The 229,061-nt window shown below is 54.3% G+C and carries 215 protein-coding genes and 9 pseudogenes (2 of these 224 only partly in view); 110 read left to right on the forward strand and 114 right to left on the reverse strand.

All coding sequences use genetic code 11. The features are described from left to right. The 4 genes in view from PYL13_RS17285 to PYL13_RS17300 are tightly spaced (at most 52 nt apart) and all read right to left on the reverse strand, a layout consistent with a single transcriptional unit that may run on beyond the window. Positions 1–203 carry the 5' end (the start) of an ABC transporter ATP-binding protein gene (locus tag PYL13_RS17285; RefSeq protein ID WP_250985724.1) on the reverse strand. It extends 1,399 nt beyond the left edge of the window, so the window shows 203 of its 1,602 coding nt (coding positions 1–203); the start codon lies at positions 201–203; its stop codon lies beyond the left edge, outside the window. A 1-nt stretch (position 204) separates the two neighbouring features. Continuing rightward, entirely contained in the window at positions 205–1,335 is a 1,131-nt protein-coding gene (locus PYL13_RS17290; RefSeq protein ID WP_259149762.1) for an ABC transporter permease, read from the reverse strand. Next, positions 1,328–2,251, reverse strand: a complete 924-nt coding sequence (gene oppB, locus PYL13_RS17295; RefSeq protein WP_275642474.1) for an oligopeptide ABC transporter permease OppB — start codon at positions 2,249–2,251, stop codon at positions 1,328–1,330. The genes PYL13_RS17290 and oppB overlap by 8 nt, the downstream gene beginning before the upstream one ends. Before the next feature lie 52 nt (positions 2,252–2,303). Beyond that, positions 2,304–3,902, reverse strand: coding sequence for a peptide ABC transporter substrate-binding protein (locus PYL13_RS17300; RefSeq protein ID WP_192489337.1), 1,599 nt, complete (start codon positions 3,900–3,902; stop codon positions 2,304–2,306). A 695-nt stretch (positions 3,903–4,597) separates the two neighbouring features. Here PYL13_RS17300 and PYL13_RS17305 point away from each other — a divergent pair. Genes PYL13_RS17305 through PYL13_RS17315 form a run of 3 tightly spaced genes read left to right on the forward strand, consistent with a single transcriptional unit; the run spans position 4,598 to position 7,568 of the window. After that, entirely contained in the window at positions 4,598–6,091 is a 1,494-nt protein-coding gene (locus PYL13_RS17305) for a sensor histidine kinase (protein WP_250985722.1), read from the forward strand. Beyond that, positions 6,088–6,525 carry a response regulator gene (locus PYL13_RS17310; protein ID WP_192489338.1) on the forward strand — a complete coding sequence of 146 codons (438 nt, stop codon included), beginning with the start codon at positions 6,088–6,090 and terminating at the stop codon, positions 6,523–6,525. The genes PYL13_RS17305 and PYL13_RS17310 overlap by 4 nt, the downstream gene beginning before the upstream one ends. Positions 6,526–6,533: 8 nt before the next feature. Next, positions 6,534–7,568: a sensor histidine kinase gene (locus tag PYL13_RS17315; RefSeq protein WP_259149763.1), complete on the forward strand. Its 1,035-nt coding sequence runs from the start codon at positions 6,534–6,536 to the stop codon at positions 7,566–7,568. A gap of 80 nt (positions 7,569–7,648) precedes the next feature. Here the strand turns inward: PYL13_RS17315 and PYL13_RS17320 are convergent, their stop codons facing one another. From PYL13_RS17320 to PYL13_RS17330, 3 genes are all read right to left on the reverse strand, one after another. Further along, positions 7,649–9,247, reverse strand: coding sequence for an ABC transporter substrate-binding protein (locus PYL13_RS17320; RefSeq protein WP_275642475.1), 1,599 nt, complete (start codon positions 9,245–9,247; stop codon positions 7,649–7,651). A gap of 91 nt (positions 9,248–9,338) precedes the next feature. Then, entirely contained in the window at positions 9,339–9,968 is a 630-nt protein-coding gene (locus tag PYL13_RS17325; protein ID WP_259149765.1) for an SGNH/GDSL hydrolase family protein, read from the reverse strand. Positions 9,969–9,975: 7 nt separating this feature from the next. After that, on the reverse strand, positions 9,976–11,124 hold the full coding sequence (locus PYL13_RS17330; protein ID WP_192489342.1) for a mandelate racemase family protein: 1,149 nt from the start codon (positions 11,122–11,124) through the stop codon (positions 9,976–9,978). 345 nt (positions 11,125–11,469) lie between these two features. On the opposite strand from PYL13_RS17330, the gene PYL13_RS17335 reads away from it, so the two are divergent. Together PYL13_RS17335 and PYL13_RS17340 are read left to right on the forward strand one after the other, a co-directional pair. Next, positions 11,470–11,853 carry a RidA family protein gene (locus tag PYL13_RS17335; RefSeq protein ID WP_250985717.1) on the forward strand — a complete coding sequence of 128 codons (384 nt, stop codon included), beginning with the start codon at positions 11,470–11,472 and terminating at the stop codon, positions 11,851–11,853. A gap of 1 nt (position 11,854) precedes the next feature. Continuing rightward, positions 11,855–12,994, forward strand: coding sequence for a PLP-dependent cysteine synthase family protein (locus PYL13_RS17340; protein ID WP_275642476.1), 1,140 nt, complete (start codon positions 11,855–11,857; stop codon positions 12,992–12,994). A 284-nt stretch (positions 12,995–13,278) separates the two neighbouring features. On the opposite strand, the gene PYL13_RS17345 is transcribed toward PYL13_RS17340, so the two are convergent. The 5 genes from PYL13_RS17345 to PYL13_RS17365 all read right to left on the reverse strand — a co-directional run bounded on the left by PYL13_RS17345 (position 13,279) and on the right by PYL13_RS17365 (position 18,115). Continuing rightward, on the reverse strand, positions 13,279–14,064 hold the full coding sequence (locus tag PYL13_RS17345; protein WP_250985716.1) for an ABC transporter permease: 786 nt from the start codon (positions 14,062–14,064) through the stop codon (positions 13,279–13,281). Further along, a complete protein-coding gene (locus tag PYL13_RS17350; protein WP_259149766.1) occupies positions 14,061–15,239 on the reverse strand; it encodes an ABC transporter permease in 1,179 nt (392 codons plus the stop codon). Before PYL13_RS17350 ends, PYL13_RS17345 begins: the two co-directional genes overlap by 4 nt. After that, entirely contained in the window at positions 15,236–16,300 is a 1,065-nt protein-coding gene (locus PYL13_RS17355; protein WP_259149816.1) for an ABC transporter ATP-binding protein, read from the reverse strand. The genes PYL13_RS17350 and PYL13_RS17355 overlap by 4 nt, the downstream gene beginning before the upstream one ends. Before the next feature lie 109 nt (positions 16,301–16,409). After that, a complete protein-coding gene (locus tag PYL13_RS17360; protein WP_275642477.1) occupies positions 16,410–17,450 on the reverse strand; it encodes an ABC transporter substrate-binding protein in 1,041 nt (346 codons plus the stop codon). Positions 17,451–17,566: 116 nt separating this feature from the next. Further along, positions 17,567–18,115: a cupin domain-containing protein gene (locus tag PYL13_RS17365; protein ID WP_192489347.1), complete on the reverse strand. Its 549-nt coding sequence runs from the start codon at positions 18,113–18,115 to the stop codon at positions 17,567–17,569. Between the two features lie 181 nt (positions 18,116–18,296). Here PYL13_RS17365 and hisD point away from each other — a divergent pair, with 181 nt between their 5' ends. After that, entirely contained in the window at positions 18,297–19,595 is a 1,299-nt protein-coding gene (hisD, locus tag PYL13_RS17370) for a histidinol dehydrogenase (protein ID WP_275642478.1), read from the forward strand. 205 nt (positions 19,596–19,800) lie between these two features. Here hisD and dgoD read toward each other — a convergent pair whose 3' ends face one another. Both dgoD and PYL13_RS17380 read right to left on the reverse strand, forming a co-directional pair. Then, positions 19,801–20,949, reverse strand: a complete 1,149-nt coding sequence (gene dgoD, locus PYL13_RS17375; protein WP_259149767.1) for a galactonate dehydratase — start codon at positions 20,947–20,949, stop codon at positions 19,801–19,803. Positions 20,950–20,995: 46 nt separating this feature from the next. Continuing rightward, the gene (locus tag PYL13_RS17380; protein ID WP_259149817.1) at positions 20,996–21,760 is read right to left on the reverse strand and encodes a FadR/GntR family transcriptional regulator; all 765 of its coding nucleotides are present in this window, start codon (positions 21,758–21,760) and stop codon (positions 20,996–20,998) included. Between the two features lie 203 nt (positions 21,761–21,963). On the opposite strand from PYL13_RS17380, the gene PYL13_RS17385 reads away from it, so the two are divergent. From PYL13_RS17385 to PYL13_RS17405, 5 genes are all read left to right on the forward strand, one after another. Then, positions 21,964–22,947: an arabinose ABC transporter substrate-binding protein gene (locus PYL13_RS17385; RefSeq protein ID WP_275642479.1), complete on the forward strand. Its 984-nt coding sequence runs from the start codon at positions 21,964–21,966 to the stop codon at positions 22,945–22,947. Positions 22,948–23,013: 66 nt separating this feature from the next. Further along, on the forward strand, positions 23,014–24,546 hold the full coding sequence (gene araG / locus PYL13_RS17390; protein WP_275642480.1) for an L-arabinose ABC transporter ATP-binding protein AraG: 1,533 nt from the start codon (positions 23,014–23,016) through the stop codon (positions 24,544–24,546). Next, a complete protein-coding gene (gene araH, locus PYL13_RS17395) occupies positions 24,543–25,493 on the forward strand; it encodes an L-arabinose ABC transporter permease AraH (protein ID WP_192489352.1) in 951 nt (316 codons plus the stop codon). The genes araG and araH overlap by 4 nt, the downstream gene beginning before the upstream one ends. Next, positions 25,490–26,359, forward strand: coding sequence for an aldose 1-epimerase (locus PYL13_RS17400; RefSeq protein ID WP_275642481.1), 870 nt, complete (start codon positions 25,490–25,492; stop codon positions 26,357–26,359). The genes araH and PYL13_RS17400 overlap by 4 nt, the downstream gene beginning before the upstream one ends. After that, entirely contained in the window at positions 26,352–27,131 is a 780-nt protein-coding gene (locus PYL13_RS17405; RefSeq protein WP_275642482.1) for an SDR family oxidoreductase, read from the forward strand. Before PYL13_RS17400 ends, PYL13_RS17405 begins: the two co-directional genes overlap by 8 nt. 89 nt (positions 27,132–27,220) lie before the next feature. Here the strand turns inward: PYL13_RS17405 and PYL13_RS17410 are convergent, their stop codons facing one another. Genes PYL13_RS17410 through PYL13_RS17445 form a run of 8 tightly spaced genes read right to left on the reverse strand, consistent with a single transcriptional unit; the run spans position 27,221 to position 38,377 of the window. After that, the gene (locus PYL13_RS17410) at positions 27,221–28,945 is read right to left on the reverse strand and encodes a M14 family metallopeptidase (RefSeq protein WP_275642483.1); all 1,725 of its coding nucleotides are present in this window, start codon (positions 28,943–28,945) and stop codon (positions 27,221–27,223) included. 6 nt (positions 28,946–28,951) lie between these two features. Further along, positions 28,952–29,800 carry an ABC transporter permease gene (locus PYL13_RS17415; RefSeq protein WP_275642484.1) on the reverse strand — a complete coding sequence of 283 codons (849 nt, stop codon included), beginning with the start codon at positions 29,798–29,800 and terminating at the stop codon, positions 28,952–28,954. Between the two features lie 6 nt (positions 29,801–29,806). Then, the gene (locus PYL13_RS17420) at positions 29,807–30,733 is read right to left on the reverse strand and encodes an ABC transporter permease (protein ID WP_192489357.1); all 927 of its coding nucleotides are present in this window, start codon (positions 30,731–30,733) and stop codon (positions 29,807–29,809) included. A gap of 60 nt (positions 30,734–30,793) precedes the next feature. Next, positions 30,794–32,317 carry an ABC transporter substrate-binding protein gene (locus PYL13_RS17425; protein ID WP_275642485.1) on the reverse strand — a complete coding sequence of 508 codons (1,524 nt, stop codon included), beginning with the start codon at positions 32,315–32,317 and terminating at the stop codon, positions 30,794–30,796. Between the two features lie 40 nt (positions 32,318–32,357). Beyond that, the gene (locus tag PYL13_RS17430; protein ID WP_192489359.1) at positions 32,358–34,184 is read right to left on the reverse strand and encodes an ABC transporter ATP-binding protein; all 1,827 of its coding nucleotides are present in this window, start codon (positions 34,182–34,184) and stop codon (positions 32,358–32,360) included. After that, on the reverse strand, positions 34,181–35,959 hold the full coding sequence (locus PYL13_RS17435) for an acetyl/propionyl/methylcrotonyl-CoA carboxylase subunit alpha (RefSeq protein WP_275642486.1): 1,779 nt from the start codon (positions 35,957–35,959) through the stop codon (positions 34,181–34,183). Before PYL13_RS17435 ends, PYL13_RS17430 begins: the two co-directional genes overlap by 4 nt. Continuing rightward, positions 35,956–37,602 carry a 5-oxoprolinase subunit PxpB gene (gene pxpB, locus PYL13_RS17440; RefSeq protein WP_275642487.1) on the reverse strand — a complete coding sequence of 549 codons (1,647 nt, stop codon included), beginning with the start codon at positions 37,600–37,602 and terminating at the stop codon, positions 35,956–35,958. The genes PYL13_RS17435 and pxpB overlap by 4 nt, the downstream gene beginning before the upstream one ends. 1 nt (position 37,603) lies before the next feature. Further along, entirely contained in the window at positions 37,604–38,377 is a 774-nt protein-coding gene (locus PYL13_RS17445; RefSeq protein ID WP_275642488.1) for a LamB/YcsF family protein, read from the reverse strand. A gap of 329 nt (positions 38,378–38,706) precedes the next feature. On the opposite strand from PYL13_RS17445, the gene PYL13_RS17450 reads away from it, so the two are divergent. Beyond that, a complete protein-coding gene (locus tag PYL13_RS17450; RefSeq protein ID WP_275642489.1) occupies positions 38,707–39,411 on the forward strand; it encodes a GntR family transcriptional regulator in 705 nt (234 codons plus the stop codon). Between the two features lie 10 nt (positions 39,412–39,421). Here the strand turns inward: PYL13_RS17450 and PYL13_RS17455 are convergent, their stop codons facing one another. After that, positions 39,422–40,336, reverse strand: a complete 915-nt coding sequence (locus PYL13_RS17455) for a LysR family transcriptional regulator (protein WP_275642490.1) — start codon at positions 40,334–40,336, stop codon at positions 39,422–39,424. 153 nt (positions 40,337–40,489) lie between these two features. On the opposite strand from PYL13_RS17455, the gene PYL13_RS17460 reads away from it, so the two are divergent. From PYL13_RS17460 to PYL13_RS17475, 4 genes are all read left to right on the forward strand, one after another. After that, positions 40,490–41,287 carry an alpha/beta hydrolase fold domain-containing protein gene (locus tag PYL13_RS17460; protein WP_250985697.1) on the forward strand — a complete coding sequence of 266 codons (798 nt, stop codon included), beginning with the start codon at positions 40,490–40,492 and terminating at the stop codon, positions 41,285–41,287. Positions 41,288–41,340: 53 nt separating this feature from the next. Next, positions 41,341–42,531 (forward strand): efflux RND transporter periplasmic adaptor subunit, encoded by a 1,191-nt coding sequence (locus tag PYL13_RS17465; protein WP_275642491.1) that lies wholly within the window; start codon positions 41,341–41,343, stop codon positions 42,529–42,531. A gap of 122 nt (positions 42,532–42,653) precedes the next feature. After that, positions 42,654–45,872 (forward strand): efflux RND transporter permease subunit, encoded by a 3,219-nt coding sequence (locus tag PYL13_RS17470; RefSeq protein WP_275642492.1) that lies wholly within the window; start codon positions 42,654–42,656, stop codon positions 45,870–45,872. Between the two features lie 178 nt (positions 45,873–46,050). Beyond that, positions 46,051–47,256: a M20 metallopeptidase family protein gene (locus tag PYL13_RS17475; RefSeq protein WP_275642493.1), complete on the forward strand. Its 1,206-nt coding sequence runs from the start codon at positions 46,051–46,053 to the stop codon at positions 47,254–47,256. A gap of 48 nt (positions 47,257–47,304) precedes the next feature. On the opposite strand, the gene PYL13_RS17480 is transcribed toward PYL13_RS17475, so the two are convergent. The 6 genes from PYL13_RS17480 to hutC form a co-directional block, all read right to left on the reverse strand. Further along, a complete protein-coding gene (locus PYL13_RS17480; RefSeq protein WP_275642494.1) occupies positions 47,305–48,216 on the reverse strand; it encodes a homocysteine S-methyltransferase family protein in 912 nt (303 codons plus the stop codon). A 30-nt stretch (positions 48,217–48,246) separates the two neighbouring features. Beyond that, complete coding sequence (locus tag PYL13_RS17485; RefSeq protein ID WP_275642495.1) at positions 48,247–49,830, reverse strand: ABC transporter ATP-binding protein; 1,584 nt, start codon at positions 49,828–49,830, stop codon at positions 48,247–48,249. Beyond that, the gene (locus PYL13_RS17490; protein ID WP_192489371.1) at positions 49,823–50,656 is read right to left on the reverse strand and encodes an ABC transporter permease; all 834 of its coding nucleotides are present in this window, start codon (positions 50,654–50,656) and stop codon (positions 49,823–49,825) included. The genes PYL13_RS17485 and PYL13_RS17490 overlap by 8 nt, the downstream gene beginning before the upstream one ends. Next, positions 50,653–51,591: an ABC transporter permease gene (locus PYL13_RS17495; RefSeq protein ID WP_250985733.1), complete on the reverse strand. Its 939-nt coding sequence runs from the start codon at positions 51,589–51,591 to the stop codon at positions 50,653–50,655. Before PYL13_RS17495 ends, PYL13_RS17490 begins: the two co-directional genes overlap by 4 nt. Positions 51,592–51,820: 229 nt before the next feature. Next, complete coding sequence (locus tag PYL13_RS17500; RefSeq protein ID WP_275642496.1) at positions 51,821–53,416, reverse strand: ABC transporter substrate-binding protein; 1,596 nt, start codon at positions 53,414–53,416, stop codon at positions 51,821–51,823. 239 nt (positions 53,417–53,655) lie between these two features. After that, on the reverse strand, positions 53,656–54,396 hold the full coding sequence (gene hutC / locus PYL13_RS17505; RefSeq protein ID WP_250985690.1) for a histidine utilization repressor: 741 nt from the start codon (positions 54,394–54,396) through the stop codon (positions 53,656–53,658). Positions 54,397–54,529: 133 nt separating this feature from the next. On the opposite strand from hutC, the gene hutF reads away from it, so the two are divergent. From hutF to PYL13_RS17555, 10 genes are all read left to right on the forward strand, one after another. Further along, complete coding sequence (gene hutF, locus PYL13_RS17510; RefSeq protein ID WP_250985689.1) at positions 54,530–55,900, forward strand: formimidoylglutamate deiminase; 1,371 nt, start codon at positions 54,530–54,532, stop codon at positions 55,898–55,900. A gap of 46 nt (positions 55,901–55,946) precedes the next feature. Continuing rightward, entirely contained in the window at positions 55,947–56,981 is a 1,035-nt protein-coding gene (locus PYL13_RS17515) for an ABC transporter substrate-binding protein (protein WP_275642497.1), read from the forward strand. Between the two features lie 107 nt (positions 56,982–57,088). Next, positions 57,089–57,946: an ABC transporter permease gene (locus PYL13_RS17520; RefSeq protein WP_192489377.1), complete on the forward strand. Its 858-nt coding sequence runs from the start codon at positions 57,089–57,091 to the stop codon at positions 57,944–57,946. Next, positions 57,939–58,763 carry a quaternary amine ABC transporter ATP-binding protein gene (locus tag PYL13_RS17525; RefSeq protein WP_192489378.1) on the forward strand — a complete coding sequence of 275 codons (825 nt, stop codon included), beginning with the start codon at positions 57,939–57,941 and terminating at the stop codon, positions 58,761–58,763. Before PYL13_RS17520 ends, PYL13_RS17525 begins: the two co-directional genes overlap by 8 nt. Then, positions 58,756–60,264 (forward strand): HAL/PAL/TAL family ammonia-lyase, encoded by a 1,509-nt coding sequence (locus PYL13_RS17530; RefSeq protein ID WP_250985686.1) that lies wholly within the window; start codon positions 58,756–58,758, stop codon positions 60,262–60,264. Before PYL13_RS17525 ends, PYL13_RS17530 begins: the two co-directional genes overlap by 8 nt. Further along, complete coding sequence (gene hutI, locus PYL13_RS17535; RefSeq protein WP_250985685.1) at positions 60,261–61,499, forward strand: imidazolonepropionase; 1,239 nt, start codon at positions 60,261–60,263, stop codon at positions 61,497–61,499. Before PYL13_RS17530 ends, hutI begins: the two co-directional genes overlap by 4 nt. Beyond that, positions 61,496–63,031: a histidine ammonia-lyase gene (gene hutH, locus PYL13_RS17540; protein ID WP_275642498.1), complete on the forward strand. Its 1,536-nt coding sequence runs from the start codon at positions 61,496–61,498 to the stop codon at positions 63,029–63,031. Before hutI ends, hutH begins: the two co-directional genes overlap by 4 nt. A gap of 2 nt (positions 63,032–63,033) precedes the next feature. Beyond that, on the forward strand, positions 63,034–63,834 hold the full coding sequence (hutG, locus tag PYL13_RS17545; protein ID WP_275642499.1) for an N-formylglutamate deformylase: 801 nt from the start codon (positions 63,034–63,036) through the stop codon (positions 63,832–63,834). Between the two features lie 11 nt (positions 63,835–63,845). Further along, positions 63,846–65,519: a urocanate hydratase gene (gene hutU, locus PYL13_RS17550; protein WP_275642500.1), complete on the forward strand. Its 1,674-nt coding sequence runs from the start codon at positions 63,846–63,848 to the stop codon at positions 65,517–65,519. A gap of 9 nt (positions 65,520–65,528) precedes the next feature. Beyond that, complete coding sequence (locus tag PYL13_RS17555) at positions 65,529–66,119, forward strand: HutD/Ves family protein (RefSeq protein WP_275642501.1); 591 nt, start codon at positions 65,529–65,531, stop codon at positions 66,117–66,119. 670 nt (positions 66,120–66,789) lie between these two features. Here the strand turns inward: PYL13_RS17555 and PYL13_RS17560 are convergent. After that, positions 66,790–67,689, reverse strand: coding sequence for an AraC family transcriptional regulator (locus PYL13_RS17560; RefSeq protein ID WP_275642502.1), 900 nt, complete (start codon positions 67,687–67,689; stop codon positions 66,790–66,792). Positions 67,690–67,862: 173 nt separating this feature from the next. Here PYL13_RS17560 and PYL13_RS17565 point away from each other — a divergent pair, with 173 nt between their 5' ends. The 6 genes from PYL13_RS17565 (at position 67,863) to PYL13_RS17590 (ending at position 74,331) form a co-directional block, all read left to right on the forward strand. Next, complete coding sequence (locus PYL13_RS17565; protein ID WP_275642503.1) at positions 67,863–68,621, forward strand: SDR family NAD(P)-dependent oxidoreductase; 759 nt, start codon at positions 67,863–67,865, stop codon at positions 68,619–68,621. A 24-nt stretch (positions 68,622–68,645) separates the two neighbouring features. Further along, positions 68,646–69,350, forward strand: a complete 705-nt coding sequence (locus PYL13_RS17570) for a glutathione S-transferase family protein (protein WP_275642504.1) — start codon at positions 68,646–68,648, stop codon at positions 69,348–69,350. A 488-nt stretch (positions 69,351–69,838) separates the two neighbouring features. Continuing rightward, a complete protein-coding gene (locus PYL13_RS17575; protein ID WP_250985678.1) occupies positions 69,839–71,299 on the forward strand; it encodes a PAS domain-containing sensor histidine kinase in 1,461 nt (486 codons plus the stop codon). After that, positions 71,300–71,665, forward strand: a complete 366-nt coding sequence (locus PYL13_RS17580; protein ID WP_275642505.1) for a response regulator — start codon at positions 71,300–71,302, stop codon at positions 71,663–71,665. Between the two features lie 1,014 nt (positions 71,666–72,679). Continuing rightward, on the forward strand, positions 72,680–73,393 hold the full coding sequence (locus PYL13_RS17585) for a winged helix-turn-helix transcriptional regulator (protein WP_275642506.1): 714 nt from the start codon (positions 72,680–72,682) through the stop codon (positions 73,391–73,393). A 92-nt stretch (positions 73,394–73,485) separates the two neighbouring features. After that, entirely contained in the window at positions 73,486–74,331 is an 846-nt protein-coding gene (locus PYL13_RS17590; RefSeq protein ID WP_275642507.1) for a class I SAM-dependent methyltransferase, read from the forward strand. Positions 74,332–74,525: 194 nt separating this feature from the next. On the opposite strand, the pseudogene PYL13_RS17595 reads toward PYL13_RS17590, so the two are convergent. The 8 genes and pseudogenes from PYL13_RS17595 to ugpB all read right to left on the reverse strand — a co-directional run. Further along, positions 74,526–74,750: pseudogene (locus PYL13_RS17595) on the reverse strand (ATP-binding cassette domain-containing protein); the annotation flags it as partial. Positions 74,751–74,867: 117 nt separating this feature from the next. Then, positions 74,868–75,833 (reverse strand): annotated as a pseudogene (locus tag PYL13_RS17600) (iron chelate uptake ABC transporter family permease subunit). A gap of 328 nt (positions 75,834–76,161) precedes the next feature. Continuing rightward, complete coding sequence (locus tag PYL13_RS26960; protein ID WP_368077691.1) at positions 76,162–76,581, reverse strand: helix-turn-helix domain-containing protein; 420 nt, start codon at positions 76,579–76,581, stop codon at positions 76,162–76,164. A gap of 347 nt (positions 76,582–76,928) precedes the next feature. Next, positions 76,929–77,153: pseudogene (locus tag PYL13_RS17610) on the reverse strand (ATP-binding protein); the annotation flags it as partial. Between the two features lie 104 nt (positions 77,154–77,257). Next, positions 77,258–78,304 (reverse strand): sn-glycerol-3-phosphate import ATP-binding protein UgpC, encoded by a 1,047-nt coding sequence (locus PYL13_RS17615; protein WP_250985649.1) that lies wholly within the window; start codon positions 78,302–78,304, stop codon positions 77,258–77,260. After that, on the reverse strand, positions 78,304–79,152 hold the full coding sequence (gene ugpE / locus PYL13_RS17620; protein ID WP_250985648.1) for a sn-glycerol-3-phosphate ABC transporter permease UgpE: 849 nt from the start codon (positions 79,150–79,152) through the stop codon (positions 78,304–78,306). The genes PYL13_RS17615 and ugpE overlap by 1 nt, the downstream gene beginning before the upstream one ends. 9 nt (positions 79,153–79,161) lie before the next feature. Continuing rightward, the gene (gene ugpA, locus PYL13_RS17625; protein ID WP_250985647.1) at positions 79,162–80,043 is read right to left on the reverse strand and encodes a sn-glycerol-3-phosphate ABC transporter permease UgpA; all 882 of its coding nucleotides are present in this window, start codon (positions 80,041–80,043) and stop codon (positions 79,162–79,164) included. Positions 80,044–80,121: 78 nt separating this feature from the next. After that, positions 80,122–81,429: a sn-glycerol-3-phosphate ABC transporter substrate-binding protein UgpB gene (gene ugpB / locus PYL13_RS17630; protein ID WP_275642508.1), complete on the reverse strand. Its 1,308-nt coding sequence runs from the start codon at positions 81,427–81,429 to the stop codon at positions 80,122–80,124. Positions 81,430–81,639: 210 nt separating this feature from the next. Between ugpB and PYL13_RS27060 the strand changes: the two are divergent. Next, positions 81,640–81,833, forward strand: a pseudogene (locus tag PYL13_RS27060) (hypothetical protein); the annotation flags it as partial. A 348-nt stretch (positions 81,834–82,181) separates the two neighbouring features. On the opposite strand, the gene PYL13_RS17635 reads toward PYL13_RS27060, so the two are convergent. Then, entirely contained in the window at positions 82,182–83,456 is a 1,275-nt protein-coding gene (locus PYL13_RS17635; protein ID WP_275642509.1) for a type II toxin-antitoxin system HipA family toxin, read from the reverse strand. Then, complete coding sequence (locus PYL13_RS17640; RefSeq protein WP_250985644.1) at positions 83,449–83,763, reverse strand: helix-turn-helix domain-containing protein; 315 nt, start codon at positions 83,761–83,763, stop codon at positions 83,449–83,451. Before PYL13_RS17640 ends, PYL13_RS17635 begins: the two co-directional genes overlap by 8 nt. Before the next feature lie 873 nt (positions 83,764–84,636). Here PYL13_RS17640 and PYL13_RS17645 point away from each other — a divergent pair. The 3 genes and pseudogenes from PYL13_RS17645 (at position 84,637) to PYL13_RS17655 (ending at position 86,283) form a co-directional block, all read left to right on the forward strand. Next, the gene (locus tag PYL13_RS17645; RefSeq protein ID WP_275642510.1) at positions 84,637–85,545 is read left to right on the forward strand and encodes a nucleotidyltransferase and HEPN domain-containing protein; all 909 of its coding nucleotides are present in this window, start codon (positions 84,637–84,639) and stop codon (positions 85,543–85,545) included. Between the two features lie 81 nt (positions 85,546–85,626). Further along, positions 85,627–85,815 (forward strand): annotated as a pseudogene (locus tag PYL13_RS17650) (DUF3833 family protein); the annotation flags it as partial. A gap of 33 nt (positions 85,816–85,848) precedes the next feature. Continuing rightward, the gene (locus tag PYL13_RS17655) at positions 85,849–86,283 is read left to right on the forward strand and encodes a YybH family protein (RefSeq protein ID WP_275642511.1); all 435 of its coding nucleotides are present in this window, start codon (positions 85,849–85,851) and stop codon (positions 86,281–86,283) included. A gap of 88 nt (positions 86,284–86,371) precedes the next feature. Here the strand turns inward: PYL13_RS17655 and PYL13_RS17660 are convergent, their stop codons facing one another. Both PYL13_RS17660 and PYL13_RS17665 read right to left on the reverse strand, forming a co-directional pair. Then, positions 86,372–86,635, reverse strand: a complete 264-nt coding sequence (locus PYL13_RS17660) for a hypothetical protein (RefSeq protein ID WP_275642512.1) — start codon at positions 86,633–86,635, stop codon at positions 86,372–86,374. A gap of 91 nt (positions 86,636–86,726) precedes the next feature. Next, positions 86,727–87,116, reverse strand: a complete 390-nt coding sequence (locus PYL13_RS17665) for a hypothetical protein (protein ID WP_275642513.1) — start codon at positions 87,114–87,116, stop codon at positions 86,727–86,729. 438 nt (positions 87,117–87,554) lie between these two features. On the opposite strand from PYL13_RS17665, the gene PYL13_RS17670 reads away from it, so the two are divergent. Together PYL13_RS17670 and PYL13_RS26970 are read left to right on the forward strand one after the other, a co-directional pair. Next, positions 87,555–87,833 (forward strand): hypothetical protein, encoded by a 279-nt coding sequence (locus PYL13_RS17670; protein ID WP_275642514.1) that lies wholly within the window; start codon positions 87,555–87,557, stop codon positions 87,831–87,833. Positions 87,834–88,041: 208 nt separating this feature from the next. Further along, positions 88,042–88,587: an NUDIX hydrolase gene (locus PYL13_RS26970; RefSeq protein ID WP_368077692.1), complete on the forward strand. Its 546-nt coding sequence runs from the start codon at positions 88,042–88,044 to the stop codon at positions 88,585–88,587. A 222-nt stretch (positions 88,588–88,809) separates the two neighbouring features. On the opposite strand, the gene PYL13_RS17675 is transcribed toward PYL13_RS26970, so the two are convergent. The 3 genes from PYL13_RS17675 to PYL13_RS17685 form a co-directional block, all read right to left on the reverse strand. Then, positions 88,810–89,514, reverse strand: a complete 705-nt coding sequence (locus PYL13_RS17675) for a Crp/Fnr family transcriptional regulator (RefSeq protein ID WP_275642515.1) — start codon at positions 89,512–89,514, stop codon at positions 88,810–88,812. Positions 89,515–89,744: 230 nt separating this feature from the next. Next, on the reverse strand, positions 89,745–90,533 hold the full coding sequence (locus tag PYL13_RS17680) for a hypothetical protein (RefSeq protein WP_275642516.1): 789 nt from the start codon (positions 90,531–90,533) through the stop codon (positions 89,745–89,747). Continuing rightward, positions 90,530–91,849: a hypothetical protein gene (locus PYL13_RS17685; RefSeq protein ID WP_275642517.1), complete on the reverse strand. Its 1,320-nt coding sequence runs from the start codon at positions 91,847–91,849 to the stop codon at positions 90,530–90,532. The genes PYL13_RS17680 and PYL13_RS17685 overlap by 4 nt, the downstream gene beginning before the upstream one ends. 159 nt (positions 91,850–92,008) lie before the next feature. Here PYL13_RS17685 and PYL13_RS17690 point away from each other — a divergent pair, with 159 nt between their 5' ends. From PYL13_RS17690 to PYL13_RS17705, 4 genes are all read left to right on the forward strand, one after another. Further along, positions 92,009–92,662: an N-6 DNA methylase gene (locus PYL13_RS17690; protein ID WP_275642518.1), complete on the forward strand. Its 654-nt coding sequence runs from the start codon at positions 92,009–92,011 to the stop codon at positions 92,660–92,662. A 182-nt stretch (positions 92,663–92,844) separates the two neighbouring features. Then, positions 92,845–93,099: a type II toxin-antitoxin system VapB family antitoxin gene (locus PYL13_RS17695; protein ID WP_275642519.1), complete on the forward strand. Its 255-nt coding sequence runs from the start codon at positions 92,845–92,847 to the stop codon at positions 93,097–93,099. Further along, the gene (locus PYL13_RS17700) at positions 93,099–93,536 is read left to right on the forward strand and encodes a type II toxin-antitoxin system VapC family toxin (RefSeq protein WP_275642520.1); all 438 of its coding nucleotides are present in this window, start codon (positions 93,099–93,101) and stop codon (positions 93,534–93,536) included. Before PYL13_RS17695 ends, PYL13_RS17700 begins: the two co-directional genes overlap by 1 nt. Positions 93,537–93,554: 18 nt before the next feature. Then, positions 93,555–94,238, forward strand: a complete 684-nt coding sequence (locus tag PYL13_RS17705) for an SOS response-associated peptidase (RefSeq protein WP_275642521.1) — start codon at positions 93,555–93,557, stop codon at positions 94,236–94,238. Between the two features lie 142 nt (positions 94,239–94,380). On the opposite strand, the gene PYL13_RS17710 is transcribed toward PYL13_RS17705, so the two are convergent. Continuing rightward, entirely contained in the window at positions 94,381–94,896 is a 516-nt protein-coding gene (locus PYL13_RS17710; protein ID WP_275642522.1) for a GNAT family N-acetyltransferase, read from the reverse strand. 230 nt (positions 94,897–95,126) lie between these two features. Further along, entirely contained in the window at positions 95,127–95,687 is a 561-nt protein-coding gene (locus PYL13_RS17715; RefSeq protein WP_275642523.1) for a recombinase family protein, read from the reverse strand. 337 nt (positions 95,688–96,024) lie between these two features. Between PYL13_RS17715 and PYL13_RS17720 the strand changes: the two genes are divergently transcribed. Further along, positions 96,025–96,303, forward strand: a complete 279-nt coding sequence (locus tag PYL13_RS17720) for a hypothetical protein (RefSeq protein WP_275642524.1) — start codon at positions 96,025–96,027, stop codon at positions 96,301–96,303. Between the two features lie 359 nt (positions 96,304–96,662). Continuing rightward, on the forward strand, positions 96,663–97,277 hold the full coding sequence (locus PYL13_RS17725) for a hypothetical protein (RefSeq protein WP_275642525.1): 615 nt from the start codon (positions 96,663–96,665) through the stop codon (positions 97,275–97,277). A 102-nt stretch (positions 97,278–97,379) separates the two neighbouring features. Here the strand turns inward: PYL13_RS17725 and PYL13_RS17730 are convergent, their stop codons facing one another. From PYL13_RS17730 to PYL13_RS17750, 5 genes are all read right to left on the reverse strand, one after another. After that, positions 97,380–97,943 (reverse strand): autotransporter outer membrane beta-barrel domain-containing protein, encoded by a 564-nt coding sequence (locus tag PYL13_RS17730; protein WP_368077697.1) that lies wholly within the window; start codon positions 97,941–97,943, stop codon positions 97,380–97,382. A 356-nt stretch (positions 97,944–98,299) separates the two neighbouring features. Then, complete coding sequence (gene catE, locus PYL13_RS17735; protein ID WP_275642572.1) at positions 98,300–100,411, reverse strand: catalase C; 2,112 nt, start codon at positions 100,409–100,411, stop codon at positions 98,300–98,302. 165 nt (positions 100,412–100,576) lie between these two features. Further along, positions 100,577–101,077, reverse strand: coding sequence for a YciE/YciF ferroxidase family protein (locus tag PYL13_RS17740; protein WP_275642573.1), 501 nt, complete (start codon positions 101,075–101,077; stop codon positions 100,577–100,579). A gap of 397 nt (positions 101,078–101,474) precedes the next feature. Continuing rightward, a complete protein-coding gene (locus tag PYL13_RS17745) occupies positions 101,475–102,239 on the reverse strand; it encodes a Crp/Fnr family transcriptional regulator (RefSeq protein WP_275642526.1) in 765 nt (254 codons plus the stop codon). Between the two features lie 135 nt (positions 102,240–102,374). After that, entirely contained in the window at positions 102,375–103,445 is a 1,071-nt protein-coding gene (locus PYL13_RS17750) for a PAS domain S-box protein (RefSeq protein WP_275642527.1), read from the reverse strand. A 443-nt stretch (positions 103,446–103,888) separates the two neighbouring features. Here PYL13_RS17750 and PYL13_RS17755 point away from each other — a divergent pair, with 443 nt between their 5' ends. The 4 genes from PYL13_RS17755 to PYL13_RS17770 all read left to right on the forward strand — a co-directional run bounded on the left by PYL13_RS17755 (position 103,889) and on the right by PYL13_RS17770 (position 106,868). Continuing rightward, positions 103,889–104,503, forward strand: a complete 615-nt coding sequence (locus PYL13_RS17755) for a nutrient deprivation-induced protein (protein ID WP_275642528.1) — start codon at positions 103,889–103,891, stop codon at positions 104,501–104,503. Continuing rightward, entirely contained in the window at positions 104,496–104,909 is a 414-nt protein-coding gene (locus tag PYL13_RS17760) for a phage holin family protein (protein WP_275642529.1), read from the forward strand. The genes PYL13_RS17755 and PYL13_RS17760 overlap by 8 nt, the downstream gene beginning before the upstream one ends. Beyond that, positions 104,909–105,883, forward strand: a complete 975-nt coding sequence (locus PYL13_RS17765) for a DUF3618 domain-containing protein (protein ID WP_275642574.1) — start codon at positions 104,909–104,911, stop codon at positions 105,881–105,883. Before PYL13_RS17760 ends, PYL13_RS17765 begins: the two co-directional genes overlap by 1 nt. Before the next feature lie 724 nt (positions 105,884–106,607). Next, positions 106,608–106,868: a DUF982 domain-containing protein gene (locus PYL13_RS17770; protein ID WP_275642530.1), complete on the forward strand. Its 261-nt coding sequence runs from the start codon at positions 106,608–106,610 to the stop codon at positions 106,866–106,868. A 617-nt stretch (positions 106,869–107,485) separates the two neighbouring features. Here the strand turns inward: PYL13_RS17770 and PYL13_RS17775 are convergent. The 4 genes from PYL13_RS17775 to PYL13_RS17790 form a co-directional block, all read right to left on the reverse strand. Next, entirely contained in the window at positions 107,486–108,067 is a 582-nt protein-coding gene (locus PYL13_RS17775) for a cysteine hydrolase family protein (protein ID WP_275642531.1), read from the reverse strand. Between the two features lie 74 nt (positions 108,068–108,141). Then, positions 108,142–108,960: an ammonia-dependent NAD(+) synthetase gene (gene nadE, locus PYL13_RS17780; RefSeq protein WP_275642532.1), complete on the reverse strand. Its 819-nt coding sequence runs from the start codon at positions 108,958–108,960 to the stop codon at positions 108,142–108,144. Continuing rightward, the gene (locus PYL13_RS17785; RefSeq protein WP_368077693.1) at positions 108,950–109,372 is read right to left on the reverse strand and encodes a DUF982 domain-containing protein; all 423 of its coding nucleotides are present in this window, start codon (positions 109,370–109,372) and stop codon (positions 108,950–108,952) included. Before PYL13_RS17785 ends, nadE begins: the two co-directional genes overlap by 11 nt. Before the next feature lie 154 nt (positions 109,373–109,526). Beyond that, positions 109,527–109,976: a DUF892 family protein gene (locus PYL13_RS17790; protein WP_275642534.1), complete on the reverse strand. Its 450-nt coding sequence runs from the start codon at positions 109,974–109,976 to the stop codon at positions 109,527–109,529. 592 nt (positions 109,977–110,568) lie between these two features. Between PYL13_RS17790 and PYL13_RS17795 the strand changes: the two genes are divergently transcribed. The 3 genes from PYL13_RS17795 to PYL13_RS17805 all read left to right on the forward strand — a co-directional run bounded on the left by PYL13_RS17795 (position 110,569) and on the right by PYL13_RS17805 (position 112,517). After that, positions 110,569–111,435 carry an SDR family oxidoreductase gene (locus tag PYL13_RS17795; protein ID WP_275642535.1) on the forward strand — a complete coding sequence of 289 codons (867 nt, stop codon included), beginning with the start codon at positions 110,569–110,571 and terminating at the stop codon, positions 111,433–111,435. A 197-nt stretch (positions 111,436–111,632) separates the two neighbouring features. Then, the gene (locus PYL13_RS17800; protein ID WP_275642536.1) at positions 111,633–112,103 is read left to right on the forward strand and encodes an Hsp20 family protein; all 471 of its coding nucleotides are present in this window, start codon (positions 111,633–111,635) and stop codon (positions 112,101–112,103) included. Between the two features lie 117 nt (positions 112,104–112,220). After that, on the forward strand, positions 112,221–112,517 hold the full coding sequence (locus PYL13_RS17805) for a DUF982 domain-containing protein (RefSeq protein WP_275642537.1): 297 nt from the start codon (positions 112,221–112,223) through the stop codon (positions 112,515–112,517). A 28-nt stretch (positions 112,518–112,545) separates the two neighbouring features. Here PYL13_RS17805 and PYL13_RS17810 read toward each other — a convergent pair whose 3' ends face one another. Together PYL13_RS17810 and ligD (PYL13_RS17815) are read right to left on the reverse strand one after the other, a co-directional pair. Next, positions 112,546–113,043 (reverse strand): GXWXG domain-containing protein, encoded by a 498-nt coding sequence (locus PYL13_RS17810; protein ID WP_275642538.1) that lies wholly within the window; start codon positions 113,041–113,043, stop codon positions 112,546–112,548. A 7-nt stretch (positions 113,044–113,050) separates the two neighbouring features. Further along, positions 113,051–115,711, reverse strand: coding sequence for a DNA ligase D (ligD, locus tag PYL13_RS17815; RefSeq protein ID WP_275642539.1), 2,661 nt, complete (start codon positions 115,709–115,711; stop codon positions 113,051–113,053). Positions 115,712–115,805: 94 nt separating this feature from the next. Between ligD (PYL13_RS17815) and PYL13_RS17820 the strand changes: the two are divergent. Next, positions 115,806–115,976 (forward strand): annotated as a pseudogene (locus tag PYL13_RS17820) (Ku protein); the annotation flags it as partial. Positions 115,977–116,351: 375 nt separating this feature from the next. Here PYL13_RS17820 and PYL13_RS17825 read toward each other — a convergent pair. After that, positions 116,352–116,729, reverse strand: a complete 378-nt coding sequence (locus tag PYL13_RS17825) for a response regulator (RefSeq protein ID WP_275642540.1) — start codon at positions 116,727–116,729, stop codon at positions 116,352–116,354. A 344-nt stretch (positions 116,730–117,073) separates the two neighbouring features. Between PYL13_RS17825 and PYL13_RS17830 the strand changes: the two genes are divergently transcribed. The 3 genes from PYL13_RS17830 (at position 117,074) to PYL13_RS17840 (ending at position 119,697) form a co-directional block, all read left to right on the forward strand. Then, positions 117,074–117,889, forward strand: a complete 816-nt coding sequence (locus tag PYL13_RS17830) for a DUF2243 domain-containing protein (RefSeq protein ID WP_275642541.1) — start codon at positions 117,074–117,076, stop codon at positions 117,887–117,889. Positions 117,890–118,315: 426 nt separating this feature from the next. Next, positions 118,316–119,239 (forward strand): SDR family NAD(P)-dependent oxidoreductase, encoded by a 924-nt coding sequence (locus PYL13_RS17835; protein ID WP_275642542.1) that lies wholly within the window; start codon positions 118,316–118,318, stop codon positions 119,237–119,239. A 53-nt stretch (positions 119,240–119,292) separates the two neighbouring features. Continuing rightward, positions 119,293–119,697 (forward strand): PAS domain-containing protein, encoded by a 405-nt coding sequence (locus PYL13_RS17840; RefSeq protein WP_275642543.1) that lies wholly within the window; start codon positions 119,293–119,295, stop codon positions 119,695–119,697. Between the two features lie 23 nt (positions 119,698–119,720). Here the strand turns inward: PYL13_RS17840 and PYL13_RS17845 are convergent, their stop codons facing one another. Beyond that, a complete protein-coding gene (locus PYL13_RS17845) occupies positions 119,721–120,029 on the reverse strand; it encodes an ArsR/SmtB family transcription factor (RefSeq protein ID WP_275642544.1) in 309 nt (102 codons plus the stop codon). 397 nt (positions 120,030–120,426) lie between these two features. Here PYL13_RS17845 and PYL13_RS26975 point away from each other — a divergent pair, with 397 nt between their 5' ends. Next, positions 120,427–120,600 carry a hypothetical protein gene (locus PYL13_RS26975; RefSeq protein WP_368077698.1) on the forward strand — a complete coding sequence of 58 codons (174 nt, stop codon included), beginning with the start codon at positions 120,427–120,429 and terminating at the stop codon, positions 120,598–120,600. A gap of 37 nt (positions 120,601–120,637) precedes the next feature. Then, complete coding sequence (locus PYL13_RS17850; protein ID WP_275642545.1) at positions 120,638–120,850, forward strand: hypothetical protein; 213 nt, start codon at positions 120,638–120,640, stop codon at positions 120,848–120,850. Positions 120,851–121,151: 301 nt separating this feature from the next. Here the strand turns inward: PYL13_RS17850 and PYL13_RS17855 are convergent, their stop codons facing one another. Then, positions 121,152–121,412: a helix-turn-helix domain-containing protein gene (locus PYL13_RS17855; protein WP_275642546.1), complete on the reverse strand. Its 261-nt coding sequence runs from the start codon at positions 121,410–121,412 to the stop codon at positions 121,152–121,154. A 287-nt stretch (positions 121,413–121,699) separates the two neighbouring features. Between PYL13_RS17855 and PYL13_RS27065 the strand changes: the two genes are divergently transcribed. Next, positions 121,700–121,963 carry a DUF6894 family protein gene (locus PYL13_RS27065; protein ID WP_441296673.1) on the forward strand — a complete coding sequence of 88 codons (264 nt, stop codon included), beginning with the start codon at positions 121,700–121,702 and terminating at the stop codon, positions 121,961–121,963. A 44-nt stretch (positions 121,964–122,007) separates the two neighbouring features. Here PYL13_RS27065 and PYL13_RS17860 read toward each other — a convergent pair whose 3' ends face one another. Continuing rightward, positions 122,008–125,346: a PAS domain S-box protein gene (locus PYL13_RS17860; RefSeq protein ID WP_275642547.1), complete on the reverse strand. Its 3,339-nt coding sequence runs from the start codon at positions 125,344–125,346 to the stop codon at positions 122,008–122,010. A 484-nt stretch (positions 125,347–125,830) separates the two neighbouring features. Then, positions 125,831–126,057 (reverse strand): annotated as a pseudogene (locus PYL13_RS17865) (transposase); the annotation flags it as partial. Between the two features lie 88 nt (positions 126,058–126,145). Here PYL13_RS17865 and PYL13_RS17870 point away from each other — a divergent pair. The 7 genes from PYL13_RS17870 to PYL13_RS17900 all read left to right on the forward strand — a co-directional run bounded on the left by PYL13_RS17870 (position 126,146) and on the right by PYL13_RS17900 (position 130,110). Beyond that, positions 126,146–126,583 (forward strand): acetyltransferase, encoded by a 438-nt coding sequence (locus PYL13_RS17870; RefSeq protein WP_275642575.1) that lies wholly within the window; start codon positions 126,146–126,148, stop codon positions 126,581–126,583. Between the two features lie 182 nt (positions 126,584–126,765). Next, positions 126,766–127,665, forward strand: coding sequence for a non-homologous end joining protein Ku (gene ku, locus PYL13_RS17875; protein ID WP_275642576.1), 900 nt, complete (start codon positions 126,766–126,768; stop codon positions 127,663–127,665). Continuing rightward, positions 127,665–128,477, forward strand: a complete 813-nt coding sequence (gene ku / locus PYL13_RS17880) for a non-homologous end joining protein Ku (protein ID WP_275642577.1) — start codon at positions 127,665–127,667, stop codon at positions 128,475–128,477. Before ku (PYL13_RS17875) ends, ku (PYL13_RS17880) begins: the two co-directional genes overlap by 1 nt. 1 nt (position 128,478) lies before the next feature. Beyond that, complete coding sequence (locus PYL13_RS17885) at positions 128,479–128,745, forward strand: hypothetical protein (protein ID WP_275643794.1); 267 nt, start codon at positions 128,479–128,481, stop codon at positions 128,743–128,745. Between the two features lie 185 nt (positions 128,746–128,930). Then, complete coding sequence (locus tag PYL13_RS17890) at positions 128,931–129,110, forward strand: hypothetical protein (protein ID WP_275643087.1); 180 nt, start codon at positions 128,931–128,933, stop codon at positions 129,108–129,110. Then, the gene (gene xth, locus PYL13_RS17895) at positions 129,107–129,904 is read left to right on the forward strand and encodes an exodeoxyribonuclease III (RefSeq protein ID WP_275643088.1); all 798 of its coding nucleotides are present in this window, start codon (positions 129,107–129,109) and stop codon (positions 129,902–129,904) included. The genes PYL13_RS17890 and xth overlap by 4 nt, the downstream gene beginning before the upstream one ends. Then, positions 129,901–130,110: a hypothetical protein gene (locus PYL13_RS17900; RefSeq protein ID WP_275643089.1), complete on the forward strand. Its 210-nt coding sequence runs from the start codon at positions 129,901–129,903 to the stop codon at positions 130,108–130,110. Before xth ends, PYL13_RS17900 begins: the two co-directional genes overlap by 4 nt. Before the next feature lie 12 nt (positions 130,111–130,122). Here the strand turns inward: PYL13_RS17900 and PYL13_RS17905 are convergent, their stop codons facing one another. The 4 genes from PYL13_RS17905 to ligD (PYL13_RS17920) all read right to left on the reverse strand — a co-directional run bounded on the left by PYL13_RS17905 (position 130,123) and on the right by ligD (PYL13_RS17920) (position 133,507). After that, complete coding sequence (locus PYL13_RS17905; protein ID WP_275643090.1) at positions 130,123–130,599, reverse strand: hypothetical protein; 477 nt, start codon at positions 130,597–130,599, stop codon at positions 130,123–130,125. A 6-nt stretch (positions 130,600–130,605) separates the two neighbouring features. After that, a complete protein-coding gene (locus PYL13_RS17910; RefSeq protein WP_275643091.1) occupies positions 130,606–131,883 on the reverse strand; it encodes a Y-family DNA polymerase in 1,278 nt (425 codons plus the stop codon). A gap of 1 nt (position 131,884) precedes the next feature. After that, positions 131,885–132,325: a LexA family protein gene (locus PYL13_RS17915; protein WP_275643092.1), complete on the reverse strand. Its 441-nt coding sequence runs from the start codon at positions 132,323–132,325 to the stop codon at positions 131,885–131,887. 144 nt (positions 132,326–132,469) lie between these two features. Further along, a complete protein-coding gene (gene ligD, locus PYL13_RS17920) occupies positions 132,470–133,507 on the reverse strand; it encodes a non-homologous end-joining DNA ligase (protein WP_275643093.1) in 1,038 nt (345 codons plus the stop codon). Positions 133,508–133,659: 152 nt separating this feature from the next. Between ligD (PYL13_RS17920) and PYL13_RS17925 the strand changes: the two genes are divergently transcribed. Continuing rightward, on the forward strand, positions 133,660–133,863 hold the full coding sequence (locus tag PYL13_RS17925) for a cold-shock protein (RefSeq protein ID WP_275643094.1): 204 nt from the start codon (positions 133,660–133,662) through the stop codon (positions 133,861–133,863). Positions 133,864–133,990: 127 nt separating this feature from the next. Here PYL13_RS17925 and lpxK read toward each other — a convergent pair whose 3' ends face one another. Next, entirely contained in the window at positions 133,991–135,028 is a 1,038-nt protein-coding gene (lpxK, locus tag PYL13_RS17930) for a tetraacyldisaccharide 4'-kinase (protein ID WP_275643095.1), read from the reverse strand. A 78-nt stretch (positions 135,029–135,106) separates the two neighbouring features. Continuing rightward, positions 135,107–135,340, reverse strand: a complete 234-nt coding sequence (locus PYL13_RS17935; RefSeq protein ID WP_275643096.1) for a hypothetical protein — start codon at positions 135,338–135,340, stop codon at positions 135,107–135,109. A gap of 397 nt (positions 135,341–135,737) precedes the next feature. Between PYL13_RS17935 and PYL13_RS17940 the strand changes: the two genes are divergently transcribed. Further along, complete coding sequence (locus tag PYL13_RS17940; RefSeq protein WP_275643097.1) at positions 135,738–136,586, forward strand: DUF932 domain-containing protein; 849 nt, start codon at positions 135,738–135,740, stop codon at positions 136,584–136,586. Positions 136,587–136,863: 277 nt separating this feature from the next. On the opposite strand, the gene PYL13_RS17945 is transcribed toward PYL13_RS17940, so the two are convergent. Further along, the gene (locus PYL13_RS17945) at positions 136,864–138,033 is read right to left on the reverse strand and encodes a zinc-dependent alcohol dehydrogenase (protein ID WP_275643098.1); all 1,170 of its coding nucleotides are present in this window, start codon (positions 138,031–138,033) and stop codon (positions 136,864–136,866) included. Positions 138,034–138,055: 22 nt separating this feature from the next. Next, positions 138,056–139,846: a YbhB/YbcL family Raf kinase inhibitor-like protein gene (locus PYL13_RS17950; RefSeq protein ID WP_275643099.1), complete on the reverse strand. Its 1,791-nt coding sequence runs from the start codon at positions 139,844–139,846 to the stop codon at positions 138,056–138,058. Between the two features lie 507 nt (positions 139,847–140,353). On the opposite strand from PYL13_RS17950, the gene PYL13_RS17955 reads away from it, so the two are divergent. Both PYL13_RS17955 and PYL13_RS17960 read left to right on the forward strand, forming a co-directional pair. Next, positions 140,354–141,010: a class I SAM-dependent methyltransferase gene (locus PYL13_RS17955; RefSeq protein ID WP_275643100.1), complete on the forward strand. Its 657-nt coding sequence runs from the start codon at positions 140,354–140,356 to the stop codon at positions 141,008–141,010. A 96-nt stretch (positions 141,011–141,106) separates the two neighbouring features. Next, entirely contained in the window at positions 141,107–141,628 is a 522-nt protein-coding gene (locus PYL13_RS17960) for an RNA polymerase sigma factor (RefSeq protein WP_275643101.1), read from the forward strand. A gap of 1,850 nt (positions 141,629–143,478) precedes the next feature. Here PYL13_RS17960 and PYL13_RS17965 read toward each other — a convergent pair. Genes PYL13_RS17965 through PYL13_RS26980 form a run of 3 tightly spaced genes read right to left on the reverse strand, consistent with a single transcriptional unit; the run spans position 143,479 to position 144,432 of the window. Continuing rightward, positions 143,479–143,796, reverse strand: a complete 318-nt coding sequence (locus PYL13_RS17965; RefSeq protein ID WP_275643102.1) for a DUF1173 family protein — start codon at positions 143,794–143,796, stop codon at positions 143,479–143,481. 38 nt (positions 143,797–143,834) lie between these two features. Continuing rightward, complete coding sequence (locus PYL13_RS17970) at positions 143,835–144,098, reverse strand: DUF1173 family protein (RefSeq protein WP_275643103.1); 264 nt, start codon at positions 144,096–144,098, stop codon at positions 143,835–143,837. A gap of 28 nt (positions 144,099–144,126) precedes the next feature. Further along, entirely contained in the window at positions 144,127–144,432 is a 306-nt protein-coding gene (locus PYL13_RS26980; protein ID WP_368077699.1) for a DUF1173 family protein, read from the reverse strand. A gap of 179 nt (positions 144,433–144,611) precedes the next feature. Between PYL13_RS26980 and PYL13_RS17975 the strand changes: the two genes are divergently transcribed. Continuing rightward, positions 144,612–144,818, forward strand: coding sequence for a hypothetical protein (locus PYL13_RS17975; RefSeq protein ID WP_275643104.1), 207 nt, complete (start codon positions 144,612–144,614; stop codon positions 144,816–144,818). A 179-nt stretch (positions 144,819–144,997) separates the two neighbouring features. On the opposite strand, the gene PYL13_RS17980 is transcribed toward PYL13_RS17975, so the two are convergent. Further along, on the reverse strand, positions 144,998–145,276 hold the full coding sequence (locus PYL13_RS17980; protein WP_275643105.1) for a hypothetical protein: 279 nt from the start codon (positions 145,274–145,276) through the stop codon (positions 144,998–145,000). Positions 145,277–145,432: 156 nt separating this feature from the next. Here PYL13_RS17980 and PYL13_RS17985 point away from each other — a divergent pair, with 156 nt between their 5' ends. Genes PYL13_RS17985 through PYL13_RS17995 form a run of 3 tightly spaced genes read left to right on the forward strand, consistent with a single transcriptional unit; the run spans position 145,433 to position 146,670 of the window. Next, complete coding sequence (locus tag PYL13_RS17985) at positions 145,433–145,648, forward strand: hypothetical protein (RefSeq protein ID WP_275643106.1); 216 nt, start codon at positions 145,433–145,435, stop codon at positions 145,646–145,648. A gap of 26 nt (positions 145,649–145,674) precedes the next feature. After that, on the forward strand, positions 145,675–146,304 hold the full coding sequence (locus PYL13_RS17990) for a sensor histidine kinase (protein WP_275643107.1): 630 nt from the start codon (positions 145,675–145,677) through the stop codon (positions 146,302–146,304). Further along, complete coding sequence (locus PYL13_RS17995; RefSeq protein WP_275643108.1) at positions 146,305–146,670, forward strand: response regulator; 366 nt, start codon at positions 146,305–146,307, stop codon at positions 146,668–146,670. 280 nt (positions 146,671–146,950) lie between these two features. Here PYL13_RS17995 and PYL13_RS18000 read toward each other — a convergent pair whose 3' ends face one another. The 9 genes from PYL13_RS18000 to PYL13_RS18040 all read right to left on the reverse strand — a co-directional run bounded on the left by PYL13_RS18000 (position 146,951) and on the right by PYL13_RS18040 (position 155,464). Beyond that, positions 146,951–148,006: a response regulator gene (locus PYL13_RS18000; RefSeq protein WP_275643109.1), complete on the reverse strand. Its 1,056-nt coding sequence runs from the start codon at positions 148,004–148,006 to the stop codon at positions 146,951–146,953. Between the two features lie 2 nt (positions 148,007–148,008). Beyond that, entirely contained in the window at positions 148,009–148,575 is a 567-nt protein-coding gene (locus PYL13_RS18005) for a chemotaxis protein CheB (protein ID WP_275643110.1), read from the reverse strand. Further along, positions 148,572–149,411, reverse strand: coding sequence for a CheR family methyltransferase (locus PYL13_RS18010; RefSeq protein ID WP_275643111.1), 840 nt, complete (start codon positions 149,409–149,411; stop codon positions 148,572–148,574). The genes PYL13_RS18005 and PYL13_RS18010 overlap by 4 nt, the downstream gene beginning before the upstream one ends. Next, positions 149,408–152,830 carry a response regulator gene (locus PYL13_RS18015; protein WP_275643112.1) on the reverse strand — a complete coding sequence of 1,141 codons (3,423 nt, stop codon included), beginning with the start codon at positions 152,828–152,830 and terminating at the stop codon, positions 149,408–149,410. The genes PYL13_RS18010 and PYL13_RS18015 overlap by 4 nt, the downstream gene beginning before the upstream one ends. 336 nt (positions 152,831–153,166) lie before the next feature. After that, positions 153,167–153,664: an autotransporter outer membrane beta-barrel domain-containing protein gene (locus PYL13_RS18020; protein ID WP_275643113.1), complete on the reverse strand. Its 498-nt coding sequence runs from the start codon at positions 153,662–153,664 to the stop codon at positions 153,167–153,169. A 114-nt stretch (positions 153,665–153,778) separates the two neighbouring features. After that, complete coding sequence (vapC, locus tag PYL13_RS18025; RefSeq protein ID WP_275643114.1) at positions 153,779–154,180, reverse strand: type II toxin-antitoxin system tRNA(fMet)-specific endonuclease VapC; 402 nt, start codon at positions 154,178–154,180, stop codon at positions 153,779–153,781. Continuing rightward, entirely contained in the window at positions 154,180–154,410 is a 231-nt protein-coding gene (gene vapB, locus PYL13_RS18030) for a type II toxin-antitoxin system VapB family antitoxin (protein ID WP_275643341.1), read from the reverse strand. The genes vapC and vapB overlap by 1 nt, the downstream gene beginning before the upstream one ends. A 383-nt stretch (positions 154,411–154,793) precedes the next feature. Continuing rightward, positions 154,794–155,213: a type II toxin-antitoxin system VapC family toxin gene (locus PYL13_RS18035; RefSeq protein ID WP_275643115.1), complete on the reverse strand. Its 420-nt coding sequence runs from the start codon at positions 155,211–155,213 to the stop codon at positions 154,794–154,796. After that, positions 155,210–155,464: a FitA-like ribbon-helix-helix domain-containing protein gene (locus PYL13_RS18040; protein ID WP_259148881.1), complete on the reverse strand. Its 255-nt coding sequence runs from the start codon at positions 155,462–155,464 to the stop codon at positions 155,210–155,212. Before PYL13_RS18040 ends, PYL13_RS18035 begins: the two co-directional genes overlap by 4 nt. 590 nt (positions 155,465–156,054) lie before the next feature. Here PYL13_RS18040 and PYL13_RS18045 point away from each other — a divergent pair. Next, positions 156,055–156,789 carry a sucrase ferredoxin gene (locus tag PYL13_RS18045; RefSeq protein WP_275643116.1) on the forward strand — a complete coding sequence of 245 codons (735 nt, stop codon included), beginning with the start codon at positions 156,055–156,057 and terminating at the stop codon, positions 156,787–156,789. 7 nt (positions 156,790–156,796) lie between these two features. Here PYL13_RS18045 and PYL13_RS18050 read toward each other — a convergent pair whose 3' ends face one another. From PYL13_RS18050 to PYL13_RS18065, 4 genes are read right to left on the reverse strand one after another with little or no spacing between them, the layout of a single operon-like run. Beyond that, complete coding sequence (locus PYL13_RS18050; protein WP_275643117.1) at positions 156,797–157,750, reverse strand: ABC transporter substrate-binding protein; 954 nt, start codon at positions 157,748–157,750, stop codon at positions 156,797–156,799. After that, on the reverse strand, positions 157,747–158,778 hold the full coding sequence (locus tag PYL13_RS18055; protein ID WP_275643118.1) for a FecCD family ABC transporter permease: 1,032 nt from the start codon (positions 158,776–158,778) through the stop codon (positions 157,747–157,749). Before PYL13_RS18055 ends, PYL13_RS18050 begins: the two co-directional genes overlap by 4 nt. Continuing rightward, the gene (locus tag PYL13_RS18060; RefSeq protein ID WP_275643119.1) at positions 158,775–159,758 is read right to left on the reverse strand and encodes a FecCD family ABC transporter permease; all 984 of its coding nucleotides are present in this window, start codon (positions 159,756–159,758) and stop codon (positions 158,775–158,777) included. The genes PYL13_RS18055 and PYL13_RS18060 overlap by 4 nt, the downstream gene beginning before the upstream one ends. Positions 159,759–159,767: 9 nt before the next feature. Beyond that, positions 159,768–160,544, reverse strand: coding sequence for an ABC transporter ATP-binding protein (locus PYL13_RS18065; RefSeq protein WP_275643120.1), 777 nt, complete (start codon positions 160,542–160,544; stop codon positions 159,768–159,770). 214 nt (positions 160,545–160,758) lie between these two features. On the opposite strand from PYL13_RS18065, the gene PYL13_RS18070 reads away from it, so the two are divergent. After that, positions 160,759–162,939 carry a TonB-dependent siderophore receptor gene (locus tag PYL13_RS18070; protein WP_275643121.1) on the forward strand — a complete coding sequence of 727 codons (2,181 nt, stop codon included), beginning with the start codon at positions 160,759–160,761 and terminating at the stop codon, positions 162,937–162,939. A 59-nt stretch (positions 162,940–162,998) separates the two neighbouring features. On the opposite strand, the gene PYL13_RS18075 is transcribed toward PYL13_RS18070, so the two are convergent. Further along, positions 162,999–164,351 carry an aminotransferase-like domain-containing protein gene (locus PYL13_RS18075; protein WP_275643122.1) on the reverse strand — a complete coding sequence of 451 codons (1,353 nt, stop codon included), beginning with the start codon at positions 164,349–164,351 and terminating at the stop codon, positions 162,999–163,001. Positions 164,352–164,877: 526 nt separating this feature from the next. Beyond that, the gene (locus tag PYL13_RS18080; protein ID WP_275643123.1) at positions 164,878–165,984 is read right to left on the reverse strand and encodes a Fic family protein; all 1,107 of its coding nucleotides are present in this window, start codon (positions 165,982–165,984) and stop codon (positions 164,878–164,880) included. A gap of 724 nt (positions 165,985–166,708) precedes the next feature. Between PYL13_RS18080 and napE the strand changes: the two genes are divergently transcribed. From napE to PYL13_RS18130, 10 genes are all read left to right on the forward strand, one after another. Next, a complete protein-coding gene (napE, locus tag PYL13_RS18085) occupies positions 166,709–166,894 on the forward strand; it encodes a periplasmic nitrate reductase, NapE protein (protein WP_275643124.1) in 186 nt (61 codons plus the stop codon). 11 nt (positions 166,895–166,905) lie between these two features. Continuing rightward, positions 166,906–167,403 carry a ferredoxin-type protein NapF gene (locus PYL13_RS18090; RefSeq protein WP_275643125.1) on the forward strand — a complete coding sequence of 166 codons (498 nt, stop codon included), beginning with the start codon at positions 166,906–166,908 and terminating at the stop codon, positions 167,401–167,403. Continuing rightward, the gene (locus PYL13_RS18095; protein WP_275643126.1) at positions 167,396–167,683 is read left to right on the forward strand and encodes a chaperone NapD; all 288 of its coding nucleotides are present in this window, start codon (positions 167,396–167,398) and stop codon (positions 167,681–167,683) included. The genes PYL13_RS18090 and PYL13_RS18095 overlap by 8 nt, the downstream gene beginning before the upstream one ends. After that, a complete protein-coding gene (gene napA / locus PYL13_RS18100) occupies positions 167,658–170,162 on the forward strand; it encodes a periplasmic nitrate reductase subunit alpha (protein ID WP_275643127.1) in 2,505 nt (834 codons plus the stop codon). The genes PYL13_RS18095 and napA overlap by 26 nt, the downstream gene beginning before the upstream one ends. Continuing rightward, positions 170,132–170,623 (forward strand): nitrate reductase cytochrome c-type subunit, encoded by a 492-nt coding sequence (locus PYL13_RS18105; RefSeq protein WP_275643128.1) that lies wholly within the window; start codon positions 170,132–170,134, stop codon positions 170,621–170,623. The genes napA and PYL13_RS18105 overlap by 31 nt, the downstream gene beginning before the upstream one ends. Further along, positions 170,620–171,321 (forward strand): NapC/NirT family cytochrome c, encoded by a 702-nt coding sequence (locus PYL13_RS18110; RefSeq protein ID WP_275643129.1) that lies wholly within the window; start codon positions 170,620–170,622, stop codon positions 171,319–171,321. Before PYL13_RS18105 ends, PYL13_RS18110 begins: the two co-directional genes overlap by 4 nt. Before the next feature lie 37 nt (positions 171,322–171,358). After that, positions 171,359–171,853: a DUF2478 domain-containing protein gene (locus PYL13_RS18115; RefSeq protein ID WP_275643130.1), complete on the forward strand. Its 495-nt coding sequence runs from the start codon at positions 171,359–171,361 to the stop codon at positions 171,851–171,853. A 306-nt stretch (positions 171,854–172,159) separates the two neighbouring features. After that, entirely contained in the window at positions 172,160–172,780 is a 621-nt protein-coding gene (locus PYL13_RS18120; RefSeq protein ID WP_303299119.1) for a Crp/Fnr family transcriptional regulator, read from the forward strand. 84 nt (positions 172,781–172,864) lie between these two features. Continuing rightward, positions 172,865–173,182 (forward strand): DUF932 domain-containing protein, encoded by a 318-nt coding sequence (locus tag PYL13_RS18125; protein WP_275643132.1) that lies wholly within the window; start codon positions 172,865–172,867, stop codon positions 173,180–173,182. Positions 173,183–173,210: 28 nt separating this feature from the next. Beyond that, positions 173,211–173,570, forward strand: a complete 360-nt coding sequence (locus PYL13_RS18130) for a hypothetical protein (protein WP_441296674.1) — start codon at positions 173,211–173,213, stop codon at positions 173,568–173,570. 436 nt (positions 173,571–174,006) lie between these two features. Here PYL13_RS18130 and PYL13_RS18135 read toward each other — a convergent pair whose 3' ends face one another. Then, positions 174,007–174,189 (reverse strand): hypothetical protein, encoded by a 183-nt coding sequence (locus PYL13_RS18135; RefSeq protein WP_275643133.1) that lies wholly within the window; start codon positions 174,187–174,189, stop codon positions 174,007–174,009. 172 nt (positions 174,190–174,361) lie between these two features. Then, the gene (locus PYL13_RS18140) at positions 174,362–174,691 is read right to left on the reverse strand and encodes an ArsR/SmtB family transcription factor (RefSeq protein WP_275643135.1); all 330 of its coding nucleotides are present in this window, start codon (positions 174,689–174,691) and stop codon (positions 174,362–174,364) included. A gap of 197 nt (positions 174,692–174,888) precedes the next feature. On the opposite strand from PYL13_RS18140, the gene PYL13_RS18145 reads away from it, so the two are divergent. Next, on the forward strand, positions 174,889–175,392 hold the full coding sequence (locus tag PYL13_RS18145; RefSeq protein ID WP_275643136.1) for a hypothetical protein: 504 nt from the start codon (positions 174,889–174,891) through the stop codon (positions 175,390–175,392). 480 nt (positions 175,393–175,872) lie between these two features. Next, positions 175,873–176,310: a GNAT family N-acetyltransferase gene (locus PYL13_RS18150; protein ID WP_275643137.1), complete on the forward strand. Its 438-nt coding sequence runs from the start codon at positions 175,873–175,875 to the stop codon at positions 176,308–176,310. Positions 176,311–176,528: 218 nt separating this feature from the next. On the opposite strand, the gene PYL13_RS18155 is transcribed toward PYL13_RS18150, so the two are convergent. From PYL13_RS18155 to PYL13_RS18170, 4 genes and pseudogenes are all read right to left on the reverse strand, one after another. Further along, positions 176,529–177,011 carry a hypothetical protein gene (locus PYL13_RS18155; protein ID WP_275643138.1) on the reverse strand — a complete coding sequence of 161 codons (483 nt, stop codon included), beginning with the start codon at positions 177,009–177,011 and terminating at the stop codon, positions 176,529–176,531. Between the two features lie 109 nt (positions 177,012–177,120). Further along, positions 177,121–177,417, reverse strand: a complete 297-nt coding sequence (locus PYL13_RS18160; protein ID WP_275643139.1) for a DUF6894 family protein — start codon at positions 177,415–177,417, stop codon at positions 177,121–177,123. 58 nt (positions 177,418–177,475) lie between these two features. Then, positions 177,476–177,976 (reverse strand): YciE/YciF ferroxidase family protein, encoded by a 501-nt coding sequence (locus tag PYL13_RS18165; RefSeq protein WP_275643140.1) that lies wholly within the window; start codon positions 177,974–177,976, stop codon positions 177,476–177,478. 261 nt (positions 177,977–178,237) lie between these two features. Beyond that, a pseudogene (locus PYL13_RS18170) lies at positions 178,238–178,910 on the reverse strand (S24 family peptidase). Between the two features lie 137 nt (positions 178,911–179,047). Between PYL13_RS18170 and PYL13_RS18175 the strand changes: the two are divergent. Then, the gene (locus tag PYL13_RS18175) at positions 179,048–179,290 is read left to right on the forward strand and encodes a hypothetical protein (RefSeq protein ID WP_275643141.1); all 243 of its coding nucleotides are present in this window, start codon (positions 179,048–179,050) and stop codon (positions 179,288–179,290) included. Between the two features lie 198 nt (positions 179,291–179,488). Here the strand turns inward: PYL13_RS18175 and PYL13_RS18180 are convergent, their stop codons facing one another. Next, on the reverse strand, positions 179,489–179,803 hold the full coding sequence (locus PYL13_RS18180; protein ID WP_275643142.1) for a hypothetical protein: 315 nt from the start codon (positions 179,801–179,803) through the stop codon (positions 179,489–179,491). A gap of 886 nt (positions 179,804–180,689) precedes the next feature. On the opposite strand from PYL13_RS18180, the gene PYL13_RS18185 reads away from it, so the two are divergent. The 4 genes from PYL13_RS18185 to PYL13_RS18200 all read left to right on the forward strand — a co-directional run bounded on the left by PYL13_RS18185 (position 180,690) and on the right by PYL13_RS18200 (position 182,887). Further along, entirely contained in the window at positions 180,690–180,893 is a 204-nt protein-coding gene (locus PYL13_RS18185) for a CsbD family protein (RefSeq protein ID WP_275643143.1), read from the forward strand. A 101-nt stretch (positions 180,894–180,994) separates the two neighbouring features. Continuing rightward, positions 180,995–181,456 (forward strand): DUF3597 domain-containing protein, encoded by a 462-nt coding sequence (locus PYL13_RS18190; RefSeq protein WP_275643144.1) that lies wholly within the window; start codon positions 180,995–180,997, stop codon positions 181,454–181,456. A gap of 898 nt (positions 181,457–182,354) precedes the next feature. Next, complete coding sequence (locus PYL13_RS18195; RefSeq protein ID WP_250985643.1) at positions 182,355–182,600, forward strand: CopG family ribbon-helix-helix protein; 246 nt, start codon at positions 182,355–182,357, stop codon at positions 182,598–182,600. After that, the gene (locus tag PYL13_RS18200; protein ID WP_275643145.1) at positions 182,597–182,887 is read left to right on the forward strand and encodes a type II toxin-antitoxin system RelE/ParE family toxin; all 291 of its coding nucleotides are present in this window, start codon (positions 182,597–182,599) and stop codon (positions 182,885–182,887) included. The genes PYL13_RS18195 and PYL13_RS18200 overlap by 4 nt, the downstream gene beginning before the upstream one ends. Positions 182,888–183,236: 349 nt before the next feature. Here the strand turns inward: PYL13_RS18200 and PYL13_RS18205 are convergent, their stop codons facing one another. Further along, entirely contained in the window at positions 183,237–183,932 is a 696-nt protein-coding gene (locus PYL13_RS18205; protein ID WP_275643146.1) for an HNH endonuclease, read from the reverse strand. Positions 183,933–184,175: 243 nt separating this feature from the next. Between PYL13_RS18205 and PYL13_RS18210 the strand changes: the two genes are divergently transcribed. From PYL13_RS18210 to PYL13_RS18250, 9 genes are all read left to right on the forward strand, one after another. Next, positions 184,176–184,697: a hypothetical protein gene (locus PYL13_RS18210; protein WP_275643147.1), complete on the forward strand. Its 522-nt coding sequence runs from the start codon at positions 184,176–184,178 to the stop codon at positions 184,695–184,697. A 58-nt stretch (positions 184,698–184,755) separates the two neighbouring features. Then, complete coding sequence (locus PYL13_RS18215; protein WP_275643148.1) at positions 184,756–185,508, forward strand: hypothetical protein; 753 nt, start codon at positions 184,756–184,758, stop codon at positions 185,506–185,508. A gap of 257 nt (positions 185,509–185,765) precedes the next feature. Further along, positions 185,766–186,845, forward strand: a complete 1,080-nt coding sequence (locus PYL13_RS18220) for a hypothetical protein (protein WP_275643149.1) — start codon at positions 185,766–185,768, stop codon at positions 186,843–186,845. A gap of 86 nt (positions 186,846–186,931) precedes the next feature. Further along, positions 186,932–187,207: a hypothetical protein gene (locus PYL13_RS18225; RefSeq protein WP_275643150.1), complete on the forward strand. Its 276-nt coding sequence runs from the start codon at positions 186,932–186,934 to the stop codon at positions 187,205–187,207. After that, entirely contained in the window at positions 187,188–188,594 is a 1,407-nt protein-coding gene (hxsB, locus tag PYL13_RS18230) for a His-Xaa-Ser system radical SAM maturase HxsB (RefSeq protein ID WP_275643151.1), read from the forward strand. The genes PYL13_RS18225 and hxsB overlap by 20 nt, the downstream gene beginning before the upstream one ends. Further along, positions 188,591–189,679 carry a His-Xaa-Ser system radical SAM maturase HxsC gene (gene hxsC, locus PYL13_RS18235; RefSeq protein WP_275643152.1) on the forward strand — a complete coding sequence of 363 codons (1,089 nt, stop codon included), beginning with the start codon at positions 188,591–188,593 and terminating at the stop codon, positions 189,677–189,679. The genes hxsB and hxsC overlap by 4 nt, the downstream gene beginning before the upstream one ends. Next, the gene (hxsA, locus tag PYL13_RS18240; protein ID WP_275643153.1) at positions 189,676–190,284 is read left to right on the forward strand and encodes a His-Xaa-Ser repeat protein HxsA; all 609 of its coding nucleotides are present in this window, start codon (positions 189,676–189,678) and stop codon (positions 190,282–190,284) included. The genes hxsC and hxsA overlap by 4 nt, the downstream gene beginning before the upstream one ends. Before the next feature lie 141 nt (positions 190,285–190,425). Further along, positions 190,426–191,169 (forward strand): hypothetical protein, encoded by a 744-nt coding sequence (locus PYL13_RS18245; RefSeq protein ID WP_275643154.1) that lies wholly within the window; start codon positions 190,426–190,428, stop codon positions 191,167–191,169. A gap of 174 nt (positions 191,170–191,343) precedes the next feature. Beyond that, positions 191,344–191,847, forward strand: a complete 504-nt coding sequence (locus PYL13_RS18250; protein WP_275643155.1) for an SH3 domain-containing protein — start codon at positions 191,344–191,346, stop codon at positions 191,845–191,847. Between the two features lie 343 nt (positions 191,848–192,190). Here the strand turns inward: PYL13_RS18250 and PYL13_RS26985 are convergent, their stop codons facing one another. From PYL13_RS26985 to PYL13_RS18270, 5 genes are all read right to left on the reverse strand, one after another. After that, a complete protein-coding gene (locus tag PYL13_RS26985; protein ID WP_368077700.1) occupies positions 192,191–192,346 on the reverse strand; it encodes an HD domain-containing phosphohydrolase in 156 nt (51 codons plus the stop codon). Positions 192,347–192,396: 50 nt separating this feature from the next. Beyond that, complete coding sequence (locus tag PYL13_RS18255) at positions 192,397–193,665, reverse strand: HlyD family type I secretion periplasmic adaptor subunit (RefSeq protein ID WP_275643156.1); 1,269 nt, start codon at positions 193,663–193,665, stop codon at positions 192,397–192,399. Positions 193,666–193,738: 73 nt separating this feature from the next. Further along, positions 193,739–196,258, reverse strand: coding sequence for a cadherin-like domain-containing protein (locus PYL13_RS18260; protein ID WP_275643157.1), 2,520 nt, complete (start codon positions 196,256–196,258; stop codon positions 193,739–193,741). Then, complete coding sequence (locus tag PYL13_RS18265; protein WP_250985639.1) at positions 196,255–198,018, reverse strand: type I secretion system permease/ATPase; 1,764 nt, start codon at positions 198,016–198,018, stop codon at positions 196,255–196,257. The genes PYL13_RS18260 and PYL13_RS18265 overlap by 4 nt, the downstream gene beginning before the upstream one ends. Positions 198,019–198,090: 72 nt before the next feature. Then, positions 198,091–205,287: a peroxidase family protein gene (locus PYL13_RS18270; protein WP_275643158.1), complete on the reverse strand. Its 7,197-nt coding sequence runs from the start codon at positions 205,285–205,287 to the stop codon at positions 198,091–198,093. Between the two features lie 390 nt (positions 205,288–205,677). On the opposite strand from PYL13_RS18270, the gene PYL13_RS18275 reads away from it, so the two are divergent. After that, positions 205,678–207,006 carry a sensor histidine kinase gene (locus tag PYL13_RS18275; RefSeq protein ID WP_275643159.1) on the forward strand — a complete coding sequence of 443 codons (1,329 nt, stop codon included), beginning with the start codon at positions 205,678–205,680 and terminating at the stop codon, positions 207,004–207,006. On the opposite strand, the gene PYL13_RS18280 is transcribed toward PYL13_RS18275, so the two are convergent. Then, positions 207,003–207,662, reverse strand: coding sequence for a response regulator (locus tag PYL13_RS18280; RefSeq protein ID WP_250985636.1), 660 nt, complete (start codon positions 207,660–207,662; stop codon positions 207,003–207,005). The genes PYL13_RS18275 and PYL13_RS18280 overlap by 4 nt on opposite strands. 625 nt (positions 207,663–208,287) lie before the next feature. After that, positions 208,288–209,448: an RHE_PE00001 family protein gene (locus PYL13_RS18285; protein ID WP_275643160.1), complete on the reverse strand. Its 1,161-nt coding sequence runs from the start codon at positions 209,446–209,448 to the stop codon at positions 208,288–208,290. Between the two features lie 14 nt (positions 209,449–209,462). Between PYL13_RS18285 and PYL13_RS18290 the strand changes: the two genes are divergently transcribed. The 3 genes and pseudogenes from PYL13_RS18290 to PYL13_RS18300 all read left to right on the forward strand — a co-directional run. Continuing rightward, positions 209,463–211,136, forward strand: a complete 1,674-nt coding sequence (locus PYL13_RS18290) for an IS66 family transposase (RefSeq protein ID WP_275643161.1) — start codon at positions 209,463–209,465, stop codon at positions 211,134–211,136. 329 nt (positions 211,137–211,465) lie between these two features. Continuing rightward, on the forward strand, positions 211,466–211,723 hold the full coding sequence (locus PYL13_RS18295; RefSeq protein WP_275643162.1) for a type II toxin-antitoxin system VapB family antitoxin: 258 nt from the start codon (positions 211,466–211,468) through the stop codon (positions 211,721–211,723). Between the two features lie 594 nt (positions 211,724–212,317). Further along, positions 212,318–212,750: pseudogene (locus PYL13_RS18300) on the forward strand (transposase); the annotation flags it as partial. A 460-nt stretch (positions 212,751–213,210) separates the two neighbouring features. On the opposite strand, the gene scpB reads toward PYL13_RS18300, so the two are convergent. The 3 genes from scpB to PYL13_RS18315 form a co-directional block, all read right to left on the reverse strand. Continuing rightward, entirely contained in the window at positions 213,211–213,906 is a 696-nt protein-coding gene (gene scpB, locus PYL13_RS18305; RefSeq protein ID WP_275643163.1) for an SMC-Scp complex subunit ScpB, read from the reverse strand. Between the two features lie 2 nt (positions 213,907–213,908). Further along, entirely contained in the window at positions 213,909–214,844 is a 936-nt protein-coding gene (locus tag PYL13_RS18310) for a DUF1403 family protein (protein WP_246787984.1), read from the reverse strand. 139 nt (positions 214,845–214,983) lie between these two features. Next, positions 214,984–215,877: a helix-turn-helix domain-containing protein gene (locus PYL13_RS18315; RefSeq protein ID WP_250984601.1), complete on the reverse strand. Its 894-nt coding sequence runs from the start codon at positions 215,875–215,877 to the stop codon at positions 214,984–214,986. 357 nt (positions 215,878–216,234) lie between these two features. On the opposite strand from PYL13_RS18315, the gene PYL13_RS18320 reads away from it, so the two are divergent. From PYL13_RS18320 to PYL13_RS18335, 4 genes are all read left to right on the forward strand, one after another. Further along, positions 216,235–217,044, forward strand: coding sequence for a transketolase (locus PYL13_RS18320; protein ID WP_250984600.1), 810 nt, complete (start codon positions 216,235–216,237; stop codon positions 217,042–217,044). Beyond that, positions 217,044–218,012, forward strand: coding sequence for a transketolase family protein (locus PYL13_RS18325; RefSeq protein WP_250984599.1), 969 nt, complete (start codon positions 217,044–217,046; stop codon positions 218,010–218,012). The genes PYL13_RS18320 and PYL13_RS18325 overlap by 1 nt, the downstream gene beginning before the upstream one ends. Before the next feature lie 83 nt (positions 218,013–218,095). Then, complete coding sequence (locus PYL13_RS18330; RefSeq protein WP_250984598.1) at positions 218,096–219,568, forward strand: FGGY family carbohydrate kinase; 1,473 nt, start codon at positions 218,096–218,098, stop codon at positions 219,566–219,568. Positions 219,569–219,590: 22 nt separating this feature from the next. Next, positions 219,591–220,541 (forward strand): sugar-binding transcriptional regulator, encoded by a 951-nt coding sequence (locus PYL13_RS18335; RefSeq protein WP_250984597.1) that lies wholly within the window; start codon positions 219,591–219,593, stop codon positions 220,539–220,541. A gap of 25 nt (positions 220,542–220,566) precedes the next feature. Here PYL13_RS18335 and PYL13_RS18340 read toward each other — a convergent pair whose 3' ends face one another. The 4 genes from PYL13_RS18340 to PYL13_RS18355 are packed head-to-tail and all read right to left on the reverse strand — an operon-like array spanning position 220,567 to position 226,406. Next, on the reverse strand, positions 220,567–221,376 hold the full coding sequence (locus PYL13_RS18340) for an ATP-binding cassette domain-containing protein (protein ID WP_250984596.1): 810 nt from the start codon (positions 221,374–221,376) through the stop codon (positions 220,567–220,569). Between the two features lie 46 nt (positions 221,377–221,422). Further along, positions 221,423–223,390 carry a Fe(3+)-hydroxamate ABC transporter permease FhuB gene (gene fhuB / locus PYL13_RS18345; RefSeq protein ID WP_275643164.1) on the reverse strand — a complete coding sequence of 656 codons (1,968 nt, stop codon included), beginning with the start codon at positions 223,388–223,390 and terminating at the stop codon, positions 221,423–221,425. After that, positions 223,387–224,292, reverse strand: a complete 906-nt coding sequence (locus PYL13_RS18350; protein WP_250984594.1) for an iron-siderophore ABC transporter substrate-binding protein — start codon at positions 224,290–224,292, stop codon at positions 223,387–223,389. Before PYL13_RS18350 ends, fhuB begins: the two co-directional genes overlap by 4 nt. Positions 224,293–224,318: 26 nt before the next feature. Further along, the gene (locus PYL13_RS18355) at positions 224,319–226,406 is read right to left on the reverse strand and encodes a TonB-dependent siderophore receptor (RefSeq protein ID WP_441296683.1); all 2,088 of its coding nucleotides are present in this window, start codon (positions 226,404–226,406) and stop codon (positions 224,319–224,321) included. Between the two features lie 262 nt (positions 226,407–226,668). Here PYL13_RS18355 and PYL13_RS18360 point away from each other — a divergent pair, with 262 nt between their 5' ends. After that, positions 226,669–227,580 (forward strand): LysR family transcriptional regulator, encoded by a 912-nt coding sequence (locus PYL13_RS18360; RefSeq protein ID WP_259148866.1) that lies wholly within the window; start codon positions 226,669–226,671, stop codon positions 227,578–227,580. A gap of 346 nt (positions 227,581–227,926) precedes the next feature. On the opposite strand, the gene PYL13_RS18365 is transcribed toward PYL13_RS18360, so the two are convergent. Together PYL13_RS18365 and PYL13_RS18370 are read right to left on the reverse strand one after the other, a co-directional pair. Further along, the gene (locus PYL13_RS18365) at positions 227,927–228,700 is read right to left on the reverse strand and encodes an ABC transporter ATP-binding protein (RefSeq protein WP_259148865.1); all 774 of its coding nucleotides are present in this window, start codon (positions 228,698–228,700) and stop codon (positions 227,927–227,929) included. Beyond that, on the reverse strand, positions 228,697–229,061 hold the 3' end of the coding sequence (locus tag PYL13_RS18370) for an ABC transporter ATP-binding protein (RefSeq protein ID WP_192489636.1). The gene runs 490 nt beyond the window's last position; 365 of the gene's 855 nt are visible here — the last part of the coding sequence; its start codon lies beyond the right edge, outside the window; it ends in the stop codon at positions 228,697–228,699. Before PYL13_RS18370 ends, PYL13_RS18365 begins: the two co-directional genes overlap by 4 nt.

Raw genomic sequence — 229,061 nt, forward strand, 5'->3', positions numbered from 1 at the left:
ACTTGGCCATTGGCTGCCAGAAGTCCCATGATACCCATCATGGTCTGGCTTTTTCCGGAACCGGATTCACCTACGACAGCGAGCGTTTCGCCTGCCCGGACGTCGAGGTCAATGCCCTTGACGGCATTGACCGTTCCGTCAGGCGTGGCGAAATCAACCTTCAGTCCACGAACGGCAAGAATGGTTTGTGATGTGTCATTCATGTCAGCGGTCCTTCGGATCGAGCGCATCGCGCAGGCCATCACCAACGAAGTTCAAAGAGAACAACGTCAGAACGAAGAAGGTGGCCGGGAAAATCAAAAGCCATGGTGCAGACTGGATATTGTTTGCGCCTTCTGAAATCAACGCTCCCCAACTTGTCAGCGGCGCCTGAACACCGAGACCAAGGAAGGACAGGAAGCTTTCAAGAAGAATGACCTTTGGAACAACAACGGTAACGAACACCACAACGGGGCCAATCGTGTTAGGGATAATGTGACGGCGAATGATCTGCCAATCCGTCAATCCCAACGCCTGCGCTGCACCGACAAACTCACGCCGCTTCAATGCAAGCGTCTGCCCGCGCACGATACGCGCCATATCCAGCCACTCGACCGCACCAATCACCAGAAAGATCAGGATGAAGCTGCGGCCGAAAAACACCACCAGCACCACAACGAGGAACACGAATGGCAGTGAATAGAGGATCTCGACAATACGCATCATGACGTTGTCGACACGTCCGCCGATGTAACCAGACGTCGCGCCGTAGATAACGCCAATGCCCAGTGACACAAGGCTCGCGAGAATGCCGACAGCAATCGAAATCTGACCACCGAGCATGACACGCACCAGAAGGTCACGGCCGTTGGAATCGGTACCGAAGAAGAAGTATTCGCGGTTAACATTGCCTTCCAACTTCAGCGTACGGCCATCGTCTTCGGTTGCTGTTACCTTGGTGTTTTCGAACTCATTGGCGCGATCGAAATAACGCGTGGTGCGCGGATCGATCTCGCTATCCGAGGTTACGGTCGCGGTAAAAGATTGTCCGCTGACCTCGAACTCTTCGAGATCAACGCGCGCACGCGAAGCAATTCCCTCAACAACACCCTGAAGATTGGTGACATCCGGACGTGGCTCAAGGCTCGGCGGGATGGACACATAGGATGGGAACACCTGGTCATAGGTGTGGTTCAGGAAATGTGGACCAATGAAGGAAAAAAGCGCAATCAGCGCCAGCATGATCGAGCCGGCCATTGCCGCACGGTTTCTACGGAACCGCAGAGCGGCAAGCTGGAAAAGGCTGCGACTTTTTGTAGACGGCAGCGGAGCCGTATTTGCAGACATATCAGTCATGGCGAACCCTCGGATCAAGAAGGCCGTAAAGGATGTCGACCACAAGATTGAAAACGATGACGAAGATCGCAATGAGAACAACGGTGCCCATAACAAGCGTATAATCACGGTTGATGGCACCGAGGACGAAGTAGCGCCCGACGCCTGGAATGGTGAAGATGGTTTCAACGACAGCCGAACCCGTCAGCAACGCTGCGGCGCAAGGCGCAAGGTAGGAAACAACCGGCAACATGGCGGCACGCATCGCATGGATGATGACAACCGTTCTTGCAGAAAGACCATAGGCCTTGACGGTGCGAATGTGGTCCATCCTCAGTGCTTCGATCATCGAACCACGCGTCAGACGGGCAATCACCGCCAACTGAGGCAGGGCAAGTGCAATCATCGGCAGGATGAGATAACGCAGCGATCCGTCGCCCCAGCTACCGGCTGGCAACCAACCGAGCAGAACGGCAAAAACCAGTGTCAGCACAGGACCGACAACGAAGTTCGGTACGGTAATACCAACGGTCGAAACCGACATCAGTGAAAAATCAAAGGTACTGTTCTGCCTCAAGGCAGCCAATGTACCAGCCAATACGCCGCCGACGAGTGCCAACAGCAGCGCGTAAAAGCCGAGTTCGAGCGAATACGGCAGACCTTTTCCGATCAACTCGGCGACAGTGTTGTCCTTGTAGATATAGCTCGGCCCGAAATCACCGGTCACGGCATTCGTGATGTAGTGAATGTACTGGCGCCACAATGGCTGATCCAGCTGATAGGTCCTCATCAGATTTTCCATCGTCTGAGGCGGTAACGGACGTTCAAGGTTGAAAGGTCCACCCGGCGCAAAGCGCATCAGGAAAAACGAAATGGTGACGACAATAAACAGTGTCGGCACCGCGCTCGCCAATCGGCGCAGAATAAATGATAACATGGTACGTTAACTCCGGTATGGCACGGCGGGGACGCCGCCGTGCCACTTATTGTTACTCAGAGATGCTCAGGAAACGGCTCAAGTGCTCGTTTGCGGCATTATCTTCCCAGCCCTTTACGCGGCTGGAAACGAGCCAAAGATCAGCCTGAGTCAGAAGCGGAGCAACCGGCTGCTCGCGAGACAGGATAGCCTCTGCTTCGTGCAGGATTTTTGCACGCGCAGTCATGTCGGCCTCTTCATACGACTTCTTCATCAAGGCATCATATTCATCATTCTTGAACTTGCCGTAGTTGAACGTCGTATTTGTGGAAACCGAAAGCGCAAGGAAGTTTTCAGCGTCGGCATAGTCAGCAACCCAGCCAGCACGGGCTACGTTGAACTTGCCACCTTCCTGCAGGTAAGCGTAGTGCGAGGACACGTCGAGGTTAACCAGGGAAACCTTGGCACCGAATGTGTTTTTCCACATATCCGCGATAGCGGTTGCCACACGCTCGTGGTTCGGGTTGGTGTTGTAGCGGATTTCGATTTCCAGCGGCTTTGCGCCTTCACCGTAACCGGCTTCCTTCATCAGTTCGATAGCCTTGTCTTCGCGATCAAGCTGTGAGAGCGAAGCGAAGTCGGCCTTTGATGGCTCACCATAGCTGTCGATACCAGGAGGAACCATGGAGTAGGCAGGAACCTGCGAACCGCTGTAGATTTCCTTGGCAAGGAAGTCACGGTCAACGGCCATGGACAGGGCCTGACGCACGCGAACATCGCTATAAGGCTCCTGGCGGGTGTCGAAAGCGTAATAATAGGTGGCCAGCGTCGGCGAAACGTGAACCTGATCGCCGTAAGCCTTTGTCAGGCGGTCGATCTGATCTGCCGAGAAGTTGTAGGCCAGATCCATTTCCTTGGCTTCAAAACGGCGAACCGATGCAGCCTGATCCTCGATTGGGTAGAAAACGACCTTGTCGATCTTGACGTTTTCTGCGTCCCAGAAATTCTCGTTCTTAACAACAGTCAAGCTGTCGTTTGGAACGTGTGCCTGAAGTTTGTAGGCGCCGTTGGACACCATCACGCCGGGCTTAACAAAGTCCTTGCCGTTCTTTTCAATGCTTGCCTGCGAAACCGGCAATGCAGTCTGGTGAGCCAGAAGCTCGAGGAAGAATGGCGTCGCACGCTCAAGCGTGATTTCGAGCGTCTTTTCGTCCACGGCCTTGACGCCAAGTTCGTCAACAGGCGCTTCGCCCTTGTTGACCTTCTCGGCATTCTTGATCGGATAAAGAATGTTCGCGTATTTCGCAGCAGTGGCTGGGTCTTCAACGCGCTTGTAGGAGAAAACGAAGTCCTGCGCAGTTACAGGCGTTCCATCCGACCACTTTGCGTTGGCACGCAGCTTGAAAGTGTAAACGGTGCCATCATCAGAAACGGTCCAGCTTTCTGCCGCACCAGGAATGATCTTGCCGTGAGCGTCGTAAATCGTCAAACCTTCATAGAGGTCTTTGACAATGAACGCTTCGATATTGATCGAAGTCTGCGCCTGATCGAGGGTCTGTGGCTCACCCGAGTTGCCACGATGAAGAACGGTCTCAGCCAAGGCTGAACTTGCGCCAATGAGGAGGGAACCGAGCAGAACAGCTGCTCTTGTTGTTGTTTTGAATGAGTTCATTTTTTATCTCCCAGATTTTTCGAGGAATGGGCAAGGAATGACAGTTTTGAATGGAAAGCAAGATACTTCACATCGAATGACATCAATTCAGCGATGAACCCACAGGATTTAATCCCTCATAGGTTGCATAAGTGTGCGATCATTTATTTGAAGGAAATTTATACAAAGAGCCGGATTTGATAAGACCGAAGACAAAGCAAGCCGTTAAGCGCAACAAAAATTCAAACACTCACTGGAGTTCGCAACAATAGACGGCCAATCCGGGCGCTATTGAAACATTCATATACACTGCAACGTTTCAGTCGACGAGGCACAAATGACAACAGGTCTGAAATACAGTTTTGGATTGTACTGTGCTCGCAAAATCGGCCGTACAGTTTTCCACAATTCGGTACGCATTTTTTCCGCCCCCGGACCAAAAAATGCGCCAAAGCCCACTGCACAGCAGAGATGAGACGATGCCTGCCTGACAAATCGCAGCATCGAACAAAAAAATCGAGCAGCGCATGGAACGAAAATACGCTCCACGCGTTATTTTTGGTCGCATTAGGTGAAACAGCCAAGGACATGAGACGAACAACACTTCATTAGATAACCACGCAACATTCTTGACAGAAGTGTGATACGTCCCTCCCTCATATCGACCCTCCCCTTGCCTCTAGATATTTGAGGCACTCACCCGACCCGGATTTTTCATGGCACGAATCACAAACTTTGCACGATCAACCCTGCTCATGCTGGTCGCAGGCATTGCTCTGCTTATCGTTATGGTTGGTTCATCGTTATGGCTCGTTAACGCCAACAATGATTATTCCCGGGAAATTCTTCAGCTTCGCACCATCCGTGCGCACGTTCTTAACATGCTGACATCCATGCAAGACGCTGAAACTGGCCAGCGGGGTTATTTACTTTCGCGTGATGAAAAATATCTCGAACCATACAACGAAGCAATGGCGCGACTGCCGGATATCAGGCCGAAGCTGCGGGAAAGCCTTTCCGACAACCCGGTACTTGCCGCAAAGCTGCCAGAACTGGACAAGCTTACAGACGCAAAAATTGAAGAGACAAACCGCACGCTTGCCCTGGCCGAGAACGGCGATTTTGACGGCGCTATCTCGCTACTCAGGACGGATTCTGGTCTCCGGTACATGGATGAAATTCGCGATATCCTCTCCACCTACCAAACCACGGTAGACGACAGGTTACGCATCATTGTTTCTGAGCAGATTGATATCGCGCGAATATTGCAATGGCTAACAATAACAGCTGCTATTGCCATACTGGGCGTTGTTGGTGGTGCGCTTGCGATCATCGTCCAGCACATTCGTGCTCTTTCAAGCGCTCAGGAGGAACTGGCATATCTTAACAAGGGGCTGGAAGAACGCGTGAACGAACGCACCGAAGACCTTATTCGCGCCAATCAGGAAATCCAGCGTTTCGCCTATATCGTTACCCATGACCTGCGTGCGCCACTTGTCAATATCATGGGATTTTTGAGCGAGTTTGAAAGTTCGGTCAAACACCTCACCGCCTATGTTCTGGCGGATGAAAAAAAGCCTGACGAGCAGGACATTCGCAATGCTCGCCTTGCCGTAGAAGAAGACCTGCCGGAGGCAATCACCTTCATTCGTTCATCGACGCGCAAGATGGATCAGTTGATCAATGCCATCCTGAAGATATCCCGCGACGGACGCCGCAAACTAACCCCTGAAAAGATAGACCTTCAGTCCTTGTTGGATACGGCATCAGCCAGCGTCCATCACCAGGTCACCAGTTCAGGTGGCGATATCTCCATTTCGATGGACGTGCGTCACGTTATCAGCGATCGCATTTCGCTAGACCAAATCTTTGGCAACCTGTTCGACAACGCAGTTAAATATCAGCAACCTGGTCGACCCTTGCAGCTTTCCGTCAGAAGTTACAGCAATGGACATGGCCGTGTGCGCATTGACATCAAAGACAATGGTCGCGGGATCGGACGTCAGGACCTGGAACGCATCTTCGAACTGTTCCGGCGTGCGGGTGAGCAGGACCAACCAGGCGAAGGAATTGGACTTGCCCACGTCCGGTCACTAATAAGAAATTTAGGAGGAGACATTACGGTGGATTCTGAACCAGGCAAAGGCAGCACTTTTAGGCTGATTTTGCCTTCAGATTTGACCAAAATCCCAAGGAGTAACGAGCTATGAAAGCTTCTGGCCAGGAAGTCACTATCGTCATGATCGAGGACGATGAGGGACACGCCCGTCTTATCGAGAAAAATGTCCGCCGCGCCGGCGTCAATAACGAGATCGTCCCCTTCACCCTGGGCAAGAAGGCGCTCGACTACATCTTGGGCGAAAACCGTGATGGTCTGCCGAGCAAGGACCGCTATCTGCTCATTCTGTTGGATTTGAACCTGCCGGACATGTCAGGCATCGATATCCTTGAACAGATCAAGACAAATGAACACACGCGCCGGCTTCCGGTCGTGGTGTTGACAACAACTGACGACGAACGTGAAATCCAAAAATGTTATGACCTTGGCGCAAACGTCTATATTACCAAACCGGTCGATTATGATGGATTCGCGACCGCCATCCGCAATCTGGGCCTGTTTTTCTCCGTTATTCAGGTGCCTTGAGGAATTCAATGCCGGCTCGCATTTTATACATTGACGACGATCCGGCATTGGCAAGGCTGGCGCAGCGTATTCTTGGCCGCTACGATTACAGTGTAACTCATGCAGCCTCCGTTGCAGCCGGCATTGAGGCCTTCATGGCCGACACCTATGACGCCGTTGTCCTGGACCATTATTTTCAGGACAAGACTGGCTTACATTTTCTAGAGGAAATTGGGTGTAAATCTACACTGGTTCCCATTCTCTATGTAACAGGGTCCAGCGATGCGCAGATTGCAATTAACGCGCTTAAGGGCGGCGCTGCGGACTACGTGATCAAAACGGTAACCGACGACTTTTTCCCGCTCTTGGCCAGTGCCATCGATCAGGCACTGAACAATGCCAGACTACGACGGGAAAAGGACGAGGCCGACCGGTTGCTGATCGTTGCCAAGGAACGGGCAGAACTGATGGTGGCTGAGATGAACCACCGTGTAGCCAATAGTTTGTCACTTGTTTCGGCCATGATCCGCTTGCAGACCAACACCGTCATCAGTGATGAAGCCAAGAACGCGCTTCAGGAAACCCAAAGTCGCATTGCAGCGATCGCTGGCGTTCATCGCAGTCTTTACACCTCGGAAAATGTCGGCGCTGTCGCCCTCGATGTCTATCTCGGCGCTTTGATCGACGACCTGCAACGCACCGGTGGCGCATCCCCTGAGATCATTGTTACCACCGACCTGAGGGCAGTGTTTGTCACCGCCGATCAGGCCGTGGCGCTGGGTGTGATCGTGACCGAACTGGTCTCCAACGCCCTCAAATATGCCTACCCGGAAGGCAAGGGACAGATTGGAGTCACGTTACGCCAGACGGAGGACAACCAACTTCAGCTGTGTGTCGATGATGACGGGATCGGTTTCAATCCGTCGGAACCTCCCAAAGGCACCGGTCTTGGTACCAAGCTTATCAAGGCAATGTGCAAGACACTGGATGCGACACTGGATTACGATGAGAGTGCACCCGGCGGGCATGTTCGCCTGACCTGGGCAGTACCGGTCGTAATCTAGCGACACAGGTTTCATCCCGAAAACAGAAAAGGCGCGTGGTAACACGCGCCTTTCTTTGCCTTTGGGAGGATAAGGCGGGATCAACGATCCTTGCTGATGCTTTCAAAACGCGAAAGCCAAGGGCTGACAATCATACCTTTCACGTCACTGCGGAAAGCAGCGGTATCAACGACTTCCGAGAACGGCTGGATCGACATGACGATTTCATCCATGTAGGTCTGAATGTCCTCGTAGAGCTTGCCCTGCTTGGCGATATCACGCTCAAGCAACGCATCTTCGATCATCTTGTTCAGCTTCTCGTCGTAAAAGCTGGTGCGCCATCCCTGATAGTTGGTCAGCTTTGCATCGTCTGCGTTATTCGGGTTGTAGGCGATAGAACGCAGATTGTTGTCAGGGTGTGGCTGCTGACCGCCACCACCGCGACCAAGCAGCAGTTCAAACTTACGCTCACGCATCGCACCGTAAATCTGGTCGCCGGAACCGCTGATGATTTCAGCCTGAATACCGGCCTGTGCCAGTGTGTTCTGGATGGCTGTTGCGGCTTTCATGAACGGATCTTCGGAGAGAACACGCAGTGTGGTCTTGAAACCGTTCGGGAAACCACCCTCGGCCAACAGAGCCTTGGCCTTTTCGATATCCAGCTTGTAACCTTCATCCGGTAACGAGCCGAGGAAACCGGTGCTGATCGGGCGCTGATGCAGTTTGCCGTAATACGGCATGATTGCCTTGTCGAGACCTTCGTAATCGATCAGGTAACGCAGTGCTTCGCGCACTTTCTTATTGGCGAAACGTTCGTCTTTCATCGAGACGCTGAGGTAATAGAAGCCCGAACCGGGCGTCGATTCAATGGCGATATCCTTGTCTGCTTCAAGCGAACGCAGGTCAGGTGCCTGCAAGGAATACGCGACGTCGATATCGCCCTTTTCAAGCATCAGGCGCTGGGATTGTGATTCCGGCAGATGGCGCATGAGAACGCGCTTCATCGCTGGCTTCTCACCCCAGTAGTCGTCATTGCGGGTAAGAATGATAAATTCGTTCGACTTCCACTGTGTCAGTTTGAATGGTCCCGAACCCGCCGAATTCAGTGTCAGCCAGCTGGCACCAAGATCGCCGTCTTTTTCATTGGCCAGAGCTGTCTTGCTGTCGATGATGGAGCCTGGACCGTTCTGGGCAAGGATCATCAGCAGCAGGCTCGGGTCATCCGGCTGCGGCAGGTTGAGGACAAATGTGGTGTCATTTTCAGCAACAAACAGCTTGTCAGCGTTCTCAACCTTGTAACCACGGGTCTTGAGGAACGAAGACTGCGCAAGATTGCGAACAAGCAGACGCTTCAGGCTCCAGGCAACGTCCTGTGCAGTCACGGCATTGCCGGATTCAAACTTGGCATCGCTGCGCAGATGGAAGCGAATGGACATGCGGTCTTCGGCGACTTCCCAACGCTCTGCGAGACGCGGCTGGATGCTGCGGTCTTCTGGCGACAGAATGACCAGAGTGTCATAGGTATTGTTGAGAACCTGAACGGTTTCACGGCCGGTGATTGCGGCGGGATCAAGCGTCAGGATATTGCTCATTGTTGTCGCAACGACGAGCTGATCCTTGGGTGTTTCGGCAAACGAATTGATTGGCAAAGCACCGATCAAAAGCGCGCCGAGGGCCGCGGTAGCAAGAAAGTGTCTCATATTTCCTCCCAATTTGCCGTTTCCTTTGGAATGACGGCTCTCCAAGTTTTCAATATACAGACCGGCCTGTTCCTCCACAGGCCCGGATGGATCAGCGAAGGATCTCACCAACAGGTGCTGCCAGTGCTTTTCCTATCTTTGCAGTTTCGTCAGCCTCCAGATGAACACCATCAACCGGGGATGACTTTGCTACAGAACCAGCATCGAAGAAGAAATGGCCAAGTTCTGCGGCAAGTTTGCGATAAAGGGGGCCAAGACGCTGCGATTCCGCGATATCGCGACCAGCGGCGGGAACGCCGCTCGCACCGGCAACACAGGCAGGTGGCGCAACGATCATCAACTTCGGTTTTGCATCACGCGGCTTGTAAGGAAACGTATCAACGATCTGCGCAAGCCGGCGGATGCCGGTCACGGCGGGCTCGGCACGCCCGCCATGGGTTGGCTTGATATCATTTGTGCCAAGCATGATGATGACGAGGTCCAGCGGCATATGGCTTGCCAGCGCAACTTCCAGCGCCTTGGCACCATTGCGGCAGGCCGGCCCGGCATGGTCATCATAACATGTGGTGCGGCCGCCAAGCCCTTCTGAAAGGATCTTCGCCTGGCCACCCAGTTCTTTTTCCAGCACATCCGGCCAGCGATAGTCGGCCGGATGGCGCAGGCCGGTCGTTGGGTCGGCACCCCATGTAAGACTGTCTCCGAATGCAAGAACCGACTTCATGATGCGATCACCGAACCCTGTTGTTCTCAATGAAGTTGAAGTCGATGTCTTCACCGAGACCCGGACGATCCGGCACATGGACGTAACCGTCACTATCCATCGGGTCTGACAGCGACTTCAGATAATCGTGACCGTCGTCATATTCGAGGAATGGATGCAGCAGGCCACGCTCGTACCAGCGGCAATTCTTGGTCGCGGCGACCACATGCAGGTTCATGGCGGTATTGCCGTGCACTTCGCATTCAACGCCGAATGCTTCCGCCAGATGCATGGTCTTCAATGCTGGCGTAATACCCCCGACATCGTTGACACCCGTTCTGAGAATGTCGCAAGCACCTGCCTTCAGCCACTCAGCGCGATGCCAATGTTTGCCGGCTGCACTTTCTGGCCCGACAACCGGAATATCGAGATTATCGGCAAGCCACTTGTAGGACGACATGGATTGCTCATCCATTGGTTCTTCAATCCAGTCGAAACCAAGCTTTTCAAGTCCGCGGCCCAGCGCCAGCGCATCGGTGCGCGAATACCAGTGAAACGCATCGATCATCAGGCGAATATCAGGACCAACAGCTTCGCGAACTGCAGCGCACGCCTTCAGGTCCATTTTCACGTCAGGCGCCCAGCTGACAGGCGGCATCCAGGTGTGCAGCTTGATGCCCTTGTAGCCACGCTTGACCAGCGTTTCGCCAAACCGACCGTAATCTTCCGGAGTCGCCAGTCCACCTTCAAGTTCGTCACCACACATGATCGAACCATAGGCGAGAACCTTGTCGCGATAACCGCCGATCAACTTGTATACAGGTGTGTTCAAAGCCCGGCCGGCAAGATCCCACAATGCGCAGTCCACGACCGCCAGAGTGCGATCTGTCAGCTGCGCGGCAGAGCCGCGCTGCCAGTGCGCAAGGTCTTGCCACAAGCGTTCACGATCACGGTAGTCCTGACCGATCAGTACCTTTTTCACGAATTTTTCGATGACATGCGGGCGCACAATTTCAGGCGCCGTAAATGAGTGGCCTTCCAGACCATCCTCGGTGCGAATGGTGAGCATGGCCTGCTCCACCTTATGCGCGGGTCCGGGATGTGCATGACCGGCACTATCCGAATGGCGACGGGTCGTCGTTTGGAAAACGCGCACTTCGACGTCGGTGATGATCATAATTCCTCCCGTATGCAAGCATGGGCGCAGCACGCCCTCATCATTCTGCCTGACATAATTAGACAGAAATATCAGATTTTGTCAAATCTGTACGACAGATTTTTTATTCTGGATGACAGGTTGGCCTACATCATTGGAAAACCTTAAAAAAACCTCCAACCTCGCCCGGACAGCTGCAAACAAGTCTGGAAAAATCATCTGCAAAGGGTGACGTAATTGGCTTTGGACAAGCCTTCACATGCGATAACGTTGACAGGTCGCAGTGTGGCATCACCATATTGCGCGGCAAGAATCATCGCAGTGACGCCACCGCTGCGACACCACAAAACCATAAGTGAGATTTCAATGAAGCCTGTTTCCACCGACGCCGCACCAGCCGCCATTGGCCCATATTCACAAGCTATCGCCGTGAACGGACTGCTTTTTGTCTCAGGACAGATCCCAATCGACCCGGCCACCGGTGAATTTTCGTCCAACGACCCGGTTGAACAGACCCGCCAGTGCCTGCGCAATCTCGCAGCCATTGCAGAGGCCGCTGGTACGGATCTTTCCAGAACCGTCAAGACAACAGTGCTGGTACGCGACCTGTCGCGCTTTGCAGACATTAACGCCGCCTACGCAGAATTCTTCAAGGCGCCCTTCCCTGCCCGCGCGACCTTCGAGGTTTCGGCGCTGCCAAAGGGTGCCCAGATCGAAATCGAAGCTGTCATCGCCCTCAAGGACGCCTGACATGACTGACATGTGTTGCGAACATCACTTTGAACTGCCGATAGCAGCGGCTGACCGCGAATGGACGCGACGCGCATTGAATATTCTGCAGGGCGATGGACATCGCTCTGCAGACACGCACCTCGTCAAACCGATTTTTCCCGGCCTGAAAAACATCAGCGTATACCTGAAGGACGAAAGCACACACCCGACGGGCAGCCTCAAGCACCGTCTGGCACGCTCTCTTTTCCTTTACGGGATTTGTAACGGCCGAATCGGTCCGGGCACAACGCTTGTTGAGGCATCTTCCGGCTCGACCGCAGTCTCAGAGGCCTATTTTGCGAACCTGCTGGATCTCCCCTTCATCGCCGTCATGCCGCGCTCCACCAGCCCGCAGAAAGTTGAGGCGATCGAGCGCTTCGGCGGCAAGTGCCATTTCGTAGACCATGCTGGCGACGTCTATTCCGTGGCGCAGAAACTCGCCACTGAATCTGGCGGCCATTATCTGGACCAGTTCACCAATGCCGAAAGAGCAACGGACTGGCGCGGTAACAACAACATTGCCCAGAGCGTGTTCGAACAGATGCAATATGAGGGTCATCCCGTCCCGGACTGGGTAGTGATGAGCGCTGGCACAGGCGGGACATCGGCAACGATTGGTCGGTTCATCCGCTACAAGAACCTCGAAACGCGCCTCGCGGTCGTCGATGTTGAGGGTTCTGCCTTCTATGATGCCTGGGCAAGTGGCGACATGGAAAAAACTGCTCCGGGCAGTCGCATTGAAGGCATTGGCCGACCACGCGTCGAGCCTTCCTTCGTACCCGGCGTGATCGACCATATGATCCGCGTGCCGGATGTCGCTTCAATTGCTGCCGCCCACGTCCTGTCCGACCGGCTTTTCCGTCGTGTTGGTGGTTCAACCGGCACAAACTTCTTCGGTCTTTTGTGCATTGCCAGCGAAATGATGCGCCAAGGCAAGGACGGATCACTCGTATCCCTGATCTGTGATAGCGGAGACCGTTACTCCGCAACCTATTACAATCCGAAATGGATTGAAGAGCAGAAGCTGGACATCAAGCCGTGGCGTGAGCGCATTGAGGCATTCATCGACCACGGCACACCACTAAAGTATTCCACACAGCAATCTGAGCCCAGTACATGAGAAAACGGCCCAAAGGGAAAGTCGCGAAGTTTCTCTTTGGGTCGCTATCAACCTCGTTGGAAGTTGGCTGTTTTCTAAGGTTGCTGATCAACACAGAACGACCGACGACGAAATCATTGCCGCCAGCCTTGACACCCGTAAATGTGAGAATAGCCGGGTACGGATAAAGGCAAATCCTCCACAAACAGAACTCGTCCTTTCGAGGGCTTTGGAACGTCCTCTTCACCACAAAGTGTCATGTTATTGCGTCACTAACGAAGGACGGCAGCGCAGGTGACTTGTCTTTACGCCCGCGGGCTCTTTTTCTGAGCCAAAAGGACCAGTCCCGCTATGAGCACGGTTCCCACAATGAACAGCAATGCTGCAGCAGCAATTGCAGGGCTGATGTTTTCCCTGATTGTCGAAAACATCTGGCGGGCAACAGTGCGCTGATTGGGGCCCGCGACGAACAGCGTTAGAACAACTTCGTCCAGGGATGTGGCGAAGGCGAAAACAGCACCCGACACAATACCCGGCATGGCAAGCGGCAAGGTCACTTTCTGAAGGACGACAACTGGCGATGCGCCAAGGCTTGCTGCGGCATTCTCAAGCCGTCGATCAATGCCTTGCAGCGCCGCAGTAACGTTGACCACGACGAATGGGATAGCAATAACAGTGTGCGCGATGATAACCCCAACATATGTGTTGGCGAGACCATACTGAGCAAACATCAATTGCATACCCACCCCCAACACGACTGCCGGAACAACCATTGGTAGGAGGAACAAAGTCCGGAAGAAACTAAACAACAGCGAAACTGATTTTCCTCGCAATCCAAGAGCTGCAACAGTTCCCATGATGGTCGCTAAAATAGTCGTTCCGCTTCCAATCAAAAGACTATTGATTATGGACCGACGCCACGCGTCAGCCGTGAACAACTCATGGAACCACCTGAATGAAAACCCAGGGATGGGATAGTTGAGAAATATGCTGTCTGTAAAAGCGAGCGGAAGAATTGCGAACAGCGGTGCCATAAGGAAGAAAATTACGGTCGATCCGAATACGGCTTTGCTGGCGGTAAGCGTTTTCATGTGCGCGCCTCCTCGGAGGAAAGGCGAAGGTATACAACATAGAGGATCATCGTTGCTGCCAAAAGAACCATACCGAGAGCGCCAGCCATGCCCCAGTTTGCCGCGCCAGTCGCGTAATAGGCGATAACCGAGCTTATCATCTGATCTTGTGCTCCACCGATAAGCGCAGGCGTGATGTAATAGCCGAGAGCACTCATGAAGACGAGCAGCGCGCCTGATACGACACCGCGAAGGCTGAGCGGAAGTAAAACCAACAGGAATGCGCGGATAGGTGAAGCGCCTAATGAGGCTGCCGCTGGCATAAGGTTCTTGGGAATACCGATAAGAACGCTAAAAATTGGTAGGACCATGAAAGGTAGGAGCACATGGGTCATCGCAATAACAACGCCGAGCCGGTTGAAGATCAGAGGAACAGGCCCGCTCGTCAATCCAAGCGTTTGAAGAGTCAAGTTGATGAGACCGTTGTCCTGAAGGATAATGTACCAGGCGGCAGTGCGCACCAACAATGAAGTCCAGAGTGGAAGAAGTACAGCTCCCAGAAGCAGTTGGCGTTTCCACCCGGTCGTTGATGCAGCAACCATTGCGAACGGCAAGCCCACGGCGATGCAGCAGATTGTCACGATGCCAGCCATGATCAATGTACGGATCAGCGTAGTGCGATTGGCCGAGGTACCCTCTGGAGCGTTCGCAATGTTGCCGCTGGCGTCTCGTTGCAGATCGACAGCTGCCAGCAGGTTTCTGTCTGTAAGGGAAGCGCTCGCGGCGTCTTGGACGGCGATCCAGAATGCCGGGTCGCTCCACCGCGCATCAACGGACACCAAGTCGGTAACTGTCTGGTCAGCTACAGCATTACGTGTCTTGGTCATCAGAGTGCGGAAACCGGACTTAGCACTGTTCAGTCGACGGACGAGATCACCAAATAACTGATCGTCACTGATATTACGTATATCAGCGGCCAGCGACGCTTGTGCCTCTGAAGAAGGTGTCGATGACCGATCCCAACCTTCCAACGCCTCTGAAACCGTAGGAAGAGCATTTGACGCGACCGGATCAGAAACAGCGGACTTCATCATCGTGAAGAGAGGCGCCACGAAGAAGAAAACTAGAAAAATTGCGAGTGGTGCAATGAGCGCAAACGACTTGGTTTGTTTGGAGAGCCACGATGTTTGCGTCATGTGACGATCCAACATTGTTCGGGGCTGAACGACGCTACAATGTCTTGCCCAATCTCTGGAGCCACTGCCTTTCGATTGGCTTTGACGACAAGCCTCCGACCACCAGCATTGACCTCCACTTGAAGATGGTCTCCGTGGTAGACAATGTCAGTCACTCTCACCTTGAGCTCGTTTTGGCCCTCACCGACCGCGCCGAGCTCAATACGTTCTGGGCGCACCGATACCTTAACGTGCTTTCCAGGTTCATAAGTTGCGGTAGAAGCTACCTTTATCGGCTGACTGCCTTCCAACGTAACGTTAAGAAGGCCGTTAGATGAAGACGTCACCTTTCCAGAGAGAAGATTTGTTTCTCCAATAAACTCGGCGACGAACTGAGTTCTTGGCCTGTCGTATATTTCCGACGGACCTCCGATTTGCTCAATTTTTCCATGATTGAAGATAGCAATCCGATCCGACATTGTCAGTGCTTCTGTCTGGTCGTGCGTAACGAAGACAATGGTAAGCCCCAAGCGGTGATGAAGATCGCGAATGTCCATTTGCATCTGCTCGCGAAGCTTTTTGTCGAGAGCGCCCAATGGCTCGTCCATCAAGACGACCTCTGGTTCGAAAACCAATGCGCGGGCCAAAGCAACGCGCTGCTGTTGCCCACCGGACAGTTGTATGGGCTTGCGTTCCTGAAACGCACCGAGCTGAACCATGTCGAGCGCCTTCGTCACCCGTTCAACGATCTCACTCCTGGAGGCGCCACGCATTCTCAACGGAAACGCCACATTCTCAGCAACGGTCATGTGGGGAAAGAGTGCATAGTTCTGAAAAACGACACCCATATTTCGCTTATGGGGTGGAAGGGAATCGACGCGCTTACCAGCTACGGAGATCGCACCGCTGGTCGGGCTCTCAAACCCTGCCAGCATCATGAGAAGCGTCGTCTTTCCAGACCCGGAAGGCCCAAGCATACTGACGAACTCGCCCTTGCCGATAGACAAGTCTAGATTATCAACGACAGTCATGATGCCGAACGCTTTGCTGACTTTGTCGAAATTTATAAACGCGTCGCTCATCATAACCTACGCTCGTATTGGATAACGCAACCTCCCTCCTCTCTCTGATGAGGGAAGGTCCGTTGCCCTTTTTCGGGCAACGGATATCAGGACATGAAAAGGCTGGCGCTTACTGCGCGAGCCAGGCGTTGAAGCGTTGCGTCAGCTCCTCCGCGTTGTCGGTCCAAAAGTCTACATCAAGCGGGATTGCGTCACTAATGTTTGCCTCAGTCGTCGGAAGTTCTTCCTGGAACTGCTGAAGGACCAACTTGGTCGCTCCCAGGTTGGGCAGACCATAAGCAATATACTCGGGCAGCTTGGCCTGATTTTCGGCCTTGCTCGCATAGCTAATGAAATCCATGCCTGCGTCCTTGTTTGGGCTGTCTTTCAAAATCACCCAGCTGTCGATAGCGTAGATGCTACCCGGGAACACAAAGCCGAACTTCTTGCCTTCCGAGCGGTTGATACCGCTGATACGGCCATTGTAGGCCGTGGTCATGACCACTTGTCCCGACGACAGGAGCTGCAGTGGCTGAGCGCCTGCATCCCACCAAATGATGTCGGCCTTCAATTCATCGAGCTTTTTAAATGCGCGATCAACACCACCTTCACCACTGAGAACGTCGTAGACCTCTTTGGCAGGTACACCATCAGCCATCAGAGCGAACTCGAGAGCGTATTTCGGACCCTTGCGGAAGCCGCGCTTGCCAGGAAACTTCTTGGTATCCCAGAAGTCTGCCCAGGTCTTTGGGGCTTCCTTCAGTTTTTCTCCGTCATAAGAGAGACCAGTCGACCATACGATGTTGCCAACGCCGCAGTCACTGACCGCGGCAGCAAGGTAGGCGTCCTTACCGCCAAGTTTTTCCCAGTCGATTTTTTCATATATGCCATCGGCGCAACCCAGCGCCAGTTCTTCAGCCTCAACTTCGACGACATCCCAGTTGGGAACGCCAGCCTTGACCTTGGCCTGCAAAACGCCGTAGCCACCATCCCAACTTTCGTCGAGAACCGGCTTACCAGTTTCGGCTGCATAGGGTTCGAAGAAGATTTTACGCTGCGCATCCTGAAAGTTTCCACCCCAAGACACGACTGTCAGATCACGTGCCTGCGCACTCAAACTGCCTGCCATCAGGATGGTGGATGCAATGATTGTAGCTTTAAAGATTTTCATCGGACGCTCCCCTTTGTGTTATCGACCGGCCAATAGGAAAGCACGTTTCCAAACTTTGAAAAGCGGGGTTAACCACGTTGTTCACTATACTCACCACCCTTCTGTAGGTTTGAACATCAGTAAGTCGGTGGTGTAATCGCGCTCAGGATTTCGCTAGGCCCTTCGTCTACATTGCGGAATCGATGGGGAAGCCTGCTATCAAAATAATATCCATCCCCAGGCTTCAGGACCTTTTTAACGTTGCCCACAGTGATCTCAACCATTCCCGACAGCACCATTCCCGCTTCCTGGGCCGCGTGAGTGAATTCCTCGCCAGTGTCTGCACCAGGCGCGTAGCGCTCATGCAACATCAGGAGTTGCCGGTTGGGATGGTCCAGTCCGATAACGCGATATGAAATTGTATCAACCTTTCCAATCTCCACGAGGTCTGCGGACGAGTAGAAGGGTGAATACGGCAGACTGGATTGGAGATCAGAGAAAAACCCGGGAAGTGTCGTACCAAGTGCATCCAGAACCGCACCAAGCGTGTCTATTGACGGGCTCATCCGGTCACGCTCGATCAAGGAAATCGTCGAATGCGATATGCCCGAGCGCGCTGCCAGTTCCCTAACGCCCAAGTCTCGGCGGCGCCGGAGCTCTCGAAGCTTACTCCCAATTTTAGGCATCAGTCAGGCCCTTCTGGTTCTGTATGCGGACGACCATGACACCCCAAGCCCTGGTGAGATACCCAGCACCGGCAAACACTCTTCAATGTGGTGAATATAATGAACAAGTGGTTTAGGGGCAATTGCCGGAAAGCTCACCTTGGAAGATGCTCACGTCAATCATCCCACATAGGAGGTTTCGATGACGTCGCGTCTCAATGCGCTGGAAGGCAAATTTATCAAGATTAAAGAACCTACGCGAGACGCTGTCTCCGATACGGCTCCCGTCGAAAAAACGGTAAAGGACATTATCGCGAACGTCCGCGAGCGTGGCGACGCAGCGGTTCGTGAATACTCGCTCACCTTCGACAAAGCCGACGTCGCGAACTTTGAAGTTACAGAGGAAGAGAAGCAGAAGGCTGTTGCTGATCTCGACCCACAGACACGCGAAGATACCGAGTTTGCCATTGCAAACGTCCGCCGCTTCGCAGAGGCTCAGCTCGGCACGATTCTGCCGCTTGAAATCGAGAGCCTGCCGGGCCTGCACTTAGGGCACCGCGTTATTCCGATTGAGATCGTCGGTTGCTACGTGCCAGGTGGACGCTATCCGCTTCTTTCGGCACCAGTCATGACGATTGTCCCAGCGAAGGTCGCTGGTTGTGACCAGGTTATTGCTTGCCTGCCGCCAAATGCGCATCCTGCAATGATCGCTGGCTGCCACCTCGCTGGCGCAGATCGTATCTTCCGCGTGGGCGGTGCACAGGCTATTGCAGCAATGGCTTACGGGACCGAGACCATTCCTGCCGTCGACAAAATCGTCGGTCCGGGCAATGCATTTGTAAACGAGGCCAAGCGTCAGGTCTTCGGACAAGTTGGTATTGACCAGTTGGCGGGTCCAAGTGAAATCTTCATCGTCGCCGATGAAACTGCCAACCCGGCAACACTTGCAACCGATATGCTGGCCCAGGCCGAGCACGATGTGCGCACGCGTGTTGGCCTCGTAACGACCAGCCGTGAGATCGCGGAAGAGACTATAAAGGAAGTCGAGAAGCAGCTCGAAACACTGTCTACGGCGGCTGTGGCCGGCGTCGCGTGGAGGGACTACGGCGAAGTTACCCTCGTAGAGGACGAGGAAACGATGATCGCCTATTCCGATTACATCGCAACTGAGCACCTTCAGGTTCACACGCGCGACGCGAAGGCGACAGCGAAAAAGCTGCGCAATTACGGCTCCATCTTCATCGGTGAACTTGCAAGCGTTGTATACTCTGACAAGTGCTGCGGCACCAACCACACGCTGCCAACCATGGCCGCGGGTCGTTATACTGGAGGCCTTTGGGTTGGCTCCTACGTGAAGATTGCCACCCACCAGTGGCTTGATGAACGTGGCGTTGCTGCGGTTGCTCCTGCTGCTGTTCGCCAGAGCGCGACAGAACAGCTTGAAGGTCACCGCCGCGCTGCAGCGCTGCGCCTGAGCCCTAAGCAGCTTGCAGCAGAATGATCTGATCCTGCCGCAAGTCTGATGTTGAGGAAAACCGTCGAAAAAATTCCGCGGTTTTCTGCATCAAAAAAGGCGATTGTGGCGTCGACTAGGCGTATCCGCCACAGCAAATACCGGCCGTAAATAGACAACGAGAAAACGCCGTGACAGGGATATGTCACGGCGTTTGTTTCTGTGCGCTTGGGTCATCACACCTGTCGCAGCATTACCACTCGGCGACGCTGCCATCTTCATGGCGCCAGACCGGGTTGCGCCAGCGGTGCCCTTCCTTGGCGCGCTCAATCACATAGGCTTCATCAACCTCAACACCGAGGCCAGGTCCCTGCGGAATGCCAACAAAACCATCGGCATACTGGAACACGTCCTTGTTGGAGATGTAATCAAGGATATCGTTGGACTTGTTGTAGTGAATGCCGAGGCTCTGTTCCTGAATGAAGGCATTGTAGCTCACGGCATCAACCTGCAAGCAGGCAGCAAGAGCAATTGGACCAAGCGGGCAATGCGGAGCAAGCGCCACGTCATAGGCTTCGGCCATGGTTGCAATCTTGCGGCACTCGGTAATGCCGCCGGCATGGGACAGATCCGGCTGTAAAATATCAACATAGCCGTCCGACAGAACAGACTTGAAGTCCCAACGTGAATAGAGACGTTCACCAAGCGCAATCGGCGTCGAGCAATGGTTGGCGATTTCCTTCAGCGCTTCACGGTTTTCAGACAGCACCGGCTCTTCAATGAATAGCAAGTTATAGGGCTGCAATTCCTTGGCCAGGACCTTGGCCATCGGCCGATGCACACGGCCATGGAAATCAACGCCAATGCCGATATGCGGGCCTACGGCCTCGCGAATGATCGCGATGGTTTCAACGGCCTTTTCAACCTTTTCCCAGGTATCAACGATCTGCATTTCCTCGCAGCCATTGAGCTTGATTGCCTTGAAACCACGGGCAACCACATCACGGGCATTGTTGGCCACATCGCTCGGCCGGTCACCCCCGATCCAGGAATAAACCTTGATCCGATCACGAACCTGTCCACCAAGCAAAGCATGAATGGGCTGGCCCAGCGCCTTGCCCTTGATGTCCCAAAGCGCCTGATCGATACCGGCAAGCGCACTCATGTGGATGGCACCACCGCGATAGAAACCACCGCGGTACATGACCTGCCAATGGTCTTCGATCATCATTGGATCTTTGCCAACGAGATAATCGGCCAGTTCATGCACAGCTGCTTCAACGGTCAGCGCACGGCCTTCGACAACCGGCTCACCCCACCCGACAATTCCCTCATCCGTTTCTATCTTCAGGAACATCCAGCGCGGAGGGACAATGTAGGTCGTCAGTTTCGTAATTTTCATGAAGCTTCACTCATCTAGCAATAAAGTCCGGAAGGGAAATCCGCGATCAGACGGGACAGTGATCGGGATGTTTGCGCACAGCGATTGCAAGATCGCGCGCTGCAATTTCGAGCATGTGGTTGGCGCATGTCCGTGCCGCATTGGCATCACGCAAACGCAAGGCTTCAACAAGCTGATAGTGCACATCCAGCGCCTCGACCCGGGTATCCACTGCCTCGTTGGAGGCGTGCAGGGAAAACTCCAGCGCGGCGCTAATAATGCTCGAAAGCTGCATGAAAACCTGATTGTGACTGGCTTTGAGCAAAGCGGCATGGAAGGCAACATCCGCCTGCGTGAATTTCTCCACATCACCTTCAGAATCACGCATCTGCTGCCAAGCCTGCTCTATCTCGGCAATCTCCTGCATGCTGGCGCGTTGCGCGGCAAGTTCGGCGGCAAATGGTTCGATTGCCCGGCGGGCATCGAGCACGCATTGCAAAAGATCCAGTTCAAAAATGCGCGGACCGATCCACTCCAGAACCTGCTGATCGAGGATGTTCCAGTCTTCCTTGACGCAGACCTGCGTGCCGATACGGGAACGTCCACGTACCAGGCCTTTGGATTCGAGAATCTTCAACGATTCCCGGATCACTGTCCGGCTGACGGAATATTGCGTGCACAGCTCGTTTTCTGTGGGCAGCATGCTTCCTGCGGGAAACACATCGGCAAAGATATCAGTCGCAATCGCTCGCGTTACATTTTTCTGGACACGAGGGCGTTTGACGCTCCCGGCACCATTGGCTGGCACAGCCTGTTCCTGCCGTTCTTGCAACGCCACTCTTAACCTCCCGCTTGCTTCGCCACATGTCGCGATCCTTATCGCAGTTTCACTCACATGGCGATGCCGTGTCGCATATCACGACCGCGATATGTCATATACTGACTTTTTATTCATCATACAAATGTAATTGACGAATATGATGAAAGAAACTAAACAACATACACTGCAAAGGCAGTCACCTAGGGAGAGAGACAATGGGCTTTGTTAAAACAGCCATTCTGGCTGGCACTGTCGCCGTATTCGCCGCGACCTCCGCATTCGCCGCCGACGTCAAGATCGGCTTCATCGTCAAGCAGCCGGAAGAACCGTGGTTCCAGGACGAATGGAAATTCGCTGACATCGCCGCAAAGGAAAAGGGTTTTACCCTTGTCAAGATTGGCGCTGAAGATGGTGAAAAAGTACAATCAGCCATCGACAACCTCGGCGCACAGGGCGCGCAGGGCTTCATCATCTGCACACCCGACGTGAAGCTCGGCCCTGGCATCGTTGCGAAGGCGGCAGCCAACGACCTCAAGATCATGACTGTTGATGACCGCCTGGTAAATGCAGATGGCAGCCCGATTGAAGATGTGCCGCATATGGGCATTTCTGCCGCAAAGATTGGCGAAGCAGCTGGCCAGACAATCGTTGATGAAATCAAGAAGCGTGGCTGGGACATGAACGAAGTGGGCGCAATCCGCGTCTCCTACGACCAGCTGCCAACCGCAGTTGACCGCGTAAACGGTGCGCTTGACGCCCTGAAAGCTGCAGGCTTCCCTGAAGCCAACATCTTTGATGCGCCGCAGGCAAAAACTGATACGGAAGCCGCTCTCAACGCAGCAACTGTCGTTCTCAACAAGAACGCCAAGATCAAGAAGTGGGTTGCCGTCGGCCTGAATGACGAAGCCGTCCTCGGTGCGGTCCGCGCAACGGAAAGCGTTGGCATTACGGCTGACAACATGATCGGCGTTGGCATCGGTGGCGCAGAATCCGCGATCAACGAGTTCAAGAAGGCTGACGCGACCGGTTTCTTCGGTACCGTCATCATTTCCCCGAAGCGCCACGGTTATGAAACCGCTCTCAACATGTATGAGTGGATTGCCAACGACAAGGAGCCGGAAAAGCTTATTCTGACGGCTGGTCAGGTCGCGGTGCGCGATAACTACGAGGCAGTTCGTGCCGACCTCGGCATTGAATAACCACTGATCCGAAAAGCAATGACCGGCCGCGTAAGGCGGCGGCCGGATTTCCTGTCGGAGTGCACTATGCAAGATTTTCTGGAATTCAGGTCGATATCCAAAGGATATCCCGGCGTGCAGGCGCTCGCTGACATTTCTCTTGGCGTACGCAAAGGCTGCGTGCACGGCCTTATGGGTGAAAACGGGGCGGGGAAATCGACCCTCATCCGTATTCTGTCAGGCGATCAGGCGGCTGATGAGGGGCAAATCCTTATCGATGGTGCCGTTCAAAATTATCGATCGGTGCGTGATGCATTCGATGCCGGCGTCATCGTCATCCATCAGGAACTGCAACTCGTTCCTGAGTTGACAGTGGCGGAAAACCTCTGGCTTGGCCGGTTTCCGGGCAAGGCTGGTGTTATCAACCGCCGCGAAATGATCAACGTCGTCAAACAGAAGCTCCTCGAAATCGGCATCGATATCGACCCCTCCGACAAGGTTGCTTCGTTATCGATTGGCGCACGCCAGATGGTCGAGATTGCCAAGGCGATCATGGCGGATGCACGCGTCATAGCGCTCGATGAACCCACCTCATCGCTCTCATCCCGTGAAAGCGAAATCCTGTTTGCGCTGATTGAGAAACTCAAATCTCAGGGCATCGTCATCCTTTACGTGTCCCATCGACTGGATGAGATTTTCCGCCTCTGCGACAGCATGACAGTGCTGCGTGACGGCAAACTTGCCGCACATCATCCTCATATTGCAGATGTCACACGCGAGCAGATCATTTCAGAGATGGTTGGCCGCGAAATCAAGAACATCTGGGGCTGGCGTGACCGTCCAAAAGGCGAAGTTCGCCTTGATGTGAAAGACCTCAGTGGCCATAAGTTACCCAAGCCGATCAGTTTCTCCGTCCGTCAGGGAGAAATTCTTGGTTTCTTCGGTCTGATTGGTGCCGGCCGCAGCGAAATGTCGCGCCTGGTTTATGGTGCAGACACTCGTTCGCAAGGTAAAGTCACTGTCGACGGACAAGCCGTAGCGGCTGACAGCCCTCCCCACTCTATACGGGCCGGCATTGTTCTTTGCCCCGAAGACCGCAAGTTCGACGGCATTATTCAGGGCCGTAACATCGAGGAAAACATTTCAATTTCCTCGCGGCGCCATTTCTCGCCATTTGGCGTGTTGAAGCCGAAAAAAGAAGCGGAACTGGCTGACACCTTCATCGCAAAGCTGCGTGTGCGCACGCCGTCACGTCAGCAGGACATCATCAACCTGTCGGGCGGCAACCAGCAGAAGGTCATCCTGGCACGTTGGCTATCCGAACAGGGCGTCAAAGTCCTGATTATCGACGAACCCACGCGTGGCATTGATGTCGGCGCCAAGGCCGAAATTTACGAAATCCTCTATGAACTGGCTGCGCAAGGCATGGCGATTGTCGTCATTTCCAGTGAATTGCCTGAGATCATGGGCATTTCCGATCGCATCCTGGTGATGTGCGAAGGCCGTGTCGCAGTCGATGTCGAACGGCCCGATTTCAACGAACACCGCATATTGGCGGCGGCACTGCCTGATGTGTCCAACGCCAGCGAACTTCCAACCCAACAGGTACAAGCACGATGACCTCTCTGAAAAAACTCCTTCTCGGCGAACAGGGGCTCGTCGTTCTTTTCGCCATCGCCTTCGTGATCGTGTCGTTGACCGTTCCGAACTTCCTGACTGAACGCAACATGCTTGGCCTGCTGCAATCCGTCGTGACGATCGGCATCGTTGCCTGCACCATGATGTTCTGCCTGGCTTCACGTGACTTTGACCTCTCGGTCGGCTCAACTGTTGCCTTTTCAGGCATGGTGGCAGTCATGGCCTCCAACGCCACCGGCTCCATCGTCCTCGGACTGATCGCCGCGCTGCTGTGCGGTGGCGCCGTTGGCCTCATCAATGGGTTGGTGATTGCGAAATTCCGCATCAATGCGCTGATCACCACGCTTGCGACCATGCAGATCGTCCGTGGTTTTGCGCTTATCGCGTCGGATGGTCGCGCCGTGGGCATTAATGATCCGAGCTTTTACCAGCTGGCATTGTCCAAATTCCTGGGCATTCCCACACCGATCTGGGTCATGGCGGCAATGTTTATTGCCTTCGGCTTTCTGCTGAATCGTACGGTTTTTGGCAAGAACACACTGGCAATCGGCGGCAACCCGGAAGCCTCGCGTCTTGCCGGCGTCAACGTCGTCAACATGCGTGTCTGGATTTTCATGTTGCAGGGTCTGGTCTGCGCCGTCGCCGGTGTACTGCTTGCATCAAGAATTACCTCCGGTCAGCCCAATGCCGCAACCGGCCTTGAACTGTCGGTTATCTCGGCTTGTGTTCTCGGGGGCGTGTCCCTGGCAGGTGGTCGTGCGGCGATCAGTGGCGTTATCGTTGGTGTCCTTATCATGGGTATTGCCGAAAACGTCATGAACCTCCTGAACATTCAGGCCTTCTACCAATATGTGGTGCGTGGCCTGATCTTGTTGTTGGCCGTGTTGCTCGACAACCTGCGCTCCTCTGCAGCCGGTCGCCGCCAGTGACAGACCAGACGGGACATCATCTCCACGACGGACAGCTGGACGTATGGGTTTCAACGAAGGGCGGTAGCGTAAGCGCCGCCTTTTTTGAAGGAACACCTGTCTTTGTGGCGGCTGGCGGACCAGACAGACGGGCTGCATGTTTTCCTCTGGTGCCATTTGGCAATCGGGTAGAATTCAACAGCTTCAATGTTGGAGATGAGGTCTATTGCTTTCAGCCGAACAGCAACGATCCACTCTATGTGCACGGCGATGGCTGGCTGGAAGACTGGACAATCGTCGTCAGCAACTCACAGACGATAGAACTGTCGCTGCGTCATTTCGCCAATGATATAACGCCGTATGACTATGTCGCACTTCAAAGGATCTCGGTCTCCCAAGGGCGCCTGACAATGGACCTGTCAGTGCAGAACCATGCGGCCAAGCCAATGCCATTTGGCCTTGGTTTTCATCCGTTTTTTGCTCGCACCGAAGCTGTTACGGTAAAGGCGGCAATCCAGACCTTCTGGACAGAACGCCAAGGGCATCTACCGGGACCGGTTGCTGCTATTCCTGCGGATATCAGTCTTGCTGACGGTACCACCCTGCCCGCCCGTTTTATCAACAATGCGTTTTCGGGATGGGGTGGCCGCGCTGAAATCTTCTGGCCGGAACTCGGCATTTGCGCAGACCTTGAGGCAACGCCCAACAACGACGTCTTTATGTTTTACACACCAACCGAACGTCGCGACTTCTTTTGTTTCGAGCCGATGACACATCTTCCCAATGGTCATCATTTGGCTGATTTTGGAGGTCTGGTCCTCCTTGAAAGCGGCCAAAAACTTCAGTCGGGTTTCAGCATCCAGTTCAGGAAATCATCAAATGACTAGCAGATTAAACGGCAAACGCATCATGATCACGGGTGCCGCCCAAGGTATCGGCCTTGCTATTGCGGAAGCATTTGCGCGCGAGGGTGCAGATCTGCTGCTGGTTGATCTGGATGGCGATCTGCTGGCTGAAACCGCACAACGTTTGAAACAGTCCGGCAACAAGATCGCCTACCGCACTGGCGACATTTCCAATGCTGCCGCAATGGCTGAGGCCATAGCCTATGCAAAGGACGAAATTGGAACACTCAACGCATTGGTGAACAATGCCGGCGTCAACGTGTTTTCCGACCCGCTGTCGACCACCGATGAAGAATGGGCGCGTTGCTTTGATATCAATCTCAAGGGCGCCTGGAATTGCTGCCGTGCAGTTTTGCCAGATATGATCGCAACAGGTGGCGGCGTTATCCTCAACATAGCTTCGACCCATGCCTTCACCATTATTCCGCACACCTTCCCGTACCCACTGGCCAAGCACGCGCTGCTTGGACTGACGAAGTCGCTCGGTCTTGAATATGCGGGGCAAAATGTGCGCGTCAACGCGCTGGCACCCGGTTATGTCTCGACCCAGAAAGTCATCGACTACTGGAGCAGTTTCCCGGATCCGGAAGCCGCAAAGGCAGAAACCATGAAACTGCACCCGACGGGCCGCATCGCCACGCCAGAAGAAATCGCCATGGCGGCGGTGTTCATGATTTCGGACGAGTGCCCGTTCATGAATGCCACATGCCTAACCGTCGACGGCGGACTAAGCGTACAGCAACACCCGGCTTAAACCGGCAGCAAGCGCTCGCAAAAAAAAGAAAGGGCGACCTCATCTTGTCGTATGAGGTCGCCCTTATTTTATAAAGCGGTCGTGGCTGTTCAGGATGTCGCGGCGATATCCTGCCAGGCCTCATAGGCCGAAAGTACCGTTTCCATCTGCGCGGTATGACCGGCAATGAAGTCATCACCATAGATGGTTTCATCGGGATACTCGGTAATCAGCGTCATTGGCACTGTGTGGCGATCATCAACCGATGCCAGGCACGGGAAACCATTGATGACACGGAAACCGGTTTCTCCTGCATGAATTTCATAGAGCGCAACCTGCCGCTCATTATAGGCCAGTAGGCCCGGTATCGCACTGAGGTGCCGTGTGACACGGTCCAGCAGACGTTCGGCCTGCGGTTCCCAACCGGCGTGGTAACGCGCCACCAGGAAAAAGCCCTTCGGCAACGTCCACATCGCAAAATTGCGTGGCACATAACCCGAAAGCGGACGGGTCCATTCATGGGAGGGGTAACCGTGCAGATTGACATGCAGCAATGCGCCGCTCAATTGCTGCGCATCAAAGCGGATTTGCTTTTCGTTGATATGACCAGCTGCGGTTTCTTCGGTGCGATACTCGAGATCGTCACCAAGTGCCGTGTAGCGGGCAGCATGATGCATATGGCGCGGGTTATCGACACAAAGTCGCTGGTGTAGTGCGTAACCGTCCGGGTTCTCCAGCGGAGAAATCGTAAAATGTGCGCCCGGCCGTTGCACGAGCTGTTTTGCGGCCCTGACAGCGCCGCAAATGCCAGTGGTTTCATTAGGATGTTGACCACCGCTGATCATCACCGCAGCGTCGGTACCATTGACATAACGGGCATGCAGCACACGTCCTGCTCTGGAACGCGCCTCGAAGGCGTCGCCACCCACCTCGGAAAGTGCGGCAACGATCTGCTGCGTGGCTAGCGGGCGTGTCGCCGTATCGAGATCCTGCACCTCACCATCAAGGTAGCCGGTCGTCAGCGGGCGCACAGAAACGCAAACCGAGACAGCGTTTCCGTCCCTGACGATCTCCGGCACGATCTGGCCAGGTTTCAAGCCGCGATCGCCAATGGGTCGCCCGGACTTTTTCTGGAAAAATTCCAGAAGCGAAAAGTAGAAATCTTCGTGCAGCGCTTCACGCAGGCTGATCGCCTCGTCGCCAACCGCAATCCGCTCATCGTCGGCAGGAAATGCAACACGAATATTCAGCTCTTCGAAATAAGGTTCATCCACGCCCCAGTCGTAAGTGGCAACAGCATCGATTGCTGAGGCAAACAGCGATTCATAATCGGTTTCCAATCGCACACCTGGCTCGTCGTCACGCTGCAACCAGCCGGTCGGAGACAGATTGGTTTCGTCCGCCGCATCAACATGCACACGGTTGGGAGCAAAGACCTTGACGGTCTCTGTCCGACCCGCTCGCTGCAGGACAACGTCATAATGCAGGTTTGCGTCCTTGCGAGCGGTAAAGCTCATCGCGCGAGCGCCGACCATTTCTGCCAGCGGATAGGCCTCGAGACGAAACCTGTTTTCCGGTGCATTGGGATGCACGGGATAAAACACCTCGATGCTTTCAACGCCGTCGAGATTAATCTCTTCCCAAAAAGCATAAAGAAGCGGCTTGTAGGCGCTACGCAGCCGCGCCGTAACGCCTTTTTCAGCAAAAGCGCGCTCAGCTGTACGGCGGCTCGCCCGGTCATCGAAAGTCCAGGCCTGTAATGTGCTTCCGGGCAACGCGTCTGCAAGCAAAGTATCAAGCGTGCGCGTCAAACGGCGGTCGAATAGAATTGTCATGGCAGTTTACCTCGAAGTGCGGCCGGTCGGGTCGAGACTGTCACGCAGCCAGTCACCCAGAAGGTTTAGGCCAAGAACGGTCAACAGAATGGCCAGACCGGGGAAGACGCTGACCCACCAGGCCGTTTGCAGGTAGGTACGGCCGTCTGCCAGCATGCCACCCCAGCTCGGGATTGTCGGATCAACGCCAAGGCCCAGGAATGTCAGGCTGCTTTCCAGCAGAATATTGTTGGCAACGTTCAGGGTCATCAGCACGATTACCGGACCAATCAGGTTCGGGAGAAGGTGCTGGAAGATGATGCGCCAGTCTTTGACACCAATCGCGCGCGCCGACAGAATGAATTCGCGCTCACGCAATGTCAGCACCGAACCACGCACCAGACGGGCATACTGCACCCATTGCGATACGATCAGCAGAATGATGGTGTTGGTCAGGCTGCCACCAACGATAGCAATGAAGGTGATCGCCAACAGGATGAACGGCATGGCAAGCTGCAGGTCGGCAAAGCGCATGACCAGCATGTCCCAGAAGCCACGGTAATAACCGGCAACCAGTCCGACGACGACGCCAAACACGACGGCACCGAGAACAGACGAAAAGCCGACAAGCAGCGAAATCTTACCGCCGGCAACAACGCGCGCCAGCACATCACGTCCAAGTGGATCAGTGCCAAAGGGATGTGCAGCGCTGGCAAAGGGTTTTGCAAGACGCGCCATAAGATCGATCTTTTCCGCTCCGCCGGGGAACAGGAAATCGGAAAATAGCACTGCAAGGCAGATAACAACGGTCAGGCAAGCGCCAAGCACAAATTCAAGACTTGCAAAGCGGGAAACGCGTGAGGAATTGGCAGCCATCAGCGACTACTCCGTGCGAATGCGCGGATCGACCAGCCCATAGGCAATATCGACCAGCAGGTTAATGCCGACAATCAGCAGGGAAAGAACGGTGATGACACCCTGCAACACAGGATAGTCGCGCGCGGCGACCGCATCAAAAGCAAGCGTGCCCAGGCCCGGCCAGTTGAACACACGTTCAATGACCACGATACCACCGAGAAGGCCGCCGAACTGCAGGCCGAAATAGGTAATGAGCGGAATGGCGCAATTGCGCAGCGCATGTTTGTAGAGCACCTTGCTTTCACTTAAGCCCTTGGCACGGGCAACCATCACATATTGCGACTGCAACGTGTCCAGCATGGCTGTGCGCACAAGACGAACATTGGTCGCGGTCAGGATGACGCCCATGGTCAATGCAGGCATGACATAGCTGGACATGCCAACCATGCCGCTTGGCGGCAACCAGCCGAGCGTTATGGCAAACAGCAGCACCAGCATGGTCGCCAGCCAGAAATTCGGGAAGGAAAGACCAATCAGCGAGAAGATGCGAATGGCCTGATCGGCAGCCTTGCCACGCGACGTTGCAGCCTTGATGCCGAGCGGAATGGAAAGGGCGATCGACACGAACATCGAGATAAAGGCCAGCAGCAACGTAGCCGGAAGCGCATCGCCAACAAGACGGGAAACGGAGGTGCCGCCGGTAAAGCTGCGTCCGAGGTCGAATGTGACCAGCCCTTTAAGGAAGCTCACATATTGCACGAAGAACGGCCGGTCAGTGCCCAGTGCTTCACGTATACGCGCCAGATCATCTTCCGTCATGCTTCCGCCGCCGCCCTGAAACATCATCAGGGCCGGGTCGCCAGTCAGGCGCACGGCAAAAGACACAAGAAGCGTAATGGCAATGACGACAAAAAGCGCCTGCAACAATCGTTTGATGAGGAAACCGGCCACGTTTTTTCCCTTCGCAAGTCAGAGGCGCCGCCCGTCAGGCAGACGGCGCCGTATGTCGGATTACTCGACGGTTACCTCGTTCAGCTTCAAGCGGTTGTCAGGAGGAGCGACAAAGCCCTTCACGCGCTTGTTGATGCCGAAGATGGCGTTGGAGTTGTAGAGCGGCAGTTCAAGTGCCTTGTCGGCAACATACTGGCCAACTTCGCGAAGGATCTTTTCACGCTCTGCACGGTCGGTCAGCGGACGCTGCGATTCCAGCAGCTTGTCCAGCGTCTCGTCCTTTTCATACGGGTTCCACTTTTCACCCGAGTGGTACATGGCATAGGCCGTGTTATCGAAGTCGAATGTCCAGCCGCCCCACTTCTGCTGGAACATCGCGCCGGTTTTGCCCTGCGGGATGATATCGTTGACCAGCACGTTGGTCTCATAAGGCTTGATGGTTGCGTTCAGGCCGACCTGCTGAAGGTAGCTGGCAATAACCTGTACCACTTCATTCATCGTGGAATCTGCACCGCGAACGTCGATCTGCAAAGGCGTTCCAGCCTTGACGCCAGCGTCAGCAAGGAGCTTCTTTGCACCGGCAGGATCGTAAGGCAGCGGCTTCAGTTCTGGATCATGACCGAAGGACAGAGCGCTCTGGAAGCTTGCGATCTCCGATGCCTGACCAGCCAGAATGGACTGGACGATGGTGGAACGATCGACAGCCATGATGATGGCCTTGCGAACACGCGGATCTGCAGTGATGCCATCACGGGTGTTGAAACGCAGCGCATCTACGGTTGGGCCGGGAACGCTGACAATCTCCAGCTTGGAATCGCCGGTGATGACAGGGATCATGCCAATCGGAATGGTTGGCGGAATAACGATGTCGACACGACCGGCCTGAAGTTCGGCAACGGCTGTGGCTGGCTCGGCGATAAAGCGGTACTCAAGCTCGGAGATCTTCGGTGCACCACCCCAGTAGTCCGGGTTGGCTTCCAGCTTGATATCAACCTTCGGAGCATAGGACGAGAACTTGAACGCGCCGGTACCGACCGGGTTGACGTTGAAATTGTCTTCACCCTTTTCCTGAATGTATTTTGGCGGAACGATCATCGCGCCATAACCGGCCAGCTTGGTCAGCAGCACTGGGTCCGGCGACTTGAGTTTCATCTCAACCGTGTAGTCGTCGATAACATCAACGCTTTCGATAACGGTGTAGTTGGAACGCTGTGGACCCTTGGCGCCTTCATCTCCCAGAAGACGGTCAAAGGTGAACTTGACGGCAGCAGCATTGAAGTCTTCACCGTTATGGAATTTGACATTCTGGCGCAGCTTGAAGCGCAGTAGTTTGCCGTCATTCAGCTCTTCCCAGGATTCAGCAAGTCCCGGAACAACTTTAAGGTCAGGACCACGGTAAGTCAGACCATCGAAAATGTTGGTAGAAACGGAAGCCCACGCCACCAGAAAGGTGTCGATCGGGTCCCAGCTTCCCGGATCCTGTTGCAAGGAAACCGTCAGTTTCCCAGCGGCAGCGGCTGGCTGTGCGGAAGCAAGAGCCAGCGCCATGAAAGTAGCACTTATTCCCCATTTGATTATTTTCATGTACCTCTTCCTTTTAGTGATACGCGATTAATCGCTATTTTCAGGCACTTTTTGCTACGAAGTGACCCGGGTTTATTTCCTCACGTTCGAGAATTTTTGGTTCGTTGCCCACAGCACGGATAGGACTTGGGATTTCGCCTTCCAGCAGCGCCGTATTGCGGGCACGCGTCGGATCGGCAACCGGCACAGCCGACAGGAGACGGCGGGTGTAGTCATGCGCAGGCGTTTCAAACACTTGCTGGCGGCTGCCCATTTCCATGATCTGGCCGAGATAAAGCACGGCCACGCGGTGGCTCATTTTCTCCACCACTGCCATGTCATGGCTGATGAACAGATAGGCCAACCCGCGCTCTGCCTGAAGGTCCATGAACAGATTGATGATCTGCGCCTGAATGGACACATCGAGAGCCGAAAGCGCCTCATCGGCGATAATCAGTTGCGGATCGGATGCCAGTGCACGGGCAATGCAGACACGCTGACGCTGACCGCCGGAAAACTCGTGCGGATAACGGCTGGCGAATGAGCTATCGAGACCGACGCGCTCCAGTAACTCATCAACCCGGCGACGCACCTCTTTGGTGCCCAGGATCAAACCATGGGTATTGATCGGCTCGGCGATCGAAAAGCCCACGGTCTTGCGTGGATCGAGTGAGGCGAACGGGTCCTGAAAGATGTACTGCACCTTCTGACGCATGGAGAAACGCTCGGCCGCCGACATATCGCTGTAGCGTTTTCCGGCAAACGAGATTTCGCCAGCACGGGATGCTTGCAGCTGCTGGATCGTACGTCCGATTGTCGATTTCCCGGAGCCAGATTCACCGACAAGCGCCAGTGTTTCACCCGGACGGATATCAAAGGATACTTTCGAAACGGCACTGCAGCGGTGGGTCACCTTGCCGTACCAGTTCTTTTTGATATCGAAACGTACAAACAGGTCCCGCACCGACAGCAGAGGCTCACCTTCTTGGCGAACCGTGTTCTGAACACGTTCCTCGCCAACTGTCTTTGGTTCACCGTCCTCAAGCACAGTCAATGGCTTGCGGATCGGGAACTCTTCGCCTGTCATGCTACCAAGACGTGGCACAGCCGACAGCAGGGAGCGTGTATAAGGGTGCTTGGGGTTGGCGAAAATCTCGGCGACCGGGCCTTCTTCAACCTTCTTGCCCTTCCACATCACAACAACATCGTCTGCCATTTCGGCGACAACACCCATGTCGTGGGTAATGAAGATCATGCCCATGCCGAGCTTCTGCTGCAGGTCTCGCATGATGTTGAGGATTTGCGCCTGAATGGTCACGTCTAGCGCCGTCGTTGGTTCATCGGCGATCAACAGCCGGGGACGACAGGCCAATGCAATGGCAATCATCACACGCTGGCGCATGCCACCGGACAGCTGGTGCGGATAACGGTCCAGAAGCTCTCCGGCATCCGGCAGGCGCACCATTTCCAGCAGTTCCTGGGCTTTTTTGCGTGCTTCAACCTTGCCGATCTTTTCGTGCAGAATCAGCACTTCGCATACCTGATCACCGATGGTGAAAACCGGGTTCAGGGAGGTCATCGGCTCCTGGAAGATCATGGCAATTTCCTTGCCACGGATGGAGCGCATTTCCTTCTGGGTCAGTTTCAGCAGATCCCTGTCGTCAAACAGAATGCTGCCGGTGTCGAACTTCGCACCCATCATGTCGGCCAATCGCATGGTCGACAAAGAGGTTACGGATTTTCCGGAGCCGGACTCACCCACGACAGCCACCGTGCGGCCCGCTTCCACCTTGAATGAAAGGTCGTCCACGACCCGGCGTCCACCAAAGCTGACACTTAAGTTGTTGACTGCAAGCAGCGGTCGCTGCGCGTTCGGGGAATTGGTCATGCCTTTGTCTCCGGCTTGGCCTGTCCGGCGTTATGGGAAGATGCACCCGTTTCAATCGGGTCGATGCGCGCAATGAAATTTGCCGCCTGCTGGAATGTACCGGCTTCGGCGAGCAGCGTGATGACGCCAGAACGATGTGCAGAGATGGCCGTTTCCATTTTCATGGCATCCATCATCGCAACAACCTGGCCTTTTTCGACTTCCGCACCATTTTGAATGCGCCAGTGTGCAAGCATTCCGGCGAGCGGCGCACGCAACGCGTTTTCATCTGTCGCAGCATCCGCTTTGGCGTCTGCCGGTGTGTGAGCCTGCCCGAAAAGTCGCAAGAAACTCTCCGGCAGGCCAATCTCGACACGCTTGCCGTCAATTTCGGCAACACCGCGCAGCAGGGCCGCCTTGCCCTGTTGTGCCGGGCGTGTAGCCTGTTCAAGAACAGCTGCGAAATCAGTCTCGATCCAGCGAGTATGAACTTTAAAGTCGGCACCCGCAAAATCATTGTCCTGCATGACTGCACGGTGGAACGGCAGGGTCGATGGGACACCTTCGATGACGAACTCGCCAAGTGCGCGACGGGCACGCCGAATTGCCTGCTCACGATCCCTGCCCCAGACGATGAGTTTCGCCACAAGGGAATCGAACATCGGCGGCACATCGCATCCATTGTTCACGCCGCTGTCCAGACGGACACCGGGACCGGCAGGCGCTTCAAACCGGGTGATATGACCGGCTGATGGCAAGAAGCCACGACCTGGATCTTCCACGTTGATACGGAACTCGATGGCGTGACCACGTGGTTCCGGTGTCTGTGTAAACGACAGCGTTTTGCCTTCGGCAATGCGGAACTGCTCGATGACAAGATCAATTCCGGTTGTTTCTTCGGTAACCGGATGTTCCACCTGAAGGCGGGTATTCACCTCAAGGAAAGAAATGACACCGTCGACGCTCAGCAGGAACTCCACGGTTCCGGCACCGGTGTAACCTGCCTCCGCACAGATATCCCGGGCAGCGTTATGGATGGCCTGACGTTGCACATCGGAAAGGAACGGTGCAGGCGCTTCCTCGACCAGCTTCTGGTTCCGGCGCTGCAACGAACAATCGCGTGTGCCGACGACGACCACATTGCCGCTACGATCGGCAAGAATTTGCGCCTCGATATGGCGCGGCTTGTCCAGAAAGCGTTCGATGAAACACTCACCACGGCCAAACGCCGCCACCGCCTCCCGCGTCGCGGACTCAAACAGTTCTTCAACTTCGTCCAGATTGCGAGCGATTTTCAGACCGCGTCCGCCGCCGCCATGGGCAGCCTTGATGGCAATTGGAACGCCATGTTGTTTGGCAAAAGCAAGCGCCTCAGACGCCGTTTCAATTGCACCATCACTGCCGGCAACCAGCGGCGCACCCACACTTTGTGCGATACGGCGCGCCGAAAGCTTGTCGCCAAGCACGTCGATGACCTCAGGATCGGGGCCGATCCAGATCAGGCCCGCATCGATAACTGCGCGGGCAAATTCGGAACGCTCCGAGAGGAAACCATAGCCCGGGTGTACGGCATCGGCACCGCTACGCTTTGCGACATCAATCAGCTTAGCGATATCGAGATAGGTCTCGGCGGCCGTCACACCTTTCAGCGCATAGGCTTCATCGGCTTTTTTGACGAAACAGGCATCAGCATCCGCATCGGCATAAACAGCCACCGAGCGAAGACCGTAATCCCTGCAGGCACGAATGACGCGAACAGCAATTTCACCGCGATTGGCAATCAGGACTTTTTTCATTGGGGATCACTCGCAACGAAATCGATATGCGTAAAAGCATTCAGGGCATTAAAACGGATATGAGCGCCAACAGGTATCTGACCTGCCAGATCAAGGTGATGAGCCGCGACATTGGCTATGACGGGATAACCGCCCGTCAGCGGATGATCGGACAGGAAAAGCACCGGCTGCCCGCTGGCAGGCACCTGCAATGCACCGCGAAGTGTTGCTTCGCTCGGCAATTCATTGCGGTTTAGGCGCTCAAGCGGTTCGCCCGACAGACGAATACCGACGCGGCTGGATTGTGGTGTCACCTGCCAGCTCTGCGAAAGGAAACTTTCCACCGCCTCATTGGTAAACCAGTCGGTGCGTGGCCCCAGATAAATATCCAGCGTCACGATCTCGTCGGCTTTCGGCATGGCAAAAGCGGATTGCTCACCCGGCAGCACTGGGGTTTTTACGTTTTGAGAATTAACAGCCACCTGTGTACCGGCATCAAGTGCCAAAGGGCCAATCTGCGCCAGCGTATCGGTTGCCACACTGCCCAGCACAGGCTCGACGACAAAGCCGCCACGCATCGCAAGATAAGAGCGCGTACCACTTAGCGGAGACTGAAGAGCAACCACATCGCCATCATCCAGCGCAACGGGCGTATTGAAATCTACGCAGGCAACAGCGCCGTTTGCACTGGTCACAGACGTAGCAGCCGGTGCGCCCGTAAAGGCCATGACACCGCGTCCAATCGCCTTGAAGGAAAATCCAGCCGGTGCGATTTCCAGTGCCGGTGTACCGGGACGATTGCCAACGATGCGGTTTGCGAGCTTGAAATTTCCGTGATCAAGTGCTCCGGACAGACTGACGCCCTGCGCTGCCATATGGGCCCGCCCCAAATCTTGCACCAGAACCGGCAGACCGGAACTCAAGATTTCGATACCGTTCCCGATATCGGACGAAACACGTGCGACAGGCTCCGCAACAACAGCTGGCGTTTCAACCGCGTGCATGCTGGAGCGAGCAATGTCGTGGAAACGAACACGCAGGCCAGGACGCAAAAGCGTTGCGGGGTCACGGGCAAGATCGAACATCGCCAGTGGTGTTCTACCAATCAACTGCCAGCCACCGGGGCTAGCCTTGGGGTAAACACCGCTGAATTCACCGGCAAGGCCGACGGAACCAGCGGGCACGACTGTGCGGGGTGACTTGCGACGGGGAACGGCAAGCTTTGCACCCGGCGCGGAAAGATAGGCAAAACCCGGCGCAAAACCGGTAAAGGCGACCGTATACTCCGCTTCAGTGTGGCGCCTGACAACTTCGGACGTGGAACATCCCAGTAGTTCGGCAACATCGGCAATATCTTCGCCGTCATAATGAACGGGGATGTCTACGGTTTCGGTTACTCCAACACTGCGCTTTTTGCCCAACCGTGCAGCAACGGCTTGCAGCAACTCGGCCTGATCGAGGCTGAGTGGATCGTAAGCGATCATCAGGGTCCGCGCAGCCGGCACGATTTCCTGAACACCTGCCACAGGTGACTGCTGGAAGGCGTCGTAGAGCGACAGTGTTTCTTCCAGCCCGACCAACTCCAACAACAACGCACCAGGGCGCAACGGCAATACCCGTAACGACGGCACGGCAACAGCAGAAGAAGGGACTGCGAGCGTCATATCACGGGCGCCCTTGCGCGACGAAGGACCGAATGGATACGCCTTCTGCCGCAAAGACCGCACGCAGGCGGGCTGCCATCGAGACTGCATCCGGGCTATCGCCATGTACGCAGATCGACTGCGCCTCGACCCGTGCGTCAGTTCCAGAGATCGACTGAACAACACCCTCACGCACCAGTCGCAACATACGTTGCGCCACCACGTCAGGATCGTGCAGGACGGCACCTTTTTCGCGGCGCGACACAAGCCTTCCATCGGCCGTATAGGCACGGTCGGCAAAAGCTTCCGCGACAACGCGAAGGCCCGCGACACGCGCCTGCTCGATCAAGGGCGAGCCGGCAAGCGCCATCAACACAAGTTCGGGATCAACACTGAGAATTGCCTTGATCACATCAGCCGCCTGACGTTCATCAAAGGCAATCGTGTTATAAAGCGCCCCATGCGGCTTTACATAATCGACACGGGCGCCGGCGGCGGTCGCAAGGCCCTTCAACGCACCAATCTGATAAATGACATCGCCAACCAGTTCTTCGCTTGTTGGGTCCATATTGCGTCGACCAAAACCTGCGAGGTCTCGGTAACCAACGTGAGCGCCGATCACGACGCCTTTGGCTTTCGCCTGTTGCAACGTCCGCAAAATTCCAGCGGGATCACCGGCATGGAAACCGCAGGCGACATTGGCGCTGCTGACAATGTCCAGCATCGCCACGTCATCTCCCATTGCCCAGGGACCAAAACTTTCACCGAGATCGCTGTTCAGATCGAATGTCAGCATCAATAACCCATCGAGAGCGGAGAATGACAAAAAGCCGACCACCTGCGGGGTCAACCATCAGCAAAATCTAGCAAAGGGCAACAATCATGTCCATACTGTTGAACAATCTTTCATTATCAACCTACAAAAAATAAAATTATGCACATAAAATAAGCACTTATTTTGTGTTGCAGGTTATTTTTTCTTGTCTTAGCAGCCATTATAGCACTTTATCTCGCTTGAAGCCTCGCACCACGGCGCATAGATTGCGCGCGCTTCATCAATATTGTTGCCGTCATAGCCGGCCCTTTCCTGAAGCGCAGAAAGACACCAGCATGTTGGGAACGCAGATGAAGAAGGCGAAATCCGTGAGCACAACGGCGGCCTCGACTGAGCCGGTGCAAACGCTCGCGGAAACCACAGCTTCCCGCATACGCGAACGCGTTGTATCCGGCACCCTGCCGCCCGGCAGCCATCTTTCGGAAATTGCGCTGGGCGAGGAGCTGCAGGTGTCGCGCAACACCTTGCGCGAGGTCTTCAGACTGCTGACCAAAGAAGGCCTACTGCGTTATGAAGCCAACCGCGGCGTATTCGTTTCAACACCCAGCATGGCGACAATTATCGACATTTACCGCGTCAGACGTTTTATCGAGTGCCCGGCATTGGCTCAGGCCCATCCGCGACACCCGAGCGTTTCAGTCATGCGCGAAGCCGTCGAAACCGCCAAACGCCACCGTGAAGCGGGTGAATGGCTGGGCGTCGGCAGCGCCGACATCGCTTTTCACTCAGCAATCGTGCAATTGGCAGACAGCCCGCGCCTGACCGCATTTTACGGCCAGATATCGCTGGAGCTGCGCCTGGTCTTTGGCTTGTTGCGTGATCCTGAGTATTTGCACGGACCCTATATCGACCAGAATCAGACGATCCTTAGCCAATTGGAGCGCGGAGCCGCGGCCACCGCAGCTGAGAGCCTGGAAAAATATCTCCTCCAGGCTGAACGTTTCATCCTCGCAGCCTATGCCCGCAATTATGCGGAAAACGGCGAACGGGCCTGAGACACAGCGATCAGGCTGAAGGCTTTACATCAAGATTGTGCATCAGCCGTGCCAGCCAATCGACGAATACCCTTACCTTGTTCGTCACATGGCGTGTCTGTGGATAAACGATATAAATCGGCAAGCTTTCATGTTCCCAATCGGACAAGACGGGCAAAAGCTCACCGCGCTTTATGGCATCATCGGCCATGAAGGGTGCAAGCTGTGCCACACCCATTCCGGCAACCGCAGCATTGAGATAGGTTCGACTGTCATTGACGGACATGATGTAGTTGGGCGCGATCTCAAGTTTCTGGCCGTCTTTTTCGAAATCCATGGTCATGATCTGCCCGGACACTGCGTTCAGATAGCCGATACAAAAATGTTTATCTTCAAGCTCTTGCGGATGCTGCGGCGATCCGAATTTTTCCAGATAGCGTGGTGCAACGTAAGAGGCCAGCCTCAGTTCTGAAACCTTGCGAGCGATCAGCGACTGGTCTCGCGGCGTACCGACCCGCAAAGCGCAATCGACGTTTTCGGCGATGTAGTCCACCAATCGGTCGCCGACACCCAGATCCAACTTGATCAGCGGGTATTTCTCGTGAAAGGAGCAGACGTTGGGAATAACCACAAGGTCGGCAAAGGCCCCTGCCATTTCGACGCGCAACCGCCCGGAGGGCTGGACCTGCGCGTTGGAAAGGCTGCCGTCGAGTTCGTCAATTTCCGAGATGATCTGAATGGCGCGTTCATAATAGAGGGCGCCATCCGTCGTCAGCATTACCCGTCGCGTCGTGCGGTTCAGCAGCGTTGTACGCAGATGCGCTTCCAACCCCTGCACCATGTTCGTGACCGTGGTTTTGGGCATATTAAGCGAATCCGCAGCACGGGAAAAGTTGCCGGTCTCAACAACTCGCACAAATACACGCATCGCTGACAACTGATCCACGCCGACATCCTTTCATTTCCGCTCTATTGTTCCGAATTTTGGAATAGTGTTTTCAATTATGCATGCTTGATCGTTTTTATCCGAACAATAATATGCATTTCATGATTTATGGCAAGTGGCGTGCGAGTCACTGCCCAACCCGGACAAAACAAGATGAAGACGTATTGGAAAAACATTGAGATTGGCGGGGCTGATACCCCCTGTCTCTCTGTGCGTCTTTATCAAAATGAGACTGTCTCACGCACCCCGCCCCTGATCCTTTACCTGCGTGGCGGCTCGTTTCAGGAACAGAGCGGCCAATGTCCGGAACTGCCTGTCGCGAGAGCTCTGGCCGAAACGGGCGCTATCGTTGTCGAGGCGGATTATATTACGCCGTCGAACAATGAGTTTCCGCAGGCCATTGATTGCGCATTCGAGGCATTGAACTGTCTTTACAACCACCGGAAACAATATGGCGGTGCAAAGTCTCAGCTGTTTGTGGCTGGTGAAGAGGCCGGCGGCAATGTCGCAGCAGGACTAGCGCTCAAGGCACGCGACCGCATGCCCGGAGAACTGACAGGACAGATCCTGCTCTCTCCTATGATTGATCCGATGATGGCAACAGCGTCATTCCGCAATGCCGACAGCATCGGCATGCGACAACGCTGGGCTGATGGGTGGAGTCACTATCTGGCAAAAGCGTGTGGCTTTTTCCATCCTTATGCTGCTCCTTGCCAGTGCACACGGCTCAGCAAGGTCGCGCCAGCGCTGGTGTTCACTGCCGAGGACGACCCGCTACGTGATGAGACCGTCAATTATGCCGACAGGCTGCGTGACGCGGGCACTTTTGTAAGACAACATGTATTCCCCGCTGGCGAAGGCTGGACGGAACTTTATCGCGGAGGAGGAGGTCAGTGGTTGCCAACCGTCTGTACCGAATTCAACGCCTTTATTGCAGAACTGAAACATTAAAACAGCATTTTCATATCACTGATCGGCCCTGACGCAGGGCCAAGGAGAAACCCATGACGCTGAAAAACAAGCGCTGGGCCCTGACGGGTGCCGGCATAAGCCTTGCTGTGTCCGTTGCAGCCGCAGCTTTACTTTTTGAAATGAGCACGCAGACCAATGCAACTGCGGCCTCGACACCTGCCGAAGCACCAGCAATTCCGGTGACAGTGGCAACGGTACAAAGCCGTGATGTCATGCGTTGGGAAGAATTTTCCGGACGTTTGGAAGCGGTAGAACGTGTGCAAATACGCTCACGCGTCGCCGGTCAGGTGCAATCGGTGCATTTCCGCGAAGGTGCCCTCGTCAAGGCGGGCGATGCCCTCTTCACAATCGATCCGGCACCATTCCAGGCAACTCTGGCGGGCGCCGAAGCACAGGTTGCAGCAGCCGAGGCAAAGATTGGTCTGGCTCGTACAGAACTCGAACGTGGTCGCAGACTGTCGGATAACCGCACCATTTCACAAAGTGACATGGACCAGCGTCAGGGCGCATTCGCCGAAGCCGAAGCGCAACTGCGCGCCGCCCGTGCTGCATTGACGACCGCGCAAATTGACCTCGGTTACACCGAAATCCGCGCACCTGTTTCCGGCAAGGTCGGCAAACTTGAAATCACCGTTGGCAACCTGGTTGCTGCCGGTTCTGCTGCACCGGCCTTGACCACACTGGTATCCGTCGATCCGATCTATGCCAGCTTTAATGCCAGCGAAGAAATGGTTGCAAAGGCCCTGTCGCAACTGCCTGTTTCCGCTTCGGCAATCCCTGCGCTTGAACAAATCCCCATCGAGGCCGGTACGCTCGCCGATGAGGGAACACCGATCAAGGGTACACTGCACCTCGTTGATAACCAGGTCGATGCAGCCAGTGGCACAATTGGTGTGCGCGCCATCTTCGACAATCCAGATGGTCGCCTGATCCCCGGCCAGTTCGTTCGTGTCCGCATGGGTCAGCCAAAGGCTGAAAACCATATCGTCATCAGCGACCGCGCCATCGGAACAGATCAGGACAAGAAGTTCGTCTTCATTGTCGACGGTGAAAACAAGGTCAGCTACCGCCAGGTCAAGCCGGGTGGGGCAGCCGAAGGCGCACGCATCATCGAAAGCGGTCTTTCCGCCGGTGACACGATCGTCGTGAATGGCCTGCAGCGTATTCGCCCAGGCGCCACCATTGCGCCACAGGCCGAAGAGACCGTCGCAGCATCACAATAACCAAAGGGCAAAGGCGGGCTAGACCCGCCTCGCCCAATCATCCCAAAAAATTCGCCATTTGGTGGTCCGGTGCCACCGAAACGGCTCTCTGTATCCAGAATTTAACCGGAGAGGACTTTGTTATGAACATCTCCAGATTTTTTGTCGATCGACCGGTCTTCGCCGCCGTTCTGTCGGTACTGATCGTGGTTGCGGGCCTACTTGGTATGCGCGCTCTGCCAATTTCCGAATATCCGGAAGTCGTGCCACCATCGATCGTCGTGCGCGCCACCTACCCTGGCGCCAATCCCAAGGTCATTGCCGAAACGGTGGCAACACCGCTTGAAGAACAGATCAACGGCGTCGAAGACATGCTATACATGTCCAGCCAGGCCACGTCTGACGGCGTGATGACGCTGACAGTCACCTTCAAGCTAGGCACCGATCCCGACAAGGCACAACAGTTGGTGCAGAACCGTGTTTCGCAGGCTGAACCCCGCTTGCCTTCAGAGGTACGCAGCCTTGGCGTAACAACCGTCAAAAGCTCTCCCGATCTGATGATGGTGATCCACCTGGTTTCGCCAGGTGATCGTTACGACCTGACGTACCTGCGTAACTATGCCGTTTTGAACATCAAGGACCGGCTGGCACGCATCGAAGGTGTTGGTCAGGTACAGATCTTCGGCGCGGGCGACTACTCCATGCGCATCTGGCTCGACCCGCAAAAGGCAGCAGAACATGGTCTTGCCGCCGCCGACATCACCAATGCCATCCGTTCCCAGAACGTGCAGGCAGCCGCTGGTATTATCGGCGCTTCACCCAACCTGTCTGGCATCGACATGCAGCTCAATGTCAATGCACAGGGCCGTCTGAGCACGCCGGAAGAATTTGGCAATATCATCGTCAAGAGCGGCTCAAACGGTGCGATCACCCGTCTGCGGGATGTTGCTCGCGTTGAACTCGGTGCTTCCGACTATTCACTGCGCTCATTGCTGGACGGTGAATCTGCCGTTGCCATTCCCGTTTTCCAGGCTCCAGGCTCCAACGCCATTGCCATTTCCGACAGCGTTTCTGCCACCATGACAGAACTGCAAAAGGCGATGCCTGACGGTGTGAAGTACGAAATCGTCTACGACACCACACAGTTTGTCCGCTCGTCCATCGACAAGGTTATTGATACGCTGCTGGAAGCCGTTGCGCTTGTGGTGGTCGTCGTGATCCTGTTCCTGCAGACATGGCGCGCCTCGATCATCCCGCTGATTGCCGTTCCGGTTTCAATCATCGGGACTTTTGCGGTCATGTATGTCTTCGGCTTCTCGATTAACGCACTCAGTCTGTTCGGGCTTGTGCTGGCAATCGGCATTGTGGTGGACGATGCCATCGTTGTGGTCGAAAACGTCGAACGTAACATCGAAAACGGGCTGTCTCCACGCGAGGCAACCTACCGCGCCATGAAGGAAGTGTCCGGTCCGATCATTGCGATTGCACTGGTTCTCGTTGCGGTGTTTGTGCCACTGGCGTTTATCTCCGGTCTTTCTGGCCAGTTCTATCGCCAGTTTGCGCTGACCATCGCCATTTCAACGGTTATCTCGGCTATCAACTCTCTGACATTGTCTCCAGCTCTGGCTGCCTTGCTGCTTAAGGGGCACCACGCTCCAAAAGACTGGCTGACACGTGGCATGGACAAGGTGTTCGGTGGTTTCTTCCGCCTTTTCAACCGTGGCTTTGGTGCTGCGTCCAATGGTTACGGTCGCAGCGTTGGTGGCTTGCTGTCACGCAAGAGCGTCGTCATGTTTGTCTACATGGCGCTGGCCGGTGCAACCTACGGCATCTTCAATGCCGTGCCCGGTGGCTTCGTGCCTGCACAGGACAAGCAGTATCTGATTGGCTTTGCCCAGTTGCCTGACGCTGCCAGCCTTGACCGCACCGAAGACGTCATCAAGCGCATGAGCGAGATTGCCTTGGCACAGCCAGGTGTCGAACATGCCATTGCCTTCCCCGGACTGTCGATCAACGGCTTTACCAACAGCTCGAATGCAGGCGTAGTGTTTGTTGCCTTGAGCCCGTTTGAGGAGCGCAAGACGGCCGATCTTTCCGGCGGTGCGATTGCCATGTCGCTCAACCAGAAATTCGGCGCAATCCAGGATGCATTTATCGCCATGTTCCCGCCACCACCCGTCAATGGCCTTGGCACAACAGGTGGCTTCAAACTGCAACTCGAAGACCGGGCCGGCTTCGGTTACCAGGCACTTGATGAAGCCAACAAGGCATTCCTTGCAAAGGCCTATCAGGCTCCGGAACTGGCTGGTTTGTTCTCAAGCTACCAGATCAATGTGCCGCAGCTTTACGCGGACTTAGATCGTGCCAAGGCAGAACAGCTTGGCGTCTCAGTCACTGACGTTTTCGAAACCCTGCAGATCTATCTGGGCTCACTCTACGTCAACGACTTCAACGCGTTTGGCCGTACTTACAGCGTGCGGGTGCAGGCTGATGCCAAGTTCCGCTCGCAGTCCGAGGATATTGGCCAGCTGAAGGTACGCTCGGCAAGCGGCGAAATGATCCCCCTGTCAGCCCTGCTGAAGGTGGATGCCACAACCGGTCCGGAACGTACAAACCGTTATAACGGCTTCCTCTCGGCCGATATCAATGGTGGTCCAGCCCCAGGCTTCTCATCTGGTGAAGCACAGGCCGCGATTGAACGTATTGCCGCTGAAACACTGCCTTCCGGCATTGACTACGAATGGACTGACCTCACCTACCAGCAAATCCTGGCAGGAAGTTCCGGCTTCCTCGTTTTCCCGCTGGCACTTCTGTTGGTCTATCTGGTGCTGGCCGCACAATATGAAAGTCTGACACTTCCACTGGCGATCATCATGATCGTACCCATGGGTGTCCTGGCTGCATTGACAGGCGTCTGGCTGACCGGTGGAGACAACAACATCTTCACCCAGATAGGACTAATCGTTCTGGTAGGACTATCGGCAAAGAATGCGATCCTGATCGTGGAATTTGCCCGGGAACTTGAGTTTGAGGGCAAAACACCGGTTGCTGCGGCAATCGAAGCCAGCCGTCTGCGCCTGCGTCCTATTTTGATGACATCGCTCGCCTTCATCATGGGCGTGGTGCCTCTGGTCATCTCCACTGGCGCAGGTGCCGAGATGCGCGCTGCCATGGGTGTGGCAGTGTTCTCGGGTATGATCGGGGTAACGTTCTTCGGTATCTTCATGACACCGGTGTTCTACGTACTTGTTCGCAAGCTCACCGGAAACCGCGCACTTGTGCAGCACAAACATGCTGAAGAACAGGACGACAAGCCCCAGAGCCAGTCTGAGACAACAAAATCGCTGAGCATGTTTGGCTAAGAATGGAACGACAATAATGGAGGCGCGCGAAAGCGCGCCTCCACGCATAACGCTCAGCAATATTTTTGAAGAGAAACTTACACGCCAAACTCTGTCTAGAGAGAAAAAATCCTGATATGGCGAGGGCTTACAAAACCGACGTTGTCGATAACGTCGCCATAGCCTGATTGGAAAGACCATGACGAAAGTCTCGCCCCCTGATGTTGCTCGGATTAACGACCTCGTATCCGTCGTTCAGTACCTCACAGACCAAATCGAGCCGCAGTTGATCGAGATACGTCGGGATATCCACGCACATCCAGAAACGGGTTTTGACGTTACACGTACGGCCAATGTCGTGGCGCAAGAGCTTGAACGCCTTGGCATCGAACATCAAACAGGCGTAGGACGAACCGGTGTTGTCGGATTTATCAAAGGTGGTCGCCCTGGCAAGACCCTTGTTATTCGTGCGGACATGGATGCCTTGCCTATTGAAGAGCAGACCGGCCTACCCTTCGCCAGCGTCTACGAAGGCAAGATGCACGCCTGTGGCCATGATCTGCATACCGCAACCTTGATTGGCATCGGCAGTGTATTGAAAACAATCGCGCCGCATCTTGCAGGCAATGTAAAACTGATGTTCCAGCCTGCAGAAGAAACGCAGGAAAGTGGCGCGCGTGCCATGATTGCCGACGGCATCCTCGATGGTGTCGACTTGGCCCTTGGTTTCCACAATCATCCGGATGAACCAACCGGCACCTTCAGTTTTGTTGAAGGCATTGCCAATGGCTCGTCTGACGAGTTCGAAATAACAGTGCACGCACAATCCGGTCATGCTGCACGGCCTCATCATGCCGTCGATCCAATTGTCGCTACCGCTCAGCTCGTACTTCAGCTGCAGACCATTGTTTCGCGTGAAGTTGATCCCATGCACACCGCGGTTTTGACCGTCGGTGCTATTCATGGCGGCAACACTCACAATATCATTCCAGATTCAGTAATGATCATGGGGACGGTTCGTTGCCAGGATCCAGGCACCCGGGATGTCATTGAGGCGGCCGTGCGCCGTATATGCGCTGGGTTGGAAGCCTCTATGCGTGTCAAAACCGAGGTCAATTACGTGCGCGGCGTCCCATCAATGGTGTCGGACCCATTTTTGATCGAGGCAACAACAGCCGCCATCCACGAGCGATATGGCGACGTGATGTTCAAGCGCCAAGCCAGCCTGGGTTCCGAAGACTTCGCTCTGGTCGCGGAAAAGGTACCATCATTCCAGCTTGGCATCGGAGCGTCTCAGGACGGCCGCCACGACAAGCTGCACAACTCGGATTACCAGCCGGATGAACGGTGCATTGCCAACGGCGTCGTGGCGTTGTCACTGACGGCTGCGCGTATCTTGTCTTGAGAGACTAAGGGGCGGCCAGATAGGCCGCCCTTCAATTATGCGTTTGCTTTAATTGCAAAGATACCGTGTTGAAAGAGCATGAATGTGGTTGGTGCCGATGCCGCAGCAGCCGCCAATGATTGAGGCGCCGTTATTGACCCAACGCTTCGCCCAGTTGCCGTAAGATTCTGGATCGAGATCAGCACGAACTTCTGTCACCGTTGCGTTTGCTTCTTCATCACCCTGTTGTGATGGGAACGCGTTGGCGTAAACTCCGACAGGGATGTCCTTGCCCAGATCCGAAAAGACCTTGCTTGCGGCCGCAATGGCAGCATCCATAACCTCTGGCATAGCGCAGTTGAACAGAAGCGCTTCTGCACCGAGTTCTGCGGCAAGGCGGGCGCCGTCCGCAACTGTTTCGCCAGACCTGAGCTGCGCTTCTCCCATTTCTTCGGAAGAGACATCGTCGCGCAATGTATAGGAAATCCAGAGCGGCTTGCCTGTGTGTCGAATCGCCTGATGTGCCGCCTTTACCTCGATAAGACTGCTCTGCGTTTCCGTGAGCCACAAGTCCACCGATGGTTCAAGTGCTTCCACCAGTACTCCGAGCAGTTCACCGGCACGCGCCGGATCAAAAAGTTCAGGCTGGTAGGAGCCAAAGACAGGTGGAAGCGAACCAGCAACCCTTACACTGCGCGGCGCGGCATCGGCGGCTTCACGCGCCAGAGTGCCAGAAAGAGCGGCAAGGGTACGCCCCTCTTTGGCAAAGCGATCTTCGCCAATATGAAAAGGAACAACGGCATAGCTGTTGGTCGTGATTACGTCCGCGCCGGCTGCAATATATTCGTCATGGACTTTACGAACATATTCAGGCCCTTCGATAAGTGCCAGTGCCGACCACTCCGGCTGCCGGAATGGTGCGCCAACACGTTCCAGCTCACGGCCCATGCCTCCGTCCAGAATAATTGTCTTCTTGCTCATGGCGAAATGTCCTTTTCAGTATCAAAATTTCTAGAGGCTCTGCCGTGCAGCAACGACGCTGTCGAGCCACCCCGTGGCCATTTGGGGAACGGATGCGAGAAGTTTGCCGGTATAATCGTCAAATGGCGGGCTCAGCACATCTGCCTTCTGTCCGTAACGAACCACCCGTCCCTTATGCATGACCGCGACCTTGTCGGCGATTGCGCGCACAATCGCCAAATCATGGGTTACAAACAGATATGACGTGCCGTTTTCCGCCTGCACACGCCGCAGCAAATCGAGAATTCCCTCGGCCACCAGTGGATCAAGTGCAGAGGTTGGCTCGTCACACAGCATGAGTTTGGGACGTGCAGCCAAAGCGCGAGCAATACAAACCCGCTGCTTTTGTCCGCCCGAAAGGTCTGTCGGATAACGGGCCTGAAGAGTTGGTGACAACTCGACAAGCTCGAGCAATTCTTCAACAGCCTTGAGGCGCTCTTTGCCGCGCATGCCAAAATAAAACTTAAGCGGACGACCGATAATGTCAGCCACTGTCCGGTTCGGATTAAGTGCCAAATCTGGAAGCTGGCTGATCATCTGTATGTTGCGCAACACGTCCTTCGGGCGGTCATCAACGCGCGAAGCGAGTTGAACCCCTTCGAAATGAATCTCACCCGCCGCATTCAATAAGCCGCTGACCACCCGAGCAAGCGTCGACTTACCCGAACCCGATTCCCCGACAATCGCCGTTGTACGCCCTTTTTCAACATCTAGAGAAACATCACTCAGGACAGGGACTAAAGGGTCATAGGCCGCAAATACGTTCTTCACAGAAAGAAGAGCAGTGGTTGATGATCGCTCCTCTGTTTCGTTCTGCCTGGCCCCCAATAGTCGTTTTGTATACTCCTGTTGAGGTGCCTCAAGGAGGTGCGCCGCTGGCCCCGCTTCAACCATTCGCCCGTGACGAAGAACCATCATCTCGTCTGCAACTTGCGCAACGACAGCAAGGTCATGGGAGATGTAAAGCGCGGCAGTTCCAGTCGTCGCAATCGCATTTTTTATGGCGATAAGCACTTCAATCTGTGTCGTCACATCAAGGGCGGTCGTCGGCTCGTCGAAGACGATCAAGTCGGGTTTCGGGCAAAGGGCCATAGCGGTCATTGCGCGCTGAAGTTGACCACCGGATGCCTGATGGGGATATCGTTCCCCAAAACGATCGGGATCGGGAAGCCCCAGCATTGCGAAGAGTTCAATGGCCCGCTTGCGTGCATCCGGCTTTTTCATCACGCCATGCCAGACGGTTGCCTCAATGACCTGGTCGATCAGTTTGTGGGCAGGATTAAAGGCCGCCGCAGCCGATTGGGCCACATATGTCACCTTGCAACCGCGCAGTTCTTGTCCTTTTCCCGCAGCGAGAATGTCTTTTCCGTCGAGAAGAATATGTCCGCTGGCGATATGAAGACCATTGCGGACATAGCCGAGTGCCGCAAGACCGATGGTGGATTTGCCTGCACCGGATTCACCGATGAGGCCAAGAACGCGCCCCTTCTGAAGACGCAAACCGATACGGTCGACAACAATGCCTTCAACCGATCTGATTTCGAGATCGGTAATTTCAAGCGCGATTTCAGTCATCCTTTTTGACGCCTCTCATTACGCCGCGCTTGCGCTGCCCAATCCAGTCAACAATGAAGTTGATGCTGATAGCCAATATCGCGATGGTGGCGCCCGGGATGAGTGCCGCAAATACGCCGAACATCAAACCATCCTTGTTTTCTTTGACCAGGCTTCCCCAATCAGCCACCGGAGGCTGAACACCAAGGCCGAGAAACGACAGGGTCGATAAGAACAGGATGGCGAAGACGAAACGCAGGCCCAACTCTGCCAACAAAGGAGAAATAGCGTTGGGAAGTATCTCGTTAAAGATGATCCACACTTTGCTTTCGCCGCGCAGGCGCGCAATCTCTACATAGTCTAGCACAACAAGGTCGGAGGCAATTGCGCGACTGACCCGGAACACGCGTGTGGCCTCCAGCACAGCCATTACAGAGATCAACACGAACACATTCTTGGGCAACACAGCCAGAACCACCAGAGCGAAAATTAGCGTCGGTATCGCCATCAGCAGATCATTTGTGCGCGATAACACCTGATCCCGCCACCCACCCGAAAGGGCGGCCAGGAAGCCCAACGGCACGCCGAATGCAAACGCAAGAATGGTTGCTGCCCCCGCGATGGACAAGGTCAGTCTGGTTCCCCAGATAACCCGGGACAAAAGATCTCGACCTATGTTGTCTGTACCAAGAAGAGCCTGCGTCGACGGGCCTTCCCATACGCCGCCAACAATTTCCGATATGGGATGCGGAGCAATGACGTTTGCGAAAACCGCAATGAAGAGAAAGAATGCGACGCCGCCAAAGCCGATGACCGCGAGAAGACGTGAAGTTGTCCTTTGTCTCATCGCGGATGCCTTAATCTTGGATTGGTGAGCATGACCATTACATCGGCAATGATATTCAGTCCGATATAAACGGCAGCAAAGATAAGGCCGCATGCTTGCACTACGGGGACGTCACGTTTGGCGACGTGGTCGACCATGTATTGTCCCATGCCTGGATAAACGAAAATAACCTCGACAACGACGACACCGACGACGAGATATGCCAGGTTCAATGCAATGACGTTGACCACGGGCGACAAGGCGTTGGGCAAGGCATGTTTCAAAAGAATTTGCCACCGCGGCAAGCCTTTTAACTGCGCAGTCTCGATATAAGGTGAAGACATAACAGCCATGAGAGAGGCACGTGTCATTCTCGCCATGTGCCCTGTCACAGCAATCACCAGCGTCATACAGGGAAGCGATACCGCAACCAACCTTTGCCAGCCACTCATCGATGATGTCACCAAGGCACTCGACGGCAAAAGCCCAAGCGAGACCGCCAGATAAGCGATCAATATGTAGGCGACGAAAAACTCTGGCAGCGAAATCGTCCCGAGAGTTGCCACTGCAATCGTTCTGTCTACAGCCCGCCCCGCATACAGCACGGAAATGATGCCGAGTATAAGCGCCAATGGAATGGCAAACAGCGCAGAGACAGAAGCCAGATACAACGTATTGCTTAAGCGAGGCGCGATGCTTTTTGCGATGTCCTGTCTGTTTGAATAGCTACGTCCGAGGTCACCCTGAACAGCATTCCCCAGCCATTCGCTATAGCGTTGGATAGCAGGCCTCTCCAAGCCAAGCTCTTTACGGATGCTCTCCACCGCCTGAGGCGTCGCTTGCTGACCAAGCATTGCTGTCGCGACATCACCGGGTAATATCTGCGTTCCCGCAAATATTACGACAGACGTCGCCCAAAGCAGCAAAATCCCCAAAAGTAGCCGGCGGACAATCATCGACAGCAATCCGCTGCTTTGCCAGATGCGCGCCGCAGCCTGTCGCAATGTAAACTGGGCGATCTGAGCGCGTTGCGCTGTCTGTATTGGCTTTTGTGTCATCACAGTCCGGTGTCAGGTCTTGCAAGATTTGGCATTTTTTTCCGCCTGCAAGTTATAACGAAATGGCAGCGATAAACCGTCTATATGGTCATCGCTGCCATTTCCATGTCTTGAAGGAAAATAAGGCTTATTCTTCGAGCCAGACCTTTTCCGCAAGGCGATAGCCACTCATGTCGCCGCCACCGGGAATGGAAACATATCCCTTCACCTTGCCGTTTGCCGCGGCGAGATTGTCGGTGAAGACAGGGATCAACTCGCCACCCTCTTCAACGATCAGGACCTGCATATCATGATAGATCTGCTTGCGTTTTGTCTCGTCGAGCTCAACGCGCGATGTTGCCAGCAATTTATCGAAGGTCTCGTTCTTCCAACCTGTTTCATTCCAGGGCGCATCGCTCTGAAGCAGCATGGAAAGCATAGCGTCGGCTGTCGGCCTCACGGACCAATTGGATGCAACAAATGGCTTTTTCAGCCAGACCTCATCCCAGTAACCGTCCGATGGCACACGCTCGACATCGATCGTAATGCCAGCCTTCGCGGCGGAAGCCTGATACAGTTGCGCAGCATCGGCTGAACCGGTGAAGCCATTATCAGAAACGCTGAGCGGGATGGAGCCAGAGAAACCGGACTTTTTCAGATGGAAAGACGCCTTCTCCGGATCATATGCACGCTGTGGCACATCCTTTGAATAAAGCGGGTTCCAAGACGGAATAGGATGGTCGTTACCAATCGCGCCTGTGCCTACGAGCAGGCTTTTCTGGAGCTCCTCTCGGTCAATCGCATATTTCAGGGCAAGACGGAGGTCATTGTTCTTAAGAAGCTCCGAGTCTGTGCGCATCGGGAAGCAATACATCGAGTTCTCAGGCGTGCGAAGAATCTGGATGTCTGGCCGGGTTGTCAAACGGCTGACAATACGAGGCTCGACGGCATTGATGATATGTGCCTGACCGCTCATCAGGGCGGCAGCGCGCGCGGTTGCATCATCCATCGCAATTGTTTCAACGGAATCAACATTGGCCCGGTCCGGGTGCCAGTAGTTCGGATTACGTCGTGTCAGCGCGCGCACACCCGGTTGGAAATCCTCAAGAACAAATGCACCGGTCCCGATACCCTTGTCGAAATCCTCTCCGTCAGGGCCAATCCCCAGATGGTAGTCAAGAAACGCAGACGGGAAGTCTACATTGCCGGCTGTCAGAGTAACTGTAATCTCATAGGTGTCCGATGCCACAATATCGCTTACAGCCAGCAGCACACCCTTACCACCCGACTTAGTGTCCTCGCCCCGATGATGATTGAGTGAGTAAACGACGTCCTTGGCGGTTAATTCCTTGCCATTGTGGAACGTCACGCCTCGCCGCAAACGGAATACCCATTTGCTAGCGTCCGGATTAGCAGGTTCCCAGGTCTCTACCAAAGCGCTCGTCAGCTTTCCATCCGGCCCAAGCTCCAAGAGCGTATTAAAAAGCTGGAAGCCCACGGTATACATATAGGCCATGGTGTAGGATGCCGGATCAAGGTGATCGGAACTCGAAGCGGAGTGCATCGCTATGACGAGATGGCCACCCTTGCGTGGGCCTGCGTCCTGCGCCCGTGCGGCAGACGGAATGAAAAGCCCGGAAGACGTCAACCCAAATCCAGCCGCAGCGAGCGCCGTGGCGGATAGGCCCAGGAACTGGCGTCGGGAGTGAGCTTGCGGAACGGGGAAATTTTTCTGATTTGGCATGATATAACTTCGCGGTTTATGAGATATATTTTCTCTTCTGGAGTGGTTGATCTCATCGTTGACGCGGCTTCGCAAGCCATGGCGACCTGAAAAATACGATTATTTTAGAACATCTTTTCAGTAGATGACTTCTAGTCCATCGGGTGAGCAGCGGCACTGAACGTCTACCCGATCAGCCTCTTCGGTGATTTTCGAAGAGCCAACCGACCGACCGATCTACCTTTGCTCAACCAGAAATTTTAAAAAGAACTTTGAAGTCGATACCGCGAGCCCGGGTAAAGAAGTCTCACGGACGAGGCCACCTGATTTCCCGACCATGTCCGGCGACGAACCAGAAGGCACGGTTCTGAACGCGCCACCGAAAGAAGCTTGCATTCCCATGGCTGCGGCAACACCGCTTCAATGAATTGCTCCGTGCGAATGATCGGTGCGACCCGCGTCAGGAAAGCGTTCGGTGTGACTACCGTAAAATCCTGATCGAGATAGTCAGGTGCAATACCGGGATTAACGAAGCGGTCCTCGATCTGGATCGGCACATCATCTTCATGATGCGCGATGATGGTGTGGAAGGCGATATTTCCAACCTTGATCTCCAGTGCTTCAGCCAATTCCGGCCCACAAGGTTCTCTCTGCGCGAGAATCAACTCGGCGCGATGTGTTGCTCCCCGCTCGGCAATTTCATCCGCAATGTTGCGAACGCCCATAAATTTGGCACTGCGCTTTTTCGGCGCAACAAACGATCCGCGCCCCTGAACCCGCACAATCACGCCTTCACTGGCCAACTCCCGGAGCGCCCGGTTGGCGGTCATGCGACTGACACCCAAAACGTCAACCAGCTCATTTTCCGAAGGAATACGCGAGTTAACCGGCCACTCGCCCGATTCGATACGTGCCTTTATCTGGGCTTTCATACGCTCGTATAGCGGCGCCTCGCGTGCGCTGGCATCCTTGACGATAGCCTCGACTTCAGCCTGCGGCATACAATGGCATCCTTGTTACAGTCCTCATCTGCATACAAAATATGCAGCCGAAATTTAAGCCCATTATTTCAATATCCCGCTTGATTGTCATCTAAAAAGCTGCAATGTTCCATATACAACTTGAGGCGCGACGATGGCATCGACAAGAACTCTTTTCTGCAAACGTGCTTTTCTGGCTGACGGCTGGGCAAACAATGTCACGCTTTCCATCAACCATGATGGCACAATAACCGACATTCAGGCTGAAACCACGCAAACCAATGCTGAAGAGCAGGCAAAAGGCCCGGTTGCGCCGGCAATTGCAAATCTACATTCACACGCCTTTCAGCGTGCCATGGCTGGTCTTGCCGAAGTTTCCAGTTCATCCGAGGATAGTTTCTGGACATGGCGTGACGCTATGTATCGGCTTGTTGGCCAGCTTTCCCCGGAAGACATGCAAGCTGTTGCCGCAAAGTTGTATAGTGAACTTCTCAAAGGCGGTTTCGGCCACATCGTAGAATTTCATTACCTGCACCATCAGGCAGATGGCACAGCATATGACGATCCGGCGGAAATGTCGCTGCGCATTTTTAACGCTGCAAAGCAATCCGGCATTGGCCTCACACATCTTCCGGTCTTTTACGCCCATGCTGGTTTTGGCGGCACCGCTCCCGGCGATGGTCAGCGCCCCTTCATTCATTCAGTAGATCGTTTTCTGACGCTTCTTGAACGTCTGGAGAAAGAGCGAGCGGGCACGGCGATCAATCTGGGGCTGGCAATTCACTCCCTGCGCGCTGCCACGCCGGATGAAATGCACACCATTCTCAGCGCCGAACAAACCGGTGGCCCGATCCATATCCATGTTGCCGAACAGCAGAAGGAAGTGGACGACTGCCTGGCGTGGAGCGGTCGCAGACCGGTGCAATGGCTGCTCGATGAAATGCCTGTCGATGAACGCTGGTGTGCCATTCACGCGACCCACATGACAGCGGAAGAGACGTCGCGTCTTGCACGCAGCGGCGCGGTTGCCGGTCTTTGCCCGGAAACCGAAGCCAATTTGGGCGACGGCATATTCCCCGCCACCGATTTTCTTGGTGCCAATGGCCGTTTTGGCATTGGAACGGACAGCCATGTCGCCACCAGCGTCAGCGAAGAACTGCGCCTGCTCGAATATGGCCAGAGGTTGCGAGACCAGAGACGCAACAGAATAACAGCTGGTAGCGGCACGTCTGTTGGCGAGACACTGTTCAAGGGCGCATTGGCAGGCGGCGCACAGGCAGCGGGCCAACCAAAGCACGGGCTTAGCATCGGCGCGTCTGCTGATCTGGTGGTTTTGAGTGAGGTTGAAGCCTTTATCGCCACCGCGCCATCGACAAAAATTCTGGACCGCTGGCTTTTTGCCCTTGGGTCAAAAGCCGTTCGGGACGTCATGGTTGCCGGACAATGGGTTGTTCAGGACGGTCGTCACATCCGTCAGGAGGAGATCGATCGCGCATTTCATGCTGCCCTCAAGCGGCAACATTAGACTGCATTTTTAACGTCACTGACATTCATCAAAAAAGGGGAACATAATGTTGAATGACAAATTGAAATATACAATTGCAGCCGCGGCCATGATCCTTGGCGGTTCTGTCGGTTCGGCCCAGGCATCCTATTGCGGCGACGGCAAAACCGTTACATTCGCGGGCATTGACTGGGAAAGCGGCTCGTTCATTACCGAGGTGATGAAGACCATTCTCGAAAAGGGTTATGACTGCAAGGTCGACTCCATTCCCGGTAACTCCGTGACGCTCGAACAGGCAACAGCAAACAACGATGTGCAGATTTTCGCCGAAGAGTGGATTGGCCGTTCTGACGTCTGGAATGCAGCCTCTGCAGCTGGCAAGGTCAAGTCGATCGGCAAGACATTTGTCGGCGCATCCGAAGGCTGGTTCGTGCCAGAATATCTCGTCAAGGGCGATGCAAGCCGTGGCATCGAAGCCAAGGCGCCTGATCTGAAAAGTGTCGACCAGCTTTCCAATCCCGAAATTGTTGAACTGTTCAAGGACCCGGAAGAACCATCCAAGGGTCGTTTCCTGAACTGCCCATCGGGCTGGACATGTGAAGGCGTCAACACCGCAAAGCTTGAAGCCTACAAGCTGGGTGAAACCTACGTGAACTTCCGCCCAGGCACAGGCACGGCACTCGATGCAGGCATCAGCTCCGCTTACCTTCAGGGCGAACCAGTCCTGTTTTACTACTGGAACCCGACGGCAATCATGGGCAAGTTCAAGCTCGTTCAGCTGGAAGAGCCAACCTACAATGCAGAATGCTGGAAAGAGCTGACCAGCGCCACGGGCAAGCGTGAAGCCGGTTGTGCATTCCCGGCTGTTGAAGTCGCTTACGGTATCAACAGCACATTTGCGGAAGAAGCGCCTGAAATCGTCAGCATCCTCGAAAAGGCAACCTTCCCACTGGACGAAGTCAATGCAAGCCTTGCCTATATGGTCGACGAAAAGGCTGACGCTCCGGCTGCAGCGGCACGTTTCCTGAAGACGAAGAGCGACGTATGGGGTGGCTGGGTTTCACCTGAAGCCAAGGCAAAGATCGAAGCCTCCCTCAACTAAACAGAACGGGAATGTGCGGGGTCGGCGAACCAACAGCGTTTGCCGCAACCTTGCACATTCCCTGCCCCTGTTCTTTTCTTCCGTCTCCCATACCGAGGGCTTAAGCGATGTTTCCTGATGCCTTACACATTTCCATTCGCGGGCCGATAAACGAGTTCGTACAAAACCTTGTTGTGAATTACGGCTTTGTATTCAAAGCAATTTCACAAACCATCCTGCAAGCCATTCTATTCTTCGAATGGATTTTGCGCGGTTTACCATGGTGGGCAGTCCTGATTGCCTTCATGGCGCTTGCCTGGTTTGCAAGCCGCAAGGTTTCTCTGGTCGCCATGGTCGGAATATTGCTGATGGTGGTCGGTGCTCTCGGTCTCTGGGATCTGACGATGCAGACCCTGGCACTGATGCTGATTTCAACGGTCATTTCGGTTGCCATCGGCGTGCCCCTGGGCATCTGGCTGGCCAAAAGCAGCATCATGCGGCGCATCACCCTTCCTGTTCTCGACGTCATGCAGACCATGCCGAGTTTCGTTTATCTTATCCCGGCCATCATGCTGTTTGGTCTCGGCAAGGTACCCGCCGTTCTCGCCACCATCATTTACGCGGTTCCGCCACTGATCCGCCTCACCGACCTCGGCATTCGTCAGGTTGACAGTGAAGTGGTTGAAGCTGCGACAGCCTTTGGCGGTAGCCCACGACAAATCCTGTTCGGTGTGGAGCTTCCACTGGCAACCCCCACCATCATGGCCGGTCTGAACCAGACAATCATGATGGCGCTTTCCATGGTTGTCGTCGCCTCGATGATCGGTGCACGCGGCCTTGGCGAACAGGTTCTCAACGGCATCCAGACACTGGACGTCGGCAAGGGTCTGGAAGCTGGCATTGGTATCGTCATTCTCGCCATCGTGCTCGACCGGATCACCCAGAGCCTTGGTCAATCCAGACAAAAGGACGGCCACAATGACTGACATCGAAATCAAAAACGTTTTCAAGATTTTTGGCGGGAACTCCAAGGCTGCGTTGGCACTGGCGCGTGAAGGCGTTGAAAAATCCGAAATCCTTTCGCGGACAGGATGCAGTGTTGGCCTGAACGACATCAGCCTTAAGATCGGCGGCGGACGGATTTTTGTGATCATGGGGCTTTCCGGCTCAGGAAAATCAACACTTGTTCGCCACATCAACAGGCTGATCGAACCGACCAGCGGTGAGATCATTTTTGACGGCAATAATGTGCTCGATCTTTCCGCCCGTGACCTGCGTGAATTCCGCACACGCCGCGTCAGCATGGTGTTTCAGAACTTCGGCTTGATGCCGCATCGCACCGTGTTGCAGAACGTCACCTACGGCCAGCGCGTGCGGGGCCTCAGCAAGGCAGACGCCAATCCGATCGGCATGAAATGGATCGAGATGGTTGGCCTCTCAGGTTACGAGAACAAGTTCCCGCATCAGCTGTCTGGCGGCATGAAACAACGTGTCGGACTGGCGCGAGCCCTTGCCGCAGACACCGACGTGATCCTGATGGACGAGGCATTTTCTGCGCTCGACCCGCTGATCCGCAGCGATATGCAGGATCAGTTGCTGCAGCTGGAAAAGAACCTCTCCAAGACCATCATCTTTATTACCCATGATCTGGATGAGGCGCTGCGCATTGGCGCCGAAATCGCCATTCTCAAGGATGGAAAGCTGGTTCAGGTCGGAACGCCGCATGAGATTCTCAACAATCCGGCCAATGACTATGTCGCACGGTTCGTTCAACGACGTGCGGGAGTGACACCCCATGCCTGAGACCATCATCCTCGACGGCCCGCTGACCTGGCGCAACATCGGTGCGATTGCCAATGGAGCCGAACTGCAGTTGTCGCAAGCGGCATGGCAGCGAATTTCTAATGCACGCGACATTGTCGATGCATTGGTGGAGCGCGGTATTCGTGGATACGGCATCAACACCGGTGTTGGTGCATTGTGTGATGTCATCATCGACAGGGACAAACAGCAGGCATTGTCACGCAATATCCTGCTCAGTCATTCCTGTGGTGTTGGCCCAGCACTAGGACAGGCACCGACACGTGCCATTATGGCCGCACAGATTGCCAATTTTGCGCACGGCTTTTCCGGCATTCATCCAGACACCGTCAAAGCTTTGCTCACACTTTTGAATGCCAACATATTGCCGGTCATTCCGTTGGGCGGTTCTATCGGATACCTCACCCATGCAGCCGCGATCGGAACGGTGCTGATTGGTGAAGGCACAGCCGTTTTTGAAGGAAACGTCATCTCTGGAGCAGAGGCTCTGAAACAGGCGGGTCTTTCGACCCTGACACTTCAGGCAAAAGAAGGCTTGAGCCTCGTCAACGGCACGCCTTGCGCAACCGGTCTGGCCAGCCTTGCCTTGTCGCGGCTGGAAGGTCTGCTCGACTGGGCGGATGTCAGCGCCGCCATGACCTATGAAAATCTTGGCAGTCAGTCCGATCCGTTTGCAGCAGAGCCGCTTGCCTTGCGCAAGTCGCAAGGACTTCAGCAGGTTGGCAAAACACTGCGTCACTGGCTGGCAGGAAGTGAACTGCTGGCGCAGTCCGCTGGCAGCCGTACGCAAGACCCGTTGAGCCTGCGCGCCGTGCCGCAAATACACGGAGCCGTCAGAGACGCCTTCGTAAACGCTGGCGATGTCGTCAATCAGGAACTGGAAAGCGTCACCGACAATCCAGTCGTCACCGGCAGCGCCAACAACCCGCTGGTCCATTCACAGGCCCATGCTGTGGGTGCCGCACTTGGTCTGGCGATGGACAGTTTGGCAACCGCAGCGGCTGAACTGGCCGCGGTCTCCGAGCGGCGGATCGACCGCCTCGTTAATCCGCTTGTCAGCGGGTTGCCTGCCTTTCTGGCGGCCGAAGGCGGCGTGTTCTCCGGCTACATGATCATTCAATATACGGCCGCAGCACTGGTTGCGGAAAACCGTCGTCTTGCAGCCCCGGCAAGTCTTGATGGTGGGATCACCTCTGCATTGCAGGAAGATATCCTCACCCATGCGACACCGGCGGCGGACAAGGCCCTTTCGATCGTTTCAAACCTGCAGACCGTGCTGGCAATCGAACTGCTGGCCGCCGCACAAGCCTATGACGTGCAGCCGAAGCCTGCTGCCAAGGCTGTGAAGACCGGCCAGGTGTACGAGCTGATCCGTACGCATATTGCGGCCTACCATGATGACCGCCCTCTGAATACCGATGTTGCAACCCTGTCTGCGGTGATTGGCAACACATCGGTCATTGAGCCGGAGAGACTTCCATGAAAACGCTTCTGACAAATGCTCGTCTGATGACGATGCAATCCGACCGTTCCGATCTCGGTATCATTGAAAACGGTGCGATCCTGATTGAGAACGGTGTTATCCTTCAGGTAGCACCCATTGAAGAGATCAGCGCTCCGGCCGGAACACACACCATCGATTGCGAAGGTCGCTGGATTTCGCCCGGCCTCATCGATTGCCATACCCATCTGGTGCACGCTGGCAATCGCGCCCGCGAATTCGAGATGCGCCTGAACGGTGCAACCTATGAAGAAATAGCCCGCGCTGGCGGCGGCATCGTGTCATCTGTATCGCAGGTAAGGTTGGCAAGTGAAGATGATCTGATTGCCCAGAGCCTGCCACGTCTGGACACACTGCTGGCCGAAGGCGTCACCACGGTCGAGATCAAGTCCGGCTACGGCCTGACAGTTGAAGATGAACTGAAGATGTTGCGGGTTGCCCGCACGATGGCGAAAGCCCGCAACGTCTCAGTCAACACGACCTTCCTCGGCGCCCATGCTACGCCAGCAGAATACAAGGGTAGAAACGTCAACTTCATTCAGGATGTTGTCCTGCCAGCTCTGCACAAAGCCCATGCTGAAGGGCTGGTGGATGCTGTCGACGGCTTTTGTGAAGGCATCGCTTTTTCGCCTGAGGAAATGCGTGTGGTTTTTAACAGCGCATTGGAACTTGGCCTGCCGGTAAAGCTGCATGCAGACCAGCTTTCCGATCTGTCGGGAGCGGCCCTTGCCGCCGAATTCGGTGCGCTTTCAGCCGACCATCTCGAATATACAAGCGATGCAGGCGCGGCTGCCATGGCAAAGGCCGGAACGGTTGCCGTCCTGTTGCCGGGCGCGTTTTATTTCATCCGGGAAACCCGCAAGCCGCCGGTTGATCTGTTCCGCAAACACGGCACCAAAATCGCTCTGGCCACAGACAACAATCCCGGCACCTCTCCGCTGACCTCGTTGCTGCTGACCATGAACATGGCGGCCACTCTCTTTGGCATGACAGTGAATGAGTGCATTGCCGGCATCACCCGCGAAGCTGCGCGCGCACTTGGCCGCCTTGCCGAGATCGGCACCATCGAGGCCGGCAAACGCGCAGATCTTGCTATCTGGAACATCAACGAACCCGCGGAACTGGTTTACCGCATAGGGTTCAACCCACTGCATGCCCGCGTATTCGCCGGCGATGTCAGCGCTCTCTCGCCTTCATTTATGGGAGGTCATTCATGACCATTACACTTCATCCCGGCTCAGTGCCGCTTGCCGATCTTGCCCGAATTTACTGGCAAAATGAAAATGTCGTCCTCGACCGCAGCTTTGATGCTGCCATCGAAAAAGCGGCAAACCGCATCGCCGAAATCGCAGCTGGCAATGCTCCAGTGTATGGCATCAACACCGGCTTTGGAAAATTGGCCTCGATCAAGATCGATGCCGCCGATGTCGCCACCCTTCAGCGTAATCTGATCCTGTCGCATTGCTGTGGTGTCGGCGCTCCACTGCCAGAAAACGTTGTTCGCCTTATCATGGCGCTGAAACTGATTTCACTCGGCCGTGGTGCATCCGGTGTAAGGCTGGACCTGATCCGCCTGATCGAGGGCATGCTGGAGAAAGGCGTTACTCCGGTCATTCCCGAGAAGGGTTCGGTCGGAGCCTCCGGCGATTTGGCACCCCTTGCGCATATGGCAGCCGTAATGATGGGCGAAGGCGAAGCCTTCTATGAAGGCAATGCACTTCCTGCAGCACAGGCTTTGTCAAAGGCAGGTCTGTCACCTGTCGTACTGGCCGCGAAAGAAGGCCTGGCACTGATCAATGGAACACAGACCTCCACAGCGCTCGCGCTGGCTGGCCTGTTCCGGGCTCACCGCGCTGCACAAGTAGCGCTTGTCACTGGCGCATTGTCGACGGACGCGGCGATGGGATCGTCCGCGCCTTTCCATCCCGATATTCACACCTTGCGCGGCCACAAGGGCCAAATCGATGCCGGTGCTGCCCTGCGTCAACTGCTCGAAGGCTCAGAAATTCGCGTCAGCCACATCGAAGGCGACGAACGCGTACAGGACCCTTATTGCATTCGTTGCCAGCCGCAGGTCGATGGTGCGTGCCTTGACCTGTTGCGACAGGTTGCCCGCACACTGGAAATCGAAGCCAATGCGGTAACTGACAATCCGCTGGTTCTCTCTGACAATTCGGTGGTGTCCGGCGGTAACTTCCACGCAGAACCAGTTGCCTTCGCAGCCGATCAGACGGCCCTTGCGATCTGCGAAATCGGTGCCATTGCCCAGCGTCGCATCGCGCTTCTTGTGGATCCAGCCCTCTCCTACGGCCTGCCCGCCTTCCTGTCCAAAAAGCCTGGGTTGAACTCCGGTCTGATGATAGCGGAGGTAACTTCGGCGGCACTGATGAGCGAAAATAAACAGATGTCGCATCCGGCATCCGTGGATTCCACACCGACCTCTGCCAATCAGGAAGATCACGTTTCCATGGCATGCCATGGTGCGCGCCGTCTTCTCCCCATGACCGAAAATCTCTTCGCCATTCTCGGCATTGAGGCACTTTCGGCTGTCCAGGGCGTCGAGCTTCGCGGTCCGCTGAAAACCAGCCCGGAACTGCAAAAGGCAATCAACGTGCTTCGCGCCATCATCCCTTCTCTGGAGGACGACCGTTACATGGCGCCGGATCTCAAGCACGCCTCCGACCTCGTCGCATCCGGCGCATTGGTCGCCGCGATTTCCGACGGTATTCTGCCGAAGCTGGAGGCGTAAACATGCCGGTTTTCGAGCTTCGCCAGGGGACCTCACCGATCATTCTCGGTCTGCCACACACCGGCACCGAAGTTCCGGCAGATATCCATGACCGTCTGAATGACAACGGCAAGATCCTGGCTGATACCGATTGGCATATTCATGACCTCTATCGCGATCTGCTGGAAGATGCGACGTCAGTGCGCGCTACCTTCCATCGTTATGTCATCGATGCAAACCGTGATCCCTCCGGCACCAGCCTTTACCCCGGCCAGAACACCACCGGGCTTGTTCCGGACACGGATTTTGACGGTAAACCGATCTGGAAGGACGGATGTGAACCAACTGAAGCCGATATTGCCCACCGGTTGCAGACATTTCACGCACCCTATCATGCCGCGCTTGCGGCCGAAATCGAGCGGGTAAAATCCATTCACGGCATCGCCATTCTCTATGACTGCCACTCCATTCGCTCGCATATTCCGTTTCTATTCGAGGGCAAGCTGCCAGACTTCAACATCGGTACCGATCTCGGCAAAACCTGTGATCCAGCCATTGAGAGGATTACGGTTGAGGTGACCGGAGCCGCCGAAGGTTACACCAGCATCCTGAATGGTCGTTTCAAGGGCGGTTGGACAACCCGTCATTACGGCCAGCCACAGACCGGAGTACACGCCATTCAAATGGAACTGGCGCAATCCACCCACCTCATCACGGAAGCACCGCCCTTTGCCTATGACGACAACAAGGCCGGACAGCTTCGCACACATCTCAAAACCATTCTGACGCGCATGGAGCAATTTGCGCTCGCCAGCAAACGATAAGGGGATAAAGCATGACAAACCCACGCCATAACGAACGCGAAATCCGCGCCCCGCAGGGTACTGAGCTGAACGCCAAAAGCTGGATGACAGAAGCGCCTCTGCGCATGCTGATGAACAACTTGGATCCCGATGTAGCAGAGCGTCCGCATGAGCTGGTCGTCTACGGTGGCATTGGCCGTGCAGCCCGCACCTGGGAAGATTTCGACCGTATCGTCGCCACATTAAAAGACCTCAACGAAGACGAAACCTTGATGGTACAGTCTGGCAAGCCGGTGGGTGTTTTCCGCACCCACAAGGATGCGCCCCGTGTCTTGATTGCCAATTCCAACCTCGTTCCACATTGGGCAACCTGGGAACATTTCAACGAACTCGACCGCAAGGGTCTGGCCATGTACGGCCAGATGACTGCCGGTTCGTGGATTTACATTGGCACGCAGGGTATTGTTCAGGGAACCTACGAAACGTTTGTTGAAGCGGGTCGCCAGCACTTCAACGGCAATCTGACCGGCAAATGGATCCTGACCGGTGGTCTTGGCGGCATGGGTGGTGCTCAGCCTCTCGCCGCTGTCATGGCAGGCGCATGCTGCCTTGCCGTCGATTGCGATGAAACCCGCATCGATTTCCGCCTGCGCACCCGTTATGTCGACGCAAAAGCGCACACGCTGGACGAAGCACTGGCCCTGATCGACCAGTGGACCAAGGCGGGTGAAGCAAAGTCCGTGGGTCTTGTTGGCAATGCCGCTGATATCTTCCCGGAACTCGTGAAGCGCGGCATTCGCCCTGATGTTGTCACGGACCAGACCTCGGCACATGATCCGATTCATGGATATCTGCCATCCGGCTGGACCGTCGCCGAATGGCGCGAAAAGCAGGAAAGCGATCCGAAGGCCGTTGAAGCCGCTGCCCGTGCTTCGATGAAGGTTCAGGTTCAGGCCATGGTGGATTTCTGGAACATGGGCGTTCCGACACTCGACTACGGCAACAATATTCGCCAGATGGCCAAGGAGGAAGGTCTCGAAAACGCCTTTGCTTTCCCAGGCTTCGTTCCGGCCTATATTCGTCCGCTGTTTTGCCGTGGCATTGGCCCCTTCCGCTGGGCCGCTCTTTCCGGCGATCCGGAAGACATCTACAAGACGGATGCCAAGGTCAAGGAACTGCTGCCAGACAACAAACACCTGCACAATTGGCTGGACATGGCACGCGAACGGATAGCCTTCCAGGGCCTGCCGGCGCGTATTTGCTGGGTTGGTCTGGGTGATCGACACCGCCTGGCTCTCGCCTTCAACGAAATGATCAAAAACGGTGAATTGAAGGCGCCGGTCGTGATTGGTCGTGACCATCTCGACAGCGGCTCGGTCGCGTCTCCAAACCGCGAAACCGAAGCCATGAAGGATGGTTCGGACGCCGTATCCGACTGGCCACTGCTCAACGCCCTTCTCAACACGGCATCCGGAGCAACTTGGGTTTCCTTGCATCATGGTGGTGGCGTTGGCATGGGCTTTTCGCAGCACTCCGGCGTTGTGATCTGCGCTGATGGCTCTGATGATGCCGCCAAACGTCTTGAGCGCGTGCTGTGGAACGACCCGGCAACCGGTGTGATGCGCCATGCCGATGCTGGTTACGACATCGCGCTGGATTGCGCGAAGGAAAAGGGCCTTCGTTTGCCCGGTATTCTTGGAAACTGAGGCAGCACAATGAGACTTTTGCGCGCCAGGGAACACAAAACAATGCCATGGAAAAATGGCCTCGGCGTCACCCATGAGGTGGCGCTGGAACCGTCTACCGTGGATGGCGCGCAATTCCTGTGGCGGGTCAGCCTCGCCACGATCAAGGGTTCAGGCCCTTTCTCCGTGTTTCCTGGTATCGACCGGTCCATCGTCGCGCTGAAAGGCAATACCGTACAATTGATCGTTGACGGCAACCCAAGCCCGAAACTTGTAGCGCTTGGGACGCCTTTCACTTTCTTGGGAGAGGCTATTGTCGAGGCAGTCAATGATGGCGGGGAAACAACTGATCTCAACATCATGACGCTGCGCGATCACGCGACCCATGTGATGAAACGTCTGGATTTGGCGACCGTCAAAACGGTCACCGGCAAGCATGATGTTTCAATCATCGTTTTTACGGAGCGAGCCCAGTGCGTTATCGAAGATCGGCCGTTGCAAGCCGGCGCGTTTGATGCTCTCGTCGAGATAGGTTTCGATGACTCGGTACATATCACAGCAGAAAACACCGCAGTGGCCTACCTCATCGGCATCGACTTTAAACAACCTCGCTCCATGTGAGTTTTGGCAGCCTGCTGCGTCTCCCGTCAAAAAAAACCTATTGCGACAGCGCCGATCTGCGGCCGAAGACCGAGAACGATATAACCGTTAAGCCATGTTGTCCTGCGGGCCGGCGTTGCATGAACGATTGCGGTGACCATAGAAGCATTTGCTCCGACCATACCGAGCTTCTGGCGCGGACGCGATGTCGCTTCGTTGTCGTCCGGAGACGGTTCTCATCCGGAGGCAAAGAGCGGCTTGGGTGGATACCCAAAGGCACGTCAAGCTGGCATCTGTAGGCTGTTGATCACCGGCCAAGGGCACGGGTAAATTGGGCAAACCGTAAAGCAACCTTGGCCGGCACCCGGCTTTCGAGGATGCATATCAGAAAGCTGCTAAGGCTTGTTGCTATCGTTCTGGTGCGCTGATGAAGAGTGATGATTTCAGCAAAATACGCGCTCGTCGTCGTTCTAGACGGAAGCGATCATGATCCGGGGCGTAGCCGGTCCCGCCCCGCTATGCGGCCACTTCTCTAATCGGCGAGCTGAGGTCATACGCTTCTTCGCCTATCCTCTAGCTGACGGGAGCCGAATATCGTCCAAAGTTGGCCCAAGACGCTCATATCAAAACCTTTGACAGGAGACGATTTGGCCGATTTGTGTGGACAACTTCCCAGCCAATTGACGGCCGTCTAATTGATTATTTGATTGTCGATCGACTGCCTGAGCTTGCGCACGTCGCGTACAGGCGGAGCTCCGAAGTGCCGCAGATACTCGCGGCTGAATTGCGAGGCGCTTTCATAGCCGACCGCATAGGCGACATCGGAGGCGCTACGGTCGCCAGCGAGCAGCAATTGACGTGCTTCCTGAAGGCGTAGCTGCTTTTGATACTGGATCGGGCTCAGTCCCGTCAGCGCAACGAAGTGGCGGTGAAGGCTGGCGCGGCTCATGCCGGCGGCTTCGCACAGCGCCTCGATCCGCAGCCGCCTATTGCCGTGGTCTCGAATCCATTCTACCGCGCGGCGGATGCCGCCGATCGCGCCTTCCGGGCGGGCGATGTGGCGCAACAGTCGCCCCTGCGGGCCTTGCAGGAGACGATAGAGCAATTCGCGTTCGGCCATCGGCGCGAGCACCGGGATGTCCGCCGGCGTGTCGAGCAACGCCAGCAGTCGTAGCAGCGTATCGCGCAGCGCGGGCGTCATCGGATTGATCGCAATGCCGCTGCCTGGTGATTCCGCGTCACGCACCGCCGGCATCGTCGATGCGACCTCGGCGAGAAGAGCCGGATCAAGGACCAGCGAAACCGACACGTAAGGGCTGCCGTTGTCAGCGTCATGGATCTGTCCGCTCAACGGCAGATCGAGTGCGCTAACCAGATATTGAGACGCGTCGTAACGCAGCAGGTCGTCATGGATAACCACCTCTTTCGATCCCTGCAGAATGAAGCAGATCATCGAGCGGTAGAGACACGGCGAGGTTCCTGAGGTTGCCTGTCCTACGCCGATTTCCAAGCGCGGGATTGGCGTCAAGGTCATTCCGGTCCGGCCATGGCGGAATGCGAGATCGCGATGCGGCTGTAGGTTATCGGTCATGCCTAGGACTGTGGCACCAATCTTCACGCATGCAAAGCGCTTGAGACAATCAGGCAAACAATTGAGAGCATTAGGCGGGGTATCGGACACAGCGATCGCCTATTCCACTGGCAGCGAACGCGACGCCTCAGCGGCGTGCCGTCCGGAAAATCCAAATCACAAGGAACGTAGCCATGTCACAGAAGATTGCACTCATTACCGGCGCCAGCAGGGGCCTCGGTCGCAGCATGGCGCTGCACCTCGCCCGTCGCGGTGTGGGCATCGTCGGCACCTATCACCAAGGCGCCGCGGAAGCCGATGCGCTGGTAAGCGAGATCGAGGCGCTTGGCGGCACAGCGGCGATGCTCGCGCTCGACGTCACCAAGATGGCGAGCTTTCCGGTCTTTGCCGCATCCTTCGCCGAGACGCTCCGGAGCCGCTTCGGCAGCGACCGGTTCGACTATCTGGTCAACAACGCCGGTGCGGTCGTCCACGTGCAGGTCGCGGACGCCAGCGAGGAACAGTTCGACATGATGATCGACATGCACCTGCGCGGACCGGTGTTCCTGACGCAAGCATTGCTACCGATCATCGCCGATGGCGGACGCATCCTCAACGTGTCGACGGGCTTCACCCGCACGTCGATGGCCAGCTTCGGCCTTTATGCGGCGGCCAAGGCGGGGCTCGAGACGCTGACCCGGTTCATGGCGCTGGAACTCGGCGCGCGGCAGATCCGCGTCAACGCCATTGCGCCTGGTGCCATCGCCACCGATTTTGGCGGTGGTCGGGTCCGCGACGACGAACAGGCTCATGCCTTCGTCGCGAGCAAGATCGCGCTTGGCCGCGTCGGTCAGCCCGACGACATCGGCGGCGCGGTCGCGGCGATCCTGTCCGACGATTTCGGCTGGGCCAACGGCACGACATTCGACGTGTCGGGCGGCCAGTCGCTCTGATCTAGAGTGCATCGAGACACCATCATGACCGAGCAAAACCTCACTCTTGTCAGCCACCCGCTGTGCCCATTCGTCCAGCGTGCCGCGATCGTCCTCCTCGAAAAGGGGGTGGCGTTTGACCGGGTCAACATCGATCTATCCGCCAAGCCCGACTGGTTTCTGGCCCTGTCGCCGACCGGCAAGGTACCGGTGCTGAAGGTGCGCCAACTGAGCGGCGAAGACGCAATCCTTTTCGAAAGCGTGGTCATCTGCGAATATCTGAACGAGACGCAGGGCGGCGCGGCGATGTATCCCGACGATGCGTTGTTGCGCGCTCGACATCGCGCGTGGATCGAATTCGCCACCCAGACCTTTACTGAGGGCTGGCAGTTCCTCCACGCCAAGGACATGGCGACCGCCGACGTCCGGCGAGCCGCCTTCCGTGATCGGCTAAGCAAGATCGAGGCCGAACTGGGCGACGGCCCTTATTTCGGCGGAGCAGAATTTGGTCTGGTCGATGCGGTCTACGCGCCTCTGTTCCGCTATTTCGGGATCCTCAATCGCCAACTGGTGGACCCGATCTTTGCTGGTCTGCCCCGTGTGACGGCGTGGCGCGTGGCACTTGCCGAGCGATCCAGCGTCACGGACGCCGTTATCGACACCTATCCCGACCTGTTTCGCCACCACCTGCGTCAGCATGGCGCGTTGATCGCGGCTCAACAACCAGAATCCCAAGAATTGATAGAATGACCGACCCATCCAATAGCGCGCGCAACACGCTTTCCCTTGAGTTTCGCGATGAATGGAAACCCCGGCGCACATCCTTGAGCAATGGGATGCAAAGTTTTCAAGCAGTGGGATCCGATAGACGAGAATAAAATGCTGTTGTCGTCTGCGGCTATGCCTGTATCGGTTCCAACCGTCAAAATTGAAGAGCAACCGAAGCACGTTCACGCCGTTGAAAAAACAGGCCAAATCCGGCTATTTTAGTCTTTGTTATTACAGTTTGGATATCGTTTCGGTATAAATAGGGATATCTATTTTTAGAGGTTTTCAGATGGGCCCACTCTATATCAAAGACGAAGCTGAAAAAGAACAACGGGATTGTCAACAACATCTCTCGTCCTGACATGGGCGCGCAGGTCCGTAAAATTGCACAAACATTGCATTCTTATGGAACATAAGGACGACAGTTGCGTTCACGCGCTGTTGGATTGGGCTCAACTTCAGGAAAATGTATGACTGCTACGAACCCGGATTGCGGGCGTCTCTTCCGCGACCTTGACTGGGCCTTGACGCCCCTTGGGCCGATGGAGGAGTGGGGCGTCGAACTGAAGACCCTGACAAACGTCATGCTCGGTTCGCTCCAGCCAATGCTTATGGTGTGGGGCCCATCCCAGATCACGCTTTATAACGACGGCTACGCGGCAATGTGTGGAAACCGCCATCCACATGCCTTTGGGAAGCCTTTCCGTGATTTGTGGCACGATATTTGGGATCAGGTGGATCCGATTATCACCGCGGCTTACAACGGACATGGCACGGCTATGGACGATATCCAGTTCACCATGCATCGCAACGGCTATCCTGAGGAAACCCACTTCGCCTTCAGCTACACGCCCGTGCGAGATCCGTGGGGAACAGTGTTGGGTATGTTCTGCGCCTGCAACGAAATAACTGCCCAGGTAGCGATGGCCCGAAAGGAACGCACGCAGCGCGAACGCTTCATGCAGGTATTCGAGCTTAATCCGGGCGGTATTGCCATGCTTGTCGGTCCGGATCACACCTTCGATTATGCGAACGAGCAATATTACGCGATGATCGGCGTTGGACGCGAGATCATCGGCAAGACGGTGGCCGAGGCGGTTAGCGAGGTTGTTCGGCAAGGATTTATCAAAATACTCGATGATGTCTATTTTACCGGAGAGCCGTTCATCGCGAAGAACCTCCCGGTTGAGCTCAACCGTGGCCCTGAAGGAGAGATGCAGACCCGTCTGATTGATCTCGTCTACCAACCGATGAGGGGTGAAAACGGCTCAGTGACTGGAATTCTGGTGCAGGCTCAGGACGTTACTCAACTCCGCGCTGAGGAAGAGCGCCAGACGCTTCTTTCACATGAGCTTGGTCACCGGCTGAAAAACCAGCTTGCTATGGTTCAGGCTATTGCCTCACAGACGCTGAGGACAGCCCCAGATATCGCGACAGCGCGAAAGAGATTGTCGGACCGGATCTCAGTGTTGAGCGATGCTCACGACGTAATCTTGGAGGGTGGACGCGGTTCTTCCACAGTCCGGCAGTTGGTTGGTCAGATGACTGCGCTGCACGACGACGTCGCCAAGCCTCGCATCTCGACATCGGGTCCAGACCTGCGGATTGGCTCGCGACCGTCTCTGTCGCTCTCGCTTATACTGCACGAATTGGCCACCAATGCCGTAAAGCATGGTGCTCTGTCATTAGCCACTGGACGGATCGATCTTAAATGGCGTGTCGGGGGACTTCAGAGGGATCGTTTCGAATTGGAATGGATTGAGAGCGGAGTGCCGTGCATTGTTGCACCAGCGTCCAACGGCTCTGGCATGCGTCTCATCTCGGCCGGTTTAAACGGCACATCCGATAGTTCGGTCAACATAGAATATGGTCCCGAAGGCATTCGCTGCTTCATCACTGCTGACCTTGAAACATTTCAGAAAGAACATTGAATGAAGTCCGACCGCTTGCTTGTCGTGGAAGACGATGGATTGATCAGAATGGATCTCGTCGACATGCTGGTTGACGCTGGCTATCAAGTGCTTGAAGCAGCTAATGCTGATCAAGCACTTGAGGTTCTGGAGCGTGAGCCTGCCATTTCTGCGCTGCTGACCGATATCGACATGCCTGGCTCAATCAATGGTCTTCGTCTGGCTCACCGTGTCAAAGAGCAACGGCCGCATTGCAAGATTGTCGTTATCTCCGGCCGCTACAGTCCATCTCAAGGCATTCTCCCCAATGAAGCGCTTTACCTTTCGAAGCCGATTTCTGGAATCGAGTTGGAAACCGCACTGATCCAGATGAATATCAAACCTTGAAAAATTGCCGGCTCGCGGCGTGCTATTAACGATATTGCGTGAACGCTCAGCAGTCGCGAAAAGCTGAAGGGCTGCAGCGCGGTTCACATTGGTACACCGAACAGTTCTGTCGGTCACGTGTCGGAACCGTGGTCCGTTCAGCGTTTTCGCCGAATTCACATTGCCGACTATTCCTGACATAGCGGTCGTAAAGCGTCATGTTTTTCACACGCGTGGATGGGTAGCGAAGTATGGCCGCGCCCTCCTGGTCAATCGTTCGCTGAACCGCAGAACATGTCATGCTCGGCGTGTCATAGCGGGATATAGCAAAAGCTGGAGAAGCTGCGAGTGCGGCAAATACGATCACAAATGGTGGTTTGAACATGTGCGGACCTCGCGTCGTTCTCCGACCAACCCACTGCGTTGAGCGACTGGAGTTCCACTGCTTCACGTTCGTGCGATCAGGCCAGACCTTCAAAAACTTAATCCCGACTGGCCGGGCTGTAGCGGATACTGCCAGTGCGCAACGGTTCACTTTATGGCATCACGGAGGTGATCATGGGCCTGTATACTCTTGAACGGAATCGAACCGGAGATCCTGCAAACGCCGCGCGATATTTCCGGCGGCTGGCCTCCATTATTCTCCGATCGTCTCGGAATTTATTCCTTAGCGGAAAAGGTCCTTCGCAAGACAAGCATGACTGATCCCATTCGATTGTCGATTAGGAAGGCGCGATCCCCTATGACCGCGTCCGAGCCATTGTCGCCATTCCAATCTCCTGGTCGGGTTCTCGGCAGCCGACGTTCCTGTCCGGCGCACCGTCAGCGTTATCGGGCCGGAGACGGACTGTCGGTTCTACCGCCATCAGATCTCCTACGCAGGTTGGGCCAAGAACGGACGTTTCCCAGGGCGATGGGAGCAGCGCAGTTCTACGCAATCCAGACAGCTAATACGCGGCCGCCAGAAAGTGCTACACTTTCAGGACTGGACGCCATCAAAGGCCGTATTAAGAATGGTTTCTTTGGGAGGTAATCATGTCTTCCGACTGCTATGACAGCTTTTGCCCCGTGGCCAAAGCTTGCGACATCATCGAACCGCGCTGGACACTGCTGATCCTCTGTGAACTGTCGCACGGCGCCACGCGCTTCAACGAGATCCGCCGCGGTGTGCCCGGTATCTCTCCTACTCTCCTGTCGAAACGCCTGAAGGAAATGGAACAGCACGGCTTGGTTCGTCGTGTCGAAAGCGATGCTGGTGAGCCGGGCTACACCACGACCGCCATGGCTGACGAATTGAAGCCCGTGGTGCAGGCTTTAGGCAAATGGGCGCATCGAAATATCGACAAGGAAGTCTCGCTTAGCAAACTTGATGCGCGTCTGTTGATGTGGAACATGCGCCAGAAGATCGATACCAGCGCCTTTCCGCGAGGCACGACGACGGTCATCCAGTTCACCTATCCGGAACTGATCGAAAGCGAGCGGCACTATTGGCTCGTGGCCCGTCCGGGTCACCCCGTAGATCTCTGCCTGCTCGATCCACGCCATGACGTCGATCTGTTCATAAGGGCCGATCTGAAGGCGATGACCTCGGCCTGGATGGGATGGTCGACCCTGCGCAGTGAAATCAATTCAAATTCTCTCGTCTTGATCGGCGACCGCAAGCTGATTGCCACGCTGGAAACATGGATGGTGCGTAGCAGCTATGCCGCCGCTCCGGAGCATCAGGCCGCAACCAGAGCCAGCGCTTAACAATCTGTATCGGCTTGCTCCACTTTCTGCACTATCTGGCGGGTCGAGCCAGTGATTGGTTGGTCTCGTTCAAACCACGAAAGGAAATTCCGATGGATCTCAATCTGACCACCACTCCCCTTCCCAACACCAACAAGGCGCTCTGGGAAAAGGGTGACTTCACTCGTATTGCCGCTGCCATGCGCGAAAGCGGTGAGGCCCTCGTTAAATCGATCGGCGTCGAAAAAGGCATAAGGGTGCTGGACCTCGGTTGCGGGGACGGTACGACAGCGATACCGGCGGCGCAGGCCGGCGCGAATGTTGTGGGCGTGGACATCGCCCGTAATCTTGTCACGGCCGGCAATGCCCGTGCCAAGGCCCTACAGCTTTCCAACATTCGCTTCGAAGAGGGCGACGCGAGCGATCTGGTCAACCTCGAAGACAGGGGATTCGACGTCGTCGTCTCGATCTTCGGCGCCATGTTCGCACCCAGGCCCGGCGATGTCGCGAGAGAAATGGTGCGCGTCACCAAGCCCGGCGGCAGGATCGTCATGGGCAACTGGATCCCCGGCGACCCTACCCTCGTGGCGCAGATACTCAGGATCAGCTCGGTCTATTCACCGCCTCCGCCGGAAGGCTTCATCAGTCCGATGACCTGGGGCGTGGAAGCCAACGTGATCGAGCGCTTCCAAGCCGCCGGCATTCCTCCCGTTAACATCACCTGCGAGAAAGATACTTACACATTCAATTACCCCGGCCCGGCCACGAATTTCCTCAGTCAGTTCCGTAATTTCTATGGTCCGACCATGAATGCCTTCGAGGCGGCAGCCAAGACTGGAAACGGCGAGGAATTGCAGAATGAGCTTGATCTGCTGTTCAACCGCCAGAACCAAGCCAAGACCAATGACGCCACGACGATCCCCGCCTCGTTCCTGCGGGTCACCGTACGGGTGCCATAGGTTTCCGACGCCTCGTCCGATTGGCGGGGCGAGGCGTTCCACTACGGATCAGACCGGCGGCTTCCTCGCGCCGCCCCACCCGAAACCTCGCTCCGACATACCATCGCCAGCGTCCGGCGAACGCATTTTCGAGTGGTTGAATGAGCGAAAGTATAGGAAGCGTTTCATTTCATCTGCCATGACGCCTTCGATGATCTTATTGCGGTTTCCTTAGCGGGGATGTCGGTCATGCTTGTGCCATCGAGGATCACCTGACCCGATGACGGTGCCAGCAGCCGTGACAGGGCTCGAAGCAGCGTGGACTTGCCGCAGGCATTCGGCCCGACGATGACGGTGAAGGAACCGTCGGGGATCGATACTGACAGGTTCTACGATATGGTGCACTCATCAAAGCGCAGCGTCACACTGTCCGCATGCAAACGTGCGGCCGGATGTGCAGGAATTAGGTTTTGGCCTTGGTTGTTGGTTCGAGTTCGGGTTGGTATCTGTACAGGAATGGGTATTGGTGCTTTCGCTATTGCCGGTGTTTGTGTCGGTCATTTGCGACCCTCGCGCGTAAGAAGCCAGAGAAAATAAATGCCGCCGATTCTGACCGTCATCACCCCAACGGATAGCTGCACCCCGAATGCATGTTGTGCAGCCCAGTCGGCAGCCAGCAGCAGAAGACCACCCATCAGGGCAGATGGTATCAACGCAACACCAGCCGAGCAGGTAATTCGCCGGGCGATCTGTGGTGCAGCCAGTGCAATGAAGGAGATAGGTCCTGCTGCAGCGGTGACGATGGCGGTCAGCGCCACACCACACACCACCAGCAAAGCGCGCGTTCAGTTGGCGTTAACGCCTGATGCGCGCGCCATGTCATCGCCCACCTCAAGCTGGCGCATCGGGCGCGACAGAAAAAGTGCCGGCGGCGAGACGAGGCACAGCACGATGACAACAGGCAGAAGCTGTTCGAAGCCAGGACCATTGAGCGAGCCTGCGCCCCAGATGGCAGCCGACATCGCAACCTGCAGATCGGCCTCGCGGATCATCCATGTGTTGAAGGCAGAGAGCATGGCGGCCACACCAATACCGACGATGATCAACCTAAAACCCTGCACACCACGCCGGTAGGCGAGCAGATAAACGGCCATCGCCGTGATGATGCCACCAATCAGCGCCCCGGCTGCCGTCTCATAATAGCCGCCCGACAGAAGCAACATGACAACCAGTGCTCCGGTGTAGGAGCCCGCCGAGAAACCAATGATATCAGGCGAGCCCAAGGGATTGCGGGTCAATGACTGGAAGATCGCCCCGCTCATGATGCCAGCTTCGAGTTCGCCGGGGAACAAGATCAGCCGTCCAGCAATGTCGGCGGACAGCAGCAGCACAGGTGCATAGATCATCGTCAGCGGGATGATCCAGCGTTGATCGGGTCCGACAAACCAGCGCACCACATGCGGCACCATCAACCCGACAAATCCGACTGGACCATAAGCAGCTGTTCCGGCCCCTGCCAGCAATGTTACAGCAATGAGGGTGAGGATACGGCCTGCAGAATATTGACACCGAGTGAACGGGCGAGATCATCGCCCAGCGACACGACGGCATGACTATATTATTATTGCGAAACTAGTATACGACGTGTGGTTCTCGTGTGTTGAAACACGGTGTGTTCCGGTCTGACTTCGAGAAGCTTTTTGTTGATCGGTAGTCAACAATCATGAGCCCATGACCGCATTGCGTCCATATTGTTGAATTAGTCGGGCGGTTTTTCACGTGGGCATCAGGCCGTTTTCGGCCCCATGCGGCCAAGCTCATCGATTGTCTGGGCCGCCAGCCTTTATTAGATCACCGTCGTACAGCTGTCTTGGCTTCGGGGATTGTAAGATCAGCGACGGGCGACGTGCCGAACATGCCTTTGTATTCACGGCTGAACTGCGAAGGACTTATATACCCTACTGAAAACGCCACGCTTGAGACGCTCTTGCCGCCTGTAGACAGGAGTTGTCGTGCTTCCAGAAGACGCATCTGACGCTGGAAAGCGAGAGGACTAAGGAAGCAGAGATCATCGCGGCCTGCAGCATCGTGATCGGCAGTGAACCACTCTTGCGTGCTTACAGCTACCGACCGAAGATTAACCCTCTGCTCTCCAAAAAGCATCGCTGTCCGCGAATGATCTGCACCTTGACCATAGTCCACTCGCCGCATTCCAAGCACCCGCTGGTACCATTGAGCTGACTGCTCGACATTCGTGACGTTGACAAACAAGTGATCGATGGTTTCAATTTTCTCGTTAGGTCTCTCTTGTTATTTGATGAACCGACTTTCGAAATAGCTTCGAGACAAGTCGCCGCAACAGCGCCGGTTCGATCCAAAGAAGGATCAAATGATGCTATCCCACATGCCGCCAAAAAAAATCAATCAGCGATCAAAGTTGTTAATTTTCGCGTGAGTTCGATCCAGTTTTCCACTCGCCGTGATCCACTCAGGCCGAATAAATTTGTTTGCTGACAATTCACTACACCGGATCTGGTGGGCTAACGCGAAATGAAACGAATCAAACCCTGCTGAACTCAACAGCAATGGCCATAGGCCAAGGTCAGACCTGCTCACAATCAGCCTGTTTCGGTGTCGTATCTGACTTGGACGGAAGGAAAACAAAGCGCCACGCGTGTGCCTTCTCCCAGACGAGAGGTGATCCTGACCTTACCGCCTGACTGACGGACGAACCCGTAGACCAATGCCAGTCCGAGTCCCGAGCCACCGGTTATCGAGCGTGTCGTATAGGGTTCCATCGCCTGGTCGAAGACTTCAGGTGACATTCCGACACCATCTTCCGTCGAATCGCAATTGGAGGCGCCAGCCTTGTCAGAAAATGATTTCCGTATTGCCGCGGTGTCGAGCGGGGCCTGGATATGACCCCGCTAGACCTTCACCCGTAGCATCAGTCGAGACGAACGCTATTCGCGTCGAAGAAATGCAAGTCAGATGCCCTTGCGCCGATCTGCACCATGTCGTCCATCTCGATCCGCGAGCGACCTGCCACGCGGAAGACGATGTCGCTGCCATCGGCGAGCGTTCCATGGACATAGCTTTCAGCCCCAACCAGCTCGACCGCGGCGACCTTGACGTTTGCGGTGAAGATCTCGTCCCCGGGCACATCCGTGATCATATGGAGGTCTTCCGGTCTGATGCCGAGGGTGGCGGTCCCGGTTGGAACCGACGCGTCGGTCATGGACCAGCTACCGGTCGCCCTCGCAATCTGAAGCAGGTTCATGGAGGGTGAACCGATGAAGGTCGCCACAAAAGTCGTGGCCGGACGCTCATAGAGCTCGATCGGCGTGCCGACCTGTTCGATGCGTCCGGCATTCAGGACCACAAGCCTGTCGGCGAGCGTCATCGCTTCCATCTGGTCATGGGTAACGTAGACGCTGGTCGTGGCAAGCGAGCGTTGCAGCCGCTTGATCTCGACGCGCATCTGCACGCGAAGCTTTGCATCGAGGTTCGACAGCGGCTCGTCGAAGAGATAGGCCGCCGGCTCCCGCACGATGGCGCGGCCCATAGCGACACGCTGGCGCTGGCCACCGGACAGTTGCCGCGGTTTGCGTTCCAGGAACTGTTCGATCTCGAGCGCCTTTGCAGCTTGCTCGATACGCCGGTCAATCTCGTCCTTTGGCATATTGCGGTTTTTCAGGCCGTAGGCCAGATTCTGGCGAACCGTCATGTGGGGGTAGAGTGCGTAGTTCTGGAACACCATGGCGATGTCTCGCTCAGAGGGTTCCAACTTGTTCACGACCCGGCCCCCGATCGCGATCTCGCCGCCCGAAATGCTCTCAAGCCCGGCTATCATGCGCAACAGCGTGGACTTGCCGCAGCCTGAAGGCCCAACGAGGACAACCAGTTCTCCATCGGCGATTTCTAGAGACACGCCTTTGATGGCTTCGACATTACCATAGATCTTGCGGACATCGTTCAAAACAATCTGGGCCATTACTTTTCTGTCTCCACAAGACCTTTGACGAACCATCGCTGCATCAGAACGACGACAACGATGGGAGGGATGATTGCGAGGATCGCCGTAACCATGACGTAATTCCAGGGCGTGGAGGCGTCGGTGAAATCGACCATGCGGCGCAAGCCGATGATGATCGTGTTCATCTTTGCGTCATTCGTGACCAGAAGAGGCCAGAGATACTGGGTCCAGCCGTAGATGAACAAAATCACGAAGAGCGCTGCGATGTTGGTGGTCGAAAGCGGAAGGAGGATATCCTTCATGAAGCGGAAGGGGCCGGCGTTGTCGATTCGCGCAGCTTCGACCAGTTCGCCTGGAATTGTCAGGAAGAACTGGCGGAAGAGGAAGGTGGCGGTGGCTGATGCCATCAACGGCAAAGTCAGACCCGCATAGGTGTCTATCAATCCGAGATCCACGATCACCTTGTAGGTGGGCAGAATGCGCACTTCGACCGGCAGCATCAGGGTGATGAAGATCATCCAGAAGAAGAACATCCGGAAACGGAAGCGGAAGAAGACGATGGCGAATGCCGACAGGAACGAGATGATGATCTTGCCGACGGCAATTGCGATCGCAACCACGAACGAGTTGAAGAGCAAGCGCTCAAGGCTGACTCCGACAACACGCTCGACGCCGGTGGACATGGATTCTTTATAATTTTCCGCCAGATGGCCGCCCGGGAGCAGTGACATCGGGGGGCGGATGATGTCTTGCGAACTCATCGATGAGGCGATGAACGTGTAATAGATTGGAAAGGCAACGATGATGATGCCGATCACGAGGATCAGGTGGCCAATCAGATTGGCAATGGGTCGATTTTCAATCATGTCCGGTCCTCATCCGTAATGGACCCGCTTCTCAACGAAGCGGAACTGGAAGGCGGTCAGGCCAATCACGATGATCATCAGGATGACGGACTGCGCTGCGGATGAGCCGAGGTTCAGGTTTACGAAGCCATCATTGTAAACTTTGTACACCAGGGTTTCAGTGGCTTTCGCGGGGCCGCCTCCGGTTACCGAATGGATGATGCCGAAGGTATCGAAGAAGGCGTAGACCGTATTCACCACCAGCAGGAAAAAGGTCGTCGGTGCCAGAAGCGGGAAGATGATCGTCCAGAAGAGTCGGCTGCCACGGGCACCATCGATCGCGGCAGCTTCAATCAGGGACTTCGGAATTGCCTGAAGACCGGCGACGAAGAAGAGGAAATTGTAGCTGATCTGCTTCCATGCAGCGGCAACGACGATGAGAGCCATCGCCTGGTCGCCCTTCAGAAGTGGATCCCAGTCGAAGCCTGTTGAGCGCAGCAGATATGCCAGGGTTCCCATGGCTGGGTTGAACATGAAGAGCCACAACATACCGGCAACGGCAGGAGCCACGGCATAGGGCCAGATCAATAGGGTGCGGTAAAAGGTTTGGCCACGAACAACCTTGTCAGCGGCCGTCGCCAGAAGTAGCGCAACCGCCATCGATACAAGAGCGGTCAGCGCACTGAAGATGATCGTTACCTGGAACGCATGGAGATAGTTGGGATCCGAAAGGATATCCGAAAAATTGGCAAACCCCACGAAGGTGCTTTTCAGCCCGAAGGGATCCTCCCTGAGCATGGACTGATAAATCGCTTGGCTCGCGGGCCAGAAAAAGAAGACCACGGTCAATATGATCTGGGGCGCCAAGAGCAGGTAGGGCAGGATTTTGTTCGGGAAGTGAACCGTGTGCAAGGTGAAGCTCCTCAGTCGGCCGAAGAAAAAAACACTGCCCGCACCTGACGATGCGGACAGTGTTTTGGGTCTGGCAGATCAGTTGCTGGAGACGGCGGCGATGGCCGCATTGCCGCGATCGACGATGCGGTCAAGCGCCGTCTTGGCATCTTGGGAACCGGCCAACATCGCTTCGAACTCCTCGTTCATGATGTCACGAACCTGGGGCAGATTCGGGAGACGGACGCCCTTGGAGTTTTCGGTCGGCGCCTTGCCGGTCATCTGCAGGATCGGCGTTTCACGCGCCGGGTTCTTCTCGTAAAACCCCGACGCCTTGGTCGCCTCGTAGGCGGCATTGGTCACCGGCAGATAGCCGGAAACCTGATGCAGGCGTGCCTGGATCTCTGTCTGAGACAGAAAATTGAAGAACTGGGCAATGCCCTTGTATTCCTCATCACTCTTGCCGCCAAAGACCCAGAGGCTGGCGCCGCCCGGAATGGTGTTCTGCGGGCCATTGCCCTCGTAGTAGGGAAGCTGGCCGATACCGTAGTTCATTCCCGACTTCACGATGTCACCCAGACCACCCGACGACTCGGTCATGATGGCGCACTCGCCTGACAGGAAGAGCTGCTTTGCCTCAGATGTGCGGCCACCGTAACGAAACGCACCATCCTTGGCTAGGTCTGCGATGGACTGGAAATGCTGCACATAAAGCGGCGAATTGATCTTCAGCTCGACCGTGCCTTCAGCAAGCCCGTTTTCATTTGTGCCATAGGAAACATTGTTCCATGCGGCAAAGTTTTCGGTCTGGATCCAGGTCAACCAGGTTGACGTCATGCCACAAGGCGCCGCACCGTTATCCTTGATCTTTCGCGCAGCATCGAACACCTCAGGCCATGTCTTCGGCGGGTTCTCTGCATCAAGTCCGGCCTTGGTGAAGGCGTCTTTGTTATAATAGAGGATCGGCGATGAAGAATTGTACGGGAAGGACAGCATGGTGCCGTCTGGCTTTGAGTAGTAGGCAACGATACCGGCAAGGTAGTCCGACTTCTTAAACTCGAATCCACCCTTCTCGAGCACTTCGGCGACCGGAACGATGGCACCCTCTGCGCCCATCATGACACCGGAGCCTGCATCGAAGACCTGGATGATCGCGGGCGGCTGCTTCGAGCGGAATGCAGCGATCCCGGCGTTGAGAGCTTCCGGATAGGTGCCTTTGAAGACGGGCATGATCTTGTAGTCGCTCTGGCTTTCGTTGAATTCCTTTGCGAGCTGATCGACAACTTCGTTGTTTGCGCCGGTCATGGCATGCCACCACTGCAGCTCCGTGGCAGCAAAGGCGGATGCGCCGAAAGAAAGCGAAAAGGCGAGGGTCGCTGCGGATGCAACGAAGAGTTTCGTGGACATGGTGCCTCCCTGATGTTCCACTTGGTTTAGCTATACACTGACCAAGTATGGTCCCACGACAGATCCTCCCGATCCAACGTGAGCTCGCTTCGTTTGAAGCAACTCGCATTGAAAACGAAAACAGATGAACCTGCAATGAAATTGTGACAGTCGGTTGTCGCGGGCTGTGCACAATCAAAAGGCGCATGCGAAAGATGTGAACACGGACTTCTGCGGCAATGTTCTTCTTTCCCGCGTTTTGTCTTCAAGGGCGGAACCTCACTATCGAAGGCCTATAGAAGCGCTGGTCGAGCGAGGTGCACCGGCAACTACCGACCTGGGTAGCTGACAGGGTTGCACCGATCATCACCGCTGAACTCCAGAAGCAGGCACTTTCAGCGGAGATCCGTATCGAGAGCGACACTACTCCAGGTTGGTGGTGACGGTCTACCCTCCTACTTCGAGGCCTGTCCAACGGGCTACGAAAGCCAGCATGTCGGTCGCTTCCTCGATCACCTTGGTCGTCGGCTTGCCAGTGCCGTGGCCAACGCGGGCACCGACCCGCAGAAGCCGTCGACGGGGACCAACATCAGAAGCCTGCAGGGACTCGCTTATCGCAAAAATCCGACAACGGAACGTCGGGTCTCACGGGAGAATGCTTCCGAGCACCATGTCGTGCAGGAGGTGCCGTCGCTTAGAATTGTCGACGATGCCCTCTGGCAACGGGTGAAGACGCGCCAGGAGGACTGGGGAACGAGCTAAGGATAGGGAGTCTACCGCTCGGCCGAAGGGCATCGCTCCGCACACGTGCCAAGTATCGGCGTCATCAGTCTTACATGCGTATCGATACGCTCGAGGACCTTCGCCGGAACGACTTTTCGTTCCGGCAGCGACCACCAAAATCCGTTCACCTGTTCAACTGTATCGACCACCGCTTTGAGCACGGCCGCTTCCGGCAGCCGTGCACGATTGGCTAAGGCTTTCCACCGCTGCACGTTCAGCGCCTTGAAGGACCGCTCGCCGGCCAGCGACAGAGCCATGGCATCCGCGGGGATGTAAGGGATTGTCGAGAGCATATCGTAGACAGGTGCGAGTTGCGGCTTCTCGCCTGCCTCGCGATAGATCAGTGACCAGTTCTTCAAGTGCATGTCGCCATTTCCGGTGATGGCAGCGAGAGCCAACCGGCGGACGAACTCAAGAGCGGCGGTGGACGATATGGCAACGTTCAGGGCTGCGGCGATATCATGATAGGCCCCCCCTTCGTATTTCCGCGAGGGATAAACGCCGAACACCTGCGCGAAATCCTCAATATGGATGCGCTCGCCGTTTGCGCCGCGATCGAAGCGTCTGACGAGCAGGACCTTTCCATCAGCCAGCGTCTCAAATTCCTTTGGTATACCCTCGAACTCTGACTGCTCGACAAGTTCCCGTTCCGGCACCTCCATCCCGATCGCTTCTGCTAATGCGAGATTGGCATATTCGTTTTCCGACACTCCGGGAAACGAGGTCGATGGAAACTTGGCGATGTAGGATCCTTGGTCGTCGCCGAGCGGCAGTGTCAGTCCACCGCCCTTACCCGTATTCTTGATGACCGAAAGCTTCATCTGGACGCCGGCAAGCGAGAACCGGGCCTTCGGCTTGGGAGCAGGCAGGTTGTCGAAACGCCCAACCGTTCTGTCACTCGGCACGACGCGGACTGCGCCAGGCAGATCCGAACCGAGAGCGACAAGCAGGTCGAAATCGTTTCCCGCGCGAACACTCCCCGCGTGGTGTATTTCCATCGCCTCGCGCAGCTTGTCTTCGGGAAGCAGATTGGCAAAGAACGCCGGTAACGCTCTTGCGACGGGTTTCGGATCCTTACGCAAGCCGCCAGTAGCTGCGCGAAAAGACAGACTGAGCACTGGCAAGCCGCCGGTTGCGCGATAACTGCCCTCGAAGCTGAAAGCGTTAAAATCGCCGGGCGTCCGAACGATTGTGCCGACCTTCACATCGTTCAACAGCACCTCAAGCGAAGATATAGATCTCGGATCGGCACCAACCTCAGACATTCTCACCCTCATCTGGGTTAGCAATGAATGCCGGGAGATCATCCAGATCGTCGTGCGGTCGCAGCAGGGCATCAACAGCCGGAACCATCGCTTGCGGGATGAGCATCAATTCAAGCCCGAGCGCGCGGGAGATGTTGATGAGGGTCGTCGTGCGCGCAGCACTGCTTCCGGTTTCTATCTCACGATAGCGGGGACGCGATATGCCTGCCATCTCGGCAACCTGTTCCTGTGTCAGTTGCCGGGCTTTACGGGCGCCTTTCAGCAATTGCCCGATTCCCAGCAAGGCATCTGATTTAGACCGTGTCATATCCCTACCCGACTATTTTGCTCGATATACGACGAAATACCTTAAACTCATTACACAAGTCAATAATAAGATACCTTTTAGGATCATATCTTAACATAAGATCTTTTTAGGTATCTTTTGATAATGTTGCGCGATCTAAGATACTCGCATATGCAGACTGCTTCATGCTGACGGCGCCCGTCAGCGTCTTATAGCGGCAGCTTAATCTGACGTAGGACTGTTTTTCGGAGATATCCGCTAACACTGCAGAAGGTGTTTTCTGATAACCGTCTAGATGTGCCTGGAATAAGGCACGGAATGAATACGTGGCGCAATGCAGACTAAAACAAGATCGGGGGAAGGTGACGTATCAACGCTTTTGAGAACTACCACATATTGCTTGGCGCTCAGCGCTCTCCACTGCGCGCATTGGTCAGCGCTTCATAGCCCACCAAAATCAAATCCTGATCGCCAAAATCGAGCTCCTTGAGTAGGTCGTCGTCAGCACACGCCCGACCGTAGCAGGCGCTCAGGAATTCGACGCCGCTTTTGTGCGGGGCGTTTCGGCTTGAGCGATTTCTGCAAGCCTCACCGCAGGAATTAGGCCGAACGGAGCATCTTCCAGCACATGATGCGTTTCCACATCAATTGATGGGTAGTCAATAATTGCAGACGGTCCCAACATTCGTTTGAGCGGAATCCACACGATCTTGAAGCTCCATGGTTCAGTCCCAACCTCCGACCCCGGCAACATTCCCATCCGCCACTCGCTGTCTGCTTCGGCTCCCCACTGGCACCGAAGGTTCTCCTCATAACCACTACGAGATTGTGGAGTAGCAATGGTCTAGCGATCTCGGTTAAGGTGACGGTTCAGAAGAATCGATGGTGAAGGCGATGAAATCGGATATCGGACATCTTCCGCAGGCAAAGCAGGTCGAACTGGAAAAGATCGTCCGCATCATCCATGAAGAGTTTGCTGGCGTCGTCGAGCGTTCGAAGTCGGATGCGAAAAAAGACGGGCGGATCTACAAGATCATTCTGTTTGGTTCCTATGCCCGCGGTACCTTTGTCGACGAACCGCATACCTCGAAAGGCTATCGTTCGGATTTCGATATTCTGGTCATCGTCAGCAACAAGGAACTGGCCGACCCGAAATACTGGGACAAGGCCACCGACCGGGTGATGTGGGACAAGGATATCGAAACGCCTGTTGGTCTGATCGTGCATGGTGCCCGCGAGATCAGCAATTTTTTGCATGACGGGCAGTACTTCTTTGTCGATCTCGCCCGTGAAGGCATCATTCTCTACGAGTTCGATGACCGACCGTTGGCCGAACCAAAGCCGCTCAGCCCAACGGATGCGCTCAGGGTGGCAGAGGAACATTTTGAAAAGCAGTTTCGGAATGCAGTCGATTTTCTGAAAGGTTCAAAATTCTTCGTTCAGGAAGAGAACCTCAACCTCGCTACTTTCAATCTTCACCAATCCGTAGAGACAGCCTATTCCTGCTATCTCCTAACGCTTACAAATTACAGCCCGCCGTCGCACAATCTCAAATTCCTGCGTGGGCTTTCCGAGGATCGTGACCGGCGGCTTGTCGATATCTGGCCGCGCGAACAGCAACGCTTTACCGCATGGTACAACATTCTCAACGAAGCCTACGTCAAGGCGCGCTATTCAAAACAGTTCGAGATCAGCGAAGAGGCACTTGCCTGGCTTCAGGAGCGGACGGCTGAACTTCATACCCTGATTGAAACACTCTGTAGGGAGCATATCGAGAAGCTGCAGCAGGAACCGAAGTCCTAACGTCGCGGTTACAGCCAGTGCGCAACGGTTCACTTTATGGCATCACAGGGGTGATCATCGGGCTGTAGATCTGAAGGCCGACTATGCGGAAATGCCTTTCGATGGAAACATCCCCGCGGTGTGCCCATGGCAGATGGTTCGAAGACCAATTTTGGTTTTGATGACTGGTTTTTCCTTCAAGATGAAGATCACATGAGTGTGCGTGCCTCATTGACGAAACTGCGTATCGAGGTCGCGGCGTTGAATGCGTTTTATGAACGAGTAAACTGACGTACAGTTCAACGGACATAGGGAGGAACCAACATGTCTGACGCCAACGATGTTCTCAAGATTATCAAGGATCAGGACGCAGCGCATGCCCGTGGCGACGTCAGGGCCATTGTTGCTCCAATTTCTGAAGACGTTGTCTTATTCGATCTGCCTCCACCGCTCCAAATAGTCGGTACCGCAGACGATGGGATCGCCGGTCTCGAGGAATGGTTCGATACCTGGGAAAACGGCGTATCCGTCGAACTTCAAAACCCGACAGTCATCGTCGAAGGTGATTTGGCTGTCGTGTTCGGCCTTAGCCAAATGAAGGGCGTCAAGAAAGGCGAAGGGCCAGTTGATGCCTGGAACAGAAGGACAGTTGTTCTGAGCCGGCGCGACGGCCAGTGGAAGATCATTCACGAGCACAGTAGTTATCCCATGGCAATGGATGGCAGTGGGCGTGCGATGACAGAGCTCAGACCGGGTTGAGCCAGCAGCTAAAGATAAATAATCCATTAACGTCGAATGAACGCGTGAGAGATATCTCACGCGTTCTCATTTCGCAATTCGCGGCTGGTTAGCCGCGCAGAAGTGCTGCCTGAATGAGGGCGATGCTGGAATTGCCGATGGGCAGGCTGCTTGCAAACAGTGCTTCACGAGCCGCAGTAGCGCTCGAAAATAGTTCAGCATTCTGGGTCAGTTCACGCACATCCAGACCAGAGCTTTTTGCAGAGTTTACAAGACTGTCGGTATGATCTTTAAACGCCGTGGTCATGGTAACACTGTTGCTGGCTTGGGTTGCAGAAACGCCATCGCGCGCGCCGTTCAGAGCCGTCAGCATACCGGCATAGTCTTAAGCGGTTGTCGAGGCAGAAACGCTGATGTCCGCGAACCGGCGGCGCCCACCAAGCTGTAAGACGCGCCATTGCCGCCTACATAGGATTTGGACAATGCGTCGTTGTTGGTGCTAACAGAAATAGTCTTAAACTCGCCTTCCAGGCTGGAGAGTTCCTGGTTGATTGCATCGCGGTCGGTAGCGGTTGTTGCGCTGTCGCCAGCCTGTTGTACCAGCGTAGACTTTTTTTGAGTACGAGCTGGGTGTTGCTGAGATTGGCATCCTCGGTCTGCGCCTTGGCGATCACCTGGCTCGCAGCAGCTTCAGCAGAATTACCGGCCTTTGCTGGTGAGACAGGTAGCTGTGCCATTTCGTTAATTCGTAGGCCGGTCGAAAGGCGCTCAAACGAGATTCTCAGGCTATTATTCGTGCGGGCAAGATTTTGCTGTGCAGTGAGGGAAGCTGCGTTGGTTTGAAGGCTAAGCATGTTGTTCTCCCTAAAAGAATAGATGAAGTATAGGGTTTAGAAAGTGGCTTCATGCCGGGTAGTCCACGCTCGTCATTCGCGTGCTGTGGAGGGCAATTTGTCCACCATCAGTTGAAATGAGTTGTAGTAATTGCGTATAATTTAATCGCAATCTACTTTTATGGAGCGATTTGTAAGTTACGCAAAATAATTCCGCAGGACTGGTAGTTTCCTCCTTATTGCATACTTATCGTTTGCAACAACCAGGATTAGAGCCTTCCACTGTTGCTCGTAGCCATGTGGTCCTCTGGCTCAAACTCCTGAGAAAATCCTGTTGCTCCCATGCCGGTGTTCATGACGTCTACGTCAAACCGCTTGTTTCAAAACTCCTGTTGTCCGTTGCCATAGTGCTGTAGATACACGTGTAAGTCGTGGCGAACTATCACGTAGAAATGGACGATGGAAACTCGGATTTGGGCTTATCAGATCATTCCTGGCACTGACGAGTTGTTGTTCTATGCGGCGACTGAGGAGCTATGCCGAAGTGAAGCACAAAAACAACGTGCCGATATCAGGTCAATCGTTTCCGGACATGTTGGGCCATTGGCGCCGATGGCCCTCTATCAAGTTGTCCTGCGCGAGATGACGGTTCCTGAGATTATCGGCGTTCTGAACGGAGAAATCTCATTATCTGACGCCAGCACTCTAAGTCGCAGCGTAGTGGGGCACATTGATTAGCTGGTTGGTTGGCCCCTGCCGAAGCACTGGTTCGAAACATCCGATCCATAATTCGATCCCAAACAACGCACGAGAAATGTCGATCGTTAGATTTCAGAGTCTTTCACAAGCCAAGGCATTGGCCTGAAATTAACTCATTGGTCAGCAACGACACTTACACTTTATATTTTAGAGAATTGGCGCATACCCTTCGATTCGGGAGATAGCCATGAACTTTCGCAGGCACACTGATCGACTCTTAGGTCATAGCTTGAAAGCACACGGTAGACCGTGTCAGCAGGCAGCAGCAGTATGTTGCCGGCTTTCACCACAGGGTGAGCTTGAATTACTTCTCGTGACAAGCCGAGACACTGGCCGGTGGATTTTACCCAAAGGAAATATAGAGCGGAAGGAAGCACCATATGTCGCCGCGCAACGCGAAGCTTTCGAAGAATCCGGAGTTCAGGGGAAGGTACGAAAGAGGCCGATCGGATTTTATTCGTACCTTAAAGACGGAGACCGGGAGCTACAGGTTTCTGTTCATTTGCTCAGAGTGACTAAGGACTCCGCAAAGTTCAAGGAAACTAGACAGCGACAGAAGGCGTGGTTTAGGCCATCGGTTGCGGCACCACTTGTCGATGAGCCCCAGCTTCGGCAGTTGCTATCATCACTCAATGCACTTGAGTTACTTGCGTCTCAGGACAAGAGACTTTCCAAAAAGCTCTCTGTCAAATACCCCTCAGTTATCGCGGCCCCCGTTGCCAGTGGGCTATAAAAGCCCGGTCAGTCAACGAGACTGAGGATTCTCAAGTCGATGCATACTTGACTGGTGACTGCTTAAACGTTTCACCTGGCAACTGGTGATAGAATGTTCGAGCTTGGTTCGCGCATTGTTCAGAGCGGTTTAGTTATTGTAATATAAGCGCTGACGCGTCGATGTTTCTATGGCAGCTAACGGCCCAGATCTTCGTCAAATGGCATGATTGCACTTCCGACACTAATCGCCCGAAGCTTTTTTCAAGAGTGGAAGGCTGTTGACTGCAACGGTTCTTCCGTTGTCGAGTTGAATGATGCCACTTGCTCTCAACTTCGTCATGTTGCGGCTCACAGTCTCAACCGTCAGTGCCAGAAAGTCAGCAATTTCAGCACGAGTGAGGGGAAGGTCACATTTATAACCACCGCCTGAGGTGGAACTCGCCTTCGTGACAAACATCAGAATAAGACTCGCGACCTTTTCAAAGGCGGTTTTGCGTCCGACTGACAACATCCAATGCCTGGCCTGATCAAGCTCATCCAACGTTTGTTTATACATCGCATCTTCTACCTTGGGATTACGGCCCAAGATGTCATTGAGCAATGCATTCGGAATGGCACATAATTCGCTGTCGGTGGCAGCTTGAGCTGTCACTTGACTGATCCTAGCGGGCAATAGTGCAGACGAAAACTGCAGCCCAACAATTTGTTGGCGACCATCTGATAGTCCCTTTGACAGGTGCACCACGCCCTTCACAATGTTCTTGGCTCGTACGTTGTCGCCCTCAAAGAAGATCGGAGTGCCTGCCTTGAACGTTCGCCGGATTGTTCTCCGCCCGACCTCGCTCAATTCTTCAACGGACATGACAGCGCAAATTCCGGAATATCTGATATGACACGCGAGACATTTTGCAGCTATCTCGACGGGCTCGGTTGCTATCTTGGTCATAACGCTCTCCATCAATTGTTTGGTCGACGGATCACACACAATATGGATCAGAATTGTCAATTGTCAGAAAGGATCAACGGAGTCTAAGGGGGTCGTGCGCTAGCCGAAAAACACGCCACAAATCGATGGCGGTCATCGTCTAATAAGCTAACGGCTGATGTGCCATCTTTGATGAAAACAGTCTCGGTATTGCAACTCGCCCACCGCGTTCGGACAAGTCCGGTAAAGCGTCATCCAGCGTTTGGTTCACTTGCAGCGATTGCGTCGGTCGTCAGGCGATATTTCGACATCTCCGCGGGAGTAAGATAATATAGCTGGTTTGGCGGGGTTTCCAGCGCATGGATCCACAAACCGGCGCCGATATCCATTTCGTCGAGATGTCGCGCGACACGCGCAGTGGTTGCCTGAGCGCTAGACATCGCTTGCTCCGGCGACGGGCGCTCGATGCTGCCATTGAACACCTGATGCACGCCCACTACGGCATCCTTTTCGGCCGATCTTGCCACGCCACCGGCAAATATGATTGGACAGGAGGAAGCGCAGAGCGCCTTTTCCGCAACCTTCGTGGCGATATTCCTCTCCCGGATCAGCTTGGACATCGCAATAGCGTCATCCACCGAACCTCCCGGTGAGTTCAAAGAGACCAATTTGATATATTCGCCACGAGCCTCCACCTCACTGGCAAACCGATCAGCAGCGCCGGGGTCGATGGTGCCCTCGGCACGGAGCACCCCACCGGAGACTAGATTAAACGTCATCGGCTTGCGCAAGACCTCTTCCGGGCTCGAGGGTTGTACCGGTGGCGAGCCAGGCGCTCCCGGCGCAGTCGTGGCGGGGAGAAAGGTCGGCAGGTTCGGCATTACTTCAAGCGCCGGTCGCGCCGCTTCGGCTGTGCTGATCTCCCGGAGGTCGATCACCAGAAAGGCGGCCGCCGCCGCGAGCAGCACGTAGAAGGCGCCGCGCATCAATAAACCATCGTCCATGCTGATAACGGCCTTAAGCGCGGATGATGGTTTCATGTCGCCGGACCTTTGCGCGGCGTCTTGTTGAGGCCGAGACTAGTGATGTTATTGACCTCCGTGTCGTCCGCGCTACCTTCAGTTTCTGCAATAACTTCTTCTGTCGACTTCACTTCCCTGGCCGACATTGATTCGGCGGAGATGGCCTTCTGCATTGCCAGTGTCTGCATCATTTCAGCCACGGTGATCCGTTCGGCAAGCGGCATCGTCTCATCCTGTCTACGAATTGCGCCATTTACCACCGCCAGAATGAACACCATGACCCCCGGTAACAGATCGATGGAAATGGCCCCTGCCCATGCGGGAATGAAATCCGAGGCATACCGCAGAACGGCTTCCGCCGATGAGAGCGGCACGAAACGCCGATCGGCCACGGGAGCACGCGAAAGGATCTCGTCGGCGGCTTCCGACAGCACCTTGGATTGAGCCGCAACAGAGGTTCGGATCGTCTCCATCACACGGTCCTGACGGCTGATCAGATCCTGTACGCCGCCGTCTGGAATCGGAGCGATGAAGCCAAGGGAAAGGTCGTCGGCTGCCCGGCGGATGGAGGGCGCAATCGAAGTTTGGCCCAGCGAAGCGATGACACCGGTGAGGGCCACGACTTCTGATGAGAATTTGTCGGCCCGTGGTTCGACGACGCCCGGAGCAGAGACCAGACCACGCATCGTCTCGAGCCGTTTTTGCCCTTCATTAAACAGAGTGGTCACCTGCTCACGCGATGCATTGATCCCGTTTTCCAGCTCGTTCATTTGCGATGACATTTGTGACAGAAGCGAAACGACGCTGCCAGAGCCTGTGGTCCCGGTCAGTGCGCCCGACTGCCGTTCAGATTCACCTAGCTGGGAGAAGCGCTCCTTGGCGCGTTGGATGTCCGGCAACAGGCTCTGAGCTGCAAGCGCATTCTGATGCGCTTGGTCCAGATCTCCGGTGTAGTCTTCAACCGTTTCTGCAAGGTGCTGTTCAAGCGCCGCCGATCCCGCGAGAGCAGCGGCGTTCAACCAGCTTGACATAGCCAAAATCATGACGCAGCCCATAGCCATCACCGCAAGCATAGCAGTGCGGCTCGAACGGCCTGTGATGTGCGGATAGAATCGTGCCATGTACGACCAAAAGGCGTAAATGCCGACGGATACGGAGGCGGAATAGATGACGGCGGCAAAAAATACCGCAGTCGGCGAACCGTCCAGAAGACTACGAACACCCAGATAAGTGTACACGCCCGAAGCAAGTGCGAGAACGGCGAGCGCGAAGCGTGTCATCGTTTCGACCGCCTCCAGGCTTTCCTGCAAGCGATGCGATGCGCCAAGCGCCATGGCCAATCTCCGGAAAAGGAATGTATTCCTTATACACTGACTTAAAATTCGGCGAATTCAAGGCTCCTGAAATATGAGCCTTTCCTCCATCCCGCCTGAACGCTCAAAGGTCCAGGTGCGCGTTTTTTTCCGATGGCTATTTCTGTGTCCAATCCTCATGTGTCCACCATCGTCAAACTGTTCGAAAAGTGCCGGTACAAGCACGATCTTTACACCGTGTTTTCTGACTGGTGCCAGTGCGCGGCAATCGCATTGAGCAATGCGGTCGATCTGCGCAAGCGCGATGAGCGCGAGAAACAATATCTGGAAGTGGTGCGTCGGTACGATCCCGCAATGCTGCAGATTTCCCCCGAGATCCTGGGCGCGGTCGTGATGGCGCTGGAAGAAAAGCCAACCGATATCCTGGGGCAAGTGTTTCATGCGCTGGAGTTGCACAACGCCGCCCGAGGTCAGTTTTTCACGCCCTACGCCATTTGTGAAATGATGGCGAAAATCAATATCGGTTCAGGCGATGGTGTTGCGGGCAAGCTGAAGCGCCGAGGTTACATTCGGGCGCAAGAACCGGCTTGCGGTTCAGGGGCAATGGTCATTGCCCTTGCCGAGGCCATGAAAGATGTCGGCCATAACTACCAGAAATGTTTGCATGTGACAGCAATGGATATTGATCGCCGTGCGGTTCACATGGCCTATATTCAGTTTGCACTCCTTCATATTCCCGCTGTGATCCTTGAGGGCAACACGCTTTCGCTTCAGTTTCGCGATGAATGGAAAACCCCGGCGCATTTTTTAGGCAGGATCAAATCGAACAGATGATGCGTTTTTATCGTCTGCAGCTGCGCCAGTGCCTACCCCGGCTTTGGATTTGGAAGAGCTACCAAAGCTCGATTATGCGGTTGAAAAAACGGGGCAAATCCGGCTGTTTTAGCAATATAAGTATAGCATATACGGATATACGGTGATATATATCCGTATATGCAAAATCAGGAGTAATAGGCATGGCCCAACTCTATATCAAAGATGACAGCGTGAACGATCTGGCCGTCGAGGTCATGAAAGTTACCAAGGCGCCGAATAAGACCGAAGCTGTGCGCCGTGCGCTTCAGCATGAACTTGATCGTGCGAAAGAGAAGGTCCCGTTGAGAGAGCGGATCAAGGAAATTCAGGACCGGGTTAGTAGCCGAATTGGTCCTAATCCAAAATCAGAGCCTTTCGACATGAAGGCATTTTTAGACGAACAGTGGGAAATCTAATGTACCTGGACGCATCCGCCATTGTAGCCATTCTAGCCGAAGAAGATGATGCAGGTTATTACATAGCGAAGTTGGAAGACACCAAACGGCAGATTTTCTGCTCACCCATGACTGTATATGAGGCCGTAATAAGCTTAGCTCGCAACGAAGCGAACAAGACTGTCGGCACGCAGTCGCCGGTCCCTCAACACTGCATTGACAACGCACAGATCGACGTTGCCTCTTTGCTTGATACCCTCAACGTCAAAGAAATGAGCATGAATGCGTCGATCCACGTCAAGTCGATCGCTGCCGCGAGAGAATACGGGAAGATTGTCGCTAGCCCTGCACGACTGAACATGGGCGATTGCTTTGTTTACGCGCTGGCAAAGGAATATCGCCTGCCCCTGCTGTTTAAAGGGGACGATTTCACCAAGACGGATATTGAGCGGGCATAACGCGACACTGGAGGCAACATGTGCGGTCGCTTTACCAATGAAATGACATGGAGCGAGATCCACGCGCTCTATAGCATTCTGGATAAAGGCCCGCCGCCCTCGAACATGCCGCCGCGCTATAACATCGCCCCCACCCAGAGCGTTCATTTCGCGCACAAGGATAGCGGCGGTCATTTGACGGTCGATTATGGCCGCTGGTGGCTGGTGCCGTTTTTCGCGAAAGAATTGCCCAAAGCGGCAATGTTCAATGCCAGGATCGAGACTGTTGATACGTCAGGCGCGTTTCGGGAGCCGTTCAAATCGAAGCGCTGTCTCATTCCTGCGGATGGATATTTTGAATGGACGACCAGCACCGAGGACGGAAAGAAAGACCCATGGCTGTTTCAGATGCCAGAGGCGAAAGGTTTTTCGTTTGCTGGCATATGGGCGCATAATGACAAGCTCGACGTAACGAGCTGCACGATCATCACAGCGCCGGCCACGCAGAAGATTTCAGAAATCCATGATCGTATGCCGGTCATTCTCAATCCCGCAGCATATGACGAATGGCTCGACACAGACGTAAAGGGCGAAGATGCAAAGGCCCTGTTGCGAAGCCAACATCTCAATGACGCTCTGGAGTTCTATCGCGTCGGCCGAGGCGTAAACTCGTCGCGGTACGATGGAACCGATACCAAGAAACCGATTGTAAATTCGCAATAAGGTCATCGGTGAATTGGCGTGCCACAATTGAATATCTGACCAACAATGGTCCCACCGATGTAGATTATTTCTTCAATGACATTAACGAGCTTCCAGACATTATCGGTAAGCGGTAGTTTCGCCACACTCGTTTTGGTGAAGATCAGGTGGTTTGGCTCTGACGATTGTTAAGTTTTTGAAGTAGCGCGTCAGCAAAAGGCCACTGGTATCGCAGCAGCTCGACCGTAGGGTTACCCCATCGCGATACATCACGCTTCTCGATGACGGTGCCATCGAGCTTTTCATAGATGGCAACAGCATTTGTGTTTTTAGCGAATACAAGCAAATGAACTGGCAATTTTTGCCGATCGCTATCAAAAGTCTCGATCGCTTGGTTAAGAAGCGACTTCGCCACCCCACGCTTCTGATATTCCTGCGAGACGTATAGATTATGCAGGTACGTACCGTGTTCCTTCCCTTCATTGAAGACGAAGCAGCAAAAACCAGCGATTTCCTGACCGTGCATGGCTACAAAAATAAGTTGGTCGGTATTCGGCCCAGCAAACCTTTTCTCCCACAGCTCTCTTTTTTCAAGCGGAAGTTCATTGGCCAGATAATGTTCTGGCAGGACATGGGCGTAAGTACTTTTGCTCATCACCACATGAAGATCGATGATCATTTCCATATCCGAGACTAATGCCCGACGATATTTCAGCATAATAATGTAACCCGTCTAATGTGAGCCAACCTTGCGGACAGCAAAATTTTCAGATTGACGGTACGCTGTAGGTTGAGCGTCTGCCAAGATGCTATTTCCTAGCTTTCGGGCTTACGCCAATAGATGCAAGTGTTACTGACATACCACATACTCTGCGCGCGAAAATGTTTCACGGGCGGACGAGGAGAAAACTACGTCTTCTTTTTGTCCGCATCCTGGAGCGCTCTATAGACTGACATGCGTGATATTTTGAGGTCACGGGCAATAGTTGCTTTGCTTGCTCCGGCCGACAGGCGACGGTGGATCTCATCGTTATCGATCTGCTTTGTGCGACCCGTGTAGATCCCCAAGCTCTTTGCAGCCTCAATACCGGCCCTTTGTCGATCCTTGATAAACTGAAGTTCCATGTCCGCCACCATACCTAGAATGGTGACGACCATTTTTCCCATTGAGCCGGTTGTTGAGATTTCAGGTTCAAGGACGCGTAGAGATGCACCTTTCTCCTCCAACTCGTGAGCCAGGTTGAGAACGTCGCGAGTAGACCTGCCAAGCCGATCCAAGCGGACAACAACCAGCTCATCGCCGGCGTGTAGAAAATCCATGATCGTTTCTAGCTCGGAGCGACCTTTGCGCGTCGACCCCGATCCAGTTTCGGATCGAATGATCTCGCAGCCTGCCTCCTTCAGCCGTTCATTTTGGACAACTAAATCCTGATCGTGTGTGCTTACGCGTGCGTAACCGATGCGAGCCATGGGATTCCGTAACATTAGGGTGGTTTACAATATGTAACGTCACTTTTTAGAAAAAACCACCCTTATGTGACGCGGAACTAGCGTCACATGGGTATGTAGCGTTGAGGTATACCCTAATGAAGCACCGCCCGATGCTGGAGGGCACTTTCTTTGAGGATGGAGAAATCAAGGGAGGAATTAACCCTCAAAAAATGGTTACTGTAAAAATTCGTTCCCAACCCTTATTTAGGGTATACTAAACTATCGTTAGCATCCGAATACGTAGGCGTTGACGCTTGAGGGTTACTATGTGCTCTTGCCTGCGAGGACGGGAGGAAAGCAAATGTCTAGCCCATCGATGGAAAAACCCATTATTCAGTTTCAAATTCGACCTCTCTTAAACGAGAGGGTCACGCAATACACATCGTCAATCGAGATGCGCCACCGGATTGTTGAAAAGACGATCCTGAAAGCAACGAACGATCCGACGTCATTGGTCGAGGACCCTATCGACAGCGCGCTTTTTCACCTGATGCATGAGACTGCAGTCCAGGAAATGAATATCAAGAAGGACGAGTTTCAACCCGGTTCGTTCGGCGTTCATCCGTGGCACACGGGAGGCGGCGATCCAAAATAAAACTGCAAAAATCGCCGAGCAAGTTCAAGTTGAGGAACTCGAACTGCTAACTGACCTACTGCTTGTCTGGTGCGAGAAAAACGACCGCCATACGGTAGAATTGCTTCCACATTGCAGTTTGATTTTGGAGCGCTACCGCCGCGGTGCAGACACAGCAGATAAGCTTTTTAAAGGCTTGTGAGTCACTGTTGCCTCCCCATTGCCCTTCGCGCCTGTGATCTGACCATAGAATAGCCAATCCGTCGAAATTCGGGGCATGGCGAAATCCGGCGAAATCACCCACTTCGTAAAGCGACGCCAGTAGACACACTGCAGATTCAATGAAATGAAATGGTCTAAGGGCGACTGGAATCTGCAAGATGAGTGTGATGAAGCAACTGAGGTGGGTTGGAGTGGCTTTATTAGCCCTCGGCTTTCCTGCAGCTGGAATATTGCCTGCTTGGGCGGGGTTCGAAAACGGCCCTATTGAAGTTGGCCAAGTTCTCATATTGCTCGGCGGCGCGGCAATGGCGCTATGGTTCGCGGTAGAAAGTCACACAAAGCTTCGATGGTTCTGGCTTGCCGTCTCTATCGTTTGGGCGATCTTGGCATTTCGCGAACTCAGCTGGGGCGGAGTTTTCATGCCTCCGTTGTCTAACGGCGATGAGGGACCGTTTTTCTCTTCGTCCCAGCTATGGTACAAGCCTTACATAATGCCTGCACTCATCGTCGTAGGCCTGATCTGCGCGGCATTTTCCATTAAGGGCAAGGGCATTTACGTTCTCAGGTTCCTGATTGTCACCTGGCGCTTTCCATTTGCCGACATTCTCTTGTTTATTGTCGCAATGATTGTCTCCGCTGGTGCGGAAGGACATATGGGTTTGAATTTCGGCGACTGGGGCCACATGCAGATACTGGAAGAAATGTCAGAGACTGCAGCTTATGCTTTCCTGCTGTCAGCGCAGGCAAGAGTGAAGCTTGCCCTTAGGCGGTAAAGGACACTCGTAAACCAAAGCGCTCAGACCGTGACCGTACAGCCTGATAACTCAGACCGTTGGACCGCCGATCATTTCGGAACAAACTGCAATTGATTGAGTTCACCTACAGAGCGCGGGCCGTGTCAACCGGACCCGACAGGGATGGTGAACATCGCGGTTTTTCCGGTTTCTCGCGATGGCCAACGAAATGGCAGACGAGCGCCCCACCTGTCCGGCTTCGCACTCGACAATTATTCGAATAGAATGATCAGAACTGACCTTCCATCCGGAGCGAACCCAGACGGTTGGATCGTCGCCTTGGGTTGTCACGTTGACGTTGAGCGAGGCCGTGCCGCCGGCAACATCGACTTCAGCTCCCAAACCACCGCGCAGCCAGAACGGGTTGGTTTCCTGCCCGTCGAAACTGAAAGCGGAAAGACCGGTGATGGTGCCGCTGGTGGCTGCGGTTTCGTCCTCGAACCGGTAAGCCGCTTCGGCGCGCGCCAGCAGGCGAATGTTGTCGTTGAATGCGTGAACGCCATCGACACCGGCACGGACAACCATGCTGTAGTCGCTGGTTGAATTAAAACTGGCCGGGAAGCCTCCCCCGGTTTCTGTGTAAGCATCGAGCTTTGCATGCGCACATGGTTTAGAAGTAATGTTAGAGTATACTTCAATGAATATAGTTCGGGCGTAGGCTCAGACGCACGGAACCTAGTGCCCTTTTCGTCCCTGAAACTATGGATTCGCAGCCATCCGCAAGGGCTTTCAAGAGTTGCTGTACTAAGCAGTATGGTTTGCCAACAGACAATCAAGGATTGGGAGCAGAAACACTATCAACCGGATCGAACGGCAATTTTACTGCTGAAAATGATCGAGCAAGCGCCAGGCATGGTTGCGCGGGCTCTCCCAAAATGACCATGTTTTGCTTCATGTACAGGTGGCATTCTACACGTGTTTTCTTCTTGGGACACCTTAGATAGTTGTTTGCCGAAATTTCACGATGCTTGATTGGGCGCGGATAACCGCGCCCATCTAGGCTACTTGATTGGCGGAGAAGCCTTACCAAGCTTTACTGACGGCTCACGGCCCCAGACACGAAGTTTGCCAAGTTCCGAAACGAAAGCCGACAGGCCCTCTTCTCCCGGCAAAGCCAGAACGCCTTCATCGAGATCACCTGCAATCCCCGCTTTTTCAAGCAGTGGCAAAGCTGTTTGATCATATCCGATGACCTTGCAGTGCTGAAAAGCGTCGGCCACAAAGTCTCTTGCAGTCGCCTCTTTCACCAGATCGTCAATCGCATTGGTCGACGTGAGAATGGCCACGGCATCGAACAGAACCGACGGCCCGCCGTCAATCATGTGGTGTGCTTCCACCCGCGAACCATCGGACGCCGTCACGCCACCGACTTTCGGAGCGATCAGCTCAAAAACGGCTTTCTCTTTAGTGATTGCCGTAGTCAGGCCTTTCAAAAGCTTGGCATCGACACCATCAGTGACCAGAATTCCAAGTTTGCGCCCTTCGAAACGCTTGGGACCGCGTTCCACGATGCTAAGCGCTGGCGATGGCTCGAGGTCCTGGCGCGTCGGCATGGCCGCATCCGCGGGCTGGGGCATGGATTGGAAGCCGAGCTTTTGCGCAACGGTCGTTGCCAGTGTCTCATCGATGTTCAGCAGATGCGATACCATGCGTTCGCGAATGACTGGGGCTTCTACCTTGCTGAGCTCAAAGGTTAGCGCCATGGCGATGTGGCGCTGCTCGGGCGCGGTCTGGCTAATATAGAACTGGCGAGCCTGGCTGTAATGATCGGCAAAACTCTCCGGACGAAGCCGCACTTTTGCCCCCTGCTCTTCTGATGGAAAATGCCTGTAGCCTTTCACCGGCGATTCCCGCGGGCCTTCGTTACGCGAATTTGGCTGATAGTTCGTTCGGCCAACTGGATTGCGCATCGCCATGTGGCCATCCTGCTGAAAATTGTGGAAGGGACACTTAGGCGCATTGATGGGTAGATGCGTAAAATTCGGTCCACCAAGTCGCTTCAATTGCGTATCTAGATAGGAGAAATTGCGACCCTGCAGCAGCGGATCGTTGCTGAAATCGATGCCCGGCGGCACGTTCTGGGTCATGAACGCAACTTGCTCGGTTTCGGCAAAAAAGTTGTCCGGCATTCGATCAAGGACCAGTCGTCCGATCGGCTGAACCGGCAAGATTTCCTCGGGAATGATCTTCGTCGGGTCGAGGATGTCGAAGTCGAAGCTGTCAGCGAATTCCTGGTCAAACAGCTGAACGCACAGTTCCCACTCAGGGAAATTGCCGGACTGGATCGCTTGCCAAAGGTCGCGACGGTGGAAGTCTGGATCAGCGCCATTGATTTTGACTGCTTCATTCCAGGCGACCGACTGCAGCCCTAGCTTTGGTTTCCAGTGAAACTTGACGAACGTGGACTCGTCCTTCGCATTGACAAACCGGAAGGTGTGTACGCCGAACCCTTCCATGAAGCGGAAGGAGCGTGGAATAGTACGGTCCGACATGATCCACATGACCATGTGCATGCTTTCGGGTGTAAGCGAAATAAAGTCCCAAAAATTGTCATGGGCAGTCTGCGCTTGCGGGAACGCACGGTCTGGCTCCTGTTTTGCGGCGTGTACGACATCTGGAAACTTTATCGGGTCTTGAATGAAGAATACCGGAATATTGTTGCCCACTAAGTCCCAGTTACCTTCCTGCGTGTAAAGCTTGACGGCGAAGCCGCGCACATCACGCGCAAGGTCGGCAGAGCCTTTGTTTCCCGCCACAGTCGAAAACCGCACAAACGCTGGCGTCCTTTCCCCTGGCCGCTGAAAAAGATCGGCTCTTGTGTAGGCCGCAAGTGACTCATAAGTTTCGAAGAAGCCGTGCGCCCCATAGCCTCGCGCGTGCACGACCCGCTCCGGGATACGCTCATGATCGAAGTGGAAGATTTTTTCACGAAAGTGAAAGTCGTCAATAAGCGCAGGGCCTCGGGCGCCGACGCGTAACGTGTTCTGATCGTCAGCCACTGGGCCTCCCTGGGCGGTCGTCAACACGTCGTGGCCGTCTTCAGCAAACTGGTGGAGTTCCCCGCCTTCCCCGCGATGGAGCTGCTGGTCATGGATGGTTATAATATTGGCCATCGTTTGGTTTGGCGTGGACGAATTTTTAGACGCTGACTGTTTGGGCAAAGGACCTGCGTTTTTGGACGGTGCGGATTTCTTGGCCATCGGTCTCTCCTCATGAGGGTTGATGCGCACAGAGAAAAGGCCGCCCTGCGGGCGGCCTCTTAGGAGACGGTAGATCGATCAGGCAACTTTCTTGCCCTTGGCATTTGCTGACGCTTCGGCGAGCTGCGTTAGCTTTTTATCGGTAGCTTCTTCTTCTGCAAGATTTGCCTGAAGCAGTGGGATTGCGTCCTTGAGGCCGAGTTGCTTGGCCCAGGCGATCAGCGTGCCGTACCGGGCAATCTCATAGTGCTCAACAGCTTGTGCCGAGGAAATGAGGCCCGCGTCGAGGGCGACCGAACCCTTGTATTCCTCGATGATCTCTTCCCCCTCGGCTATAATGCCCTGAATGGCCTCACAGGTCTTTCCACGAGCAGCTTTACCAAGAAGTTCGAACACCTGCTCAAGACGTTCAATTTGGCCCTGCGTTTCATCGCGGTGTTGCAAGAAACCAGCTTTGCCTTCTTCTGACTGCGAGGCGCGGGCCATTTTCGGCAAGGCTTTGAGAACCTGCTTTTCGGCAAAGTAGATGTCCTTGAGCGTATCAAGGAAAAGATCTTCCAATGTCTTCTCGGCCATAATATCTTCCTTTGTAGTTGGAACATTTAGCCTAAGTAACGTAGAGTTCACGAAAATGTTCCCTGTCATCCCCCGACGCATGAAGAAGCGGCCTGGGTCGCTGATGGACAAACCATTCGCGTTTCGTAGCCAACATTGGGAACTAGTCGCCATTGATTGAGTTCACCTGCAGAGCGCGGGCCGTGTCAACCGGACGCGACAGGGATGGTGAACATCGCGGTTTTTCCGGTTTCTGGCGGTGGCCAACGAAATGGCAGACGAGCGCCCCACCTGTCCGGCTTAGCGCTCGGCTCTATTTGCACTCTTCACCCGGATCAACATGCTGCGCGGAAAACGAAGTATAACAACATGTTGACTAATCTGTGTGACGGACCAACTGTCATCGACATCCACAGACTTCTTATTTTGCGTTAGCAACAATGATCTCGGGAACCGACAAAGTCGTTTCGCGAGGCTTAACCTGCCGGAAGTCAACACCAAGAAGCCGCTGATATTCAGCTTCTGCCAGCCCGTACAGTGGAGCAGAAATCTCGATGAGAGCCTGCCGGTCTCGCAGAACAATTCTGCTTCGTTTGCTCGAGACCACGCCCTCACCTTCCATTATATGTAACGCGTCGGTTATGGTCGGCCGTCGGACGCCTAGAACAAATGCCAAGGCTTCATGAGTCACACGAAGCTCGTGGCCATTAAGCCGGTCGAAATACATTAAAAGCCATCTGGCCAGGCCTGCTTCCACGCGTCGGCGAGTAGCGGGCCAACCAGTCGACACGAACTGGATCTGCTCAACCCGACCTGAGCGAAGAAACATCAGGTTCAGAAGGCTATGACGCTCGGCTGAAAGCGCCAGCGTTTCTGCACGGATGCGCCAGGCAGTACCCGCGACCTGGACCTGCATCGTCCAAGGCATCCGATCATCTGTTGAAGGGAAAACGTGGTTGATGACTCCTTCCCTTCCGATCAGTCCCAACTGATGGTATTCGGCGGAAAGCGGCGCCAACACTCCGATAATCGCGCTCTGCGGGAAATAGACATGGGGCAATGTCTTTAATGGGGTAGAAAGCACTTGGAGGGCCTCGAGGCGGACGCGCTCGAGATGCGGCGCTAGTTCCTCCGTAACGTGGGGCGGAAGTTGGTCCAGGAGAACATTCTCGTAGAGTTTCGACACTTATTCCTCGCAAGCTCCATCGATTTCGATATCTCGCAGGAAAATTAATCACCAGTATTCGAAAATCAAGGAATCCTCAGGTGTCTCTACGGTTTGGGGCGGCAGAGGAAAAATGATGCTACACTACTATCTTCATCAAACGCCACGTGCGTCACAGGAGAGCGTGAGCCGGATTATAAGTCCATCTGCATGCCAATCCTTCGAAATCTGTGCATTCAGAGTCCTGATCAACATTGCCTCGAGGGTTGTCCCAAAGCCCCTGTTATCCGTTGGTCCGACAGTCGCGCCTATTCCCATCGATTCCCGCCATTCTATTTCGAAACCGTTCGGCTGTCTTACCAAGGTAACATCCAGCCGCCCCTCTCTTAGGGAAAGAGCGCCGTACTTTACTGAATTGGTTGCATACTCGTGAAAAAGCAGTGCAAAGCTTGTCACCCGGTCGGCGGTAATTGGCCTGTCTTCACCGTGAAGACGCCATCTCCCGTCTTCCGTGTCGGCAAAAGGTGAGAGGAGTTTCGACAGCAGTGCAAAGAACGTGGCGGGCTGTTCAGTGGACGTTTCACCGTCGCTAACGCTGGTTAATGTCATTTCGTGGGCATGCGACAATGCAACCAAGCGGGTCTTCATGTTGCTGGCGAGTTCTGCAGGTGTCTGCGCCGAGCGTGCGGCCAACGTTATGATGCTGCTGATAATCGCGAAAAGGTTTTTGACGCGATGATGCATTTCCCGAAGCAGCATATTTTGATGCTCGGCCGCGTGTTTCCGCTCCGAGATATCGCGGGCAATTTTGGAGGCTCCGATGATCGTGCCATCACAGTCCCGGATGGGTGAGATCGTCAGGGAAATATCAATGAGGGTGCCGTCCTTGTGACGGCGGATCGTCTCAAAATGATCGACTCGCTCTCCTACATTGATCCGTGCTAGGATCGCTGGCTCTTCGTCCAGTCTTTCGTCGGGAATAAGAATTGTTATTGGTCTTCCAACCGCTTCGGCGGCCGTATAGCCAAAGAGACGTTCCGCGCTCCGGTTCCAAGTAGTGATGATCCCTTGAAGGGATTTGCTAATGATAGCGTCATCGGACGATTCGACAATCGCGGCAAGGAACGCCGCTGCTTCATGCGCCGATTGCCCTTCTCTATCGTTTACTTTGATCAGGTGCTGGCCGCCTTTTATTGTGCCTTCCCCGCCCATACGATCATCTTCCATTCTTCAAATACGCGCGATGCGAAGTGGAATATTTTTTGGCCGGCAAATGATCCCCCGTTTCCCTACAATATCTGTTTTTAATGCTGGTGCAATGGGGAGCACCCGTAAGGTGCAGCGAAACCAATTATGAATACGGCAAACAGGAGCGAATCCGGGCGAGCGTTCGTCGCAGGAACCAGAACAAACCGCTGAAGCATCATTTCAGCAGATCGCGAGTTATTGAGAGACGGCTAGCGTCAGCCAACACGATGCAAATCCTTGTGGTGACAGGGTGATCGTAAGTCGAAGTGATACCGCGACCTATACCGTGTCCGCAGGTGCGCCCAAAGCTGATCGTTCTCTCTCCCTACAGAACTTTAGGAACAGCCGCAGCTCCTTGGAACAAACGTGAGTCTTGTCCAGTTAGTAACCATTCAAACACCCCTTTTAAGCAGGAGAGTTCAATGGCTGACCGAGATGACGAAAAACCGCGTCTACAGCATGGCGACACATACTCCGTAAACAACGGACCACAGTCGCACCCGCAAGGCGTGGAGACAACGACTACTGGCCAGGTCACCGCATCCGCCTCAGACATAAAACAGAAAGTGGCTGACGACATCCATGCGGTTTCCGGCTTCGTCGAAGAGCAGATAGGTTCAATAACAAACAAGGCCAAGGACGTTGCGGAGGATCAAAAAGGCTATCTTGCTAACAAGGTGGGCAGTGTTGCCTTAGCCGTGGAGAAAGTGGCAGCCGAGTTACAGAATGGTGATGACCCAGAGATCGGCCGGGTGGCGCGCAGCGTCGGTTCAACCGTGCGCCGGTTGTCAGATGACATGCATGGTCGCAGCATAGGTGAAATCGCAGCCATGGCTGAAGATTTCGGTCGCAAACAGCCCCTCGCTTTTCTTGGAATAGCGGCAATTGCGGGTCTTGCGGCAAGTCGCTTCCTTACAGCATCGGCGCCAGGCAATGGTAACGAGACTCAAGTCTCAACGGCTCGAGTAACTGGCACTTCAACTCTGACGACGAATGAGCCAACTACCACTACAGTGAAGGGGCATTCCAATGGCTGACAAGGAAAATCGTTCCCTGCCTGAGCTCGTTACCGGATTGGTAAGTGACATCTCAGGCCTTTTCCGCAAGGAAATTGATCTGGCCAAGGCAGAGGCTTCGGAGAAGATGTCTCATGCCTTGTTGGGCTTAGAGGCTTTCGCCGCTGGCGTCATCCTTGCGATTTGCGCCATCGGGGTGCTACTCGCAGCGCTTATCAAAGGCCTAACCGTGTTCTTGGTAGCGCAGGGTATGTTAGAAACTACGGCTGACGCTCTTTCATCGATCGCGGTAGGTGTTGTCGTAGCACTTGTGGCATGGGTGCTGATTGCGCGTGGCCTTTCGTCTTTCAAAGGCGAAAATCTTAAACTTGAACGAACAGCGGCCTCGCTCCAGCGTGATGCTCAGGTAGTAAAGGACAGAACGTGATGGCTTCTACATCAGAAAATCCAAAGTCCGCGGAGATCGAACGGGAAATTGCTGAAGATCGCCGACGCATCGAAGACAGATTGGACGCGATCCAGCAACGCATGTCGCCTGGTCAACTTGTGGATGAGGTTTTGGCTTATGCCAAATCATCCGGGGGCGGCGAATATGCATCTAACCTCGGGGCTGCTGTCAAAAGCAATCCTGTTCCTGTGGCACTCGTCGGAGTGGGCCTCGCTTGGCTCATGGCTGGGCCAAAAACTGGATCCTCGGTTTCTCACCGAGCGGAAGATGAGTATCCGCTTGCCCAGGTAAGTGGAGATTTGCGACGGACCGGACCGGTCCAAACGGAGGGCGACCTGCGTTACACTAGTTTTACTGACAGTGGCGGGGGCCGGTTCAAAGCCTTGACCGATGAAGCCGGTAGGCGCGCGGGTCACTTTGTTGACGAGAGCGGCAAGAAGTTTCGTGGTTTTGCTGACGCGTCGGGCCGACAGATACATGATATCAGGGACGAAGCCGGCCACCTTCTTGACGAAGCATCTGGTTGGGTATCTAGCAGTTGGCATGAGCTGAAGAGCTCAGCTGGAAAGTTTGGTGAGCAAGTCGCCGACATGGGCCAATCCGCGCGCGATACAGGCTCGCACGTCAACGAGGCAATTCTCCGACATTTCAAGGACCAACCACTCGTGGGCGGAGCCCTTGCCTTTGCGGTGGGCGCTGCTATCGGTGCAGCCTTGCCGCGGACAGAGGCTGAGGACACGGCGATAGGGGAAATTTCGGACGACGTGAAATCTCGAGTTTCCACCGAAGTCGCAACCCAAATCGACAAAGCCGAGAAAGTTACGTCGGATGTGTATGACAAAGCGATAGCAGTTGCAGCGGATGTGCACGATGTGGTTCGCGACCGCGTCATCGAGGAATCACAGTCCGTAACGAGCACACCGCAATCGTCTGTTTCGAAAGACCCTGCTTAGTTCCAAAACAAGACGCAGGCGAACAGCCTGCGTCTTTGACAGCAGCTCTTTTGCGGGCACTTATCTTTCTTTCGCACCATATAACTCAAGACCATTCCGCCTTGGCGATGGAGGGCGACATTCCACCATTTTGCCGAAGGTGGCCACGAGATAGTCACTCGCCAGTCCGCTCTGATCCATAACTTCTCCACCCGGAGAAAATCCTCCACGGAGATCGTCTGTAAATCCCCGGGTCGACTATTCGAGTTGCGGAGGAATTCATTTTGGCACCGTAAACCTGGGTTGTCCCTCTCTGCGGTCGGTGTCGCTATGCGAGAATGCGAGACGGCTTTAGAGCCACTGCCGTCCCTGAGGCCGTGCTTATACGCGACAGGCAATCCCCTCGACCCTTGCTGCGCCTTTAGAACTTCTCCAAGCCCTTGCCGATGACAAACGCCTGTATTTAATGAAACTTTTCCCCGGGCGACTGGGATCCAACAGTGCTTGCCCTACATTAGGAGAATCTCCATATTCGTTTGCGCAACGGTAAGGCCCGCTTGATGATGCGTCCGACTTTCCGAGGAAGTTCTCTGATCATGATAATCCAGGGCTTTCTCCACCAGCACTGCGGGAAGAAGTTTTCCTGAACGAGCTCTGTTCCCTATTATTATGACGCTAGCTCAACCTCAACTCAGTATGCTAATCTTCCGGTAGGTCGACGAGAGATCGACCGTAGGAGGAGATAATGAAGCAGCAAGCAGAGTCTGTCAGTGTGGTCTGGCCGCAGCCGGTTTTGGTTCGGATTGGATATGGTTCATCCGAGGTGGTGGAAGGACCGGGGCGCGCGATTGAGATGCTCCAGCATCGCTGGCCTAGTCGACGTGGACTCCACTACGATCGAGCGAAAAACGCGTGCATACTGGCCGCAGCAAGAAACAGTTCGCCCCATGTCGCCCGCGAGGAGTTTATTGCGGCTGCGCTCGAGGCTGACGTGCTAGCACATTAGGCAACAGGTATTAAGCCAAAAGAGCCTAGGCAGGGCATGGGTGAAGTCATCGGGGTGCCAGGTTGCCGAACCCGACGTCGTTCGAAATGCTGCCTGTCACACTGGGAGTATCAATAGGCTGCTATGACCCTTTACGTGCGCGAGACGGACCTAGAGTGGCAGGGTCTTTTTTCGACCGAGGCGTGAATCCATCGTGCCATACCGGAACTGATAGAATGAGATCACAGTAAGCTCGCAGTGAGGCAACGCTGCGCGCCCGGACCGAGGAGCGATTTCGGCATGAAGTCTGATCTAAACAGATTCACCGCGCTATTGGATGCTGATGCTATCGAATTGCTCACCGATATGCTGATCATATGGTGCCCTAAAAACAAGCGCGATCCATCAGGGCTTTTGCCAAAACGGGACGTCATTTTGCAGAGATTTCGATCTGGTGAATATAACACGAACCGCCTTTTTGTCGATCTGTAGGGGCTGATCCGCAGGGATTTTTGATAGGACGATGGAGAGTTTTCTGCCGAACTTGCGCTGCACTAAGTGGCTCAATATTGAATATGGGGAACTAACGCCTTGGTTGCTTCGCAAATGATCCAGCGCAGTTGAGTCTTAAGCAATTATCATATGGGTGACGATCGCCTCAGAAATTCCTCAGTAGTGAGAACCTCGACCTGGACGGAAAATCGGCTAGCTAAAAGCTCCAGGGACGCATCGTGTGTATCATCCGCGCCACTGCAGACGGCATCCCTAAGCAGGATAACTTTATAGCCCAAGTCAATAGCGCCAAGGACGGTCGCGAGCACACACATATCAGTTTCACCGCCGGTGATAACTAACGCAGTCACTTCCTCTTGGTCCAGTAATGGATGAAGATGTCCGCTGGTCCACGGTGAGTATGTGCTTTTGTCGAACACTCTAGCAGGGGGGACCAGGCTCCTTAGCTCAGGTATCAAATCAACCATTCCCGGTGCAAGGACCGGGAGCGTCATCTCGTGCCACTTTTCGTAATAGGTCTGCCACATACCGGGCATATCGGACGGATGCCGAGGAGGTACAAAGCGTGTAAATATCGTACGCTCGCGGTGATATCGGGAGACCTCAAGGACCTCGTCCACGACCCGCTTCATCCAAGTAACATGCCACGGTGTGTCTTCTGAAAACATCCTCTGCATATCGATGCATAAATGAACCCAATTGTTCATGAGCCCTCCTCGCCAGACTTAATCTGAACGCTATTCACAAGTGTGTCGGCCGAGCATCCGATGTGTCCAGGAGCTCAGTTAGGTGTGACAGCTAACGCGCGTTTGTGACCAGAGCGGCGGTATGCTGTCAAAATTTTCTGAACAGCTTCGGGCTGGATCTGCTTACCCTCGAGGAAGTCGTCGATCTCATCATATGAGACGCCGTATACCTCCTCATCGGGTTTCAGCGGGGCATCACTTTCCAAATCCGCCGTCGGTATTTTGTAAATCAATTCGTCAGGCGCACCAAAATAACGCGCAAGCGCTCGCACACGGCGTTTGTTGAGTCCCGCTAGCGGAAGAATATCGGCAGCTCCGTCCCCGAATTTGGTGAAGAAACCCATTAACGCTTCGGCTGCATGATCGGTCCCCACGACGAGACCATCAGCGCCTGCTGCAAGTGCGTATTGAGCGATCATTCGCTGCCTGGCCTTGATATTACCGAGGTGGAAATGAAGACGGGGCCCAGAAAGCAACTGATCGGCGTCACGTCTTACTTCCCTTAGCATAGCATCAGCTGCGGGCTGTATATTGACAGTGATGACTTCATCCGGCTCGATGACTGAAAGGCATTTTCGTGCATCTTCCTCATCCACCTGGCGTCCATATGGAAGTCTCACCGCAATGAAGCGCGCTTCATACCTGTCGGATCGCAGTGACTGGACGGCCAATTGCGATAAAAGCCCAGCGGTAAGGGAGTCCACCCCACCGCTAATACCGAGAACAAGCGCCTTGGTACCTGACGATTTCACATAATCTGTCAGGAAGGTAGTTCGCCGCGCAACCTCATCGCTCGCGTCGAAGGTATCTGTTACACCAAGAGCACGGATAATATTCTTCTGATCATTTGTCATGCCTAAGGCCTATAACCGGTGGACGCTCAGCACTGGCATTGATTGAGTGATGTAACGCCCCCCCAGTGGCGAATGGGAGCATCCCCTCTCGACGCATCTCCGACGGGAGCAGTCCCGCTTCACGCGCAGCTAAAACGAACCGCTCTCGCGTTTCTTCCGGCGTTTCACGCCCATCAATAGCCGCCCTGCATGAGCTCCGTGCCGCCACGTAGGCAGGACCGCTACTGTCAGGCCATTCATCCATGAGAAAAATAAGGGCCGCGAAGGGGCCATGCACAGTCTGCATGCCACTGTGAGGCATTGTTAGTTCGAGTGGTATGCCCCAACTGAGTGCTGACATATTCGTTCCTCCAAAAGCCGGTAACAATGCGCTACCTGATATGTTCCCGTTATTGCCAAAAAAACAGGGCATTGTTTTGTGTCGAGGTAGAGCGTCAGACTAAGGATGGTTTACGGGGAGCGCCCCCTCGTCATCCCGTCTCCAGCAGGTAACTGTCTGTCGCTGCAGGCTATGGTTTGTTCGGGAGGTTATCTTTAGATGAGGGTCCTCCCGACGATTATCAAGATCAAATGGCCTTGGCCGTCGATTCCATCCAGGCACGATGGCGGAGCTCATCTTCATGGGCCTTCATGAAAAATGCTTTCGACTGGGGGATGGCATCTTCGTGACGCGATGCTCGCTCGTAAGCAGTGACGGTGTCATCTTCATTCGTCTTCATGGCTTTCAGGATCGCTGAGTCGCCCATCAGGTCTGCAAGCGCGATCTTGCCTGTCGTTAGCATCTGCTTCATGTCGCCTTCGGTCGGGGCTTCGATGCCAAGCTCTCGAGCCATGTCGTTCAAGACGGAAACATGCTGAAGATGATCCTGCTTGAACTCGGCGATTTTCGCACTGAGTGCTTTGTCGTCCAGCCGCTCGATGCAGGAATCGTATGCGGCGATTGCGTCATGCTCTAGATAAAGAAGGTCTTTGACGAGCTTTTCGATGTTGCCTTCGTTGCCAACCATAGTGACCATTTTTTTGCAAACTCCATTTGTGATAGGACCTCGAAAACGTTGGTTGGCTGATGTTGTTCCCTCGAGGGTCGGGACTATACGCGACCAGACGCAGTGGCTTAGATAGGAGCCAGGTTCGGTCGAAATTTACTGAAGGATACGGTTTGCTAATATGTTGGCGGCTGAATCCAACAGAAAGAAAATCAGCGAAATCTTCGAACGCTTTTTTCCCCAAATTTACGACCATTCTCGCCAGTCGCCGACAGGGCTAGTCAACCACTTCCTTCAAAATGAAAATCCGAAATAATTACTAGAGAAGCCAGCTTCCACTTTTTCACTATGTAAAGAGCATCTCAGGATCAACTGCCGGTTCCAGGATGCGCCGCCGCAAAACGAACAGTGTTTCGTCTTCTGCAAGATCGCACCTCGTCACATTAGGAAGAGGCCCTTAGGATCCAAGCGGCTTTACAAGTTTCCAACACTAAGGATAAAGGTAACATTGATTATTAGTATAAAAGTACCGTCACCTATTTCCTCCTAGCGTGGCAAGAAATCGTCTGTAGGGAACCCAGATCACACTCCAGGGTTTAATCGCTAAGCCCAAAGGAGAGCGATGATGGACGACACTCGATACCCTAATCCGCCATATCCTAAACAGCAGCAGGAGCCGCCCGGTAAGACTGCTATGATGCAGCCTGTCCCAGATCATGGCGAGCATTCCTATAAAGGTGATGGCAAACTTACAGGGAAAGTCGCTCTCATTACCGGAGCCGACTCCGGGATTGGCAAGGCCGTCGCTATCGCTTTCGCCCGGGAAGGTGCCGACATCGTTATTTCCTACCTCAACGAGGACGATGATGCCCGCGACACCGCAAAATGGGTGGAGGACGCCGGCCGGAAGGTACTTGTCATTCCTGGCGACATCAAATCCGAGGAACACTGCACCGACATTATACAACGCACCGTCGACGAGCTCGGTGGCATCGACATCCTTGTAAACAACGCCGCTTTCCAACGAACCTATGATGACATCGCCGATATTACGGGTGATGAGTGGGATGAAACTTTCCGAACCAACATCTACGCGCCATTCTTTCTCTCGAAGGCTGCTACTCGTCACATGAAGCCGGGCAGTTCAATCATTAACACGACCTCGATCCAGTCAAGGCAGCCATCGCCGCAGCTTTTGGCCTATGCGTCCACAAAAGGCGCCATCTCTAACTTCACCGCAGGTCTGGCCGAAATGCTTGCAGACAAAGGCATACGTGTAAATGCGGTTGCGCCCGGGCCAATTTGGACTCCACTTATTCCCTCGACAATGTCAGCTGAAAAAGCAGCCAAGTTTGGTGAGAACACCCTTATCGGTCGGGCCGGGCAACCAGCACAACTGGTCGGCGCTTACGTCCTGCTTGCCTCTGCGCTGGGAAGTTACATGACGGGGGCCGTCATTCCTGTTACGGGCGGCGAAATCATGATCTGAAAGGCAACTGGCTGCCGACTCACGCATGCAACCGCATACGGAGGGCCTTCAACGGACCTAAAAAAATTTGAGGAAAATCTTGAAACCCGTTTTTCCCAAAATTAGATCATTGTCGTCAGTCGCCGACAGGGGCTGACAGAACCGAGGACGCGAGTTTCCGCGTCTCCATTCCATCTCGCTTTACGGAGGATTTGGCTATGAGAACTGAACTTGATTTTGCACCTCTCTATCGCTCCAGCGTCGGCTTCGACCGCGTGTTCAATCTTTTGACCAACGCGCAGCGTCTACAGGCAGTTGACCCTTGGCCTCCTTATGACATCGTCAAAACGAGTGACGACGATTACCGTATCGAAATGGCGGTCGCGGGCTTCGGCGAAGCCGATCTCGACATCATGCAGGAGCGCAACGTACTGGTTGTAAAAGGCCAAAGGGCCGAGGACAGAGACGGCGAATATCTCCATCGCGGCATTGCCGGTCGTCCTTTTGAGCGCCGTTTTGAACTTGCCGACCATGTGAAGGTAGAAGAAGCCACTTTGGTGAATGGACTTCTACGCATTGCATTGCGGCGAGAGATTCCCGAAGCCCTGAAACCGCGCAAAATCACGATCGGCCAGACTGGTAATCAGGCAGCCCCGCTACAAATCGAAGCGGAACGACAGGTCGCATAAGGCGTCCGACATGAAGACGCGGCTTGTAAGAACTTGAACATAAGCGGGAAGCGGACCACGCTTCCCGCCTTCATCTCTCATACAGACACAATCGGGGCAGATGGAAAGGAGAAGCCGATGAAACCCGATATGTTCGAGGAACCCGTCACCATTCTTTTGGGTCTAGGCATGCCAACAAAAGTCAGATCGGTCATGCATGCCTACCAGATACTCTTGGATTGGCGAAACCCTGCCGATCTTGAGCGCGAGCTAGCGGTCAAAGCGTGCAAGACTGCGATCAAGGGGGAAATCGATGCGCAGACCGCACGAGCCGTTTTTTTGGCCTTTGCCGAGCGGCATGATCTCTTTGCGCCGGACGTTGACAGTCTGGTGGCGCAGAGTAAAAAGCGCAACAGCGACCCCCATATTCGTTGAGCGAATTATGACAAGTGCGTTGCGGGGCTCACCCCTCTTCAACGCGCTTCAGTTCAAAGAAATAAAAGCGGTCGTCGCCGTTAATCACCATTGTTCCCATGACGTGACCGTCGCCGATCTTGCGGAAATGATCGACGATGGGCTGCTTGTCGTAGATCATCGCAGCACTCATTACCCCCTGAAATGGCTGCGATTCTAACGACGCTACGGAGCCTCTGGCTCGCATCCAAGGCAGCAGATAGGGAAATAGGTTGCTTAAAGCTTGTGCTCTTCCGAGCCTGTGGATACGAAGTGCAAAACGGAGCGGTACCCACGCGGGGTCTATAGGTATCAAGCATTTTTGCCCTGCACGAAACAACAGCGCATCGGCGCGCATCTCAGCCGAGAACCGTTTGCCAAACCACCCAAGATTTTCCAGCACGCCGTCTAAGGGGTGTCCGGATGGAATACCCCTGCCCTTCCACAAGCCGATCATCTCCTGCAAATCGACAGGTGGAAGCTGCCGAAACCGCTCCATCTGGTTCATAGTACTCTCACGCAGACACGTTTCGAGATTTCACCAACCGTTTGATGGCTTGTTCCAGTGGTCTCTGCCCATCGCAGTAGTCCTGCCACGCGGTGCCATTTTCTAGCAGGTCAGGCACAGTGCGGATTGTAAATCGCTTGGGATCCAAATCGGTCTTTACTTGGCTCCAGTTCAGGGGCATCGACACGGTTGCGCCGGGGCGCGCGCGGGGCGATAAAGGAGCGACCGCTGTCGCCATCCTGTCGTTGCGCAGATAATCCAGGAATATGCGACCTTCCCGTTGGTTCTTGGCCATCTTGATCAGGTAAAGATCCGGATTGTCTCGTGCCATATCCTGGCAAACGTCATGAGCAAAACCTTTCGCCAAGTCCCAGCTCAGCTTTTTGCCCTTCGGCACGGCCAAGGGGGTGACGACATGAAGGCCTTTACCACCAGTCGTCTTGCAGAAGCTAACGAGCCCCAGGTCTTGCAACCGATCGCGAATTTCCCGCGCAGCTTCGACGACTGCAGAAAATTCCACATCCGGACCTGGATCGAGGTCGAACACCAACCGACCCGGCACTTCCGGCTGGTTGGGCTCGCAGTTCCAGGGATGTAGCTCGACGCCACCAATCTGCGCGACGGCAGCCAGCCCTTCGACTCGGTCGATCTGTAGATACGGCTTTTTGTCGCCGAAGACGGTGACGAGTTCCAGCAGGTTGGATGTTCCCGGCATGGCATGGCGCTGGAAGAACTGTTCGCCAGCAATCCCATCCGGCGTGCGGATGATCGAGCAAGGTCGGCCCTTGATATGGTTGATCAGCCAGGATCCAACAGCCTCGTGATATCGGGCCAGATCGAGTTTGGTCACCGGCTCGTTGTCGCCAGCATCCGGCCAGAGCGGCTTGTCCGGGCTTGAGACCATCACACCCATCACCTCTACCTTCGCCCCCTTGCGCAAGCGTTTAGGCGGTGACTTGGCGGCCTCAGGATCAGGCAGTTCGTTTTCAACCGGAGACGCCGGTGTTTCGGCCTCAACCTCGTCGGCCGACTTGTATTCTCTCAGGCCCTTAAAAGCCGCCTGCCGAACCTGGCCATCTCCCGTCCAGCCTGCAAATTCTATCTCCGCCACGAGTTCTGGTTTAAGCCAAACGATATCGGAGGAGTTCTTAGGCGCACCGATGCCTGTGAACGGCGACTTCGATGCCTCCATCGCCTTCAGCTTTGGCAGAAGCGTCTCAACGACCTTCGCGCCGTAACCCGTACCCACACGGCCAACATAAACGAAATGGTTATTACGATTGACACCCACGAGTAGCGAGCGGAACTTGCCATTGGTCTTTGCATAGGCGCCGATGACAACTTCATGGCCGGCCCGGCATTTCGATTTCGCCCAGGTCTTCGTGCGGCCTGATCGATAGGGCGCATCAGCCTGTTTTGAAACGATGCCTTCCAGTGATAGACGACACGCAGATTTCAGCACCGCATCGCCACCGGACTCAAAATGCTCGACAAATCGAAGTCGGGGGTTGTCTCCGGCGTCCGATAGTAGCGTCTGCAGTCTATCCTTGCGTTCGGTCAGAGGCAGCTCCCGAACGTCTTCACTTCCGACGAAAAGCAGATCGAAAGCGAAAAAGACGAGGTCGTCCGTCTTGCCTTCCGACAGGGACGCCTGCAGCGCGGCGAAGTCAGGTGCACCATTTTCGTCGAGGGCGCAAATCTCACCATCGATGATGCAGTTGGGCAGAGTGGAAGAGGACTGAGCAATTGCGGACCATTTTTTCGTCCAGTCCAATCCCTTGCGGGTCTTCAGGGTGACCTCACGGTTTTCGACGCGCATCTGGATGCGATAGCCATCGAACTTGATCTCATGTATCCAGCCGCTTGCGGTTGGCGGCCGCGCCAGGGTTTCGCAAAGCTGCGGCGCGATAAAGTCAGGCATATACGCAGCTTTTGAGGTAGCCGACCTCTTCGCTGATTTGGTGGCTGTCTTCTTTGTCCCCGCCTTGCGCTCGTCGGCGGCAAGTGCGTGATTGCTGTCCCAGACGGCGTTGGCTTCCACAGCACCACTTTCAAGCATGAATGACTTCGGCTTTTTGCCTTTGCCAGATGCGATAGCCTCCATCGTCCGGCCGGACGCCACCGAGGTATCGTTTTCCTCAAGCACGGCGGCACCATTTTCCTCGACGGAGAACTCGTCATGGTGCTTGATCAGCAGCCAGTTGGTGCGTTTGCCGCCGTCGCGATCATGCCGCATGCGGACGAGCACAAAACTGCCATGCAGACGATTACCCTCAAGCGTGAATTTGAAGTCACCTCTGGCCAGCGCCTCTTCCGGTGTCTTTTTCCCTTCGGGCTCCCAGTAGCCGCGATCCCACAACATCACCGTGCCGCCTCCATATTGGCCTTTCAGGATCGTGCCTTCAAAGTCACCGTAGTCGAGAGGGTGATCTTCAACTTCAACCGCGAGTCGTTTGTCGCCCGGATCAAGAGACGGCCCTTTTGTAACCGCCCAGGACTTGAATACTCCGTCCAGTTCTAGTCGAAGATCGTAGTGCAGCCGCGTCGCGTCATGTTTCTGGATCACGAACCGCCGACGATTGGACGGCTTGACCTGCGCCTCTCCGGTCGGTTCCTGCGTCTGCTTGAAATCGCGCTTCGCCCGGTATTTAGAGAGATTGTCGGCCATGGGTAATTCTCCTTTTCCGTCTGTACAAACGCCATGAGCGCCCTCGTGGTTTCGCCAGCAACGGAACTAAGTGGGCGGCATCGCAGTTTCACGCATGACTGTGCGCCCATACTGGAGAGGCTATCTCAAACTGTCGCTGGTCACGTGCCCTGTCGCTATGACACCGGCGACATCCGGATCCGAAAAGGTCCGTTTCCACACACTCAAAAGAGCCACCGGCAACCGGGTGGTTTCCCAGTACATCGACAGCGTCACGGGCAAACCGGGAGCGCTGGCGCCTCATGAAGCCGGTAATGGCCGTTTGTCATGGAATGGACCGGATTATCCATTAGAACCACCCCAAGCGATCGGCCTTTCTTTGGGACTGCATGAACTGGCGACGAATGCAGCAAAATATGGTGCGCTTTCAGGTGACGAGGCAGTGTCAAAATCACTTGGACTGTTGAAACCGATGGGAGCTTTGAACTCCACTGGACGGAGCAGGATGGCCCGCTGGTGCGGGAGCCGTCAGCGACGGGGTTTGGCTCTCGCCTGATCCGTCGCATGATCGGCCCGTACTTTACCGGCGAGACCACCCTGGAGTTTCCGCCAAAAGGTGTTCGCTTTCGTTTGATCGGTAAACTTCCTCTCAAGTCGAACACTATCGACCCGTGAGACAGTTCACCGCGCCAATGATCCGCTTATATTCATGCGGTTTTTGGAAGAAAAGTGTTCGAGATGGCAGCCGATCTTGGACTAGTCGAGCAAGACCCGAGGTGATGATAACGCCAATGGTCGGCCACTCATCGTGGATCGTCTTAGAAAGCATAAGACCGTCAATGGAACCAGGCATATGGACGTCAGTGAAAACGACATCGATGTCATCCCGCTCCCGAAGAATAGCTACGGCTTGATCACCGGACGACGCCTCAACCAATTCAAAACCGGCATCTGAAAGGGCATCAACTGCATCCATGCGGATCAGGCCCTCATCTTCGACGACTAGTACAACCGTTTTTTTTTCGTGCAATGTACCCATAGCTCACCTTCCACTGCACTTAACCCCTTTTTCGTAACTGAGTTCCCGGGGGCCGCGATCAATAGTGCCTGATCTGCCAGTAGCGGATGGCGTATGCATCTATGGCGGTTTGGACCAATAGACCTTTTCGGTTAGCCGTCCCTTAATTATGGAAATGGCGACACCGTGAAATATGTTGGTGGTGTTGTTCCCGCTCGAGAGACGGATGATCGTTTCGCCACACTGGTTTGACGGCTAACAGGGATGTCTCAACGAAATGCTATCCGCAGAATAGGATCCAAGAGGCTTGGAACAATCAAGTGTAGAGGGGGTTCGGAGAGAATTGCCAACCGAAAGGTAACCCGATGTCCACGAGAGAGCCAAGCGCACAGAGCCCAAACCATCGTTGGCTTTCCTATAACGCGGGCGCTTTCTTAATTGGGCTCTCGTTCGGCGGTTTTTTCGATGGAATCCTTTTTCACCAGATACTGCAATGGCACGGCTTACTGAGTTCCGTTGATCGTCCCGGGTTTGGCGACCTCCGCTTTCGGGTGATGATGGATGGTATCTTCCATGCTGGAATGTACATAGTGGCAGTTTCTGGAATTTATCTTTTTTGGATCGGCTTGAGGTCGCATCCAGAAGGCAACATCCACCCCCCCGGGGCTATGATGTTAACAGGGTTTGGCGCTTGGCACGTGCTTGATGCAATAATCAATCACTGGCTACTTGGTTTACACCACATCAAAGAAGATCAGTATTGGCTCTTATGGGACATCATGGTCTTTATCGCCGGGGTGATCTGCATGTCCATCGCCATCGTTGTCTACCGCACTCAAACCAAAGTTCGGATGCGTAAGCGGTCCCGTCCGATAGTTATGGTCTTACTTGCAACATCGGTCGCTGGCGGGGCTGCTGCCATGCCTTTTGGGTACGGTGATAACGTCATCGTTGCTTTCGACCGCGGGAGCTCCGAAGCAAGCCAAATGGCTGCTGTCTCCTCCGTGGATGGCCGCCTTGTTTGGAATGACAACGAAAACGCTGTGTGGATTATAGAAGTGCCATCCAAGTTCAAGGCACTAACACTTTACGGCAAAGGCGCCCTGATACTTGGTGGCACACTGGCCGGCGCGGGATGCTTTTCCACCTCACCTCCTGCCATGCTCGAACCCTGGGTGTGAAAAAAAAGGAGGAATGTTTCAGTGTTGGGACGGTTGATCTGTGGCAATTCTCACCGTCGCCTCTGAACGGAATCGGCCCCGCCAAATTTGCGCGTACATTGTGCGAAACATATGATTAAGAGCTGGACAGCAGTTGGGACCCGTCAGCCATCGCTTGAGAGTAAACAGGTCTTTGGAACACATTTCCCGTGGAGAAGTTAGGTCTCTGCCAAGCTAATGTGTCCCACCGCATAGCTGGCACCCGTTGGAAATTTTAGCGCGTCTCAAAAGAGACGCGCTTTTTTTTGCGTTACATACCGAAATCGGTTGGGAACTCTCATCGCATGATTGCAGACACTCTTTGCTTTGAATCGATGACCCAGACGGAACAAATGGAACCCTGTGCTCCCCTCAGTCTTCTCTGTGAGGAAACAATGGAGATCCAATATGAGCGCTCGTCCTGATAAATTAGGTGACCTTGTCGTCGTCGTTGTCGGCGCCTCAAGTGGCTTTGGACGCGGAAGCGCCATTAAGCTTGCGGCGGAAGGCTCGTCGGTTGTCATCGCTGCACGGCGTAAACACATGCTGGACGAGATCGTGTCTGAGATTGAAAGCGGAGGCGGAAGCGCCCTTGCTGTCGAGGCCGATGTCACTGACCCGGCGCAAGTTTCAGAAATTGCCAAGTCGGCCATTAATCAGTTCGGACGGATCGATGTCTGGATAAACAACGTTGGGGTCGGAGCCATTGGATACTTTTGGGATATTCCCATCGAAGACCACTCTCGCCTCATCGACGTCAACCTGAAGGGGCTGATCTACGGGACGCACGTCGCGCTTGATCAGTTCATAATCCAAGGCTACGGCACGCTGATCAATACAGGGTCAATTGACAGTGAAGTACCTCTGGCTCTTCAGAATACCTACGCAGCCACGAAAGCTGGCGTCCTCAGTTTAAGCCGCACACTCAATGAAGAGTTGCGGCTTGCGAAGATGGAGGACATCAAGGTCGGGACGATCATGCCTTGGGCGGTCGACACGCCATGGTGGACCCATGCAGCTAACTATACTGGCCATGAACCCCGTATGGCGATGATGGACGATCCTGAAATCGTCGTAGATGCAATCGTGAGATCGTGTCTCCGTCCCAAAGAAGAGCGTCCTGTTGGATGGAAGGCGAAAGCCTCTGATATGTCCCATCATTTGATACCAGACCTTACGGAGCGGTTGTCGGCAAATATCGCCAAGAAAGAATCCGATCGCGGCGATCCAAGGTCGTTTCATACAGGGGCCATACATGAACCAATGCTCGACGGCATGGGGATGGATGGCGGGATCAGAGCCCGTATGAAACGTGAAGATGCTAACGATTAAAGGTCTCTGTCGCAGTTACCCATAACCTAACGAGGGCATAACGCGGAGTTGCGATGGATAGCTTTGAGACAACATTTCATGCCGAAGTAGAGGATGACGACCCGGCTGAGATTGGTTTTTTTACCTGGGATCTTTCGGAAAACAGTTTGCGCGCCGATGCCGCCCTAGCAGCTTTGTTTGGTCTGGACGCGGAAGACGCGGCAAATGGTCTTCCGATTGAAGTTTATCTAAAACGGGTGCATCCGGAAGATCGTCCAAGCCTTGCAAAAACTATAAGAGACAGCATCATTGCCAATAGGCCGCAACAGCAAACCTATCGCGTGTGCAACCCGTCCAATGAGTACACGCTTGTGACGGGCTACGGACGCGGCTTCCGTGATCGAAACGGTGACACCGTAACATATGTCGGAATTGTTATACCCGCCCTATCATCTGGTGAAGCTTTCCGCCCCCATTAACATTATGTACGGCGAACTGGTTATTAACAGGCTTCTTCAATTTCAGCCGGAGGATGAAATCCCAGTTCTTCCAAGGTTTTCAACATACGGCACACACCTGGATGCTCGGTCGAATAGTAGATTGTTTGCGCCTGGCGGCGAGCGGTGACAAAATTGGCGGCCTTCAACTTTGCAAGATGTTGTGACAGGGCGGACTGACTTAATCCAACTTGTTCCGCCAAATCGCCTACGGCGGTCTCTCGGCCAGCGATAAAACGCAGGATTTGCAGACGTTTTTCGTTGGCCAAGGCGCCCAGCAGCCTTGCGCGATCATTGAAACCGGACTCTATCACGGCGTTCCTTCCTCGGTGGATGCATTAGGCGCAGCTTATGCGCTTTGCTAGGCGATTAATAGCCTCTTTCACATGTAAGTCACTGTTGGGAGGAACAAAGAAAGCTGCCGTTAGTTCGAGACGCAAAAGCTATGTCAAGCGGTTGAACTTAGCTCTTAACGCATGAGCTAAAAATGAAAAGCGCATCCGATTCCGAGTAGGGATGTTGAATGAACGTTTTCAGCTACGGTACCTTGAAACGAGGGTTCGCTCTCCAGGAGAAAGGGCTTAACACCGCGCGATTTCAGGGCGAGGTCGTTACCGCTGTGCCTTACCCACTCTTCATCGCGGTTTTTCGGGCCGATGATGTTGGATCAACCTGGACAGGGCCCTGCATGTCCGCGGCGAATTGTTTAAGGTGACCGAAGAGTGTCTTCCTAAGTTGGATGGCTTGGAAGACGTTGGTCAGAAAAGCAGTTACCGTGGCACAGTGCCTGTGAAAGGCTTCCAAGAAGGTGAGCTAACAGCAATCTGTTATTTCAAGACTGAAACGTGGCTTAATCCCCTGCATTCCCTTTGTCTTGGTGACTAACGAGATCGACGTTTTATTCCGCCGTGGGAGCGATGAAATGAGCCACCTTATTGAAATCTTCTTGCCTTCAAATGTTGACGACGCGCAGCGCAAGATCGAGCAAGTCGAAAGGGAGCTCGTCGCACGGTTCGGTGGAGCAACCCTACATGTCAACTCACCTGCGCAAGGGCTTTGGTACGGAGGCTCTGGTGTCGAACACGACAAAATCATCGTGGCAGAGGTTATGGTGGAGGAACTAGATCGTGAATGATGGGTCTCTTACCGCACGAGCCTGGAGCGCAGCTTCAATGGATGAAATTTTAGTTCGCGCGACACCGGTGTGCCGCCTGTAGACGTCCTGACCGATCGGGGACGCCCGATAACCGTGTAAAACGATTGGTAAGCACTTGGTACGGCCGTCAACCGGAGCCTGCGTTTGCCAAGCCACTTCGAACACTAGATGAATCCGTTGAGTTATCCCGGACTCTTGTGGCCTGCTCTCCTAAACTTCTCCCTACTACAGACAGATTTTTCGGTCGGGCTACGATAATTCGTGGAACAGACAAAACCGTTTAGCACGACTCTGCCAACCGGAAGTTAGCGCCAAGAAGTCGCTGGTATTCGGCTTCCGCAAGTCCGTACAGTGGGCCGGAAAGTTTTATGAGATCCGGTCGGTTTCGAAGGACGATGCTTCCGCGCTTGCAGGTAATCATACCCTCACCTTCCAGTATGTGTAGCGCGTCGATTATGGTCGAGCGCCGGACATCCAGAACAAATGCCAAAGCGTCATGCGTTACACGAAGCTCGTCGCCATCGAGCCGGTCAAAATACATTAGTAGCCACTTGCGAGACGCGCTTCAACGCCCCGTCGTGCGGAAGGATGTCTGAAGATGTAGCAAGCAATTGAGTGACTCAAGACGGACTCGTTCAAGATTGAGTGCGATCTCGGCGGAAACGTGAGGCGCAAGTCGATCTAGGAGAATATTTCCGTAGGGTTGTGACACTGGTTCCTCGAAAAGTTCCTTGATTTCAGCATGGTGCCGTTAACGTATCTACGAGAATTCATAAATCAAGGAACCGTTCCGCAATTATGTGGTTCGGGTTGGCAAAAGGAAAGAAGATGCCCCGCTACTATCTTCACCATCGCCGCAACGCGCACACGATCATACATGATCCCGAGGGGGCCGAATTTGCGAGCCTCGAAGATGCTCGCCTTGAGGCAGTGGCCGCTGCCCGAGAATTACTGGCGAGACAAGTAATCGAGGGACGAGTGCAGGAAGGCCAAGTAATCGAGATTGCAGCGAGTGAAGGAACCGTGTTGATGACGGTGCCTTTTACGGCCGCCGTTCGGGTGGAGAAAGCCGACCCTCCGTGTTGCGAGTAGGGCCCTGTTACTGACCTTGGGACAGAAAATCCATAGCCAGAATTTCAACGACCGAAAAGCTCTTTTATAGCCTTAGCCAGATCTTCTTGACTGTATGGCTTGGTTATCAAAGTCGCGCCAGAGAACGCCTCGTCCGTTACACGCGATTGTCCGCTCGCCAAAATAACCTTGAAGACCCGACCTGCAGTTTGAAGCTCCCGTACGAGGTCATAACCGGATACGTCGGGTAGACCGATATCGGTCACAAGAAGATCAAAGCTGCGCTGGGCCACCGTGAGAGCTTCCTTCCCGGATCCCGCTTCCAGAACGGTGTGACCCAGATCCATAAGCATCTCCGCTGTGTTCATGCGGATAAGCGCATCGTCTTCAACTAACAGCACGTTGAGCGTTGGATTGGGATGTGTTGGGACGTTGACAACTGGTGTCTTCTGAGTTCGGACCTGCGTACGCTGAGCGCGGTTCCCAAGAACATGCCGGATTTTACGAGCCAGCGCTTCACGGGTGTAAGGTTTGGACAGCAGTTCAACGCCGACATCAAGTCTACCGCCATGAACGATCGAATTTTCGGTGTAACCAGATGTATAAAGTACCGCGAGATCCGGTTGACGTTCTTTTGCCCGCTTGGCTAGTTCGGTACTCTTCATACTGCCCGGCATGACAACATCTGTGAACAGAACGTCGATCGAAATTCCAGATTCTACGATCACGAGTGCCGCTTCCGCGCTCGGCGCTGTTAAGACACTGTATCCGAGGTCAGTGAGCGTCTCGACTACGGTGGCGCGGACCTCATCGTCGTCTTCGGCAACCAGGATGGTTTCGGAGCCTCCAACAATCGGCCCCAAGGCAATAGGAGCTTCACGATCTTCACTAGAGAGCGCGCGCGGGAGGTACATGCGAACAGTCGTCCCATGACCCACTTCAGAATAGATTTTGACATGGCCGCCTGATTGCTTCACGAAACCAAATACCATGGACAGGCCAAGTCCCGTTCCCTTTCCCTCCGGCTTCGTGGAGAAAAATGGTTCAAACACCTGTTCGATCATATCGGCTGGAATACCTGTACCCGTGTCGGTTACCGAGAGCATAACATATTGGCCGGCTTCGACTTCATCATGCTTGGCTGCATAGTCGTCATCCAAGAAGGCGTTCCCAACCTCAATTGTTAACTTACCCCGCCCGTCCATAGCGTCACGCGCATTGATCGCCAGGTTAAGGACGGCATTTTCCACTTGAGCCGGGTCCGCGAGGCAGTTCCAGAGACCACCAGCGATAACCGTCTCAATTTCGATGGCCTCGCCAATCGACCGCCGCAGCATGTCGTCCATGTCGCGCAGGAACCGCCCAATGTTAATGACCTTTGGATCAAGGGCCTGGCGTCGCCCAAACGCCAACAGCTGACTTGCCAATTTGGCACCGCGAGTGACCCCAGCCATTGCATTTGTCAGGCGACGCTGTGCTTTCTCGTTTCCAGAGAGGTCTTTTTGCAAAAGCTGGAGGTTGCCCGAGACAACTTGCAGCAAATTGTTGAAGTCATGTGCAACCCCGCCCGTTAGCTTACCAATGGTCTCAAGCTTTTGACTGTGACGCAGTCGCTCTTCTGAGGCCCGCAATTCTTCTGTTCTCTGAATGACTTTCTGTTCAAGACCCTCAGTGAGCTGTAAAAGGTCGTTCTCCGCGCGGCGGCGCTCCACGGCATTGCGCAGTCTCAGCGCCATCTCCTTTAAAAATGTCAGCTCCTCGTTGCGCCATGCTGTTGCCTTCGAGTTATTGACGAACAGGACCGCGACAAGTCCACTTTGCTCCCTCAACGGAACATTGACGCTTGCACGCGCGGAAATCACGTCTAATGCTGCGGCGCGCTCCCGTGTTCGAGGATCGACCTCGGCGTCGGATATAACAACGATTTCACCCTTCTTGAGGTCGTCAACAAACATGCCGTAGTCGCGAAAACGTCGTAGTCCGCTTAGGCTACCAGTGCGGCCACTCGTCCAGTCGTGTTCGATTAATATTGTCTCGCGGGCCTCATCGATTGTCCCATAACCTGCGCGACTGACTTTCAGCAGACTTCCAATCGTCTGCAGTGCTGCTTTCACGATATCGCCGGGATCACGCAGCGTTGCAACGTGCTCATTAAATTCGATAATCGCCGTTCGCTGTATCTCGGCAATTTTGAGTTCGTGAACATCCGTGCAAGTGCCATACCAGCGCGTGATTTGACCTTGGGCGTCAATGACCGGGTTTGCTCGACCAATAACCCAGCGATAATGTCCGGTATGATGTCGCAGACGATACTCGATGTGATAGGGCTCGCCAGTTCGCAAACATTCGCGCCATACAGACCATGCTCTTTCGCGATCATCCGGGTGGAAAATCTCATTCCAGCCAACGCCGTCCGTGGAACCACGCTCGACGCCAGTGAACTCATACCAACGCTCGTTGTAGAAGTCGTGAAAACCGTCAGGCCGGGTCGACCAAACCATCTGGTCAATCGAGTTGGTCAGGGCTTTCAGGCCGCTCTCGCTTGCCCAGAGCTTTTGTTCCATATCGTGTCGCTCATCAATATCGATGACCGAGCCAATATAACCAAGGAATGTTCCATCCGCAGAAAAGCGGGGTTCCGCCGCGTCGATAGCCCACCTGTAAATGCCGTCGTGACGGCGAAGACGGTACTCGAGTCGAAAGCCTTCCCGACGAGCCAACGCCTCCATGAACGTTCGGGTCGCCAGTTCCTTATCGTCAGGATGCGTGGCGTCGAGCCAACCGAAACCTTCGGCTTGCTCCTGGGATTGCCCCGTAAACTCGTACCATTTGGTATTGAGGTAATTGCATGCACCCGCCTCATCGACGACCCACATCATAACCGGTGCGTGATCTGCCATATTGCGAAAACGCGCTTCGCTTTCCCTAAGCTGCTGTTCGCCTCTTGTGCGCTCTGTCGTCTCGCTCACGATACATAATACACCCCCAACCGAACCATCTGCGATGGTTACGGCTGAGTAAGCAATGTCGAAGGTTACCGTTTCCGGATGACCATGACGCTCGATATAAAAGGGTCTATCCTTGAGAAAAACAGGCAAGCCCCTCTCCATCACCTGATCGAGGAGCGGCTTGAGATCTTCCCATAGCTCACTCCAATAATCCCGCGCGGGACGGCCGAAAGCATCTGGATGCTTCAGGCCAATGGATGGAGCGTATGCTTCATTGTAGAGAGCGACATATTCCCTACCCCAAAACAAAATAATCTGGTGTGGGGACGCCGCTATCGTCCGAAATGTAGTTCTCAAATCCGCTGGCCATTGCTCAAAAGCGCTGATGTGGGCGGTGGGAAGTCCACCTAGCATTTCTTGAACCCACGCCGTGTCGGCACCCGCGGACGTATTCATGCTTATCAAGCCTCATTTAAACCGTTAGACTTGCCTAAAGAAGCCAACGCAAACAGTAAAGACCCGAGAATGTACGAAGCGTTGGCCGGTCGTTCCACTGTTCCCGAGCGGTCCCTAGACCTTTGGGAGTGCTTCGGTATCATCCAGCGAGTTGGGAACACCGATACGTCAGGTCCGAAGGAGAAATTTAATGGAAGATAAAGACCAAGCACTGAGTGTCGTAGTCCGATCCGACGCTCACGGGCACTGGGTAGAGTGGACTAATGCAGGGGAAACCGGATCTTTGGGCCCTTATCAGGATGCGCAAATGTCGGACGACGTGCGGGCGGCTAAGGAGCGAGAGTTATCCGAGAACTCTGGACACATAGATGAAGCCAAACCTCCACGTGACGTCTACGTTCCCGTTCCAAAAGACGAGCGTAGGTAAGCAAAATGCGGCGCAGGAAATCTGTTGCGGGCGACCGGTGATTAGTCGAGTGAGGAACATCCGGTTCAACACCCCGGCCTTTCGCCACCGCACGACACGGTAGTAGCAGGTGGTACGCGGACCATAGCGTTCGGGTAGGTCCCGCCACGGCGCACCGGACCGCAGCACCCAGAAAATCCAATTCAGAACGCGACGATCGTCTACGCGTGACACGGCTCGCGGTTTGTTGGGAGGATTGGCTCAATCACGCGCCACTCGAAGTCGGTCAAGTCATAACGGCTCATGCCGAGCCTGAACAGAATTGGCAGCGAAATGTAAGTCCATTCGGTAACTCGCTTTACTCTTTTGATCAAAGCACTGTATCCCGAGACCATGATTATGATCCGACCTTCCCGCCCCGACGACGGCACCCGCATCATTGAAATTTGGCGAGGCGCAGTTGACGCTACGCACGACTTTCTAACGCCTGAGGATCGTCTCGCCATTGACGAAATGGTGTGCGGTTTCCTTCCGCAAGCTCCACTCTGGCTTGCAGTTGATGAAAATGACTACCTGATGGCATTCATGCTAATCGACGAAGGACACATGGAAGCGCTATTCGTTGATCCCGCCCGGCGCGGAACCGGAATTGGTGCTGCCCTGGTGAAGCATGGCCTCGCCCGTCATCCAAGAATGACAACCGACGTCAACGAGCAGAATGATCAAGCTGTTCGGTTCTATGAACGAATGGGATTCAGGCGGACGGGCCGTTCGCCAATTGACGGACAGGGCAGGCCATATCCACTCATCCACCTAGAATATGTGAACTGACTGGCCGAGGTCCGGGAATCAAACGCGGCAGCTTCATTGCGCTGAGATTAATGGTTCACGACCTAGAACTTAAACGGTCGCCCTAGTTGCTTGGAAGAAGGTAGAACCGTTTCGTTCTCGATCGGAACGAATCGGATGCGTAACGGTTGATTCGCTTTCAAGCGTCAGTCGGAGTATCTCGTATGGCAGCGCATCGAGCACAGTGGAAAGGCTTCTTGAAGGTTGGTGAAGTGAGTTGTGGGATCGCGCTCTACACAGCGGCGTCCACCTCAGATCGCATCAGTTTCAACACCATCAACAAAGCCACCGGACATCGCGTCAATCGCGTTTTCATAGACAGCACCACCGAAGAGGTTGTGCCTCGCGAGCAGCAGACTAAGGGGTTTGAGGTCGATAATGGTCTCTACGTCATCATTGACCCAGATGAGATCGCAGCTGCTATTCCCGATAGCAACAAGACCCTGGAAATCGAAGCGTTTATAACCTGCTCTGATGTGGATGACGTATACTTTGACAAGCCGTATTATCTGACACCGGATAAGACCGGGTCCGATGCATTCACCGCGCTGCGCGACGCAATGGAGAAATCAAAAGTGGCTGCTATAGCGCGGGCGGTCCTCTTCCGTCGCATGCGGACGGTTCTTATTCGTCCTCACGGTAAGGGCCTGATTGCGACCACATTGAACTATGACTACGAGGTTCGGTCTTCGAAGAAAGCATTCGAGGAAATGCCGAAGATTAAGCTTGAGGCCGAAATGCTTGATCTCGCCCGACATATCATCTCCACCAAGAAAGGCACCTTCGATCCGGCGACATTTGATGATCGCTACGAAGCAGCTCTTGCTGAACTGGTTAAAGCGAAGATCTCTGGCAAAGCGCTTCCCAAGCGGAAAGCAGTCGAAGTGTCGAAACCAAACGATCTATTGGATGCACTTCGTAAAAGCGCCGGCATGTCGAAAGGTGGTGAAGCGAAACCGAAACGCGCCGCAGCCAACGTCAACAGGACAACGACCAAAAAACCCGCAGCCCGAGGGGCCTCTAAAAGCTCGTCATCTTCGTCAGCATCCAGAAAGGCTGGTTGATCATGCCTAGACCTTATTGGCGCGGTTATCTCAAACTCAGCCTTGTGACCTGCCCCGTCACGATGTCGCCGGCTACGTCGGAAAGTGAGAAGGTGCGCTTTCACACTTTGAACTCCGAAACCGGCAACCGTGTCGTTTCACAATACATCGACTCCGTCACGAGTAAGCCGGTGAAAGAGGGCGACGATGTTCGCGGTTACGCGCGGGGAGAAGACGACTACGTCATCCTCACGGACGATGATCTCGATGCTGTCGAGCTCGACACGGTGAAAACCATCGACGTTGAGAAGTTCGTACCAGCCGATAGCATCGAATGGGTTTATCTCGAAAAACCGCATTATCTGATGCCGGAAAGTGAAGTTGGCAACGAGGCATTCGCCGTGATCCGCGATGCCATGAAATCTGACAAAGTCGTTGGAGTTTCGAAACTCGTCATGGGCCGCCGTGAGCGTGCGGTTGTGCTGGAGCCTCGGGATGATGGCATCGTCTTGTGGACCCTGCGTTTCGGTGACGAGGTCAGGCCTGAGAAAGAATACTTCGAGAATATCGAGGACGATTCTGACCCTGAACTGGTCCCCCTGATGCAGAAACTCATCAAGCAAAAAACCGAGAAATGGTCACCGAATATGGTGAGCGACCCTGTCCAGGAAACGCTGCTGCAACTGATTGCGAAGAAAAAGAAATCACTGAAACCTAAAAGCAATAGTCGCAAAGGAGATGCGCCAGCGGAACCTAACAACGTCGTCAACATTATGGATGCACTGAAGAAGTCGTTGGCCAAAGAGCTTAACGGCGGAAGAAAGGCTGGCTGATATGCATTTGACTGAAACACACATTGAACACTCAAATGATGGCTGGAAGATCGAATTCATTGGAGATGATGGCGATGAAGTGATCGTCAAAGTCGCTGGTGACAACGATCTTGACGAGGTCGATGTTGTCGAGCGGGCTCGCGCCGTGATGGTGCAATTGACCGCATTTGGTACTCGCGGCGGTGGAGAAAGCGTCAATTCCTATGATGCTCTCAGTAACGGTAATTTTGATGATGACGACAGTATCGTGGTGGAGACGCACCACTGACCGCCCCTCACCTTCACTCGTGTTTTGGATTTCGTGCAGGGTCGCCAATGGGCGGCCCTTTTTCAAAACGGGCGCCAAACCTTATTGTCGTGTTACGCTTCCAATTGACTGACGCCATCAACCGTTGATGCATCTTTTTCATGAGGTTGCGAGTTAGTGAGGTATCGCTAACGAAGGAGAATACCATGAGCAAGCGCGAACTGATTGATACGGGAACCAACAAGCGTTACGTCCGCCGAGATGAGGACGGCCGCTTCAAAGAATCCGTTGATGTGGGCAGGTCTCTCTCAGCAGACAAGCGGCATGACGCCAAACACGATGCAAAACCGGGGGAAGGAGACAAGGGCGACCGCAAGTCGAAGTGATAGTCGCGACCTACAATGTCAATGGCGTAAACGGCCGCCTTGAGGTTTTGCTGAAATGGCTCGAAGAGGCGCAGCCGGACATTGCCATACTTCAGGAACTGAAAGCGCCTGACATCCGGTTTCCCGAAGACGCAATCGGAAAGGCTGGGTACGGCGCGGTTTGGCATGGTCAGAAATCGTGGAACGGTGTCGCGATACTCGCTAGAGGACAGCTGCCATTACTCACCCGTAAGGGGCTACCTGGGGAACCAGAGGATGAACAGAGCCGCTACATTGAGGCTATAGTAGATGGCATCGTAATCGGCGGTCTCTATCTTCCGAACGGTAATCCATATCCTGGCCCGAAGTTCGAATACAAACTCCGCTGGTTTCAACGTTTGCGGGATTATGCGGCGGGGCTTCTCGAACTTGAGGTACCCGTCATTCTCGCCGGCGACTACAACGTCATGCCGACCGAGCTCGACGTATATAAGCCAGAAAGATGGAAGAACGATGCACTCTTCCGCATTGAGGTCAGAGATGCATTTCGCGAGCTGATTGCTCAAGGATGGACGGATGCCATCCGTGAACTTCACCCCCATGAAACAATTTACACTTTCTGGGATTACTTCCGGAATGCCTATGCAAGAAATGCCGGGCTCCGTCTGGATCATTTCCTTCTCAGCCCCGATCTCGCCGAACGGTTAGTGGAGGCAGAAGTAGACAAGCATGTCCGCGGGTGGGACCACACGAGTGATCATGCTCCTGTCAGAATTGAACTTGCAGAAAAGCCCATCAAAAGGAGAAAGAGATGACAGCGCAATGGCGAGATGAACTCCGGCTCAAACTAGAAGATTTGGTCGACAGGTTCGTTACGGAAGGCGTCGACCAAAAGGAAGTTCTCGGGGCGGTCAGCGAAGAGATAGGAAATCTGCATAAAGCCTACCAGCAAGATCCAGATCCCGCTGACGACGATAGCATGGTCGATGAACCAGCCAACGACTGGCCCGCTGCGACCTAACTATCTTTTACGTCAACGAGGCATTTTACCAATGAGCCATTCGCTGTTGCCTCTCACGCCACATTCGCATCGTAGTTTGGGAAGCAACATAGTGATGACACACTGTTTTCCGTGTTTTCGGGCCATCTCCCAGCGATTGACAGGCGCAACCCGGTCGCAGCTCTTGCAGTGGATCGCGAGCGTTTTCCATTCTGGCAACGAGGCGAATGTGTACTCGGGATCATCAAGAACGTCGGGATAGTGGTCCGTTCTTTCCTTGCCCTTCGACTGCCTCAATGACTCCGGTGGATCAGGCGCGAGCTCGCATGTCATGCGGTTTCGACCATTCATGTGCGTCAAGTATTTGCCGGGACGTTCACGGATCGCGGCTTTGTAAGCAGCGATTGAGACGGCAAAGCTCGATGACGAAGAGATAACTTCGATGATCGAGCCGCCAGCGTCGGGCGGATCATCCCATACTTCCACGCGGAAAGTGTGGCTGGTTTCCATGACCGACTATGCCCGCACGACCGGTAGATCAGCAAGCCGCGTCGTATATCTGGGCGACCTCATGCTTGCCTTGGTTTCAAAAGATCGCTTAAAGCCTTCGCTTGCAAGGATCACGGTCTTCTTGCCCCACTTGTCGTTGACGGCATCCAGTGCGGCCGACAATTTCACGGACTTGGCTTGCTCATGTGCAAACAGGTCTACCGGGGCCAGCTCCTCTGGCACCAGGTCATCGAGCATCACGCCCGCCTTTGTATATGCAAACCCGTTATTCTCTTTATTTCCCTTCCATGCCTTTTCGGCACAACGGAGCGCTGTCTGCACGAGTGCCATGGTCGTATTTGACGGCGGGGATAACTTGGCGGTTCTGGATGAGCTGTCCCGAGCGGATCCGTTGTGCGGGTTCGTGTGGAAGAAAACCGTCATATGAGCAGCAACGAGGCCATGACTACGTAGCTTTTCGGCCGCACGTGTTGCATGTGCGGTGATAGCCTGCTGAAGGACGGCCAGCGATGTCATGGGCGATCCTGCAGAACGGGTCACAGCCATCCCCTTGCGGGTGGGCTCTACATCCTGAAGCTCCATGCAAGGTATTCCACGAAGTTCTGCGACAGTACGCTCAAGCACAACGGTCCCGATCTGCCGAGCAAGAGGCAACGGCATATCGCGGAGCTGGGCGACAGTGTTTATTCCCAAGCCGAGGAGTTTTTCAGTCGTTCTTGATCCTACACCCCAGACTTCCGAGACATCACTGCGAGCCATGCAGTAGCCGGCGATCTGTTCGTCCATCAAGTCAGCAATGCCATTAAAGACCGGGTTTTTCTTCGCGATGAAGTTCGCAAATTTCGCCATCGTCTTACTCGGACCAATACCGACACAGGTTGGAATGCCGGTGTTCTGGCGCACAGTCGCCCGCATTTCAGCCGCATGGTCGATCATCCTGCCACCGAAGCCGGACATGTCCACGAAAGTTTCGTCGATGCTGTAGATTTCGGTGCGTGGGCTGAAGTCGGAAATGGTAGCTGCTACGCGCCGGGATATATCGCCGTACAGGGTATAATTGCTCGAAAACAGGCGGATGCCATGCTCTTTCGTCTTCTGTTTAAAGAGATGAGCAGGCTCCCCCATCTTAATTCCAAGAACTTTCGCCTCGTCGCTGCGCGCGACGGCGCATCCATCGTTGTTCGACAACACGACGACCGGAACGCCCCGAAGTCTGGGATCAAACAGCCTTTCGCAGCTGACATAAAAATTGTTGCAGTCGATCAGAGCAATAGGATCTGCCATTTTATTCGACCGGATAGCGGCGAGCGATGCCTGCAACAACGCCCCAGATTTCAGTTGTTTCGAGAACAGGGAGCGGAGGATAATGATCGTCGGACCTTGCTTCGAGCCACATTCGGCCGTCGCGCCTGGTCAACACTTTCAGAAGCATATCTCCGTTGTGGAGGGCGAGAACCGTCCGGCCGGGTTGAACCTTACCCGCCCTGTCTATCGCTACAAAATCACCGTCGAGGATTCCTGCACGACAGAGGGAGTTTCCTGAAACTTTGTACCAGAATGTGGAAGTCTCTCGCCGAACGATCCAAGCGATTAGATCGATAGGGTCTTCGAGATCGTCTCCTGCTGGAGATGGAAATCCTGCCGATACCATCAGTCCAGCGGTCCTCACCTCACGGACTATGTAGTCCACGGAAACAGGCTCAACGGTGGCAATGGCATGGAGCATGGAATGTCGGCTTCTCAATGGCAGGTAATTCCGTTCTCATTATGTTCTCGTTCATGAGCGAGTCAAGATGGAAACGATTGGGAGAGATTGTCGTTGGCGTTTGCGCCGGGTTCACCATTGCCTCATGTGGCAACAACGAGTCTATCAATCTTCAATGCGGTAGACTTCGGCGTTATCCTGCAGCTCGCGCAGACCCTTGTAGCTGGAATGCCGCAGTTTCACGTCGCCGGTCCAACCTCGATACTCGATTTCCGCGATTAGTGTTGGCTCGACCCACACGACATCACGCTTGCCAGTGTATCGAACGGGCGGCGCTTTCTTTTTCCAGATGAGTTTGTTCATCTGTGTCTGTAGGTTTGCTACTTCATTCTGCTTGAAGCCCGTGCCAACGGATCCAACATAGACGACCTGGCCGTTGTGGTAAGCACCGAGCAAAAGAGAACTGAAGCCGATGGTTGATCGCTCATATCCGACGATAAAGAAACTCTCGGATGCAACACATTTGATTTTGATCCAGTCGTCATTCCGGCCGGAGCGATATGGCCTATCAAGGCGCTTTGCGATGATGCCTTCAAGCCCATGTATGCATGCGGCTTCCAACATCTCAGCACCCGTAGCATCAAACGTTTCCGAAAACTGGATCGGGCTTTCTGCGCTGCCAATCAGATCGGCAAGAAGATGCCGGCGAACACGCAGGTCAGTGTTCTGCATATCATGGCCGTCCAGATAAAGCAGGTCAAAGGCGACAAACTGTGCCGGTGAAGTCTTTTTGCCCGACCGCCCTCCGAGCGAAGTCTGCAGCAGGTTAAAGTCTGATCGACCCTGCTCATCGTACATGACTGCTTCGCCGTCCAATATCGCGGTTGCTACACCCAGTTCTCTAGCGCCACGCTCGATTTCTGGAAAACGCTTCGTCCAGTCATGACCACTTTTAGTAAGAATACGCACGCCAGATAACTCGATGTGCACCGCCAAGCGATACCCATCCCATTTTATCTCGTAGCTCCAATCATCACCTTCGGGCGGTTTTGATTTCAAGGTAGCCAGACACGGTTCAATACGTTCTGGCATTGGATCTAAGGGAAGGTTCGGCTGCTCCGGATTCCTGCGACGCCGAGGCCTTGACCGAACAGGAGGTTCGGTTTCTCGCAACAAAGGTTTCGGGCGCGGCTTCTTTGTCATGAAGACAAGTGAGCCAGAAGATTGTTAAAATATCAATATGGCTAGATTTGAAGAGATTTTTCTCTGTGGCCAGTTGCCTGATTACGGTCTAACCTTACGATACATATTCTTACGACTTGCGGCCTAGAGGCTGCGTATTTGAGGAAAATTTGATGGCAACTGGTACAGTTAAGTTCTTTAATCAGGATAAAGGTTTCGGCTTCATAACTCCGGATAATGGCGCCGGAGATGTGTTTGTTCATGTCTCAGCGGTTCAAAGCGTTCAACCACTTCGGGAAGGCCAGAAAGTGAACTTCGAAATTGGCCAGGACCGCAAAACTGGTAAGTCCAAAGCGGAAAATGTCGTACCTGAATAAACTCCACTCTATTAGCTGCTTGCAGAACGTAGACCGAGGTTGCATCGCATGCGGCGTCTTTTAGCGCCACATGCGATAGTTGCTGTATCAAGAACAACGCCCTGCCAACGTAAAAATAGTACTCAGCCTATTTCGCAGGCGTACCGCAGAGCCGACGTGTGCGGCAGTTCTCGATGGCTGCGTCGATTATCTCAGAAGGTGTGTTTGGATCATCGAACACCATTTCGATTTCGATGACGTAACTACGCCGCCGCAACTCTTCGGCTCTGCCTGGAGCGCCTTTTAGGCGTGCAACATCTTTCGCAGTGGTAACCAAAGAATGTTGTCGCTTTGCTGCCGTGTCTAGCAGGTCAGCAACCTCGTCGTTTTCAAACGTGTGGTGGTCACTGAACGATCGCCGCTCCATGATATTCGCACCCAGGCTTTCGACGGTTCTGTAAAATTTGTCTGGATCAGCAATTCCGGCGTAGGCTATTACCGGCGTACCGGTAAGCCCACCCGGTAAGGTTGGCTGAATTCCGGCGACGTAAATTGTCTTACCTGCCCGAGCAGCTGTTCGAACAAGTTCATCAGCTGCCGCGCCATCGCCCACTTTAAGAATAGCGGAAAGTTGGCGCATCTGTTCGGAGATTGGCGCACGCACCGGACCTGCCGGAATTATGAAACCGTTACCAAGTCCACGAACGCTATCAATGACGACAAGTGTATAGTCGACCATCAGGCGCGCGCTTTGAAACCCGTCATCCATGATGATGAGGTCAGCACCGGCCTCAACGAGGCGGTGCGCACCGTCGATACGTCGTCTTGAAACGACTGTCATGGCATAGCGGTCTAGTAGAAGCGGTTCGTCGCCAACATCTTTTGCACGATGATGCGGCTCCACCAGAGTAGTAACATCCAACGTGCCGCCATAACCCCGGCTGAGGAAGCCCGGGCGCAACCCCTTTGCAATTGCAGCTTGAGCTATCGCAATAGCTGTTGGCGTTTTACCGGCTCCCCCGACTGTGAAGTTACCGACGCAGATTACCGGAACATCTACGGATGGACGGTACTTTCGCCTCATCGTTTTACCAGCGATCCAGCCGTAAACCGATGACAGCGGTTTTAGCACATATGCTTGCCACCCCGGTTTTCTCCACCAGAAGGGCGGCGCGTTCGAAATCATGTTTTTGCTCCTGCTGGGATTTCTACTATCCGAAAACACCCATTTCCAACAGCGTTAAGCGATCTCTGATCTGAAATTCTAACTGCGCGGCTCAACCTCATTCCTTGCATTCATGAGCTCCCGTTTCGTTGGATAGGGTTCCCTGCCCTGCGCTTTGGCTATGCGCCTCCAGTAAACGCCCCCCATGCCTGGGATTCGAAGAGTTTCAACGATGGAGAGGTGGGCCATATCGCCCACGGTGTAATAACCAAGGGCGTGGAGTTCCCACAGCAGCCCCGGTCGCAGTTTAAGATCTTCGAGCTTTGTATCCATTCAGCAAACACACTACTTCCCGTCCCCACGAACAACTATCAAATGTAGTAGTTACGAATACTGCAGTCAGCCGGCACGGCTGAAGACGAATAGAGAGCGCCCGCACGCGATAAATCGCGACTGCGGCGCACATTCTCCTGTTTGTCTGGTTTCCCCCTGCATTCGGATCGTTCCGGCGATCAAGGGGCAAGCGCGCTGCGCGCTGTCACTCCGTCAAAAAAAACGGCTTTCACCCTTCGGCCGAACCTTCCGTTTTTTGTTGCTTCATGACCCCTGTGACGCCGGACCAATCCGCCAGTGGGCTGGCTTCGCCCTCCCCCCTTTGCCCGGGAATACATACGTATTCCCAATCAAATTTGAGAGGGAGCGCCAACGGGGAAAATAGGAGTTCCGATATATGTCCATCTATACAAACACAGCTCGTTTTGACACTGGCCGCGAAATGACTGAAATCGAAATGCGCAAGTTGGCACCATCGATTTTTGCCACCAGCGCGCACGAAAGCCGTTCTGAGCGCTTCATGCCAATTCCAACAATCGAAGTTTTGCGCGGCCTGAAAGACGAGGGTTTTGTCCCTGTTGGTGTAAAGCAGTCCGCCAGCCGCACGCCGGGCAAGGCTGACTTTACCAAGCACCTTATCCGCATGCGTCGTGTAGGTGATGGCAAGGTCTACAATGTAGGCGACACGGTTTGCGAAATCCTTCTGAAGAATGCCAACGATGGAACGTCCGCTTATGAGTTGTTAGCAGGCCTTTTCCGTATTCGTTGCCTGAATAGTCTTGTGACACAGACCGGCACCATTGACGCCATCAAGGTTCGCCACTCTGGCAACGTCCGAGATAAGGTCATTGAAGGAACCTATAAAGTTTTGAATGAAGCCGAGCGCACACTAGTTGCGCCACAGGATTGGTCGACACACATTTTGAACCGTGATGAGCAGCTTGCATTGGCCGAGGCTGCACACGTCCTGCGCTTTGGCGATGCCGACGGAAATGTCGCCACGCCAATCCAACCGCAAAAGATGCTTGGAATTCGCCGCACCGATGACAAATCAAATGACCTCTGGACCACATGGAACGTCGTGCAGGAAAACACCATCAAAGGTGGTTTGCGTGGTCAAGGCCGTGACGATTTGGGAAGGCCGCGCCGTGTTAAATCCCGCGCCGTCAACGGCATCGATCAGGACATTAAACTAAACAAAGCCCTTTGGGTTCTGGGGGAAAAGATGGCTCAAATGAAGGCCTGACTTCGATAGTCAATTCTTGCTACCCACCATGAGAACGAGGTGCCCGTTGAGGCGGGCTCTCTGGAAAGATTTCGTCTGTTGCCACGTCCGCAGCTGGTCGTTCGCCAACAGGAAGTCGACAGAGCCGTCAGAGGCAAAGCCTCGATCAGACGATCGACACATTCGATCAATGACAGCTCCATTTGAACGGATCGGACCAAAAACGCCCAGCTCCTGTATGTGCTAGCTATGCCCGAGATTTCGCCTCAACAGTCGTTATCGTCAGGTATCCTACTCCTCACGGCTTGAGCACGACTTTGACGCAGCCGTCCTTCTTTTCGAGGAAGGTCTTGTAGAGTTCCGGGCCATCCTCGAGACCGCCTGTGTGCGTAATGATGAAGGACGGATCGATTTCTCCGTTCTGGATGCGCTCCATCAGGATTGGCAGATAATGCTGGACCGGGGTCTGGGCCATTTTGAATGTCAGGCCGCGATTGATTGCGGAGCCCATGGGAATCTTGTCTAGAAATCCACCGTATACGCCGACGATAGAAACCGTTCCGAAATTCCGGCAGCAATGGATCGCTTGGCGAAGCACATGCGGCCGATCAGTGCCCATGAAGGTCGCAACCTTTATCCGGTCGATACGGGCATCCCAGCTCGCGGCCGGATCTGACTCAGTGCCGACGGCATCGATGCACGCATCCGCTCCGCGACCGTTGGTCAGTTCCATGATCCGCTCATAGATATCCTTATCCAGGTAGTCGAGCGTAATGGCGCCCGATTGCTGGGCTAGCGCCAGTCTCTCAGGCACGCTGTCAATAGCGATGACGCGTTCGGCCCCAAGGATGAAAGCAGATTTGATCGCCATCTGGCCGACGGGACCACATCCCCAAATGGCGATCGTATCGCCTGGCTGGATGTTGCAGAAGTCGGCTGCCATGTAGCCCGTGGGAAAGATATCGGACAAGAAAAGAACCTGATCGTCTGTCAGGCCGTCCGGCACCTTGATGGGACCCACATCGGCAAACGGCACTCGCAAGTATTCTGCCTGCCCGCCGCTGTATCCGCCAAGAAGATGGGTGTAGCCGAACAGTCCAGCAGGCGAATTTCCCCACATCTTCGTGACTTTTTCAGGCTTTGGATTCGATCTTTCGCAGCCGGAAAAGAACCCCCTCTGGCAGAAGAAACACTGCCCGCACGCAATCGTGAAAGGCACGACGACACGGTCGCCCACCTGGAGTTTCTTGTTGTCCTTCCCGACCTCAACCACCTCGCCCATCGTCTCATGGCCCATGATGTCGCCGCAGTGCATTTCCGGCATAATGCCGTTGTAGATATGCAGATCTGACCCGCAGATTGCGCAGGCCGTCACCTTGATGATCGCATCGTGGCCGTCCTCAATTTGCGGATCAGGAACGCTGTCACACCGGATGTCATGCTTGCCGTGCCAGGTTAATGCTTTCATCTTCGTTCCTCTTTTTTTGGTCTTATTTGCGTTCAAAAGTGCCAACGATCTGGCCCACGCCGAGAACGTGGCCCTCCATCCTTGTCAGCACAGCGTCGCGCTTGGCTCCGGGCTCAAGATCGAGAGTTTCGATATCCAGCGCAAAGATCTGGAAATGGTAATGATGGGCGGGATCGCCGACTGGCGGCTTCGGGCCTGTGTACCCAATCGACCCCATGCTATTGGCGCCCTGTTTCATCTCCTTCGGATCCTGAAGGATTGGTGTTCCAGGAATACCTTCACGCAGCTTTGTGGTTACAACCGGAATGTCATAAGCCAGCCAATGTGTGAAGGGTTTCGGCTTTGCGGCGTCCGGGTCATCGACGATCAGCACGAAGGATTTTGTACCTTGCGGCACTGTGTTCCATTCGATTGGTGGAGAGGCGTTGTCTCCATCAGCCACATATTGAACCGGGATTGGCCCATCTTTTTTGAAGGCAGCCTTGACCGAGATCGGCTGGCCGTTCTTGGTATTGATGAGGTCGATCGCAATCGGTGAGGCTGGCATGTCTTTCACGACATTGGGAGTTGCCGCGGTCTCAGCGACGCGTTTGGCGTCGCCGTTGGCATAGGAAACCTTGTAAACAACCCCATTGCTGTCGTCGGAGACAAACAGCGACCCGTCCTTTGAAACAGCAATGCCAGCTAAACGCCCAAGGTATCCAAACTTGCCATTCTCCTGCTGAAGAAGAAAACCTTCGAGGAATTTCTCGAACTTCACTGGCCTCCCGTTTTCAAAATCGACACGCACCACTTCGTAGCCGCTCGGCGGACGACGGTTCCATGACCCACGCATGGCAATAAATGCGTCACCTTTGTAATCTGCAGGGAACGCGTTTCCGTCATAAAAAGCCATCTGCATTGGCGCGCTGTGGGCGGTATATCCCAGGAGAGGTTCTGTCGACTGCTTTGCCCACGGATCGAGCGTGATGCCTTCAGGCGGATTAATATGTGGGTTGATCCCGCTCATGCCATACACATAGGGCCAGCCATATTTTTTGCCCTGTTCGATGCGGTTTAGTTCTTCGATCTGCACCTCGTCGCCTAGCCAGTCGATCCCGTGGTCCATGCCAAAGAGTTCGCCGGTCATCGGCTCCCAGTCGAAACCGATCGTGTTGCGCAGGCCCGATACAAATATTGTACGCGTTTTTCCATCCTTCGATGCTCGCAGGATCGTCGCGTTCTCTGGATTGTCTTCCTGACACTCATTGCACGTGCTGCCGACAGAAATGTAGAGCATACCGTCCGGACCGATATCGATCGTCCGATTGGCATGTTGGCCAGCATCCGGCAGATCGTCTATGATGCGGTTCAGCGGCCCGAACGTGCCATCGGGTTTGACATCGGCACTGTAGACATCGTGGATCGTCACAAGGAAGACCTTGTCGCCGTCAAACGCGATGCCATGCATGTTCGGGCGGCTTGCCACCGTAACAACGCCATCGGCTTTGCCGTCAGCGTTGTCGTCTTTCAGCATGATCACGTCCCCGACTGTTCTGCGGGTTGCGTAGAGGTTTCCGTCCCGTGAAACCGCGAGCATGCGCGGATTGATCAGGTCTCGGGCAAAAACATCGACATTGAACCCGGCAGGCGCTTTTATCAGGTCCGTAAGCTTGGCATCGTCCGTGACCGCCAGTTTTTCGGGTTCGAGGATCGAGCCTCGAATCGTTACGTCTGATGCTTCTCCGACAGTACCTTTGATCTCGGAAAAAGCCGCAGACGGCAGGGCAAGGGTAGTCGCGGATAGGGCAAGTATAGACAGGTAATTTGACACGGGGACCTCCTGAGATCAGATGACAAGGTCGGGCTTCGGGACAGGCACTGCTTCGAGCTTGTTCGGAACTGCCAGCATATTGACTGATGGTTCACCATCTCCTGATGGGAGGTTACGAGCTCGGCGTCGAACAACGAAAGCGCGGCCAGCCCTCACGGCCTTAGATACGGTTCGTTTTCGGACCTCGTTATTCAAGCCACTCGAACCCCAATTGTCGTGGAAAGTTCCTGAGCGCATTGCAACTTTTTCGGCGTCGAACAGTTCGCGTATATCGCGAAAGTAATCGCACGAAAAAAGTTATGTCTGGTATTCGCGTGCCCTCTGTCCGGCTTGGAATCCGACCCAATTTGGGCCAGCTTGCTTGATTGGTTTCAACTCACCCAAGCCTCAGATAGCTCATCAACGAGGCCTGAGGGCAAGCGCAGTTCTCTTGGAACTCCATAGGCGTTGCGCGGTTCCGACCATGTCAGACGCTTTCAGCAATGATAATGATCGAAGGGAACAAAGATGAACATGCATGCCGTAGAGCAGGAAAACCCTAACAGCGAAAAACAGAAAAAGGCTTATCGTTTTTGGGCACCAATATATGACGAAGTCTATGGTTTCTTTCTCAAATCAGCACAGCATGAACTCGCCAACCGCGTCGGCGCGACGGCGGGAAGCATTTTGGAAATAGGCATTGGGACTGGACTGGTTTTGCCGCTATATCCCAAGGAATGCCAGGTTACTGGCATAGACATTTCAGATGAAATGCTGTCGCGGGCTAGAAAGAAAGTCTTGGACGATGGCTACAACAACGTCAAAGGGCTGTACACTATGGACGCGTGCAACATGACGTTTGATGACGAATCGTTTGATACGATTTCACTTCCCTTTGTCATAACGCTCATTCCTGACACCGAAAGCCTGCTGGATGAATGCGCGCGTGTCCTGAAGCCGAAGGGGCAAATCGTCATCGTTAGCAAGATCAGCAACGCTGACGGCGCAATAGGCCGTTTGCAACGGGCATTTTCGCCCATCGCGCAAAGTTGCGGGCTGAGCTCATCCTTCAATTCAGCTTCCGTTGAGGCTTGGCTTGCGCAAAACCCTGCCTTTAAACTTCTGGAAAACAGGGCTTTACCACCCGTCGGTTTTTTCCGGCTGATGCATTTATGCCGATCCTGATCGGCTAAATTTCCAGACGCAAAGCAGCAAACATCGTACGATGGCGTACAGCAACTAAGCGTACGTTCAGGCATTCCTTTCCTAGAGGACGCCAAGATGAACAATTCAAGAGTAATCGGCGCTGCGGTAAGTTCGAACGAAAACGACATTAGGATTCTTAAGGACCAAATCGCAGCATACACCCCTGTACTTATGTTGTTTGCTCGTCGTTTTTTAAGAAAGGACGAGGATGCTGAAGATTTGGTACAAGAAGCAATATTCCGGGCGCTTCGATCCGTTCATCAGTTCAAACCCGGCACGTCGCTCAAATCATGGCTTTTCACCATTGTACGAAATACCTTCTGCTCTCGCTACAAGGTGACAAAGCGGGAATGCGTTGGTCTGCCAGATGTTGTCCAGCTCAGGATGACAATCCCTGCAGAACAGGAATGGAAGCTGGCGCATGATGAAGTCATGCTTGCGATCCGAGGATTGGATCCCGGACAGCAGCGAGCGCTAATGCTTGTTGCGGAAGGGACTAGTTATGCTGACGCAGCCAGAATGTGCAACTGTAAGGTAGGGACAATAAAAAGCCGGGTCAACAGAGCTCGAGAGAGCTTAAAACGCGACCTTTCCTGAATATAACAACCTCAACATTTTCTTTGTTTAGTGTTTCAGTCCTGCACCTTGGTTTACTAGCGCGGCTACAATAGCCTCGATGCCCTCTGTTTGCCCCGAGAGCACGAATGGCCCTTCTACCGCCCGCGCCAAGTTCTCAGTAACAAAAAATAGGTAAGGCACAGCCTTCACGTCAAGCTTCCGCGTCAAGCTGAGGATCACGTCAGCATCATATCGCACGTCTATAACTGCTGATGTAAATTTGAAAATCGTATCATCTTGAACAGTGCTCGCTGCGTCCGGTCCCTCGAGGCAAACGTTTGCCTTGGTCCACGCAATCTCAATATCCCCCGGAATACTTCCGGCTGTGCTGATGACAGCTATAAATAAGCGCTTGTCACTTGGAAGCGACTTGTGCACCGCCATCTATGTTTTAAACGCTTTTGGCGCTCCAAGTTACGCGGCTTAAAATTACCCCGACCAATACTGCTGTGCTTGGGGCCACTGCCTTTTTGTACAGTAGCGGACGCAGACGGAACCTTACGCGATTATTCTAATTTCGGGTATGAAAGCGCAATATTTGTACTGCGCACCGCCCCTCCGAGACGTTCATGAAACCACCACCAGACAGCTCGCCACAAGCGATCGGCACAACACCGTTACTTATTCTCGCTGACTTGATGCTTGAATGGTGTCACCTGCATGAGAAATCTATTAATGACCTTCTCATTCATAGACCTGTTATAGTGTCGCGCTTTGAGGCGGGTGAACGTCGGCCAGACTTTCTTTTCGCGAACTTGCTTTAACATCAGCATCTCAGAATAAAATCGACTCATACGCTTCAAGCGTGTAGCATCTCTCCATTGTCAGCAACCGAAAACGTAGGCGCTGGCGACTAAGAGGTTATACGTACTCTTGCCTGCCGAGGGAGAGCTACATGGCCTCGGACCCTTTTCAGCGCAGCCACCAATCTTTTGATATCGTGGATATTCTTGAGAAAACGGTAAGCGAGTACACATCGTCTCCCACACTAAAGCAAGAATTATCGAGCGTACCATCTTGATTGCGAGCCAGGCGCATTCTGTGCAAACCGGGCAAATCGAAGACGCCTACTCGCCGTATTGGACGAAGTGGCTCAACAAGAGATTCAGGCAGGAACTGAAAACCTAGCCGCGCATTCTTGCGAAATTAACGTAAAAAGCGTGCATGAGGGCGAGACTAATGAAACCAAGGCTGGATGACTTAGCTGAACCAATTGACGTAGACGCACTTGAACTCCTTACCGACCTGCTCATGTTGTGGTGCGAGAAAAACAGTCGAAATCCGGAAGATTTTCTGCCCAAATGTGGTGTCATATTGCAACGCTATCGCAGTGGGGAAACAAACGCTGACCGGCTGTTTTGCGACCTGTGAAGCTCTGCCCGAAGGGCGAAGGATCGTGACCTCCATGGGCGGAAACCCGTTAAGGGTTCCGTGGAGCGTAGCGGAATAGCGCCTGCTCGTGCAGCGGCGTCGCCAAATTCACCTATCAATCCAAATCTGACATGAAAAATTTGCGCTCTCGAGAACCCAGGGCATCCAGCTCGCCAACATATTCAAGCTGCCTCTCATGGGCCGTTCATTCCGATCAACCCAAACCAGCGCCTCTGCGCGATCCAAATACTGGCCATCCGGCGTCACAAAACCAAGACCCTGGAACGGCGCACCTTCAGGATGCTTTTCTGCGATCAAAAAATGCAGGCTGCCTTTCGCCCCCACATACACAATTCCATCACGACCTGAGTTAGCCGCACTAAGCCTGACCTCGGAAGATCCTCGCCATTTGTCTGGAAACGTCGAACGCTACCGGACAACTCACAAAAAGTACCTTCTCACATATTTGAATATCCATTAACGGATATCATATCAGTCCGGAATAGCATCCTGACTTGGGGCCTAAAGCCAAGTCTTGAATTCGTCGCCTTTTCCGACTCCGCGAGCGCGTCCTGCAAGGCCTCGGTCACTTCGGTTTCAGCTATGAACAATGCTTTCGGTGGATGTCTATCTGTCACCAACGCGGCCGCAATCGGTTTGTCACGAACGTCATAGCGCAAACCCTTGGTAAACTGGCGACTTTGGCGCGTCAGCTCGGCCACCGAATCCACCTCACTCACGGTATCGACCGGAATCCAGTTTTCGCTTGTGAGCATAAAGCCAACCTCTTCAAGGTTGGCGGAACCGGGGCTGTTTACGTCACGGTCGAAATTATCACCAGCTTGAACTTTTCATCAGACTTCCAAATCGCCAGCAAAGCTTCGTATTTTCGGCTGATGGACGTCATCTCCTTGTCTAACAGAAACACTGGGAACCGCGGGGCATGTTTGAAGATGATTTTTGAGCCGAACCGCGCCGCCTCGAACTCCTGAACCTCGCCAATGTAAATCAAGACTTCGTGTTTAGCGGCGGTAGCCGGCGTGAAACGCGCCACCATTTGCCGACGTCGCTTTTCCAACTCTTCGGCTCTATCCTAAAAGAAGACTTTAGGCACTTACAAAACGATCAATCAGCGCCATGCTCCTAGCCTGTTTGGACGCCAATGCATCCAATAGTCTGAGCCGGACGTGGTGCCAGGTTCGCTTTTGAGCGCTGTGAGGGTTCCAGTGATCGAGCACCGATTCATGCCAGAGAAAATGCAAGAGCCCGCTCAAAGACAGCTTAGACGTTTGAGCCTTCACGGTGGAACTGGAACTTTCGCCTTCTTGGCGAGCAACCGAACGGTTGGTTTTGGTGTAAGCGTTTTCGCGCTTGCGCCTCAGTATGTGCCGCGGTTCATCAGCAACACACAGAGCCTAGGACGGGGGTGCCAGAACGGTAGTGCGCCGATTGAACGTGGACACTCATCTCCTATCCACCGTGTTAACAGATCGTGAACTTCTATCGACCTTCGACCTTTGACGAAAAGCTGGAACAAAGGAGACAGGTCGCGGTTAGGAGACCCAGCTAAGTGTTACTTCGGGAGAGCGCCATGACTTCTGGTAAGTCGACAGACGGAAAGCCAGGCACAACGGAACAGTTGCCAAGATGGGAAGGGCCACCTGAAACAAGGCCCTCCGGTTATCTACCAGCTAAGGATGATCCAAACCGTGATCGGGATGCGATGGGGGAGAACCTCCAAAACCCACGCAAATTAAAAATAACAGACGCAATGAAGCAGACGTCGGACGACGACTAACATCTGCATTTCAAAGATTTGATCCATATCTGCTCGTTCTCACTGCGGCACATTCATCTCTACTCACCATGGCGAAGGAGCTGAGCATGCCAACATCGCTGACCTCAAACGCCCTGTTGGGGTGTTCCGAATTGAGGGACAGCAACTTAATTGACCGCGGGCGGCGAGCGGCAATGTTGTTATCGAAAAAGACGGTCACAATAAAAGGTCTGTTCGCCATGTAGGGAACGAGCCGACTTCTGAAACTCCTCAAGTGCGACTTTGTGCACTATCTCGAACAATGCTCTTTCAATATCATCGTGACTAAGGAGGTCGGGTTTTTCGAGCGCAAGCGATAGGCTCCGCTCAGTGATGATGTTTTTTACGGTTTCAGATGCCGAGTAGAAAGACGCCCGATCAAAAAGAACCCGTCGAACGTCAGAAAATAGAATGCCGTCACTGGAATCCATGCGCATCATTGCTCTCCCCCTAAATGGCAGGAGCTCGCAGCAGCCTTAGCGGCTCGCGCCTACAGGTTAAATTGATGGCGATGGAGATACGATATCCCATATTAGTCAGATAGTCGAATCGTGGTGTTACTGACTGGCCCAAATAATGCGAGCGATGGCTGGAAGATGGAATTCATTGGAGATGATGGCGATGAAGTGATCGTCAAAGTCGCTGGCGACAACGATCTTAACGAGATCGATGTCGTCGAGCGGGCTCGCGCCGTGATGGTGCAATTAACTGCATTTGGTACTCGCGGCGGTGGAGAAAGCGTCAATTCCTATGATGCTCTCAGTAACGGTAATTTCGATGATGACGACAGTGTCGTGGAGACGCACCACTGACTGGAATTCTTGTGCAGGCTCAAGACGTGACGCAGCTCCGCGCTGAGGAGGAGCGGAAGAGCCTACTCTCACACGAGCTTGGTCACCGGCTGAAAAACCAATTGGCGATGGTTCAGGCAATTGCTTCCCAGACACTGAGAACGGCCCCCGATATCGCTACGGCGCGAAAGAGGCTGTCGGACCGGATCTCAGTGTTGAGCGACGCTCACGACACTATACTTGAGGGTGGACGTGGTTCCTCCACCGTCAGGCAGCTGGTTGGTCAGATGACCGCGCTGCACGACGACCTCGCCAACCCTCGCTTCGCAGCATCTGGCCCCGACCTGCGGATTGGCTCGCGGCCATCGCTTTCGCTGTCACTGATATTACACGAACTGGCCACCAATGCCGTGAAATACGGCGCCCTGTCTGTCGCCAGCGGACGGATCGATCTCAGATGGCGTGTCGGAGGTGTTCAGCGGAATCTCTTTGAACTGGAATGGATTGAAAGCGGAGGACCGGACGTTGTGGCGCCAGCGACGAATGGTTCCGGCATGCGTCTCATATCAGCCGGGCTGAATGGTACTGCCGACAGCCATGTCAGGGTTGAATATCATCATGAAGGCATTCGTTGCTTTATCACAGCCGACCTTGAAACATTTCAGAAAGAGCATTGAATGAAGTCAAAGCCTTTACTTGTCGTAGAAGACGACGGATTGATAAGAATGGACATCGTCGACATGCTTGTTGACGCTGGCTATCAAGTACTTGAAGCCGCCAACGCTGATCAGGCCCTCGACGTTTTGGAACGGGAGCCGACTATTTGTGCACTTCTGACCGATATTGATATGCCGGGCACGATCAACGGTATAAGCTTGGCCCATCGTGTGAAAGAGGAACGACCGAATTGCAAGATCGTCGTTATCTCCGGCCGTTACAGCCCATCGCAGGGAACTCTACCTGATGAAGCGATCCATCTTTCAAAACCGATCTCTGGAGGCGATCTGGAGACCACACTTTTTCAGTTGGATATCAAGCCTTGAAATCGCCGGATTGCGGCGTCCTTATCCTGAATGTGCTTGTGAATTCGACAGTCTCGGAATGCTGATCGAATGCAGCGCGGGTCACCGTGGTAACCCGGGCAGATCCTAGATATCTCGTCTTTAGGCTGACCAGCGCCATCGGGAGCGCTAGGTACTGGCGACAATTGACCAGGCAATCCCTTCAGAAAAGAAAATCATAGCGTCGGGTCGGAATTCGCCGCAGATCCACGTGCGCTTTCGAGCGTGTAAGTATGGGGACATATATCGCCTCCGCGGCAATTCAGGCGAGCAGCTTTTCGACCGGCATCTCCACGGTTAGGGACAGTCCATCTGGTCTCCAGACGCGGTTGATAGAGCCTGCGAGGCCCGAAAGCGCTGCTTTTTCGAGCTTGGTGCCGAACCCCTGGCGCTGAGGAGTAATGTCGACTCGGTGCTCGACATGCTCTTCCCAGCTTAACGTCAAAGTCTCATCGTCAATAGACACACTGATCACCAAACTGCCGGAGGTATTGGACAGGGCGCCATATTTGGCGGCGTTAGTCGTAAGTTCGTGAAGCAAAAGGGCCAGCGACGTCAGAGCACCGCCTTTGAGTGGCGCGTCCGTCCCGAGAATGTCGACCGACGGACCGAGGGAGTGCTCATGTGGTGCAACGATTGCCTTCAGCAACGCGGATACGGTCGTCGTTGCGCTCGCAGGATCCGCCGAACCACTCAAATCGGGGAGTGTCAGATCGTGGGCGCGCGCCAATGCCCCCATGCGCGATTTGAGATCAGTTTCCAGTTCCTCCACCGATGTCGCTGGACGTGCACTGATCGAGATCAGTCCAGCTGCAAGGCTGAAAAGGTTTTTGATGCGATGATTTATTTCATGCAGCAACAGATCCTTATGCCGCGCGGCCTCTTTCAGTGCATCCGCCTGGCAAGCCAACGCGTCACGCTGTTCGGCCAGTTGCTGCCTTTGGCGGTAGAGCTCAAAGAAAACGCCAACCTTGCTACGGATGACATCCGGCTCGATCGGTTTTTCAATGAAATCGACCGCACCTGCCTCGTACCCTGTGAAGCGTCTGCCAGCGCCGGTCCCGGCAGTGACAAAAATGATTGGTATGCGCCTGGTTCGTTCATTGCCTCGCATAAGTTCAGCAAGCTCGAAACCATTCAGACCCGGCATCTGTACGTCAACGAGAGCCAGCGCCACATCATGTTCCAGAAGAATTTCAAGAGCCTCATCCCCCGATCTCGCTTTGAGGATCAGGCGATCTTCGCTTTGAAGAAGCGCTTCAAGCGACAAAAGATTTTCTTCAAGGTCATCAACCAGCAAGAAAGGAACCGGTGCCATATTCAGAGTTCCTCCAGATATTTTAAGATGCGGGCAATCGACAGCACCTTTGCTGTCCCACAGGCCTTGATTGCTTCCTGAGGCATTGTGGATGCGAAAGCTGTTTGTGGATCTTGTACGAGAACTGTGCCGCCGACGTCGATGATGGCGCGTGCGCCAGCGGCGCCATCATGATTGGCACCGGTCAGCACAATCGCAACCAATCTCGCTCCGAAAGCATCCGCAGAACTTTCAAAAAGCACATCAATTGATGGGCGAGAGAACGATACAGGCTCATCATTTGACAGTGCGAGAGTTTTATCAACTTCTGCAAGGAGGTGATAATCTGGCACCGCGAAATAGATCGTGGAAGGAACCAGCGGTTCCTTGTCCTCCGCCTCTTTCACACGCAACGCGCATTTCGACGCCATGAGACTTGCCATGATACTACGTTTGTCAGGTGGCACATGGACCACGACGATGACCGGAACAGGCAGATCGCCGGGCAGATGAGGCAGCAACATTGAAAGCGCTTCCACCGCACCCGCAGATGTACCGATCACGATGGCATCGATGCGATCAGAGATCATTCTCCCACCTTCTGGTAGATTTTCTCGCTGCGATCAAAGTCTGAAAACGCACTGCCGTAATCGGAAAACCGCAGCGACTCTTTCGAGCCAAGGCCAAGAAATCCCTTGCGGGCGAGTGAATCGTTAAATAGACCCAAGGCACGGTTTTGGAGCTTTTTGTCGAAATAGATCATGACGTTTCGGCAGGAGATCAGATGCATTTCACCAAAGACCGCATCGGTCACCAGACTATGGTCGGAGAACACGACGTTGCGGCGAAGGGACTTGTCAAAAGAGGCATTGCCGTAGGCTGCCTGATAGTAGTTTGACAAGCTTGTTTTGCCGCCGGAAAGGCGATGGTTCTCAGTGAATAAACGAATTCGGTCGACAGGATAAATGCCGGATTCCGCAGCACTGAGTGCGTCCTGATTGATGTCCGTGGCGTAAAAAATTGTCCGCTCCTCAAGCCCCTCTTCCCGAAACAGGATGACAAGAGAATAAAGCTCTTCACCTTCACTACATCCAGCCACCCAGACCTTCAGAGTCGGGTAGGTTCTCAGGTGCGGAACAACGTGTTCTCGTATCGCCTTGAAGTAGGTCGGATCACGGAACATCTCACTGACCTGTACCGTGAGGTAGCGCAACAGTCGCGGCAACATATCAGGATTATAAAGCAAACTCTCCTGCAATGACGAGAACGTCGAAAATCCGAGCTGCTCGCGCGCCTGTTTGAGGCGGCGTTTGATCGATGCCATTGCGTAGTTGCGAAAGTCATAGTGGTATTTGAGATACAACGCCTCCAGCAGAAGACGGATCTCGATATCCTCGACCTTGTCCTGCGCTGGTGTGTCAATCATTTCGGCATCCAGACGCGCACCAGCGATAACAGTCTGTCTACATCCAGCGGCTTGGCCATATAATCATTGGCACCGGCTTCAATACAGCGTTGCTGATCGTCAGGCATCGCTTTCGCTGTCAATGTAATGATGGGTAGCTTCTTCCAGCTAGGATTTTCGCGAATGTGACGCGTTGCGGTTAGTCCGTCCATAATCGGCATCATGACATCCATCAACACCAGATCTATGGGTGCACCGTCATCGTTGAATATTTTCGCAAGTACCTCCAGAGCTTCGCTGCCATTGCGTGCGATATCAACAATTGCTCCGCGCGGCTCAAGTATATTTGTGAGCGCGTAGACATTGCGTATATCGTCTTCGACAATGAGGATCCGTCGCCCCTCCAGGACGGCATCTCTGTTGCGAGCCTTACGGATCATTTTCTGTTGCTCATCCGGCAACTCTGAAATCACCTGATGAAGGAACAGGCTAACCTCATCGAGCAGCCGTTCAGGCGATTTGGCGCCTTTGATGATGATTGATTTTGAGTAACGCCGCAGGTTCTGCTCGTCGTCAGTCGACAATTCCCGGCCCGTGTAGACGATGACAGGAGGGAAAGCGTAGCTATCCTCTCTGCTCAATGTTTCAAGGAGAGTGTATCCCGACGCATCCGGCAGGGACAGGTCAAGGACCATGCAATCGAACGTGCCTTGGCTTAGAAGATCAAGACATTCAGCCACAGTGCTTGCCGTCACTGTTTGGACATTCAAAGTTTTCAGCAACTCGGCAACTGCGTCGCGCTGCACCGCATCGTCCTCAACGATAAGAACGCGGTGGACACTTTGCGACAGGCGGGTCTCAAATTTTTGCAAAACTCCTACGAGCTGGTCACGACTGACAGGTTTTATGAGGTAGCCAATCGCTCCAAGTGCATATGCTGTTTCGGTATGATCGCTACCCGACACGACGTGGACAGGAATGTGTCGGGTTTGGACATCGTTCTTGAGTTGATCAAGTACCGCCAGGCCCGACTGGTCTGGCAAACCAACGTCGAGAACAACTGCACTCGGCATAAATTCCTTGGCTAGTTGCAACGCCTCCTCGGCCGAGCCAGCTACGATAGACTGGAAGCCCAGCTCACGAGACAGATCCCTCAAGATCCCAGCGAAGGTCTCGTCGTCTTCGATAACGAGGAGAATGCGCTTGTCGTCCGTCAGCCGCTCGCGATCGTCTTCAACTTTGCGATGGGGCGGTGGTGCCGCTGCGGGCGCTTGCATACTCTGCGTTGCCGGGCTGCCCTGCTCAACTTTCTCCCGTGGCAGAACGATATTGGCGTCGTAGTGCTCAGGTAATGAAAATGTGAATGTGCTACCCTGCCCCAACTGACTTTCAAGCTGAATTACCCCGCCAAGAAGCCGTACAAGCTGACGTGAAATCGACAGGCCGAGGCCGGTTCCGCCAAATTTACGACTGATCGTGCCATCAGCCTGTTGAAAAGCGTCAAAGACGGTTTGCTGGTTTTCCGGGGCTATTCCGATGCCAGTGTCGGAGACAGAAAATGCGATACCACCGTCAACATTTTCGGAAACATCGAGTTTGACCTGCCCCTTCTCGGTAAACTTGATCGCGTTCGAGAGGAGGTTTTTGAGGACCTGTTCCAGCCTCTGCAGGTCGGTCTCGATAGTCTGGGGGAGATCGGGAGCCACATTGATATGGAAACCGAGCTTTTTGTCGCCCGCCAGCGGCTGGAAAAGTTGACGCAGGTTGTTTGTCAGTCGCTCGATAGTGACAGTCTCAGGTCTAATCTCGACATGGCCAGCCTCAATTTTCGATAAATCAAGGATGTCATTGATAAGATTAAGCAGGTCCTTGCCCGAAGACTGGATCGTTTTCGCATATTTTACCTGGTCATCGGTCAGGTTGTCGTGCGGGTTATCAGCAAGCAGCTTTGCAAGTATCAGTGAGGAGTTGAGCGGGGTACGCAACTCGTGAGACATGTTGGCGAGGAAGTCCGACTTGTAACGGCTCGCTTGTTCCAGTTCCCGTGCTTTCAAGCTTACTGCGGCGTTTGCCTGTTCGAGATCATCGCGTTGACCCTCCAGCTGCTGCGCCTGTTCTTCGAGCTGTGAGTTTGTCTGTTCCAGTTCCACCTGCTGCTGCTCAAGCCGTGCCTGTGACTCCTTAAGGGCGCGGCTTTGCTCTTCCAGCTCTTCGTTGGAAACACGCAATTCCTCGCTTTGGGTTTGTAGTTCCTCTGACTGACGCTGGGTTTCCTCAAGCAGATCTTGGAGCTCGCTACGGTAGATGGCTGCACGCACCGCTGTCGCCATGGCTTCCGCGGCCCGCGCCAGCAATTTGGTTACGTCATCAGAGACGTCCTGAAGGAAGCCAAGTTCCACGACTGTCGTTACGGTACCGTCGACTTCCCCCGGGAGTATGATAAGGTGTCTTGGTTTTCCGGTGCCCAATCCGGAGCCAAATTCTAGGTAGCCATCAGGCACGTCATCGACCACAATCTTGCGGCGTTCGGATACAGCCTGGCCAAGCAGGCCCTCGCCAGTCTCAAACGTCTCCGGAACGTTCGCGCCCGTCGGCACGCCGTAGCGCGCTGATCGCTCAAATCTGCCGTTTTTTCCGATATAAACGACGCCGGCGACAGCGCTGGTGTAGTGAGCCATGAAGTCCAGGATGCTCGTTCCGAGACGATCAACTGGCTGATCCCCCATCATGGCCGACGCAAGCTGGACCTCCCCTATTTGAAGCCATTCGTCACGCCGTCGTGCCAATGTACTGCGACGAACGAGAAATGCGATCGAAACAGTCAATAGCAGCCCCAGAGCGGCGGACATAACAGTGCTGACGAATGCCGTTCTCTGGGCGGAATTCATCTCGTTCAATCGTTGCAGACGCACATCGGATTCACCGCCGGCCATCGCTGATATCTGCGCTCGAATTGCATCCATTTCCGTCTTGCCCCTGTCAGAGTTGACAGCAGCAAGCGCAGCTTCCAGGCCAGCGCTACGACGGACTGCGATGGTGTCTGCAAGTTCGGCGAGCTTTCCATCGACGCGCTGGCGCAAAGTGGCGAGGCGTCGGTCCTGACCTGGATTGATTCCGGTTAGAAATCCGACCCGGTCCAGTTGCGCTGGAATAGTCTCAACAGCAAGGTTGTATGGCGCGAGGTATGATTCATTGTTTGTAAGCAAAAATCCCCGCTGACCGGTTTCTGCGTCCTGCACCTTCGAGAGCAATTCATCCAGTGCGACGATTGCGACATGGGTCTGGACAACGCGTTCGTTTCCTTCGCGCAAGGCTTGCAGGTTTCTGTAGGACACGATCCCGCTCACCACAAAGAATGCGAACACGCAAACAAGTCCAACAGCGACTGCAGGCTCAAATCCAAGTCTAAACTTCGTCTGCGTCGTACGGCGTCGATCCATGTGAAATCTCATCGCGTGTTAGAAAGTAGGACCACTTAAAGCCCACTCGATTTTATTAAGCCAGGCCGAATTGAGAGACTGAGAGGTGGGAAATGATCAGATTTGCCAATCAATTACAATAGTATCGGATGTACGATAGCGTACAATCCAATTGCCGGCTAACGGTTGGGACATAATTGGCTTATTCGTTCGCCCGTGCTGTTCGATCGTTGGGCTGGTACCAATCCAACACCAGGATCGTAACGTGACGGTGATCGCTCCCTCCATAGCCGACGCTAACGGCCGACAAGTCAACACGGCGTTGCTTTCGAAACTTTCTTTTGGGGGGGCACTGGTTCAATGCTTTCCGAAAGAGTGTTTGACCAAGTTGTCTGGGTCTCCGTTCACAATTCGAAGGGACAGAATAGCTGCGGGGGCCGGGCAACGAAGAAACCGCAGCCACTGATCAAAACTTATACTGAGATCCGCTCTGATGCCGTTGTTTACAACTCCGTTGCCAAACTCGCCCTGATAGGAGATGACGAACGTGGCGGCCGTGCTGAGGTCCACCTCGAAGCCTGCTTCAATCAGTATTGTATCTTTGACGATCGGAACACCTACAACTTTGAAGGCATCGAAACCCGAGAAGCGCTGGGTAGATACGGGTGTAGTGTCACCAAAAGCATGACGCCACCCCAGTCTGCCATGCGCGTTGGCAGTCAAGTCGGCTAGGTCGAAAGCGGAGCTGAGGTCCACGCCCAGTGTCGTAAAGGTTGTCTCGGTAGTACCACCGCCCGCGCTCACTGCCGCAACTCCGCCGTCGTCGACTTCGACCGGTAGGCCCGTCTGGACCAATCGGTTGGCGGCAAGACTGGTCAGAAGGCACTTGAGCCTAGGTTCTGCTCATTTACGCAAATAATCGGCCAGCTCGCGCGGTTAATTAACCGAACATCAAGCACGAACACCGCATTAAACAGTCCAATCCTCGATCCGCAAACCAGACACACGATCGAACTCGCGCCGGTTATTAGTCACGACGATTAGTCCGCGAGAACGTGCGTGCCCCGCGATCAGTTGGTCATACGGACCGATCGGCGTTCCGTCTCTAGCCAGTTCAGCTCGCAATTGACCAGTGTGGCTAGCTGCGACCTCATCATAATGCAACACCTCCAGCCGTGCTGCGAAACCTTCTACGACAGCCAAATTTCTCTCCGGATTCGCAGACTTTTCCGCCCCGTAGATCAACTCCATCAAGCTAACCGAACTTATACACAGCTGCCCGGAGTGGCGATTGAACGCATCTCGCACCCGCTGCGGCCTGTTCTTGATGGTGTAAATACAAATGTTCGTATCGAGCATATATTTCAGCATTAGAATGTATCACGTTCCTGCATGGCAGGCTGACCGCGTTCAAGCATGAAATCGGATGTTACTTCTGGTCCCTCGAACCAACTGTCCCAAGCCTCACCGGCGGGCGCTATAATTCGAGTACGTCCCACTGCTACGATGTCCACGCGCTTAACATCGTCAGGCAAAGCCAAAGCCTTTGGCATTCGAATGGCTTGGCTCCGATTGCTCTGAAAAACTGCGCCCTGCTCCATAACTCCTTCCTTACCCATATACGTGTCCATGTCCATGTCCATAACCTACTCATCAGGAATGTATATGTCAACGGGATATACAAACGAATAGCACACTTCCCGTGCACTGCTTAATTGATGCGAATTTGAGCTTTGTATCCCATTGATGAGTAGTCTATCTTGGCAATGTGGAGCCGGAAGAGTTGGCGGATATTAGCTTCCGAAGGCTGAAGTGGGGACACGATGTCGCTCTATTTGGCGCGGATGAAAAACCACTGGCTTTGATGCGGGTCCGTTTTCATCACGACAGATAGATCGACCCTCCCCTCGAAGGCCGGATAGCAAGCGGGCAATATCTCGCCTTGATGGGATCTGAGTTCACGATACCTACACGCACACTGTAGTCACTTGGACCAGGGATTGATCACCTTCAGCCCAGCAGCCTCGAAGGGGCTTGTGTCGCGAGTTGCAATCGCGATGCCATTTGCTGCCGCCGTAGCTGCAATGTAGCCATCAGCGGCGCCAATCGCTTTCCCAGATACGCGAGCGCGCGCCATCAGCTCGGAGTAGGACTGAGAAGTAGCCAGATCGAAGGAGAGGACGCGCTCGGAAAAGTGTGGCAGCACTTCACCCTCAAGGCGGTCGCGAAGGGTATTCTGCCGTTTCCCTGAAGGCATAGCAGCAATCCCGAAGCGAAGCTCAGCAACGGTTATTGTGGAGAGAAAAAGCGTTTCAATAGCTTGTGCGTCCAACCAGGCAATTACTGCTTCATCAGGAACAGGTTTCCAAGGCTCGGATATAACGTTGGTGTCCAGCAAGATCATTCAAAAGCCATTGGTTCGGCAGGTGTCTTATCGCGACTTGTCTGCAGGACTTCAACGTCGCTGTCGGCAAGCTCGGCGTCGCGACCAATGGCCGTCAACAAGGAACCGAGCTTAACACGTTCAGCGGGACGAACAGCGGCTTCAATAATGTCTCGGATCTCTGCTTCGGTGCTCCGGCCATGATGAGCAGCTCGCACCCGGAGTGCACGATGTGTTTCGTCAGAAAGGTTTCGAATGGTGACCGCCGGCATTGATATCACCTCCAGACAAATGATGGCTTTGATGTCAATATATGTAGAGTGATGCCGAACTTCAAGGCGTTCCTTAACGAGGAGTGACACCCTGTTTGTCTAAATATTTAATGCGCTTGAGGGGACGTGAGCCCGCGTTCCCAGAGCCAATTGAGTTTTAGTCAATAATATCAATGTTCGCCTTCAGCGGTAATTCGCACCTCTGTCCAAAGTATCGTCAACTAAGGTCACGTACCACGTTAGACTTTCCTATCCGATTGGCGAGAGACAATGTTGCTAAGCGGGACAGCCAACAGCCGTTATGTGAACGAAACGGGAAAGCCGTGCATGATTTTCGCGGACGAGCGTACCACTGCCCACACACGGTGACGATGCCTTACGAGTGCTCGGTAACTTGAGACGCGATTTTTTCTTGTCTGATGCCTCGACTATCCCGTAAGTCAATTCCTATGAGCTCTCATCAGTTTTGCCGGGACATCAGCATTGAACGTGGAGAACCTTTGCCGGGTTCGGGCGTGGCTGCAAATAGATATGCATTGTTACATTGGCCCCGCCGCCATTGGCGGGTTCCCAGAACGACGTCCGCTGAAATGTCAGAAAATCTGTCGGAGGCAATTGTCAAAGCAAACGAGGCGGGTGTGCATGTTGCCCTGGTTGACGGCGATAACATTGCATTGTCGGTCGACGGAAAGATGTTACACGTCGCATCTCAGGAACTGGCCGCAGAGAATTTACTAAAGGTCGCCGCCGGCGGGTCACTGGATGGTGAGGCTGACGCGCGGATCACGATACTCTGTTGCACGGACAGCAAACAGGATCCCTGTTGTGCCAGATACGGATTTTCCACTTGGAAAGCATTGAAAGAAAAAGCCGATCCTGCCAGATTTCGAGTGCTGCAATCGACCCATCTGGGTGGTTGTCGGTTCGCGGCGACCCTTGTTGTTTTACCTGCGAGGCAAAGATATGGGCGGCTTGAACCACAAGCAGTCCCTGCATTTTTGGAGAGCCTATCCAGAGAAGTGCCATATCTACCGGCCTATCGCGGCAACCCGACGCTTGATGCAGCAAGACAGGTAGCAGAGCACACTGCGCTTACCTACGCAGTCGACGACGGAGTAACGGAGGTGACTTTACAGGAAAACCCGGAATTTTCGTGCGACACGGGAAACGAAGCTGAATTCATCGCTGTTGTGTCTTCGCGCCGTCTGCGCGTTCGACTGGCTCGACATCCATTTGAGGTCAGTACCCGGTGCGATACCATCAAAGCGGGATCAAGCGATGAGGTTGACTGCTGGCAGGTTGTAACGGTGAACCCCATCGATTGATGCAGTCTTAGCGAGGCTGTGCCGCCTCATCGATGCCGGCTTGCCGCCGCACTTCCCGCTCACCAATATGCGAAAAAAGTAACGTCGCGGATCCGATCAGGCCGTTCATCGTTTCGGCATAGCGGCTACGGTTAAGGTACAGGAACTGGCGGTTGCGGACTGCGAAGAGATTTTGCCATTGCGCGGTCGAGCGAAATGCCTTCGTCTCCGCTTCTTCATTCAGCATCTCTTCATAGGTGTCGATGATCACATCGCTGTCAAAATCGGACAACCGTTCCAGACTGTAGGGTATGTCACGCGAGCTGTTGGTGTAGGCTGCAACGTGACCTAGACCGAAGTCTGAAATCACCTGCTCCATACCGCCACGACCGATGATACGAAAACCATCCCGATAAATCTCCATTGGCGTAACAGTGATGGTTGCGGGATCTCTGACACGGCGTTTGAACGCGCTGACGATGCCCTGATACTCCATGCTCAACTCGTTGTAGCGTGCCTGCTTGCCAACGATATCTGCCAATTGTTCAGCATATTCGAGTATTCCGCTTTCGTGGACCGGCAAAAGAACTACTGGGGCAATCGATGACAGCTTATCGCGAAGGGCTGCGTGATAGGACAGGCCAACGATCAAGTCAGGCTTGAGGGCCGCGATAGTCTCGATATCAGGTGCCTGGTGGGTGCCGACATAACGGATAGCGGACGTATCGAAACGGTGCGATGCGCCACGAATAACCGTTTCCTCAAATAGGCGCTTGCGGCCAGAAGAGCCGCAGGGTGTAACGCCAAACTCCAGCAATTGCGTGGTCAGGCTGAAATCATGCAAAGACACGACGCAGCGGGGTGACACAGGAATTTCTGTTTTTCCGAACTGGTTGGTGAACATCCTTGTCGGCTCACCTGCTTCAGCGAACGCGCCACTCACAAAACATAACAAAGTTACAAATACTGCTGGCATTCTCATGAGATATGTCCTCTGCGCGAAAGCAGGAAAAGGAGATATGGTGCACCGATAACCGCCACGACCAATCCAGCCGGTATCTGCAACGGCGCGAACAGTGTTCGACCGATTGTGTCGCCAACCAGCACGATACAAGCGCCGACAAGGGCCGTTAAAGGTAACAGAAATCGATGGCGGTCCCCGACAAGAAGCCGGGATGCATGCGGCGCGAGAAGACCGATGAAACTCATCGTTCCAACATTGGCGACAGCGGAGGCGGTCAGCATCACACTCAGCAGCAATCCAACCAGGTGGAACCTGCCAATGTCCAGCCCCCGGCTACCTGCGACTGCCTCACCAAGCTGGAAAAGATCGAAATGACGATAAAGCAGAACCACAGGCATACCTGATATCACCAGCCAGACGAATTGGCCGCGCACATTTGCCCAACCTGCATTGCGAAGGCTGCCGGCCAGCCACAGCAGGGCAGATTCGACCTGATCGATGCGGCCATATGTTATCACTGTGTCGGACACTGCGCTCAAAATTGCAGTTATCCCGACGCCAACCAGTATCAGGCGTAAAGGATTTACGCCCCTGTTCCAGGACAACAGTGTTATCAGCAACGCAACCGAAACGCCGCCAACGAAAGCTGCCAACGGATAGAACTCGACAGTCAGAGTCGATCTCCAGACGATCATGGCCAGAAGCACCGCTGTTCCCGCCCCGGCTTCGACCCCGACAAGGCCAGGTGCGGCTAGAGAGTTACGGGTCAGCACCTGAAGCACAACGCCTGAAAGGGCCATCGCCATGCCAGATAAAATGGCAAGCAAGATACGAGGGAGACGTATTTCGTAGATGATGGTGCGCAGTATGCCAGTGTCGTCGCCGGTCAACAGGGTGGTGACCACGTCAGCCACCGTCATCGAATAACTGCCAAGAGTGATCGACAGAAAAGCAAACAACAGCGTGAAAATGAAGACGAAAACGACGATGTTGCGCGCCTGCTTGTCCCTAAGGGTCGTAGCTGAATTGTGAAGTGCAGAGATCATTTCAGCCTCCGCAATACCAGTGCAATGAATACCGGTGCACCAACCAACGCCGTAACAATTCCAGTGTTTAGTTCGAGCGGCCGTACGACAACGCGCGCGACAGTGTCGCCGATCACCACCATCAGAGCGCCGAGAAGTGGCGCGGCTACGATGAGAGTGCGATGATCGTTACCAAACAACAGTCGGCCAACGTGCGGAGCGACCAGACCAACGAAGCCGATGGGTCCGGCGATTGCTACTGATGACGCGGAAAGCAGGACCGTTGACAGCAAAATGGACAGACGAAAACGCCCAATGTTCAGTCCAAGCAAGGATGCCTTGTGTGAACCCAGGCGATAAAGATTGAGACTAGGAATATTGAACACGGCGATACCGCAGGCAAGAATGAGCAGAGGCAAGGTGTGCCATCTTGCTTCGCTGGTTTCGAACGCCAACGAACCAACAAGCCAACGCCTGAGAGTATCAAGTCCTTGCTGATCCATCAAAAGAATGGTTGATGTCAAAGCGCTGAACAGTGCACTGATGACAACGCCGGAGAGGATAAGCCGCGCTCGATGTTGTTCTACCCCTGCATTGAGAAGAACAAAAGATGTCGCCACAACAGCGCCGGAAAACGCCAGAAGCGGGATCATCGCCAGCGTCATATCAGGTACAAGCAGCAACCCGCCAACCACAAAAAACGCAGCGCCGCTGTTGATGCCAAGCAGGCCCGGGTCCGCAAGTGGGTTTTCAGTCAGTCCTTGCAGCAATATACCGGCCAAACCCAATGCACCGCCAACGATCAGCGCACTGAAGAGACGCGGCATGCGCATATCAAGGACGATGTTGTGGAGTGGATTTGCGTAATCAGGAGATAACACGGCATCCCATACGACACGCCATTCAAGCGCACGTGCCCCGAATGCCAGATGCAACAATGCAGCGATGGCAAGAACAATCGTGAGTGCGGTAAAAGGAATTAAACGTCTGGCGGATAACATGTCAGCCGCCTAAGCCTTTTGCGCCGAAGGGATACAAATCATGTCTCCGGTCACGGTATCCATCAACATTCTGGAACGCACGCCAAACACGGTTTCGATGTTTCCGTCGGTGAAAACCTGCAAGGTCTCCCCTTGCGCAACAATATGGCCGTCGCGCATCATGACAAGTTGATCCGCATATCGGGCCGCCTGATTGAGGTCATGGAGAATAGCGACAACCGTACGGCCCGCATTTTGCAGCACGGTCAGCAGATCAAGGAGGCTCAACTGATTGGCGACATCCAGGTAGGTGGTGGGTTCATCAAGCAGGACAATTGGTGCCTCCTGCGCCAGCGTCATAGCAATCCACGCGCGTTGCAGTTGGCCACCCGAGAGGGCTGAAAGCGGCCTGTCCAGCAATGTTTCAACTTCACACAGTGATGCTGCGCGTTGAACAGCTTCCTCGTCCGCGTTTGACCATCTCCCCAGCCAGTTGCGCCAGGGAAAACGACCTTGTACCAGCAATTCACGAACACTTATGCCGGTTGGCGTACGGGTCCTTTGCGGAAGAAATGACACGAGACGGGCAAAATCACGCTTCGGAAAGGACGAGACCTCTTTTGCTTCGAGGCGCACGCTACCCTTTTTAGGACGCACATTGCCGGCCATTGTGTCCAGTAGCGTCGATTTCCCTGAGCCGTTGGGACCGATCAAGGCAGTGAAGCAGCGTTCCTTGATCGTCAGGTTGATACCGCGCAGCGCATGCGTGTCACCGTGGTACACATTTAAATCATTAATCGAAAACATGCGCGCTTATCCGCCGTCGGGTTCATGTCGACGAGACCAATATTCAGTTCCGGTTTGGCCACCTGTAACACCGGATCGCAAACCACACACAACGCTAAAAGTGTATTGAGACACTATAACGTTTTAACCAAAGTGCCTCACATGGTAGTGACGCCCATCTTTGTTGACCGCGACTGTCATGTTTCTGCGTCAAGGTCAAGACTATGGGGATTCAATGCGCCGACATCTCAAGAAATTCCGCACCACACGCCTGCTTTGCAACTCGGCTTTGATCCCGACAACTGCTTTGGCATGGGCCGTACTGTCAGCGGGTGGAGCCATCGCGCAGGATGGTCAGAGTGCAACCGTCCTGCAATCCATCGTCGTAGATGCCAAAGAAAACGCGACGGCACCAATCGATGGTTATGTCGCGCGCACGAGCAATAGCGGCACAAAAACCGACACCCCTATCCTTCAGACACCCCAGTCGCTGTCGGTGGTGTCTGCAACGGAAATAAAGGATCGCGACGCGCGCACCCTTGCCGATGTCCTTTCCTATACGCCCAGTTTTACCGCGCAACCACGTAGCTTCTCCCGTGTGGCTGACCGCTTTCGTATCAGGGGTTTTGATGTAGAGCCAGGCACGGGCGGCTTGTTGCGCGATGGAATGCGCCTGCAAAACAATTCTTATGACGGAACTCAGGAACCTTTCGGTTTAGAGCGCGTGGACGTTGTCCGCGGCGCATCCTCTGTTCTTTACGGCCAGCTTTCGCCCGGCGGATTTGTCAATGGCGTCAGCAAACGCCCGACCGACGAGCCGCTTCGTGAAATTGGCATTGAAGGCGGACTGCATAAGCGCAAACAGGTGACTGCTGATTTCAGTGATGCCCTGACCGATACATTGTCCTATCGCCTCACCGTCATGGGACGGGATAGTGATACACCGGTGAACCACATCAATGACGACCGCTTCTACATTGCGCCAGCTTTGGAATGGAGCCCTGACGACGATACAACGCTGTCGGTCCTCGGTTTCTACCAACGAAGCAGCACGCGGTTTCCAGCATCAATCCCGTACCAGATCATTGACGGTATAGGATCTGGTCCCTTCTTCCTGGGACGGGACACATTTATTGGCGAGCCGGGTTACGACGGAATGGAGAGCGACATGAGCGCTCTTGGCTACGAGTTCACGCATCGTTTTGATAATGATGTGAAGTTCTCATCAAAATCTCGCTACTATGAATCGGACCTTGATTGGCGCTATCTGATGGCCCAGACCGGTACTGCGGCAGTGAACAACGCGGCTGCGACCGGTATTCTGGCCCGGCAATACAGCGACCGCCAAGATCGCGCCAAGGGTTTTACCCATGATATGAATGTTGCGTTTGACCAGGATACAGGCCCACTGTCACATTCCTTCGTTGTGGGATATGATTTTTATGACACATCCTATGACTCTGACAATTTCCGCGCAGCGGTTGGCTCGATCAATCTGAACAATCCGATGTACGGAACACCCATTGTGGTGAACAAGAACCCTGCTCTCAATCGTGGTGGTAAAACCACGACCACGCAGCACGGAATTTATCTTCAGGATAATATCAACTTCTACGAACGCTGGAATGTGCTGCTAGGCTTGCGCCACGACTGGGCAGACCAGGAATTTAGGATCCATAGAACCGGACAAATCATAACCCGCGATACGCAGAAAACGACCTGGCGTGCGGGACTGGTGTATGAGGCGGCCAATGGACTGGCACCTTACATCAGCTATTCGCAATCGTTCTTCCCCGTATCCGTTGGTGCTTTCACCAGCGATATAAATTTCGACCCCACCACAGGTGAACAGATTGAGGCGGGTATCCGTTATCAGCCGCTGGGAACCAACATGCTGTTCAGTGCAGCCGTCTATCAACTGACTCAGGATAATGTTGTTTCCGCCAATTTGGCCGGTGACCTCACACAGATTGGTCAGCAACGTGCACGGGGCCTGGAACTGGAAGCGAAAGCTGAGCTTACAGACTATCTCACTGTGGTTGGGTCATACGCCTATACGGACGCAAGAATTACCAAGAGCGAGGTCGCTGTAGAAATTGGTCGACGCAGCGAAAACACACCTTATCACCAAGCCGCCTTGTGGATGACCTATGATCTTGCGCAACTGGGCGTCGAAGGTTTGAGTGTTGGCGGCGGTGTGCGTTACAAAGGAACAACCCGCGCTTCAAGTATCGATCATGGGATACCAGCCAATGCGGTTGTCGATGCGCTAGTCCGCTACGATTTCAACGAGAACGTGACACTTTCGGTCAACGCCACCAACCTGTTTGGAAAAGATTACGTCAATTGCGAGTTTTCCTCCTGCCAATATGGCGACGACAGGGAAGTCATGGCTTCCGTCCGAATCCGTTGGTAGCTGCGATCGAACCTTAGAGGATAGCAACATCCGGTAACAGCTTCAAAGCGGCCCTGTCCTCACACAGGGCCGCTTTGGAATTTTGCCAGTATTGACAGGCCGCGCGATAATTCATCAAAAGAAGGACCGCCGAGACAAAGCCGTATCCCCGTGAACTCATCCTGGGGGTCCGCGCGCATTGCATCCGGTGGCGTGACGATAAAACCCATCATTTCGGCTGACGAAACAAATGCCTCCGCCTGTGTATGCGGCATTGGTATCCATGCATGAAACGCCGCAGGATTGGTGACGATCTTCCTGTCAGAAAACAGCGAAGCAGCAAGATGTGCTCTGCGGCTGGCTTCAGCTCGAAGCGATGTTCGCGTGGCTTCAACAACCCCGCTGCTGAACCATTCTTCAAGTAAAGCATAGTCCAGTGGCGATGCCGCCAATGGAATGATCTGCAGAGCTTCCTCGGCTGAAGCGACCCATTTTTCAGGCAGAACCAGAACGCCTAACCGAAGACCTGATGTCAGTGTTTTAGAAAGGCTGGTTACGTGGAAAACGGACTCTGGAGCCAATGTAACCAGAGGCGGATGGTCATGAGCGGACCCGATCGTATAGACGCCATCCTCTACGATTGGCACGTCACGCTGATGGCAAATCTCGATGATGTCTCGTCGGCGGCTAAGGCTCATCGTTGCGGTGGTCGGATTATGGAGAGAAGGCGTAAGGTAAACCAGCCTTCGCCGTCCCTGATTGCTTTCGTTGTCCAGTACCCGTGCCAAATCCTGTGGGATCATGCCCTCTGCATCAATCCCCACACCTGCAATCGGATGCCCTCGGTGGCGCGCGAGCGCTAAGGCACCGGGATAACTCAGTCGCTCAGTGATGATAAGGCCTCTGCCACCGCACAAGGTGTCAAATGCCAGCCAAAGCGCCTGTTGGCCGCTTCCTGTCAGGATGATCCGGTTGGGCTCAACAAATATCCCGAGGCTTTCAAGCCATTTTCCAAAGATTCTGCGGTGCGCATCATGCCCGGCAAGTGGCGGCCTTAGTTGGACATGTTGTGTATCGATCTTGCGAGAGACCGTGGACAAGGTTCGCGCTAGCAATCGATCGCTCAACATCGGCGGGATGGTATTGACGGAAAAGTCGATGGTTGCCTGGCTTTGAGACTGCAATGTTGCAACAAAGGTTCCCCTTCCCTTGACGCTTCTTGCCAAACCACGCCGTTCCAACACCGCATAAGCCTTGGTCACGGTGCCAACACCAAGGCCCAGGGTCCATGCAAGCTCACGATGCGGCGGCAACCGGTCACCACCTGCCAATATTCCGGCCAAGATGTCTTCTGAAAGCGCTTCCAGCAAGCGGGTCGAGGGATTACCATAACCGTCGTTAAGGCGGGCCTTCCAAGGAGATTTCAGGCGCATCAGTTTCTCGAGTTATCCATCACATGGTTGTCCGATGTCACCGATTAATGTCCACTCGTCAACACTCGGTTTGAACGCAACTGAACCCGTGTTTTTGGAATGCGATTAAATCTTGGTCCGGAACGTCGTGTTTTCGCTTCGCGCTCCAGATGAGTAGTCAATAATATCGAGCCAATGACCGCTTTACGCCAAGAATGGTCATCTTAGGAAATAATGTAGTCGCCAGTTGAGAATACTCAAAACTAATCCAACCATAGCGCCAAGCGGTGTAAAAACTAATATTCCAATCGGCCCTGCGAGTTCAAAGCCAAGCCAACCAACAAGGATTAGGCCAATTGTGGTCTGAATGAGCGCAATTGCTTTGTGCAGTTTTCCCATAGCTCAAATTTAGCCCTCGCAGTTGTCAGGTTCAATGACGGCGTCCGGCCAAGAGCTGCCATCGAGAACTCTAAAAGCTCTTGAGCGGAATCAAACAGTCCGTCACCTAGATAATTGCGTTGATGGAGTTGACGAGGCTGACAACGATTTATTTCTGCAATGACAGCGAGTACCGGGTATGCCGACGTTCGCCCGTCCGTGTCAGCGCACCGATCTCCACGAGCTGCTGAAGGTCGCGTGTTGCTGTAGCGCGGGATGTGTCTGTGATCGAAATGTAGTTTTCGGCACTTAGCCCTCCCTTGAAGCAAGCTGTGCCTTCCTTGAAGATGCGCGCGACAACCTTTTGCTGCCGCTCGTTCAACTGACCTCGAAAACGATCATAGAATTTTGCTTTCTGAATGAAGAAATCTATGCGCTCAAGTGTCGCCTGTTGAGCATCCAGGATCGTTTCTGAGAAGAAAATGATCCAGTCGGTGATATCGAGCGTGCGCTGGTGCCGCTCAAGCTCGCAGTAGTAGGCCTTCCGGCGCTTCTCGATTGTGAAGGCGAGTGAAATGAGACTGGGTTGCCCTATGTTTTGCGCTAGTGATTTCTCAGCGAGCGCACGCCCAATTCGGCCGTTGCCATCCTCAAATGGATGTATGCTTTCAAAGTAGAGATGGCCTACTGCTGCACGCGTCAACGCTTGAAGCGACGTTTGGCCATCTGGTCCGGATTGATTGAACCATGCGATGAAAGTTTCCATCTCAGCACGAACCTGGCGAGACGGAGGAGCCTCGAAGTGGATTGTCGGCTTATCCAATCGACCTGACACGATCTGCATGGCGTCTTCATGCTCACGGTAGGCACCCACCGTTTCAATATAGCGATTCCCAGCCATCAGCATTGAATGCCAGTAGAACAGGCCCTTACGATGCAGTGGCCTATGCCAACTTCGATAGACGTCCGCCATCATCTCGGCGATCCCCCGCTCTTGGGGGCGAACCTGTCTATCATCAGCGTCCAGTCCGAACTGCCGACGGAGTGATGATTGGACACTCATGCGGTCCAGAAATTCCCCCTCAATCTCTGAGGTCTTGACCGCTTCGTCACTTAGCAATTCAATGCGAAGTTGATTGCTGTCGTCATCGTTGAAATGTCGTACAGCACCGATAACCTCGCCGGCGGACTGCAAAAATCTCTGCTCTAGCGGCACCAGGCTTGCGGAATCGTACTTGAAATTTGGCCAATCAGTGTTTTGCCAGTTCCATTTCATGAGTTATAGCCGCCGTTTCTATAGCTCATATTTGCCACTATAGATGAGCTATTGCAAGCACATCCATAGCGCAGCACCACGATCTAGAGCTACCAATCAACACGACAATGGTCGACAGGTAACCATCTCCGGTCGCCTCGACATTGGCGTCGAAAGAAACAGAATGAGCATTCGTGATGCCAAATCCACGACGCTACCCACCCAAAAAATGATCAGTAGTCAATAATTGTAAGCTGACGGCAGCATTGCACCATTTGCGGACGCCCCCGTTGTCAGGCAGTACGTCTTCACAGCCACGCAGCGGCTGGTAGTGATGCAGTCCGTTGCCTTCGCATAAAAAGCGGCGGTATCGAGCGCCCCCTGTTCATAACGGACCCCGATTTCAAATTTACTCGAAAGTGCAGCCTCAATTTCCAGATTTCCATAGGGTGTACCCTGCCGCCAATTAGGTGGAATCTCGTATTAGCAACGGCATTTTCCCGCGATAATTCGTTTTGTGTTAAACGTCCTGTATTAAAACATCACGACCGTCGAACTGCTGTCAAAAGAGGCTGCGGCAATCTTTCCTCGCCGATTTTGAGGGCGTTTGCCTATTTTAAAATCAATGGCTTGGACCCTATCTTTTGATTTTTGTCATTTTTGACAAATAATTAATAAAATCAACTACTTGAGCACGCAAATCATGCTGCTATAATCCCTCATGAATCTGAGAGGGAATACGGCAATGCCTAAAATTGTATCTGCCGAGGCCGAGCAAGCCAAGCCAAGCCGGGCGAGAGAATTGATCACTTTTGCCATTCTTGCCTTCGGTATCTGGCCGGTCCTGGCTGTGGGATTTGTCGGTGCCTACGGTTTCATCGTCTGGGCATTCCAGATCATTTACGGGCCTCCGGGTCCTCCAGGTCACTGAGAGCTGTGGTGATGTCAAACCTCATTTCCAGAAGAGACCTACTGCGAGGCCGAACTGAGCCCCCAAGGCAACGTATCTGTCCTCCCGGGGTCACTTTGAGTGATCTCACCGCATGCAGCGGCTGTGGAAAGTGCGTAGAACACTGTCCTACCAAGATCATTTCAATGGTCGATCGGCTGCCTGCATTGGATTTTTCAAAAGGTGAATGCACCTTTTGCAGTCAGTGTGCCGCCGCATGCCCGGAACCGGTTTTTAAGGTCGAACCGGCAGCACATTTTGATCATGCCATGGTGATCGGTGACGACTGTCTGGCATTTCAGAAAGTGGACTGTCAGGCCTGTCGTGATGCTTGTCCCACGCAGGCCATCCGTTTTCGTCCACGGCTTGGTGGCCCCTTCATTCCCGAACTGAACGAGACGCGGTGCACGGGATGCGGTGCGTGTGTGTCCGTTTGTCCGGCCAACGTGATCGAGATCAACGAACGATCTGCCGAGGTTCAATATGGTTGAAAATACAGAGCGATATCACGTTTCCAGTGCTGTCGTCGCCACGCTGCCGCAGATGACGCAATCAGTTGTGGCGACCTTGCAGAAATTGGAAAATGTGGAAATTCATGGCGAGGGCAACGGCAAGATTGTCATCGTCATCGAAGGTACCAGCAGCGGCATGATGGGCGGTGTGCTGACTTATATTTCGACACTCGACGGGGTGATCTCGGCCAACATGGTTTTTGAACACGTCGACACAGAGGAGAATAGCGGCGATGAGCAGCCAATTAACGCGGCGTGATGTAATAAAGGCGCATGCCGCAGGCATTGCAGCCGCAACGGCAGGTATTGCATTGCCGGCCTCCGCGCAACCTGTGTCTGGCGGCGTTAGTGCGCTGGAAATCAAATGGTCCAAGGCACCCTGTCGGTTTTGTGGCACCGGTTGCGGTGTCATGGTTGGTGTGAAGGAAGGTAAGGTCGTTGCCACACACGGCGACATGCAGGCCGAAGTCAACCGTGGCCTGAACTGCATCAAGGGCTACTTCCTGTCCAAGATCATGTACGGCAAGGACCGTCTACAAACGCCTCTTCTACGCAAGAAGGGTGGCGTTTACGCCAAGGACGGCGAGTTCGAACCGGTCAGTTGGGATGAAGCCTTCGATGTGATGGCCGAGCAGTGCAAGCGCGTACTGAAGGAAAAGGGACCGACCGCCGTTGGCATGTTTGGTTCCGGTCAGTGGACGATATTTGAAGGTTATGCGGCAACCAAATTGATGCGTGCCGGCTTTCGATCGAACAATCTCGACCCGAATGCCCGCCACTGTATGGCTTCAGCCGCCTACGCCTTCATGCGCACTTTCGGTATGGACGAGCCGATGGGCTGTTATGACGACTTCGAACACGCAGACGCCTTTGTGCTCTGGGGTTCAAACATGGCTGAAATGCACCCCATTCTCTGGACGCGCATCGCGGACCGTCGTCTAGGCCACGAACATGTTCGGGTTGCTGTGCTGTCGACCTTTACCCACCGCAGTATGGACCTGGCCGACATCCCAATGGTGTTCAAGCCGGGCACCGATCTGGTGATCCTTAACTACATCGCCAACCACATCATCCAGACAGGTCGCGTCAACGAGGACTTCGTCAAGAACCACACCAAATTCGTCCGAGGTGTGACTGACATTGGTTATGGCAGACGCCCTGATGACCCACAGGAGATAAACGCTGCCAACTCTGCCGATCCTGCCAAGACGGAAGCAATCGACTTCGAGACATTCAAAGCCTTCGTTGCCGAATATACTCTGGAAAAAGCGGTGAAGATGACCGGCGTCGAAGCAAGCTTTCTAGAAGAACTGGCGGAGCTTTATGCCGACCCGAACCGCAAGGTCATGTCGCTGTGGACCATGGGCTTTAATCAGCACGTGCGTGGCGTCTGGGCAAACCAGATGGTCTACAACATTCATCTGCTAACCGGTAAAATCTCCGAACCGGGCAACAGCCCGTTTTCGTTGACTGGTCAGCCTTCGGCCTGCGGTACAGCTCGCGAAGTTGGCACATTTGCTCACCGTCTGCCAGCCGATATGACCGTGACCAATCCCGAACACCGGAAACATGCCGAGGAAATATGGAAGGTACCGCATGGCATCATTCCTGAAAAACCCGGCTACCATGCCGTTCAGCAGGACCGCATGCTTCATGATGGCAAGCTGAATTTTTACTGGGTTCAGGTCAACAACAACGTTCAGGCTGGCCCCAACACCAGCAACGAGACCTATCTCGGTTATCGCAATCCAGAGAATTTCATCGTTGTTTCGGATGCCTATGCTACGATCACCGCAATGAGTGCCGACCTTATTCTGCCGGCGGCCATGTGGGTGGAAAAAGAAGGCGCCTACGGCAATGCCGAACGCCGCACCCATGTCTGGCACCAGTTGGTACAGGCAGCCGGCGAAGCGCGGTCGGATCTTTGGCAACTGGTCGAGTTTTCAAAACGCTTCACAACGGATGAGCTCTGGCCCGCCGACATTCTGGATGCCAACCCGGAATACCGCGGCAAGACATTGTACGACGTCCTGTTTAAGGACAGCGATGTCGGCAAATTCCCGCTGAGCGAAGTCAGCAGTGAATATGAAAATCAGGAGGCCAAACACTTCGGCTTCTACCTGCAGAAGGGCCTGTTCGAGGAATATGCCGCTTTTGGCCGTGGTCACGGACATGATCTGGCGCCTTACGACGCTTATCATGAAGTGCGCGGCATGCGCTGGCCGGTTGTCGATGGCAAGGAAACCCTTTGGCGGTACCGCGAGGGATACGACCCCTATGTGAAGCCGGGCGAAGGCGTGAAATTCTACGGCAACAAGGACGGCAGGGCGGCGATCATTGCCGTGCCCTACGAGCCACCAGCGGAATCCCCTGATGACGAATTCGACACATGGCTGGTCACCGGCCGTGTGCTTGAACACTGGCATTCTGGCTCCATGACCATGCGCGTCCCGGAACTTTACAAGGCGTTCCCGGGTGCACGCTGTTTCATGAATGCAGAGGATGCGCGCAAACGTGGTTTCAATCAGGGCTCAGAAATACGCATCATCTCACGGCGGGGTGAAATACGCTCCCGCGTTGAAACGCGTGGCCGTAACCGCATGCCGCCCGGCGTGATCTTTGTGCCGTGGTTCGATGCCAGCCAGCTCATCAACAAGGTGACGTTGGATGCAACCGATCCCATTTCCAAACAAACGGATTACAAAAAATGCGCAGTCAAACTAGAACCCGTCGCATAGTTGCGAGACGCGGCTGGATTGTCGCCGCCAGTACCATTGCGCTCATTGCAACAGGCGCTTTTGCCCAGATGGTGCCCGAACTTTCAGGTCCTAGTGGCGATCCAATGCGGACGGAAGCGGCCAAGCCGCTTCCAAAGTGGATCATTGACGACCTGAGACGGATGCGCGCTTATCCCGAACAGCCCCCGGTCATTCCGCACTCAATCGACGGCTACCAGCTGTCAGTGAACGCGAACCGCTGTTTGTCCTGTCACAAGCGTGAATTCTCTCAGGATGCCGGTGCGCCGATGATCAGCGTCACCCACTACATGACGCGCGAAGGCCAGATGCTGGCTGACGTTTCACCGCGCCGTTATTTCTGCACAGCGTGCCACGTGCCTCAGGCGGACACGCGCCCACTCGTGCCAAATACCTTCCAGGACATGAGCGAGATGGGTGTCAAAAAAGCAGGAAGCGAATGATGTTTTCCCGTGTCAAAAAGCTGCTGCTCTGGGTATGGACCGTGCTTTCAACACCGGCAGCGACACTCAGCCTGGCGTTCCTGACGCTTGGCGGTTTTGTTGGCGGGGTCATGTTCTGGGGTGCGTTCAATACTGCGCTGGAAATGACCAATAAGGAGGCATTCTGCATCTCCTGCCACGAGATGAAGGACAATGTTTACGAGGAACTGACCCGAACGGTGCACTTCTCCAATCGTTCAGGCGTGAGGGCATCGTGCCCTGACTGTCACGTACCACATGAATGGACCCACAAGATTGCCCGCAAAATGCAGGCTTCCAAGGAAGTGTGGGGCAAAATCTTTGGCACCATCAATACCCGCAAGAAGTTTCTCGACCATCGTCTTGAACTTGCCCAGCACGAGTGGGCTCGTCTAAAAGCCAATGACAGCCTTGAATGCCGCAATTGCCACGCATCAGTTGCTATGGATTTCACCAAGCAGACACAACGTGCGGCTGACATCCATTCCAGGTTTTTGCTCCCTGGCAAGGCGACATGCATCGATTGCCACAAGGGTATCGCTCATGAACTTCCCAGCATGGAAGGTATTGATCCCGGTTGGAAAATGCCACCTGAACTTCAGGGCGAACAACTGCCGTCTGCTTCCGCAATTGACGACCTTAAACGTGCCATGGCAGATGCACACCAATCTGTTCACTGAGTTTCCAGTGCGAAGAAACAGCATATGAGGAAAAAACATGCCGCTTGGATACGTCAACATGACCGACGGTGAAGAGATGGACCTGTGCCTGTCACAAGTGGTCAAGCTGTTCGAAGAAGCCGGCATCAAGCCATCCGGCGCCATCCATGCGCCATATAAAGGGGCCAATCGCAGCAAATGCGATATGGATCTGAAAATATTGCCCGATGGACCTGTTCTTCGTATCAGCCAGGACTTGGGCGAACTTTCAACCGGCTGCCGTTTGGATAGCGCAGCTCTCGAAGCAGCAACAGCAGAGGCTGCTGCACACTCAGATGGTGCCACAGTGCTTGTCGTCAATAAGTTCGGCAAACACGAAGCCGAAGGCCGTGGTTTCGTACCGCTGATCGTCGAAGCCATGGAAAACGACAAACCCGTGGTCATCGGCGTCAACGGTCTTAATCTCGATGCGTTTTTGTCATTTTCTGGTGGGCTGGCCGAACGGCTAGACGCAGACCCGAATGGTATTGTTCAGTGGGTACAAGGAGCTTAAAACCGAAAGGGGCAAACCCATTCCGTCACGTCCTCAAATTTATCCTTATTCACATGCGACGACCCGTTTAACACAACGCGACAGTCGCAGCACGTCACCCGAACCACCACCGCTTCGTTGCGCCAGACAACCTCCATAAATTGCATGGATCCTTTCTCACAATTGACAATTGTCAGTCAGATTGTGTGTTATCGGTCAACGAAACGATTGGTGGAAAGCGTTTTGACCAAGCTAGCAACCGAACCCGTCGAGATAGCTGCGAAATGTCTGACATGTCACATCAGATATACCGGAATTTGCGCTGTCATGTCGTTTGAAGAATTGCGTGAGGTCGGGAGGAGAACGATCCGGCGAACGTTCAAGGCAGGCGCGCCGATCTTCTTTGCAGGCGACAATGTGCGTGCCAAGAATATTGTGAAAGGCGTGGTCCATCTGTCAAAGGGACTATCGGATGGTCGCCAACAAATTGTTGGGCTGCAGTTTTCGTCTGCCCTCTTGCCCGCAAGGATCAGCCAAGTGACAGCTCAAGCTGCCACCGACAGCGAATTATGCGCGATTCCGAACGCATTGCTCACTGACATACTGGGACGTAATCCCAAAGTGGAAGATGCGATGTATAAACAAGCTTTAGATGAGCTCGATCAGGCAAGGCATTGGATGTTGTCTGTCGGCCGCAAGACCGCTCTTGAAAAAGTCGCTAGCCTCATTTTGATGTTTGTCATGAAGGCACCTCCCACTTCAGGGATTGGTTATCAATGTGACCTTCCACTCACGCGAACTGAAATCGCGGACTTTCTTGGGCTGACGGTGGAGACGGTCAGTCGTAACATTACGAAGTTGAGAGCTAGCGGTATTATTCAGCTCGACAATGGAAGGACCGTGACTGTAAACAGCCTCCCACAATTGAAAAGAGCGTCTGGCGATTAAAGACCGGAAGAGTAGAGAGCTGCTTATGTTAAGCGGTAGTGCTCTCTAAAGAACAGCGCGCACGAAAGCCGTTCCGAACGCTTCATGCCAATTCCTACAATCGAAGTTTTGCGCGGTCTAAAAGATGAGGGTTTTGTGCCTGTGGGTGTCAAGCAGTCGGCCAGCCGCACGCCGGGCAAGGCACACTTTACGAAGCACCTTATTCGCATGCGCTGCGTTGATGATGGCAAGGTCTACAATGTTGGCGATACCGTTTGCGAAATCCTTCTGAAGAATGCCAATGATGGAACGTCCGCTTATGGGTTGTTGGTAGGTCTTTTCCGTATTCGTTGCCTGAATAGCCTCGTCACACACACCGGCACCATTGACGCCATCAAGGTTCGCCACTCTGGCAACGTCTGAGATAAGGTCATGGAAGGAAGTATAAGTTTTGAATGAAGTGGAGGGCACGCTGGTTGCTCCACAGGATTGGTCGACACATATTCGTGATGAGCAGCTTGCACTGGCCGAGGCTGCACACGTCCTGCGTTTTGGCGATGCCGATGGAAATGTTGACACGCCAATCCAACCGCAAAAGATGCTTGGTATTCGCCGCACCGATGACAGATCAAATGATCTCTGGACCACATGGAGCGTCGTGCAGGAAAACACCATCCGTGGTTTGCGTGGTCAAGGCCGTGACGATCTGGGAAGGCCGCGCCGTGTTGAGTCCCGCGCCGTTAACGGCATCGACCAAGATATAAAGCTCAACAAAGCCCTTTGGGTTATCGGCGAACGAATGAACGAGTGAGCGCACATGACCAATATCGGGGAATTGGAACGAGAGGCGGGCATCGGCCCGTCTCATAAAGAACGATTCAATTTTTGGATCCGCTTTCAAAATGATGGGTTCGCTGTGTTGAGGGCCACACTCCTAAGCAATCTCTAACGGTCGGGTCTCACTCCAGATGACGGGGATAGACGGAAGACTTGGATCAGCCTATCCAAGCAAGGCCGAACGGTTCTCAAAAACAGCCGCGCGGCGCGGGAGGAATGGTTGCGGCAGGCCATGAAACAGTGCATGACGGCCCAAGAACAGGTTCAGCTTATCAAAGCTTGCCAACTGATTGAGAAACGCTCCTCTTTCAACACTGCCACAAAGGTCGGCGAACTGGCGGATCACACGCGAAACTCGACGGTATCGAGCTCTCCTTCAGGCTAGGATCTCCGCCCATCGGCACATCCTTCTAAATCTCTAAGGAGTGGATAAGAACTTCGCACTGACAGCGTTTTTGCAATTTGCGCTGCATCGCCCAGGTCTCATCTGAATTTTTTGCCTCAAACGGAGTCATTGCCACGCGCAACACTGAACCTTCATCCAATATGTACAGCGTCAGATCCAGCACCGTTGCGGGCAATGACGCGCTCATGCTTGCGCTTCCGTCCGTTTACGCAGACGGCGTGCGGCCTGTCTGCCTTTGCTCTGAGGGTGGCGTTGCGGCGCAGACTACTGGATGCGTTTGGATGCAGCTTTCCTCATCCGATGGTTCGCCAGTCAAGCTGGGATGCAGTCTTCGGCGCCGTCCCGTAGCCAACAGCTCTTCAGCCTGCGACCGGGGGATGCTCTGCAAGGGTCAAGCCATTTGCTGCATCAAACTCGGCACTGAAAATTTCATTCAGCATGTGCAAAACGCGCTGCACGCCTGGGTTTGTGCAGCGGTAGTAAACCGTTTGAGCATCACGCCGGGTTGTCACGAGCCCACCTTCGCGCAATCGAGCTAGATGTTGCGAAATAGCCGACTGGCTCATCTCCAATCTCTCCGCTAGCTCGTTCACCGAAGTTTCTCTTTCCGAGACAATTTCCAGTATCCCCAGACGGACCGCATTAGATAAATTCGTCAGCAGGCGTGCTTTTGACTTGTTGGAATACATGATTTGCCTCTTGATGTTCTTGGTCGAGCAGTGGCAAGCCGATAGTATTCGGGAAGCACTAACAGGCCCGATTGCTGTGGACGATCAAAGCCCCGATGACTAAGCACAAATTCTACGGAACTTCTTCCATCTCAAATTTCTTAATTTGGTTGAACTTCAATAGCAACGCCTTATGAAGGATCAAAAGCGGAGGAATTATGAATATTGCAGGTGACAACAATGCATTTGTGGGAGGCGTATGCGAGTCAATGGGTTTCTTTACGTGGTCCGTCCCTGATAATATTCTTTTCGGTGACGCAATTTTTGCAACTCTCTATGAACTTCCCGAAATCGACTTGAGAAAAGGCGTCTCGGTCGAGCAAATATTGAGCAAAATAGTTGAACATGACCGACCGGCGATGGCAAAACGTATACATGAGGCAATCGTCTCTGGAGAGACAACGTCAAGTGCGTATCGCATTCGTTTGTCTGATGGAGTTTCTCGAGAACTCGTGGCATTTGGCCGCTGTAATCGGGATGATACGGGCGTTCCGTCGTATTTCACCGGAGCGGTGATGGACAAGTCCCTTCCCGGCGTGATGTTTGGAGACGATGCACTTGAGGCTCACTGTCGTTCCGCACATAGTTTAGCAAAAACAACCGGAAACGAGCTGGCAGCCCGTTATCTTTCATCAGCATTAACACTTCTATCGCGGCGATAGTCGAACATAGATGGTTTCGCATTGACGAAAGAAACGACAGTCGGCGTTGCATCCAGGAGGGTCTTGTAGGTGGCGCGGGCTTCGCAGTTGATGCGAGTTTGACCAAAGTGGATGTTGACAACGCCCTCGCGGATCTGGAAAGGCTACGAAATTCAAGATCTGGCTTTGGGCCGCTAGTCAGGATGCTATGCCTGATATTCTGGCTTGTGGATATCCACTATTGGATATTCAAATATGTGAATGGTATACCCTCATGATTGGTTAGCCGTGGTGTTGGGGTCGGTTCCGGTAAGGGGCGAAATGACACGGTAAGCAGTTGTACCGACGTTCATTTGATCGGTGTTTGAGCTGATTTCGCCGCTCGACCGCCTCTGGGCAACCTTCTTGCATATGATAAAATTCGCCCCTTCGCTGTGTCCCTTTGATCAGGGTTTATCTTGCCGTGGCTCTCTGATACTGCCCGCGTGTTAGGAGTACAGTATGCAATTTTTAATTAGACCAGCAGAGCCATCCGACGTTGAGGGCATCTTTCAAGTTAGAACCTCGGTCACTGAAAACTTTTTGACAGTCGCGCAGCTTTCCGAGATGGGGATAACGAAAGCATCAATCACGGAGATGATCTTGAGCTCTCGGTGTGCGTGGGTGGCCGTTGACGCGGAAAAAGTCGTTGGATTTTCGATGATTGATCTCGATGAAGGATCACTTTTTGCCGCGTTCGTCCTGCCATCCTACGAGGGGAAGGGGCTGGGCAAAAAGCTAGTCCACGCCGCTGAAGACGCCCTATTCCAGTATCACCACGTTGCATGGCTCGAAACAAGCAAAACAACCCGGGCGGCAGGTTTCTATCGCCACCTTGGTTGGAGGAATGAAACGGACATCGACGGTGACGACATTCGATTGGAGAAATCACGGCCTTGATGTCCACATTTGTCAAACGCCTCGCCCAGTCGGCACGAAAATTCTTTGGGGAAAATCTTTCTCTGAAATTCGGTATGAGTGAGCCAAGCGGCTGCGGGGATAGATGAATTTCGCGGCGCCGCTGCGCAACCAGGCTCTATTCCGCTACGCTCCACGGAACCCCTAAAGGGTTTTCGCCCCTGCGGGTCACGATCCTTCGCCCGAACAGAGCGTAACTTTCAAAGGCCGCGAAACAACTGTTCAGCGTTGTATTCACCGGAGCGATAGCGTTGCAATATGATCCCGCATTTCGGTAGCAGCTCTTCGGGATTGCGGTCGTGTCTCTGGCACCAGAGCATCACTAAATCTGTCAGAAGCTCCAATTCCTCCACGTCTATTTGCTCTGCAAACTCCACCAGAGTTGGTTTCATAAGAGTATCACTCCCATTCACCTTTGTTGATCTTGTTTGTTTTAATCTGGCCGATTTTCTTTCGATCTCAGCATCAAGCTCGTGACGCGCCACCTTCTGCAACAAGCTGAAAACCGCTTTCTCAATTGTTGCTTCAAAAATAAGATCAGGGTCCGTGCCAGCGAGGAGAATTGTTTTCTCAACAATCCTGGTTTGCTCCTCAGGAGAAGGTGTGTAGAACCGTGCTCTCTTCTTGAGGGTTTCTCGAATGTCGAATGCCGGTGCTTCGCTTTGAATAAGACGCGAGACCATAGGCCCTCTCCCAATCCAACAGGGAGCGTATGTGGAACAATAGCCTTCAGCGCTCCCCTTTTTTTGCAAGAAGAAAATTAGTCCAAGTCATACTTGTTGAAAAGTGGAATCAACGAGCAGGGAAAATTTCTGGATTGAATGACGTTGACACCCGGAAGTTTGGATTGTTTCTAGTCCCGCTGGTTTCTTCCAGAACGAGGCGATATTCGACAATAAAAGCGCCGGCTTCATCAAGAACCATGATTGCCAGTCGGTGGAGATCGTTAATTGGCAAGCCGTCCTGCGCCATCTCCCCAAGTGCTGTCTTCGCTTCAAGCCTCGCGGCGTCATCGTCGGGAAAATCATGTCGTATTTCGACTGGGGTTGGGCTGTTCTGATCTATGGTGCGGAAAATATAGGTCGGCATCTTTTTCTCCACTAGCGCAAAAAAGCTGACTGCGGGAGTTCGCAGTCAGCTTGGTTTTTTACGCAGCTTTGCTGCCCTTGGCATTTGCCGAGGTTTCCCCCAGCTTTGTGAGCTTTTTATCTGTTGCGATCTCTTCCGCGAGGTTCTGTTCAAGGAGCGGAATTGCATCCTTTAAACCCAACTGTTTTGCCCAGGCGATAAGAGTTCCGTACCGTGCAATTTCGTAGTGTTCTACGGCTCGTGCCGACGAGATCAAACCGGCATGGAGGGCGGGGGATGCTTTGTAATCTTCCATGATTTCTTCGCCTTCAGCGATGATACCTTGGATAGCTTCGCAGGTCTTTCCTCTCGCTGCTTTGCCAAAAATTTCAAAAACCTGCTGGAGGCGTTCGATCTGCCCTTCAGTCTCTTCGCGGTGCCGCAAGAAACCAGCCTTACCCTCTTCAGATTGAGCAGCGCGTGCCATTTTTGGCAACGCCTTTAGAATTTGCCTCTCGGCGTAGTAGATGTCCTTGAGTGTATCGAGGAAAAGATCATCAAGTGTTTTTTCAGTAGCCATTTAATCCTCCTATGGCGTGATTTACTCCGCCATAACAATCAGCAAAGCTGATCGTTCCTCAATTTTTGGAATTGCTGATATTCGCCTCACGCTCTCCCAAAATTAGGTGCTTGTGGATGATCGAAAAAGAAACCCTCCAAAAGGAGGGTATAAGTCGGTGCTAAGGCACACGCATGTAGGCTGGGGAGAAAGCTGCATTATAGGCCAGAGTCCAGTGCCAGAATGAATGAACGCTGCGACTGGCTCCGCAGCATCGCCGCTTCACTGACTTACCCAGATGATCCGGGCATCCAATCAACGTCGCTCCTATCGAATGTTCGGGTGGGGTGCGCCGGGTTCAAGGACATCAATTCGATTGACCGTGGGCTTTGGCGAGCGAGAACTTTGGCCATAACTTCGCCATCGCGGCTTTTAAGGACTACCTTACCGCCACGCCTCACTTGAGCGCCTGGCTCAACAATCAGTCTTTCACCTTCTCGATAGAGCGGCATCATGCTTTCGCCCTGCACATCAAGTGCATAAACAACGGGTTTGTCTGCTGGCGATTCACGAAAAGAGATAACGTCCCATCCCTGTGCTGCAGGAAAGCCGCTTTCGTCAAAGTAGCCGCCAGATCCGGCTTGGGCGAACCCGAGCAACGGAATGTCTCTGCCATCATCGCGCGTTTATTATTGTCGTTATTACCGCCAGTAATAACGCTCAGAAGATCATCGACACTGGCGCCTGTGCATTCCAGCAGCTTCGCCAAGGATTCCGTCTAAGGCCAACGCTCTCGCCCGCCTTTGAACCGTTTGGATCTGTTGAATGATGTTTTATCAAGGCCTGCACGCAACCCGAGCTTGGAAGGGGTCAACTGATGGCGTTCAGCGAGAGCGTCAATGGCGCCCCAGACCGCAGAGTGTGAAAGCGTTCGTGTGCCGCATTTTCGTGAGATTGCGTAGACATGTCCTTTGCATACCCCTCAGAGGAGAAAGGACAAAAGTCGTTCCTTGTTCCGAAGCAACTTATGTTGTCCTCGCAACGTTATAAACGTATGAGCCAAGCCCTATCTGCGTTGGCGGGAGGACCGAAATGAGGTTGACCATGCCACGCTATAGTACCCCGTACCCCGATCGAGATGTGGATTGCCAGCAGGCACTTGAAGATCCGTTTCAAACCCTGTTGTCTCTCGCTGAAGAAGCGGGTTGGTCAAAAACGGAAAGCGTTGAAGCTTTACGAGCATTGATTGCTGCGCATCAGGCCATGGAACAGGAAAATATGAAAGCGGATCTCGAGATCGCCCAGGCGCAAGCTGACATTGCGACAAAGCACTAAAAAGCTGCAAGGTACGCCATGATCAGGGCGTATTCGGTCCCGCCCGATGCCATATGAGAGCATCAAAAAGAAACCCTCCTTATGGAGGGCTGTGAGTTTTCGATACTGTTAGCATCGAGGAGAGTAACGCAGTGGGAGTGCGTTAAAGAAACGAACGACGAATCATGACAAGTGTTCCGTTCTTCCCCCAAAAAAAACCTAGGGGTCAGTCACCTCGTCTTTTGCCTCTAGGACTATCTTAAGCGTACGCAGCATCTCTGCTGCTTCCAACATCGCCCCTTTTACCTTGCTGTCATCTGCGTGGCCTCTCGGAATGAGCGCTGCAGTTATCTGCAAGTCTATGAGCGGATCCCGTAGTTTTGAAGTCGATCGCAAGCCGATCTCTTCGCGCATATCCTTGATCGTCGCCACTGCGCGCTCAAGCATCCGGCGTTTTTCAAAGTCGCCAAGCCTATTAATCTGGTTCGCGTCTCTGATCAGTTCAGAAATGAAGGCAGAGATAGAATTGCTCATTTTCTCCCCCCCAGAGTTCGTCAATGATAAGGGAAAACACTGCAATGGCAATATGGGCGATTGCCCTGCACTTTGGCAGAAGGATATCGCTTGGCTCTCGTCTTCTTGGCGCGGCACGCCATTACCGGGTCGAGCCCGCCTCCCGCCGAGCGGCCACTAATTGAGGCTCCTGCAGCGATGCTTTTCCGGTCCTGGCGTGTCGAGGACTCCCGAAATCCCGCCTGAAGGCGGCGCTATGCTGATTTCTCCGATACTCTTCATTGTTGTTATTGGATGCCGCCAAGGCGATTGATCAAAGGGGACGCTTAGGCGTTCTGCGCGATCCCCAAACTTTGACCTGCCGGTCATCGCCTCAGATAAAATGCAGTATTGGCTTCATTCTGAGCAGCTCGTCGGTCACGGTCGTCGTCGCCGCTACCCGGGACAACGCCAGCTGATGGAGCATCGACCAGCCTCCAGTTCCATTTGGCTATTTGATTGCCGCACAGCCCTTCTGGCCAAACTTCCGCGGCTTCTGAGCCATCGTGGTAGCCGATCCAGCGATCGGTTTCGGGTGGCAATAGCCAACGTAGTCTCGATCCGTGCATGTCATTCCCTAGCAATTATTAAATATTTGAAAGTGATATAACTCAATAAGGTTCTGGTGCTCGTCAAGTACAAGGATTCAACCGCGTTCAATAACACTGGCCTCTTAACACAAGGGACCAACAGCAAGCAGATCAAGGTTGACCTGTAATCCGCTCGAAATGATGGAACTGATGCGAGAAAAGTTTGTCGTCCTGGGGTGAGACACAAGACCCGTCTGTTGCTTAGATCTCGTACAGGGGGAACCAACCAAAGCCTTCAACGTTGCAAGTGACAACCCAATTCTGGAGGAGGCATACAAATGGACTGGAATCGCGTCGAAGGCAACTGGAAGCAGATGAAGGGCAAGATCAAAGAGCAGTGGGGAGAGCTCACAGACGACGATCTGGACGTCATCGATGGAAAGCGTGATCAGCTCGAGGGTAAAATTCAAGAGCGTTATGGTTACGAAAAGGATCAGACGAAAAAGGATGTCGATGACTGGTACGGTCGTCAGACTTGGTAAGTAAACGCTAATAATTCGAAACCGCTGGTCAAAGATGATCGGCGGTTTTTTCTTTGAATAGCAACCGGCGCATCACGGCCAAAAATTACAGGAAGAAAAACATGAGCATCTTCGGCAAAATCAAGGACGCTATTTTCGGTCACTCAGCACATGCAGAGAGCGCACCCGCGTCGTCAAGCGCGGAGCAAACACCTGTTCCCGAGCCAGCCGCAACGACGGCATCCCCAGTTGGAGGCACCGGTCAGGCGGTCCCGTCGACATCGGGCGCGTCGACACCTGCGGCATCGGCTCCCTCTTCATGGCAGACTGTAGACGTTGCTGCGCAACTTGATGCAGCGGTGGTCAACAGTGGTCAGAACCTTGACTGGAGACACTCGATTGTCGATCTGATGAAAGCTCTCGGCATGGACGCTAGTTTGTCCGAACGTAAGGAATTGGCCGAAGAGTTAGGCTACACCGATGAGCTCAATGGTTCTACGGAAATGAATACCTGGCTTCATAAAGCGCTTCTTAGAAAGCTGTCTGAAAATGGCGGCAAGGTAGCAGCTGAATTCTTCGACTAAAAGCCATGGCCAGAGCTGCGGGCGCGCAACATGCGCACAGTCTAAAGTAACATGAGCCCGACTGATTAAAGCAGGCGGCTTCGTGTGGGACGCCTCTCACTGGGTGGGCATTGTAAAAAAGCTAACGCAAGAGCACTGTACCGTTGCTTTGCGAAAGCGGGCAAAAAAGAACCTGTTCAAAGGCCGCGCTGTGGACAGGTTCCACTTCATGCGGTTGCCGGGGAGATAAGCAATGAAAATAATGATGGAAGACGATATCCCGACATTCGTCGAGCGGTCATTGTGACGGGATGTGATATAACTGCTATAGGGGATCATTCGTACACTATAGGCGATGCAGACTTGCCTCCATGACCCCTGCGACGCGGCGGACCAATCCGCCAGTGGGCTGGCTCCGCCCTCCCCCTTTGCCCGGGAATACATACGTATTCCCAATCAAATTTGAGAGGGAGCGCCAACGGGGAAAATAGGAGTTCCGAGATATGTCAAAAGCCTTCTGATCTTTTCATTGTGCCGCTCAACAAACTGTCCTTGTCCGCGAAGAACGTGCGCAAGGCCACCTATGATGACGCCAAAGACCTTAGGCAGCAGCATCAATACCCAAAATAGCACGCCCGGTTCGCATTCGATCTCCTCGTTTTGCATCAGTTCGCGAACTTTACGCCCTACTCAATCACAATGCCCCAAGCTTTAATTGTGATGTAGTGCTCTTGAAGGGAGCCGAACTGACGGCCCAGTGGTAACGCTGTTGAGCGTGGGGTGGCAGTCATCAGCGGGATGATCATCGATTGGCCAGCCTGAAACAAGGCAGCACGGGGGATTTAGAAAATAAGCAGTTGAACCTTGACGAACCAAAGTGGTTCAATGATATTCAAGGTGAACAGGAGAGGACCTTTTCATGACCGCATTCACGATCCGCGTCCCGGACGAGGTGGCCGACCGCCTGAACCAGATTGCTCAAAAGCTCGACCGTTCGCGCTCTTACATGGCAGCTCAGGCCATTGAAGATTTTGTGTCGCGCGAAGAATGGCAGCTCGCGGAAATTGAAGCCGGAATTGTCGAGGCTGACCGCGGCGAATTCGCCAGTGACGACGACGTGGCGCGGGTCGTCGGCAAATACGTCAAGGCGACTTCTCAGTCATGAAGCAGAGGCGCATCCGCTGGACCGTGCGGGCGTTGCGGCGACTTGACGAAATCGGCTCGTACATAGAACAAGACGACCCAGATGCCGCTGCACGGGTCGTTGCCCGAATCGTAGCTTCAGTCGATATGCTGGCAGAGATGCCAGCCGCTGGACGCATCGGTCGCATCGCCAGCACGCGCGAAGTGGTATTGTCCGACATTCCTTACATCATCCCTTATCGGGTTCGACAGGACATCGAGATCATTACCGTAATGCATGCCTCTCAGAAATGGCCGAAGAGGCTGTAAAAACAGTGCGCCGCCCAGGCACAACACCGGCAGCGGCGAAGCTGCGATCGCCTTGAGCTGATTCTAACCCCCCATTCGTAAAGCGCGACGGACTTCTGGTCTATGGACACCGTGTTCGCTTCGTATCTGGAGGTGAAGCGTTCTAGATGAGTAGTCAATAATTGGGAGATGCGATGGTCTATGGCGTAATCCAAATGCAACTTCGATCTGCGATATCAGGCGATGTACCCGACATGAAATGCGCGCACGCCCAAGTCTCACAAACAGTACAGAAAAGAAATTTGCAGAGAAAAGCAAAAGATAGGTGCGGGGGTAATCCGACCTAATCCCCGGCTGTGAGCAGTGTTGATCATGTCGACCGACTTTTGTTCCCGGCGACGATGGCTTTAAGTTGCTCAATCGTAAGCGCGCTGTCAGTCCGATGTATCATCCGATGGCAATTAGAGCATAGCATTGCGAAATCATCGACAGCGGTGGGACGGTTCTTACCCGCCCTGAGATGCAGTGGATCGATGTGATGAGCCTCTATAAAGCCCCGGCCAATCTCCCCATATACCTTTCCAAAATTAAAATTGCAGACCTGACATACACTGCCAAATTTCGCCTTTGCTTTTGCGACAATTCTGGGGTCACGTTTTATCGCTTTTATTTCTCTGAGGAGCCTTTCACCCTCCAAAACATATTCATCAATAATGCTGTCAGTGATGGTTTTAGCTGTATTGCGCTTATTGTTGTCGGCAAAAAAGCTTTCTTCATTGCCATCCTCATCGATTTTAACAGCACCCTCAAAACCGATATCTCGAAATCGGTAAGCAGCCTGATTTGAGTTGAATGAATTGGCTTTGACAGGCTGCAGATGAGATGCAGCCCAAAGTGCGCTGAGTGGATAAAGTTTACCTTTGTAACGAAGATAACTATTTATTGGGGCGCGACCTCTCGTGTATTTTTTTAGGAACTCCCGCTCGCCTATTTTTTTATATTCTTGAACAGCGAATAGAACCGACTGAGGAGTAGGTTCTATTTTTGGGTCTCTATTTTCGAACATGCGTAATTTCCACTGCCTTCGATTTTCTCTCAGAGGCCTTCTTAGACCCGGTCAAGTGACTGGTTAGCGTTGCGCTATATCTTCAGTTTTCACGCCTTCCCGAAGCGCAGCACACTTTTCGTCACAAGAGCGTAAATTTGTTAATACACGCATAAGTTACTGCATCGCTTTTTCAAGTTTGAATCAACCTAAACAAAACATCCATCAGCTAAACAACCTTCAGTATTTTAAATGGAGGAAGCTATGAATTCGAATAGAGCATTTATCGTCAGCTTGGCTGCGACTTCTCTACTATTATCGAGCCTGCCCTCGACTGCGGCGTGGTTATATGAGAGCAACGAAAGTGCCTTCGAGGAATCTGACACCGTTCACATGGCTGTGACTGTTGGAATGTATGGAGGTTTTGGCGTCCGCTGTCAGGATGAGGAAATGAAAGCTGTTTACATCCTCGCCGACGCTAACTTCGACAGAGACACAATTGAGCGCAGCAACCGCATGAAGGCGATGAAGCTGAAACTGCGTGTTGATAAGGACGAAATTCTTACGCTGGATGCACTCGGTAGCCTTGGAGACGGTGGCAGCTTTGTTCTTACCTCCAATGTCACTCGTTTACAGGTAGAGCAATTCCGTCAAGCAAAGAAGAACATTGCTGTCGCCGTGGCCATCTTGGGTAGAAATTACTATGAGGACAAATTGTCAGTTACAGGATCAACTTCGGCGGTTGGTAGCGTCATAAAGCACTGCTTTGCGGAGAGCGATAACTGAACACAGGTCTCTCGACTTCGTTCCCATTACTCCAACTCGCTTCAGGACACCGCCTACCATGAAGAGTGCTTTTTTGTGCATGTTGTTCCTTGTCGCGCTTGGTAGAAGCGGATTTGCCAGTGAGCCTACCATCATAAATTGCCAGTTTGATGGCCATCCCCCAATGATCATGAGTATTCGTGGTGGCCAAGGAGCGAATGACAACACATTACAAATTGGCGATGCAGAGCCTGTCGAGCTGACAATAGGCTCCGGCATGACGAGTGCGGAGTTCAACGGCAAACTTTATTTTATAAACTCAGATTCCGTTGTCATCGGTGACGATTCATTCGCAGGTGGGTGTGGAGATAACATTGGCCGAGACTGGTACAAGGGCATTGCAGCTGGACCTTGGGTCTATGGCGCGCATATTGACGAGATGCGTGGAAAGGTGACGAATTATGCTTCCGTCGACAGCAGCGACAGACTCGATTTTCAGTTTCCGTATCAAGGTGGAGCAACGCCATCGTTGTTCGTACGCTGGAATGACGGTCTGGAAATTTTCGTGAAGGTCGATAAAGGGCAATTTCGGTGTGACGAAGATCGCGATTCAACCATTTATGTAAAATTTGATGCTGGCCAGATACAGACTGTCCGGTGTTCCGAAGCGTCAGACGGTATTAGAAACGTGATCTTTCTGGATTTCAGACCCGATTTCTGGATGGACCTGAAATATTCGCAGATCATGACAATGGAGGTGAGCTTTTTTGGTGAGGGGCCAAGGCAGTTCAAGTTTAATGTCGGCCGTCTGGACCTCAAAAAACTCCATTAGCCCTTTGATCTTTGCTCGAACATTTCTAGTCAGACACGGAGGTAACGGAAAAAGGATGCGGGTCCACGCTATGTGGCGATAGTATTGCGATATGAGAATGGATGCTCCTTTCACATGCTAGATGTTTTCCTTATGTCGTGCCGGACTAAACCTGCTAGTGTACTCGCGCAAATATAATGCGGCGGGGGCTGTGCGAAATGTTATCTGGGTACCTCTGGCCTTGGAGAAGGCGCGTCGCTACGTGCGCGGCTCTTTTGTTGGCTGCCAGCTTTGGATATTCTTTCGCTCAAACTCTTGCTGACCATTCGATTGGCGAACAGCGTTCCTCACTCGAGAAATTTGTAAAAGGCTCTTGGAAAGACACTTACGGAAATTACCAAGACGGGTCGTTTCAAACGAGCAACGGCGTCAGGCTAACTGGGACGACTGATAAATCGACAGGCAAGGTTGTTCGCCTGGAGGCCAAGGCTGACAAGCAAACATCAAAACAGCCAGCCTATTTCTCGGATTTCAAGTTTGGCGAAACGACGCTTGCAACGATCAGGCAACGCTTTGGCAACGCGGGTTCACTTCCTGGAAATGGTTTGCCAGTTCTGACGACATCCGATGGCGGCCTCGAAATCTCCAGCTTTTACGAAGTCGCTGACAGCGATGTCGTCGTGATGTTTGTGACAAAAATCAGCCAGAAAGCGCTTTTGGAACTCAAAAAGCGATATGGAGCCTCAGCCTACGATCATATGGCAAAGGTAGCCTTTCTGGATTCTGTAGCACTCTCAAAGGCGGCATATTTTCAGGAAACGCGCGGCACCCCGTCAGTTTTCGATATCGGATATCAGCCCATCGCCTGGCAGCCGGCGACAATTCAAACGGCAGACCAAAAACGCCAGATTTCATTGGCGCGGATCAAGCCATCACAATTGCCTGTTGCTCGGGTGTATTCTGGTCCAAGTAACGCACCGGACTTCACAGATCAGAGTGCAACAACGCGCAACTATCGGACAAGGATTGTGGAGGGTATGGCTTCTGGCCCAAACTTCGCTGGGGAATTTGCCGTCGTCGAAATCAACTGCGGAACAAATTGTACGAACGTCTTTGTGGGTAACGTTCGCACAGGTGAGGTATTCAAACTACCGGTTGGTGGCGCAAGCAACACCAACCTCGCCCTCAAATTCGATCTCTCCAGCCGGCTTATGACGACACAGTGGGCGCACGCTGACACGGGAACCTGTGTGATCCAGTTTTTCAGTTTCAACGACGGAGAATGGATTGAATTGCTCAGGCATGATCTTGGTGACAAGCAACAATGCTTGACTTCCCTATCGCAAAACCTGAGATAGTATTAGCTAAATTCAACTCAGCTTTGGATGGATTATGATGACGCGAACGTCAATGGCGCGACATCGTCCAGTCAGTCGGTATCCCTATGGAAAACAGCGCTCTTAGTTCAGAGTTTGTAATAGAAGAACAGTTTCAGCAATGGTTGCAGGACGCGTGTCTAAGGTTCCAATACCTCCACCCCCACATTGAAATTTCGACCGAAGGCAATGCCGTCCGTCTGACAGGAATCGGAGCTGACGAGCCGGGCCTCAAACGGGAGTTTCAGTTTTGTCTCTATCGGCAAAAAATCTTTGAGCAGACCCTGCCACTTCGAACAATGTTGATTGAAGGAGTGACCGGCGTTGCTCGTCGCACCTCTTAAATTCCGCACCGCAAATGACGGCATACTTTTCGCAGATGACGCCGGCGGCTATTTCAAGGCCGAGGAAGACTTCCTGCATCGCTATGTCTGCGATGAACTCAACGAGAGCGACTATGACTTCCTGAGCAACAACGGTCACGCATTCGACGATACTAACGACCTATCTTACCTCGGATTTGAGCACCGCTTTGCGAGCCGCCTCTATCTGCAGGCGGATCTGGACTACGTCATCCTGGTCCCAACACTGAGATGCAATCTGGCTTGCGGATACTGTCAGGTTTCTCGTGTCAATGAAGGCACCCCCGGGTTTGACTGGAGCGCGGAAACCCTATCGGCCGTCATAAAATTTCTGGACGGTCTCGAAACCCGTAACATCAAGGTTGAGTTTCAGGGAGGTGAACCCCTCCTGCGACTGGATGTCATCAGACAGGTCATCGCATTCTGTCGGCAAAAGTTTGAGCGCTGTGAATTTGTGATCTGCACAAATCTTCAGGACGTCAGTGATGACGCATGGGAGGTTTTGCGCGAACACGATGTTTTCACCAGTACATCGCTTGATGCGACACGGTCGATCCATCAGGCGCAGCGTACCGTCACCCCGCAAAAGACAGATGCATTCTTTAACAATCTTGATCGGGCTATCGAATGGCTTGGTCCTGACAAGGTATCAGCTTTACCGACCATTGATCCTCGCAAACCACCAACACCAAAGGGATTGATCGACTCTTTTGCGAATTACGGGTTCAGGTCGATCTATCTGCGACCGGTGAACTATCAGGGTTTTGCACGCAAGAAATTTGATGCTTGTGCCAATGCCAGTCTCTGGAACCAGTACCACGCGTCCTTCATCGATGAGATGGTGGAGTTCAACTGGAATTCGGATGAGCCGGTCGAGGAGTATTATTTTACGCACTGTCTCAGGCGTGTCCTGCGGTCAGGACACAATCACCATGCTGATCTGCGTAATCCCAACATTATTGGCCATAGCTATCTGGTGGTCGATTTTGACGGCAAACTTTATCCGACTGACGAAGCGCGCATGGTGACACGCGTTGGGCAGTTCGACCTGTCGATGGGCGATGTCTTTAAAGGATTGAAGCCTGATACGATCGATTCGCTAAACGGCGAGGCCCTCAATAACTTTCATCCCGACTGTGTGCACTGTCCCTATCAGGCGTTCTGCGGCGTCGATCTGGTCGATGACATCTCTCGCTATGGCCGGATAGACCTTCCAAAACATCTGACCGACTTTTGTCAGCGGCACACCTACATTTTCGATAAGATCTTTTCGATGATCTACTCTGACGATCCGAAGATACAAAAATCATTAGCAATCTGGTCGGGCTCCGTCCGCTTCGATCAATCTCTCGCGAAGTTTCACCGATGATTGATCTGCGCCTGAAAGTGGATTCCCTTCCGCTCGACGTTCCACTGATTATACGATTACGCGAACAAACCGACGTTGAGCTCGGACCGCATGACGCTGTCCTTTTGGACGCGGACGGAGATCGCCGCGAATACGACTACAACGGTTTTTCCATCGGCGTTTATACGCGATCTGGCGAAAGCATGGATAGCGACGTGCTGTTATTGTTGCCTGGTCAACCAAGCGCCCATCGCCTGATCCGCGCAAACTCCGAGCACAACACCTTCCTGGTCACCGAACAATGCGATCAGCTCTGTGTCATGTGTTCGCAACCACCCAAAAAGCATCACAACGACATGTTCGAGCATTTTGCGTTGGCGGCACTTCTCGCGCCGCCAAATGCAACGATCGGAATATCGGGCGGCGAACCGCTGCTACACAAGCACCGCCTATTCGAGATGCTGTCAGTGGTTATCGAAACACGGCCAGACATTCGGTTTCATATTCTGACGAATGCCCAGCATCTTGAGCCTGGTGACATCGAACGTGTGGCGTCTTTCGGCCGGGACCGTGTTCTCTGGGGTGTGCCACTCTACTCTGCGACCCCTACTGTCCATGATGAGATTGTTGGCAAGGTCGGAGCCTTTAAAACACTGGAGCAAGGACTATCAGTACTCCTCCGCGCTGGCGCTTCCGTCGAGCTTCGCACGGTGGTGCTTCGGCAGAACTTCAATGACCTGCCAGCATTGGCTGAGTTCATCTCAACACGATTAGGGTTCATTTCATTTTGGGCCGTGATGCAGCTTGAGCGGATCGGCTATGGCCGCATGAACTGGACTTTGTCATTCAAGGACACGTCCACAGAATTTGATCCTCTTGCCCGCGCAATCGACATCGTGTCTGCGCGCGGCATTCAGGCATGGCTCTACAATTTCCCGGCCTGCTCTGTTCCTTCGCCCTATCGTGCGCATGCCCCTTCAACGATTTCTGACTGGAAACGTAAGTATCTCGATTTTTGCGATAGTTGTGGTGCACGCGAAACTTGTGGTGGTTTTTTTCAGTGGTATGATCATGCCGAGGGGTTTACTGCATTGGGGCCATTATGAAATCGCGGTTATTCTTGATTCCGTCGTTCTTAGCGGCGGGGTTTTTACCTACGAAAACGACAGCCATGCCGATTGGCGAGCTCGTCGCCAAAAAAAGTCCAGTCCCAACCGTTCTTGAACGGCTAAAGCTCAACCACATCTTCACGCTGGCTGGTCACCGCTCGCATCGTTCGCATTCGAGCCATCGTTCGCATTCAAGTCACCGGTCGAGCAGTGGTGGTGGATATAGCTATGGCGGTTCATCAACCTACTCTGCGCCGGCTCCGCGTTACACGCCACCCGCGCGCTCACTCTACCCTTCCGCACCAAGCGTGCCCGTCGCGCCGGCTGTGCCTTCCGCACCTGCCCCGGTTTATAGTGCGCCTGCTACGACCTCTCCTGCCCCGTTGCGACCGCTTGCAGGCAACACCGACAAGTTCAAACGAATTGTGATGCAGGTACAGGCAGCACTGACGGCTTACGGCTATTATTCCGGCCTTATCGACGGACAGGTTGGGCCAGGCAGCAAGACCGCGTTGACGGCAATGCAAACTGACTACAACTTGAAAGTCACGGGAACCATCACACCGGAAGTGTTGAATGCTTTCGGCATTGTTGCCAATTGATCCATTATGGACGTTAGCGCGCTCCTCATCACGATCCGGGCAATCCCTGTCCCCTCCGCTCCACCAGAGCCGGAGACAGTTTTTACGGTTCCTGATCTGAAGATATCAGCAGCTGGAAACGCCGCCCGTTCTGAGAAAACAGTGACTCTCTGGGCTGGTGTAATTGCAGTGGCTATTGGCGCCTATCTCGCGCTCGATATCAACGGTTTCTGGGGTTCCGCGCTCATTATCGGGTCTTCAATTATGACGGCTTGCTCACTGAGCCTGAAACCACGATTTAGAACAGAGTATGAGCAGGCACATCGCACATGGCGCGATCAAAGAAGTGCGTGGCTTGAGCAGGCTGGACCTGATGCGTTCGAACGCAAAAAACAGCATTACCTGTCGCTTGCACACACCCATTCGGGTCTGCCAGCAAAAGAGCGACAGAAACTCAATGAACTCGAGCAGAAAAAGCGTCAGCTTCAGTTCATCAATCACATGAAAGCCCACCAGATTGATCGGGCTAAAATTGCGGGGGTTGGACCAGGTCGCAAGACGACGCTTGCTTCTCATGGTGTGAAAACCGCATTCGACGTCCAAAACAAATCGATGACTGGTATCTCTGGTTTTGGTCCGTCACTCGTTGGCGAGATGGATGTCTGGGCGAGGACCGTCGCAAAGGCCTTTGTTTTTGACCCTTCTATGCCGTCAGACCCAAAAATCATTCAGGCAATAAAAGCTGAAATCGAAAGGCAACGTGTCGAAATCGAACGTGACCTGGCAAAAGCGCCCGAAGAACTGCATCGACTTGCCGACGCAGCCAATGCCATCAGGAACGCGCCACTCGCACTGATGACGGAGGCATATCGTCGGGTCAAGCAAGTCGAATTGGATATGGGGTAACGAACGATGTCAGTCCCCTATCAAAACTCCTGCATCATTGTGGGCATGACTGTCGGTGCGATCGTTCTGGCTAACATGTCAGCGAAACCGAAAGTAACCCGTGAGACGTATGCCCCTTCCGCCTCCGGAACAAGCAGGCCGGGTTCAACATCGTCGAACTCGCAACCCGGAGGCTTGGCATCCGATAATGGGCAACTCAGTTCTACATCGTCCGCCGCCCGACAAGAACTGTCGGCTGAAAAACCGAACCCAGCATCAACCACCACACCGCAACGAGTTTACCGCAATATCGACGGCGACCTAAAAGCAGCTTTCGATATCGCTGTTCGCGAAGCCTCAACGCGAAGTCTGAATGTCGCCCCAACTGAAGATGACCCCGTCGACACCAGCTCCTCCCCCATCCAACCGTTGGTCACCAGACAAATCAAACCGTCGCCAAATGTCGCAGCAGTTCCGTCGGATGCATCCAACGAAAACGTGCCCGGTTCGAAACCCGCGAGAACGACAACCAACCTGAACATGCGCAGCGGACCTGGCCCGAAGTTTCCGCTGCTGCAAACACTGGCGACCGATCTGCTGGTTACGTCACTCGAAGAACAGGCAGGCTGGGCTCGTATTCGCGTCAATGAAACCGGTCAGGAAGGATGGGTCAATTCGACCTTCCTTCGCAGCGAATAGCCGAAATTGCAGTCCGACTAAGAGCTTACATGTTCGCACTCTGAAAGCAGCCATTGCAAACTATGCTCTTGAACCAATTCGAACCTCCGACCACCGGTTTTCAATCTGTAGACTGTTAACCGTGATCATTGAGGATCAGATCTCAACCCGCCGACGTTTCTCAAACAGCTATTATTTATTACAGGCAGCTTTGCGAGCACTAGGCACTTTGTTCCAAGGGGGAAGTCGTTTCCTCATAGGCTGCCTTGATTTTCTGAATCGTCGGAAACACTCGTTCAAAAGCGGAAACGCATGCCGGGTCGAAATGACTACCAGCACGTTCAATTATGTGATCCTTCGCCTTCTAGGTACTCGATGCTTCCTCGTCGGGTCTCTCGGTCGTCAATGCGTCAAAGTTGTCCGCTACTGCCACTATGCGCCCTCCAAGAGGTATTGCAATCACCGATAGTCGCCGGGGATAGCATAAGTTCTCAGTCCGTTCGCCCTTAGCGTACGATATTGCACTGCTCTTGTTCTGACTCCGAGTTCACCACCTTAGCTCGGACGGAATTATTCCTCGCGGAATGCCCGGTTGAATTGATCCGTGAGCGGTTTGGCCAGGAACGATATGGCAGTTCGCTCTTCCGTGGAAACGAAGACCTCGACCGGCATGCCGGGAAGAAGTCTGTTGACGCCAAGTTTGGCGATCTCGGTGGCGGGGACGGCAACGTCGGCGAGATAGAATATCTGGCCCGTCGCAGGATCGGTGCTGGTGGCAGCGGAGATGTAAGCGATATTGCCGTCAAGCTCCGGCGTCGCGCGCTGGTTGAAGGCGGAAAATCGCATCCTTGCTTCCTGACCGATGGAGACCTGGTCGATGTCGGTGGGAGACAGTCTGGCTTCTATCTTCAGTGCAGCGTCAGCAGGCACAAGCGTCACCAGTTTCTCCGCAGGCGTAATGACTCCGCCGATTGTGTGTACGAAAAGCTCGTTCACAGTTCCCGATAGTGGTGCCCGGATATCGGTTCGCGCCAGCCGATCCTCGACAGCTATGCGCCGCTCGCGCAATTCTGATAGTTTCGGTTCGACGACACTGAGCTCGCGCTGAGCCTCGGTGCGGGCGGCCTCATCGATGGCGATAATCTGAACCTGGATCTCGCTCATCCGTGCTCTCGACCGGGCGATATTAGCGTGAATCTCTCCGCTCTCGCCCGTCAGTTTCGCCAGTTCGCGGTCAATAATATATTTGCGCGAGGTATCGATGAGCTTCTTGTCCGCGAGGCCCTTAATCTTGTGATGCTCGGTTCGCACGAGGTCCAATTCGTCGTCCTTTGCATCATACTGTGCGATGAGGCCTTTCAGCTCTTCTTCGAGCTGAGATATGCCATACTGGAGCTGTTGTTTCTGGTTTTGCCTGTTGCGGCGGTTTCCATCAAAAAGGCGGCGCTCACCGGATGAGATGAGCGCAAACTCGGTGGAGAAATTGGGCTCAAAGGTGATTTCATCCTGATTTTCCCGCTCGGCAATCAGTCTCGCCTGACGTCCCGCCAGCTCGACGAGTTGCGTTTTGACGATCGAGAGTTCGGCGCGCGTCTGCGCATCATCAAGGCGCAGCATGATCTGCCCCTTGGTGACAATGTCACCTTCCTTGACGGCGATCTCGCTGACGATGCCGCCATCGCGATGCTGGATAGACTTCAGGTTGCGATCGACCTTGATGACGCCGGACGCAATGATTGCGCCGCGCAACTGTGTCGTCGCTGCCCATCCGCCGGCTCCTGCGAAGAGCAGGAAGCCAAGCGCAACGCCGGCAAGAACACGCGTTCCGACAGGAAACATGTTGTTCGTCTCGGACGATTGCCCAAACTTAGTGTCCGGTTGTTTTTGAAGCACGCCTTTTCTCCCCCAGCCATCAGGTATTCTCTACGATCACGAGGAGATGGTGCCCTGTCAGATTGATCGTCATTTCGTAATATTCATCCTTGTCCATATCAACTTCGATGAAGGTACGGCTCATCTCGTCCGTTCCCTCATGGCGAACGCGGATCGGCAATGGATCAGCATCGGCTTTGTCGCCGTAGACCTCCTCGAAGTGATCCTGCAGTCCGTCCATAACATCTTCGAAGATCTTGTATTTGGACACGTCGATGCGGTCCCCAACCATGAAATCCAGGATCTGATGGACCACGGCAGCGCTGCTCTCGCCGGCAGGGACGCTGAACTCGAACGTGTCCTCGCCCGCGCCGCCTTCGACGACAGCGGCCACCTGACCGGCACGGATGACGTCGTTACCGGCTCCGCCAAGGACCTTTTCAAAACCATCGATGGCATCATGCCCCACATCGAAGCCCGTGGCCGTGCCCGTGTTCAAGTCGATGAGTACGGCATGGGCGGCCTTCGAATAGTCAATCGTATCGACACCATCACCTCCCTGGAAATCATCATCCGACGCATCCGCCGCCGCGACGATGATGTCATCGCCATCGCCGGCCGAGAGGCATTCGGCGGCATCTCCGTCGCGCAGGATATCGTCACCGTCGCCGGTCTTGATGATTTCGAAATTGCTGATTGCGTCGGTTCCAATCTCCGGACCAGTTGCATTAGCAGCATTGAGATCCACGACAATGGACATGACAGCGGCGGAATAATCCAGCGTGTCTATGCCGCTTCCACCGTCATAGCTGTCAGCCACGCAATCGAGGTCTCCGGCAACGACGTCATTACCATCACCGGCATTCACAATATCCGTACCGTCACCGCCGCGAAGATAATCATCGCCGGCGTTGCCATGCATTTCCTCGGCCTCTGCACTGCCGGTCACCGAATCGTCGCTCGCACCGGCGCGAACGATTTCGAAATTCAAGATCTTATCGGTGCCGATCTCGATGCCGGAGGCGCTGGCAGCAGCCAGATTGATTTCTACCGCCTCGGCAAGCCCTGAATAGTCGAGGGTATCTGTCCCCGTTCCACCGTCATAGGCGTCGTCGAAGCGGTCGGCATCACCGGCAACCGTGTCGTTGCCATCGTCTCCCTTGACGACGTCCCGTTCGTCGCCGCCGCTCAGAAAGTCGTTACCCATACCGCCATTGAGGTTGTCGGCGCCTGTTTGTCCAAGAAGAATGTCGGCGCCGTCGCCGCCAAAGAGGCTGTCATCACCAGCTTCGCCTTCCAGAACGTCATTGCCGGCGTCGCCGTTCAGGGCGTCATCGCCGTCACCGCCATGGAGGATGTCGCTATCGCCGCCGCCGCTCAGCAGATCGTCGCCAGCTTCACCGAAGAGGCTGTCGCGGCCGTCTTCGCCGTAAAGGCGATCGTTGCCAGTGCCTCCAAAAATGTGGTCGTCGCCCAGGCCGCCGAGAACGATATCATTGCCGCTACCCGCAAAGACCGTGTCGTTGCCGTTGCCGGCGACGATGTTATCATTTCCATCGCCGCCATTGACGGTATCGCTGCCATCTCTCGCGTCGATATTGTCATTGCCGGACAGGCCGTCGATATCATCGCCGCAACTGGTGCCAACCAATAGGTCGTCGCCATTTGTGCCTACAACAGGCGCAGCCTTGACGACAGAGAAACTGGCAGTCTGGCCGACGGAGGCCATGCCATCGGAGATCTGATAATTGATGGTTACGGGGCCAAACCCCTCGGCTTGATATGTCCATCCGCCGGCCGTCTGTACAAGCTTGCCGGAAGAAACAGTAATATTCTTGACCGACATCACGTCGCCATCGGGATCCACCGAGCCGCGCAAGAGATCGGTAAGACCGATCAGGGCGATGGCGCAACCGGAAACGTCGGCGAGTGTGACCGAACTGCCGGCACGCGGTGCACGGTTAGGCGCCTTTTCCGGGACCGGCGCTGATGGAGGCTTGAAGTCACCTGGGTCAGGAGCCGAAGTTCGACTCGGGCCTGTCCAGGCATTGTCATCTGACATGTGGAAGCGGGCGGGCGATATTGGCTTTGAAACCGTCCAAGCATTATCGTTTGAGGCGTGGAAGGACACCGAAACTCCACCCGATGTTTTCAGGAATGCCAGACTGGGCAGGTTGAGCCTGTTGAATTCGATCGGCGGAGAATCCTCCAGAGGATGACTTATTGCGTTCTTGTAGTTGGAGAGGTGAATACCACTCTTCTTTGCGGGTTGCGCCTTCTCTCCCTCTTCGGCCTCTGTTTGCATTACGGTGCCGCTGGTGACGGGATCGATCGACGGCAGCTTTTCTGCAGGATCCGTGGGTGGCTTAGGTTCCGTCTCTTCTAGGGGCAAACCCTCTTGCTGGTGCGAAAGTGCACTCTTCAGATAGACTGCAAATCCCGTCAGAAAGAGTGTCATGAACATCGGCACTTTGGAGAGCTTGTCCTCATTCCTGAAGACATAGCGATCGTGCGGATCATCACTTTCCTTTGCGGTTTTTGTTCCCTTTACCTCGATCATTCCGACATCCTCGCTATGATACGCGAGCCGACCTGTGTTGCGGCCGCAGGTTTGCTGCTAGTGTCCGCTACCGATGGTCTGAGGATGTCGTCCTTGGGTCCGAACGCCACCATCTTTCCATTCTGGATAACGGCAACCATGTCAACGGCCGCAAGCGCACTCGGCCGGTGAGCGATGACGATCGCGATGCCGCCGCGGGCGCGAACCGCTTTGATCGTCTGGGTGAGCGCCATTTCGCCCTCGCCATCTAGGTTCGAATTGGGCTCATCCATGACGACGATGAAGGGATTGCGATAGAGCGCTCTCGCAAGACCGATGCGCTGCCGTTGTCCGGCCGAAAGCGAAATGCCTTGAGGCCCGAGCGCCGTACGGTAACCATCGGGCATACGTACGACCAGTTCATGAATGCCCGTCGTCTGGGCGGCTTCGACGATCGCGCGGGGATCGACCTGAGGCTCGAGGCGCGAGATGTTTTCTTCGATCGTCGCATCCAGGAGCGCCACATCCTGTGGCAGATATCCGACATGCTGCCCGAGATCCGCATCACACCATTGCGTAAGTTCGGCATCATCAAGCCTGACACTGCCGCGCAGGGTCGGCCAGACGCCGGTCAAGGCGCGTGCGAGCGTCGTCTTGCCGCCGCCGCTTGGGCCGATGATACCGAGCGCCTGTCCTGCGGCGATCTCGAAACTGACTTCGCTCAAAAGAACCCGTCCGGATCCGGGAGCAGCAACAGTTATCTTTTCAACCTTCAGCGAGTAAGCGGGTGCCGGCAATGTCATTGGCGGAGCGGTGCCGGACAATGCAATCACAGTCTCCTTCAGTCTGTTGAAGGCCGTGCGCGCTGCGACGAAGCCCTTCCAGTTTCCAATGGCGAGATCGACAGGCGCAAGGGCACGTGCCGAGGCAACCGATGCTGCAATGATTGCGCCTGCCGAAAGCTCTCCCTGGATCGTCAACCAAGCGCCAAGGCCGAGCACGGCCGATTGCAGGATCATGCGAAGCACACGGGATATCGCTCCGAACGTACCGCTGATGTCGTTCGTACGTGTCTGCAGCTCAAGATGGTCTTGATTGGCGCGATTGAAACGATCGACCGCGCGCCCTGCAAAACCCATTGCCTTCAGGATGTCGGCGTTGCGAGCATTGGAATCGGCAATCGCGTTGCGTTCTATCCCCGACTTGTGGGTGGCACTCGCGAGGCGGCGGGTCATGAGCTCTGTGACGATCGTCAGTATCGACAGGATGAAAGCTCCGGCGAAGGTGAGAGCGCCCAGATAGGGGTGCAGAATATAGACAAAGACCAGGTAGAGAGGCACCCAGGGCAGGTCGAACAGGGCGACCGGCCCCTGGCTCCCGAGAAAGGATCGCACCGTATCGACATCGCGTCCGCGCTCGAGAGCCTCGGCTGTCGAAAATCCGAAGCGAGGCATGTCGATTGCGACCTGATGCGCCATGGGCGCGATCCGGCTGTCGAGCCTCGCCCCCATGCGCACCAGAATTTGCGATCGGATGATGTCAAAAAATCCCTGGAAGAGGTAGAGGCCGATCGCCAGTGCCGATAAGCCAAGCAGGGTCGGAACGCTGCCGCTGGTCAGCGCGCGATCATAGATCTGCAGCATGTAGAAGGAACCGGTCAGCGCGAGAACGTTGATCACACCCGACGTGATGAAGAGGAATACGAAAATTCCTCTCAGTCCGTGGGTGAGTTTCTCGATCTGTCTGCGCTTCGTGCCGGTCAACGGAGTTTTAGGACGCATGTCATTCACCACTTCTTGCTGATATTGGACTATGCGGCGTGCCGGAGAGGCCGGCACGCCGCATTTCGCGCTTTACAGGTTGAAGTCCGTAGTGGTGAGGTTGTGGTTCCCCTTGATGCTGAGGCGTAGTTCGGCGCTGCTGTCGCCGTCGACGCTTCCCTGGACGACGGTATAATCACCATCGTCACGCGTCTCGTGCGTGACGATCAGTTGCGCCGAACCACTGAGTGTGGAACCGGCCACCAGCGTGAACGCCTGATTCCCGGAGACACCATTGTTGGCGTCCGTGCCGCTCACGTCGATCTTGTCTCCTGGCTGGAAGCCGAGGATGGTATCGCCATCTGCATCCTTTTCGGAGTTGAACAGGAACTTGTCGTTCCCAGCTCCGCCGTCGATGATGTTAACTGAGGCATTGGCCGTGATCGTGTCGTTTCCGGAACCCGTGACGACATTCTCGATGCTCCACAGCGTATCGTTGCCCGATTGGCTGCTTGATGCATTGCCTCTGCCCATGAAGCCGCTTCCGAGATCGACAGTCAGGTTTGCAGTTATCGCCGCCATGTCGAGCGTGTCGTTTCCGGCATCACCGTAGTAGACGTCATCGCCATCGCTGGCTTCGGCGATGAACATATCGTTGCCGCTGCCACCATGGGCTGTGTCGTTGCCGAGACCGGTCTGGATCATGTCGTCACCGGCGTCACCGAAGACGCGGTCGGATCCCGCATCGCCGTAGAGCATGTCGTTGCCAGCGCCGCCCAGCAGGTCGTCGTTGCCGGCACCGCCGAAGACCATGTCGTTGCCCGCCTCCCCACTGAGAAGGTCGTCGCCGTCATCGCCACGCATAATGTCGTTGCCGGCACCGCCGGTCGCCACATCGTTGCCGGCGAATGCGACGATCATTTCTCCGCTTGCCGTGCCGACGAGCACATCAGCGTTGGCCGTACCGGCGACAGGAGCGCCGGCTGACGGGTCGGCAGCTGGCGTATCGTCTTCACCAGTGGCGGTGTCGCTGAACTGCGGCAGGCCTCCCTCACTCGTGAAATGAATGCTGTGCTGGCTGCTTGTCATTGTCGTCACGCCGTTCGCATCGGTCGTGACCACATAATCGTCGGCAGTTGCGCCGGCGGGCAGTTCAATGACGTCCTGCGGCCGCAAGGTGCCGACGATCGTGTCGTTGCCGCCATTCGAGCGGAACACGATGCGATGCGCAGAGGTCAGGGCCGAGATGTCAACCGTATCGTCACCGGCATTGCCGTCGATGGTGATCGTATTGAAATTCAGGCTGGTGAATGGCGCATTGAAATTGCCGATGACCTGGATCGTATCACCGTTATTCAGCCCACCGTCCGGTGTATTCGGATTGTTGTTGTTGTTAGCGGTCGTATTGAGCGTATTGACGCGGATCTCCTCGATATTGTCGAGCTCGGCGATGATGGTGGTCGTCAGTCCGACGGTGCGGGTAATGACGATCTCTGTGAGGGCTCCAGACACCGCAATGCCGGCCGCGATGGCTGCTGACTTTTCATAGATGCGGAATATTTCGGCTGTTCCGGCCACCCCGTTTACGATGAACGTGTCTATGCCACCGACCTCGCCATTGACCATGTCGAAACCATCTGTCGTGCCCGCTGCATTCCAAGTGATGGTGTCATTGCCGGTGCCAGCGAGAATGATGTCGTCGCCGGTACCGCCGCTGATCGTGTCGTTGCCATCGCCGGCATTGATGTTGTCGTTGCCGCCGCCACCAGTGATCGTATTGACCGTGCCGTTTCCAATGATGATGTCGTTGCCGCCGGTGCCGGCAATGTTGGCGGTCTCGACGCGGGTGATGTTAACCGTTGCAGGGTCGGTCAGGGTTCCGTCGCTGCCTGTATAGGTGAAGGAGCCTCCGGCCGTTCCATTGTCGGAAAGGGTAATGATGCCTGCTCCCGATGTCGGACCCGTTGCCAGGCCGTTGGCGCCACCCACAGCTGTGATGGTGACCGGTGAACCTTCCGGGTCGGCATCGTTGGCGAGCAGAGCCGCATGCGAGATCGTGAAGCTGGTATTCTGGGCCACGTTGGTGATGACAGTGTCGTTATTGGCGACCGGCGCATCGTTGGTAGCGGTGACATGGATTGTCGTCGTCGAAACCGGGCTGTCGAGCAGACCGTCATTGACGGTGACTTGCAGTGCACGATCACCTGCTAGAGGGTTTTCAGAACTGTTGGCGTACCGCACCTGCTGGATCGCCGTTTGATAGGCGGCCAGCGAGGCATTGCCCGTCAGCGTCAGGGTGATCCGCCCCGCGACAGTATTGTCGGCCGACGATGTGATGCCGCCCGGGAGGATACCAAGCACCGACAGGACATCGCCTGCGCTGGCATTGGTGAGGACGACACGGGCCGAAGCGATGCTTGTGCCGTCATCGGTGATCATAGCGCCCAGCGCTACTGCGACGGGCGCGCCGTTTTCAGCATAATTCGTCTCGTAATTGTTGCCAGGCGCCCCCAGAACAGGCGTCACCGTATCGATCTCCGTGCGTATGTTGACATTATCGACGAAGAAGTTCTCGCCGCCTTCGAAAGTGCCTGCTGTCAGGAAGCGGATCTGCGTATTCGCTCCAATCATGCCTGCGGGAAGGGCCAACGAGAAGGTATCGGTCGCGTTGCCGCCAATCGTCTGTAGGTTCGTCCATGCACCGTTGGGATTTGTTGTATTACGCACCTGGATTGACACCGTTTCGCCAGCGTCGAGGCCAACGGCTTGCCAGTCGAACGACAGGGTGGCTCTGGTGACACCTGTAAGGTTTACCGAGCGGGCCAGAGCCTCGCCACCATCTACACCTGCAACAAATTGCAGCCTGCCGCCGCCGACATTCACGTCACCCCCTGCCGCGCTCGCATTGTCGCCGGTCTCGGTCCAGGCGCCTCCCCAGGCCGAAACGCCGTTATTGTTATTATAAGCGTTGGCGGTAAACGTGTCCCGGTAGGCCTGGGCCACTGTCGCCGTGGCTGTAGACGCCGTCGGCCCATGCAGGTCGAGCGTCGGCGCCAAAAGCGAAATGTCCTGATCGGTGAAATCCAGGATCTCGACGTTGCGGACTGTGTCCGTACCGTCAGTGGCCAGGCCACCGGTATGGGCCACTGTCACGGTGCCGTTGGGATTGAAGGTGATGTCATATTCGGCCCTGGCACCGGAGAATACAGCTCTGTCGACATCGGCAATGTTGTCGCTGTCCGGCTGATCATTGCTGTTTCGGATCGTCCGAACGATTGACAGTTGGCCGGGGTTGATCGCGCCGTTGAACATGGCGGCCGCGAGCGTCGTCATGCTGTTGTGCAGCGCGATCGGCTGACCGGTGTGCTCCGTGTCGCCTGCTGCAAAGACACCGATCTGCACGTCGAGCCACTTGTCGCCGTCGATGATGTCGTCGCCGGCCTGGCCGGTGATGACATCGCTGCCGTCGCCGCCGAGAATGATGTCGCCAGCGCTATATTCAGTGACCCCGGCTCCGAGGACTTCCTGCAGGCCAGCGATCAGGGCAATGCCTTCAGCGTCGAGGGCGCTACCCTGATAGCCTTCGGTACCCCCTTGAAGCGTGGGAAGCCGATCTGCAGCGAGCAGGTTGGTACCGGTCAGGACGTCGTTGAACCGCGTTCCCGACAGACCTTCGACTGATTCATATTCGTCGAGCGCAGCGTTCTGAGGCAGTGTCGGGGCCTCGTCGAAGACGATCGGGATCGACAAGTCGGCGTTCACGAAGTTAGGATTGTCCTTATAGGTTGCCCAGTCGAAGCCGGACATGCCCACCATCTTGCCGCGACCGGCGCTGCCGACGAAGATTTCGTCGCCGCCTTCGCCGATGAACTCGTCGAAGCCGCCATCGCCCAGGAACACATCGTGGCCATCGATTTCGTCATGTGAGAAAACTTCGTCGAAGTTATCGCCAGGGGCGCCGTCAAAGGTGCCGGTTTCGATCCAGTCATTACCCTCGTTGCCGAGGATGCGTTCGGCGTTCTTGTTTCCGTAGATAAAGTCGTTGCCGGTGCCAGCGAAGACTTCCGAGCCCATGTCCGTGCCGAGGAAGATGAAGTCCTGGCCGTCATTGCCCATTACAAGGTCGAGACCAGGCCCGGCATGGACGACGTCATTTCCCTTGCCTGCCTTGATGTTGTCGTCACCGCCGCTGTCTACTATGATGTCGTCGCCGTCACCACCATTGATGATATCGTTGCCGAACCCGCCTTCAAGACGGTCGTTGCCGCCATCGCCAAACAGCGTGTCGTCGCCGATACCCGCAATTATGATGTCGTTGGCTTCGGTACCGCCCATTACCACATGGTCGCCTCCGGTATAGCGCAGATAGTTGGTGTCTGGGCCTACAGTTGCCGGATTGTTGCGGATGACAAGCTGCGTGAGAATGCCATCGCCGAGCGGATCGGTGCTCTCCAGAGTGCCGTCGCCATCGAGATCGTTAAACTGGCGGGCCTGGTTGACCTCGAGAATGAGGCCGGGGGTAGAGAACACGTCCGACGGCAGATGTGTGGCATCGGTATTGCGCATTATCATCGCGGCGAAGGAGTTGTTCTCCATCTCGCCGAAGAGATGCAGACCGTCAAGACGCTGCAGATAGTAGAAGCGGTCGCCATTCTGCAGCTTTTCCATCTGCATTTCGAAGACGAAGTTGAAGGTCGAGCCAAGCATGCCACCGAATGGCATGATCGCTTCGGCCAAGCCGCCGATCCAGAGGTCTACATTGTTGAGCCCCCCAAGCGTTCCGCCGGCATAGGCTCCGGTCGCGTTCAGGAAGTCGAGGCGATCTGCCGGGATTGCAAGTCCGCCGACCGACACACCAGTAATAATGGTAAGCGCCGCGTTACGTTTGCCTTCGAGTGTAGTCTGGCCGTCGATCAGTGCATGTGTGCCGTAGGCTGCGACGAAATTGATTATCGAGGCCTCGTGCTTCAGATGACCGGCGAAATCGACCCAGCTCTCATAGGGCTTGAGCAAAACATCCTGATTGGTGGCGTTGTAGAACTGCGTTCGTGCCGCATTCAGTGATGGCACGCCGGTATCACGGCCACGCGCCAGGTTGATGGTCGCAAGATCGAGCGGCAGGCCGAGCAGATTGTTGCGCAACGCACTGGTGACGAACTCGTCAATCTCGTTGCCTGCCTGCCGCGTCATGCCGCGAACGATTGCGCCTGCTGAGATATCCGCATCAACGGTCGCTGTCCCGCCATTGTTCTCGAACTGGAGCGGATTGAGAAAACCCTCGATCAGGCCAATATGGTCGGGGTTGAAGTTTGGATCGAAGCGGTCGATCGACTCCGTCAGCATCGAGTGGCCGAAGCGATAGACTACGTGGGCGAACTCGGCGACAATCGACGGATCAATGGTGACGTCAAACCCGTCTGGAACCAGGAACACGTTGATGTTCGGCTGGATCTTGCGGGCGAACTCTTCAAACACCAGGTGCTGATACTGCATCTCGGTGCCGAACTTGGCAGCCTGGAAGAGGCGCTCGCCATCCCAGACGAGGCTATCCGCGTTGGCGGGAACCTCGGTAACATCGCTAACGAGCCATTCGTTCAGGAAGGCAACAGCCTCGGCCTGCGACGCGCCGCCGTCCAGCATCGCAACGGCATCTGCAAACACCACTTCCTGGGTATGCTCGACCAGCCGGTTATGTTCCGAATGGAACACGTGGTGTACTGCTGTCAGACCAATATTCTCGTTGGCACGGCCATCGCCGGCAACATAGTGCGCATCGAGCAATTCGTTGTCGTAGACACCAGGCTCATTGCCGGGGTTTTCCAGCCCGATCTCGATATCGCCGTCGGCCAGGCCGTCCGGTACCGCATTGTGCGCGATGTCGGCCAGGAATGCATGACCGGTAAAGATGGCATTCGCCGGAACGAGGACGCCCAATCCTCCATTGGCCGTGGGGTCGCCTTCGACGAGGCCCGTTGCTGTCACCATCTGCGGGTAGCCATTGGCGCCGCGGATGAATTCGCCATAGGGATCGGTGGCGAGCAACGGGACGTTGCCGACATTGGCGTCGACAAGCTGGATGCCCAGCAGGTCGGCTGCCTGCGCCTTGAGATCAGCCCAGGTGGCCATGCCACCATTGCCGCCTTCGATAAGCTTGCCCGTCGAGACCGGATCGCCAGTAGGGTTTAGTACATAGGCGCGGAGGAAAACCTGATGGGACGGATGGGAGGTATAAGTCTGGTTCTGGTCGACGAACGACGTGGTCGTGTTGACCGGACGATCGGTATTATCAGCGGCTTCGTTGACCGCCGTTGTCGGATCGTCGTTCATGATTCCGTCGGCGCCGGGACCAGCCAGGGTAGCGCGTGTCAGAACCATGAAGTTGGTATCGCTGCCTTCAACATAAAGGGGATCGTCGGGCATCAGCGGGATGAAAACGGTGCCGTTGCCACCCTTGGCGACGAGGTCGAGACCGTGATCGAAGAACTGGCCGAACAAGGTGAACCAGGAATTGAACGGTGCCGACAGTCCTTCGTCAGGCGCCGCATTGGTGATGACGACATTGACGCCATCGAGCTCGACGCCGTTGGCATCCAGCAGCGCGACCAGTGCGTCATCCTGGGCATCGAGAGCTGCCCGGGCGGTAGCCAGGTTGGCCGCGGTCGCTGCTGCGGCATCCTGCAAAGCCTGATTACCGGGGCTCGCAGATGCCGCTGCTTGGGCTTCGGCGTTCAGCCGCTCGGCTGTCCCCACGTCGTTGAACAGTGGCTTGAGTGGCTGATAGGCGGCGGTAATTTGTGCCGTTACCGTCATCTGCTGGGCTGCGGGGACAATGCCCGCACGCTGCAGCGCAGTCAGTATCGCTGAGGGATTGCCGAGCGTCTGATCGACGATCAGGTTTGAAACCGTACGGACATAGGGGTCGAAGACATCACCAGCACCTGCGGAGCCAAGCCCGTCATTGTCGACGCCGGGCTGATAGGTGACGGGAACCAAGGCCCCACCAGGACCGGCAGGCACCATGATCGTCTTGAATTGGTTGCCGAGGGGTTCGGGGAACTCGTTATCGGCAGCACCCCATTCCGGATGCAGCGGGTTGTTGTAGGTCCCGTCAACGGTGCGCAACCCCCAGGAGAGATTATAGGTCGGGATCGAGCCACCGACCCCGAATAACGGCTTTGCGACGTTGTTCGGATCGCCGGTCGATGTGCCTTGCCGGAAGGCGGCGTCCGCTTCCGCGATTTTGATCTGTTTCAAGATGAAATCGAGATCCGACCGAATATAGGTGACCATTTTACTCTCCCCTCGGATTGTCCGGAAAACACTATTGTTCCGGCGATGCTTTTCCCCACCCTGCATTCGCAGGCATCGTCTACTTTGCTGCAGTTTTTGGACTGGGGTTCTGGAAATGAGATTGCGAACGCCAATAGAAAATCTTCAGCATTGTCTGCGATGATCAGATAATGTCTTGAGGCAAGGCTAGGCGATAGTTCCAAAGGTCCACTGACATTCATGGACTTTGGTCTTCAGGAGGCCGGGACTTTAGGCCCGGAAACAAATGTGACTTACGTCCCTTTCAAGAAGAGCTCTGTCTACATGAGAACCGGGTTCTTAAATTATTGGCATACTCTTGATCTGAAACAGCAATTTTTGATAGTTGCCGGGCTGGTCATCTGCAGTTCGATGGCAATTCTTGGCGAGTGGCTCAATGGCCAGATTGCCGAAAATCAGCTGAGAAGCAGGACCGAGTCCGGCGCCCTTTACATGGAGGGTTTCCTTGCCCGCCATGTCGAGGGGTCTGCACAAGATCCACAGGTTTCCCAAACCCGCAGCAAGGAACTTGACGATCTGCTAATCGGCACTGACCTCGCACGCCGGGTCGAAGGATTCAAGATCTGGCGCAATGATGGCATGGTCATCTACAGCACCAACAAGTCCCTGATTGGAAGGGTGTTTCCATCGCCCAACCTGAAGCGGGCCTTCGCCGGTCAAGTCGTCGCGCAACTTGAATACGGCCACGACGACGGTGAAGGCGATGGAGAGAAGGCTGATAGATCTCTCATCGAAATCTATGCACCGATCTACCGTGCCGGTACGCACGACATCATCGCAGTCGGAGAGCTCTACGAGGATGCTGACGAATTCGTCGTTCAGCGCGATATGGTTCAGCGTCAGACATGGGCGATCGTAGGTGCAACAACACTCGCCATCATGGCCTTGTTGTACCTCATCGTCCAGCGGGCGAGCAATATCATCGCTCATCAAAGGACGACGTTGAAGATGCAGCTTGCTCAGGCCCAGACCTTGGCGGAGCAGAATACCGAGCTTCGTAAGGCAGCCGACAGGGCGCGAATGGATGCAACGAAGTCCAATGAGCAGATCCTGAACCGGATCGGTGCTGATCTGCACGATGGTCCCGTTCAACTGCTCAGCCTGTTGATCCTCAAGCTTGGAGGATTTTCAGAGGCACCCATCCAATGTGCGACGACGATTGACAGCGCGCCCGTCGTCTCGGAGGTCGATCTTACTCCCTCGCATATTGCAGGTCAGGTCTTGACGGAGTTACGAGAGCTTTCAACCGGACTGGTAATGCCGGAAATCGAACACATGACGTTGGAGTCGGCTCTAGGCATGGCGGTCGATCAACACGAATATACAACCGGCTCGAAGGTCACACAGCACTATGACGGCCTGCCCGAGCGTGTCGTGCACCCGCTGAAGATCTGTCTTTATCGCGTCGTACAGGAAGGGCTCAACAATGCTTTCCAGCATGGCGGTGGACGCGACCAGCGGGTATCGGCCTCAGCAGACCCATTGACCATCACCGTCGTCATTGCCGACGATGGACCCGGTTTTGGATTGAACCTCGCCCAAGGCCGTCGCAGGCCGCTCGGCCTGCAGGGTATTCGCAACCGCGTCGAAGCCTTTGGCGGTAGAGTTGAAATCCGGAAGCGCCCACGCTCTGGAACGGAGCTTCAGGTCGTGGTGCCGATGGAGGGGAATGGCATCTAGTGACGTATGACAGTATCAGAGCCGCCTTCAAGTTTCTGAGCAGCAAGTAATACTTCCAGACGATTTCTTACATTCAACTTCTGCATCAGGATAGTCATATAGTTTTTGACGGTTTTTTCGCCGATCTGCAGGTCGGCCGCAATTTGCCGATTTGTGAAACCTCGTAGAAGCATCCTAATGATCTGGCCTTCACGTATGCTCAGCTTTACTTCGGCCCCGGTGATTTTCTTGAGAGAGGCCAACTTAAGCTCTTCGATGACCTTGCAGGCAAATGCAGGAGTAATGAACATATCGCCCCTATGGACGGTTGCGATGGCTTGAAGGAGCTCCTGTGCACTGCTTCCTTTGAGAACGTAGCCGCTTGCGCCAGCATTAAGTGCCCGCACAGCGTAATCGCTACCCGTCATTGCGGTAAACACCAGAATTTTCGTTCGGACTTTTTCGACCAGTTTTGCGATTGTTTCGAAAATGTTTCCCGGCATCATCAGGTCGACGACAAAGACGTCTGGCGCCAATCTCAGGCCGATATCCAGTATATCATCAGCGCTCGACCCAGTTGCTGTGACTGAAAATTCTGGCTGTTTCCTGAGGATTTCAGTCAATCCAGCAAGCATTAAGGGGTGATCATCAACCAGCGCCACCGAGATCGGACTCATGATTACACCCCACATAGAGTAAACATGATTGATATTACTATAGTAATTTCAAGTCAATGTAGCACATTGTGAGTACTTATAAAATACACCTACATCAACGTAGCTATTTCGGATTACTCATAGAAGCGGGATTAAGATCAAAGCGACTATCGTGAAGCGGATATGCGCCAAGGTCACTTGAGACAAACGCACGGTGCCCGATGTGAAACCTGGCGTCACGCCCACTTCAGGCATGAAAATCGACTACTCATCTCAACTATACACTCCCGCAACAGGACTGCGGAGGGCGAAGTTCCGTTTCATTCCTATCGAGCAAGACCTTATAAAAATAGTGGTGATCGGCAAAAGACCCGGCCACCGACCAGCACCTTGCAGGTGCAAGGCGACATCGCCAATATATTGGCCGCGATGGATGTAATTGCGGAGATGCAGCAAGTCGTCACCTTAACCCAAAACGCTCTGTTGGGCCGAATTGCGCCTTAGCGATATCGACATGGAGGTCAAACGCAAAAAGCTCCTCGAGGCATAGGCCGGAGCAGTTGTTGGTGATGTCTCGCGGGTGGCAGGCGTTTCGGGTAGTGCTCCTCGATTTGCTCTGTGTGCGACGATGTCGAACCGTAGCTGGCTATATAATCCCCCACGCCCGAAACCTCCCCCTGCCCGTCATCTCGCGCAGGCCCAGTTCGGAGACGATGCGCCGTGCGGCTTGCGGGGTGACATCGAGAGTTTTGGCAATCATGCCGGCCGACACTAACGGCTTTGCCATGACCAGTTCGTTCAGTTCGGGCAGTTTGGACGAGGTGCGTCGTCCCAAAAGCTTGCGCTCCATCATCTGACGGGCCAATGCCAGCCGGTCATGTTCTTTTAAACCGATCTCAGCTGTGGCGACAAATGCCTCGGCGATTGCCAGCAGGCGGACTTCGCGGCTGCGATGGCGGCGGCGATCAACGGGGATGGTTTTCAGGCCGGTGTTTATGGCGGAGAGATGATTTTGCGTCGTAATGCCTGCCTGCCGCAAAAGCGCGGCCGACAACAAACGACCAAGCCACGGCGCATGCTGCAATACATCCAGACTGTTCCAGGCATCAAGCACAACAATCGCCTGCAGCATCGGCGGCAAAACCTTGGCTTGTCGCAGCACGGTGCGCCATTCCTCAAGCCGGGCGTCTTCATCCCAGTCGAGATCGTAGACCCAAGAATTCCGGTCATGACTGCCTTTCGCCGGGCCGGGCCGCAGCGCGTCCTCGAGGGCGGCTTCCGTGCGGGCCAAGAGCGCATCAATCTCGGCAAACTCGTCAGGCGGCTGATCTGCGTCACCGTCTTCAGACGTCCCCTGCCCTGCCGCAGCCTGATCGTCATCCGCGATCTCTTTCACCACGACCGATCTAGCATTACCCAACGATGCTGCAGGCCAAGCCTGGTCGGGTGACGTTTGTCGCAAACTTCTGATGCCGTCTGGCGACAGCGCCCAGGCTGTCGGTTGTGCAACAATCCGCCGACGGGTTTTCAGAACGTCGCGGGCGATGGTCAGTTCATGGGTGGGCGCGCGGACATCACGGGTGGCGTCATGGAGGACGAGGTCTTCGAGATGCACCAACTCACCGTCGATCCACAGAGACGCACAGGCGTCGCTAAAATTCTGGCGCTCACACCAGCCAGCACCGACGGATGAGCGGGCAACACGCTCATCGAGACAACAAAACGTTGCCGTGGCGTCGCTGAGCGGTTTCAGCAGTACCTGGAGCAAATCCGGTGGCATAAGGGATTCCTGTTTTCTGTGAATCATGATTCAATCCCTTTATGACGAAGCGCCGCCTGCCCATGGTCGAGCATGCTGACACGCTGTCGCTGAAGGCGCTGCGCGAGCTCGTGACCGGCTTGGTGGAGCGTGCTGACCGGGCTGACGCCCGAATTGAAAAGCTTGAAGCTGAAAACCAACACCTTCGTGCCGAGAATGACCAGCTCAGGATTAAGAACACACGGCTGAAAGTCGACAACCAGCTCCTGCGCGACGAGATTGCGCGACTGAAGAACCTGCCGCCCCGTCCGCCGTTCAGACCGTCGGGGATGGAAAAGGCAACGGGTGACAAGGCGCTCACCGGCAAGGATCCGGCGCCCCGACCGCGAGGGCCGAAGAACGACACGAAGCGCGTGACGCGTGACGAGGTTCTGCCTGCCAGTGTGCCGCCCGGATCGCGCTTCAAAGGGTACAAGGACTGCATGGTGCGGGATTTGGTCCTGCGGGCGGAAGTGGTCCGCTTTCGACGCGAATGCTGGGTGACGCCGGAGGGGGACACTATCACAGCACCGCTGCCTGCGGGGATAAGAGGTGGTTTTGGGCCCAATCTGTGGCGGTTTTGTCTGATGCTGCATGCGTATGGCCAGGTCACGACGCAACGAATGACGACGTTGCTTAACGACATCGGTGTCGAGATCTCCAAACGCCAGGTGGTGCGGTTTCTGACAGAAAGGCTGGATGGCTTTCATGCGGAGGATGCCGCCGTGCTGCATGCTGGCCTTGTATCTGCGTCCTATGTGACGGTCGACGACACCGGCGCCCGTCACGCCAACCGCAATTTTCATACAACGCATATCGGCAGCGAGCATTTCACAGCCTTTCGCACGGCGCCCTCGAAGTCGCGGCTGAACTTCCTCGCCCTGCTGCGCGGCAACTATCAGGACTATGTTCTCAACGACGCCGCTTTCGCGCTGCTGGACGACCGGCAGGTTGACCCTGCCCTTGCTGCCCGGTTGAACACCCATGAGCCGCTGCGGTTTGCCAATCAGGTGCCCTTCCTCCAGCATCTCGCCGAACATGGTATCGACATCTTCGACACGGAAACGCTTCGGCCATTTGCGGAGGCCGGCATATGGGGTGCCATTCGCCATCATGGCCTCGTTGGAAACGCGGTGATCGTCTCCGACGATGCCGGGCAGTTTCGCGTTGGTACCCACGCGCTGTGTTGGGTCCATGCCGAACGGCTGCTCCAAAAACTGATGCCGGCTACACCCGGCCAGGTGAAGCACGTCGAGACCCTGCGAGAGCTGATCTGGCACTTTTACAAGGCTCTCAAAGCCTATCGACGAAGGCCTGACCCAGCCATGGCCAAGGGCCTGCAGGCGCGCTTCGACCGGATTTTCTCGATCCGCACCGGCTACGGTGATCTCGACAAATTGCTGTTTCGGCTGAGGCGTCGCAAACCGAAGCTGCTCAGGGTTCTCGAGCGGCCGGAAATCCCGCTCCACACCAATGCGTCGGAGAGAGATCTGCGCGGCTTTGTCATCAAGCGGAAGATTTCCGGAGGCACGGTCAGCAGAAACGGACGGCAGGCGCGCGATAGCATGTTGGGCCTTTCGAAGACCTGCCAGAAGCTCGGCCTGTCGTTCTGGCACTATCTGGGTGATCGGCTGGGGATCAGCGACAAAGATCATCCTATTGCCTCGCTCGCCTCCCTGGTTGCGGCGCGTCTCTGACGACCACCTTGCCCTCTCAGCAGCCGATCCTGCCAGCGCGCGCGCCCCGAAACTGCAGATTTTCTCGCCATTGCCACCGGATTAGCCCCGCTTACCCCCGCTTACGTGTGGATGGGCAATTTGGCGAGATCGTAAACCATTGAAATCATGGTAAATGATTTGTGAAACGAACTCTATAGCTATTTTAATATTCGTCAGTGGGTATGGTTAACAGTTGGTGTATATACTACTGATTAGTAATGCTTATCAGTGTTTAGCCATCTCCCGCGATCTTATTGCCACCTTTGTATGTGAAGCCTATGTTTCGCGCACGAATTAAGAGGAACGCGATGTCCGAACCACAGCTTTCCATCCGCAGCGGCAAAGCGAAAGATCTTGCCCATGCGCTGGCGCGCCGCACCGGACAGCCAATAAACCGTCTGGTCGAACTTGCGCTTGAACGCTACGATCAGGAACTTCGGAGGAAATCGGCGCTGACGCCGACGGGTGCCTTATGGGAGCTGATGGCTGAAGGTCGGCGCTCGGTTCCCGCCGGTACCAGCTCCGGTCATGATGACCTCTATGACGAAAACGGCTTACCAATATGATTGCCATTCATACGTCGGTGAAATTGGAAACGGCGCTGAACGAGCCTGAGGCGGAACTGTTTCAGACTCTCATAAGCCAAGAAGAAATTCTTATTGTTTGGCCGACCCTTCTGGAGACGCGCATGGTGCTTCGGGCAAGAAGTTTTCGAATGCGGGAGCGATTTCCAAGCTGTTCGTTGATCTTCCGAACGTGACTGCGGTCGACTTTGGTGAACGGCATTATAAAGCGGCCGAGAAGGCTTTCTCGAAGCTTCGCGCTTTGATGACAAAGCCACGGTCTGCTCGTCCGATTATTGCGTGTGATGATCCAGTTGAAGCCTACGTTCAGGCGTGCATCGCATCTCCATTTTTCAGCTATGTTTCTCCGGAAATTTATAGTCTGTGCGACACTAGGAAAACCGCGACAGACGATTAGGCCTCTCATTCGGTTGATGAGACATCAGCACTCGGCCTGTGCTTACCACTGGCATGGTCATCTTTTCACTAAAGACGTTCTTGCAGCGATGCTTGCCTAGCTCGTGGCAATCAACTTCGATCTTCCCCGCCCCTTCTGGGCGGTTGCCACTATCTACGTCGTGGCCAACCCTCTTTCCGGTACTCGCAGCTTCAAGCCAGAGCCAGGCTACGAAGCTTCGGATGACAATTCCAGGCGTTGGTGCCATCACTGCCGTCTCGTACATTGCAGCGATCAAATATCCTGATGACGTCGCCACCTCGCACCCAGTGGGTGCCTGCCTCGGGCTTACGACGCGGCCCTAACAGTCCGGCAAAATCGATTACGATGGCCATATTTCGCGACGCGGTGACGGTCGGCTGCGGGGATTACTCTATGAGGTGGCAACCGTCCACTTAACAAGAACCACTGTAAGGACCGAATGCAGTCTTAAGATCTGGGGGCTGAAGCTGCGTGAGCGGCGGGGCTTCAAAACGTACCGCGGTTGCTGTTGCGCGAAAACTTGCGGTCATTATGCATAGCATGCTCAATCCCAGGCAAGCGATCAATCCATTGGCTGGCGCTGCTGCATAGGCAAATTGCCGGGTTACCTGCATCAGCGTCTCAATCTGACTGAGATGTTGACCGTCCCCGCTGTGGACGTGGGTCATTCCGTCGGTTCGGTCGCAGTTCCTTGAGACTGCGTCTTGAAGATAGGTAGACCCGCCCTGTGAAAACCCAAGATGCGGCGATTGCTTGTCGACCGCGGAGACAACCGTGCTCCCAGCAACGGACGAGTTTGCAGGAATAGTGAGATGTACAACGAAGAAGTGAAAAAGATGTCGCCCTCCCGACACGGCAACGAAGTACGTCTAATCCACTTGAGGCGACGCAGGCGATTAGCCGACGGAATGAAACTGCTATGCTTGGGTTCGCGTGAGGCTTCCCTTAACCAATCAATTGCAGCAGCATTGCTTTTTGGCTGCCCACTAAACATCGGCTAAGACCCCTGGCGTTTCGGACATCCTTGGAAGCAGAAACTGAGCGGACACACCTACTTTTCGTCTGCTTGCTGCATATTCTCGATCGCGGAGTCAGTCATCACAACAGCTGTCCTATTCAACAGGCCCGCGTCCTCAAGGGCTTCGATATCCGGTAAATCACGCAGTGTCTCAAACCCGAAAGCCGACAGAAAATATTTCGTCGTCACATACGTATATGGAGCGCCGGGCATGGGACTGCGCGGCCCGGTATCGAGTAAGCCGGCTCCTCGAATACTGGCAATCGTATCGCGCGAAATTTCCTTGCCGAAAATTTTGGAAAGCTCTCCACGCGTGATTGGCTGGAAATACCCAATTGCAATCAGCACCATGGCCTCATGATGGGAGATAGCGGGTGCCAGCGCACGTGTCGGTGTTTTCGATGCCTTGATTGCATGCGCATAGGCCGGTTTGGTGCGGTACTGCCAGCCTCCAGCCACGGAAACGATGTCATAGGGCCTCGGTTTCATTTCTGCACGCAGATCAGCAATCAGTTTATCAATGTCGCAGCCATTCCCCACAACGCGAGCCAGCGTTTCACGGCGAACCGGTTCTGATGCGGCAAAAATGATTGCCTCGACGCGCATCATCCACTCTCGCCACCGGAACTCGACCGGCAAATGTTCCAGTTCGGTATCCAGCGGGATTTCAATCTTGCTGCTTGACCGCCTGTCGCGACGTTCTTTTTTGGCGGAGCCGTCAATCTCCATCGTCAAATCCCGTAAACCCGGAAGGTAGAGCGGCCAGAAAGCTCTCTCACGCCGCCCATGCTCTCCAACCGTTCGAAAAATCTGCTGCTTGCCCAGCGGGACAGGTCCGTGCCCGGCGCTGAGGCTGATAGGGCATCTTCGCTCAAAAGCTGTCTGATAATCCGCTCTCCGCCCTTTGTACGAATGGTGGCAGAACTGGCTATCGTTCGGTCTGCGCGGCGGCCAATCTCATTTGCCATCAGCAACACATCTTCCGTCCCGTGAACAAGCGCCATGGAGACCGCACGATTGAATCCCTGCTCTCCCGGGGCCAAACGTCCTTTGCCAGCGGAGGTCCGAAATGCACCGCTGTAGCGTTGGGCAAGAAGAAACGGAACTGGCAAATCCCAGCCAAGACGTTTCGCCAAAACCCAATCGCCCAGCCACCACGCTAAAACCTCGACATCGGGGCGAACGGCATGAATTCTTGTCACCAATTCCGCCACAGCTATCGGTGCGGCCTGCGGTTTTTGCATGATCTCGTCGATAAGGACAGGAAGGTCAGCAAGTGTGCTGTCCCAACGTAACGCAAAAAGATCCGTCAGGGATTGCAGGGTCTTGCTGCTGATAAAATCCACCCGCGTCTTCAGCATTCTGGTCGCCAGCAGGACGTTTCCGGCTGGCCCGGCATTGTCACCGGGTCGCACCATCAATACCGCGTCGCGCAAGGCGGCTTCTTCGGTCTCACGGCCTAACATCTGGTTGGCCGAAATGGCACAGCGCAATGCAAGGCGGCTTCGCCAGCACCCTGTCCACGGGTGATCTTTTTTGATAAACCCATCCAGCGAGTTCAAAGCCGAACCCGCAAGAAAGGCCGCATCCGCTTCCGTCACGGCATTTTTCTTGTCGGAAGCCCAGGCCGGAATGATTGTGGGTGAATAGGCTACAGTCACACCCATGCGTGATGCTCTTTTCATCCGCAAAGGCTAACAGACAAGTGCACTTATTGCCATATGCGCGATAGTTTACGCACAGCATGTCTCAGATGGCATTTTTTACCATTTTTGCCGGCAACGGCAAATCCTGTCGGCTGAGATTTCAGCTGAGCTGTTGCATGCGCCGCCACGCGGCGGGCGTCTGACCAGAGACTTGCCGGAATGCTTTTGTCAGATGCGCCTGATCTGAAAAACCAAGCTGCGCTGCCACACCAGCCACGCTCAAGTCGCTCTCCAGCAGCATTTTTTGCGCAAGATCGATCCGTTTTCCAAGCTGCCATTGCAGCGGCGTCTTGCCCGTTGTCTGTTTGAAAACATTGGCAAACCAACTTTCCGAAAGCCCGACAATATTGGCCATCTCCGCCACTGTCAGTCGGCAGTCGTTGCGGGCGTTTACACCGTTGATCAGCTTGTTCATTTGCGCCTGTGTCAGCCGCCCGTTGGACGGTTCACTGACATCGTCTGGAATATTGAGAAGGCCGGCAACAATGCTGCCAACAAGGCTTTCAGCATAGATCGCATGACGTGAAGGCGACGAGAGTTCATCAATCACCAGACCGGCCAACAGCTCAATCGAGCGAATGTCCTGAATCTCGACCGGGCTGCGCAGAGCTGTAAGTGCCGCTGATGTGCCGATTGATGGCGACAGAAACCGCAGCAGCCGATCCTTGTGCAAGTGCAGATCAAGATGAGAAAACCGGTGCGTGCCGGTGAAGTTCGTCCACAATGGTACGCCGGCCGGCACGTAAATGGCCCGCATCATCGGGCGATATTGCTGTACGTCGGAACGGTCGCGGTTGGACATGTGAATATGCGACGAAACGTCATTCAGAAAAATGACGATACGTGGATCTGGAGACAGGTAATAGGCACTGGCGCCATTTTGCCCTTCAGCATCCCAAAACACACTCATGATACCATCGAGGCCACGCCATTTGACCGGCGCCGTAACCTTGATGCCGTCTGTATGGCAAATCATCGAGTGCATGTATGTCATATCAATTACATTCAACGTTTTTCATAAAAACCGGCACAGACGTTAAATTCGACCTCCAGGGCGTTTTCCAATCTGGAGAACCGCCTCTCTAAGCTGCCATGCCATCACGGATTTTCATGATAAAAATATTCATGTTTTACTGCAATGGCAACTGTTTTGTCATTCAGCTGCGGACGGGGCCGCACGCATTGTCACTCAGCCCACCCAACGCAGAATATTTATTCACAAAAGCTTTTTAATTCTCGAAGCAAACTAATGCGCGATTCAGAGACGCGCTTATTCGCGGTTAATGCTTGACTTATTGCCTGAATGTGAAAATATATTGATAAGTGAATATATATTCAATATGAGGATTTCATGCAGCCGAATGATCTCGAACATATCGCCCGACAAATTCGTCTTCGCGATCTTCAAGCCGTCGTCGAAGCCGGAGCTGGCCATATTGGCGGGGAAATGTCGGCCATCGACGTTTTGACGGCCCTCTATTTCCGGGTTCTGCGTATCTGGCCGGATCAGCCCAAACACCCTGAGCGCGACCGTTTTGTACTTTCCAAGGGCCATGTTGCCTTGGCGCTTTATGTCACGCTGGCCAAACGAGGTTTCATTCCGGAAGCGGAAATCAGCACATTTCTCAAGCCACATTCGCGCCTGAACGGTCACCCTAATTGCAACAAGGTTCCGGGCGTAGAAACCAACACGGGGCCATTGGGCCATGGCCTACCGGTCGCCGTCGGCATGGCCAAGGCAGCCAAGATAACAGGCGCGAAGTATCATACCTATGTCCTGACAGGTGATGGCGAGATGCAGGAAGGTTCAAACTGGGAAGCTATCGCTTCGGCAGCACAGTTCGGCCTCAATAACCTGACCCTGATCATCGATCATAACCGGTTCCAGCAGGGTGCCGCCCTTAAGGATACCAACAATCTCGCGCCCTTTGCCTCGAAACTCGAGGCTTTTGGCTGGACCGTTTCCGAAATCAACGGAAATGCCATGAACGAGATTGTGCCAGCACTGGAAACGCGCGGTAACCAACCGCATTGCATTGTCGCCCATACCAACAAGGGCCACGGCATTTCCTTCATGCAGGATACCGTCGACTGGCATCACAAGGTGCCAAATGCAGAACAGTATAAAATTGCCCTGGCTGAGCTTTCGGAGACGCTGTGATGAACGCTGTAACACCTTCTCCAAAACTGCATGATTGCCGCGACGCCTTTGTCGCAGTGCTCGAGCGCCTTGGCGCAGAAAACTCCAGGATCGTTGCCGTCTGTAACGACTCCGTCGGCTCCTCAAAACTTGGCGGTTTCAAAGCCAAATGGCCGGAACGCCTCGTCAACGTCGGCATCGCCGAACAGAACATGGTTGGCGTTGGTGCTGGCCTCGCCAATGGTGGCCTTTTGCCATTCGTTTGTGGCGCGGCCTGTTTCCTGACCGGCCGTTCGCTTGAACAGATCAAGGCTGATATTGCCTACTCCAATGCCAATGTGAAGTTGATCGGTATTTCCTCCGGCATGGCCTACGGCGAACTCGGCCCGACACATCATTCGATTGAAGATTTTGCCTGGACGCGCGTTCTTCCGAACCTTCCGGTCATCGCACCATGCGATTCCATCGAAACTGCAGCCGCGGTCGAATGGGCTGCCAATTTCGATGGTCCAGTTTTCCTGCGTCTGTCGCGTGTCGGCGTACCGGATTTGCTACCCGCCAATCACACATTCGAGCTGGGCAAGGCCAATCTGTTGCGGGATGGCGATGCAATCACTTTGATCGCCAACGGCACGCTGACCCACCGCATGGTGAAAGCCGCCGAGATTCTGGCCTCGAAGGGAATTGAAGCCCGGGTGTTGAACATGGCAACCGTTCGCCCCCTCGATGTCGATGCCATTGTTAAGGCGGCTCATGATACAGGTGCCATCCTGACGGCCGAAGAACATTCTGTGTATGGCGGTCTTGGCTCTGCCATTGCCGAATGCGTAGTGACTGAGGCACCTGTGCCTATGAAGATCCTTGGCGTTCCCGGTGTTTTTGCACCGACCGGCTCCGCAGAATTCCTGCTGGATGAATTCGGAATGTCACCCGCCGCCATCGCAGACGCAGCCGTTGCGCTGATTGCACGGAAGCCTTCACAGGCGTGAGTTGCCGTCCCTAAATTCAATGCCGGGCAGACCTTGGTCGAAGCCAACTGCCCGGTCCTTGATGCCCCTATACCGGAGCTGCCATGACGACGACTGCCATTCTCGCCATTGACCAGGGCACCACAAATTCGAAGGCCGTGCTTGTTTCCACGGCAGGCGAAATCCTGTCGCGTGGCTCATCACCTGTCGGCATCGAGCACCCCCAGCCCGGTTGGGTTGAGCAAAGTCCCGTCAGATTATGGGTATCCGTGCAGGAAGCAATTGCCCGCTGCATTCAGTCGATTCCCGATGTCGAGATCATTGGCATTGCAATTTCCAACCAGCGCGAATCCGTCACCATCTGGGATGCGCAAACAGGCGAACCTCTGGGACCGGTGGTCAGTTGGCAGTGCCGCCGCACCACTGCGACTTGCAGCGCGTTGATTGCCGCCGGACATGCGCCGCGCGTGCAGGCACTGACGGGCTTGCCGATTGACCCGATGTTCCCTGGCCCGAAAATGAAATGGCTTCTGGATCGGGCACCAGCAGGACATAACGTAAAACTGGGAACCATCGATGCCTGGCTGATCCATTGCTTTACCGGCGGCGCGGTCCACGCATGTGATGCAGCCAATGCCGCCCGCAGCCAGCTATATGATCTCAACGTCCAAGTCTGGAGCGACGAACTGTGCACCCTATTTGGTGTTCCCAAGTCCGCACTACCGGAAGTTCGCGATAGCGCCGCGCATTTTGGCGCCACCAGCAATGTGCCGGGTCTTAAGGACGGCATTCCGATTGCCTCCGCCATTGGCGACAGCCATGCCGCATTGTTCGGCCATGGCGCGTTTAATCCCGGCGATGGCAAGGCAACCTTCGGCACAGGGTCGTCAATCATGACCACCCTTCCCGGCTTCATTGCGCCTCAACAAGGTATCACCACGACCATTGCGTGGTCGATTGCTGGCAAACCGACCTATGCTTTTGAGGGCAATATTCTGGTTTCGGCCGCTTCTCTTCCATGGATGGTCGAGATGCTAGGCCTTCCCGATGTGCAGGCACTGACCGAACTTGCCGCGACGGCCGCCCCCGGCGGACCCGGTTTCGTTCCAGCCTTTGTCGGGCTTGGCGCGCCCTACTGGCATTCCGATGCACGCGCATTGTTTTCTGGCATGACCTTCAACACGACGCGGGCGCAGATGGCGCGTTCAGTCACCGATTCCATCGCCTTTCAGGTGCATGACGTATTCAAAGCCATGGCCTCGCAGTCGCAGACACCAATGGGTCGTCTCTACGTTGATGGCGGTCCAAGCCAGAACACTTTCCTTATGCAATGCGTGGCCGATGTTCTTGATCGGGCGATCATTCAATGTGATGCGCCGGAGGCGTCAGCATTGGGTGCTGCCTATCTTGCCGGCCTTTCACTGGGTGTGTGGTCGGATCTGACAGCCATCAGTGCGCTACCACGCAACAGCAATACAATCACCCCACGGAGCTCCGATGTTATGGATCGCCTGCATGTCTGGCAGGACGCAATCTATCGCTCGACCGTGTCCGTCCCTTCATCTATGAGTGAATAAAAATTCACTGCCGGAGGTTTGCATGGCACGGCTCAATGAGCTGCGACTGATCGCCCGAATTGCCCAGATGTACCATATCGAAGGCAAAAGGCAGTCCGAAATTGCTGAAATCATGCATATGTCTCAGGCAACCGTGTCGCGCATGCTGAAGCGCGCCGAGCAGGAAGATATCGTTCGCACGACGGTAATTCCACCAGCTGGCACCTTCGCAGAGCTCGAAGACGCCCTTCGTGATCGCTACGGCCTGACCGAAGCCATTGTTATCGACTGTTCGGAAGATCGTGACAGCGCCATTACCGCGCGCATTGGCGAAGCAGCCGCACATTTTCTGGAGGTCACACTTCAGCCGGATGAAATCATCGGTGTCTCAAGCTGGAGCCAGACCATTCTGCGTATGGTGGACAACATTCATCCGCTAAAAAACGCAAAGGCCAAATACATTGTGCAGGTGCTTGGTGGCATGGGCGATGCGTCAGTGCAAACCCATGCGACACAGTTGACCGCGCGTCTTGCCCGGCTGACCGGTGGCGAACCGCGCCTTCTCCTCGTACAAGGCATCACCTCATCGCGAGAAGCAAAGCTCGTCATGCTGGCCGACCCGGTTGTGCGTGAAACCATGGACCTTTTCAGCCGCCTTAGCCTCGCCATTGTCGGCATTGGCGCCGTCGAACCGTCAGAGCTTCTGGCCCGGTCCGGCAACACTTTCTCTCCGCAGGAGATGGCCATGCTGCACGATGCTGGCGCAGTTGGTGAGATTTCCTACCGCTTCTACGACAAGGACGGTAAACCGGTGGAAACACCACTCAATGATCGGGTTATCGGCCTTTCACTCGAAGAGCTGCGTAAGACCAATCGCGTCATGGCACTGGCCGGTGGAGAGTCCAAGACCGAAGCCATTGCCGGCGCGTTGAAACTTGGCGTCATAGACGTGCTGGTCACCGACAAGTTTACCGCCGCTCGTCTGACAAATTGAGATTTTTCAAAGCGGTTGCAACGGTTTATAGCGCCAGCGCCACCAGCCTGCCGGTGGCCGGATGCGTGATGACATCCATCGAAACGCCGTAGATTTTTTGCAGGGCTTGCGATGTCATGATTTCATCCGGGCTGCCGCGTGCGATCAACTTGCCGGAATGAAGTGCGATAATGTCGTCGCAGAAGCGAGCCGCCATGTTGACGTCGTGCAGCACCACCACAACACCGAGACCCTTTTCATGCGAGAGACGCTGAACAAGTGACAGCACCTCAATCTGGTGCGCCACATCAAGCGCTGAAATTGGCTCATCCAGCAGCAGGCAATGTGCGTCCTGGGCAACCAGCATCGCCAGCCACACCCGTTGGCGTTCACCGCCAGACAGCGTATCGACAAGCCGGTCAAGGAATGGGCCGATATCTGTCAGCTCAATTGCCTCATCGACCTTTTTTTGATCAACATTGCTGAACCGACCAAGCGCCCCGTGCCATGGGTAACGACCAAGAGCCACCAGTTCCCGCACCAGCATGCCCGATGCTGGCGGTGTATTTTGCGGCAGGTAAGCAAGCCCTCGCGCAAACTCGCGATTGCTCCAGTCCGACAGTGGTTTTCCGCAGAAAGAGACATCCCCGCCGGTCGGGTTTTGCAAACGGGCAAGGATTTTCAGCAGTGTCGATTTGCCGGAGCCATTATGACCGATCAAACCAACGGTGCGTTTCGCGGGCAGCGACAAGGTCAAGGGCTGCAACAACGTCCTGCCCTGTAAAGACAGCGATACATCCTTTAATGAGAACAAGGGAGCAGCCTCATCGTTTTGCGATGTAACAACACTGTTCATGCCCCTGCTCCTCTCATTACCGCATACATAATCGCAATCACATTTGTCATGCGCGCCTGCCTATCAGCCAAATGAGATAGGGCGCGCCCGCCATGGCAGCAAACAATCCCAACGGCAGTTCGTAAGGGAATGTCACTGTTCTTGCGCCGATATCTGCAATCAACATCAGCATTGCTCCCAGCAGGAACGTCGCCAGCATATGATCGCGAGACCCTGTAAATCCTGCCCTGAAGGCAATATGCGGCGCCATCAGTCCCACAAAACTAAGCGGACCAACCAGCAACGCAGCAGCGCCAGTTCCCAGCCCGGCAGCCAATATCATCAGAGTTCGTGCTGCCCGGACAGGCACTCCCAGCGTTTGCGGCACGGAAGCTCCGAGCGGCATAATCGTCAACCAACGGGAAAGCGTCAGGCACAGAAACAGGATAATAACGCCGAGTGAGCCCAAAACCATGGCGGTAACCGGAGTCGCAGTCGATGCAGTACCCCCCAGCCAGGACAGGATCTGCCATGATCTCTGATCACCAACGGCAAGCAGTGCCGCCAGGATTGCAGAACTGAAGGAACTGACCGCAACACCGGCCAGCAGAATGCGTTGCGGCGAAAGATGCTGCCGGCTGGAGAATATCAGCACAACAATCATCACGGCGATTGCACCGAGGCCTGCCCCGGCAAACAATTGCAACATGCCAGCTGCCGGGAAAATAGTAATCGCGGCGGCAAAACCGATGCCTGCTCCGCCACTCACACCAATCACTTCCGGGCTTGCCATCGGGTTGCCGGTCAGTCGCTGCAGAATTGCGCCTGCGAGAGCAAGCAGACCGCCGGCACCAGCCGACGCCAGCAAACGGGGCCAACGAAGCGGCAGAAGATCTTTGAAGTCCTGCATATTCAAAATCAGCCAGCCATCAGCGGTTTTGGCAACAGCCAGTGCAACAAAGACAATGACCGGGATAAAAGCAGACAACAGCAGAAGACTGCACAGCGATCGACGGTTCTGCTGTTCCACGACACCTGGCTGATGGGCATCATCGGAGCGGACCTGCGGCAAAAGCCACAACAGCAGCGGGCCGCCGATCAGCGCGGTCACAGCACCTGTCGGGAAATTTTCACTGGTTGTTGATGCCAGCAACTGGACAAAACCGTCGCAAAGCCAAAGCAATAGGCCCCCTGCGACCGGAGCGGCAAAGAGGATATGGGCTGGTTTACGAACACCAAGCCCCCGCACCAGTGCCGGCGCAGCAAGTCCGATAAAACTCACAAGTCCGACAGCAGCTGAAACACCGGCGGATAGCGCAACAGCCAATGCCCCGATGGCAAAACGAATCCCGAAAAGCGAGACCCCGAGAGACCGCGCACCGGCATCACCAATCGCCAGAACCACCAGAGGTCGGATCAGAAGCAAGGTCAGGAACAGCCCCCCGATCAACTGAAGCAGCAATGACAGGGATACCGACCAGTCCTGTTGGCCCAGCGAACCACCATTCCAGGTGACGAGTGACATCAGATACTCGCCCTGCGACAGGGTCAGTGCCGCAGAAATCGCAGACGCCGTCACGCCGACCAGAAGACCTGAGACAACCATCGAAACGGGCTCGAAGGCGCGTCGCCATCCAAGCAGGAAAACAACCGATGCCGCCATGAACGAACCGGACAGCGCGACCAGACCACGGTAGCCATCCAGCACTTCCGGGAAAAACAAGGTGCCAGCGACGATGGCAAGTTGCGCGCCTGCAGACACGCCAAGCGTAGACGGGTCGGCAATCGGGTTTTGTAGAAGCCGTTGCAGAAGTGCACCGGAAAGCCCGAGTATGGCGCCTGCCAGTACCGCAACCGCTGACCGTGGCAATATCGCATAGGCAAGAATGATCTGATCGGTCGTCATTCGTGCCGCATCAAACGGAATGGCAGGCCAGCCCTGTAATGGCAATTTTTGTAGCGCTGTATAGGTGGCGAGTGCCAGAGCGAGAAGCAGTGTTGCTGCGGCGAGGCTCCAGATTGTCCTGACGGTCACAGCGCATCCTCATTGGTTAGCAGTGCTTCCGTCAACAATCGCGCAAAACGCATACCGGCCGTCACACCTCCGTAAGGATTGACGTTGTCGAGCATCACCAATCGCTTGTTCTTGACTGGCTCAAGTGCGTTCCAGATCAGGCTTCTGCGCAACCCGCTGCGCGCCTCCACCGGCACATTGGACACAACGACAATCCGCGCATCCGGATTTTCCGCAAGAGTTTCCAGCGGCACCGGCGCTGCGAAGGTAAAACGCGAACCCTCACGCCACGCATTCGGCAGACCAAGCCGCATCAGGATGTCGCCAAACATGCTGTCGCTGCCGAAGGCGCGAAAATGCCTGCTGTCACCAATATTGATGATGTAGGTCGGACGATTGGCGTAGGGTGAAAGACGCTCACGCATCGTTTCCAGCGAATGCCCGGCCTGCTGCAGTACCTCTTGCGCCTGTGTGGACCTGCCAAGTCGCTCGCCCAACGCAGTGACCGCCGCAAGTGCCTTGCCGAAGGGCGGCTCACCCTTGACGTAAAACGGCAGCGACATGGTTGGTGCAATGGCCTCAAGCTGCTGCTGATAGCGGGTATAAAATGGCGAAATCAGAATAAGCTCGGGCCGCAAGAGATAGAGAAGTTCAAAATTTGGAGAACCTCTCAAACCCAGATCCGCGACAGTCTCCGGCACTGCAGGCTCAACACTGTCCTTGCGAAATTGAATAAGTTCAGTCGCGGCAACGGGCCTTACACCAAGCGCCATGACGGTTTCCAGCATCGCCCAATCAATGGCTGCTACACGCTGCGGAAAGACCTCAGCCTGTGCCAACCGACCAAATAGCGGCGCGGCGAGCAGGCCAAGAACCTGTCGCCGCCCAAGGCCTGATACGTTGAGTTTTGTGTGCACCGTCATTCCGGATCGTTATCAATTGCCCGTATTTACCAGCGATAGGTCAGCTTGCCCATTACCGTGCGGCCATTTCCGTAATAGCAACCGAATGTACCGCAGCTGGCTAGATATTCCTTGTCTGCAATGTTCTGGACATTCAGCGAGGCACGGTAATTGTTTTTGTCGTAATGCACACCCGCATCAAACAATGTCACGGCGCTCATATCAAACGTGTTGGTTGAGTTGCCGTAGCGCTGGCCGACATATCGCACACCGCCCCCCATGCCAAATCCTTCCAGCGGCGTATCTTCTGCAAAGGTATAATCCAGCCACAGGCCTGCAGAGTGCCTTGGAGCGTTCTCATAACGTCTGCCGTTATTCGTGCCGCTGACAATTTCCGTGTCCATGTAGGTATAGGCTGCACGAAGGTTGAGCCCATCCGCAAGACTGGTGACGCCCTCCAACTCCAGACCTTTTACACGTACGTCATACTGACCGTAAACAAGAGGCGTTGATGAGATCTGGTAGGATACGTTCTTTTGAAGCAGATCATAAACAGCAGCGGAGAAGAAACCGTCCCAGCCCTGTGGTTGGTATTTTATGCCGGCTTCCCATTGTTCGCCCATGGTCGGTTCAAGCAATTTCCCATTGGCGGGAACCGGCGTTGGCTCGAACGATGTGGCATAGCTGACATAGGGCGCGATACCATTATCGAACACATAACCAAGACCAACACGACCAGTCGGCTTCTCATCATCCTTGCTGCGTGATCTTGGAGCCGTGCCAGGCGCAGAAATCGCGCCACCTTCCGTGCTAGCCCAGTCATAGCGCAAGCCAACCGTCGCACGCCAGTTATCGTAGGACATCTCGTCCTGAGCGTAAATGCCCAGTTGCGTTAGGGTCGATTTCACATCTGCATATGTCGAGCGCGAAATGAGTGAGATTGGCCCGCCGTAGACGGGATTGACAGGATCAAGTGAGATCGCCCGCCAGAACTCGGTTTTTACCTTGTTATCGAAATTGCGATAATCAAGACCGAACACCAGCTTATGGTCGATACCGCCAGTAGCAAACTCGGCCTGCAGGTTGTTGTCGACATTAAACGTATTCAGACGTTCGTCCTGAAAAGTGGCGTTTCGAGCGATGAGGCTGCCAGCCATACCATTGCCTGCGGAACTCATCCCAAGCGATTGATAGTTCCAGTCGAGGTTCGAATACCGAAAGTTCTGCCTGAAGGTCCAGGTTTCATCAAACCGATGTTCAAATTCGTAACCGATATTGGTCTGTTTACGATTGGAAAAATCAAATGAGGGATCACCGACATAAAAACCGCGCGGCAGCATTACACCCGTTGCGTTCAACGTCAGGGCCGGCGGCAGTCCGGATGGTGAGCTTGGATTATCGCGCTGGAAGCTGGTCAGAACCGTCAACGACGTGTCTTCATCCGGTTTCCAAGTGAAAGCAGGCGCGACGAAATAACGGTCGTTGTCGAGAAATCCGCTTTCGTCATGGGCATTGCGTGCCACTCCGGTCAGGCGATAGGCGAAGTTTTCGCTATCGGCAATCGGACCGCCAAGATCGAACATCGTCTGATAATAGTCGTCACTACCGATCTGGACGCCAACCTCACCAAAAGCATCAAATGTCGGACGTTTGCTGATCTGGTTGATCAGGCCACCGGGGTTGGCCTGACCATACAGAATAGAAGCTGGACCGCGCAGCACTTCTACCCGTTCCAGACCATAGAGCTCGATCGGTGCGGCACCAGCGGTGCGCATGATGCGAAGCCCATTCAGGAATTGGACCTGGCGACCATCAAACCCGCGAATTGTCGGAGAATCGAACCGGGCGTCAGAACCATAAGGGGCAGCGACAACACCCGGCGTATATTGCAACGCCTCAGTCAGCGTCTTGGCATCCTGCGCATCAATCTGGTCGCGGGTGATGACCGATACGGATTGTGGTGTCTCAAGGATAGGCGTGCCGGTTTTGGTGGCCGTTGAACTGCTTTTGGCAACGTAGCCCTTTACAGGTCCCTTAGGGTTTTCCTGCCCTTCGCCTTGCACAGTGATTGTTCCGAGCTGTACCGCGCTGCCGGAATCCTGCGCGCTGACCAGTTGCGGCCATACCATGACCATCGCAACAGCCAAAACATGATCAGTGGTCAAAAGTGACCTGCGCTTCTGATTGATACCCACGTTGCAAACCCTCAAATGACAGCCAATCACATGTCCTATGTCGAGACGACATATTTTCTGGACTTTTTTTGTCATCTTATTACTCAGAGGGCTCACAATGTTCCAATAAGCAAAGATAAGTATTTTCATAATTGAAAATTATGATAATCGCATAATTGCATAGTTTGTAATTCTTCTAATTTTCACTTCGAAAGTGACGGCCATGGCTGGACCCAAAATTGCCAAAGCGGACAGTTTTGAACTTCGTCATCTTAGATATTTCACCGCATTGGTGGACGAAAGAAACTTCGAGCGTGCGGCAGCGAGACTCGGCATTGCGCAACCCGGTCTTAGCCAGCAAATCATGAACCTTGAGGCAATTGTCGGCATGCCCCTGCTGGACAGGACGAAACGCTCAGTTAACCTGACATTGCCGGGGCAACTGCTTTATGCCGACGCCAAGAAGCTGCTGGCCGACGCGGACGCGACACTTGCAGCACTCAAACGCCTTGACCGTGGCGAGACAGGGCGCATCTCGATCGGTTATGTCGCATCGGCTGCTTATGCCGGCTCTATGTTGCAGTCCATCACCAGTTTTCGCTCATCCTATCCGGATGTGGAACTGCAACTGACGGAAATGGAAATGCGCATGCAACTTGCAAGCATCGCAGATGGCACGCTTGATTTCGGTTACATCAGGCCTCCGGCTCCGATACCGGAAGGCATAACGACCAACATCATTTTGAAAGAGCCGCTGGTGGTCGTGCTGCCTGAAAAACATCCACTTGCCCACGCCAAACAGCTTCAACTATCCGCCCTTGCACATGAGACCTTCATCACACCGCGACAGCCACCGGATGTCGGGTTTCATCACAACACGATCAGCGCCTGCAACGAGGCCGGGTTCCAGCCGATCATCAGCCCACTCGGGCGCGATTTTACCACCATTTCCAGCATGGTGGCTGTTGGACTTGGAATTGCGCTGGTACCGAAGTCGCTGAATTGTCTGATGTTGCCGACTATCCGATACGTGCCGATCATTGACAACAACATTACTTCGGATCTTGCCACTGCTCACCGCAAAACCGAAGCATCGCCTGCGGTGCGCGCCTTCATCACCTACAATCGGCTGTAAATTTGCCTATCCGAATGCCCGCATAGATCATAGGTCTCGGCGTAAAGGGGGTGCGGATATTAAAAACTGCCGGGAAAACAACATTCCAGACTGAGCCGCCTCGGGTACCGACGCGGTCACATCGACGCTGGAATCATCTGGCATGCATGGCAAACTTTGATAGATTCCTCAGATGGGCCAGCAAAACGAAGCGTAGTATTCTGCGGGAGAGAACGCTTGCGCACCGTCATCGACAGACGGCAAACGATAGGCCGCGAAAGCGGCATTGAAACCGATTACGTCCGCAATGCACGCGCTGCCACAACCCTTATAAATTAACCTCCCAGTCAGGCCGCCAGAATGAAGATCAGGCTGGAACAGTGCTGCGCTTGGGCACATAACCCCGACTGCCATCCATCAACACGCGGGTGTAGGGATGGCTCACTGTTCCATCGATAAGCTGTTGTTTTTCGGCGACCTCGACAAACACGCCGTTCTGCATAACCGCAACCCGGTCACACAGATGCGCGACGACAGCCAGATCATGGCTGACAAGAATGTAAGTGAGCTTCTCACGCTCCCGGAGGTCTTTCAGCAGGTTGAGGATCTCGGCCTGGATCGACACATCGAGTGCTGATGTCGGCTCATCCAGCAGCAGAATGCGAGGCTCCAGAATAAGCGCACGAGCGATTGCCACACGTTGACGTTGGCCACCTGAAAGCTGATGCGGAAAGCGGTAACGAAAACTGTGCGGCAAGCCGACATCGGTCAACACTTTTTCAATCCGCTCCTCGCGGCGGTCCTTGCCATGAATTTCCAGTGGCTCCAGCAATGTACGGCCGATCGTGTGGCGTGGGTGGATGGATCCGAATGGGTCCTGAAACACCATCTGCTGTGTGGCGAGTTGCGATTTTGTGCGTTTCTGTCCAATGACTTCACCATTGATGGTGACGGCCCCTGTCCATTGCCGATTACGCCCGGCAAGGGCACCAAGCACAGTCGATTTTCCACATCCACTTTCGCCAACCAGACCAAATGTTTCGCCGACGGCAATCTCAAAAGACACGTCATTAACCACGCGCAGCAGCATATCACCAGCGCCATAGGAGACCTGCAGATGTTCGACCTTAATCATACTCATGAACGGTTCTCCAACCAGGCCGGGTCGCGCCGCAACACATCCAGCCTGTCACGTGGATGCTCTAGGCTCGGCAGTGCATTCAACAGACCGCGCGTGTAAGGGTGGCGCGCATTATCGAGATCAGCTGCAGCAATCGTTTCCACGATTTGCCCGGCATACATGATGATGACACGGTCGCAGAAACTACGTACCAAATTGAGATCATGCGAGATGAACAGCAGGCCAATGTTGCGCTCCATGACCAGTTCATCGAGGATTGACAACACCTGCTGACGCACCGTGACATCCAGTGCAGAGGTTGGCTCGTCGGCGATGATCAACGATGGCGAGGCAATCAGCATCATGGAGATCATGATGCGCT

It is taken from the genome of Agrobacterium sp. Azo12, assembly GCF_029193765.2.
In the GTDB taxonomy this organism is placed as follows: Bacteria; Pseudomonadota; Alphaproteobacteria; order Rhizobiales; family Rhizobiaceae; genus Agrobacterium.

What these genes read in the sequence shown, in the direction of transcription:
- PYL13_RS17290 (WP_259149762.1), bottom strand. Translation starts at nt 1,335, where the DNA reads ATGACTGATATGTCTGCAAATACGGCTCCGCTGCCGTCTACAAAAAGT.
- oppB (WP_275642474.1), bottom strand. Translation starts at nt 2,251, where the DNA reads ATGTTATCATTTATTCTGCGCCGATTGGCGAGCGCGGTGCCGACACTG.
- PYL13_RS17300 (WP_192489337.1), bottom strand. Translation starts at nt 3,902, where the DNA reads ATGAACTCATTCAAAACAACAACAAGAGCAGCTGTTCTGCTCGGTTCC.
- PYL13_RS17305 (WP_250985722.1), top strand. Translation starts at nt 4,598, where the DNA reads ATGGCACGAATCACAAACTTTGCACGATCAACCCTGCTCATGCTGGTC.
- PYL13_RS17310 (WP_192489338.1), top strand. Translation starts at nt 6,088, where the DNA reads ATGAAAGCTTCTGGCCAGGAAGTCACTATCGTCATGATCGAGGACGAT.
- PYL13_RS17315 (WP_259149763.1), top strand. Translation starts at nt 6,534, where the DNA reads ATGCCGGCTCGCATTTTATACATTGACGACGATCCGGCATTGGCAAGG.
- PYL13_RS17320 (WP_275642475.1), bottom strand. Translation starts at nt 9,247, where the DNA reads ATGAGACACTTTCTTGCTACCGCGGCCCTCGGCGCGCTTTTGATCGGT.
- PYL13_RS17325 (WP_259149765.1), bottom strand. Translation starts at nt 9,968, where the DNA reads ATGAAGTCGGTTCTTGCATTCGGAGACAGTCTTACATGGGGTGCCGAC.
- PYL13_RS17330 (WP_192489342.1), bottom strand. Translation starts at nt 11,124, where the DNA reads ATGATCATCACCGACGTCGAAGTGCGCGTTTTCCAAACGACGACCCGT.
- PYL13_RS17335 (WP_250985717.1), top strand. Translation starts at nt 11,470, where the DNA reads ATGAAGCCTGTTTCCACCGACGCCGCACCAGCCGCCATTGGCCCATAT.
- PYL13_RS17340 (WP_275642476.1), top strand. Translation starts at nt 11,855, where the DNA reads ATGACTGACATGTGTTGCGAACATCACTTTGAACTGCCGATAGCAGCG.
- PYL13_RS17345 (WP_250985716.1), bottom strand. Translation starts at nt 14,064, where the DNA reads ATGAAAACGCTTACCGCCAGCAAAGCCGTATTCGGATCGACCGTAATT.
- PYL13_RS17350 (WP_259149766.1), bottom strand. Translation starts at nt 15,239, where the DNA reads ATGACGCAAACATCGTGGCTCTCCAAACAAACCAAGTCGTTTGCGCTC.
- PYL13_RS17355 (WP_259149816.1), bottom strand. Translation starts at nt 16,300, where the DNA reads ATGAGCGACGCGTTTATAAATTTCGACAAAGTCAGCAAAGCGTTCGGC.
- PYL13_RS17360 (WP_275642477.1), bottom strand. Translation starts at nt 17,450, where the DNA reads ATGAAAATCTTTAAAGCTACAATCATTGCATCCACCATCCTGATGGCA.
- PYL13_RS17365 (WP_192489347.1), bottom strand. Translation starts at nt 18,115, where the DNA reads ATGCCTAAAATTGGGAGTAAGCTTCGAGAGCTCCGGCGCCGCCGAGAC.
- hisD (WP_275642478.1), top strand. Translation starts at nt 18,297, where the DNA reads ATGACGTCGCGTCTCAATGCGCTGGAAGGCAAATTTATCAAGATTAAA.
- dgoD (WP_259149767.1), bottom strand. Translation starts at nt 20,949, where the DNA reads ATGAAAATTACGAAACTGACGACCTACATTGTCCCTCCGCGCTGGATG.
- PYL13_RS17385 (WP_275642479.1), top strand. Translation starts at nt 21,964, where the DNA reads ATGGGCTTTGTTAAAACAGCCATTCTGGCTGGCACTGTCGCCGTATTC.
- araG (WP_275642480.1), top strand. Translation starts at nt 23,014, where the DNA reads ATGCAAGATTTTCTGGAATTCAGGTCGATATCCAAAGGATATCCCGGC.
- araH (WP_192489352.1), top strand. Translation starts at nt 24,543, where the DNA reads ATGACCTCTCTGAAAAAACTCCTTCTCGGCGAACAGGGGCTCGTCGTT.
- PYL13_RS17405 (WP_275642482.1), top strand. Translation starts at nt 26,352, where the DNA reads ATGACTAGCAGATTAAACGGCAAACGCATCATGATCACGGGTGCCGCC.
- PYL13_RS17410 (WP_275642483.1), bottom strand. Translation starts at nt 28,945, where the DNA reads ATGACAATTCTATTCGACCGCCGTTTGACGCGCACGCTTGATACTTTG.
- PYL13_RS17415 (WP_275642484.1), bottom strand. Translation starts at nt 29,800, where the DNA reads ATGGCTGCCAATTCCTCACGCGTTTCCCGCTTTGCAAGTCTTGAATTT.
- PYL13_RS17425 (WP_275642485.1), bottom strand. Translation starts at nt 32,317, where the DNA reads ATGAAAATAATCAAATGGGGAATAAGTGCTACTTTCATGGCGCTGGCT.
- PYL13_RS17430 (WP_192489359.1), bottom strand. Translation starts at nt 34,184, where the DNA reads ATGACCAATTCCCCGAACGCGCAGCGACCGCTGCTTGCAGTCAACAAC.
- PYL13_RS17435 (WP_275642486.1), bottom strand. Translation starts at nt 35,959, where the DNA reads ATGAAAAAAGTCCTGATTGCCAATCGCGGTGAAATTGCTGTTCGCGTC.
- pxpB (WP_275642487.1), bottom strand. Translation starts at nt 37,602, where the DNA reads ATGACGCTCGCAGTCCCTTCTTCTGCTGTTGCCGTGCCGTCGTTACGG.
- PYL13_RS17445 (WP_275642488.1), bottom strand. Translation starts at nt 38,377, where the DNA reads ATGCTGACATTCGATCTGAACAGCGATCTCGGTGAAAGTTTTGGTCCC.
- PYL13_RS17450 (WP_275642489.1), top strand. Translation starts at nt 38,707, where the DNA reads ATGAAGAAGGCGAAATCCGTGAGCACAACGGCGGCCTCGACTGAGCCG.
- PYL13_RS17460 (WP_250985697.1), top strand. Translation starts at nt 40,490, where the DNA reads ATGAAGACGTATTGGAAAAACATTGAGATTGGCGGGGCTGATACCCCC.
- PYL13_RS17465 (WP_275642491.1), top strand. Translation starts at nt 41,341, where the DNA reads ATGACGCTGAAAAACAAGCGCTGGGCCCTGACGGGTGCCGGCATAAGC.
- PYL13_RS17470 (WP_275642492.1), top strand. Translation starts at nt 42,654, where the DNA reads ATGAACATCTCCAGATTTTTTGTCGATCGACCGGTCTTCGCCGCCGTT.
- PYL13_RS17475 (WP_275642493.1), top strand. Translation starts at nt 46,051, where the DNA reads ATGACGAAAGTCTCGCCCCCTGATGTTGCTCGGATTAACGACCTCGTA.
- PYL13_RS17480 (WP_275642494.1), bottom strand. Translation starts at nt 48,216, where the DNA reads ATGAGCAAGAAGACAATTATTCTGGACGGAGGCATGGGCCGTGAGCTG.
- PYL13_RS17485 (WP_275642495.1), bottom strand. Translation starts at nt 49,830, where the DNA reads ATGACTGAAATCGCGCTTGAAATTACCGATCTCGAAATCAGATCGGTT.
- PYL13_RS17490 (WP_192489371.1), bottom strand. Translation starts at nt 50,656, where the DNA reads ATGAGACAAAGGACAACTTCACGTCTTCTCGCGGTCATCGGCTTTGGC.
- PYL13_RS17495 (WP_250985733.1), bottom strand. Translation starts at nt 51,591, where the DNA reads ATGATTGTCCGCCGGCTACTTTTGGGGATTTTGCTGCTTTGGGCGACG.
- PYL13_RS17500 (WP_275642496.1), bottom strand. Translation starts at nt 53,416, where the DNA reads ATGCCAAATCAGAAAAATTTCCCCGTTCCGCAAGCTCACTCCCGACGC.
- hutC (WP_250985690.1), bottom strand. Translation starts at nt 54,396, where the DNA reads ATGCCGCAGGCTGAAGTCGAGGCTATCGTCAAGGATGCCAGCGCACGC.
- hutF (WP_250985689.1), top strand. Translation starts at nt 54,530, where the DNA reads ATGGCATCGACAAGAACTCTTTTCTGCAAACGTGCTTTTCTGGCTGAC.
- PYL13_RS17515 (WP_275642497.1), top strand. Translation starts at nt 55,947, where the DNA reads ATGTTGAATGACAAATTGAAATATACAATTGCAGCCGCGGCCATGATC.
- PYL13_RS17520 (WP_192489377.1), top strand. Translation starts at nt 57,089, where the DNA reads ATGTTTCCTGATGCCTTACACATTTCCATTCGCGGGCCGATAAACGAG.
- PYL13_RS17525 (WP_192489378.1), top strand. Translation starts at nt 57,939, where the DNA reads ATGACTGACATCGAAATCAAAAACGTTTTCAAGATTTTTGGCGGGAAC.
- PYL13_RS17530 (WP_250985686.1), top strand. Translation starts at nt 58,756, where the DNA reads ATGCCTGAGACCATCATCCTCGACGGCCCGCTGACCTGGCGCAACATC.
- hutI (WP_250985685.1), top strand. Translation starts at nt 60,261, where the DNA reads ATGAAAACGCTTCTGACAAATGCTCGTCTGATGACGATGCAATCCGAC.
- hutH (WP_275642498.1), top strand. Translation starts at nt 61,496, where the DNA reads ATGACCATTACACTTCATCCCGGCTCAGTGCCGCTTGCCGATCTTGCC.
- hutG (WP_275642499.1), top strand. Translation starts at nt 63,034, where the DNA reads ATGCCGGTTTTCGAGCTTCGCCAGGGGACCTCACCGATCATTCTCGGT.
- hutU (WP_275642500.1), top strand. Translation starts at nt 63,846, where the DNA reads ATGACAAACCCACGCCATAACGAACGCGAAATCCGCGCCCCGCAGGGT.
- PYL13_RS17555 (WP_275642501.1), top strand. Translation starts at nt 65,529, where the DNA reads ATGAGACTTTTGCGCGCCAGGGAACACAAAACAATGCCATGGAAAAAT.
- PYL13_RS17560 (WP_275642502.1), bottom strand. Translation starts at nt 67,689, where the DNA reads ATGACCGATAACCTACAGCCGCATCGCGATCTCGCATTCCGCCATGGC.
- PYL13_RS17565 (WP_275642503.1), top strand. Translation starts at nt 67,863, where the DNA reads ATGTCACAGAAGATTGCACTCATTACCGGCGCCAGCAGGGGCCTCGGT.
- PYL13_RS17570 (WP_275642504.1), top strand. Translation starts at nt 68,646, where the DNA reads ATGACCGAGCAAAACCTCACTCTTGTCAGCCACCCGCTGTGCCCATTC.
- PYL13_RS17575 (WP_250985678.1), top strand. Translation starts at nt 69,839, where the DNA reads ATGACTGCTACGAACCCGGATTGCGGGCGTCTCTTCCGCGACCTTGAC.
- PYL13_RS17580 (WP_275642505.1), top strand. Translation starts at nt 71,300, where the DNA reads ATGAAGTCCGACCGCTTGCTTGTCGTGGAAGACGATGGATTGATCAGA.
- PYL13_RS17585 (WP_275642506.1), top strand. Translation starts at nt 72,680, where the DNA reads ATGTCTTCCGACTGCTATGACAGCTTTTGCCCCGTGGCCAAAGCTTGC.
- PYL13_RS17590 (WP_275642507.1), top strand. Translation starts at nt 73,486, where the DNA reads ATGGATCTCAATCTGACCACCACTCCCCTTCCCAACACCAACAAGGCG.
- PYL13_RS17615 (WP_250985649.1), bottom strand. Translation starts at nt 78,304, where the DNA reads ATGGCCCAGATTGTTTTGAACGATGTCCGCAAGATCTATGGTAATGTC.
- ugpE (WP_250985648.1), bottom strand. Translation starts at nt 79,152, where the DNA reads ATGATTGAAAATCGACCCATTGCCAATCTGATTGGCCACCTGATCCTC.
- ugpB (WP_275642508.1), bottom strand. Translation starts at nt 81,429, where the DNA reads ATGTCCACGAAACTCTTCGTTGCATCCGCAGCGACCCTCGCCTTTTCG.
- PYL13_RS17635 (WP_275642509.1), bottom strand. Translation starts at nt 83,456, where the DNA reads ATGTCTGAGGTTGGTGCCGATCCGAGATCTATATCTTCGCTTGAGGTG.
- PYL13_RS17640 (WP_250985644.1), bottom strand. Translation starts at nt 83,763, where the DNA reads ATGACACGGTCTAAATCAGATGCCTTGCTGGGAATCGGGCAATTGCTG.
- PYL13_RS17645 (WP_275642510.1), top strand. Translation starts at nt 84,637, where the DNA reads ATGAAATCGGATATCGGACATCTTCCGCAGGCAAAGCAGGTCGAACTG.
- PYL13_RS17655 (WP_275642511.1), top strand. Translation starts at nt 85,849, where the DNA reads ATGTCTGACGCCAACGATGTTCTCAAGATTATCAAGGATCAGGACGCA.
- PYL13_RS17660 (WP_275642512.1), bottom strand. Translation starts at nt 86,635, where the DNA reads ATGCTGACGGCTCTGAACGGCGCGCGCGATGGCGTTTCTGCAACCCAA.
- PYL13_RS17665 (WP_275642513.1), bottom strand. Translation starts at nt 87,116, where the DNA reads ATGCTTAGCCTTCAAACCAACGCAGCTTCCCTCACTGCACAGCAAAAT.
- PYL13_RS17670 (WP_275642514.1), top strand. Translation starts at nt 87,555, where the DNA reads ATGGAAACTCGGATTTGGGCTTATCAGATCATTCCTGGCACTGACGAG.
- PYL13_RS26970 (WP_368077692.1), top strand. Translation starts at nt 88,042, where the DNA reads ATGAACTTTCGCAGGCACACTGATCGACTCTTAGGTCATAGCTTGAAA.
- PYL13_RS17675 (WP_275642515.1), bottom strand. Translation starts at nt 89,514, where the DNA reads ATGACCAAGATAGCAACCGAGCCCGTCGAGATAGCTGCAAAATGTCTC.
- PYL13_RS17680 (WP_275642516.1), bottom strand. Translation starts at nt 90,533, where the DNA reads ATGAAACCATCATCCGCGCTTAAGGCCGTTATCAGCATGGACGATGGT.
- PYL13_RS17685 (WP_275642517.1), bottom strand. Translation starts at nt 91,849, where the DNA reads ATGGCGCTTGGCGCATCGCATCGCTTGCAGGAAAGCCTGGAGGCGGTC.
- PYL13_RS17695 (WP_275642519.1), top strand. Translation starts at nt 92,845, where the DNA reads ATGGCCCAACTCTATATCAAAGATGACAGCGTGAACGATCTGGCCGTC.
- PYL13_RS17700 (WP_275642520.1), top strand. Translation starts at nt 93,099, where the DNA reads ATGTACCTGGACGCATCCGCCATTGTAGCCATTCTAGCCGAAGAAGAT.
- PYL13_RS17705 (WP_275642521.1), top strand. Translation starts at nt 93,555, where the DNA reads ATGTGCGGTCGCTTTACCAATGAAATGACATGGAGCGAGATCCACGCG.
- PYL13_RS17710 (WP_275642522.1), bottom strand. Translation starts at nt 94,896, where the DNA reads ATGATCATCGATCTTCATGTGGTGATGAGCAAAAGTACTTACGCCCAT.
- PYL13_RS17715 (WP_275642523.1), bottom strand. Translation starts at nt 95,687, where the DNA reads ATGGCTCGCATCGGTTACGCACGCGTAAGCACACACGATCAGGATTTA.
- PYL13_RS17720 (WP_275642524.1), top strand. Translation starts at nt 96,025, where the DNA reads ATGGAAAAACCCATTATTCAGTTTCAAATTCGACCTCTCTTAAACGAG.
- PYL13_RS17725 (WP_275642525.1), top strand. Translation starts at nt 96,663, where the DNA reads ATGAGTGTGATGAAGCAACTGAGGTGGGTTGGAGTGGCTTTATTAGCC.
- catE (WP_275642572.1), bottom strand. Translation starts at nt 100,411, where the DNA reads ATGGCCAATATTATAACCATCCATGACCAGCAGCTCCATCGCGGGGAA.
- PYL13_RS17750 (WP_275642527.1), bottom strand. Translation starts at nt 103,445, where the DNA reads ATGGAAGATGATCGTATGGGCGGGGAAGGCACAATAAAAGGCGGCCAG.
- PYL13_RS17755 (WP_275642528.1), top strand. Translation starts at nt 103,889, where the DNA reads ATGGCTGACCGAGATGACGAAAAACCGCGTCTACAGCATGGCGACACA.
- PYL13_RS17760 (WP_275642529.1), top strand. Translation starts at nt 104,496, where the DNA reads ATGGCTGACAAGGAAAATCGTTCCCTGCCTGAGCTCGTTACCGGATTG.
- PYL13_RS17765 (WP_275642574.1), top strand. Translation starts at nt 104,909, where the DNA reads ATGGCTTCTACATCAGAAAATCCAAAGTCCGCGGAGATCGAACGGGAA.
- PYL13_RS17770 (WP_275642530.1), top strand. Translation starts at nt 106,608, where the DNA reads ATGAAGCAGCAAGCAGAGTCTGTCAGTGTGGTCTGGCCGCAGCCGGTT.
- PYL13_RS17775 (WP_275642531.1), bottom strand. Translation starts at nt 108,067, where the DNA reads ATGAACAATTGGGTTCATTTATGCATCGATATGCAGAGGATGTTTTCA.
- nadE (WP_275642532.1), bottom strand. Translation starts at nt 108,960, where the DNA reads ATGACAAATGATCAGAAGAATATTATCCGTGCTCTTGGTGTAACAGAT.
- PYL13_RS17785 (WP_368077693.1), bottom strand. Translation starts at nt 109,372, where the DNA reads ATGCCCTGTTTTTTTGGCAATAACGGGAACATATCAGGTAGCGCATTG.
- PYL13_RS17790 (WP_275642534.1), bottom strand. Translation starts at nt 109,976, where the DNA reads ATGGTCACTATGGTTGGCAACGAAGGCAACATCGAAAAGCTCGTCAAA.
- PYL13_RS17795 (WP_275642535.1), top strand. Translation starts at nt 110,569, where the DNA reads ATGATGGACGACACTCGATACCCTAATCCGCCATATCCTAAACAGCAG.
- PYL13_RS17800 (WP_275642536.1), top strand. Translation starts at nt 111,633, where the DNA reads ATGAGAACTGAACTTGATTTTGCACCTCTCTATCGCTCCAGCGTCGGC.
- PYL13_RS17805 (WP_275642537.1), top strand. Translation starts at nt 112,221, where the DNA reads ATGAAACCCGATATGTTCGAGGAACCCGTCACCATTCTTTTGGGTCTA.
- PYL13_RS17810 (WP_275642538.1), bottom strand. Translation starts at nt 113,043, where the DNA reads ATGAACCAGATGGAGCGGTTTCGGCAGCTTCCACCTGTCGATTTGCAG.
- ligD (WP_275642539.1), bottom strand. Translation starts at nt 115,711, where the DNA reads ATGGCCGACAATCTCTCTAAATACCGGGCGAAGCGCGATTTCAAGCAG.
- PYL13_RS17825 (WP_275642540.1), bottom strand. Translation starts at nt 116,729, where the DNA reads ATGGGTACATTGCACGAAAAAAAAACGGTTGTACTAGTCGTCGAAGAT.
- PYL13_RS17830 (WP_275642541.1), top strand. Translation starts at nt 117,074, where the DNA reads ATGTCCACGAGAGAGCCAAGCGCACAGAGCCCAAACCATCGTTGGCTT.
- PYL13_RS17835 (WP_275642542.1), top strand. Translation starts at nt 118,316, where the DNA reads ATGAGCGCTCGTCCTGATAAATTAGGTGACCTTGTCGTCGTCGTTGTC.
- PYL13_RS17840 (WP_275642543.1), top strand. Translation starts at nt 119,293, where the DNA reads ATGGATAGCTTTGAGACAACATTTCATGCCGAAGTAGAGGATGACGAC.
- PYL13_RS17850 (WP_275642545.1), top strand. Translation starts at nt 120,638, where the DNA reads ATGAGCCACCTTATTGAAATCTTCTTGCCTTCAAATGTTGACGACGCG.
- PYL13_RS17855 (WP_275642546.1), bottom strand. Translation starts at nt 121,412, where the DNA reads ATGTATTTTGACCGGCTCGATGGCGACGAGCTTCGTGTAACGCATGAC.
- PYL13_RS27065 (WP_441296673.1), top strand. Translation starts at nt 121,700, where the DNA reads ATGCCCCGCTACTATCTTCACCATCGCCGCAACGCGCACACGATCATA.
- PYL13_RS17860 (WP_275642547.1), bottom strand. Translation starts at nt 125,346, where the DNA reads ATGAATACGTCCGCGGGTGCCGACACGGCGTGGGTTCAAGAAATGCTA.
- PYL13_RS17870 (WP_275642575.1), top strand. Translation starts at nt 126,146, where the DNA reads ATGATTATGATCCGACCTTCCCGCCCCGACGACGGCACCCGCATCATT.
- ku (WP_275642576.1), top strand. Translation starts at nt 126,766, where the DNA reads ATGGCAGCGCATCGAGCACAGTGGAAAGGCTTCTTGAAGGTTGGTGAA.
- PYL13_RS17885 (WP_275643794.1), top strand. Translation starts at nt 128,479, where the DNA reads ATGCATTTGACTGAAACACACATTGAACACTCAAATGATGGCTGGAAG.
- PYL13_RS17890 (WP_275643087.1), top strand. Translation starts at nt 128,931, where the DNA reads ATGAGCAAGCGCGAACTGATTGATACGGGAACCAACAAGCGTTACGTC.
- PYL13_RS17900 (WP_275643089.1), top strand. Translation starts at nt 129,901, where the DNA reads ATGACAGCGCAATGGCGAGATGAACTCCGGCTCAAACTAGAAGATTTG.
- PYL13_RS17905 (WP_275643090.1), bottom strand. Translation starts at nt 130,599, where the DNA reads ATGGAAACCAGCCACACTTTCCGCGTGGAAGTATGGGATGATCCGCCC.
- PYL13_RS17910 (WP_275643091.1), bottom strand. Translation starts at nt 131,883, where the DNA reads ATGGCAGATCCTATTGCTCTGATCGACTGCAACAATTTTTATGTCAGC.
- PYL13_RS17915 (WP_275643092.1), bottom strand. Translation starts at nt 132,325, where the DNA reads ATGCTCCATGCCATTGCCACCGTTGAGCCTGTTTCCGTGGACTACATA.
- ligD (WP_275643093.1), bottom strand. Translation starts at nt 133,507, where the DNA reads ATGACAAAGAAGCCGCGCCCGAAACCTTTGTTGCGAGAAACCGAACCT.
- PYL13_RS17925 (WP_275643094.1), top strand. Translation starts at nt 133,660, where the DNA reads ATGGCAACTGGTACAGTTAAGTTCTTTAATCAGGATAAAGGTTTCGGC.
- lpxK (WP_275643095.1), bottom strand. Translation starts at nt 135,028, where the DNA reads ATGATTTCGAACGCGCCGCCCTTCTGGTGGAGAAAACCGGGGTGGCAA.
- PYL13_RS17935 (WP_275643096.1), bottom strand. Translation starts at nt 135,340, where the DNA reads ATGGATACAAAGCTCGAAGATCTTAAACTGCGACCGGGGCTGCTGTGG.
- PYL13_RS17940 (WP_275643097.1), top strand. Translation starts at nt 135,738, where the DNA reads ATGTCCATCTATACAAACACAGCTCGTTTTGACACTGGCCGCGAAATG.
- PYL13_RS17945 (WP_275643098.1), bottom strand. Translation starts at nt 138,033, where the DNA reads ATGAAAGCATTAACCTGGCACGGCAAGCATGACATCCGGTGTGACAGC.
- PYL13_RS17955 (WP_275643100.1), top strand. Translation starts at nt 140,354, where the DNA reads ATGAACATGCATGCCGTAGAGCAGGAAAACCCTAACAGCGAAAAACAG.
- PYL13_RS17960 (WP_275643101.1), top strand. Translation starts at nt 141,107, where the DNA reads ATGAACAATTCAAGAGTAATCGGCGCTGCGGTAAGTTCGAACGAAAAC.
- PYL13_RS17965 (WP_275643102.1), bottom strand. Translation starts at nt 143,796, where the DNA reads ATGCTCACAAGCGAAAACTGGATTCCGGTCGATACCGTGAGTGAGGTG.
- PYL13_RS17975 (WP_275643104.1), top strand. Translation starts at nt 144,612, where the DNA reads ATGACTTCTGGTAAGTCGACAGACGGAAAGCCAGGCACAACGGAACAG.
- PYL13_RS17980 (WP_275643105.1), bottom strand. Translation starts at nt 145,276, where the DNA reads ATGATGCGCATGGATTCCAGTGACGGCATTCTATTTTCTGACGTTCGA.
- PYL13_RS17985 (WP_275643106.1), top strand. Translation starts at nt 145,433, where the DNA reads ATGGAATTCATTGGAGATGATGGCGATGAAGTGATCGTCAAAGTCGCT.
- PYL13_RS17995 (WP_275643108.1), top strand. Translation starts at nt 146,305, where the DNA reads ATGAAGTCAAAGCCTTTACTTGTCGTAGAAGACGACGGATTGATAAGA.
- PYL13_RS18000 (WP_275643109.1), bottom strand. Translation starts at nt 148,006, where the DNA reads ATGGCACCGGTTCCTTTCTTGCTGGTTGATGACCTTGAAGAAAATCTT.
- PYL13_RS18005 (WP_275643110.1), bottom strand. Translation starts at nt 148,575, where the DNA reads ATGATCTCTGATCGCATCGATGCCATCGTGATCGGTACATCTGCGGGT.
- PYL13_RS18010 (WP_275643111.1), bottom strand. Translation starts at nt 149,411, where the DNA reads ATGATTGACACACCAGCGCAGGACAAGGTCGAGGATATCGAGATCCGT.
- PYL13_RS18015 (WP_275643112.1), bottom strand. Translation starts at nt 152,830, where the DNA reads ATGGATCGACGCCGTACGACGCAGACGAAGTTTAGACTTGGATTTGAG.
- vapC (WP_275643114.1), bottom strand. Translation starts at nt 154,180, where the DNA reads ATGCTGAAATATATGCTCGATACGAACATTTGTATTTACACCATCAAG.
- vapB (WP_275643341.1), bottom strand. Translation starts at nt 154,410, where the DNA reads ATGGAGCAGGGCGCAGTTTTTCAGAGCAATCGGAGCCAAGCCATTCGA.
- PYL13_RS18035 (WP_275643115.1), bottom strand. Translation starts at nt 155,213, where the DNA reads ATGATCTTGCTGGACACCAACGTTATATCCGAGCCTTGGAAACCTGTT.
- PYL13_RS18040 (WP_259148881.1), bottom strand. Translation starts at nt 155,464, where the DNA reads ATGCCGGCGGTCACCATTCGAAACCTTTCTGACGAAACACATCGTGCA.
- PYL13_RS18045 (WP_275643116.1), top strand. Translation starts at nt 156,055, where the DNA reads ATGTCAGAAAATCTGTCGGAGGCAATTGTCAAAGCAAACGAGGCGGGT.
- PYL13_RS18050 (WP_275643117.1), bottom strand. Translation starts at nt 157,750, where the DNA reads ATGAGAATGCCAGCAGTATTTGTAACTTTGTTATGTTTTGTGAGTGGC.
- PYL13_RS18055 (WP_275643118.1), bottom strand. Translation starts at nt 158,778, where the DNA reads ATGATCTCTGCACTTCACAATTCAGCTACGACCCTTAGGGACAAGCAG.
- PYL13_RS18060 (WP_275643119.1), bottom strand. Translation starts at nt 159,758, where the DNA reads ATGTTATCCGCCAGACGTTTAATTCCTTTTACCGCACTCACGATTGTT.
- PYL13_RS18065 (WP_275643120.1), bottom strand. Translation starts at nt 160,544, where the DNA reads ATGTTTTCGATTAATGATTTAAATGTGTACCACGGTGACACGCATGCG.
- PYL13_RS18070 (WP_275643121.1), top strand. Translation starts at nt 160,759, where the DNA reads ATGCGCCGACATCTCAAGAAATTCCGCACCACACGCCTGCTTTGCAAC.
- PYL13_RS18075 (WP_275643122.1), bottom strand. Translation starts at nt 164,351, where the DNA reads ATGCGCCTGAAATCTCCTTGGAAGGCCCGCCTTAACGACGGTTATGGT.
- PYL13_RS18080 (WP_275643123.1), bottom strand. Translation starts at nt 165,984, where the DNA reads ATGAAATGGAACTGGCAAAACACTGATTGGCCAAATTTCAAGTACGAT.
- napE (WP_275643124.1), top strand. Translation starts at nt 166,709, where the DNA reads ATGCCTAAAATTGTATCTGCCGAGGCCGAGCAAGCCAAGCCAAGCCGG.
- PYL13_RS18090 (WP_275643125.1), top strand. Translation starts at nt 166,906, where the DNA reads ATGTCAAACCTCATTTCCAGAAGAGACCTACTGCGAGGCCGAACTGAG.
- PYL13_RS18095 (WP_275643126.1), top strand. Translation starts at nt 167,396, where the DNA reads ATGGTTGAAAATACAGAGCGATATCACGTTTCCAGTGCTGTCGTCGCC.
- napA (WP_275643127.1), top strand. Translation starts at nt 167,658, where the DNA reads ATGAGCAGCCAATTAACGCGGCGTGATGTAATAAAGGCGCATGCCGCA.
- PYL13_RS18105 (WP_275643128.1), top strand. Translation starts at nt 170,132, where the DNA reads ATGCGCAGTCAAACTAGAACCCGTCGCATAGTTGCGAGACGCGGCTGG.
- PYL13_RS18110 (WP_275643129.1), top strand. Translation starts at nt 170,620, where the DNA reads ATGATGTTTTCCCGTGTCAAAAAGCTGCTGCTCTGGGTATGGACCGTG.
- PYL13_RS18115 (WP_275643130.1), top strand. Translation starts at nt 171,359, where the DNA reads ATGCCGCTTGGATACGTCAACATGACCGACGGTGAAGAGATGGACCTG.
- PYL13_RS18120 (WP_303299119.1), top strand. Translation starts at nt 172,160, where the DNA reads ATGTCGTTTGAAGAATTGCGTGAGGTCGGGAGGAGAACGATCCGGCGA.
- PYL13_RS18125 (WP_275643132.1), top strand. Translation starts at nt 172,865, where the DNA reads ATGCCAATTCCTACAATCGAAGTTTTGCGCGGTCTAAAAGATGAGGGT.
- PYL13_RS18135 (WP_275643133.1), bottom strand. Translation starts at nt 174,189, where the DNA reads ATGAGCGCGTCATTGCCCGCAACGGTGCTGGATCTGACGCTGTACATA.
- PYL13_RS18140 (WP_275643135.1), bottom strand. Translation starts at nt 174,691, where the DNA reads ATGTATTCCAACAAGTCAAAAGCACGCCTGCTGACGAATTTATCTAAT.
- PYL13_RS18145 (WP_275643136.1), top strand. Translation starts at nt 174,889, where the DNA reads ATGAATATTGCAGGTGACAACAATGCATTTGTGGGAGGCGTATGCGAG.
- PYL13_RS18150 (WP_275643137.1), top strand. Translation starts at nt 175,873, where the DNA reads ATGCAATTTTTAATTAGACCAGCAGAGCCATCCGACGTTGAGGGCATC.
- PYL13_RS18155 (WP_275643138.1), bottom strand. Translation starts at nt 177,011, where the DNA reads ATGGTCTCGCGTCTTATTCAAAGCGAAGCACCGGCATTCGACATTCGA.
- PYL13_RS18160 (WP_275643139.1), bottom strand. Translation starts at nt 177,417, where the DNA reads ATGCCGACCTATATTTTCCGCACCATAGATCAGAACAGCCCAACCCCA.
- PYL13_RS18165 (WP_275643140.1), bottom strand. Translation starts at nt 177,976, where the DNA reads ATGGCTACTGAAAAAACACTTGATGATCTTTTCCTCGATACACTCAAG.
- PYL13_RS18175 (WP_275643141.1), top strand. Translation starts at nt 179,048, where the DNA reads ATGAGGTTGACCATGCCACGCTATAGTACCCCGTACCCCGATCGAGAT.
- PYL13_RS18180 (WP_275643142.1), bottom strand. Translation starts at nt 179,803, where the DNA reads ATGAGCAATTCTATCTCTGCCTTCATTTCTGAACTGATCAGAGACGCG.
- PYL13_RS18185 (WP_275643143.1), top strand. Translation starts at nt 180,690, where the DNA reads ATGGACTGGAATCGCGTCGAAGGCAACTGGAAGCAGATGAAGGGCAAG.
- PYL13_RS18190 (WP_275643144.1), top strand. Translation starts at nt 180,995, where the DNA reads ATGAGCATCTTCGGCAAAATCAAGGACGCTATTTTCGGTCACTCAGCA.
- PYL13_RS18195 (WP_250985643.1), top strand. Translation starts at nt 182,355, where the DNA reads ATGACCGCATTCACGATCCGCGTCCCGGACGAGGTGGCCGACCGCCTG.
- PYL13_RS18200 (WP_275643145.1), top strand. Translation starts at nt 182,597, where the DNA reads ATGAAGCAGAGGCGCATCCGCTGGACCGTGCGGGCGTTGCGGCGACTT.
- PYL13_RS18205 (WP_275643146.1), bottom strand. Translation starts at nt 183,932, where the DNA reads ATGTTCGAAAATAGAGACCCAAAAATAGAACCTACTCCTCAGTCGGTT.
- PYL13_RS18210 (WP_275643147.1), top strand. Translation starts at nt 184,176, where the DNA reads ATGAATTCGAATAGAGCATTTATCGTCAGCTTGGCTGCGACTTCTCTA.
- PYL13_RS18215 (WP_275643148.1), top strand. Translation starts at nt 184,756, where the DNA reads ATGAAGAGTGCTTTTTTGTGCATGTTGTTCCTTGTCGCGCTTGGTAGA.
- PYL13_RS18225 (WP_275643150.1), top strand. Translation starts at nt 186,932, where the DNA reads ATGGAAAACAGCGCTCTTAGTTCAGAGTTTGTAATAGAAGAACAGTTT.
- hxsC (WP_275643152.1), top strand. Translation starts at nt 188,591, where the DNA reads ATGATTGATCTGCGCCTGAAAGTGGATTCCCTTCCGCTCGACGTTCCA.
- hxsA (WP_275643153.1), top strand. Translation starts at nt 189,676, where the DNA reads ATGAAATCGCGGTTATTCTTGATTCCGTCGTTCTTAGCGGCGGGGTTT.
- PYL13_RS18255 (WP_275643156.1), bottom strand. Translation starts at nt 193,665, where the DNA reads ATGTTTCCTGTCGGAACGCGTGTTCTTGCCGGCGTTGCGCTTGGCTTC.
- PYL13_RS18260 (WP_275643157.1), bottom strand. Translation starts at nt 196,258, where the DNA reads ATGATCGAGGTAAAGGGAACAAAAACCGCAAAGGAAAGTGATGATCCG.
- PYL13_RS18265 (WP_250985639.1), bottom strand. Translation starts at nt 198,018, where the DNA reads ATGCGTCCTAAAACTCCGTTGACCGGCACGAAGCGCAGACAGATCGAG.
- PYL13_RS18270 (WP_275643158.1), bottom strand. Translation starts at nt 205,287, where the DNA reads ATGGTCACCTATATTCGGTCGGATCTCGATTTCATCTTGAAACAGATC.
- PYL13_RS18275 (WP_275643159.1), top strand. Translation starts at nt 205,678, where the DNA reads ATGGCAATTCTTGGCGAGTGGCTCAATGGCCAGATTGCCGAAAATCAG.
- PYL13_RS18280 (WP_250985636.1), bottom strand. Translation starts at nt 207,662, where the DNA reads ATGAGTCCGATCTCGGTGGCGCTGGTTGATGATCACCCCTTAATGCTT.
- PYL13_RS18285 (WP_275643160.1), bottom strand. Translation starts at nt 209,448, where the DNA reads ATGATTCACAGAAAACAGGAATCCCTTATGCCACCGGATTTGCTCCAG.
- PYL13_RS18290 (WP_275643161.1), top strand. Translation starts at nt 209,463, where the DNA reads ATGACGAAGCGCCGCCTGCCCATGGTCGAGCATGCTGACACGCTGTCG.
- PYL13_RS18295 (WP_275643162.1), top strand. Translation starts at nt 211,466, where the DNA reads ATGTCCGAACCACAGCTTTCCATCCGCAGCGGCAAAGCGAAAGATCTT.
- scpB (WP_275643163.1), bottom strand. Translation starts at nt 213,906, where the DNA reads ATGGAGATTGACGGCTCCGCCAAAAAAGAACGTCGCGACAGGCGGTCA.
- PYL13_RS18310 (WP_246787984.1), bottom strand. Translation starts at nt 214,844, where the DNA reads ATGGGTGTGACTGTAGCCTATTCACCCACAATCATTCCGGCCTGGGCT.
- PYL13_RS18315 (WP_250984601.1), bottom strand. Translation starts at nt 215,877, where the DNA reads ATGACATACATGCACTCGATGATTTGCCATACAGACGGCATCAAGGTT.
- PYL13_RS18320 (WP_250984600.1), top strand. Translation starts at nt 216,235, where the DNA reads ATGCAGCCGAATGATCTCGAACATATCGCCCGACAAATTCGTCTTCGC.
- PYL13_RS18325 (WP_250984599.1), top strand. Translation starts at nt 217,044, where the DNA reads ATGAACGCTGTAACACCTTCTCCAAAACTGCATGATTGCCGCGACGCC.
- PYL13_RS18330 (WP_250984598.1), top strand. Translation starts at nt 218,096, where the DNA reads ATGACGACGACTGCCATTCTCGCCATTGACCAGGGCACCACAAATTCG.
- PYL13_RS18335 (WP_250984597.1), top strand. Translation starts at nt 219,591, where the DNA reads ATGGCACGGCTCAATGAGCTGCGACTGATCGCCCGAATTGCCCAGATG.
- PYL13_RS18340 (WP_250984596.1), bottom strand. Translation starts at nt 221,376, where the DNA reads ATGAACAGTGTTGTTACATCGCAAAACGATGAGGCTGCTCCCTTGTTC.
- PYL13_RS18350 (WP_250984594.1), bottom strand. Translation starts at nt 224,292, where the DNA reads ATGACGGTGCACACAAAACTCAACGTATCAGGCCTTGGGCGGCGACAG.
- PYL13_RS18355 (WP_441296683.1), bottom strand. Translation starts at nt 226,406, where the DNA reads ATGGTCATGGTATGGCCGCAACTGGTCAGCGCGCAGGATTCCGGCAGC.
- PYL13_RS18360 (WP_259148866.1), top strand. Translation starts at nt 226,669, where the DNA reads ATGGCTGGACCCAAAATTGCCAAAGCGGACAGTTTTGAACTTCGTCAT.
- PYL13_RS18365 (WP_259148865.1), bottom strand. Translation starts at nt 228,700, where the DNA reads ATGAGTATGATTAAGGTCGAACATCTGCAGGTCTCCTATGGCGCTGGT.